Origin of the sequence: Simiduia aestuariiviva, assembly GCF_014192475.1 — a bacterium.
Classification (GTDB): domain Bacteria; phylum Pseudomonadota; class Gammaproteobacteria; order Pseudomonadales; family Cellvibrionaceae; genus Simiduia; species Simiduia aestuariiviva.
This window is the reverse complement of sequence record NZ_JACHXZ010000003.1, coordinates 461,372-687,209: the sequence shown is the minus strand read 5'-3', so window position 1 is coordinate 687,209 and position 225,838 is coordinate 461,372. Positions and strand designations below refer to the sequence as shown.

227 protein-coding genes (2 of these 227 cut by a window edge) are annotated in these 225,838 nt (G+C 54.8%); 140 read left to right on the top strand and 87 right to left on the bottom strand.

The features are described from left to right. The 3 genes in view from sthA to FHS30_RS12910 are tightly spaced (at most 51 nt apart) and all read right to left on the bottom strand, a layout consistent with a single transcriptional unit that may run on beyond the window. On the bottom strand, positions 1-164 hold the start of the coding sequence (gene sthA, locus FHS30_RS12920) for a Si-specific NAD(P)(+) transhydrogenase (RefSeq protein WP_183910890.1). It extends 1,225 nt beyond the left edge of the window; 164 of the gene's 1,389 nt are visible here — the first part of the coding sequence; its start codon is at positions 162-164; its stop codon lies beyond the left edge, outside the window. Next, positions 161-1,024 carry an HDOD domain-containing protein gene (locus tag FHS30_RS12915; RefSeq protein WP_183910889.1) on the bottom strand — a complete coding sequence of 288 codons (864 nt, stop codon included), beginning with the start codon at positions 1,022-1,024 and terminating at the stop codon, positions 161-163. Before FHS30_RS12915 ends, sthA begins: the two co-directional genes overlap by 4 nt. 51 nt (positions 1,025-1,075) lie before the next feature. Further along, entirely contained in the window at positions 1,076-2,488 is a 1,413-nt protein-coding gene (locus FHS30_RS12910; RefSeq protein WP_183910888.1) for a protein adenylyltransferase SelO, read from the bottom strand. 111 nt (positions 2,489-2,599) lie between these two features. Between FHS30_RS12910 and FHS30_RS12905 the strand changes: the two genes are divergently transcribed. Next, the gene (locus FHS30_RS12905; protein ID WP_183910887.1) at positions 2,600-3,151 is read left to right on the top strand and encodes a hypothetical protein; all 552 of its coding nucleotides are present in this window, start codon (positions 2,600-2,602) and stop codon (positions 3,149-3,151) included. Between the two features lie 49 nt (positions 3,152-3,200). Here the strand turns inward: FHS30_RS12905 and FHS30_RS12900 are convergent, their stop codons facing one another. Next, positions 3,201-4,430 carry a TonB family protein gene (locus FHS30_RS12900; RefSeq protein ID WP_183910886.1) on the bottom strand — a complete coding sequence of 410 codons (1,230 nt, stop codon included), beginning with the start codon at positions 4,428-4,430 and terminating at the stop codon, positions 3,201-3,203. A 201-nt stretch (positions 4,431-4,631) separates the two neighbouring features. Then, complete coding sequence (locus tag FHS30_RS12895) at positions 4,632-5,150, bottom strand: hypothetical protein (protein ID WP_183910885.1); 519 nt, start codon at positions 5,148-5,150, stop codon at positions 4,632-4,634. A gap of 182 nt (positions 5,151-5,332) precedes the next feature. On the opposite strand from FHS30_RS12895, the gene FHS30_RS12890 reads away from it, so the two are divergent. Further along, positions 5,333-6,031 carry a cyclic nucleotide-binding domain-containing protein gene (locus tag FHS30_RS12890; RefSeq protein WP_183910884.1) on the top strand — a complete coding sequence of 233 codons (699 nt, stop codon included), beginning with the start codon at positions 5,333-5,335 and terminating at the stop codon, positions 6,029-6,031. A 13-nt stretch (positions 6,032-6,044) separates the two neighbouring features. On the opposite strand, the gene FHS30_RS12885 is transcribed toward FHS30_RS12890, so the two are convergent. Then, a complete protein-coding gene (locus FHS30_RS12885; RefSeq protein ID WP_183910883.1) occupies positions 6,045-6,386 on the bottom strand; it encodes a ComEA family DNA-binding protein in 342 nt (113 codons plus the stop codon). A gap of 3 nt (positions 6,387-6,389) precedes the next feature. Then, on the bottom strand, positions 6,390-6,716 hold the full coding sequence (gene glpE / locus FHS30_RS12880; protein ID WP_183910882.1) for a thiosulfate sulfurtransferase GlpE: 327 nt from the start codon (positions 6,714-6,716) through the stop codon (positions 6,390-6,392). Positions 6,717-6,902: 186 nt separating this feature from the next. Here glpE and FHS30_RS12875 point away from each other — a divergent pair, with 186 nt between their 5' ends. Together FHS30_RS12875 and FHS30_RS12870 are read left to right on the top strand one after the other, a co-directional pair. Then, a complete protein-coding gene (locus FHS30_RS12875) occupies positions 6,903-7,559 on the top strand; it encodes a flagellar brake protein (RefSeq protein WP_183910881.1) in 657 nt (218 codons plus the stop codon). Positions 7,560-7,569: 10 nt separating this feature from the next. Next, a complete protein-coding gene (locus FHS30_RS12870) occupies positions 7,570-8,253 on the top strand; it encodes a hypothetical protein (RefSeq protein WP_183910880.1) in 684 nt (227 codons plus the stop codon). 22 nt (positions 8,254-8,275) lie between these two features. Here FHS30_RS12870 and FHS30_RS12865 read toward each other — a convergent pair whose 3' ends face one another. Both FHS30_RS12865 and FHS30_RS12860 read right to left on the bottom strand, forming a co-directional pair. Then, positions 8,276-9,502, bottom strand: a complete 1,227-nt coding sequence (locus tag FHS30_RS12865; protein ID WP_183910879.1) for a CaiB/BaiF CoA transferase family protein — start codon at positions 9,500-9,502, stop codon at positions 8,276-8,278. A gap of 85 nt (positions 9,503-9,587) precedes the next feature. Next, complete coding sequence (locus tag FHS30_RS12860; RefSeq protein WP_183910878.1) at positions 9,588-10,778, bottom strand: acyl-CoA dehydrogenase; 1,191 nt, start codon at positions 10,776-10,778, stop codon at positions 9,588-9,590. Between the two features lie 127 nt (positions 10,779-10,905). Here FHS30_RS12860 and FHS30_RS12855 point away from each other — a divergent pair, with 127 nt between their 5' ends. Further along, on the top strand, positions 10,906-11,790 hold the full coding sequence (locus tag FHS30_RS12855; protein WP_183910877.1) for a LysR family transcriptional regulator: 885 nt from the start codon (positions 10,906-10,908) through the stop codon (positions 11,788-11,790). A 45-nt stretch (positions 11,791-11,835) separates the two neighbouring features. On the opposite strand, the gene FHS30_RS12850 is transcribed toward FHS30_RS12855, so the two are convergent. Further along, entirely contained in the window at positions 11,836-12,645 is an 810-nt protein-coding gene (locus FHS30_RS12850; RefSeq protein ID WP_183910876.1) for a hypothetical protein, read from the bottom strand. A 521-nt stretch (positions 12,646-13,166) separates the two neighbouring features. Between FHS30_RS12850 and dinB the strand changes: the two genes are divergently transcribed. The 3 genes from dinB to FHS30_RS12835 all read left to right on the top strand — a co-directional run bounded on the left by dinB (position 13,167) and on the right by FHS30_RS12835 (position 15,975). Beyond that, a complete protein-coding gene (dinB, locus tag FHS30_RS12845; protein WP_183910875.1) occupies positions 13,167-14,234 on the top strand; it encodes a DNA polymerase IV in 1,068 nt (355 codons plus the stop codon). A gap of 227 nt (positions 14,235-14,461) precedes the next feature. Then, positions 14,462-15,253 (top strand): hypothetical protein, encoded by a 792-nt coding sequence (locus FHS30_RS12840; protein ID WP_183910874.1) that lies wholly within the window; start codon positions 14,462-14,464, stop codon positions 15,251-15,253. 299 nt (positions 15,254-15,552) lie between these two features. Next, the gene (locus FHS30_RS12835; protein WP_183910873.1) at positions 15,553-15,975 is read left to right on the top strand and encodes a biopolymer transporter ExbD; all 423 of its coding nucleotides are present in this window, start codon (positions 15,553-15,555) and stop codon (positions 15,973-15,975) included. 49 nt (positions 15,976-16,024) lie between these two features. Here FHS30_RS12835 and FHS30_RS12830 read toward each other — a convergent pair whose 3' ends face one another. Both FHS30_RS12830 and FHS30_RS12825 read right to left on the bottom strand, forming a co-directional pair. After that, on the bottom strand, positions 16,025-16,633 hold the full coding sequence (locus FHS30_RS12830) for a class I SAM-dependent methyltransferase (RefSeq protein WP_183910872.1): 609 nt from the start codon (positions 16,631-16,633) through the stop codon (positions 16,025-16,027). Positions 16,634-16,674: 41 nt separating this feature from the next. Continuing rightward, the gene (locus tag FHS30_RS12825) at positions 16,675-17,565 is read right to left on the bottom strand and encodes a TIGR01777 family oxidoreductase (protein ID WP_183910871.1); all 891 of its coding nucleotides are present in this window, start codon (positions 17,563-17,565) and stop codon (positions 16,675-16,677) included. Between the two features lie 161 nt (positions 17,566-17,726). Here FHS30_RS12825 and FHS30_RS12820 point away from each other — a divergent pair, with 161 nt between their 5' ends. After that, positions 17,727-18,218 carry a peroxiredoxin gene (locus FHS30_RS12820; protein ID WP_183910870.1) on the top strand — a complete coding sequence of 164 codons (492 nt, stop codon included), beginning with the start codon at positions 17,727-17,729 and terminating at the stop codon, positions 18,216-18,218. On the opposite strand, the gene FHS30_RS12815 is transcribed toward FHS30_RS12820, so the two are convergent. From FHS30_RS12815 to FHS30_RS17390, 4 genes are all read right to left on the bottom strand, one after another. Continuing rightward, entirely contained in the window at positions 18,215-18,541 is a 327-nt protein-coding gene (locus tag FHS30_RS12815) for a putative signal transducing protein (protein WP_183910869.1), read from the bottom strand. The genes FHS30_RS12820 and FHS30_RS12815 overlap by 4 nt on opposite strands. Positions 18,542-18,798: 257 nt before the next feature. Then, entirely contained in the window at positions 18,799-20,175 is a 1,377-nt protein-coding gene (locus FHS30_RS12810) for a MipA/OmpV family protein (RefSeq protein ID WP_183910868.1), read from the bottom strand. A 69-nt stretch (positions 20,176-20,244) separates the two neighbouring features. After that, complete coding sequence (locus FHS30_RS12805; RefSeq protein WP_183910867.1) at positions 20,245-22,374, bottom strand: ATP-binding protein; 2,130 nt, start codon at positions 22,372-22,374, stop codon at positions 20,245-20,247. Positions 22,375-22,452: 78 nt separating this feature from the next. Next, positions 22,453-23,139 carry a glutathione S-transferase N-terminal domain-containing protein gene (locus FHS30_RS17390; protein ID WP_183910866.1) on the bottom strand — a complete coding sequence of 229 codons (687 nt, stop codon included), beginning with the start codon at positions 23,137-23,139 and terminating at the stop codon, positions 22,453-22,455. Positions 23,140-23,298: 159 nt separating this feature from the next. Here FHS30_RS17390 and FHS30_RS12795 point away from each other — a divergent pair, with 159 nt between their 5' ends. From FHS30_RS12795 to FHS30_RS12785, 3 genes are read left to right on the top strand one after another with little or no spacing between them, the layout of a single operon-like run. Continuing rightward, complete coding sequence (locus tag FHS30_RS12795; RefSeq protein WP_183910865.1) at positions 23,299-23,892, top strand: uracil-DNA glycosylase family protein; 594 nt, start codon at positions 23,299-23,301, stop codon at positions 23,890-23,892. Then, a complete protein-coding gene (locus tag FHS30_RS12790; RefSeq protein ID WP_183910864.1) occupies positions 23,889-24,410 on the top strand; it encodes an RDD family protein in 522 nt (173 codons plus the stop codon). The genes FHS30_RS12795 and FHS30_RS12790 overlap by 4 nt, the downstream gene beginning before the upstream one ends. A 54-nt stretch (positions 24,411-24,464) precedes the next feature. Then, the gene (locus FHS30_RS12785) at positions 24,465-25,280 is read left to right on the top strand and encodes a M48 family metallopeptidase (protein ID WP_183910863.1); all 816 of its coding nucleotides are present in this window, start codon (positions 24,465-24,467) and stop codon (positions 25,278-25,280) included. Positions 25,281-25,360: 80 nt separating this feature from the next. On the opposite strand, the gene FHS30_RS12780 is transcribed toward FHS30_RS12785, so the two are convergent. The 4 genes from FHS30_RS12780 to FHS30_RS12765 form a co-directional block, all read right to left on the bottom strand. Continuing rightward, positions 25,361-28,501, bottom strand: a complete 3,141-nt coding sequence (locus FHS30_RS12780; protein WP_183910862.1) for an efflux RND transporter permease subunit — start codon at positions 28,499-28,501, stop codon at positions 25,361-25,363. Continuing rightward, positions 28,501-29,550: an efflux RND transporter periplasmic adaptor subunit gene (locus FHS30_RS12775; RefSeq protein WP_183910861.1), complete on the bottom strand. Its 1,050-nt coding sequence runs from the start codon at positions 29,548-29,550 to the stop codon at positions 28,501-28,503. Before FHS30_RS12775 ends, FHS30_RS12780 begins: the two co-directional genes overlap by 1 nt. Before the next feature lie 74 nt (positions 29,551-29,624). Further along, positions 29,625-30,617 carry an AraC family transcriptional regulator ligand-binding domain-containing protein gene (locus tag FHS30_RS12770; RefSeq protein WP_183910860.1) on the bottom strand — a complete coding sequence of 331 codons (993 nt, stop codon included), beginning with the start codon at positions 30,615-30,617 and terminating at the stop codon, positions 29,625-29,627. An 80-nt stretch (positions 30,618-30,697) separates the two neighbouring features. Beyond that, positions 30,698-31,132 carry a DUF1810 family protein gene (locus FHS30_RS12765; protein WP_183910859.1) on the bottom strand — a complete coding sequence of 145 codons (435 nt, stop codon included), beginning with the start codon at positions 31,130-31,132 and terminating at the stop codon, positions 30,698-30,700. A 297-nt stretch (positions 31,133-31,429) separates the two neighbouring features. Here FHS30_RS12765 and FHS30_RS12760 point away from each other — a divergent pair, with 297 nt between their 5' ends. Both FHS30_RS12760 and FHS30_RS12755 read left to right on the top strand, forming a co-directional pair. After that, positions 31,430-31,927 (top strand): SixA phosphatase family protein, encoded by a 498-nt coding sequence (locus tag FHS30_RS12760; protein WP_183910858.1) that lies wholly within the window; start codon positions 31,430-31,432, stop codon positions 31,925-31,927. A 174-nt stretch (positions 31,928-32,101) separates the two neighbouring features. Further along, a complete protein-coding gene (locus FHS30_RS12755) occupies positions 32,102-32,323 on the top strand; it encodes a hypothetical protein (RefSeq protein WP_183910857.1) in 222 nt (73 codons plus the stop codon). Positions 32,324-32,429: 106 nt separating this feature from the next. On the opposite strand, the gene FHS30_RS12750 is transcribed toward FHS30_RS12755, so the two are convergent. The 4 genes from FHS30_RS12750 to FHS30_RS12735 all read right to left on the bottom strand — a co-directional run bounded on the left by FHS30_RS12750 (position 32,430) and on the right by FHS30_RS12735 (position 37,429). Further along, on the bottom strand, positions 32,430-32,678 hold the full coding sequence (locus FHS30_RS12750) for a hypothetical protein (protein WP_183910856.1): 249 nt from the start codon (positions 32,676-32,678) through the stop codon (positions 32,430-32,432). Positions 32,679-32,926: 248 nt separating this feature from the next. Continuing rightward, positions 32,927-34,168 carry a GGDEF domain-containing protein gene (locus FHS30_RS12745; protein WP_183910855.1) on the bottom strand — a complete coding sequence of 414 codons (1,242 nt, stop codon included), beginning with the start codon at positions 34,166-34,168 and terminating at the stop codon, positions 32,927-32,929. Between the two features lie 469 nt (positions 34,169-34,637). Further along, positions 34,638-36,947, bottom strand: a complete 2,310-nt coding sequence (locus FHS30_RS12740) for a TonB-dependent receptor (RefSeq protein ID WP_183910854.1) — start codon at positions 36,945-36,947, stop codon at positions 34,638-34,640. A 170-nt stretch (positions 36,948-37,117) separates the two neighbouring features. After that, complete coding sequence (locus FHS30_RS12735; RefSeq protein WP_183910853.1) at positions 37,118-37,429, bottom strand: hypothetical protein; 312 nt, start codon at positions 37,427-37,429, stop codon at positions 37,118-37,120. 314 nt (positions 37,430-37,743) lie between these two features. Between FHS30_RS12735 and FHS30_RS12730 the strand changes: the two genes are divergently transcribed. Continuing rightward, complete coding sequence (locus FHS30_RS12730; RefSeq protein WP_183910852.1) at positions 37,744-39,738, top strand: alpha amylase C-terminal domain-containing protein; 1,995 nt, start codon at positions 37,744-37,746, stop codon at positions 39,736-39,738. Between the two features lie 287 nt (positions 39,739-40,025). Next, positions 40,026-42,053, top strand: coding sequence for a methyl-accepting chemotaxis protein (locus FHS30_RS12725; protein ID WP_183910851.1), 2,028 nt, complete (start codon positions 40,026-40,028; stop codon positions 42,051-42,053). Between the two features lie 56 nt (positions 42,054-42,109). On the opposite strand, the gene FHS30_RS12720 is transcribed toward FHS30_RS12725, so the two are convergent. From FHS30_RS12720 to FHS30_RS12695, 5 genes are all read right to left on the bottom strand, one after another. Beyond that, a complete protein-coding gene (locus FHS30_RS12720) occupies positions 42,110-42,601 on the bottom strand; it encodes a flavin reductase family protein (RefSeq protein ID WP_183910850.1) in 492 nt (163 codons plus the stop codon). Between the two features lie 104 nt (positions 42,602-42,705). Continuing rightward, entirely contained in the window at positions 42,706-44,283 is a 1,578-nt protein-coding gene (locus FHS30_RS12715) for an FAD-dependent oxidoreductase (protein WP_246341302.1), read from the bottom strand. 27 nt (positions 44,284-44,310) lie between these two features. Continuing rightward, complete coding sequence (locus FHS30_RS12705; RefSeq protein ID WP_183910849.1) at positions 44,311-44,892, bottom strand: UbiX family flavin prenyltransferase; 582 nt, start codon at positions 44,890-44,892, stop codon at positions 44,311-44,313. A 101-nt stretch (positions 44,893-44,993) separates the two neighbouring features. Further along, complete coding sequence (locus FHS30_RS12700; protein ID WP_183910848.1) at positions 44,994-46,922, bottom strand: putative bifunctional diguanylate cyclase/phosphodiesterase; 1,929 nt, start codon at positions 46,920-46,922, stop codon at positions 44,994-44,996. A 98-nt stretch (positions 46,923-47,020) separates the two neighbouring features. Beyond that, complete coding sequence (locus tag FHS30_RS12695; protein ID WP_183910847.1) at positions 47,021-48,823, bottom strand: DUF885 domain-containing protein; 1,803 nt, start codon at positions 48,821-48,823, stop codon at positions 47,021-47,023. 359 nt (positions 48,824-49,182) lie between these two features. On the opposite strand from FHS30_RS12695, the gene FHS30_RS12690 reads away from it, so the two are divergent. Together FHS30_RS12690 and FHS30_RS12685 are read left to right on the top strand one after the other, a co-directional pair. Beyond that, positions 49,183-49,764: a Fe-Mn family superoxide dismutase gene (locus FHS30_RS12690; RefSeq protein WP_183910846.1), complete on the top strand. Its 582-nt coding sequence runs from the start codon at positions 49,183-49,185 to the stop codon at positions 49,762-49,764. A 116-nt stretch (positions 49,765-49,880) separates the two neighbouring features. Beyond that, the gene (locus tag FHS30_RS12685; RefSeq protein ID WP_183910845.1) at positions 49,881-50,636 is read left to right on the top strand and encodes a hypothetical protein; all 756 of its coding nucleotides are present in this window, start codon (positions 49,881-49,883) and stop codon (positions 50,634-50,636) included. Positions 50,637-50,644: 8 nt separating this feature from the next. On the opposite strand, the gene FHS30_RS12680 is transcribed toward FHS30_RS12685, so the two are convergent. Then, complete coding sequence (locus tag FHS30_RS12680) at positions 50,645-50,851, bottom strand: Lar family restriction alleviation protein (RefSeq protein ID WP_183910844.1); 207 nt, start codon at positions 50,849-50,851, stop codon at positions 50,645-50,647. 362 nt (positions 50,852-51,213) lie between these two features. Here FHS30_RS12680 and FHS30_RS12675 point away from each other — a divergent pair, with 362 nt between their 5' ends. Both FHS30_RS12675 and FHS30_RS12670 read left to right on the top strand, forming a co-directional pair. Then, positions 51,214-52,731: a fumarate hydratase gene (locus FHS30_RS12675; protein WP_183910843.1), complete on the top strand. Its 1,518-nt coding sequence runs from the start codon at positions 51,214-51,216 to the stop codon at positions 52,729-52,731. A gap of 323 nt (positions 52,732-53,054) precedes the next feature. After that, positions 53,055-53,423, top strand: a complete 369-nt coding sequence (locus FHS30_RS12670; RefSeq protein WP_183910842.1) for a DUF3192 domain-containing protein — start codon at positions 53,055-53,057, stop codon at positions 53,421-53,423. Between the two features lie 79 nt (positions 53,424-53,502). Here FHS30_RS12670 and FHS30_RS12665 read toward each other — a convergent pair whose 3' ends face one another. Beyond that, positions 53,503-55,677 carry a prolyl oligopeptidase family serine peptidase gene (locus tag FHS30_RS12665; protein WP_246341301.1) on the bottom strand — a complete coding sequence of 725 codons (2,175 nt, stop codon included), beginning with the start codon at positions 55,675-55,677 and terminating at the stop codon, positions 53,503-53,505. A 208-nt stretch (positions 55,678-55,885) separates the two neighbouring features. Between FHS30_RS12665 and FHS30_RS12660 the strand changes: the two genes are divergently transcribed. The 3 genes from FHS30_RS12660 to FHS30_RS12650 all read left to right on the top strand — a co-directional run bounded on the left by FHS30_RS12660 (position 55,886) and on the right by FHS30_RS12650 (position 57,551). Beyond that, positions 55,886-56,584 (top strand): YebC/PmpR family DNA-binding transcriptional regulator, encoded by a 699-nt coding sequence (locus FHS30_RS12660; RefSeq protein WP_183910841.1) that lies wholly within the window; start codon positions 55,886-55,888, stop codon positions 56,582-56,584. 94 nt (positions 56,585-56,678) lie between these two features. Then, a complete protein-coding gene (locus FHS30_RS12655; RefSeq protein ID WP_183910840.1) occupies positions 56,679-57,038 on the top strand; it encodes a hypothetical protein in 360 nt (119 codons plus the stop codon). A gap of 69 nt (positions 57,039-57,107) precedes the next feature. After that, a complete protein-coding gene (locus tag FHS30_RS12650) occupies positions 57,108-57,551 on the top strand; it encodes a cupin domain-containing protein (RefSeq protein WP_246341300.1) in 444 nt (147 codons plus the stop codon). A 54-nt stretch (positions 57,552-57,605) separates the two neighbouring features. Here the strand turns inward: FHS30_RS12650 and can are convergent, their stop codons facing one another. After that, positions 57,606-58,262, bottom strand: coding sequence for a carbonate dehydratase (gene can / locus FHS30_RS12645; protein ID WP_183910839.1), 657 nt, complete (start codon positions 58,260-58,262; stop codon positions 57,606-57,608). A gap of 111 nt (positions 58,263-58,373) precedes the next feature. Between can and sbcB the strand changes: the two genes are divergently transcribed. Continuing rightward, on the top strand, positions 58,374-59,789 hold the full coding sequence (sbcB, locus tag FHS30_RS12640; RefSeq protein ID WP_183910838.1) for an exodeoxyribonuclease I: 1,416 nt from the start codon (positions 58,374-58,376) through the stop codon (positions 59,787-59,789). Between the two features lie 9 nt (positions 59,790-59,798). On the opposite strand, the gene FHS30_RS17385 is transcribed toward sbcB, so the two are convergent. Next, entirely contained in the window at positions 59,799-60,704 is a 906-nt protein-coding gene (locus FHS30_RS17385) for a DUF2971 domain-containing protein (protein WP_183910837.1), read from the bottom strand. A gap of 111 nt (positions 60,705-60,815) precedes the next feature. On the opposite strand from FHS30_RS17385, the gene FHS30_RS12630 reads away from it, so the two are divergent. After that, on the top strand, positions 60,816-61,823 hold the full coding sequence (locus FHS30_RS12630) for an aspartate carbamoyltransferase (RefSeq protein ID WP_183910836.1): 1,008 nt from the start codon (positions 60,816-60,818) through the stop codon (positions 61,821-61,823). 205 nt (positions 61,824-62,028) lie between these two features. Then, positions 62,029-62,481: an EF-hand domain-containing protein gene (locus tag FHS30_RS12625; protein WP_183910835.1), complete on the top strand. Its 453-nt coding sequence runs from the start codon at positions 62,029-62,031 to the stop codon at positions 62,479-62,481. A 65-nt stretch (positions 62,482-62,546) separates the two neighbouring features. On the opposite strand, the gene rnt is transcribed toward FHS30_RS12625, so the two are convergent. Next, a complete protein-coding gene (gene rnt / locus FHS30_RS12620) occupies positions 62,547-63,197 on the bottom strand; it encodes a ribonuclease T (protein ID WP_183910834.1) in 651 nt (216 codons plus the stop codon). 12 nt (positions 63,198-63,209) lie between these two features. After that, the gene (gene pyrC, locus FHS30_RS12615) at positions 63,210-64,250 is read right to left on the bottom strand and encodes a dihydroorotase (RefSeq protein WP_183910833.1); all 1,041 of its coding nucleotides are present in this window, start codon (positions 64,248-64,250) and stop codon (positions 63,210-63,212) included. A gap of 145 nt (positions 64,251-64,395) precedes the next feature. Here pyrC and FHS30_RS12610 point away from each other — a divergent pair, with 145 nt between their 5' ends. From FHS30_RS12610 to FHS30_RS12520, 19 genes are all read left to right on the top strand, one after another. Further along, positions 64,396-65,298, top strand: coding sequence for a flagellar protein MotY (locus tag FHS30_RS12610; protein WP_183910832.1), 903 nt, complete (start codon positions 64,396-64,398; stop codon positions 65,296-65,298). Between the two features lie 187 nt (positions 65,299-65,485). Next, the gene (locus FHS30_RS12605; protein WP_183910831.1) at positions 65,486-66,706 is read left to right on the top strand and encodes an argininosuccinate synthase; all 1,221 of its coding nucleotides are present in this window, start codon (positions 65,486-65,488) and stop codon (positions 66,704-66,706) included. 187 nt (positions 66,707-66,893) lie between these two features. After that, on the top strand, positions 66,894-68,339 hold the full coding sequence (gene ccoN, locus FHS30_RS12600) for a cytochrome-c oxidase, cbb3-type subunit I (RefSeq protein ID WP_183910830.1): 1,446 nt from the start codon (positions 66,894-66,896) through the stop codon (positions 68,337-68,339). 10 nt (positions 68,340-68,349) lie between these two features. Next, a complete protein-coding gene (gene ccoO, locus FHS30_RS12595) occupies positions 68,350-68,961 on the top strand; it encodes a cytochrome-c oxidase, cbb3-type subunit II (RefSeq protein ID WP_183910829.1) in 612 nt (203 codons plus the stop codon). Between the two features lie 2 nt (positions 68,962-68,963). After that, positions 68,964-69,158: a cbb3-type cytochrome oxidase subunit 3 gene (locus FHS30_RS12590; RefSeq protein WP_183910828.1), complete on the top strand. Its 195-nt coding sequence runs from the start codon at positions 68,964-68,966 to the stop codon at positions 69,156-69,158. Between the two features lie 2 nt (positions 69,159-69,160). Beyond that, positions 69,161-70,066 carry a cytochrome-c oxidase, cbb3-type subunit III gene (ccoP, locus tag FHS30_RS12585; protein WP_183910827.1) on the top strand — a complete coding sequence of 302 codons (906 nt, stop codon included), beginning with the start codon at positions 69,161-69,163 and terminating at the stop codon, positions 70,064-70,066. 70 nt (positions 70,067-70,136) lie between these two features. After that, entirely contained in the window at positions 70,137-71,570 is a 1,434-nt protein-coding gene (ccoG, locus tag FHS30_RS12580) for a cytochrome c oxidase accessory protein CcoG (protein ID WP_183910826.1), read from the top strand. Then, positions 71,567-72,100 carry a FixH family protein gene (locus FHS30_RS12575; RefSeq protein WP_183910825.1) on the top strand — a complete coding sequence of 178 codons (534 nt, stop codon included), beginning with the start codon at positions 71,567-71,569 and terminating at the stop codon, positions 72,098-72,100. The genes ccoG and FHS30_RS12575 overlap by 4 nt, the downstream gene beginning before the upstream one ends. Positions 72,101-72,103: 3 nt before the next feature. Further along, complete coding sequence (locus FHS30_RS12570; RefSeq protein ID WP_183910824.1) at positions 72,104-74,551, top strand: heavy metal translocating P-type ATPase; 2,448 nt, start codon at positions 72,104-72,106, stop codon at positions 74,549-74,551. 2 nt (positions 74,552-74,553) lie between these two features. Beyond that, positions 74,554-74,823 carry a cbb3-type cytochrome oxidase assembly protein CcoS gene (ccoS, locus tag FHS30_RS12565; protein WP_183910823.1) on the top strand — a complete coding sequence of 90 codons (270 nt, stop codon included), beginning with the start codon at positions 74,554-74,556 and terminating at the stop codon, positions 74,821-74,823. After that, on the top strand, positions 74,823-75,545 hold the full coding sequence (locus FHS30_RS12560; protein WP_246341299.1) for a sulfite exporter TauE/SafE family protein: 723 nt from the start codon (positions 74,823-74,825) through the stop codon (positions 75,543-75,545). The genes ccoS and FHS30_RS12560 overlap by 1 nt, the downstream gene beginning before the upstream one ends. 301 nt (positions 75,546-75,846) lie before the next feature. Next, positions 75,847-76,443 (top strand): Yip1 family protein, encoded by a 597-nt coding sequence (locus tag FHS30_RS12555; RefSeq protein WP_183910822.1) that lies wholly within the window; start codon positions 75,847-75,849, stop codon positions 76,441-76,443. 357 nt (positions 76,444-76,800) lie between these two features. After that, entirely contained in the window at positions 76,801-77,205 is a 405-nt protein-coding gene (locus tag FHS30_RS12550) for a hypothetical protein (RefSeq protein ID WP_183910821.1), read from the top strand. A 74-nt stretch (positions 77,206-77,279) separates the two neighbouring features. Then, a complete protein-coding gene (locus tag FHS30_RS12545; protein ID WP_183910820.1) occupies positions 77,280-77,777 on the top strand; it encodes a hypothetical protein in 498 nt (165 codons plus the stop codon). Between the two features lie 102 nt (positions 77,778-77,879). Further along, a complete protein-coding gene (locus FHS30_RS12540; RefSeq protein WP_183910819.1) occupies positions 77,880-78,194 on the top strand; it encodes a hypothetical protein in 315 nt (104 codons plus the stop codon). Between the two features lie 527 nt (positions 78,195-78,721). After that, positions 78,722-79,516 carry a hypothetical protein gene (locus tag FHS30_RS12535; protein ID WP_183910818.1) on the top strand — a complete coding sequence of 265 codons (795 nt, stop codon included), beginning with the start codon at positions 78,722-78,724 and terminating at the stop codon, positions 79,514-79,516. 61 nt (positions 79,517-79,577) lie between these two features. Next, positions 79,578-80,330: an SDR family oxidoreductase gene (locus FHS30_RS12530; RefSeq protein WP_183910817.1), complete on the top strand. Its 753-nt coding sequence runs from the start codon at positions 79,578-79,580 to the stop codon at positions 80,328-80,330. A gap of 231 nt (positions 80,331-80,561) precedes the next feature. Beyond that, the gene (locus FHS30_RS12525) at positions 80,562-80,966 is read left to right on the top strand and encodes a Rieske (2Fe-2S) protein (protein ID WP_183910816.1); all 405 of its coding nucleotides are present in this window, start codon (positions 80,562-80,564) and stop codon (positions 80,964-80,966) included. Positions 80,967-81,317: 351 nt separating this feature from the next. Further along, positions 81,318-81,842 (top strand): hypothetical protein, encoded by a 525-nt coding sequence (locus tag FHS30_RS12520; protein ID WP_183910815.1) that lies wholly within the window; start codon positions 81,318-81,320, stop codon positions 81,840-81,842. A 250-nt stretch (positions 81,843-82,092) separates the two neighbouring features. Here the strand turns inward: FHS30_RS12520 and FHS30_RS12515 are convergent, their stop codons facing one another. Next, positions 82,093-83,082, bottom strand: a complete 990-nt coding sequence (locus FHS30_RS12515) for a transposase (protein WP_183910814.1) — start codon at positions 83,080-83,082, stop codon at positions 82,093-82,095. Positions 83,083-83,308: 226 nt separating this feature from the next. Continuing rightward, positions 83,309-84,196 (bottom strand): CPBP family intramembrane glutamic endopeptidase, encoded by an 888-nt coding sequence (locus FHS30_RS12510; protein WP_183910813.1) that lies wholly within the window; start codon positions 84,194-84,196, stop codon positions 83,309-83,311. Positions 84,197-84,505: 309 nt separating this feature from the next. On the opposite strand from FHS30_RS12510, the gene FHS30_RS12505 reads away from it, so the two are divergent. Beyond that, positions 84,506-84,949: a hypothetical protein gene (locus FHS30_RS12505; protein WP_183910812.1), complete on the top strand. Its 444-nt coding sequence runs from the start codon at positions 84,506-84,508 to the stop codon at positions 84,947-84,949. A gap of 50 nt (positions 84,950-84,999) precedes the next feature. Further along, positions 85,000-85,296: a hypothetical protein gene (locus tag FHS30_RS12500; RefSeq protein ID WP_183910811.1), complete on the top strand. Its 297-nt coding sequence runs from the start codon at positions 85,000-85,002 to the stop codon at positions 85,294-85,296. Positions 85,297-85,364: 68 nt separating this feature from the next. On the opposite strand, the gene FHS30_RS12495 is transcribed toward FHS30_RS12500, so the two are convergent. After that, on the bottom strand, positions 85,365-85,994 hold the full coding sequence (locus FHS30_RS12495) for a hypothetical protein (RefSeq protein ID WP_183910810.1): 630 nt from the start codon (positions 85,992-85,994) through the stop codon (positions 85,365-85,367). A 52-nt stretch (positions 85,995-86,046) separates the two neighbouring features. Next, entirely contained in the window at positions 86,047-86,571 is a 525-nt protein-coding gene (locus FHS30_RS12490) for an RNA polymerase sigma factor (protein ID WP_183910809.1), read from the bottom strand. Positions 86,572-86,749: 178 nt separating this feature from the next. Here FHS30_RS12490 and FHS30_RS12485 point away from each other — a divergent pair, with 178 nt between their 5' ends. The 3 genes from FHS30_RS12485 to FHS30_RS12475 all read left to right on the top strand — a co-directional run bounded on the left by FHS30_RS12485 (position 86,750) and on the right by FHS30_RS12475 (position 89,119). Next, positions 86,750-88,207: an amidohydrolase family protein gene (locus FHS30_RS12485; protein WP_221197271.1), complete on the top strand. Its 1,458-nt coding sequence runs from the start codon at positions 86,750-86,752 to the stop codon at positions 88,205-88,207. Positions 88,208-88,209: 2 nt separating this feature from the next. Next, positions 88,210-88,485, top strand: a complete 276-nt coding sequence (locus tag FHS30_RS12480) for a superinfection immunity protein (protein WP_183910808.1) — start codon at positions 88,210-88,212, stop codon at positions 88,483-88,485. A 181-nt stretch (positions 88,486-88,666) separates the two neighbouring features. Then, positions 88,667-89,119: a PaaI family thioesterase gene (locus tag FHS30_RS12475; protein WP_183910807.1), complete on the top strand. Its 453-nt coding sequence runs from the start codon at positions 88,667-88,669 to the stop codon at positions 89,117-89,119. On the opposite strand, the gene FHS30_RS12470 is transcribed toward FHS30_RS12475, so the two are convergent. Both FHS30_RS12470 and FHS30_RS12465 read right to left on the bottom strand, forming a co-directional pair. Further along, complete coding sequence (locus FHS30_RS12470; protein ID WP_183910806.1) at positions 89,106-89,753, bottom strand: ChrR family anti-sigma-E factor; 648 nt, start codon at positions 89,751-89,753, stop codon at positions 89,106-89,108. The genes FHS30_RS12475 and FHS30_RS12470 overlap by 14 nt on opposite strands. A 28-nt stretch (positions 89,754-89,781) precedes the next feature. Then, a complete protein-coding gene (locus FHS30_RS12465) occupies positions 89,782-90,438 on the bottom strand; it encodes a sigma-70 family RNA polymerase sigma factor (protein WP_246341298.1) in 657 nt (218 codons plus the stop codon). A 360-nt stretch (positions 90,439-90,798) separates the two neighbouring features. Here FHS30_RS12465 and FHS30_RS12460 point away from each other — a divergent pair, with 360 nt between their 5' ends. The 8 genes from FHS30_RS12460 to FHS30_RS12425 all read left to right on the top strand — a co-directional run bounded on the left by FHS30_RS12460 (position 90,799) and on the right by FHS30_RS12425 (position 97,240). Then, positions 90,799-91,248 carry a nuclear transport factor 2 family protein gene (locus FHS30_RS12460; protein ID WP_183910805.1) on the top strand — a complete coding sequence of 150 codons (450 nt, stop codon included), beginning with the start codon at positions 90,799-90,801 and terminating at the stop codon, positions 91,246-91,248. Then, on the top strand, positions 91,245-92,012 hold the full coding sequence (locus FHS30_RS12455; protein WP_183910804.1) for an SDR family NAD(P)-dependent oxidoreductase: 768 nt from the start codon (positions 91,245-91,247) through the stop codon (positions 92,010-92,012). Before FHS30_RS12460 ends, FHS30_RS12455 begins: the two co-directional genes overlap by 4 nt. A gap of 18 nt (positions 92,013-92,030) precedes the next feature. Next, on the top strand, positions 92,031-93,293 hold the full coding sequence (locus tag FHS30_RS12450; RefSeq protein ID WP_183910803.1) for an FAD-dependent oxidoreductase: 1,263 nt from the start codon (positions 92,031-92,033) through the stop codon (positions 93,291-93,293). After that, positions 93,290-94,159 (top strand): DUF1365 family protein, encoded by an 870-nt coding sequence (locus tag FHS30_RS12445; RefSeq protein WP_183910802.1) that lies wholly within the window; start codon positions 93,290-93,292, stop codon positions 94,157-94,159. The genes FHS30_RS12450 and FHS30_RS12445 overlap by 4 nt, the downstream gene beginning before the upstream one ends. A 166-nt stretch (positions 94,160-94,325) precedes the next feature. Further along, complete coding sequence (locus tag FHS30_RS12440) at positions 94,326-95,531, top strand: class I SAM-dependent methyltransferase (RefSeq protein WP_246341338.1); 1,206 nt, start codon at positions 94,326-94,328, stop codon at positions 95,529-95,531. Positions 95,532-95,546: 15 nt separating this feature from the next. Further along, the gene (locus FHS30_RS12435; RefSeq protein ID WP_183910800.1) at positions 95,547-96,062 is read left to right on the top strand and encodes a DUF2878 domain-containing protein; all 516 of its coding nucleotides are present in this window, start codon (positions 95,547-95,549) and stop codon (positions 96,060-96,062) included. Positions 96,063-96,203: 141 nt separating this feature from the next. Next, positions 96,204-96,920, top strand: a complete 717-nt coding sequence (locus FHS30_RS12430; RefSeq protein ID WP_183910799.1) for an AzlC family ABC transporter permease — start codon at positions 96,204-96,206, stop codon at positions 96,918-96,920. Continuing rightward, the gene (locus FHS30_RS12425; protein ID WP_183910798.1) at positions 96,911-97,240 is read left to right on the top strand and encodes an AzlD domain-containing protein; all 330 of its coding nucleotides are present in this window, start codon (positions 96,911-96,913) and stop codon (positions 97,238-97,240) included. Before FHS30_RS12430 ends, FHS30_RS12425 begins: the two co-directional genes overlap by 10 nt. A gap of 143 nt (positions 97,241-97,383) precedes the next feature. On the opposite strand, the gene FHS30_RS12420 is transcribed toward FHS30_RS12425, so the two are convergent. The 11 genes from FHS30_RS12420 to dksA form a co-directional block, all read right to left on the bottom strand. Then, a complete protein-coding gene (locus FHS30_RS12420; protein ID WP_183910797.1) occupies positions 97,384-97,773 on the bottom strand; it encodes an MAPEG family protein in 390 nt (129 codons plus the stop codon). Positions 97,774-97,868: 95 nt separating this feature from the next. After that, on the bottom strand, positions 97,869-98,696 hold the full coding sequence (gene panB / locus FHS30_RS12415) for a 3-methyl-2-oxobutanoate hydroxymethyltransferase (protein WP_183910796.1): 828 nt from the start codon (positions 98,694-98,696) through the stop codon (positions 97,869-97,871). Positions 98,697-98,708: 12 nt separating this feature from the next. Beyond that, on the bottom strand, positions 98,709-99,389 hold the full coding sequence (locus FHS30_RS12410; protein WP_183910795.1) for a deoxynucleoside kinase: 681 nt from the start codon (positions 99,387-99,389) through the stop codon (positions 98,709-98,711). A gap of 29 nt (positions 99,390-99,418) precedes the next feature. Then, positions 99,419-99,907: a 2-amino-4-hydroxy-6-hydroxymethyldihydropteridine diphosphokinase gene (folK, locus tag FHS30_RS12405; RefSeq protein WP_183910794.1), complete on the bottom strand. Its 489-nt coding sequence runs from the start codon at positions 99,905-99,907 to the stop codon at positions 99,419-99,421. Beyond that, positions 99,904-101,256, bottom strand: a complete 1,353-nt coding sequence (gene pcnB / locus FHS30_RS12400) for a polynucleotide adenylyltransferase PcnB (RefSeq protein WP_183910793.1) — start codon at positions 101,254-101,256, stop codon at positions 99,904-99,906. Before pcnB ends, folK begins: the two co-directional genes overlap by 4 nt. A gap of 265 nt (positions 101,257-101,521) precedes the next feature. Further along, positions 101,522-103,468, bottom strand: a complete 1,947-nt coding sequence (locus FHS30_RS17380; RefSeq protein ID WP_221197269.1) for an alpha/beta fold hydrolase — start codon at positions 103,466-103,468, stop codon at positions 101,522-101,524. A gap of 755 nt (positions 103,469-104,223) precedes the next feature. Continuing rightward, complete coding sequence (locus FHS30_RS12390; RefSeq protein WP_183910792.1) at positions 104,224-105,621, bottom strand: sigma-54-dependent transcriptional regulator; 1,398 nt, start codon at positions 105,619-105,621, stop codon at positions 104,224-104,226. A gap of 52 nt (positions 105,622-105,673) precedes the next feature. After that, positions 105,674-108,625: an ATP-binding protein gene (locus tag FHS30_RS12385; RefSeq protein WP_183910791.1), complete on the bottom strand. Its 2,952-nt coding sequence runs from the start codon at positions 108,623-108,625 to the stop codon at positions 105,674-105,676. Further along, entirely contained in the window at positions 108,615-108,797 is a 183-nt protein-coding gene (locus FHS30_RS12380; RefSeq protein ID WP_183910790.1) for a hypothetical protein, read from the bottom strand. The genes FHS30_RS12385 and FHS30_RS12380 overlap by 11 nt, the downstream gene beginning before the upstream one ends. A gap of 81 nt (positions 108,798-108,878) precedes the next feature. Next, complete coding sequence (gluQRS, locus tag FHS30_RS12375; protein WP_183910789.1) at positions 108,879-109,775, bottom strand: tRNA glutamyl-Q(34) synthetase GluQRS; 897 nt, start codon at positions 109,773-109,775, stop codon at positions 108,879-108,881. 63 nt (positions 109,776-109,838) lie between these two features. After that, positions 109,839-110,285 (bottom strand): RNA polymerase-binding protein DksA, encoded by a 447-nt coding sequence (gene dksA / locus FHS30_RS12370; protein ID WP_183910788.1) that lies wholly within the window; start codon positions 110,283-110,285, stop codon positions 109,839-109,841. Between the two features lie 216 nt (positions 110,286-110,501). Between dksA and sfsA the strand changes: the two genes are divergently transcribed. Further along, a complete protein-coding gene (gene sfsA / locus FHS30_RS12365) occupies positions 110,502-111,218 on the top strand; it encodes a DNA/RNA nuclease SfsA (protein ID WP_183910787.1) in 717 nt (238 codons plus the stop codon). Here sfsA and FHS30_RS17170 read toward each other — a convergent pair. The 4 genes from FHS30_RS17170 to FHS30_RS12345 all read right to left on the bottom strand — a co-directional run bounded on the left by FHS30_RS17170 (position 111,215) and on the right by FHS30_RS12345 (position 113,639). Next, positions 111,215-111,571, bottom strand: coding sequence for a Rieske (2Fe-2S) protein (locus FHS30_RS17170; RefSeq protein ID WP_343049107.1), 357 nt, complete (start codon positions 111,569-111,571; stop codon positions 111,215-111,217). The two genes, sfsA and FHS30_RS17170, sit on opposite strands and share 4 nt — an antisense overlap. After that, positions 111,564-112,451: a protease HtpX gene (htpX, locus tag FHS30_RS12355; RefSeq protein WP_183910785.1), complete on the bottom strand. Its 888-nt coding sequence runs from the start codon at positions 112,449-112,451 to the stop codon at positions 111,564-111,566. Before htpX ends, FHS30_RS17170 begins: the two co-directional genes overlap by 8 nt. Before the next feature lie 95 nt (positions 112,452-112,546). Next, on the bottom strand, positions 112,547-113,323 hold the full coding sequence (locus FHS30_RS12350) for a cyclic nucleotide-binding domain-containing protein (RefSeq protein WP_183910784.1): 777 nt from the start codon (positions 113,321-113,323) through the stop codon (positions 112,547-112,549). 34 nt (positions 113,324-113,357) lie between these two features. Next, positions 113,358-113,639 (bottom strand): TfoX/Sxy family protein, encoded by a 282-nt coding sequence (locus FHS30_RS12345; RefSeq protein ID WP_183910783.1) that lies wholly within the window; start codon positions 113,637-113,639, stop codon positions 113,358-113,360. A gap of 113 nt (positions 113,640-113,752) precedes the next feature. On the opposite strand from FHS30_RS12345, the gene FHS30_RS12340 reads away from it, so the two are divergent. The 3 genes from FHS30_RS12340 to cysE are packed head-to-tail and all read left to right on the top strand — an operon-like array spanning position 113,753 to position 115,870. Then, positions 113,753-114,421: a M15 family metallopeptidase gene (locus FHS30_RS12340; protein WP_183910782.1), complete on the top strand. Its 669-nt coding sequence runs from the start codon at positions 113,753-113,755 to the stop codon at positions 114,419-114,421. After that, a complete protein-coding gene (locus FHS30_RS12335) occupies positions 114,411-115,088 on the top strand; it encodes an HAD family hydrolase (RefSeq protein ID WP_183910781.1) in 678 nt (225 codons plus the stop codon). The genes FHS30_RS12340 and FHS30_RS12335 overlap by 11 nt, the downstream gene beginning before the upstream one ends. Continuing rightward, positions 115,067-115,870, top strand: a complete 804-nt coding sequence (cysE, locus tag FHS30_RS12330; protein ID WP_246341296.1) for a serine O-acetyltransferase — start codon at positions 115,067-115,069, stop codon at positions 115,868-115,870. Before FHS30_RS12335 ends, cysE begins: the two co-directional genes overlap by 22 nt. 13 nt (positions 115,871-115,883) lie before the next feature. Here cysE and FHS30_RS12325 read toward each other — a convergent pair whose 3' ends face one another. The 4 genes from FHS30_RS12325 to FHS30_RS12310 form a co-directional block, all read right to left on the bottom strand. Continuing rightward, entirely contained in the window at positions 115,884-116,834 is a 951-nt protein-coding gene (locus FHS30_RS12325; protein WP_183910780.1) for an alpha-L-glutamate ligase-like protein, read from the bottom strand. 1 nt (position 116,835) lies between these two features. Further along, positions 116,836-118,383 (bottom strand): inactive transglutaminase family protein, encoded by a 1,548-nt coding sequence (locus FHS30_RS12320; RefSeq protein WP_183910779.1) that lies wholly within the window; start codon positions 118,381-118,383, stop codon positions 116,836-116,838. 28 nt (positions 118,384-118,411) lie between these two features. Continuing rightward, positions 118,412-119,077, bottom strand: coding sequence for a putative ATP-dependent zinc protease (locus FHS30_RS17375; protein ID WP_183910778.1), 666 nt, complete (start codon positions 119,075-119,077; stop codon positions 118,412-118,414). Positions 119,078-119,171: 94 nt separating this feature from the next. Then, positions 119,172-119,387: a hypothetical protein gene (locus FHS30_RS12310; protein WP_183910777.1), complete on the bottom strand. Its 216-nt coding sequence runs from the start codon at positions 119,385-119,387 to the stop codon at positions 119,172-119,174. A 168-nt stretch (positions 119,388-119,555) separates the two neighbouring features. On the opposite strand from FHS30_RS12310, the gene FHS30_RS12305 reads away from it, so the two are divergent. Next, positions 119,556-120,299: a hypothetical protein gene (locus FHS30_RS12305; protein WP_183910776.1), complete on the top strand. Its 744-nt coding sequence runs from the start codon at positions 119,556-119,558 to the stop codon at positions 120,297-120,299. A 62-nt stretch (positions 120,300-120,361) separates the two neighbouring features. Here the strand turns inward: FHS30_RS12305 and ppa are convergent, their stop codons facing one another. Continuing rightward, on the bottom strand, positions 120,362-120,910 hold the full coding sequence (gene ppa, locus FHS30_RS12300) for an inorganic diphosphatase (protein WP_183910775.1): 549 nt from the start codon (positions 120,908-120,910) through the stop codon (positions 120,362-120,364). 269 nt (positions 120,911-121,179) lie between these two features. Between ppa and FHS30_RS12295 the strand changes: the two genes are divergently transcribed. Further along, positions 121,180-123,201, top strand: a complete 2,022-nt coding sequence (locus tag FHS30_RS12295) for a sodium-translocating pyrophosphatase (RefSeq protein WP_183910774.1) — start codon at positions 121,180-121,182, stop codon at positions 123,199-123,201. A 59-nt stretch (positions 123,202-123,260) separates the two neighbouring features. On the opposite strand, the gene FHS30_RS12290 is transcribed toward FHS30_RS12295, so the two are convergent. After that, positions 123,261-127,586 (bottom strand): response regulator, encoded by a 4,326-nt coding sequence (locus FHS30_RS12290; protein ID WP_183910773.1) that lies wholly within the window; start codon positions 127,584-127,586, stop codon positions 123,261-123,263. Positions 127,587-127,776: 190 nt separating this feature from the next. Between FHS30_RS12290 and msrA the strand changes: the two genes are divergently transcribed. Next, on the top strand, positions 127,777-128,373 hold the full coding sequence (msrA, locus tag FHS30_RS12285; protein ID WP_183910772.1) for a peptide-methionine (S)-S-oxide reductase MsrA: 597 nt from the start codon (positions 127,777-127,779) through the stop codon (positions 128,371-128,373). 57 nt (positions 128,374-128,430) lie between these two features. On the opposite strand, the gene FHS30_RS12280 is transcribed toward msrA, so the two are convergent. Then, entirely contained in the window at positions 128,431-129,693 is a 1,263-nt protein-coding gene (locus FHS30_RS12280) for a 6-phosphofructokinase (protein WP_183910771.1), read from the bottom strand. A gap of 226 nt (positions 129,694-129,919) precedes the next feature. On the opposite strand from FHS30_RS12280, the gene mpl reads away from it, so the two are divergent. Both mpl and FHS30_RS12270 read left to right on the top strand, forming a co-directional pair. Then, positions 129,920-131,293: a UDP-N-acetylmuramate:L-alanyl-gamma-D-glutamyl-meso-diaminopimelate ligase gene (gene mpl, locus FHS30_RS12275; RefSeq protein ID WP_183910770.1), complete on the top strand. Its 1,374-nt coding sequence runs from the start codon at positions 129,920-129,922 to the stop codon at positions 131,291-131,293. Further along, positions 131,293-132,039 carry a PP2C family protein-serine/threonine phosphatase gene (locus FHS30_RS12270; protein ID WP_183910769.1) on the top strand — a complete coding sequence of 249 codons (747 nt, stop codon included), beginning with the start codon at positions 131,293-131,295 and terminating at the stop codon, positions 132,037-132,039. The genes mpl and FHS30_RS12270 overlap by 1 nt, the downstream gene beginning before the upstream one ends. A 10-nt stretch (positions 132,040-132,049) precedes the next feature. Here the strand turns inward: FHS30_RS12270 and FHS30_RS12265 are convergent, their stop codons facing one another. The 3 genes from FHS30_RS12265 to FHS30_RS12255 form a co-directional block, all read right to left on the bottom strand. Beyond that, the gene (locus FHS30_RS12265; RefSeq protein ID WP_183910768.1) at positions 132,050-133,021 is read right to left on the bottom strand and encodes a 2-hydroxyacid dehydrogenase; all 972 of its coding nucleotides are present in this window, start codon (positions 133,019-133,021) and stop codon (positions 132,050-132,052) included. Next, positions 133,012-133,851 carry an FHA domain-containing protein gene (locus FHS30_RS12260; RefSeq protein ID WP_183910767.1) on the bottom strand — a complete coding sequence of 280 codons (840 nt, stop codon included), beginning with the start codon at positions 133,849-133,851 and terminating at the stop codon, positions 133,012-133,014. The genes FHS30_RS12265 and FHS30_RS12260 overlap by 10 nt, the downstream gene beginning before the upstream one ends. Before the next feature lie 162 nt (positions 133,852-134,013). Beyond that, a complete protein-coding gene (locus FHS30_RS12255) occupies positions 134,014-134,190 on the bottom strand; it encodes a hypothetical protein (RefSeq protein ID WP_183910766.1) in 177 nt (58 codons plus the stop codon). On the opposite strand from FHS30_RS12255, the gene FHS30_RS12250 reads away from it, so the two are divergent. The 17 genes from FHS30_RS12250 to FHS30_RS12170 all read left to right on the top strand — a co-directional run bounded on the left by FHS30_RS12250 (position 134,189) and on the right by FHS30_RS12170 (position 151,829). Then, on the top strand, positions 134,189-136,762 hold the full coding sequence (locus FHS30_RS12250) for an efflux RND transporter permease subunit (RefSeq protein ID WP_183910765.1): 2,574 nt from the start codon (positions 134,189-134,191) through the stop codon (positions 136,760-136,762). The two genes, FHS30_RS12255 and FHS30_RS12250, sit on opposite strands and share 2 nt — an antisense overlap. Beyond that, on the top strand, positions 136,755-137,330 hold the full coding sequence (locus FHS30_RS12245) for an LON peptidase substrate-binding domain-containing protein (protein ID WP_183910764.1): 576 nt from the start codon (positions 136,755-136,757) through the stop codon (positions 137,328-137,330). The genes FHS30_RS12250 and FHS30_RS12245 overlap by 8 nt, the downstream gene beginning before the upstream one ends. A gap of 111 nt (positions 137,331-137,441) precedes the next feature. Next, positions 137,442-138,695, top strand: a complete 1,254-nt coding sequence (locus FHS30_RS12240; RefSeq protein WP_183910763.1) for a glutamate-5-semialdehyde dehydrogenase — start codon at positions 137,442-137,444, stop codon at positions 138,693-138,695. Continuing rightward, the gene (gene nadD, locus FHS30_RS12235; protein WP_183910762.1) at positions 138,696-139,355 is read left to right on the top strand and encodes a nicotinate-nucleotide adenylyltransferase; all 660 of its coding nucleotides are present in this window, start codon (positions 138,696-138,698) and stop codon (positions 139,353-139,355) included. Between the two features lie 50 nt (positions 139,356-139,405). Then, the gene (gene rsfS / locus FHS30_RS12230) at positions 139,406-139,744 is read left to right on the top strand and encodes a ribosome silencing factor (RefSeq protein WP_183910761.1); all 339 of its coding nucleotides are present in this window, start codon (positions 139,406-139,408) and stop codon (positions 139,742-139,744) included. After that, on the top strand, positions 139,744-140,211 hold the full coding sequence (gene rlmH / locus FHS30_RS12225) for a 23S rRNA (pseudouridine(1915)-N(3))-methyltransferase RlmH (protein ID WP_183910760.1): 468 nt from the start codon (positions 139,744-139,746) through the stop codon (positions 140,209-140,211). The genes rsfS and rlmH overlap by 1 nt, the downstream gene beginning before the upstream one ends. 117 nt (positions 140,212-140,328) lie before the next feature. Next, positions 140,329-142,215, top strand: coding sequence for a penicillin-binding protein 2 (gene mrdA / locus FHS30_RS12220; RefSeq protein WP_183910759.1), 1,887 nt, complete (start codon positions 140,329-140,331; stop codon positions 142,213-142,215). Further along, the gene (gene rodA / locus FHS30_RS12215; RefSeq protein ID WP_183910758.1) at positions 142,212-143,357 is read left to right on the top strand and encodes a rod shape-determining protein RodA; all 1,146 of its coding nucleotides are present in this window, start codon (positions 142,212-142,214) and stop codon (positions 143,355-143,357) included. Before mrdA ends, rodA begins: the two co-directional genes overlap by 4 nt. A gap of 131 nt (positions 143,358-143,488) precedes the next feature. After that, positions 143,489-144,466 (top strand): lytic murein transglycosylase B, encoded by a 978-nt coding sequence (gene mltB, locus FHS30_RS12210; protein ID WP_183910757.1) that lies wholly within the window; start codon positions 143,489-143,491, stop codon positions 144,464-144,466. Next, positions 144,463-145,401, top strand: coding sequence for a septal ring lytic transglycosylase RlpA family protein (locus FHS30_RS12205; RefSeq protein ID WP_183910756.1), 939 nt, complete (start codon positions 144,463-144,465; stop codon positions 145,399-145,401). The genes mltB and FHS30_RS12205 overlap by 4 nt, the downstream gene beginning before the upstream one ends. 43 nt (positions 145,402-145,444) lie before the next feature. Beyond that, positions 145,445-146,605, top strand: a complete 1,161-nt coding sequence (locus FHS30_RS12200) for a D-alanyl-D-alanine carboxypeptidase family protein (protein ID WP_221197268.1) — start codon at positions 145,445-145,447, stop codon at positions 146,603-146,605. A gap of 167 nt (positions 146,606-146,772) precedes the next feature. Continuing rightward, on the top strand, positions 146,773-147,045 hold the full coding sequence (locus FHS30_RS12195; protein WP_183910754.1) for an HP0495 family protein: 273 nt from the start codon (positions 146,773-146,775) through the stop codon (positions 147,043-147,045). Further along, on the top strand, positions 147,046-147,774 hold the full coding sequence (lipB, locus tag FHS30_RS12190; RefSeq protein WP_183910753.1) for a lipoyl(octanoyl) transferase LipB: 729 nt from the start codon (positions 147,046-147,048) through the stop codon (positions 147,772-147,774). It abuts the gene before it with no gap. 2 nt (positions 147,775-147,776) lie between these two features. Further along, complete coding sequence (gene lipA / locus FHS30_RS12185) at positions 147,777-148,787, top strand: lipoyl synthase (RefSeq protein WP_183910752.1); 1,011 nt, start codon at positions 147,777-147,779, stop codon at positions 148,785-148,787. An 81-nt stretch (positions 148,788-148,868) separates the two neighbouring features. Continuing rightward, positions 148,869-149,273 (top strand): GNAT family N-acetyltransferase, encoded by a 405-nt coding sequence (locus tag FHS30_RS12180; RefSeq protein ID WP_183910751.1) that lies wholly within the window; start codon positions 148,869-148,871, stop codon positions 149,271-149,273. Between the two features lie 167 nt (positions 149,274-149,440). Next, the gene (locus FHS30_RS12175) at positions 149,441-151,504 is read left to right on the top strand and encodes a thioredoxin domain-containing protein (protein ID WP_183910750.1); all 2,064 of its coding nucleotides are present in this window, start codon (positions 149,441-149,443) and stop codon (positions 151,502-151,504) included. 1 nt (position 151,505) lies between these two features. After that, a complete protein-coding gene (locus FHS30_RS12170; RefSeq protein ID WP_183910749.1) occupies positions 151,506-151,829 on the top strand; it encodes a hypothetical protein in 324 nt (107 codons plus the stop codon). Here the strand turns inward: FHS30_RS12170 and FHS30_RS12165 are convergent. After that, positions 151,816-152,523 (bottom strand): glycerophosphodiester phosphodiesterase, encoded by a 708-nt coding sequence (locus FHS30_RS12165; RefSeq protein ID WP_183910748.1) that lies wholly within the window; start codon positions 152,521-152,523, stop codon positions 151,816-151,818. The two genes, FHS30_RS12170 and FHS30_RS12165, sit on opposite strands and share 14 nt — an antisense overlap. A 153-nt stretch (positions 152,524-152,676) precedes the next feature. Here FHS30_RS12165 and rimO point away from each other — a divergent pair, with 153 nt between their 5' ends. Next, entirely contained in the window at positions 152,677-154,002 is a 1,326-nt protein-coding gene (rimO, locus tag FHS30_RS12160; RefSeq protein WP_183910747.1) for a 30S ribosomal protein S12 methylthiotransferase RimO, read from the top strand. Positions 154,003-154,069: 67 nt separating this feature from the next. Here the strand turns inward: rimO and FHS30_RS12155 are convergent, their stop codons facing one another. Then, positions 154,070-155,239, bottom strand: a complete 1,170-nt coding sequence (locus FHS30_RS12155; RefSeq protein ID WP_183910746.1) for a type III PLP-dependent enzyme — start codon at positions 155,237-155,239, stop codon at positions 154,070-154,072. Between the two features lie 323 nt (positions 155,240-155,562). Between FHS30_RS12155 and FHS30_RS12150 the strand changes: the two genes are divergently transcribed. Continuing rightward, on the top strand, positions 155,563-156,060 hold the full coding sequence (locus FHS30_RS12150) for an MgtC/SapB family protein (protein WP_183910745.1): 498 nt from the start codon (positions 155,563-155,565) through the stop codon (positions 156,058-156,060). On the opposite strand, the gene FHS30_RS12145 is transcribed toward FHS30_RS12150, so the two are convergent. Continuing rightward, positions 156,057-156,779: a 4'-phosphopantetheinyl transferase family protein gene (locus tag FHS30_RS12145; RefSeq protein WP_183910744.1), complete on the bottom strand. Its 723-nt coding sequence runs from the start codon at positions 156,777-156,779 to the stop codon at positions 156,057-156,059. The two genes, FHS30_RS12150 and FHS30_RS12145, sit on opposite strands and share 4 nt — an antisense overlap. A 170-nt stretch (positions 156,780-156,949) precedes the next feature. On the opposite strand from FHS30_RS12145, the gene FHS30_RS12140 reads away from it, so the two are divergent. From FHS30_RS12140 to FHS30_RS12045, 20 genes are all read left to right on the top strand, one after another. Further along, on the top strand, positions 156,950-157,528 hold the full coding sequence (locus tag FHS30_RS12140) for a YceI family protein (protein ID WP_183910743.1): 579 nt from the start codon (positions 156,950-156,952) through the stop codon (positions 157,526-157,528). Positions 157,529-157,796: 268 nt separating this feature from the next. Next, positions 157,797-158,525 carry a beta-ketoacyl synthase chain length factor gene (locus FHS30_RS12135; RefSeq protein ID WP_183910742.1) on the top strand — a complete coding sequence of 243 codons (729 nt, stop codon included), beginning with the start codon at positions 157,797-157,799 and terminating at the stop codon, positions 158,523-158,525. Continuing rightward, complete coding sequence (locus tag FHS30_RS12130) at positions 158,522-159,316, top strand: lysophospholipid acyltransferase family protein (RefSeq protein WP_183910741.1); 795 nt, start codon at positions 158,522-158,524, stop codon at positions 159,314-159,316. The genes FHS30_RS12135 and FHS30_RS12130 overlap by 4 nt, the downstream gene beginning before the upstream one ends. Then, positions 159,291-159,551, top strand: coding sequence for a phosphopantetheine-binding protein (locus tag FHS30_RS12125; RefSeq protein ID WP_183910740.1), 261 nt, complete (start codon positions 159,291-159,293; stop codon positions 159,549-159,551). The genes FHS30_RS12130 and FHS30_RS12125 overlap by 26 nt, the downstream gene beginning before the upstream one ends. Continuing rightward, positions 159,551-159,796: an acyl carrier protein gene (locus FHS30_RS12120; RefSeq protein WP_183910739.1), complete on the top strand. Its 246-nt coding sequence runs from the start codon at positions 159,551-159,553 to the stop codon at positions 159,794-159,796. Before FHS30_RS12125 ends, FHS30_RS12120 begins: the two co-directional genes overlap by 1 nt. A gap of 4 nt (positions 159,797-159,800) precedes the next feature. After that, positions 159,801-160,370, top strand: a complete 570-nt coding sequence (locus tag FHS30_RS12115; RefSeq protein ID WP_183910738.1) for a COG4648 family protein — start codon at positions 159,801-159,803, stop codon at positions 160,368-160,370. Positions 160,371-160,372: 2 nt separating this feature from the next. Beyond that, positions 160,373-161,773 (top strand): AMP-binding protein, encoded by a 1,401-nt coding sequence (locus FHS30_RS12110; RefSeq protein ID WP_246341330.1) that lies wholly within the window; start codon positions 160,373-160,375, stop codon positions 161,771-161,773. A gap of 30 nt (positions 161,774-161,803) precedes the next feature. Then, positions 161,804-162,178, top strand: coding sequence for a 3-hydroxyacyl-ACP dehydratase FabZ family protein (locus FHS30_RS12105; RefSeq protein ID WP_183910736.1), 375 nt, complete (start codon positions 161,804-161,806; stop codon positions 162,176-162,178). After that, complete coding sequence (locus tag FHS30_RS12100) at positions 162,175-162,921, top strand: glycosyltransferase (protein WP_183910735.1); 747 nt, start codon at positions 162,175-162,177, stop codon at positions 162,919-162,921. Before FHS30_RS12105 ends, FHS30_RS12100 begins: the two co-directional genes overlap by 4 nt. After that, entirely contained in the window at positions 162,918-163,859 is a 942-nt protein-coding gene (locus tag FHS30_RS12095) for a lysophospholipid acyltransferase family protein (RefSeq protein WP_183910734.1), read from the top strand. The genes FHS30_RS12100 and FHS30_RS12095 overlap by 4 nt, the downstream gene beginning before the upstream one ends. 64 nt (positions 163,860-163,923) lie before the next feature. Beyond that, complete coding sequence (locus FHS30_RS12090) at positions 163,924-165,450, top strand: HAL/PAL/TAL family ammonia-lyase (protein ID WP_183910733.1); 1,527 nt, start codon at positions 163,924-163,926, stop codon at positions 165,448-165,450. After that, positions 165,443-165,877: an acyl-CoA thioesterase gene (locus tag FHS30_RS12085; RefSeq protein ID WP_183910732.1), complete on the top strand. Its 435-nt coding sequence runs from the start codon at positions 165,443-165,445 to the stop codon at positions 165,875-165,877. The genes FHS30_RS12090 and FHS30_RS12085 overlap by 8 nt, the downstream gene beginning before the upstream one ends. A 2-nt stretch (positions 165,878-165,879) precedes the next feature. Next, positions 165,880-166,443, top strand: coding sequence for a LolA family protein (locus tag FHS30_RS12080; protein ID WP_183910731.1), 564 nt, complete (start codon positions 165,880-165,882; stop codon positions 166,441-166,443). Further along, positions 166,440-168,722, top strand: coding sequence for an MMPL family transporter (locus FHS30_RS12075; RefSeq protein WP_183910730.1), 2,283 nt, complete (start codon positions 166,440-166,442; stop codon positions 168,720-168,722). Before FHS30_RS12080 ends, FHS30_RS12075 begins: the two co-directional genes overlap by 4 nt. Further along, positions 168,719-169,948 (top strand): NAD(P)/FAD-dependent oxidoreductase, encoded by a 1,230-nt coding sequence (locus FHS30_RS12070; RefSeq protein WP_183910729.1) that lies wholly within the window; start codon positions 168,719-168,721, stop codon positions 169,946-169,948. The genes FHS30_RS12075 and FHS30_RS12070 overlap by 4 nt, the downstream gene beginning before the upstream one ends. Further along, positions 169,948-170,565, top strand: coding sequence for a DUF3261 domain-containing protein (locus FHS30_RS12065; RefSeq protein ID WP_183910728.1), 618 nt, complete (start codon positions 169,948-169,950; stop codon positions 170,563-170,565). The genes FHS30_RS12070 and FHS30_RS12065 overlap by 1 nt, the downstream gene beginning before the upstream one ends. Next, positions 170,558-171,736 carry a beta-ketoacyl-ACP synthase gene (locus FHS30_RS12060; RefSeq protein ID WP_183910727.1) on the top strand — a complete coding sequence of 393 codons (1,179 nt, stop codon included), beginning with the start codon at positions 170,558-170,560 and terminating at the stop codon, positions 171,734-171,736. The genes FHS30_RS12065 and FHS30_RS12060 overlap by 8 nt, the downstream gene beginning before the upstream one ends. 8 nt (positions 171,737-171,744) lie before the next feature. Then, complete coding sequence (locus FHS30_RS12055; RefSeq protein WP_183910726.1) at positions 171,745-172,236, top strand: hotdog family protein; 492 nt, start codon at positions 171,745-171,747, stop codon at positions 172,234-172,236. A 26-nt stretch (positions 172,237-172,262) separates the two neighbouring features. Further along, the gene (locus FHS30_RS12050; protein WP_183910725.1) at positions 172,263-172,988 is read left to right on the top strand and encodes a 3-ketoacyl-ACP reductase FabG2; all 726 of its coding nucleotides are present in this window, start codon (positions 172,263-172,265) and stop codon (positions 172,986-172,988) included. After that, positions 172,988-174,214, top strand: a complete 1,227-nt coding sequence (locus FHS30_RS12045) for a beta-ketoacyl-ACP synthase (RefSeq protein WP_183910724.1) — start codon at positions 172,988-172,990, stop codon at positions 174,212-174,214. The genes FHS30_RS12050 and FHS30_RS12045 overlap by 1 nt, the downstream gene beginning before the upstream one ends. A gap of 62 nt (positions 174,215-174,276) precedes the next feature. On the opposite strand, the gene FHS30_RS12040 is transcribed toward FHS30_RS12045, so the two are convergent. From FHS30_RS12040 to FHS30_RS12030, 3 genes are read right to left on the bottom strand one after another with little or no spacing between them, the layout of a single operon-like run. Then, a complete protein-coding gene (locus tag FHS30_RS12040) occupies positions 174,277-175,617 on the bottom strand; it encodes a class II 3-deoxy-7-phosphoheptulonate synthase (RefSeq protein WP_183910723.1) in 1,341 nt (446 codons plus the stop codon). Positions 175,618-175,625: 8 nt separating this feature from the next. Next, complete coding sequence (locus tag FHS30_RS12035) at positions 175,626-176,822, bottom strand: amino acid aminotransferase (protein WP_183910722.1); 1,197 nt, start codon at positions 176,820-176,822, stop codon at positions 175,626-175,628. Beyond that, positions 176,815-177,321 (bottom strand): MarR family winged helix-turn-helix transcriptional regulator, encoded by a 507-nt coding sequence (locus FHS30_RS12030; protein WP_183910721.1) that lies wholly within the window; start codon positions 177,319-177,321, stop codon positions 176,815-176,817. The genes FHS30_RS12035 and FHS30_RS12030 overlap by 8 nt, the downstream gene beginning before the upstream one ends. Positions 177,322-177,555: 234 nt before the next feature. Between FHS30_RS12030 and FHS30_RS12025 the strand changes: the two genes are divergently transcribed. Both FHS30_RS12025 and FHS30_RS12020 read left to right on the top strand, forming a co-directional pair. Continuing rightward, positions 177,556-178,239: a nitroreductase family protein gene (locus tag FHS30_RS12025; protein WP_183910720.1), complete on the top strand. Its 684-nt coding sequence runs from the start codon at positions 177,556-177,558 to the stop codon at positions 178,237-178,239. A gap of 114 nt (positions 178,240-178,353) precedes the next feature. Next, positions 178,354-179,547, top strand: coding sequence for an aminotransferase class V-fold PLP-dependent enzyme (locus FHS30_RS12020; RefSeq protein ID WP_183910719.1), 1,194 nt, complete (start codon positions 178,354-178,356; stop codon positions 179,545-179,547). A gap of 47 nt (positions 179,548-179,594) precedes the next feature. Here the strand turns inward: FHS30_RS12020 and FHS30_RS12015 are convergent, their stop codons facing one another. The 3 genes from FHS30_RS12015 to FHS30_RS12005 form a co-directional block, all read right to left on the bottom strand. Continuing rightward, a complete protein-coding gene (locus FHS30_RS12015; protein WP_183910718.1) occupies positions 179,595-179,783 on the bottom strand; it encodes a helix-turn-helix transcriptional regulator in 189 nt (62 codons plus the stop codon). After that, positions 179,780-180,157, bottom strand: coding sequence for a hypothetical protein (locus tag FHS30_RS12010; RefSeq protein WP_183910717.1), 378 nt, complete (start codon positions 180,155-180,157; stop codon positions 179,780-179,782). Before FHS30_RS12010 ends, FHS30_RS12015 begins: the two co-directional genes overlap by 4 nt. 121 nt (positions 180,158-180,278) lie before the next feature. Beyond that, positions 180,279-181,025, bottom strand: coding sequence for a tetratricopeptide repeat protein (locus FHS30_RS12005; protein WP_183910716.1), 747 nt, complete (start codon positions 181,023-181,025; stop codon positions 180,279-180,281). Between the two features lie 138 nt (positions 181,026-181,163). Between FHS30_RS12005 and hisC the strand changes: the two genes are divergently transcribed. The 16 genes from hisC to FHS30_RS11925 all read left to right on the top strand — a co-directional run bounded on the left by hisC (position 181,164) and on the right by FHS30_RS11925 (position 197,219). Continuing rightward, positions 181,164-182,234, top strand: coding sequence for a histidinol-phosphate transaminase (gene hisC / locus FHS30_RS12000; RefSeq protein ID WP_183910715.1), 1,071 nt, complete (start codon positions 181,164-181,166; stop codon positions 182,232-182,234). Between the two features lie 89 nt (positions 182,235-182,323). Beyond that, on the top strand, positions 182,324-183,697 hold the full coding sequence (locus FHS30_RS11995; RefSeq protein WP_183910714.1) for an SLC13 family permease: 1,374 nt from the start codon (positions 182,324-182,326) through the stop codon (positions 183,695-183,697). 28 nt (positions 183,698-183,725) lie between these two features. Then, positions 183,726-185,231, top strand: a complete 1,506-nt coding sequence (locus FHS30_RS11990) for an alpha/beta fold hydrolase (protein WP_183910713.1) — start codon at positions 183,726-183,728, stop codon at positions 185,229-185,231. Positions 185,232-185,291: 60 nt separating this feature from the next. After that, the gene (locus FHS30_RS11985) at positions 185,292-185,735 is read left to right on the top strand and encodes a DUF2141 domain-containing protein (RefSeq protein ID WP_183910712.1); all 444 of its coding nucleotides are present in this window, start codon (positions 185,292-185,294) and stop codon (positions 185,733-185,735) included. 149 nt (positions 185,736-185,884) lie between these two features. After that, positions 185,885-186,304 (top strand): hypothetical protein, encoded by a 420-nt coding sequence (locus FHS30_RS11980; RefSeq protein WP_183910711.1) that lies wholly within the window; start codon positions 185,885-185,887, stop codon positions 186,302-186,304. Positions 186,305-186,354: 50 nt separating this feature from the next. Further along, on the top strand, positions 186,355-186,738 hold the full coding sequence (locus tag FHS30_RS11975) for a DUF3224 domain-containing protein (RefSeq protein ID WP_183910710.1): 384 nt from the start codon (positions 186,355-186,357) through the stop codon (positions 186,736-186,738). Positions 186,739-186,846: 108 nt separating this feature from the next. Next, positions 186,847-187,320, top strand: a complete 474-nt coding sequence (locus tag FHS30_RS11970) for a DUF6265 family protein (RefSeq protein ID WP_183910709.1) — start codon at positions 186,847-186,849, stop codon at positions 187,318-187,320. Between the two features lie 302 nt (positions 187,321-187,622). Then, complete coding sequence (locus FHS30_RS11965; RefSeq protein WP_183910708.1) at positions 187,623-187,874, top strand: hypothetical protein; 252 nt, start codon at positions 187,623-187,625, stop codon at positions 187,872-187,874. Positions 187,875-188,229: 355 nt separating this feature from the next. Beyond that, positions 188,230-188,763, top strand: a complete 534-nt coding sequence (locus FHS30_RS11960) for a nuclear transport factor 2 family protein (RefSeq protein ID WP_183910707.1) — start codon at positions 188,230-188,232, stop codon at positions 188,761-188,763. After that, the gene (locus FHS30_RS11955) at positions 188,760-190,019 is read left to right on the top strand and encodes an efflux RND transporter periplasmic adaptor subunit (RefSeq protein ID WP_183910706.1); all 1,260 of its coding nucleotides are present in this window, start codon (positions 188,760-188,762) and stop codon (positions 190,017-190,019) included. Before FHS30_RS11960 ends, FHS30_RS11955 begins: the two co-directional genes overlap by 4 nt. A 45-nt stretch (positions 190,020-190,064) precedes the next feature. Further along, positions 190,065-190,781 (top strand): ABC transporter ATP-binding protein, encoded by a 717-nt coding sequence (locus FHS30_RS11950; RefSeq protein ID WP_183910705.1) that lies wholly within the window; start codon positions 190,065-190,067, stop codon positions 190,779-190,781. Between the two features lie 8 nt (positions 190,782-190,789). Then, positions 190,790-192,094 carry an ABC transporter permease gene (locus FHS30_RS11945; protein ID WP_183910704.1) on the top strand — a complete coding sequence of 435 codons (1,305 nt, stop codon included), beginning with the start codon at positions 190,790-190,792 and terminating at the stop codon, positions 192,092-192,094. 11 nt (positions 192,095-192,105) lie between these two features. Continuing rightward, positions 192,106-193,314 (top strand): ABC transporter permease, encoded by a 1,209-nt coding sequence (locus FHS30_RS11940; RefSeq protein WP_183910703.1) that lies wholly within the window; start codon positions 192,106-192,108, stop codon positions 193,312-193,314. Positions 193,315-193,438: 124 nt separating this feature from the next. After that, a complete protein-coding gene (locus FHS30_RS11935) occupies positions 193,439-194,782 on the top strand; it encodes a sigma-54-dependent transcriptional regulator (RefSeq protein ID WP_183910702.1) in 1,344 nt (447 codons plus the stop codon). A 25-nt stretch (positions 194,783-194,807) separates the two neighbouring features. Continuing rightward, positions 194,808-196,142: a sensor histidine kinase gene (locus FHS30_RS11930; protein WP_183910701.1), complete on the top strand. Its 1,335-nt coding sequence runs from the start codon at positions 194,808-194,810 to the stop codon at positions 196,140-196,142. A 147-nt stretch (positions 196,143-196,289) separates the two neighbouring features. Further along, on the top strand, positions 196,290-197,219 hold the full coding sequence (locus FHS30_RS11925; protein ID WP_221197267.1) for an alpha/beta fold hydrolase: 930 nt from the start codon (positions 196,290-196,292) through the stop codon (positions 197,217-197,219). Between the two features lie 93 nt (positions 197,220-197,312). Here FHS30_RS11925 and FHS30_RS11920 read toward each other — a convergent pair whose 3' ends face one another. From FHS30_RS11920 to leuS, 5 genes are read right to left on the bottom strand one after another with little or no spacing between them, the layout of a single operon-like run. Further along, positions 197,313-197,753, bottom strand: coding sequence for an SRPBCC family protein (locus FHS30_RS11920; protein WP_183910699.1), 441 nt, complete (start codon positions 197,751-197,753; stop codon positions 197,313-197,315). A 43-nt stretch (positions 197,754-197,796) separates the two neighbouring features. After that, positions 197,797-198,189, bottom strand: coding sequence for a GFA family protein (locus FHS30_RS11915; protein WP_183910698.1), 393 nt, complete (start codon positions 198,187-198,189; stop codon positions 197,797-197,799). A 41-nt stretch (positions 198,190-198,230) separates the two neighbouring features. Then, the gene (gene holA / locus FHS30_RS11910; protein ID WP_183910697.1) at positions 198,231-199,280 is read right to left on the bottom strand and encodes a DNA polymerase III subunit delta; all 1,050 of its coding nucleotides are present in this window, start codon (positions 199,278-199,280) and stop codon (positions 198,231-198,233) included. Continuing rightward, positions 199,261-199,776: an LPS-assembly lipoprotein LptE gene (locus FHS30_RS11905; RefSeq protein WP_183910696.1), complete on the bottom strand. Its 516-nt coding sequence runs from the start codon at positions 199,774-199,776 to the stop codon at positions 199,261-199,263. The genes holA and FHS30_RS11905 overlap by 20 nt, the downstream gene beginning before the upstream one ends. A 24-nt stretch (positions 199,777-199,800) precedes the next feature. Next, positions 199,801-202,266, bottom strand: a complete 2,466-nt coding sequence (gene leuS / locus FHS30_RS11900) for a leucine--tRNA ligase (protein ID WP_183910695.1) — start codon at positions 202,264-202,266, stop codon at positions 199,801-199,803. A 140-nt stretch (positions 202,267-202,406) separates the two neighbouring features. On the opposite strand from leuS, the gene FHS30_RS11895 reads away from it, so the two are divergent. From FHS30_RS11895 to FHS30_RS11875, 5 genes are all read left to right on the top strand, one after another. Beyond that, positions 202,407-202,859, top strand: coding sequence for a zinc ribbon-containing protein (locus FHS30_RS11895; protein WP_183910694.1), 453 nt, complete (start codon positions 202,407-202,409; stop codon positions 202,857-202,859). Positions 202,860-202,861: 2 nt separating this feature from the next. Next, positions 202,862-203,824 (top strand): GGDEF domain-containing protein, encoded by a 963-nt coding sequence (locus FHS30_RS11890; protein ID WP_183910693.1) that lies wholly within the window; start codon positions 202,862-202,864, stop codon positions 203,822-203,824. A 215-nt stretch (positions 203,825-204,039) separates the two neighbouring features. Next, the gene (locus FHS30_RS11885; RefSeq protein WP_183910692.1) at positions 204,040-204,417 is read left to right on the top strand and encodes a hypothetical protein; all 378 of its coding nucleotides are present in this window, start codon (positions 204,040-204,042) and stop codon (positions 204,415-204,417) included. A gap of 74 nt (positions 204,418-204,491) precedes the next feature. Then, entirely contained in the window at positions 204,492-204,911 is a 420-nt protein-coding gene (locus FHS30_RS11880; RefSeq protein ID WP_183910691.1) for a hypothetical protein, read from the top strand. A 44-nt stretch (positions 204,912-204,955) separates the two neighbouring features. Beyond that, positions 204,956-205,198, top strand: a complete 243-nt coding sequence (locus tag FHS30_RS11875) for a CDGSH iron-sulfur domain-containing protein (protein WP_183910690.1) — start codon at positions 204,956-204,958, stop codon at positions 205,196-205,198. Here the strand turns inward: FHS30_RS11875 and lnt are convergent. From lnt to miaB, 5 genes are all read right to left on the bottom strand, one after another. Further along, positions 205,195-206,709, bottom strand: coding sequence for an apolipoprotein N-acyltransferase (lnt, locus tag FHS30_RS11870; RefSeq protein WP_183910689.1), 1,515 nt, complete (start codon positions 206,707-206,709; stop codon positions 205,195-205,197). The two genes, FHS30_RS11875 and lnt, sit on opposite strands and share 4 nt — an antisense overlap. 4 nt (positions 206,710-206,713) lie before the next feature. Beyond that, a complete protein-coding gene (locus FHS30_RS11865) occupies positions 206,714-207,565 on the bottom strand; it encodes a CorC family transporter (protein ID WP_183910688.1) in 852 nt (283 codons plus the stop codon). A 70-nt stretch (positions 207,566-207,635) separates the two neighbouring features. Next, the gene (ybeY, locus tag FHS30_RS11860) at positions 207,636-208,094 is read right to left on the bottom strand and encodes an rRNA maturation RNase YbeY (RefSeq protein WP_183910687.1); all 459 of its coding nucleotides are present in this window, start codon (positions 208,092-208,094) and stop codon (positions 207,636-207,638) included. Further along, positions 208,091-209,116, bottom strand: coding sequence for a PhoH family protein (locus FHS30_RS11855; RefSeq protein ID WP_246341295.1), 1,026 nt, complete (start codon positions 209,114-209,116; stop codon positions 208,091-208,093). Before FHS30_RS11855 ends, ybeY begins: the two co-directional genes overlap by 4 nt. Before the next feature lie 165 nt (positions 209,117-209,281). Then, positions 209,282-210,646: a tRNA (N6-isopentenyl adenosine(37)-C2)-methylthiotransferase MiaB gene (gene miaB / locus FHS30_RS11850; protein WP_183910686.1), complete on the bottom strand. Its 1,365-nt coding sequence runs from the start codon at positions 210,644-210,646 to the stop codon at positions 209,282-209,284. A gap of 168 nt (positions 210,647-210,814) precedes the next feature. Between miaB and FHS30_RS11845 the strand changes: the two genes are divergently transcribed. From FHS30_RS11845 to nhaA, 5 genes are all read left to right on the top strand, one after another. After that, positions 210,815-211,153 (top strand): DUF1820 family protein, encoded by a 339-nt coding sequence (locus FHS30_RS11845; protein ID WP_183910685.1) that lies wholly within the window; start codon positions 210,815-210,817, stop codon positions 211,151-211,153. A gap of 196 nt (positions 211,154-211,349) precedes the next feature. Next, positions 211,350-211,961, top strand: coding sequence for a LysE family translocator (locus FHS30_RS11840; protein WP_183910684.1), 612 nt, complete (start codon positions 211,350-211,352; stop codon positions 211,959-211,961). Positions 211,962-212,023: 62 nt separating this feature from the next. Then, positions 212,024-212,749: a mechanosensitive ion channel domain-containing protein gene (locus FHS30_RS11835; protein WP_183910683.1), complete on the top strand. Its 726-nt coding sequence runs from the start codon at positions 212,024-212,026 to the stop codon at positions 212,747-212,749. 32 nt (positions 212,750-212,781) lie between these two features. Further along, positions 212,782-214,701, top strand: coding sequence for a cation:proton antiporter (locus tag FHS30_RS11830; RefSeq protein ID WP_183910682.1), 1,920 nt, complete (start codon positions 212,782-212,784; stop codon positions 214,699-214,701). 138 nt (positions 214,702-214,839) lie between these two features. Then, positions 214,840-216,168 (top strand): Na+/H+ antiporter NhaA, encoded by a 1,329-nt coding sequence (gene nhaA / locus FHS30_RS11825; RefSeq protein ID WP_183910681.1) that lies wholly within the window; start codon positions 214,840-214,842, stop codon positions 216,166-216,168. A 102-nt stretch (positions 216,169-216,270) separates the two neighbouring features. Here the strand turns inward: nhaA and FHS30_RS11820 are convergent, their stop codons facing one another. Together FHS30_RS11820 and FHS30_RS11815 are read right to left on the bottom strand one after the other, a co-directional pair. Next, a complete protein-coding gene (locus FHS30_RS11820) occupies positions 216,271-217,545 on the bottom strand; it encodes an aspartate aminotransferase type Ic (protein ID WP_183910680.1) in 1,275 nt (424 codons plus the stop codon). 280 nt (positions 217,546-217,825) lie between these two features. After that, on the bottom strand, positions 217,826-218,455 hold the full coding sequence (locus FHS30_RS11815) for a TetR/AcrR family transcriptional regulator (RefSeq protein ID WP_183910679.1): 630 nt from the start codon (positions 218,453-218,455) through the stop codon (positions 217,826-217,828). 160 nt (positions 218,456-218,615) lie between these two features. On the opposite strand from FHS30_RS11815, the gene FHS30_RS11810 reads away from it, so the two are divergent. The 6 genes from FHS30_RS11810 to FHS30_RS11785 form a co-directional block, all read left to right on the top strand. Continuing rightward, on the top strand, positions 218,616-219,764 hold the full coding sequence (locus tag FHS30_RS11810) for an efflux RND transporter periplasmic adaptor subunit (RefSeq protein ID WP_183910678.1): 1,149 nt from the start codon (positions 218,616-218,618) through the stop codon (positions 219,762-219,764). Continuing rightward, positions 219,764-222,862 (top strand): efflux RND transporter permease subunit, encoded by a 3,099-nt coding sequence (locus FHS30_RS11805; protein ID WP_246341294.1) that lies wholly within the window; start codon positions 219,764-219,766, stop codon positions 222,860-222,862. The genes FHS30_RS11810 and FHS30_RS11805 overlap by 1 nt, the downstream gene beginning before the upstream one ends. A gap of 42 nt (positions 222,863-222,904) precedes the next feature. Further along, positions 222,905-223,213 (top strand): Mpo1-like protein, encoded by a 309-nt coding sequence (locus FHS30_RS11800; protein WP_183910677.1) that lies wholly within the window; start codon positions 222,905-222,907, stop codon positions 223,211-223,213. A 169-nt stretch (positions 223,214-223,382) separates the two neighbouring features. Then, the gene (locus tag FHS30_RS11795; RefSeq protein WP_221197266.1) at positions 223,383-223,922 is read left to right on the top strand and encodes a GNAT family N-acetyltransferase; all 540 of its coding nucleotides are present in this window, start codon (positions 223,383-223,385) and stop codon (positions 223,920-223,922) included. 23 nt (positions 223,923-223,945) lie between these two features. Further along, positions 223,946-224,599: a glutathione S-transferase family protein gene (locus FHS30_RS11790; protein ID WP_183910676.1), complete on the top strand. Its 654-nt coding sequence runs from the start codon at positions 223,946-223,948 to the stop codon at positions 224,597-224,599. A 10-nt stretch (positions 224,600-224,609) separates the two neighbouring features. Beyond that, positions 224,610-225,838, top strand: partial view of a M2 family metallopeptidase gene (locus FHS30_RS11785; RefSeq protein WP_183910675.1) — the 5' portion only. It continues 607 nt past the right edge of the window; 1,229 of the gene's 1,836 nt are visible here — the first part of the coding sequence; it begins with the start codon at positions 224,610-224,612; its stop codon lies off the right edge, out of view.

Genomic DNA, 225,838 nt, shown 5'->3' with positions numbered 1-225,838 from the left:
CGCAGTGTTTTGGAGGGGATAGTGCCGCGGTGCACACAGGCGCCGCCGAGCACGCGGTCGCGCTCAATGAGCGCCACTTTTTTTCCGGCCTTGGCCCCTTGAACGGCGGCTTTCTGGCCTGCGGGGCCGCTGCCGATGACAATCAAATCATAATCGTAAGTCATCGCCCTAGCATGGCCTCCATGGTGCTCTTAACGTCCGCTTTTTTATCGAGCAAACCGGCGATATCGTCGTCGTATAAATTGAGGTCTGCCAGCACGGGCAGTGCCGTGAGTTCGGCTATGGATAGGGCGTCGGGCGTTAATAGGTGCGTGGCAAATGCCGCGGCGCCATTGACCATGGTGGTTTGCTCGCGCGCTTGGGTCGCCTGGTCGTAGCAATGAAAAAATCCAATGGAGTCACACACAATTTGCGGCATGTCCCAGCGCTGTGCTACGGCCACACCAATGGGGGTGTGCAGCGCCGCTTCGAGTGCCAATACGTCTGCTTCAGTAAGCGCTGTGTCCGATTTCTTCGCGCAATCGAGCGCGGCTTGTATGACCACCGGCCGACCAATGGAGTGTAGAAGGCCGCACAAAAATGTGGCTTCGACATTGCGTCGGCATTGGCGGGCAATTTCTTTGCCCCACAGTGCCGTCGCCAGCGCGTGGCGCCAAATTGCTTGAATGTGGTTTTCAAAGCCGGGTGCCTTGAACATCTTGGCCGAGATTGAGGCTGCCAAGGCGATGTCGGAAATTAAATTCATGCCTAGACGCGTGATGGCTTGTTGCAGCGAAACCAGCGATGCGTTGGGCGAATAGGCCGCCGAATTTGCGATGTGCATGACGTGGCCCGCTAATGCCTGATCACTTTGTATTAGCTTAGCCAACTGGGCGGCATCAGACTCGGGATCCTGTGACAGGGTGACAACTTTACTCGCCACCTCTGGCAGCAGCGGCACGTCGAGTTCTTGATTGGCCATCTTGGACTGCAATATGTCGGCAACGGCCTGTGCGGCGGGCGAGTCGAGCGTGAAATCGGTCATGGTGTGTCTCGGCAGCTAACGGCGTAGTGAAGCGATCACACCAAGTGTAGATCAACTTGAGCAACTTACCGGCAGATGCTTCTGGTCGTCGGGCGGCGCCGCCGCGAGGGCCTCGAGCTGGCTGTGTTCGTCGTAGGGTGCCGATAGCACGGTAAATAAATTGCGCACGCCACTTAGGTCGCCCGCTTGGGCCTGCTCAATGGCCCGTTGGGCCAGGTAGTTGCGAAGCACATATTTTGGATTGCGAGCGCGCATGTGCTGTTGTCGCTCGCCATTAGGTTCTTGTGCGCAGCACGCCTCATAGGTGGCTAACCAGGTGTCAGCGGCGGCGCGATCGACGATTAAATCCCGTGCGGCTTGTTTGCTGTGACTCAGGCTGCGAAAAAATTGGTGGTAGTCAGTGCGCTCACTGGCCAGCAATGCGAGCAAATTATTTAGCAGGGTTTGCTTGGCGTCGGTTAGGTTATCGTCGAGCCCCAGCTTGCCCATCATCAATTGAAAATAGGTTTGGCTTAACGTGGGCTGGTAGCGTGCCAGCGCGGCTTTTATGGCGTCGATGTCGATTAAAGTGGAAAGGCTGTGGGCTAGCGCATTTAAATTCCACAGTCCGATACTGGCCTGACGATCGAATGCATAGCGGCCTTGGTCGTCTGAGTGATTGCAGATAAAGCCGGGCTCAAAGTCGTCGAGGAAACCGTAGGGACCAAAATCAAAGGTTTCGCCGATGAGTGACATGTTATCGGTATTCATTACGCCGTGGGCAAAGCCCGCGGCCTGCCATTGGGCGATCAATTGGGCGGTGCGCTCGGTGGTAAACCTAAGCAAATTCAGCGCATTGTCGGCGGTGTTACTTTGCACCGCCAAATACCGTTGCGCACAGTAGTCCACCAGTTGCGCCAAAGGTTGGTGCAGACCTTGGTAGAAAAAATATTCGAAGTGGCCAAAGCGAATGTGGCACTGGGTTGTGCGCAGCAGGGTTGCGCCTGTCTCTGGCGTTTCGCGCAGGACCGTCTCGTCGCTGCCGGCCAGCGCTAGGGCTTGGGTTGTAGGAATACCCAAGCCGTGCATCGCGCAGGAGCCCAGATATTCTCGAATGCTGGAGCGCAAAACCGCGCGTCCGTCGCCAAAGCGCGAGTAGGGGGTGCGCCCGGCCCCCTTGAGGTGCAGATCCCAGTGATTGTTATCGACCTGCCACTCCCCCAATAATAGGCCGCGCCCGTCGCCCAGTTGCGGGCTGAAACCGCCGAATTGGTGGCCGGCATAGACCATGGCCATAGGGGCGCAACCCTCGGGCAGTTCTCGCCCCAACACCATGGATTCCACCATGGTTGCTGGCAGTGCTAGGGCGTCGGCCAGAGGTGCGTTCAGGTGCAGCAGGCGGGCTTCGGCCAAGGGCTGTGGCTGCATGCGCGTGCCAAAGTCGGGGCCGAGCGCGGCAAAGGAGTTGTCGAACTTGGCGCACATTGACTTATACTCAGTTGAAGCGTGTTTTGCATGATGCCACAGCTGGGGACTCAGCGGCGGTGTTTAGCTAAGCCAAACTGCACAGATTTCGCCACAGAGGGTCTCCACTGCATGGAGCAAAACAAAGATTTAGTCTGGGATTTGGATACGTTTTCAGAGCGTTCGCAGGCCCATGAATTTGTCGTCGGTTTTGAAAATAAGCTTTGTGTTTTTTCGCAATCAGTCAATCAGCTCTATACCAATTACAACATTTTCGTTCCGCGCGAGGAAAATCGAAAGTTGGTGATATTGCCCAACCCTTACGCGCACTTTGACACCTTTAACAATATTGACCCCGAGGCACTCATTGCCACGGGGTTGCATATCGTGCCGGGTAAAGGGCCGGCACTATTGCTGAGCATTCCGTTTAAAAGTGGCAAGGCCAAGCACCGCCTGGTGCCGTTGAAGATCGGCATTGGCTTGGTCAATCAAAATCGTCCTCCGGAGCGCCCGTTTTTGCCGGTATTAATGAAAGGCGATTTGCGGGAAATGAATGCCACGACGCCCTGCTTGCATTTGCACGCGCTGCGGTTGGACAAGTTGTCGGATATGTCAGCGCTGGATCGCGCGGCGATCGCGCGGGTGATCACGGAGCGCTTGTCGGCATTGGCCGAAGGACCATAAAAAAACGGCCCTAGGGCCGTTTTTTGTTGTCTAGCCTACAGTCCTAGGCTCACCCCTTGGGAATGCTAAAGGTAATTGGCAGGGTAAACTCAAAGCGCTCGCCTTGCAGGTCCTGCGGCATTGGCGGGAAGGGGTCAGAGCGCTCTACCGCTTTCACCGCCTCAGAGTTCAGCAAACTGTGGCGCGATTCCTCTAGCGGCTGCATGTCCAGCACTTTACCGTTGCGATCAATAATAATTGCAATGCGCACGGAGCCCTCTTGGCCGCGCTGGAGCGCGCGCTTGGGGTAGCGAATGTTTTTGTAGGTCCAGCGCAGCAGCTTGGAGTGATACAGCTGACGACTAACCAGCGAAGCTGCCGTCAAGAGGGGCTCTTCCTCTTCATCGAGCTCTTCATCATCCAAAAACGCATTGTTGACGGGCTTTGCGGCGGCCACTTGTGTGGGCGTGGGTTTAGGTGTGGGCTTTGCTACTGCAGGTTGCGTCACCTTGGGTTGCTCTACCACGGGTTTTTGCGCCGCAGTGCCTGAGGGCGATGCAACATCGGGCTTGCTGGCAGCAGCTAAAACCGGCGCCGTCACAGCGGGTGCTGAAACAGTTGGTGCGGAAACAGTCGGTGCAGAAACCGGTGCTGGCTTGCTGGCCGCCACTTGCGCGGGTGCAGGCTTGGGTGCCTTCCACGCTTCGACGGCGGCAATGCGCTCTTCGCTGGGCGAGGTGGCACGGTAACGGCCCAATAGGTTGGCGTCGATGTCGCCGCCCGCCATGACGGCATCGCGGAATTCGGATGACAGTGGCACTGAGCCAACCCACGTCGACAACAGCATGTTAAAGAGGTTGGGGGCACGGCGAATTTTGCCCATGTCCACGCCATTGACCGACACGCTGATGCCCTCACCGGGCAGGTCGTCAATCACCAAGGTGTCGCCAGTGCGGAGACGGCCTTTGGTTAGCTTGGTGAATTCCACCATCCCTTCGGCGTTGGCCTGCAATTGGTCGCCGGCAATGTTGATGGCGATACCTTCAATCCACATGCGGCTTAAACTGCGCGCCGACACACTGGATGCTGTAATGCGGAGCTCCAAGCGGCGCTCACCGCCGACATTGAGGGCGGTGCCCACGTCGGTAGTGGTACTGGGTAGGTAGAGCCCAGCTAGAAATTGTTCTTGACCCAGTTTGGTGTAGGAGGATATCCCGTTTAGCAGGGGTTCTGCCTGCAAGGTCATGGCTGTGAAACTAGCGCAAAGCGCAAAAAGCCAGCGGTGTAAGCGAGTAGTCATGGCGGAAAGTCACTCTTTTTGTCAGCTGAATCGCATATAGCGTAACGTTATGTGGCCTAGGTATTTTTTATAATCATGCCAATGCCTTACTCTACAGCGTTTAGTTTTTACTTCAATAGGCATTTTGAGGCGAATCGAGGGGGCATAAATCGCCCGCAGACGCCCAAAATGGGCGCCTGTGGCTATTTGCGGTGGGTGTGTTTAAAGGTGGGCTGGGTGTAGCGGGTTATTCCATGTAGTTCCGCGCCCTGCCAGTTGGGCTTGGGGCTGGTGCTGCATAAAACGCTCTATGGCGCTGCTGCTTTCGGCATCGGCGTCGATCATCACCAGTACATGTCCCTGCTGAATGGCCTCGTCAAATTGCTCGAGTTTATAGTGTCGCCGCGTAATGCCCACAAAGCCGCCAAGCCAAGTGCCGAATCCAGTGCAAAATATGAATAGACCCACATAGGCGAGTGAACTGGAGACCCAGCCAGTGAGGTACAGGGTGACGCAGGCGATTAGCCCCAAACTCGCACCTACCAGCAGGCCCCCTTCTCCGGCGGGCAACAGGTCCGTGGTGTCGAGCGGTGTGGCAGTGGGCATGTGATGGCGCTCAAGCTCCGCGTCGTTGGCCGCCACTAAATGAACATGATCACGGGTGACTCCATGATTTTGAAGGTCTTCTGTGAGGTGTTCGGCGGCTTGAATGCTATCTGCTAGGTAATATAGGCGTTGCATGGGAATCCTCCCGCAAACTCAAATGATGGGGTGTGAGGGCATGGCCAAGCTCGGTCAGTTAAAGCCCTTCAACCTTGTAATTGTAGTAGTGCTGAGGAACATAAAGGCTCCCACGTAAGACCGACTGGCACTATGCTTACGTCCAGTACTTATATCTTTCTATCTAACGAAACGGGCATTGCATGGAGATTAAATCTCTCGATCGGATTCCAAGGGCGGCACTTGAGTCGTTGCTGGCGCCCATTCCCTTTTATAAGGCGGTTAAGCAGGATGATCCCTACCAGTTTGAGGTGCTGTTGCGGCATTCGCGCTTAGTGGAATTTAAGCCCGGCGAGGTGGTGTTGCGGCGCGGTGAGCGAGATCCTTGGTTGTATTTTTTGTTGAAGGGTCAGTTGGCGGTATTTGCCAGCGACGCGCAAGGTCAGCAGGTTGTTAATTACATCACCCCCGGGGAAGTCTTTGGCGATATTGCTGCCCTAGTGCAACAGGAGCGCTCAGCCACGGTGGTGGCCGACCACAACTGCAAACAGGTGGTGGTGTTTGGCACTGATTTTAAGGCCTTTGGCGAGCTGGAAAATTTCGGGGTGATTAATTTGGCCACAAAGTTGGCCTATTTTCGCAATTGTGTTCACAGTCTGCGCTGGAAACTGGAGGTGTATCGCATGCGCTATCCAGACAGTCCTCTGGCGTCCAAACATCGCGCCATAAAACTTTACATAGGCCCCAAGGGCGGGCGTGAAGAATTGCGGGCAATCTATGCACAGGCACAATCTCTGGCGCGTCTGCTACTGGACTGGAATCAAGAGTTTGGCAGTTTGTCCCTTGGAACTGAGGGTCACAGTGCGCCCAATCCTGCCCTGGTTGAAAAAATGACGCAGTAGGGCAGGGTTTGGGTTATACCAGCAAGTGTTGTTTCAAGTGGTCGCGCTGGGTTTGTGTGAGACCCGACACCGCATCTAGCTCGTCCATTGAGGCGTAGGGACGGGCGTCGATGACGCGTTGCGCACAGGCGGCGCCCACGCCCGGAATTTTCAGCAAACCGTTTTTCGATATGCTGTTGATTGATTCTCGACCGGCAACCGGGCTGGTGGGCGTTGACGGATGGTCGCTGGACCGAAGGCTGGCGATTTGTTGGCGCAAGTCGGCTAAATCATCGCGTTGCGCGGTCAACAAAAATTGCAATCGGGTCAGTAGAAACGCAATGAGCGCCAACAGCAGTGTGATGAGAAACGTCATTGTTCAGTCCTCTGTGTCGCAGTCGTGAGGGAAGTCTAGTCGCCATTGCTCGAAGCCGCCGTCCAAGCTATACACTTCCGTAAAGCCTTGCTCCGACAAATAGTGGGCTGCCGACTGGCTGCTGTTGCCGTGATAACAGCAGACGATCAGCGGGTTGCCTTTGTCCGCAGATTCAATGTAGGCCGCTAAATTGTCGTTATTCAACGCATGGGCGCCCCGAATGTGCCCAGCGGTAAAGCTCTGTGGGTCGCGTATATCCACGACATTGGCCTTGGCTTGCTGGCGAATTTGCGCCGCCTGCTGCGGGGAGATGCGTTCAAAACCAGCCATAAAATTCATTCCGAGCCTAAATTGGTCCTTTAGTATAAAAGTGTTACGGCACCGAAAACACCTTTGCAGAATCGACTGAACTGGGTCTGTGACCGGTCAATGCTCTAGCGCCTTGGGTGGCCAGTGAGCAAAACCATTGCCAACCAGCTAGAATGAGGCCAACGACGCACAGAAATTAGACACTCCATGAAGTTTGAAGAATTTAAATTGCCCTTCGGATACCCGCTTGCCATTGAGGGCAGCAGTGCCGGTGGTGAACCGTTCAAATACGCCAGCAAGCTAGTTGGGTGTTGGCCCGGTGAGGTTGTGATCATTTCGCTGCCGCGGGCAGCCAGCGCGTCGCAACTGCGGTCTGGGCAAAAACTGTTAATTAAAATCATGGCGGGTAACGGGGTCATGGCCTTTGCCAGTGTGGTGGAACAAATCCTGCCCCAACCGCGGCCATTAATCTATTTGCGTTATCCGACCAAGTTGAGTTTTAAAGAGGTGCGCGGTGCCACCCGGGTTGAAAGTCGCACACCGATCACTGTCCATGCCACCCAAGGTATTGCTACTGAATCGGCTAACGGTTTTATCTCTGATATCAGTTTGTCGGGCGCGCGCATTGAATTGAGCCAATCTGTGGGCGAAGTGGGCACACCCGTGACCATCAATGGTGATGTCGCCATTGCCAAGCTCACCGGTCAATTGGAACTGCCCGCAGTTATTCGTTCGCGCATCGAGCGCAGCACGCGTGAAGAGGAGGCCGAGTATCCAGCGATTTACGGTATTGAATTCGCGGACATGAGTGATGAACAGCGCCTGTTGTTGTACGCCTATGTCTTTTCTTTGTTGGCCAAGTAGTGGGCTTACCGTGAAGGCTGTTTGGCAGGTAATGTTATTGTTCTGTACTGCTGTCGCGCTCAGTATTAACAGCGTGGCGCAAGAAGATGATTCAAATACTGTGGTAGAACAATCGCCTCCACCTGAAGATGTCCCCCTTAACCTCGACCGTTTGTGGCTACCCACTTCATACACTAAGTATTGGGCAAACCTTCGGCAGATCGCCGAGTTGGCGCTCGCCAGCGAGCGGTGTATTGAAGTCGTGCGCGGTGAACTTGCGCGCGCAGAAAGTGCAGAGGATGCACCGGTATTTGCCATTGTTTGCCGTGACGCAGCGCGCAAAACCTATGTGAATAAATTTGATGGTTTGTCGATCGATAGTTTCGATCAGGCGGTAGTGCGCGACCTGGTTGTAATTGATTACGCAGGTGAAGAGGTTGCCGTTGTCGATGTGACGCCCGCACTTTACGAAAAGTGCGTAAGCAAATGGCATTCGCAACTGGAATTGATGCGCGGGTTAACGTGGCTAGATGATCTGGACAGCGTTGAGCCGGTGATGATGACCGAAAGAGATTCTGGCGAAATACTCTATCGTTTTGCACGCAAATTTAACGCGCAAAATGTGGCCGGCGTGACGCTGCGCTACGTGGCTATATGCGAAGGCACATCATTAAGCGATGTGGAGACGCACATCGACATTCGTCCACCTAGCTAGTGTCAAAGCGTGTCGCAATTGGTCAATCAATGACGCCTTTAGTACGCAGTGCGGCCACTGCTTCACTCGATAAGCCCAATTGTTCGCGCAGTACCTGATCCGTGTCTGCCCCTAAGCTGGGCGGTGCCACGGATTGCTGTAATTCACTGCGCCCGTAATGAATGGGGTTGCCCGCCAGCTCGACCGTGCCCGCTTGGGGATGCGCCACCTGAATGCGCATATTGCGCGCGAGCAATTGCGGATCGTTAAAAACTTGCTCAATATTGTTGATGGGCCCGCAGGGGACTTGTTTTGCTTCGAGTTCAGCCAGCCAGTGTTCACTGGTGTGTTGTTTGAGTAAATCGGCGACGGTGGCGCACACCTGTTCGCGGTTGGCAACGCGCGCGGGATTGGTTGAAAACTTGGGGTCGTCCGCCAGGTTTGGCACCTGCGCGACGGCGCAAAATTTTCGAAATTGTAGATCGTTACCGATGGCCAGAATAATGTAGCCGTCGGCAGTGGCGAAAGCCTGATAGGGCACGATGTTTGGATGGGCGTTGCCCATGCGCGTAGGGGTGATCCCGCCCACTAAATAGTTGGTGGCTTGGTTCGCCAATACCGCCGCCTGCACGTCGAATAATGCCAAATCAATGTACTGACCTTGACCCGAGCGAACCCGTTCAAGCAGTGCGCCTTGAATCGCGATGGTGGCGTAAAGGCCGGTAAAAATATCTGTGACAGCAACGCCCACTTTTTGTGGGCCGGCACCGGCTTGGCCATCGCGTTCACCGGTAATACTCATAAGGCCGCCCATGCCTTGAATCATAAAATCGTAACCAGCGCGATCGCGGTAGGGACCGGTTTGGCCAAATCCGGTGATCGAGCAATACACCAATCTTGGATTGATGGCCGCTAAGGCCGGGTAATCTAAGCCATACTTTTTGAGCCCGCCGACCTTGTAGTTTTCAATGACCACATCCACATCTTTTGCCAGATCTTGCAACAATGATTGGCCTTCGGGCTTGGTGATATCAACGGTAATCGACTGTTTGCCACGGTTTGCTGCCAAATAGTAAGCGGCCTCTTGCGTGTCGTTTCCGTGCTCATCTTTTAAATAGGGTGGCCCCCACTGTCGGGTGTCATCGCCGGCGCCAGGGCGTTCCACTTTAATAACCTGTGCGCCTAAATCGGCAAGCAGTTGGCCCGCCCAAGGCCCGGCCAAAATGCGCGACAAGTCGAGCACGCGAATGCCAGCGAGTGGAGTGTTCATTGCGCAGCCACCTCTTTACCTATATGCGTGTGTACGTGATCAAAGGAATCAGCGGGGCCGACAGAGCGACGGCCCCGAAATGGGCTTAGTAGAACGCTTGCATGCCCGTTTGAGCGCGACCTAAGATCAACGCGTGTACGTCTTGAGTGCCTTCGTAGGTATTGACTACCTCGAGGTTCATCATGTGGCGCATAACGGAGTATTCATCTGAAATCCCGTTGCCGCCGTGCATGTCGCGTGCTTCGCGCGCGATTTCTAAGGCCTTAACGCAGGAATTGCGCTTGAGCAGTGAAATCAATTCGGGTGCCAGCTGGCCGGCATCTTTTAATTGCGTGGCGCGCAGACAGCCCTGCAGCGCCAAGCTGATATCGGTTTGCATGATGGCCAACTTTTTCTGAATCAGTTGGTTGGCGGCCAGCGGGCGATTGAACTGCTTGCGCTCCATGGTGTATTCGCGCGCCGAGTGCCAGCAGGCTTCTGCGGCCCCCAGTGCGCCCCAAGAAATACCGAGACGCGCACTGTTCAAGCAACCAAAGGGACCTTTTAAGCCCGTGACGTTGGGCAGCATGTTTTCTTCGGGTACGAAGACTTCGTCCATGACGATTTCGCCGGTGATGGATGCACGCAAGGCCAGCTTGCCTTCAATTTTTGGTGCGCTCAGGCCCTTCATGCCCTTGTCCAAAATGAAACCGCGAATCACGCCTTCATCATCTTTGGCCCAGACTATAAATACGTCGGCAATGGGCGAGTTGGTGATCCACATCTTGGCGCCGCTCAACTTGTAACCGCCATCGGTTTTGCGCGCGCGAGTGACCATGCCGCCTGGATCTGAACCGTGGTCGGGTTCAGTTAGGCCAAAACAACCAATCCACTCACCCGTTGCCAGTTTGGGTAGGTACTTTTCCTTTTGTGCTTCAGAACCGTAGGCATAGATGGGGTACATCACCAGGCTCGATTGCACGCTCATCATGGAGCGAAAACCTGAGTCAACGCGTTCAACTTCACGGGCGATGAGGCCGTAGCTTACGTAGCTCACACCGGGGCAACCGTAGCCCTCTAGGGGTGAGCCCAATAGGCCCAGTTCACCCATTTCGCGGAAAATAGCGGGGTCTGTGTACTCGTTGCGGTAGGCATCGCGGACCCGTGGCTGCAGCTTATCCTGGGCATACTGGCGGGCTGTGTCGCGCACCATACGCTCTTCTTCAGTCAGCTGTTGGTCCATCATAAAGGGGTCTGCCCAATCAAAATGCTTGGACCAATGTTGTTGTGCGCTCATGGGGTGCCTCTCAAGTTCGAATGGGGTCTACGGAATGGGGCCAGTATAGCAACGGGATCACCATATAAAAAATATATAAATTATATGATAATCATTCGATATCGAGATCATTAAGGCGTGATATTGCATGGATATTCGACAGCTCAAGGTGTTCACCGCGGTGGTAGATTGCGGCAGTTTTACTGCGGCAGCGGAAAAACTGCATGTTGCCCAATCCGCCGTGAGCATTGCTGTTAAAAAACTCGAAACCGACCTAGGGCTGACACTCTTTGATCGGGGCGAACGGCAAATTCGACTTACTGCCGAGGGCGAAGTGCTCAATCAGCAAGCTAGGCACTTACTGGGCGCTTTTGCGCAAACTCAACAGCAGCTGCGCGAACTGAAAGGGGGCGAACAGGGCACAGTGCGCCTGGGTACTTCTGCGATGCTGGGGTCCTATTATCTACCGGATCGTATCGCTGCCTTTCGCGCGCGCTATCCCGGCATTAATTTTCAGGTGAATGGTGAGGGCACGAGTCGCGCTCAGGAGCAGTTGTTAGCAGGCGAAATTGACATGGGCATGATTAACTTGCGCAAGGTGCCTGCGGCTTTGTCGGCATACCCGTTGATTGACGAACCCATTGTGGCTTGTGTCGCCCGCGATCATCCATTGGCGCGGCGCGATACCATCGACTTTGCCACCTTTGCTGCAGAACCCTTGGCGTTGTACGGCGAGGGATACTATTTGCGTGAATTAGTGGACGACCAGTGTCGGCGTCTAGGTGTGGCACCTGTGATCGCATTGGAAACCAATATTCTTCGACTTATGATGGCCATGGTGCTGGCGAAAGAGGCGGTTGGGTTTGCGTTGGCGCGCGTGGCGGCTCAAGAGCCGGGGTTGAAGGCGATACCGTTTGAGCAACCCTTGACGTTACAACTGGGCATTGCGTGGCGCAAAAACAGTTATTTGTCGATTGCGAATAGATTGTTTGCGGATTTTCTGTTGCTGGGAGAGGACGTTGTAGAGCGGTGAGAAAGGCATGGATCGGGTGCCTAGACACCCGATCCATAAAAGGACTTAGGCCTTTGGCTTGCGACCACGCTTGGCGCCAGAAGCTTTCTTAGCTTTTTTGGCTTTCTTAGCGGGCTTAGCTTTTACTACTTTGGCGGGCTTAGCTTTGGCTGCTTTCTTGGCAGGCTTGGCTTTTTTAGCCTTGGCTTTTTCTTTGGCAGCGGCTTTCTTGGCGGCCATTTTTGCTTTAGCGGCGGCTTTCTTAGCCTTGGCTTTTTCTTTAGCAGCGGCTTTCTTAGCGGCCAATTTTGCCTTGGCGGCGGCTTTCTTAGCCTTGGCTTTCTCTTTAGCTTTCAGTGCCTTGGCTTTGGCCTTGGCTTTCAGCGCGTCTTTTTTAGCTTTGGCTTTGGCCTTGGCAGCGTCTTTCTTAGCCTTGGCTTTAGCTTTGGCGGCTGCTTTCTTCTCAGCGGCCTTCTTCTTCTTAGCGATTACGCCTTGCTGCTTGGCATAGGCCTTGTCCAGCTGAGCGGCGATTTTGTTGTCGGCCTTGATTTCTTTCAGGGCAGCTTTGGCGCTAGCAACGGCGCTTTTCGCGTCGGCAGCGGCAGCTTTGGCGGCAGCGGCTTTAGCGGCGGCTTTCTCAACAGCTTTAACAGATGCGGCAGACTTCTTCTTTTTCTTGGCAGCGGCCAGAGCGGAAGCAGCTTTTTTGGCGTCGGCAGCGGCTTTAGTCGCGGCCTTGGTCAGAGTGGCGATTTCTTTGGCGGCGTCAGCTTCTTGCTTTACGCGTGCTTTGGCCAGTTCGGCCTGAACTTTGGCAAGTTCTTTTTGTAGTTCTGCAACTGGGTTAGCAGCTTTGGTTTTACGTGCAGCCATGGTGTGTTTCCTTGGTTGTTTTTGTGAAAAATTTGCCAGCTGTTAGCTAAAAATAATTAGGCGTGTATAAGTTAAGCAATTGTGGTGAAAATTCAAGCAAATTACAAAAAAAAACAGACCAAAAACGAGCTTTTTTGTAAAAAAAAGCAAAAAAATATCGAATTAAGTGCCGTTAACCCCTTGGCGGTGCCCATTCCACTTTTTTGATAAGAAATTTGGTTGGTTTTTTGTGCGAGCCAGACGGGGTGAAAATGAAATAATTATTGCTCGCTAACGGGGCACTACTAAATTGTGGCAGGGGTAGTTTTGGGGGCGGATCGCCACTTTATTGAGGCGTGCTCAGACCTGATTTTCGAATTATAGAATCAATTTCTAACCTGTCGAGATTCCATACACATCGGCGCATACCTCGCTGCGTCCTGTGCCATCCAATAAAAAATCAAAAAGCAATGTTATTGAATGTTTGATTGAGTGAAAAGCGCATAGCTGTATATAATCACAGTGATTGAGGGCTAGCCAAGATGCGCAAAATTATTCACGTTGATGCGGATTGTTTTTACGCTGCTATAGAAATGCGCGATAACCCAGCCCTGCGCGATAAAGCCATTGCGGTGGGCGGTGATCCAGGCCGCCGCGGTGTTATTTCTACTTGTAATTATGCTGCGCGCGCCTTTGGCGTGCGTTCTGCGATGCCCAGCAAGACGGCAGTGCGTTTATGCCCGCAATTGCAACTTTTACCTCACCGTTTTGAAGCGTATCGGGAAGCATCCCAAGCGATGCGGTCGATTTTTTTACGCTATTCGGAAGTGATTGAGCCGCTGTCATTGGATGAAGCCTTTATAGATGTTTCTGAATGTGACCAATTTAGCGGCAGCGCGACACGTATCGCCGAGGCGATACGCGCTGAGGTCAAACGCGTGGTGGGCATTACGGTATCGGCAGGCGTTGCACCCAATAAATTTTTAGCTAAGGTCGCCAGCGATTGGCGCAAGCCCGATGGCTTGTTTGTGGTAGCACCTGCTGAGGTGCCGGCGTTTGTCTCGACTTTGCCCGTTGGAAAAATCTTTGGAGTGGGCAAGGTGACTGCGGCGCGCATGCATTCACTGGGCATCTCAACCTGCGGCGATTTACAGCAGTGGACGGAATTGGCATTGGCAGAGCAGTTTGGCAGCTTTGGGCGCCGGCTTTATTCCCTGTGTCGCGGTGAAGATGATCGCTTGGTCAAACCCCACAGAATTCGAAAATCCTTGAGTGTAGAGCACACCTATTCAGATGATTTGCAGGGTGAGGGGAATTGCTTGGCAAAGTTGCCGGCCTTGGTGGCAGAGTTGACCGATCGACTCGGGAAGTTGAGTGCCAGCTATCGACCCAATAAGGCGTTCGTTAAAATTAAGTTTGCAGATTTTACGGCCACCACCTTGGAGCGCGCGGCGCAATCCTTTGACGAGACAACATTTCAACCTTTGTTATCCGAGGCATTGACGCGTGGCAAGCCAGCTGTGCGCCTGCTTGGCGTGGGCGTGCGTTTTGCTCAGGTAGATTCCAACTCGACAGAACAACTCGATCTGTTTGAGTTTCCGACGGCATGACGAAGTGAGTCTGTGTCAATGCCTTCATGGGACTGTTATTGCTTCTATATATAGAAGCAATAATAAGTGCTCACAGAGGGGCTGACTGGGAGGCAGCAGCCCACGATTGCCTCGTTGGTGGAGATGCTGCTAAACGGGGAATTTTTGCGCTTGTCAATCTAGTCATTTCCAGTGTGGTCTATATAATCCCGCGCCTTTGCTTGTTTGACCGAGACAGAGGTAATTGTGTGATTGTTTTTTCCGCCACCCACCAGCCATCGGGGCGCGTATTTGTTGGTAGTTGTCGAGTAGAGTTGGATTTCCATTGGGCCATGCTCGTGACTCAGGCCGATGAAAATGTACCAGGTACATTGTTTGATTGCTTGCGCGCTGACGGCGGGCAAGCATTTGATGTGACTGAGTATGCGCAAGCTGAATCGGCTCGAGAGCTGGCGCAGCTGTGCCGTGAAGCCGTGGAGGAATTCGGTGGCGAGCTGATTAAAGCGGCGCGCCACGAGAAGAAGGCTGCGGTGGATACCCGTGCTCTGGAGACTGAATTAACGCGCGATGCCAGTGTCGATCCCGATGCTGATGACGATGTTGACGGGTGGCTAGAAGATCGCCGCGAGGCAAAAACGCGGGCCGCGAGCAACCCCATTAAAGCGCCCAGTGTCACCGTGGCCGTTGCAAAGCCGGTGCTTAGAAACGCTAGCAGCACAGCAGAAGCTGCAGATATGAAGGCGTTGATGGCGTCTATCGAGGCTCGTCGACTATCACAGCGCAAGAGCAAGCCCACCAAAGCCCCCACTAAGTCGGCCTCACCGGCACTGGCGCGCACGGCAAAATCCGCGGCGGGCGGTAAGCCCGAGAGCGCGGCCGCCCGGGAGCGGCGCATCAAAGCCGCGCTGGCGGAACAAAAGGCCGCGCGCTTGGCCGCTAAAGAGGCGTCTGTGGCGGCTCAGGCCGACGAAATGTCCGCTATTCTTGCGCGCTTGGATGAGCGCGGAAAAGACGCAGAGCGCTACCGCCGTCGTCGCTAGGTGTTATTTGCTCAATAATTCGTCGATTTTGTCTAAAATAAAGGCAGTCGGCACTGTTTTAGGTGGTTTTTGTGCTCCTTGAAACCTATCCGAGCGCCTCTAGTGACTCGAAAGGGTAACTTGGGGCACAATAGGGGCTTGCCTGCGTAGGGGGTTAGTCGGTATCGTACTCGCCCATTGCGCCGCGAGGCCTGTAAAGGCTCGGCGAGACTAGTGGTTATCGGGTTGGCAGCACACGCTGGGCCGGAAGATCGTGGTAATTAGACGCGGCGTGCGCCGTGAGTTGAGGAGAATAAAAAGTGAGTCGTAGAAGAAAGCACGGCGAAGCAGAAGATAATTCAGAAATCGATTTGACGCCCATGCTCGACGTGGTCTTCATCATGCTGATCTTCTTTATCGTAACGGCCTCGTTCGTTAAAGAGAAGGTGATCGATACCACTATTCCACCAAAAAATGAACAGCAAACACCCCCCGATGAAGATAACCCTTCCATCGTGGTCACTATCCGATCCAACGATGAGATCTGGATGGAAGATCGTCGCATTGATGTGCGGGCCGTGCGCGCCAACATTGAGCGCATGCACGCAGAACACCCTAAGGCGGCTGTGGTAGTGCGGGCACATATTAAGTCTACCGCCAAGATGTACATCGCGATTGCCGATGCCGCGCGAGAGGCCGATGTCTTTAACATTGCGCTGGTGCCCTACGAAGAAAAAATCTAAGTAGGTCAGCCATAAAAAAACCCGCGCAAGCGGGTTTTTTTATGGGCGATTAAAGGTCGAGCACGAGGCCCCAAAGATTGTGCGGTTCGGGGACGTCCCAGTCTGTGTAAACGACATCTTCATAGCTATTGTCGATGGCTTCGGCGAGGGCACGAAACGTCGGGCGCCCTGGGTCTGTGAGCACAATGCGCCCCACATCTGCGGCCAGTGCGCGGTCGAGTGCCTGCTCCAGCGGCGCAACCATTTCATCCCAAAAACAAATGTCGGCCCCAATGATGACATCAAAGCCTGCAAGTTCTTTTTCAGTTAAATCTTCAAAGCGCCCGCAGTAGGTGTTCGTGGTCACTTGGTTGCGCTGGGCATGCAACTCCACAAAGGGAAAGACAGATTCGTCGGCATCGAGCGACACAACGTCGGCGTTGAAATGTTTTGCACAGAATATGCCGCCAAGGCCCCAGCCGCAGCCCAATTCCAATACCCGACTGCCCGTTTCGATGGGGAATTCGCGCAAGTAGTCCATGAGTACATAGCTCGATTTCCACAACTTATTGCCGTGCAATTGTGCGACACCCTGCGCCCGTCGCAATCGACGAATATCTTTGTGAGCGCTGGTTAACATCGAAAGGCCGAACGCCTCGCGGGTATTTTTTTCGATCATGTGCGTATCTAATCGCCGGTAGGTTAGCTGTTTTTGCGCGCTTATATTAGCACGGGTAGGGCGTCCTGCAGGTGTGGATAGCGAAAGCCAAACCCCGACGCCAGTAGCCGTGTTGGCCGCGCATTCTGCCCGCCTAAAAGCAAGGTGCTGAGTTCGCCAAACAAAAGTTTCACCAGGGGCGCCGGTAGGTGCATAAACGCCGGTCTGCGCAGGTGGTGAGCCAAGCTGCGGGTAAATTCTGCATTGGTCACGGGGTTAGGGGCACACAGGTTGTAGGCACCAATTGCCGCGGGAGATTCGGCCAAATGCAGCAGTGCGCGGACATAGTCATCGATGTGTATCCACGGCATGTATTGTGTTCCTCCGCCCAATCGGCCGCCCAACCCTAGGCGAAACGCCGGCCGCAATTGACTCAGCAAACCGCCGTTGCCGAGTACTAGGCCCGTGCGGAGCAAAAGGGTGCGGCAATTGTGTGCACCGAGTGCGGTTTTTTCCCACTGCATACACAGGTTGGCAGCGAAGTCGGGAGTTGTGGGTAGCGGGGTCTGTTCATCGATGATATTAGCGCCTTGGTCACCATAGATACCGAGCGCCGAGCCCGACAAAAAAACCAGCTCTGCATTGTCTTGAGTTTCGATCCAAGCCGCCAGCGAACGAGTGATACGCAAACGTGACGCAAGTAATTGGCGTTTGCGGCGCGAGCTCCAACGTTGCGTCGCCACGGGCTCGCCAGCGAGGTTGACGACCCAGTCGATGCTGGGCAGTTCGTACAACTGACTGGCCTCGGTAATGACCCCAACGCTGTTGCCAAACAGTTTGCGCACTTTGGCTTTATCGCGCGCCCACAGAGTCATGTCATGGCCGGCCCACAGGCCAGCATTGACTAGGGCATAGCCGATTAAACCGGTGCCACCTGTTACGAGTATCTGCATGGCACAATCCTCCAGCGCTTTAAAGGGATACGAGCGCCGGCCAGACTCAGATCAGCCTGCGGCTGCAATTCGCGCTATGCTGGGTGCCTGAACGATGATCTAGCTCGCAATCAAGCACTGCTTGGTGGCGGCCACTCCCAACAACGATGAAGGAGATACCGATGACTATTCAACAGGGTGATCAACTACCCGATGCCGAATTGCGCATGATGGGGACAGAGGGCATGCAGACGGTGTCTGCTCAGGCATTTTTAGGACAGGGGCGGGTGGCGCTATTTGCCGTGCCGGGTGCGTTTACCCCGACCTGTTCAAAAGCCCACTTGCCCGGGTTTGTGGTGTTGTCCGATAAACTCAAAGCGGCGGGCGTCGATAAAATTGCCTGCGTTAGCGTAAATGATGCATTTGTTATGGATGCTTGGGGGAAGTCTGCCAACGCCGACGGTGTCATCCACATGCTCGCAGACGGCAATGGGGATTTTACCCGCGCGCTCGGGCTGGAACTCGACGCCCGTGGCGGAGGCATGGGCATGCGTAGCCAACGCTACAGTATGTTGCTTGAGGATGGGCGCATTGCGCTGTTAAACGTAGAGGCGCCCAAGGCCTTTGAAGTCTCGACCGCCGAATATATGTTGAATCAATTGCAGCAGCGTTAATCCGCGGGCGGCGTATCGAGGGGGCTTTGGCACTGCCAGCAACGCTCAAAGTTTGAGGGGTTGCTGGCAGCGCACATCGTGCAGTTATGTTCGGGCCCGTCACTGTGCTTTTCGTCGTTGAGGTCGGCCAGGATCTTGCTGGCTTTTTGGTAACTGACCTGATCCGCAACCCAGAGCTCCGGCCAGCAATCGATAAAAGATAAGTCGCCCAGCGCGCCGCCGGCATATTCATTGCGAACAAACGTTTCGATGCCCGCAAAATCCAATTGATTGCGGGCATGCTGGAGCCAGAACATATCGGGTGCTGTGTAGACGCGAATCATGGCAGTGCCCTAGCCGATTGCGGTGGATAAATAACGCTAAGAGAACGTCACCTTTTTGCTCGTCGGACGTGTGCGACGCGCGCTTGCTTGATGCCTGTTGCTGGTCGCCTTGGTGTAAATGACAGCGTATTGGAAAGTTAAAAAGAAATGGCTTAGCGTGCAGTATAGAAGTATTTTTACGGGGTGTTGTATTTTGGGGCAGGTGTTAGCTGCCCCAAAATTTTTCGCTCAATCGAACTACGCAGTGTGCTAGATCGCTAACGCGTTTTGCATTGTAAGTAAAAGGTATTCCAATTAGATCCGCCATCAACCCGGTGGTAGGCATCGGACTGGCCAAAAATACCTGAGCGGTGGTGGATGCTATACCCCACGTAGCAGTGTTTGGCCGAGGGCGAATTAAACAGGTCGCCGACATTGACATCCCAGCTGTAGTCCAGATATTGGAGAATGCGCGAGTCATTTAAGTTTTTGCGCATTACGTTGTCTCGTTCTTGCCAGGGCACCTGTTCGCCGTATGAAAACCCGTAGCCAAAGCCTACCCGGGTTTCGACGATGTGCGACCACGGAAAGCGATTGTAGTAACCCTTCAGAGCAATCACGTACTCGTTGAAGTCATCTTTTTCGCCGCGCTCAAAGTGGCGTACCAATCCGCCGGTTATGTGAACGTCAACCGGCATATTCCACGCTTCGTCATTAATTTTTTTGCTGAGGAAGGCGCTTACCATCGCCGTGTTGCGCGTATCAACGGCCATGTTGTTGAGGTAGATCATTTCGATGAAATTACCATCTGTCCAGTAGCCACCTGCAACGCGCCACTCCCATTCACCTTTTAGCCAAGCGCTGTCGCTGGCGCTATTGATCGCTTGCGCGGCGGGATTGTTGATGAATTCATAGCGGTAGTTAAGGCTCAGTTCGGTGCGCTGATCAGAGTCCACAATGGGGCTGTCAGCAATGGTATCGCTCAGGCGTGTATGGCTGACACCGAGGCCCAGTAGGTGCGATCTGCCTAGGCGGGTCCAGGCTTCAATGCCAAAGCGCAGCTGAGTGCTGGCGTCGGCCTCGTACGCTGGGCGATCCGGTTGGGCTTCGGCGCTGCGCACGCCGTAGAAGTAATCGTTAACCTCGGCGTTGTCGTATTCAACGGCCACGCTGGGAATGAGGGTCCAATCCTGCCATTGCCAGTCGGTGCGCCACTCGACATGGGCGCTCCAGCCTTGGTGTCGATTGAGAGTATCGGCACTGGCGCCGATGCGCCACTCACCCACAGCGGTGGGTTGGCTGAGCTCAACGCCGGCTTCCAGTGTGCCGGTTCGGCGCATACCGTCGAGTTCGCTGGCTTGATCCTCGGTGTAGCCCCCGAATCGGTAGCGACTAAAGGCGTCCAGCATTAATCCATCGTTAATCTCGCGCTTCCAGCCGGCGCGCGTGCCCGCTAAGTACCACTGTTCACCCTGATAATAGAGCTCTGGCAGAAAGTCCGCGCGCGCCGATTCGCTAATATAGGGTGAGGTTTGCGCGCGGGCGGTCAAGCCCGCGGCCCAGACCCCTTGGGTGGCATTGGGAGCCGGGTTGGCGAGGGCGGGCAGGGCAGTAATGGCGCAGCTTAAGGCAAGCGCAACAGCGGAGGCTTTCATGGCCGAACAGGTCCTTGGAAATTAGAAAGCGCGCATGATAGCAGAATAGGCCGGCAATGCAGCGGCGGTTTACAGCGCGTGTTTGCGCAGAGCGGATTTGAGCCTGTTTAAACTGATGGGTTTGGTGAGCACGTCGTCCATACCGCCATCCAAGTAGCGTTCGCGATCGGTTTCATAGGCGTTGGCCGTGAGTGCCAGAACGGGCGTGGGGGCCATAGCTTTTTGCTGCTCTATTTCTCGAATGCACTTGAGTGCCCCCATGCCATCGAGCACGGGCATTTCACAATCCATTAAAACGAGATCAAATCGGCGGGGCGTGTTGAGAAATTGCGTGACTGCATCTTCACCGTCGCACGCGAGTGTACAGCGGTGCCCAAGTTTGGCTAGCATGGCGGATACTACGGTTCGATTTACCGAGTTGTCATCCACCGCCAAGATACTCAGTGGGCGTATGCCTAAATGGGGGTCGTCACACTGGGCCACCAGATGTTCCAGTTGCAGGCAATCCAGTAGCAGTGGTTTAAGCAGGGCGCCAAAGGGGGGGCGATCTTTAAAGCCCCGGGTGATGTCACCACGGCTATTAATCCACTCACTGCTTTGGCCGACATCGTACAGTTGCAGTGGTAGGTGGCCGAGGGCGCTATAGGCTCGGGCTAACTCGTCGCTGCGATGGTGGTCACTCACATCAATCACGCACACGCTCATGGCATCGGCTTCAGTCACATCGTCTTCTGCGCGAACTATTCGGCTCGGTAGCCCCCAGTGGTTGCAATAGCGCTGGTAGTCCTCGCGCTGTAGCTCATTTTCAACGCACAGTAAGATCGTGGGTTTGTCTGCGCCAAAGTCGCTTGCTAATTCTTCGCCGCGGGGCAATGGCAGCGAAAGCCGAAACGTTGAGCCGGCGTTGACTTTGCTTTCCGCCACGAGTTCACCATTCATTTGCCGAGCCAACTCACGGCTAATCACCAATCCCAAGCCGGTGCCACCATAGCGGCGATGAATTGAATTGTCGGCCTGCACGTAGGGCTCAAATAGATGTTGGCAAGTGTGTTCATCCATGCCGATGCCGGTATCGGTGCACTCGAAGGTAAGCAGGTCGTTTTGGTAAGTAACATGCAAAGTTACGCCGCCTTGCTCCGTAAACTTGAAGGCGTTACCCACCAAATTGACCAGAATTTGATTGATCCGTGCAGAGTCGCCAACAAAGCCGTCGGGTACTGAGGGCGGCATATCAATGTGCCATTCCAGCTCGCGCTCCGTGGCTTTTTGTACGAATAAATAATAGAGATTGCTCAGCACGCCAGACAGTGAAAACGGCGAAGACTCGATGGACATTTTGCCTGACTCGATGCGCGCATAATCGAGTAAATCGTTGATTAATATCAGTAGCGATTGGCCTGAGCTGTGAATAGCTTGGTTGTATCGCTTTTGCTGCTCGGTGAGCGGTGTGGAGGACAACAACTCGCTCATGCCGAGCACACCGTTCATGGGCGTGCGAATTTCGTGGCTCATTTTGGCGAGGAAATCCGAGCGCGTGCGCGCGCCCACCTCCGTTTCAATGGCATTGCGGACTATGGAGATCACGCCGAGGGCGACGGCCACGGAACTGATCAGCACCACTAGGAGTGTGCTGATAAAGTAGGTTTCAGCGCTGTCGCGTAAGGTGTTCGCTTGCTCGGCAATTTCTGCCTCTAGCGCGCGGGTAAAGTCATAGAGTTTATTACTTGGCTCGCGATCGATGCCGCGCAGCAGGTCGTCCACCAGTTGCCATTGCTGGCCATTGGCGAGGTACACTTCGTAGCCCTGCCGGTACTTGCCCGCCAATTGGCGATGGGCGCGCGCGAAGCGTTGCAGTGCTTGGCGGGTATCGTCCGACAGCTGGGTACTGTTCAATTGATTCATCAAGGCGCGCACCTGCGATTCTCGCTCTACAAATGCAGCCCAATATTTTTCACGTTCGACGGTGTTGTGCCCGCGTAGGAGGGTGTTTTTCCACTCCTGCACCTGATCTTTGAAGGCAATATTGATTTGGTATAAGTCGGATTGCGTGCCAACGCGCGTTTGGAGCACCGAATCGTACCGATCAATAATGCCGTTGAGCGCAAATTGTGCCCCCAGTGCGGTCGCCAGCAGCAGCAGGCCGCCCACCAAAATGGTGAGCGTGGCGCGGGAGCGGGAGTGATGGTGAGGCTCAATCATGCAAAGCTGCCTAACGAGGTTCCGAGTCAGTATAGATGCTTTGCTGTGGACGTGCGGCACGGGCGGTGCCGCATCGGATTAGTCTGATTTAGGGCCGTAGGCGTAGTCGGGCGCCTTGGCCAAAGCCGCGCGATAGGCGGGTCGCGCTTGGCATTGCTGGACAAAGCGATGGATCGCTGGGTAGGTGTTTGGGCTTAAGCCACTGCTTACCTGGGCCTCGAGTGGAAAGCTCATTTGCACATCGGCGCCGGTAATTTTCGGCCCACAAAACCAGGTGTGGTCGGTTAGGTGCGCCTCAATATAATTCAGGTGGGTTTCGATGTTGGGGGCGACAAATCCGGTCAATACCTTGTCGGCGATATTGCGGGCAATGGGCCGAATAAAAAACGGCATCTTGGCCGATTTGAGCCGGCTGAGCACCAGCCGCATAACCAAGGGCGGCATCACCGAGCCCTCGCTGAAGTGGAGCCAAAAACGGTAGTGCCAGTAGTGCTCACTGTCTTCCGCCAACTGCCAGTTGTAGTCGCCAAATCGACTGACTAGGTATTCGATAATGGCACCACTCTCGGCCAGCGTGAGATTGCGCTCACTGTCTTGCAGTACGGGGCTTTTGCCGAGCGGGTGCACGGCTTTGAGGCTATCGGGCGCTAACTGTGTTACGGGATCGCGCTGGTGGTATTGAACGGTGTAGGGTGCCCCAAGTTCTTCGAGTAGCCACAAAATGCGCTGTGAACGGGAGTTGTTGAGGTGGTGTACAGTAATCACGGGACCTTCCTTGTGGCAAACAGTGTGGTGCCAGTATACGTAAGGCTTGGGTGCGCGGATGCGTCAATTGAATGACTTTTTGTGACTTTTGGGTCATTAATGCGCGCTGCGGCGAGCGGGTAACAACATGCAGACTAGAACATGGGCAGGTAACTCGCTATGCGCGACGCCGATGACACAGCACACTTGAGCCAAGCCGTAGGCAGCTGTCAGCTGTGTGCGGGGCAGTTGCCCAATGCGCCAAGGCCCATCGTGCAGCTGGGTTGGCAGGCCCCCATTTTGATTGCGGGGCAGGCGCCGGGTCGTGTCACCCATCGCCAGGGTGTACCGTTTGACGACGCCAGTGGCGCGCGGTTGCGGCAGTGGCTGGGTGTCACCCGTGAGGATTTTTACGATCCGCACCAATTCAGTATTTTACCCATGGGATTTTGTTACCCCGGCACGGGCGCTTCAGGTGATCTGCCGCCTAGACCCGAGTGCGCCAGCCATTGGCGCAGCCGGTTACTGGCGGTTCATACCGGCGTTCAGTTGACGTTAGTTATTGGCCAGTACGCGCAGCGCTGGCATATGGGGCAGCGGCGATCAGTGACCGCGTGGGTGCGCGATTGGCGCCAACGCTGGCCAGCGTGTTTAGCCTTGCCGCATCCAAGTCCCCGCAACAATCGTTGGCTGGCCCGCAACCCGTGGTTTGAAAATGAGGTGCTGCCGGCGTTACAGTGCCGCGTACAATCGCTATTGGAAGCACGTAAATGAAGTTGGAATTAGATTTGCCTGACATGGATGGCCGTTCAGCGACACCAGTGCGCTATGCGGGCTTTTGGGTGCGTTTTGCCACCTTTGTTATCGACTCGCTGTGCGTCGCCTTATTTGTCTCAATCCCGTTGTTTTTTGTGTTTGGTTCGGGACACTGGCAAATGAACATACCGCTTGACGGGCAGTTGCCGAGTCCCGAGCAAGCGCGCGAACTGCTGGCGCAATTGCGTCTGATCATGGCGCAGGTCATCACTGAATATGCGATTTTATTAGTGCTGTATGCCTATTGCTGGGTGAGGTATCTCGGAACGCCGGGGAAGTTGGTGTTGGGCCTACAGGTGGTCGATGCGCGCACATTAGGGCCGCTGTCAGTTAAGCAGTCGATCATTCGTTACTTGGGTTATTTTGTGTCGAGCCTGGCCGGCTGCCTAGGTTTCATATGGGTGGGCATAGATGCGCGCAAGCAAGGTTTCCATGACATGATGGCGCACTCCTACGTGATTTACCGCCGCGACTAGCGCAATGCTTTATAATCCCCACACTTTCACAGGAACAAGGACATTCTGACTGCCATGAACAAATCAATTTTCTCGCTACTATTTTTATGCGCCGCACTCAGTGCCTGTGTCACTAGCCCCACGGGTCGCTCGCAATTGATGCTCATCTCGCCTGAAGCTGCAATCGTCGAGTCGAAAAAAGCGTATTTGGGTACCGTGGCAGACCTGGATAAAAAGAATAAGCTGGTGAGCGATGCCAATACCGTGTCACGGGTGCGGACAATCACCGGCCGGCTTGTGACTGAGGCCGTGGCGCGCTATCCAAACACTCGGGATTGGGAGTGGAGCGTGGCCATTATTGATGACATCGACACCATCAACGCCTGGTGTATGGCCGGTGGCCGCATGGCAATTTACACGGGCATCATCAGCAAGTTGGATTTAACCGATGACGAGTTGGCGCAAATCATGGGCCATGAAATCTCGCACGCATTGGCCAATCACACTGCCGAGCGGATGTCGCGCGCAATGGCCATTAACTTAGGGGTAGTGGCAGCCGGAGTGGCCAGCGATAACAACGCCCTGACGCTCACGGGTGCGGCGCTGGCCGCCAAGTTGGCGCTGGAGTTGCCCAATAGCCGCACCGCGGAATCCGAGGCCGACCGCCTTGGCACCGAGCTGGCAACCCGCGCGGGTTACGATCCCGCCGCCGCCGCCAGTCTGTGGCGCAAAATGGCCAAAGTGGGCGGTAGCGGTGGCCCAGAGTTTCTAAGTACTCACCCTGCACCCGGCAATCGCGAAAAAGAACTCACTAAAATGGTGCCAGAAATGAAGGCGCTCAACCCCAAGGGCAAAAAGTCTGCGATCTACCCGATCACTATTGTTAAATAATCGAAGATAGTGACTTGATAATCTATAAAAAAGCCCAGCGGTGCTGGGCTTTTTTATATCCAACGATTGTACTGCGGCGTTTAGTGGTTAAAGCGATATACCGTAGCATAGAGCACCGGTACCACTATCAGTGTTAGCAGCGTGGCGAAGCCCAGGCCAAACATTATGGTGACTGCCATAGCGACAAAAAACGCATCGGCCAGTAGCGGCGCCATGCCAAGAATTGTGGTGGCGGCGGCCATGGCCACGGGTATCAAGCGACTTACACCCGATTCAATCACTGCATCCACACCGGTTTTACCGTGCCGTAACTCTTCGTCGATTTGATCGACCAAGACAATGGCGTTTTTGATTAACATGCCCGCTAAACTCATGAAGCCGAGGAGGGCCATAAAACCAAAGGGCTGTTGAAATAGCAGCAGCCCCACAGTAACGCCAACAATCGCCAATGGCACTACAAGCCAAATCACAGCCGTTTTCCGCAGTGAATTGAATAGGCACAGCACAATAAATACCATCAACCCAAAAAACAGCGGAATACCTTTCACGATGGCGTTGGCACCTTTAACGGAGTCTTCATTTTCGCCACCCCAGGCCATGAAGTAGCCCGGCCTATCTTTGAGTGGCAGCCGGTCACGGAATTTAATCGGTAACGTATTGGGCGTGTGTTCGATAGTCGCATCGGTAGCGCGGCGCAAGTATTGGTGCACGTCTACCCCGATAGCACGCTCTAAATCGTCCTTGATGTCGGCCAATAATTCCGACGATAACCCCGTGCGCTGATCAAAGTGAATGCGCAACATGCTGACGCGATCCTGACGCCAAATATGGGGATCTTCAAACGCTAAATTGAATTGAGTGACAGCTTGACCGAGGGGCACCATGCGTCCAGCCACGGGGCTCCACAGGGGCACTTGATCTAAATTGTCAAGGCTGCGGCGCTCTGCTTCAGGCGCGCGCGCAATGATCGGCAGCAGCTCGTCGCGCTCTCGGTATACACCGGCGCGCACGCCTTCGACGGCATGGGCGGTTGCCCGCGCGATATCGGGTCGGGTTACGCCCAATTGTCCGGCCATGGTGTCGGAAATTACCGGTCGAAGAATTTGTACCGGTTCACCCCATTCATTGCGAATGCCTTTCACGTTTGGATGTTCGCGCAGGATTGACAGCGCACGATCTGCCAGTTCACGCAGCTGGTGGTGATCTGGCCCGGAGATGCGCAGTTGAATTTTACCGCCGGTGGCGGGGCCGAGCACAAACAAGCGGACATTGACGCGTGCCTCGGGTTGCAAGTTTTCAAGATCTCGCTGGAGCTGACTGCCTAGGCTTTTTAAAATTCTATAGTCTTTGACGTCCACCAGAAGTCGGCCAAAATTACTGTTTGGCAACTCCGGTTGGTAGGTCAATAAAAAGCGCGGGGAGCTTCCGCCAATCTGCGTGGTGATATTGGTAACGCCATCGTAAGCGCGCAGAGCCCGTTCAAAGGCTTTAATTTTTTTATCGACTTCAAGAATGTGAGTGCCATCGGGATACCAAACGTCCACCATAAATTGTGGGCGAGTTGAATCGGGGAAAAAACTCTGTTTAACGAAACCAAAGCCAACCAGTGCCAATAAAAATACGACCAGGGTCACACCTAGCGTCAGCCAGCGGCGGCGTATGGCCGATGTTAAAAATTGGCGATAGCGCAGATAGAAACTGCCTTGATAAGGTTCGTCCGGTGTACCGCCGCCGGACGCTTTTGGTAGAAAGGTTTTACACAGTAAGGGAGTAATGGTTACGGCGGTAAACCAGCTCATAGTTAATGAAATAAGAATGACGCTGAACAGTGAGCGGGTATATTCTCCGGTGGCATCCTTAGATGTGCCAATGGCGGCAAAGGCCGCGATAGCCACGGCCGTGGCGCCCAAGAGCGGCAGTGCCGTTTGAGCAACGACTTTGCGCGCGGCAACTAGCGCATCTTCGCCCTGTTGCATCCGAACGCGCATGCCGTCAGTGACGACGATGGCGTTGTCCACCAACATGCCCAGTGCAATAATTAATGCGCCCAAGGAAATGCGTTCGAGGGTGATGTCGAGCAGGTTCATAAAGATAAACGTACCCGTAATGGTGACAGCCAATACCGTACCAATAATCAAGCCGCTGCGTAGACCCATGAAAAATAGTAGCACCACGACTACGATAACTACCGCTTGGATGAGGCTGAGCAAAAAATTATCGATCGCGTGATTTACGCTATCCGATTGCATCGACACCACGTTCATCTGCATGCCAAGCGGTGTCTGTGGGCGCAACTCTGCAAGCTTAGTGTTCAAGCCTTCACCCATTGTGACGACGTTGCCGCCACTGGCTGTAGAAATTGCTAGGCCGATGGCGGGCTCACCATTGAAGCGCAATAAGTTTGTGGGTGGATCTTGCAGCCCGCGTTGAATGCTCGCTACATCGCCGAGCGCTACCGGCCTGTTGTTGTGCGCTCGCGTGTTTACCAACAGACTGGCAAATTGTTGCTCGGAGGTAAATTCGCCGGTGGGGTTGAGTGCTAGGCGCTGCTCGCCCACTGTCATAAAGCCGGCAGATTCTGCGGTATTTTTTGCGCCCAGTGCGCGATAGATATCGCTTGGTGCTATACCCAGTGCCGCCATCTTGTCACGCTGCATCTCGACATAGATCACTTCTTTTGGTGCACCGTAAAACGTTATCTTTTTAACGTCGGGCACTAGCAGCAGCTCGCGGCGCAAAAATTTTGCAAATTCGTATAGATCCTTTTCCGTGTAGCCGTCACCCGTGAGCGCAAGGTAAACGCCCATGACATCACCAAAGTCGTCGTTGACCATTGATGGTCCCGCGCCGGGCGGTAACTGATGTTGTACGTCGTTCACTTTCCGGCGCAGCTCATCCCACACTTGTGGCAAGCTGTGTTTGTCGTATTGATCTTTGATTTTTACCTTGACGATGGACTTGTCGCGATAGGAGTGCGATTCCACGTAAAACAACTGGCCCATTTGTTGTGCGGCGCGCTCGATGAGATCGCTGACTTCCATTGCTACCTCGGCGGCGCTCGCACCGGGGTAGGGCGTTATGATCATCGCCTCTTTGATGGTAAATTCAGGGTCTTCAAGTCGGCTTAAACCGTTGAACGCCATCATTCCGGCCACTAGCAGTACGAGGGTCGTTACCCAAGTAATCGTGCTGTTTTTAATGGACCATTCGGCGATATTCATCAGTAGCGCACCTCGCGAATGGGCTTGATCTCAAGCCCTTCACTTAGCGCGCTCAGCCCGGCCACTACAATGACGTCGCCCGCTTGCAATCCATTGAGCAGCGTAATGCTGTCGCTACCTGCGGGGTCACCCAAGATAACGGGCTGCCTGTGTACGCGATTATCGGCATCTACTCGCCACACCACATGACTTTGATTTGGCCCAGCGGTGACCGCTTGCAGAGGAATAGTGAGCGTGGTGTTGACTTCTGAGGCTGCTCTTTGTGCGCGCACGCTGGCGGTCATGCCGGGCAACAGGTTGGCGTCCCCTCGCTCTTTGATGCCGAGTACGTATTGAAAGGTTTGAGTTTGAGGGTCTGCCTCAGTGGTAAATTCCTTGATGTAAAGTGGAAATTCACGGCCCGGTAAGGCATCAAAGTGGGCGCTGATATCGACCGCTTTAGGTCGATTGGAGCGCGCCAACAATGATTCGGAAATATTGACGACTATCTCGAGGTTTTCTTTATCTTGTAAGCTGAGTATCGGCTGCTTGGCCTGGACCTCTGCGTAGTTGTCCACATATTTTCGCGCTACCACGCCGCCGAAGGGCGCTATCATTCGGGTGTCGTTGAGCGCTTTTTCTGCGCGATCTAAATTTGAACTGGCGATCTCAAATCCGGCTTTCAATTTGTCAAAATCCATTTTTGATATGAAATCTTTTTCAATGAGCTCCTGCGCGCGTTCATAGTTGGCCTGCGCTTGGTCGCGCTCAGCGCGAGCGGCATCTACATTACTTTGGTAATCGGCGGCTTCCAGTTTTGCCAACACCTGACCGGCGCGCACCATCTGCCCCTCTTTGAGTTCAAAGCTGATCAGTCTGCCGGGCACTTGAAATGCGAGATCGACTCGCTGCGAGGCGCGCACCACACCGGGTAGTTCCCGACTTTGCGTGCTCGGGCTCTGCACTGTGATGACTTTGGCAGGCTGGACGATAGGTGCTGGCGGAGCGGGTTTATCGGTGCACCCCGCTAAAAATGAACAAAAAAAGCAGGCGGCAAGGACGAGGCGCATGGTTGGGCTCCAGCGAGTCAAAGTTGAAAGGATGTTAGCACAGGAGCCTGTATGGCTCTGTGCTCAGCGCCGCGCTAGGCCAAATACTGAGTGGGCGTTTGGCCGAACCAGCGTTTAAAAGCGCGGGTAAAATTACTGTGATCAGAGAATCCTAGCAGGTGAGCCACCTCGGTGAGCGAGCGTCGGCCGTCGCGCAACAAATTGAGCGCGTGATCTCTGCGTACTTGATCCACCATATCGGTAAAGCGAAGTTGACGGGCTTTCAGTTTGCGTTGCAAGTGGCGGGCAGACATATTCAGTTGCCGCGCAATGGCGCCCTGATCAACAGTACCGGTGGCCATTTGGAGGCCAATGGCATTGAGAATTAACCGTTCGAGATCGGGTGAGTGTGGCTGGGTCAGCTGTTGCTGTAATTGTTGTTGCAGTAGTGATTCGTGATTGCGCACCAGCGCTTCGTTGGCGAAGGGTAGCGCGACCTGCGTATCGTGCAATGCGTAAACTTGACGGGCAATGGGGCTGCCGGTTTGCACATCATCGCAGCCGTAGAAGCGGCGATAGGGCCCCAGGTCTGTAGATTCATCGCGGGTTAGGGTGAGCGATCGCAAGGTGAGCTGGCCGGGATAAATTGCGCGCAATAATTGAAATCCCGTGGCCATGCCAAATTCCAAGGATTCGATGCCCGGCAATTCGGGCGTCGCGGGCGTCACGTCCAAAATGAAGGCATCACCCTCAACCCGTGTGGCGATGTGCACTGAATCACTGATAAAGGCAGGGTATTTAAGCAGCAGGGCAATGGCATGCCCCAAGCTTTCAGAGCACATAATGGCGAGCCCGAGTTCACCCCAGCTGGCCGGTTGTGCCGCTTCAGCCGCCAACAGGCCAATGGCGGGTTCGCCGATGGTCTCGGCGGCGCGGCGCCAGGCAAGTGCCGTTTTTTCCACGGGAATACGGCCGCTGGCTTGGCGCTCAATCCCCAGTTCAGCAAGCAGTGCATGGCCGTCGGCGCCAAAGCGATTGAGCAGGTGAGGAATGGGTTTGACCCAATTGCCATAGCTAGAAAATTGCACGTCTGTTCCTAATATATGACTTTAACTTGAGTTTGGGTCACATAGTAGCGACAGCTGGCGCGTGGTAAAAGTGGCAGAACTTATTGGTCAGTTTGCGCCGCCTGCAATAGCGTCAGGGTTTGGGTATCTGGATCGCCCCCGTAAAACTGTGTGAGTAATGCCTCGAATATCGGCACCTGCGGCGCAACATGGTTGAAGAGGGTAAGACACGAATGCAGTTTCAGGTGGTCTGGGCTAGCCAAAATTTCCTGTGCGCTCAGATGCTTATGGGCCTGCAAGGCGGAACAGCAGGTCAACAGCCGCTCGCCCAGTACCGGGTGCGACAAATAGGCTTGCGCGCTATCAGGGCCGTCCAGTGCATAGTAGTTGGCCGTTTCGCTGTGGCCCAAGCCCTTCAGTTGGGGGAAGATAAACCACATCCAATGACTGTGTTTGCGGCCAGCCTGGAGTTCAGCCAATGCCTGTTCATAGGTGGCGGCTTGTGCACTGAGGAAGCGAGCGGCAGATAATGGCACTGTGACACCTCGTCGGATTAATGGATTCGCGGGAAATATTCGCCGAAGAAATTGTAGTAGGCTTGGCAGCCGTTTGGGTGGTCGAGCTGGGCGGTGAGAGGTAAATCCCGGTTTGATTCACTCGCCGGTGACTCTATCTCCCAAGCGCAGCCAATAAAGGCTAGCCGAACACTGAAGGTCAATTGGTCAGCAGCGAGGGCGTGCGGGGCTGAACTGCGATTGCACTGGGACGTGAATTTTGGGGCGCGCGGTGGTACAAGATTTTTTATTGTTATCGTCAGCTTTAGGGGCTAAGTCATGTTGTCAAAAATAATCGCCGTGCTGATATTGAGCTGCTGCAGTTTAAGTCTTAGTGCGCAATCTCTGTACATCCTTCGCCACTTTGAAAAGCAGGCTGATAGCCCCAATCCGGCGCTGACAGAGACGGGCAGCGCCCGTGCCGAGATGTTGGCGGCAATGCTTCAGCGCGAGCCCATTACACATATCTTCACCAGCGACTACCGGCGCACACGGGCCTCGGTGGCACCGCTGGCGCGGGCATTGGGAATCTCAGTGAGCATTTATGATCCCCGTGATTTACCGGCGCTGGCGTCGCAATTGTCTGGGCTTGCTCAGGCCGTTGTGGTGGGCCACAGCAATACGACCCCGCAGCTCGTGCGGTTGTTGGGCGGCACGGCCGAAGACATGGATGAAAGCCGCTATGGTGATTTGTTTGTGATCAGTCAAAGCCAAGGTGTGGTCACTACGACGCGACTAAGCGTGCCGGTGGGCTACGCGCCGGCTGTGCGGCCCTAGTTTTTTTTTGCTTCGCGAACGCGATAAATCAATCGCAGTATTGTGACTTGTGTCATCAACAGCGTGTCATTGGGATTGATTTCCCCGTGCGGATGATTGGAGTACCATAGGCCGCACGAGATAGATGGCTTGCCGACATGGCAGGCCAATTGTTAGTGGGTATTGGAGGTTTATATGAAATTCACACTGATCCACATGGCACTGATCGCCGCGGGCATAAGCCTGTTGTCGGCGTGTGCAGAATTAAAGGACACCGGTAAAACCATCGGCCATGGCACCAAGGATGTCGCCACCGCCATTGGGCACGCGAGCCGCGACACCGTGAAAGCGGTCGGAAGGAATACCAAAAAAGTGGTTGAAGACCTCGCAGAAGAAAGCGAAGAGGCTGCCGAGTAAGTTTCAGATCGTTGATGTAATCCAACGCGGCGCCAGGGCCGCGTTTTTTGTATCTGATGCGCAGTAACACAGGGCGGTGTGCATTGAAGCGCATCTGGAGCAAGACTTACAATTGTATTCCCTGCCCCACTAAGCATCCAATACCTTCCGTTTTAATGGTGTCCAGCACTTCATCCAAGGCCGCTTGATCCGTATCAAACGCATCTTCCCAAGTGGTTGACGTGTTGTATTTATCGACGACCTCCAGCAGCCATTTACCTTCGCCATCCCCGTAGATCTCAACGGAGACAGATTCGCCTTCACTTTCAATTGTTTGGCAGAGCGGTGACATGATTAGTTCTGGTTGTTCATCCATAGTGCTTTCCTCGAAATATCATCTTGTTGTAATCCTACACGCAAGTGGGGTAACGGCAACATAAATTACATCGCTTACCAGCGATCAATACATTGGGGTTTAGCGTTTAGCCAACGCTCATGAAGGATGATTTCTGACTCTAACTGAAGCGATTGTAAATTCGGGTGAAAAAACATTTGATTGTAAACGTCTGTTATATCAAATTTTGCAAATTTTTCTTTTGCGGGTTGAATGGGTTACGGTGAATGCTAACTGCTAACCACTTGGTTCCTGCCGTTGTTTTTGGCCCAATACAGTCGGTTGTCTGCCACGTTGATAATGTCTTGACTGAGTTTTCCATCTTTCGGTGCGGCGGCCACACCTATGGATAATGTTACGTCTCGGTGATCCGGTAAAGGATAATTCTTAATGTTTAGATTGAGCGCTTCTTGTATTCGTTTGCTGACCACAACGGCATCTTCAATGTTGGTGTAGGGTAGGAATACAAGAAACTCTTCGCCTCCGTACCGATATGCGACATCGCTGCCGCGAAGGTGGGTGGTAATAGCCGAGGATATGAGCTTTAGAACGTTGTCCCCAACTGCGTGGCCAAGTTCGTCGTTGATGCTTTTAAATCTATCCGCATCAATCATTAAGATGGCGTAAGAATCTAATTCTGACCAGTCTTGAAATTCGCTGTTAAATGCGCGTCGGTTAAACAGACGTGTCAGTGGATCTACGATAGAGTCAATTTTAGCGAGCTCGTACTTTTCTCTATAAGTGAGTAGATTAAAGAAGTCGGTAATATTGCGTGATTCGTTATCGGCTGTTTTTGTCATTATTCTATGTAGCAGCGCAACCGCAAGTGCCGCCGCAGGCACCATCATAAGTTTGCCGGCCATGCTTGAAAATAGGATATTTAGATAGTCCTTGTTTTCGACAAAAGAGCCAGTGATAAACAAGAGGCAGTCGAAAATCATAACAACGGATAAAGCTAGGCTTATGCGTAAAAAAAGGCTTTTAAGCCGCGTTAAATACTCATAAGCAATGATGACTAATATGGTGTCTAGGAATAGGGTTATGGTGCCAACAATCATAAAACGTGGATGTTGAATAAAAATTTCCCGGGGAATATCAACGAACAGATGAACGCCGTTGCCGGTTAAATGCGTGCTGACGGATAAGGTGATAAGGCTAAGGAGAATATTGGCTAGAAATAGGCTGTAAATGAGTTTTCTTGCGCCGAGGGCATCATCAACGATGTATACGAGCAAAACAGCTAAGATAGTACCAGTAAAGAGGACGGCTGATCCCGGGCTAATGAGTAGGCCGGGTAGTACTTCAATATAAACACTGATGGCCAGTACAACCTGAACAAACTGAAGGGTGCCGACTGTGGCCACTAAGGGCGTGTTGCCTAGCCAAGGACGCAGCCTAATAAGTAGGTATAGACAAGCGCCGAGCAGAAATGATTCCGCAAGCATCCATAGGAGTTGATCTAAGTTAATCAAAGCAGTGCCGACATTTATTGTTGCTATATAAGGTTTATTGGATTGCTTTTAAGCTCAGCAGTCGCAAGTTTCATAGCGTAACGGAGTATATAAATACTATACACAGTTACTTTACCTTGCACGACGATATATCAAGGTGACATCTGGGGCTTATAGGGTGAACACGGATTTAGCCGCACAGTCTTGTGTATCTCACTTAAAAAGCTCGCGGCCCCAAGATTGTTTTCTAGCACATCAAGCCCGAATGGGGTTGATTTTTTATCCTAACTTCGTTGCCTGATGGAAAATTAATGTGGAAGGGTGTTGTATCGCCCATAAAAAAGCCCCCACAAGGTGGGGGCCTAAAGGTTTCTACGGCAGCTATGCGTAGAGTCTGCGGTTGGCATCCTGCCGGTGCAGGGTGCGCACTTCCTGTGCGCCATGCGGGTGAATCGAAGAGCCATTCACCCGATGTTTGGCACGCTACTGGCTAGTAGCGGTAGTCCGCCTGCAGGGCGATGGTGCGCGGGCGCTCCACGAAGCCGTAGTAGGCAGGGGTCATAAAGGTCGAAGCCGACAGCGGTGCCGTGTTGGTGTAGGTCAGGGTGTCGCGGTCAGTTAGGTTTTTGCCAACCAATGCCACAGTCCACTGCTCTGCTTCCAGCGCGATACGGCCGTTCAGCTTAGTGCCGGGGGTGTAGTTCCAGCGCGGATCAAGATTCGGGTGGATGTACTGCTTACCTTGGTAGGTGAGATCCAAGGTGGTGCGCAGTGCCAATTCGCCGAAATCATAGCTGTGCTCAAGTGACGTTGAGCCGCTCCACTTAGGCGTGTACTGGCTCTCTTTGCCGGTGTAGTCACAAATTCCGCCGGGCGCTTGGTTGGGCTGATCGTGATAGCAGTTGCCGCTGTCAAAATCTTTGTACTCAAAATCCAGGTAGCCGAGGGCCGCAGTGAGCATGAGGTTGTAGGGCAGTGCAACACGGCCGTCTAACTCAATACCTTTCACTTCCGCTTTTTTGGCGTTGCCAACCACAAACCCTAAAATGCCATCAAACTGTGACGTTTGCAGATCTTTGTAGGTGGTGTGGAACACCGCGGCATTCAGTTCTGCACGGTCATCCCACAGGCGGGTTTTGGTGCCCAGCTCGTAGGTGGTGGCCTCTTCTTTGTCGAACTCAAAGGATTCCACCTGATTCGCGCGCGCGTCGAAACCGCCCGACTTAAACCCAGTGGAGCCGCTGGCGTAGAACATTACATCGTCGTTCATGATGTATTGCAGTGACATGGATGGCGTGAACGAGGTTTCATCGCGATCACCAGCCAAGTTGTGACCTGGGGCAACCGGTACCATCACTTTCAATTCTTCGGTGTCTACGTTGAACGCTTGCTTCACCACGAAGGCGGCCAGGGGATCGGCGGTGCCGGTGGCAGAGTTGAGGGTGCGCATGGTGCGTGAGCCCTCTTTGGTTTCGCGCGTGTAGCGACCACCGGCCGTGAGCGCCCAGGCTTCATTGATGTTCCAAGTCGCCTGCGCAAATACCGATGCAGCCTCTGAATCTTGCTCGTAGTCACGGGGTACGCTGATGCCCTGAATTAATGCCAGTTGCGGGTTCAGTGCGCCCAAAATGCTGGTCTTTGAGAAGCTGGTGGCCTCGTTGAAATCCAACTCGTTAGACTGATAAAAGGCGCCAACAATCCAGTCAACGGTTTCGCCGCCGGGAGAAACCAAGCGGATTTCTTGGCTGAACTGGCGATACTCTTCATTCATTGCGATGCTGAAAACATCGGCGCCGGTGAAGTCGCAGTCACAGTTTTCCGAAAATTCATAACCTGCCCACCCAGTTACGGAGGTCAAGGTGCCGAGGTCGGTGTCATAGTTGGCCGTGAAGGTGACATTGTCGACGGTGTTTTCGGAAAACTCCGCGCTGTCAGATTGGCGCACATAGTTCAGCTCGTTATCCAGTAGGCGAGCGTCGCCCGTGAGCTGGGCCAAAATTTGGCCGTATTGCACGCCGTCACCGCGCGGCATTTCTTTTACGATTTCGATTTGGCGACCCTGCACATCAAAGGTGTCGCGCTCTGCTTTTAACACCAGCTCTAGGTTTTCTGTGGCGTCCCATACTAGTGTGCCGCGGATGGCGCGCTCTTCGCGGCCGGGTTCGTCGCGGCTCTGCAGTTGGTTTTCCATGTAGCCATCTTCGCTGTAATCGCGAATTGCCAAGCGCGCGCGCACTGTGTCGCTCAATGGGCCAGAGGCCACCAGGTTGACTTCGCGCTGATCGAAACGGGGTTCATACAGCATGCCGGCCTTCAACTCCATTTCATCGGAGGGCTTGGCGGTGGCCATGTTAATGGCGCCAGCGATGGAGTTTTTACCGAACAGGATGGCCTGTGGGCCACGCAATACTTCGATGCGCTCGAGATCCATGAAAGGGGCTCGGCTAAGCTGCGCGCGACCGTAATAAATACCGTCGATGTAGGTGCCGACAGATTGCTCAAAGCCTTGGTTGATGCCAGAGCCAATGCCGCGAATAAAAATTTGGGTGCCGATGCCTGTCTCACTCATGGAGAGGTTGGGCACGTAGGCCGTCACGTCTTCCATTTTGGTGAGGTGACCTTCAGCTAACTTGTCGCCGCCCACGGCGTTAATGGATACGGGTACGTCCTGCAGGCTCTGTGGTCGTTTCTGGGCAGTGACAACCACTTCTTCCAGAACTTGTGCGTAACCGTGACCTGCCGACAGCGCCAGTGCAGCCAGAGCTACAACTAGGGGTTTTCTTGCGAGCGCGTTGTTCATTCGTCTCTCCTGATGTTCGCGTGATGCGTTGTTATTGTCAGGCAGGCAGGGGTATCCCAGCGTGCCGGCGCCGACTATAGCGGAGCACCGGTAGGGCAACTATTCAGGGGGCGACAGGTCGCTATTCCCAAAGCGACATTGCGACGGGCGGTAAGGCGGGTGCGGTGAACTTACAGTGCGACGAGGGCAATCAGTGTGGCGATGGCGGCGAGCATAAGGATCAGGGCTGAGCGCCACAGCCAGCCGCGGCCTGCGGGCGCCGGGGGTTGTTCGGCAAGCTGTCGCAATTCAAAGGCGCGAATGGCCAGCGCTCGGGATTTGATCAGTTTGGTTCGAGTGGTTTTGAGGGCCTCGATTTCCCGCTCTAAAAAGGGTTGTCGCTCTTGGGCGCAGTCGGCCAGCTGTTGTTCGCAATTCTGTAGCGACTGCTCCAGCGCCTGCAATTGGGTGTCGATATTGTCGGTGATTTGTTGGAGTGACACGGCCTTGCCCTTTTTGATGATTGCGCAGTATACACCAGCGCGCCGATACCCTCGGTGAGCCAATGCTCAACGGACAGCTTTGTGACGGCCTTCACGCCTGCATACGTATTCAGACCTGCCACATCAGTGCATACGTATGTAATTGGTTGAGCGTGCAAGTGACACGGCACTTTAATGAAGGCGATTGACCGGCGCAGATTATAACAGGCGGTATCTATTGTTAGCGACTTCTCTGCCCAACTGTGCTTCGGCTGCCGGTTGTGAGCCAAGTACCCTGATGACAAGCCAATAAAAATTAATAAGGGTAAACAGCAATGAAACAATCATCCCGCCCGCTGCTGGCGACGCTACTCGGCGCCGTGCTTGGCAGTACCGCTATCTCTGCCAATGCCGGCACAGCATTTGTGCATTTATTCGAATGGAAATGGAACGACATTGCGGCAGAGTGTGAAAACTTCCTAGGCCCCAAAGGTTTCGATGCCGTACAAATTTCACCGCCCCATGAACACACTGCGGGGCCCTTTTGGTGGACTCGCTATCAGCCGGTGTCCTACTCAAACTTAACTAGCCGCAGCGGTACCGAAGCGGAATTGCAGAGTATGATCAATCGCTGTCATGACGCGGGTGTGAAAATATATGCCGACGTCGTGATGAACAATTGGGCCTCCTATCAAGATCACGGCAACCTGGGCTCGGGCGGCTCCAGCTGGAGTCCGCGCAATTATCCAGATCTCAGCAGCGGTGATTTTCACAGCGCCTGCACCATTTCCAATTATGGCGATGCCAACAATGTCTGGGATTGTGGTTTGTATGGCATGCCCGATCTGCACACTGGGCTGAGCTATCCGCAAGACTACGCGGCCAACTATTTGAAAAAATTAGTGGCCATGGGCGTCGATGGGTTTCGCATCGATGCCGCCAAGCACATTCGCCCGAGCGAGCTGGATACTGTATTGGCGAAGGCCAACCGTCCTTGGTCATTTTTGGAGGTGATCGGTGCCAGCGGCGAGGCGGTGCAGCCCTCGCAGTACACCTATATCGCACCGGTCACGGAATTTAAATACGGCGTGGACGTGGCCAATAATTTTCGTGGGCAGATTAAAAATTTAAAAACCTTGGGCACCAGCTGGGGCCTGTTGCCCTCCAGCCAAGCGGTTGTGTTTGTGGATAATCACGACCGCGAGCGGGGTCACGGCGGGGGCGGTAACTTAACCTACAAAGATGGCGCACTCTACAATCTCGCCAATATCTACATGCTCGCTTTTCCCTATGGCTACCCCAAGGTCATGTCGGGTTATGAATTCACCGACACCGATGCAGGGCCGCCCGCTGGTAGTAGCAGTTGCGCAAACAGTGGGTGGGTGTGCCAGCACCGATGGAACAATATTGCCAATATGGTGGGTTTCCGCAATGCAACCTTGGATGCCTGGAGCGTTGATAATTGGTGGGACAATGGCAGCAATCAAATTGCGTTTAGTCGCGGCAACAAAGGTTTTGTGGTGATCAACAACGAGGATTATGCGTTGAGCCAAACGCTGCAAACGGGGCTGCCGGCTGGGCGATATTGCAATATCTTGGCGGGCGCTGCCGAGTGCAGTGGCGCGCTGGTGGAGGTGGCTAGCAACGGTATGGCCACGGTCAATGTGCCGGCCAAATCGGCGGCGGCGTTACACCTTGGCGCGATGGATAGCGGCTGCACAAGCAATTGTCCGCCCGCGCAAAATGTTGTCAGTTTGAATGTGCGCGGAACATTTAATGGCTGGGGCAATAGCGCCATGGCACTGGTGGCCGATCACACCTGGCAGGCCACCATTAGTCTCGATGGTAGCGCTAATCAACGCCTTAAATTTGACGTCTATGGCGATTGGGGCACCAACTATGGCGACTCCAATAGCGATGGCGTGCTAGAACAAAACGGCGGCGATATTTACCACGCGGGCGCGGGCGAATATCTGGTTACGGTCAACGATCAATCCCTGACCTATACCCTTGAGCAGCAGGGACCGTGCAGCGGCTGTTTTGTCAGTAATTTTTCGCAATTGTATTTCCGTGGCACAGCCAATGGTTGGTCAACCAGCGCCATGCAGTTAGTGGCGAATAATACCTGGCAGCTGGTCGTCAATTTTGATGGACAAGCGAATCAACGATTTAAGTTTGATGTGCTGGGAGACTGGAGTCAGAACTATGGCGACAACAATGCCGACGGCGTGTTGGAGCAAACGGGGGCCGACATTTACACAGCGGTCACCGGCAGTTACACCGTGCAAGTGAACGATCAAACAATGCGCTATAGCGTCACTGCCAATTGACGATTCGTCCATAGCAACGGTGTTTCACACTAGGGGCCCTCGGCCCCTTTTTTGTGCCGGCCAAGGCCCTGATCTAGTGATCTAGCCACAGCACTCAATTAGCCATGCGGCACTCATTGCCGAACGTATAACCGAACATATAGCCGAACATGGCGCCGCAGTGCCTCGCGGGAGTGGGCAGAAATCCCCTGGCTGGGGCGGTTGCGCAGGAGAATCTCGACTATAACTATAGGTCATCACTTATAGCGCGCCCCGTGGGCGCCATTGCGCAATCGCAAGGTTTTTTCATGCATATCGGACTCAGACAGCAGTTGTTGATCAGTATGGCCGCTGCACTTGTTCTGCCGCTCATTGTCAGCACGGTGTTTTTTAATCACAGCATGCGCGGGCTAATCGACGAGCGCTTGGCCAATACCGAGTTGCCCACGGCGCTGCGCGAAGTGCGCAATGGCGTAGAGCTGGATTTGCAGGCCGCCATAGTGGCGTCCCGCGCGGTGGCGCTAAACGCCTATGTGCACGATTTTCTGGTGTCCGGCGATCCCGTCGTTGAGGCGAACGCCGGGCCAGCGGATGCACTTGAGGCCGCAGCGCCAGCTGGTTCGGAATCCCTGCTCAATGTGCAGCTTGATCCCGCCGAGGCCGCGGCGCTACAACAAGCCGAGCAAGCGCAATTGGTGCGCTATCTCAACGGTGTGAAAGACGCCAGCGGCGCCATCGCCGCCTATGTAGTATCGGGACAAACCGGCCACTATTTCAACACGGATGGATTATTCAAAACCCTATCGCCAAGCGCCGAGCGAGATCAATGGTTCTACGCTTTTTTATCCAGCGGCAAAACCTACGAGTTGAGTTTGGATGTGGACGAGGCCAGCGATCAGCCCACGGTATTTATCAACTACAAAATAGATGCCGACGGCGTGCGTGGGGTGGGCGGTATTGGTCAGTCGCTAGCGGCCATGTCTGATTTGATCCGCAATTATCGACTGGGACAAAGTGGCCAAGTGTATTTAGTGGACCGTGACGGGCACATTAAATTGCACCGCGATGCGGCTGAGTCGGGTCGCGCACTCGCGCAGCGATTGCAAGTCAATGCCGATGGCTTAACCCGCAGCGAAGACGTGGTCACCTTGCCGTTTACCCGCAGTGGCGAGGCCTACTTGGCGGCATCGATTCCGCTGATTTCTGCCGATTGGTATCTCGTTGCCGAAATCCCTCGCAGTGAACTCTACGCAGGTCTGGATGCCACCATCATTAACAATGTGTGGCTATCGCTGGCGCTGGCGGCGGTGTTCTTTGTGGTGGTGCTGTGGTTGTCCAATCGTATCGTCCGGCCCTTGGGCGAAATCACCTCTGCCTTGGAAGATATCACCCAGCGCGATGGCGATTTGACGGCGCGCTTACCGGAAACCCGCGGCGATGAGCTGGGTGAACTGGCTCGGCAGGTGAATGTTTTTATTGGCCAATTGCAGACGTTGTGTCGCGCCATAGTGCAGTCCAGTGACGCGGTGGCAGAGTCTTCGCGGGCGGTTAATCAATACATTAATCAGGCCGCGGGTCGCACTGAACAGCAGCAGTCAAACACCGATATGGTGGCCACCGCAGTGAATGAAATGGGCGCTACCGTCAACGAGATTGCCCGCAATGCCGCCGCTGCTGCCGAGGGTTCGCGCAGTGCGCACGTGGCGGCGGATGAGGGGCAGAGCAAAGTGGAGGGAACCATCACCGACATGGGGCAATTGACCGAGGTAATGCAGCAGTCGGTGTCGCGGGTGGAGCAGTTGGCGCAAGATATTAAATCCATTTCTGGCGTGCTGGATGTTATTAAGGGTATTTCAGAGCAAACGAATTTATTGGCGCTCAATGCGGCCATTGAGGCGGCCCGCGCGGGCGAGCAGGGACGGGGTTTCGCGGTGGTGGCTGATGAAGTGCGCACGCTCGCGCAGCGCACAGCGCAATCGACCGAAGAAATTAACGAAATGATTGCACGGCTTGATCGCAGCGCGCGCGCAACGGTGGAATCGATTATGGCGGGCAGCGATAAAACCAAATCCAGCGTGACCCACGTGCGCGACACGGGGGAGTTGCTGGCGAGCATTACTCGGCGCGTCAATCGCGTTTCCGATATGAACTACCAAATTGCAACAGCGACCGAAGAACAGAGCCAGGTGACGGAAGAAATTAATCGCAATGTGCAATCTATTGCAGATCATTCGCGCAGCACGGGCGATGACATAGTGCAATGCAAACGCCTTTGCCACGAGTTGCAAATTCAGAGTGAAACCTTGGCCGGATTGATGAAGCGCTTTACCTTGTAGTGGCGGCGGGCCCATAAAAAAAGCCGACTGTGTCGGCTTTTTTTACGTCCACAACCTTATTTCAGGCCACGGTATAGGCCGGCGTGAAACACCAAGGGGTTGCCAGCTGAAACCGCAAATTGCTGCACGCGCCCCACCAGAATAATGTGATCGCCGCCGGCGTAGCGATGTTCTAGTGTGCATTCAAATACGGCGCCGCAATCGGGCAGAATGGGGCTGTTCGCCACGCCATTGGCGAGTGGCAGTTGGTCAAATTTGTCGTCCGGGCTGGGGCGGCCGAACAGATCAGACAGTGCGTGTTGATCTTCTTTTAACACGTGAATCGCAAAGTGGTCGGTGCGTTCAAACACGTCGAAACAGTTGGCGGTTTTAGCGATGCTCCAAAGCACCAGTGGCGGCTCTAGCGAGACGGAATTGAAACTGCTCACGGTCATGCCAACGGGCTGCCCCTGCTCATCGCGCGTGGTGACAATGGTCACGCCGGTGGGGAAACTGCCGAGCGCGTTGCGAAATGCCAGGCTGTCGAAGGGGCGGGGTGCTGTGCTCATAGGGCCAGTATCTCTCTTACCGTTTGCGTTGTGTCTGTCTTGCTGGAAGCCGTTGCTCGCCGGCACCAAAGGCTGCGCAGTCTACCGCTTTGGCGCGCAAATACCTACTCTAGTAAGGCGCCGAGTTGCCGATTAAGGCGGTCTTTTTCCCGTAAAAAACGCCCGCACAGGGCGAAGCCACGCAACTGGTTCTGGCGGTCGTAAAACAGTGCCTGCACGTGCTCCTCACCGTCTTGCTCAATCTGCCATTGCCCTTCAAGTGACGGAGGCACTGGACACACCACCGTGGGACACAGGGTGGTTTTAACCATCACCGGCATGGACGGATAGTGCACGGCCGTGGGTTGGCCTGCCAAGGTGGGCGCCAACGCGCGCGCCGCGTGCATCAGCGGCATGACATAGAGCAAGTTGTAGCCCGCCACTTCGGCGCAGTCGCCCAAGGCATAGATATTGGGCGCCGAGGTGCGCAGCCAGCGGTCGGTCTTGATCCCACGCCCCACGGCAATGCCCGCCGCCTGCGCCAGCGCTGTGCGAGGGCGCACGCCAATGGCAGACATTACGATATCGGCATCAATGTTAGTGCCGTTGGCGAGCGTGGCCGTCACGCCATCGGCGGTGGCGGCGAGCGATTGCACAACGGTGCCCAGGTGGTAGCGCACGCCGCGCCGTTCGAGGCTGCGTTGCACCGCGTTGCCGACCGCCGCAGGCATGAGGCTGCCGAGCGCGCTGGGCAGTGGATCAACCACCTGAATGTCGCGCTCGGTGTGTGCTAAATCGTTGGCGTATTCAGAGCCGATCAGCCCTGCGCCGATGATGAGCAGGCGGCGATGGGGCGCAATGGCCCGATGAAAATGCCGAAAATCGGTGAGATCGTTGACGGTGTAGACGCGATCCAGGCCCGTGCCCGTTAGCGGCGGCGCCATGGCTTCACTGCCCAGGGCCAATACCAATTGCTGGTAGCGATAGTCCGTGCCATTGGCGGTGACTGTGCGCGCATGGGGGTCGATCTGTTCAACGGTGGTGTGGGTCAGTATCTCGGCGCGCAACTGCTCGGCCATGGTGTGGGCACTGCTGGTGACCATCTGTTCCGGTGTTTGCCCCTTGGCGAACCCCGTTGAGATGAGCGGCTTGCTGTAAAAGGCGCCATCGTCGTGGGTGATCATCAGCAGCGGCGAATCTGGATCGAGTTTGCGCCACTCGCGTGCCAAGTGATAACCGGCGAGCCCAGTGCCTACAATAATCAACGGCTGAGTGGCCGCGGGCTTGGCGCTAAACGCGGTCTGCGGCGCGCCACACTCGGGACAGCGCCATGGGTTTGGCAATGCGCTAAAGGGGGTGTCGGCGTCGATAGACTGGCTGGCATCGCCTCGGCTGGGCAGGTAGGTCCAATCGCACAGGCTGCACTGCCAGTGACCGTTGTGGGGTGGGGTTGGTGCCGCCGAGGGAGCCAGTGTCGGCGCCTCATTTGGCTGCTCTTCGGTCTGCGCTGGTGGTGGCGTGGTGCTGGGCCCCCGCGCGCACATCTCAAAGTCGTCTTTGCCCACGCCGCAGTCGGGGCACAGCCAATCGTCGGGTACATCGGCCCAGCGGGTGCCGGGCGCAATGCCATCATCGGGCCAGCCCAGCGCTTCGTCGTAGATGAAGCCGCAGATCAGGCATTCCCAAATTTGGTAGTCGCTCATGCAAAATCCTTGTGGGTGAGTACGGGGTTAAGCGTCCACGGGGCCGCCAGTCCAGCGCACCAGTCCCGGTACGGCAATGTCGTACAGATCCAGCAGGCGCGCCAGCGAGTGGTCCACCATATCTTGCAGGCTGTCGGGCTTGGCGTAAAAGGCCGGTACTGGAGGGGCGATCACGGCGCCCATTTCGGACAGCGCGGTCATGGTGCGCAGGTGGCCGGTGTGCAGAGGCGTTTCGCGCACCATTAGTACCAAGCGGCGGCGCTCCTTGAGCACCACATCGGCGGCGCGCGACAGCAGACTGGCGGTGATGCCCGTGGCAATCTCGCCCATGCTTTTGATCGAGCAGGGCGCGACGATCATGCCCGCCGTTTTAAAACTGCCGCTGGCAATGCTGGCGCCGATATTTTTGGGCGCGTGCACCACATCGGCCAGAGCCTTAACGTCCTCGGGTTTGTACTCCGTCTCGTAGGCGAGCGTCAGTTCCGCCGCCTTGCTCATTACCAAGTGGGTCTCCACCTCGGTAGCTTGCAGCAATTGCAGTAGGCGCACGCCATACACCACGCCCGAGGCGCCGGAGATGCCAATAATTAATCGCGTGGGTTCGGTCATACATTGGGCTCTGTTGAGTTCGTGGCTATCTTACTATCAATTTTACTTGCTTACCTGCCGCAGGCGGTGTGGAGGAATCATCGCAATGGAGGTGGGGCTAGCTAGTGGTTCCTCGCCTTGGGTGCGTGGTCAGCTAGGTGGGTGACGGAACCATTGATGCGTTGAATTAATTCTGAAAACGCCTCAGCGGCCAGGGGCTTGGACCAGTAATAACCTTGCCCCAAATCGCACCCTAGCTCGGTGAGCCGCTCAAGCTCGAGGGCATCTTCTATGCCCTCGGCCACGGTCGCTAGCCCAAGGCTGTTGGCGATGTTGATGATGGCGATGATGATGTTGAGGTCTTGTTTGGAGTCGAGCATTTTACGCACGAAAGATTGATCAATTTTGAGTGACTCCAAGTGAAATTTACTCAGATACCCCAAATTTGAATACCCTGTGCCGAAGTCGTCGATGGAGAAACTCACGCCGTGTCTGCGCAGGTCCGACAGCTGACAACGCACGTTTTCAGCATCGCCCAATAGCAGCGATTCGGTAAGTTCTAGTTCCAGGTGACAACCTTCTAGCCCGGCTTGCGTAAGGGCCTTTACGACTTCTTTTTCGAGGGTGCCGCGGGTGAATTGCACCGAAGACAAATTCACCGCAATTTCTAAATTTTCGTGACCGGCGAGGTGCCAAGCTTTGCATTGTTTGCAAGCTTCGCGCAGCACCCAGTTGCCAATATCGACAATTTGGCCGGTCTCTTCGGCGAGCTCGATAAAATCCACCGGCGTCAGTAAGCCGCGCTCGGGGTGCTGCCAGCGCACCAGCGCTTCTGCGCCAACGAGTTCTCCGGTGTGTAAATTAACTTTGGGCTGATAGTAGAGTCGCAATTCGTCTTTTTTTACGGCTTTGCGCAAATCTTTGAGTAGCACAAATCGTTGGTCGCTCAGGGTGTTCATCGCCGCATCGAAGAAGCGGTATAAATTTTTACCGTCTGCCTTGGCGCGGTACATGGCGATGTCGGCATTTTTGCAAAAACTGTCAAAATCGCTGCCGTCTTGCGGCGCCATGGCAATGCCGATGGATGCCGAGGTCTGAATGTGATGGTTCTCTAGCTGCGCAGGTTTGGTTAACAGTTTTAGAATTTTCGTGGCTATGCGCTCAACTTCACGCGGATTCTTAATATCGGAGAGCAGTACTATAAATTCATCACCGCCGAATCGGCAGGCCGTGTCCGTGCTACGCAGGCATCGCTTTAGCGTCTTGGCCACCAGTTTTAACACCTGATCGCCAATGGAGTGGCCCAGCGAGTCATTGATAGTTTTAAAGTTATCGAGATCGATAAACAATAATGCGCACTGTCCGCCGTGGCGTTTAATGCGGTTCAGTAAATTATTGAAGCGATCTTCGCACAAGGTGCGATTGGGGAGGCCGGTTAGATAGTCGTATTGTGCCAAGTAAGTGGCCTTGGCTTCAGAGGCGCGAAACTTTTCATTTTCGAGCGCCAGTTGCGCCAAGGTGTCGCGCAATTCATGGGCTAGAAAATGTACGCTCAGCCCGGTGATCAATAAAATAATAAGCGTGTTGGCTAGGGTGGAGGGGGTGACTGAAACGGTGATTATGGGTTTCCAGCCGGCCATTTGCGACAGGCCAATGAGGACTACAACCAGCAACACGAAGCCAAATAACCCCCAAAACTGCCGCCCGTGACTAAACAGCGAGGCGAAAATCAGCAGCACTGGCAAGCCCAGGACGCCCTTGTCGATCAGACCATGATTAGCGGTGATTAGCGCGCTGAGACAGACCGTGATAGACCATAAAAACAGCAGTGATGCCAGTTCTATACGGGCTTGCTTGTGCGCGCGCAACGCCAAAACCAGGGCGCCGAGGGTGAGTCCTATAATGACTTGTGTATACCAGTTGATGCCCGCTAGGGCATTAAATGCCATAGCAATGAGCAGTCCCGCCATACAGCAAACTATCACTTGGCCAAGTCGGCGGCTGCGCAGCTGATCTTCTGCGAGGTTGAGGTTTCTTGATGGTAACCGCATGGCCAAATCCGAGACAATCCAGCACAAAGCATAGCAGTTGGACAAAAAAATGCCGGGCGGTGCCCGGCAATAATTGGTTGCTAAATAGCGGGGTGTTTTTACGCCTTAGTGCGTTTAATCCATGCGTTTACGCGCTCTTCAAGCACGTTCAGCGGCAGCGGGCCGGCCGTCAACACCAGATCGTGGTACTGGCGAATGTCGAACTTGTCGCCCAGCTCGCGCTTAGCGCGCTCGCGCAACTCCAATATTTTCAGCATGCCAATTTTGTAGGCGGTGGCCTGCGAGGGCATCACAATGTAGCGCTCGATGGCTTTAACACTGTCAGATTTGGCGTTGGGGGTGTTGGTTACCAGGTAGTCGATGGCCTCTTCACGGGTCCATTTTTTGGCGTGCAGGCCGGTGTCTACCACCAAGCGACAGGCGCGCCACAACTCCATGGCCAAGCGACCAAAGTCGGAGTAGGGATCTTGATACAGTCCCATTTCCTTGGGCACTAATTCAGAGTACAGGCCCCAGCCCTCGGTGTAGGCTGTGTAGCCGCCGTACTTGCGAAACTTTGGTACGCCAGTCAATTCCTGCGAAATGGCCAACTGCATGTGGTGGCCGGGAATACCTTCGTGGTAGGCCAGTGCTTCCATTTGATAGATGGGCATGGCTTTCATGTCGTACAGGTTGGCGTAGTACATGCCGGGGCGGGTGCCGTTCGGGGCGGGGCGCTGGTAAAACGCTTTACCCGCTGATTTCTCGCGGAAGGGTTCAACGGCTTTCACCAATAAGTCGGCTTTGGGCTTGGTGATAAACAGCTCATCCAAACGGCCCTTCATGGTGTCGATCAGCGCGGTGGCTTCGTCGAGGTAGCGTTGCTTGCCAGCTTCGGTGTTGTCGTAATAAAACTGCGGGTCATCGCGCATGAACACGAAGAATTCCTGCAAGTTGCCCTCAAAGCCTACCTTTTTCATGATCGCGCGCATTTCGTCGTGAATGCGAGCTACTTCCTCTAGGCCCAGCGTGTGAATCTCATCGGCAGTTAAATCGGTGGTGGTGGTCTTCTTGAGTGCGGCATTGTAGAAGTCGGCGCCGTCGGGGAATTTCCATGCCCCGTCGCGGGTGTCCGCTTTCTTCTCAAGTTTTTTCAGGTAGCTGACCAGTTGCGTGTAGGCGGGCTTCAAGCTCTTCTTCAGTGCTTGTTCACCGCGCTTGATGAGCTTGGCCTTAGTTTTTTCGTCTGCCTCTAGCGCCGCAACTTTTTTGCGGAAATCGGCCATCAGCGGGCTGTCTTCGCCTTTTTCGAAGGGTGCGCCCTTGAGGATATTTTCGCTATCGCTGATCACATAGGGAAAGACAAACTTGGGGGCGATGATGCCTGCCTTGGCGCGCTCGTCTAAATTGGCGACCAATTGCTTCATCATTTTTGGCACGTTGTTCAAACGGCCAATGTACGCCTCGGCATCGCTCACGCTGTCGACCCGGTGCTGGTTGATCAAAAAAGAGGGCACCATGGAGTGCATGCCAAACATCTGATTGACCGGATAGTTGTGCAAACGCCAGCGCTCGAACGCCAAGTCCTGTTGCAAATCTTCTTCCATCAGGCGATAGCTCAGGGCGTTGTCGGCGCTTAGCTTACTTTTGTCGAGCGCACGCAAGCGCTTGAGTTGATCACGTGTTAAGGCCAAACCCTCTTGTTCATGGGCCGGAGATAGGTCATCCCACTGGTCGTAGTTGGTTTTCATGCCCAGATAGGTTTGATAAATAGGGCTGCGTTCGACGCCTTCATTAAAGATGGTTTCGAACAGGGCTTCGGCCTTGGCATCTTCGTTTTGGGTGTCCGTGCCGGCATTGACGGCCATGCTCAGCAGCAGGCACCCGGTGGCACCGGCGATCAATTTGACGATGGGATTCATTGCATCCTCTTCATTTCAATGGATTGAGTTTTTGGAAAATCCAAACAGCGCGAGTATACGGTGCATGGGCCGGATGACCCAGCAAACCGGTTAAGCCGACGCCTCTATGGGACGAATTGCGCGGTGTTTTTGACGGATTTTATGGACCCGATAGTCGCCATGCCCTTCTTATTTGCGCTCACAGTCCGTAAAATAGCGGCCCGTTCTGGCGCTATAATGGCCAGAGGCTTTTCGCCACTGCGCGCAATCCGATGAATTTGGCGCCGGCGCAAAGCACAGCAAGCTCACGACCAGTGTTTGGTCCTAGGTACCGAGCACTGAAAACCCGCAAGCTAAGCAAGATATTAAGGTGGATAAACATGGCTATTGAACTGCCCGCGCTTCCCTATGCAATGGACGCACTTGCGCCCCACATCTCTAAAGAAACTCTGGAATACCACTACGGCAAGCATCACAAGACTTACGTCGATAAGCTCAACGGTATGATTCCGGGCACCGAGTTTGAAGGCAAAAGCCTTGAAGACATCGTAAAGGCCAGCTCTGGCGGCGTGTTCAACAACGCGGCTCAAATTTGGAACCACACCTTTTACTGGAATTGTCTGAGCCCCAACGGCGGTGGTGCAGCTACCGGTGCCGTAGCCGAAGCGATCAACGCAGCCTTTGGTTCGTTCGATAAGTTCAAAGAAGAGTTCACCGCTTCTGCAGTGGCCAACTTTGGTTCTTCTTGGACCTGGTTGGTGAAAAACGCCGATGGCTCTGTGGCGATCGTCAACACCAGCAATGCCGCCACGCCCTTGACCGATGCCAGCGTCACCCCGATCCTGACTGTGGATCTGTGGGAGCACGCCTACTACATCGACTACCGCAATGCCCGTCCCAACTACATGAACGCCTTCTGGTCGCTCGTGAACTGGGACTTTGTGAACAAAAACTTCGCCTAATGTTAGGGCAAGTTTGAGTTCGCGAATGCCGGGTTTAGCCCGGCATTCTTTTGTCTGGCCGTTATTCCTGTTATAAACGACCGCCATACCGCAAACTTCAGGGTGAGAACCCACGCATGAACGAACGCAAAGAACCCACGTTGGGCGCCGCCCAGCCAGAAGAAGCCACGCGCCGCCCCGCACAGCGTCCGGCGCAGCCCACGGCCGGCAAGGCCGCACCTGCACGGCCCACGCGCCCGCAGCCGAGCCCGCGCCCGGCGCCTAAGCCGAGTCAAACGCTGGCCACCTTAGCGCTATTGATCGCATTCGCTGGCGTTGCTGGCAGTGGTTATTTGGCCTGGCAGCTACAGCAATCCAAGACTGAGAGCGCCGTGATGCGCGGTCAGCTAGAGGGTCGCATTGCCGAGCTTGAGGGCAAACTCAGCATGACCGAGGGCGAGGTGATGGAATCAGCGGAGGCCTTTAAGGCCAAGCTGGTGTGGGCCGATTCCGAAATTCGGAAGTTGTGGGGTGTGTCCTACGATACCAATCGCAAGGCCATCGCGGCAAACACCGAGGCGATTGAGGCTCTGGGTAAAAAGCTCGACAGTAGCAACAGCAAGCTGCTGGCCGATGTTAAAAAGCAACTGGGCAGCGTCGATGGCAAATTGCTGGCGGCGCAGGCCACAGTAGATGAGCAGATTGATCGCATGCACCGTCAAATCGACAAGCTGGCGGGCTTAGAAAAGCAGTTGACGCAGTTGAAGAGTGATATGACTGGCCGACTGAAATCTAACGAAGAGGCGATTAAGGCCATCGACATCTATCGCCTCACGGTGAACCGCGATCTGGTGACCCTTAAAGAGCAGGTCAACGCGCTACAGGCTAAATAGCCACCGGTCTAACCGGCCTGTTCCAAGGCCGGACTGCGCTGGCCCAGTTGACACTGGGCCACGATATTCCACAAGTTCACGGCATCGTCCATATCTCGCTGGCTGGGCCCGCAAGCACCGCAGTGCTCGCAGCACACGGCGTGCGTGAGCAAGTGGTGAACAAAATGCAATTGTTCGCTGTGGCAATAGGGGCAAGGTGACAAAGACGCTGCCATGGTGCACTCCAGAGTGTTGTTTTATTGGTTTGGGTAAAGCGATGGGGGGAGTTGTGCCCTGTCGTGCGCGGCCGACGTGGGCGGTTGGCTGAGCCAACGGAGTGTGCGAAGTGCCGAAGTTGCGTTATCGCAGCCGGCGCCGAGCTTGCCATAGGGGCTCCATCTCATGGGTCGCTACTGGGAGTCTAGCGCTATATTATGTGATTGCAACCGCTAGGTGACCCAAAATATGCCAATTCTAGTGCTTTGCAGCGAATTGAACGCCCTATTTTGTGGTGTCGCTTTTGCGCTGCCGTTTTTTCGAAACCACAGCTTGGTGTAGAATTCGCCCCCTTACCCCAGCCCACGACGAGAGCAGACTCATGACCGTGATTCGCCAGGATGACCTGATCGACAGCGTTGCCGACGCATTGCAATTTATCTCCTACTACCACCCCAAGGATTTCATCCAAGCCGTCCATCAGGCCTATGAGCGCGAGCAGAGCAAAGCCGCCAAAGACGCCATGGCGCAAATCCTGATCAATTCGCGCATGTGCGCCACGGGCCATCGCCCCATCTGCCAAGACACCGGCATCGTCTCCGTGTTCTTGAAGATCGGTATGAATGTGCAATGGCAGGGCGACCTGTCGCTGGAAGAGATGGTCAATGAGGGCGTGCGTCGCGCCTACAAGCACCCCGATAACGTGTTGCGTGCATCGGTCTTGGCCGACCCTGACGGCGCGCGCAAAAACACCGGCGACAACACGCCCGCCATGATCACCTACAAAGTCGTGCCGGGCGACAAAGTGGAGGTGCACGTGGTGGCGAAGGGCGGCGGCAGCGAGGCGAAAACGAAATTTGCCATGTTGAACCCGTCGGATTCCGTGGTCGATTGGGTCTTGTCTGTGGTGCCGCAAATGGGCGCGGGTTGGTGCCCGCCGGGCATTTTGGGTATCGGCATTGGCGGCACCGCCGACAAGGCCATGGCGCTGGCGAAAGAGTCGTTGTTAGACCCCATCGATATTCACGATTTGCAGGCCCGAGGCGCGAGCAATCGCAGTGAAGAGCTGCGCTTGGAATTGTTCGACAAGGTCAACAAATTGGGTATTGGCGCACAGGGCTTGGGCGGTTTGACCACGGTGTTGGATATCAAAGTAAAAGACATGCCCACCCACGCGGCCAATAAACCCGTCGCCATTATTCCCAACTGCGCGGCGACGCGCCTGGCCAAATTCGTGTTGGACGGCTCCGGCCCCGTGCACCAAACGCCGCCGTCGCTGGATGACTACCCAGAAATATCCTGGGAAGTGGGCGACAGCGTGCGCCGCGTCAATCTAGACACAGTCACTAAAGAGGATGTACAGGACTGGCAGCCCGGTGAAACGGTATTGCTGTCGGGCAAGATGCTCACCGGTCGCGATGCGGCGCACAAGAAAATGGTGGACCTCATTGCCAAGGGTGAACCATTGCCCGTGGATATGCAGGGTCGCTTTATCTACTACGTGGGGCCCGTGGATCCCGTCGGTGACGAAGTGGTTGGCCCTGCCGGCCCGACCACCGCTACCCGCATGGATAAATTCACTCGCACCATGCTCGAAAAAACCGGTCTGCTGGGCATGATTGGTAAAGCCGAGCGCGGTCCCGCGGCCATTGAAGCGATTCGCGACAATAAAGCGGTGTATTTAATGGCTGTGGGTGGCTCTGCCTACTTGGTGTCGAAAGCAATTAAGTCTTCCAAAGTACTGGGTTTCCCAGAACTGGGCATGGAGGCGATTTACGAGTTTGACGTTAAAGACATGCCAGTCACTGTAGCTGTCGACAGCAAAGGTGAGTCGGTACACCAAACGGGCCCGAAAATTTGGCAGGCAAAAATTGAAGAGGGTGTCATCGACGTTAAATAGTTAACGTGAATTCATCCGACGTTTTAAGGCCGCGCTGCGGCCTTTTTTATTGCCGGTGGCAAACAATTTTTCCTGCACAAGGTTGAGCCAGTGCCCGACTCCAATTGTGCAAGCCTGAGTGAGCGCTCCCGTTGCTAAGTTGATCCTTAAACAACACTGTCTCAGCCGGCGGTCGACGCTATGTTTCGCTTTATCTCAAGCCCGAGACGGAGGGAGATCCCTTTGAGTCGGACGGCATGGGATGCGATGTCCAATAGCGCTAGGCTTTCCACTCGCGGTACAAATGCCGCCAAAGATTACAGACGACGAAAAAGGAAAGCATTATGGGGAGTGTCACACGGTTAGTTGCGCTAAGTATGTTGGTTAGCTTGCTCAGTGCCTGTGTCATCAATGTCGGCAAAGACGGCGACTATTACGGTGATTGGGATAAGCGCGAGCAAAAAAATAGAAAAGTCATATCGTCACTGGTATTGGATCAATCAGAACAGCAGATTCGAGATCAGTTGGGCGACCCAGATTTCAGTGAAGGCTTTAAGCGTGATGGCGCCCAGTACCGCGTACTATTTTATCGGACCCAACGCCAAGCAGAGGACGGTAAAACCACAAAGGATGAGTGCACACCGCTAATTTTTCGCGCAGGTGAGCTGGTGGGCTGGGGTGAAAAAGCCTATAACGGGCAAGACTTCGATTAATTTCGTGAGCAAGCGTTATTTTGTGTAGGCCATAAAAAAAACCCGCAATGATTGCGGGTTTTTTTATTTTTGCGACAGGCTAAAGCTTTTGAATGCCCATATTGTATAAAGTGAACCCAAAAATATCGGCGTATAGATCGATGGTCTTAGACACAGGGGTGCCGGCCCCGTGGCCCGCATTGGTTTCAATTCTAATCAGCGTCGGCGCCGTTCCAGATTGTTTGGCCTGTAAATGCGCCGCAAATTTAAACGAGTGTGCGGGTACCACGCGGTCATCGTGATCGCCAGTAGTGACCATGGTGGCGGGGTAGCTGACGCCTTCGCGCACATTGTGAACGGGTGAGTAGCCTTTGAGGTAGGCGAACATCTCGGGGCTTTGTTCCGCGGTGCCATAGTCGTAGGCCCAGCCGGCGCCTGCGGTGAAGGTATGGTAGCGCAGCATATCCAAAACGCCCACGGCGGGCAGCGCAACCTGCACGAGATCGGGACGCTGGGTCATGACCGCGCCGACTAACAAGCCGCCATTGGAACCACCGCGAATAGCGAGAAACTGTTTGCTGGTGTATTTTTTCTCAATTAAATATTCAGCGGCGGCAATGAAATCATCAAATACATTTTGCTTTTGCAGTTGTGTGCCGGCCTTGTGCCACGCCTTGCCATACTCACCACCGCCGCGCAAATTAGGCACCGCTAGAATGCCGCCTTGTTCCATCCATACGGTGTTGGTAATGCTAAAGCTTGGCGTCAAGCTGACATTGAATCCGCCGTACCCGTAGAGCATGGTGGGATTGTTGCCATCCAGTGCCAGACCTTTTTTGTGGGTAATGATCATGGGCACTTGGGTGCCGTCTTTTGACGTATAAAAAACCTGTTCAGACACATAGTCGGCGCTGTTAATTTTTGCGCCCGACGTGCGATAGATGTCTGATGTGCCTTGGCTCGCATCTAAGCTAAAGATGGTGGGTGGAGTGATGTAATTCGTGAAGCTGTAATACAGCTGCGTCTCGTGTTTTTTGCCACTTAGCCCACTCACGCTGCCAAGTCCTGGCAGTTCAATTTCCCTAAGTCGCTCGCCGCTATAGGAGTATTGATACACCTTGGAGACGGCATCGACCATGTACTCGGTAAAAATTGAGCCGCCGCCGGTAGAGGCGGTGAGCACGTTTTCGGTTTCAGCAATCAGGGGCTGCCAATGCTCGACGCCCGGATTGCTGGCATCGACGGTCACAATTTTCTTGTTGGGCGCATCGTGGTTGGTTACCAAAATTAATTGGCTGCCGACATTATCGAGCACCTCGGTATCGGTGCTAGTGCTTTCAATAATAGTGACCAGCGGGCTGTTGGGCTTGCGCAGATCTTTAAGGTACAAGTCGTTGCCGGAGGTGGATACCGATGCAGATATCAACAGATAGCTGTCATCTTCGGTCACATAGCCGCCCACATAGCGGTGCTTTTCTTGCTCCGTGCCACCAAAGACCAGCGTGTCTTTCGACTGAGCTTGACCTAACTTGTGGTAGTACAGTTTATGTTGATCGGTTTTAGCAGAGAGTTCACTGCCCTTGGGCTTGTCGTAGCTGGAGTAGTAAAAACCTTCATTGCCGAACCAAGAAATGCCCGAAAATTTGACGTCGTTGAGCGGGGCTTCTAGCTGCTCTTTAGTTTCCGCGTCGATAATAATAATTTTACGCCAGTCGCTGCCACCTTCAGAAATGGCGTAGGCGGCAATTGAGCCGTCTTTAGAGAAGCTGAGGCTCGCCAGCGACGTAGTGCCGTCTTTGCTAAAAGTATTTGGGTCTAGAAATACTTCTGCCTCGCCACCGTCTTTTTGCCGATAGACCACATACTGGTTTTGCAGGCCGTCATTTTTGTAAAAGTAGGTGTAGTTGCCCTCGGTAAAGGGTGAGCCCACTTTTTCGTAGTTCCACAGTTCCGTGAGGCGTTGTTTGAGGTGATCGCGATAGGGAATTTGGTCTAGATAGCCAAAGGTCACGGCGTTTTGCGCGCCTACCCAGGCTTCGGTTTCTGCGCTGCGGTCGTCTTCGAGCCAGCGGTAAGGGTCGGCGACTTGTTGATCAAAGTAGGTGTCGACGACATTGCCCTTGGGCGTGTCGGGGTAGCTTATTTCTGCCATGGTGGGGGTTGTCTTGTTACTGGCTTGCGGGGCGGTTGAGTCGCCTGAATCGCTGGAGCAAGCGGTGAATGCGAAGGCCATGGCAATAACTGCCACCGGCGCAAATGATGACCGATAATTCATAGCGCGAAGTTCTCTCGATTATTTATTCTATGAGAGCGAGGCGCTCTCGAAGCCCCAGAGTCTAACAACATCGATGGCTGAGCGCTAACGCCAGCAAAGACTGATAGGCGCGCTTGCATCACCCCTAATATTGCTGAAGAATCCACAGGCAAAAGCCACAGCCACACGGCGTTGGCGTGATATTTAACCAATTATTGAGACGTAAATTATGGGCGCCCAGTGGAAAGCTAAGCACCGTGCCGCGGCGGCAGATGCCAAGGGTAAATTATTCACCCGATTGACCAAGGAAATCATGATTGCCGCGCGCAATGGTGCCGATCCCGATATGAACCCGCGCCTGCGGCTCGCCATTGATGCGGCTAAAAAACAGTCAATGCCGCGCGATACCCTAGAGCGGGCCGTCAAAAAGGGGTCTGGCCAGCTCGACGGTGCGGTGACCTATGAAAAAGTGGTGTACGAAGGCTTTGCGCCCCATCAGGTGCCCGTAATTGTCGAGTGCATGACCGACAACGTGAACCGCACCATCTCCAATATTCGCGTGTTATTCCGCAAGGGCCAGCTGGGCTCCTCCGGTTCCGTGAGTTGGGACTTTGACCACGTCGGGCTCATCGAGGCTGTTGCCTCGGGAGCCGACAGCGATATCGAATTGGCGGCCATCGAAGCCGGCGCGCAGGACTTTGAGCAGGGTGACGATGGTGAGGCGCTGTTCATTACCGATATGACCGATTTAGACGCGGTGTCTAAAGCGCTGCCCGAATTTGGCTTCGCAGTAGAATCTGCAAAAATTGGCTATCGTCCTAAAAACCCCATGCGCTTAGAGGGTGATGCGTTGGCTGAAGTGGAGGCATTTTTGGCGGCCATCGATGACGACGATGATGTGCATGAGTTGTATGTTGGGTTGGCGTGATCGGATGGGCGCCTAGCATGGCAAGGTGGCCTGCCATTTTGTGGTTTCACCTTGCCGAAAATATATTTCCCCACGTTTATAGAAGGCGAGCAGCATGATGTATTTTCGCGATAACGGTTATGCAGGGCGCAGATTCCTTGGGTTCACACTCGTGGCCATGCTGTGTGCAGTTGGGGCGGTGGCCGGTGAGGCGGGTTGGTCAACATCAGCGGCAGTACACAAGGTGGAATCTACAGCTCAAGCTCGCTATCTAGTGCGAATTAATGTCGACGAAGCTCACGCCTGTAAAAGTAAAAATACCTACTACCAAGATTACACGGCCAATGGGGCGCGATTTATGTATGAGGCACTGTTGATGGCTATGGCCAGTGACTTACCGGTGCAGGTGTACACCACGGGGCGCTGTGAATTGAACGGTTACGCGGAAATTGGCGCCGTGCGCGTGGTGCGTTAGTGTGTTCGAATAATAGGTGCAAGCTCAAAGGTGACCTTTGGACAGGCATCGGTATCGAGGATTTTTAGCATGACTAAATACGGTGTGTTAAGCGTTGCGCCGGGGTTGCAGGTGTTGGTGCAGGTGTTGTTGCTGGTGTTGTTGCTGGTGTTGTTGCTGGGGAGTGCGCAGTCATTGGCAGAAAATTTATTGGCGCGCGAGCCCGCAACGAATAAACCTGTGGAGGTGGTGACTCTGGCGTCAGACGCCAACGCCAGCCAGTTCTTAATTTTTATTCGCGAGCAAGTTAAACCGCACAAGCACATGACCCACAGTGAGACTATTTACGTGTTGTCGGGAACCGGGGTGATGCAATTGGGCGAACGCCAGTTTGACATCGGTGCGGGTGATTTTGTGCAGGTGCCCATGGCGGTCACGCACGCTGTGCGCGTCACATCACAACAGCCACTGAAAGTCCTGTCGGTACAGGCGCCCGAATTTAGTGGCGCTGATCGCGTGTGGGTCACTGATTAAGTAAAACGAAGCGGCGCTAACTGTTATTAGCGCCGCCTCTTGTTTGTGAGCCCATTAGCTAGAGGTGACGGGCTGCGTAATTTTTAACACGCGGTATTGTTCCGGAATTTGCTCCACGCCGGTAATAGGGTCGATCAAATCTTTTAACAAGCCGTCGGATACGCCGTAAATCCAGCCGTGCACAGATAACTTCTGGCCGCGCGCCCAGGCGTTCTGAACAACGTTGGTGCGGCTCACTTGTTGTACCTGTTGCATCACATTGAGTTCACACAGGCGATCCACGCGTGCCTTCTGGTCTGGCAGTGCATCAATTTGCTCGCGATTGGCGTAGTAGATATCGCGAATGTTGCGAATCCACAAATCGATAACGCCCAGCTGTTGATTTTGCAGGGCGGCGGCCACACCACCACAGCCGTAGTGTCCCACCACCATTATGTGATCCACTTTCAACACATCCACGGCGTATTGAATTACCGACAAGCAGTTGAGATCGGTGTGCAGTACCACGTTGGCCACGTTGCGGTGCACAAACAGCTCGCCAGGCATCAGGCCGACAATATCGTTGGCGGGCACGCGGCTATCGGAGCAACCGATCCACAAAAAATCGGGATCTTGTTGCTTGGAAAGTTTGGCAAAGAATTCTGGGTCTTCCGCTTTAATCGCTTCGGCCCAGCTTTGATTGTTTTCGAATAAATTAGCTAATTTGGTCATTTTATGGTCGGTTCGGCGAAATTTGGCGAAGTATATATCAACTCAATTACGCTATCATAGCCCTCGAGTGAGACGCGTTTTCACAATCCGTGTGCAATAAGGACTCTGCAAATGAATAGCTTGTACTGGCATGATTATGAGACGTGGGGTGCCAACCCCGCGCAGGACAGGCCGGCCCAATTTGCCGGTATTCGCACGGATGAAGCGCTGAATATTATTGGCGAGCCGCTGATGATTTATGCCAAGCCCACTGAAGACCTATTGCCACATCCAGAGGCCTGTCTCATTACGGGCATAACGCCGCAGCGCGCGCAGGCAGAAGGTGTGAGCGAGCCCGAATTTATCGCTCGAATTCACCAAGAGTTTATCCAGCCCGGCACCTGTGGTGTGGGCTACAACAGTTTGCGCTTCGATGATGAAGTGACGCGCTACACCTTGTTTCGCAATTTCTTCGACCCCTATGAGCGGGAGTGGAAAAACGGCAATTCCCGTTGGGACATTATTGATGTGGTGCGTATGACCTTCGCGCTGCGCCCCGAGGGCATACAATGGCCAACACACCCGGATGGCGCGCCCAGTTTTAAACTGGAGGATTTAGCCGCGGCGAATGGCTTGCAACACGAAAGTGCGCACGATGCCTTATCCGATGTTTACGCCACCATTGCCTTGGCTAAGCGCATTCGCGAGTGCCAGCCACGCCTATACGACTACGCCTACAGTTTGCGCTTAAAGCAGACGGTACAGGCGCAATTTGATTGGATTCATAAAAAACCACTGCTGCACACATCTTCGCGATTTCCCGCAGCCCAAGGGTGCACGGCGCTGATCATGCCGCTCGCCCCTCACCCCGTGAATAAAAATGCTGTCATCGTTTACAACTTGGCGGTAGATCCTGCACCACTGCTGGAATTGAGTGCCGAGGATATCGCCGCCCGCGTTTTCGTGAGCGAGGCCGATTTGCCCGACGGCGCTGCGCGCATCCCCCTTAAATTAGTGCATGCCAATAAAAGCCCCATGTTGGCGCCGCTGAGCATGTTGACTGAACCGGTGGCCGCGCGACTCAACATAGATCGCGCTCTGTGTGAAAAGCATTGGCAGCTGCTCAAAGATGCCGACTTGAATGCTAAATTGCGCGAGGTTTTTGCCCAGCGCGAGTTTCCGCCAACCAGTGACCCAGAGCAGCAGCTTTACAATGGCTTTATTCCCAATGAAGACCGCGCGCTCATGGCCCGCGTGCGGGAATCTGCGCCCGAGCAGTTGGTCAATATTCAATTTAAAGATGCGCGCTTAAATAGCATCTTGCAGCGCTACCGAGCGCGGCACTTTCCCAACACGCTCACCGAAGAGGAGGCGCTTTGGTGGCAGGAGTATTGCTATGAACGCATTACCAATCCCGAGGCGGGAGCATCAATTGTGTTGGACGATTTTATTGAGGCGCTTGCGTTGCTGCGCGAACGCCCAGAGGCCTGCGAGCGAGATCAGCATATTTTAGATGCGCTCGAGGCCTACGGGGCTGAGTTGGTCTAGTCGGCGGGGCTAGCTGGTGATGCGACTGAATTCGATGTCGTATTTCCCGTGTGCCGTCTTGGCTTGAAATAATTTTGCCTGATTGTACTTTTCTCGTACTAGTTCATAAATTTCACGCATGGCTTTGGGGTCGGTGAGGGCGCCAAAGTAGACCGCCGTGATGTCGCTGCGCTCAAATTTAATGTCGTCGAACCACGCGGAGTCGGGCTTGGCATCGGGGCCCAGTTCGTCTTTCACCTGCCGGAAGCAGCGCCATTCATTTTCGTGAGAAAAGTGCAGGGCTTTGTTGGTAAATTTGTCGAAAAAATAATCTTGCGCTTTGAAGTCTTGGTTGGTGAGCACCACATCTAATTGCTCTTTCATGGTGGTGATTTCCGGGCGATGGGGTCGATAGGAAACCGCCTGGGGTTTGGTGAGCGAGGTGAATTCGCCGCACTGCATGCGGATGGCCACACCGCGGTGATGATCGGCAAAGTGGGTCCATGCGGCGAGGTTGTCGGGTTTGGCGGTGAAACAGCACATGCGCAGGGTGCGGCAGAATCTGCGCCAATCGGCCATCAAGGTATCGAGCGCTTGCAACCGGTTATCCACCATTTGGGACAAAAGCTCTCGCAGCACGTCGAGTGCTTCATCGGGCGATTGAAAGCGCTCTTCGTCGCGCCAGCGGCGTATCACAACGGTCAGTGGCGCCGAGCCGCGGGGCTCGTCCTTGGCAAAAATCATGGCGGTGGCCGCTTGAATCGCCGCGTTCAAAATGGACTGGGGGTCAAAACTGAGGCCGGTGAGGTGGTTCAGTTCGAAGGGATCGTCAAACATATTGGGGGCGCTCCAGCGCAAACTTTGGCTCTGGAGGATTTTGAAGGCGGTTTCAACACTGCAATATTTGACTAATGTTTCGGGACTGTGGGTAACCACGCAGGCTCCTTGTCTTATGTGTTCATGTTTTTGTGGTTTAACTATAAGCGTAGCGCTTGCAAGGCGCGACCGCTAAAATATCGGCGTCTGTCTCCCTGCCTTGAGGTTCGTGTGGATTTTACCGGTTCCCATATTCTTTCCATTGATCAATTCGAACGGCCCGATATCGAGCACATTTTCCGCGTGGCCGATGCCATGGAACCCTACGCCAGTCGCCGCCGGGTGACGCGCGTGCTGGAGGGCGCCATTTTGGGCAATATGTTTTTCGAGCCCAGCACCCGCACGCGCGTCAGCTTTGGCTGCGCCTTTAATTTGCTGGGTGGCGAGGTGCGCGAAACCACGGGCTTTGAAAGCTCCGCCATCGCCAAGGGTGAATCCCTGTACGACACCGCCCGCGTGCTGTCGGGCTACAGCGATGTCATCTGCATGCGCCACCCGCAAAATGGCTCGGTGGCAGAGTTTGCCGAAGCCAGCCGCGTGCCAGTGATCAACGGAGGTGATGGTTCCAATGAGCACCCCAGCCAAGCGCTGCTAGACCTCTATACCATCCGCAAGGAGATGGCCGCCAAGGGCAAGGGTTTAAACGGGCTGCGCATCGCGATGATCGGCGACCTCAAACACGGCCGCACCGTGCATTCGCTGTGCCGTCTATTGGCGCTATTTGAGGGACTGCAAGTCACCTTGGTGTCACCCGCCGAATTGGCGATGCCCGAGTATTTGGTGGAGTTGATGCGTCGCGCAGGCCACCAGGTGGTTGTCACCGACGAGTTGACTGCCAGTATCAGCAAAGTGGATATCGCCTATTCCACGCGCATTCAGGAGGAGCGCTTTGCCTCCAAACAAGAGGCCGATTTGTATCGCGGCCGGTTCCGGCTCAACCAGCAGATTTATACCCAGTTTTGTGAGCCGAACACCGTGATCATGCACCCGCTGCCCCGGGATTCACGGGCAGAGGCCAATGAGTTGGATAACGACCTCAACAGCAACCCCAATTTGGCCATATTTCGGCAGACCGACAATGGCGTATTGGTGCGCATGGCATTGTTTGCCATGGTGCTCGATGTGGTCGAGCAGGTGGATAAGCACGCCCAAGCCGTGCGTTGGTACAGTAACCGCTAAGGTTATTGGGAGTCGAAATCGCCCCATTATGGGGCATTTTGTTATTGGTACTTTCGTTTATATTTCAAATCCATCTATAGTCAGTACTGTTTTGTGACCGGTTATTCGGTATGGTGACCGGCTCATTGGTTTAATTGAGTCTCGGATTGGCTCAACGCCAACAGCGACGGATCGCCCGACAATAAACACTAGAATGGCGGTTGTTATGAAACAGATATTGATTTCCCTACTGTGTGTAGGCTGTGTGGCTATGGCCCAAGCCCAAACCAGCGATGCCGATAGCCAAAGCTGGCTACTGGCGAAATACGACCTCAACGGTGACACCCGCATTTCTCAGGAAGAGATCAGCGCCAAGAAGCTGGATATCTTTCGGTTGATGGATCTCAACGTCTCCGGCGGTGTCAGCTTTGACGAATACGAGCAGATCGACGCCGCGCGTCGCACCCTATTGCTCAAGGCCCGCTTTAACAAACTCGATCAAGATAAAGACGGCGAAGTGACCGAGGCGGAATACAGCACCTTTCTAGGCCAATTCTCCAGTATCGATGCCAATGGCGACGGTATGTTGGATTCTCGCGAGATCACCCCGAGCACCGATGAGGGTTTTGAAACCCACTGTTTCTATTGGGTGTGTTTGCGTCTAGCCGCAGACGATTAAGCGGCTGCGCCCAGCCATAAAAAAAGCGCGGTTTACCGCGCTTTTTTTATGGCTGTTGGCAATGCCTAAACTTCTACGGGCAAGCCTTGCCAGCCCCCCAGTTCCTTCCAGCGATTGACGATCATACAAAATAAATCGGCGGTCTTCTCCGCATCATAGGCGGCTGAGTGCGCGGCGCTATTGGAAAATTCGATACCGGCAATTTGGCAGGTCTTGGCCAGCACCGTGTGGCCGTAGGCGAGACCGGACAGGGTGGCGGTATCGAAGCAGGAAAACGGGTGGAAGGGGTTGCGCTTGGCGTCACAGCGATTGGCGGCGGCGTTGACAAAGCCCAGATCAAAATGGGCGTTGTGGCCCACCACCACCGCGCGGGTGCAGCCGTGGTCTTTGACGGCGCGCCGAATGGATTTAAACAAATCCGGTATGGCGATTTCCTCGGGTAGGGCGTCTCGGTTGTCGATGTCGATGCCGGTAAAATCCAGTGCCGACTGCTCCACATTGGCGCCTTCGAAAGGATCTACGTGAAAATCGAAGGTTTGATCGCGGTGCAAAATGCCGTCGTCGTCCATGCGCAGCGTCACCGCTGCGATTTCCAGCAGGGCGTCGGTGGCGGCGTTAAAGCCGCCCGTTTCCACGTCGACCACAACGGGCAAAAAGCCGCGAAAACGCTGAGCTAACAAAGACTTAGGGGCGTTGATGGGTTCAGCCGGGTTCACAAATTGGTCGCCTTATTCAGAGGGTGCTACGCGCCATTGCAGGGTTTCGCCCGCGCGCAGAGGAATCAACTCACTGCCGTTCATGGCTAGGCTATCGGGTGCCTGCCAGGGTGACTTGATGAGCGTAATGGTATCAGCATTGCGCGCCAAGCCGTAAAAGTCTGGCCCAAAGTGGCTGGCAAAGCCTTCGAGCTTGTCCAGCGCGCCGGCAGCTTCGAAGGCCTCGGCATAGAGTTCGATGGCGGCATAGGCCGTGTAGGCGCCAGCGCAGCCACAGGCGGCCTCTTTTTTCTCACGCGCGTGCGGTGCGGAATCTGTGCCTAAAAAGAAGCGGGGATTGCCGCTGGTGGCCGCGGCGATGAGGGCGTCTTGGTGCACATTGCGCTTGAGTATGGGGAGGCAGTAATAGTGCGGCCGTATACCGCCCGCCAACATGTGGTTGCGGTTGTACAGCAGGTGGTGCGCGGTGATGGTGGCGGCGGTTAAATCGGAGCTTTCGGACACAAATTGGGCGGCATCGGCGGTGGTGATGTGCTCCATCACAATCTTCAAGCCCGGCAGTTTCGCGCGCAGGGGCGTCAGTGTGCGGTCGATAAAGACTTTTTCACGATCAAAGATATCGATGTGGTTATCGGTCACCTCGCCGTGCACCAACAGCAACATGCCGGCCTTTTCCATGGCTTCGAGCACCGGGTAAATTTTGTCGATACTAGTTACGCCAGAGTCCGAATTGGTGGTGGCGCCAGCGGGGTAGAGCTTGGCGGCGACCACGCCGGCGGCGCGTGCGGCTTCGATATCAGCGGTGCTGGTGCTGTCGGTGAGGTAGAGCACCATCAGCGGCTCAAACTGGCTGCCGGCAGGGCGGTGACTCAGGATGCGATCTCGATACGCAAGGGCCTGGGTGGCATTCATCACCGGAGGCACCAGGTTGGGCATGACGATGGCCCGGCCAAAATAGCGCGCTGCGTCGGGCACGGTGGCCTGTAGCTGATCGCCGTCGCGTAGGTGAATGTGCCAGTCATCGGGGCGCGTGAGGGTGAGTCGTTGAGTCATGGGGCTTCCTGTCAGGTGTGCGGTGTGCGGGCGGCAGATGGCGCGCATCCTACCTAAAATTGCCGTTAAATTCGACTCAAGCGCGGCGCGCAAGGGCCGATAACCCCAATGGTAGACAGGTATTCAACGCGGTGAGGTGATATTTATGGCAGTGCAGAGCACTTGGCGACAGAGGCTACTCAGTCTGTGCGCGGCGCTGTCGATGGCGGGAACCGCCGCGGCCACGGAGTACACGCCGCCCATGGATCAAAGCATCTGGACTGTCAGTAGTTCAATTTTTGCCTGTGAACTGCGCCAAACCGTGCCCTTTTACGGCGAGGCGGGATTTTACCACCGCGCCGGCGAACAATTGGCCATGCAGTTGCGCTCGGACACGCCGCGGTTAAAGAGCGGCAAGGCGCGTCTGACCGCCCGCGCACCCGTCTGGCGTCCGAAAATGAGCAATATCGACTTGGGTTTGGTGCCGGTGACGCAGGGCCTTCAGCCGGTGCGGCTCGACAGCCGGTTGTCCAACCGCGCCCTCACCGAGCTGCACGCCGGCCGGGAGCTGGTGGTGACCCGCTACCCCTGGTATGGCGCCCAAGAGTCGTCGCGCATTGCCCTGTCGCCCATCAATTTTCAGGCCGCTTATCAGCAGTACCTAAAATGCTTGGCTGGCTTATTGCCGGTCAACTACGACCAAATTGCCCGCACCTCGGTGTATTTTCCCTCCTCGGGCGACGATTTCCCCGGCGCTGAAAAGCGCAAGTTGCGACACATTGCTATTTACACCTTGGCGGACCCCAAAGTAAGTCATTTGTTTATTGATGGCCACACCGACAGTAAGGGCTTGCGCGAAGATAACTTAGCATTGTCCAAGCGGCGGGCAGAGTCCGTGCAACAGTTTTTAATCAGTCAGGGCATTCCTGAAGACAAGCTGACGGTGCGCTGGCACGGCGAGCGCTATCCAGTGACCAGCAATGAATCGCGCAAAGGGCGCGCGCAAAATCGGCGGGTGACAGTGCGCGTAGATCGCATTGAGGTTCCCGATCTGGCGGCCAACCCGTAAACAATGTGCGGGCCGATATTAGGGCCTACCCCAAAAGTTTCGGCCCTTACCCCTAAAAAGCCGGTATCTGACCCGCGCAAGCTCTGTGAATCTTGCGGTAAACCCATTACAATTCGCGCCCGACTTTTCACGTTGCGCGCGCTTTTATTGCGCGCGACGCCCGCCCTGCAGGTGAATGGAGAAAACTATGGCGTCGTTAAAAAAGGTAGTGCTCGCATACTCGGGCGGCCTTGATACCTCTGTAATTGCCAAGTGGTTACAAGAAACCTACAACTGCGAAGTGGTGACCTTCACCGCCGACCTTGGTCAAGGTGAAGAAGTCGAGCCCGCGCGCGCCAAAGCCAAAGCGATGGGCATTAAAGAAATCTATATTGAAGATTTGCGCGAAGAATTTGTGCGCGATTACGTCTTCCCCATGTTTCGCGCCAACACCATTTACGAGGGCGAATACCTGCTGGGCACCTCCATTGCCCGCCCACTGATCGCCAAGCGATTGGTCGAGATCGCCAACGAAACTGGCGCCGATGCCATCTCCCATGGCGCCACCGGTAAAGGCAATGATCAGGTGCGCTTCGAATTGGGCGCCTACGCATTGAAGCCCGGCATCAAAGTGATCGCGCCCTGGCGCGAGTGGGATTTGAACTCCCGCGAAAAGCTCATGACCTATTGTGAACAACACAATATTCCCGTGGACTACGCCAAGCAAAAAACCAAATCGCCCTATTCGATGGACGCTAACTTGCTGCACATTTCTTACGAGGGCGGCATCTTGGAAGATCCGTGGCAGGAGGCGGAAGAGGGCATGTGGCGCTGGTCGGTATCACCTGAGGCGGCCCCCGATACCCCCACTTACGTCACACTGACCTACAAACAAGGCGACGTGGTGGCCATCGACGGCGTCGACATGAGCCCCGCTACGGTATTAGAACACCTCAATAAAGTGGGTGGCGCCAATGGCATCGGTCGCTTGGATATCGTGGAAAACCGCTACGTGGGCATGAAGTCGCGCGGCTGTTACGAAACCCCCGGCGGTACCATCTTGTTGAAGGCGCACCGCGCCATTGAGTCGCTCACGCTGGACCGCGAAGTGGCCCATTTGAAAGATGCGATGATGCCACGCTACGCAGAAATGATTTACAACGGCTACTGGTGGAGCCCGGAGCGTCAAATGCTGCAAACCGCCATCGACGAATCTCAGCAAGTGGTTAACGGTGAGGTTCGGGTAAAACTCTACAAAGGCAACGTCAGCATCGCCGGTCGTCGTTCAGACGACAGCTTGTTTGACGATAAGATCGCCACCTTCGAAGACGACGCTGGAGCCTATAACCAACAAGATGCAGAAGGCTTTATTAAGCTGAATGCACTTCGCATGCGAATTGCTGCGGGTAAAGGCCGGAAGTTGCGCTAAAAGCAACCAAAATCCTCAGTCTGTCCTAGACTTGGAGGATTTTACGGTTTTTCAGATTGTTGTGGGGCTGCCCGAGCGGGGCGGCTCCAACATTGCGAGCGTTGCATACGGTCACCCCATGGGCGCGTGACCGCTGCAGAGGCTAACAGATTTTTATTTTAGCTCTGAGAACTTTGGGAACTTCACTATGAGTAGTCACTCAGCTGCTGGAGAACATCCAGCCTATAACTATAAGGTCGTGCGTCAATTCGCCGTTATGACCATCGTCTGGGGTATCGTCGGTATGGCTATAGGCGTGCTGCTTGCAGCGCAGCTAAGGTGGCCAGAACTGAACGATTTGATTCAACCGTTTACGCATTTCGGGCGTCTGCGTCCTCTGCACACCAACACGGTTATTTTCGCGTTTGGTGGTTGTGCACTGTTTGCCACCTCTTACTACGTCGTGCAGCGCACCTGTCAGGCCAAACTCTGGGGCGGCTGGCTGATACCTTTTTCGTTTTGGGGTTGGCAGGCAGTGATCGTATCGGCCGCCATTACCTTGCCGTTGGGACTGACTACAACCAAAGAATACGCTGAGCTGGAATGGCCCATCGATATCTTGATTACCTTGGTGTGGATCGCCTACGCCATGGTTTTCTTCGGCACTATCGTGAAACGCAAAGTTGAGCACATCTATGTGGCCAACTGGTTCTACGGTGGATTTATTTTAGTAGTGGCGGTGTTGCACGTAGTCAACTCAGCCGCCGTGCCCGTGTCCATGTTCAAATCCTATTCGGCATACGCCGGCGCCATGGATGCCATGGTGCAGTGGTGGTACGGCCACAACGCCGTGGGCTTCTTTTTGACCGCAGGCTTTTTGGGCATGATGTATTACTTCGTGCCCAAGCAAGCGGGCCGCCCGGTCTACTCCTACCAATTATCGATCGTGCATTTCTGGGCCTTGATCTCGCTGTACATTTGGGCCGGCGCGCACCACCTGCACTATTCCGCACTTCCCGATTGGGCTCAAAGCTTGGGCATGGTGATGTCGCTGGTGCTGCTGGCACCAAGCTGGGGTGGCATGATTAACGGAATCATGACGCTGTCTGGCGCTTGGCATAAATTGCGCACCGACCCGACCCTGCGCTTTTTAGTGGTATCGCTGTCGTTCTACGGCATGTCTACGTTCGAAGGGCCGATGATGGCCATTAAGACAGTGAACGCGCTGTCTCACAACACAGACTGGACCATTGGCCATGTGCACTCGGGTGCCTTAGGTTGGGTGGCAATGATTTCTATTGGTGCGATCTATCACCTGTTGCCGGTGTTGTTTAACAAAAAAGAAATGTACAGCGTGAAGCTGATCAACACCCACTTTTGGTTGGCGACCATCGGCACAGTGTTGTACATCGCCGCCATGTGGGTAAACGGCATCATGCAGGGCTTGATGTGGCGTGCCTTTAACGCCGACGGCACCTTAACCTACAGCTTTGTGGAATCCGTTACGGCCAGCTACCCCGGTTACTTCGTGCGCTTTATGGGCGGTGCCTTCTTCCTATTAGGCATGCTGTTGATGGCTTACAACGCCTACCGCACCGCGACCGACGACGCCGAAGAAGAGCAGGCTGAAGTCACCACGATTCAGGCAGCTTGAGGAGTAGATAATGAAAAATCATGACATCGTCGAAAAGAACATTGGCCTGATGGCCGTGCTGACCATCGTGGCCATTAGCTTCGGTACCTTGGTTGAACTCGTGCCGCAATTTTTCTTAAAAGAAACCACCGAGCCGGTGGCGGGTTTGAAACCGCTGCCCGCGCTGGAGTTGGAAGGCCGCGACATTTATATCCGCGAGGGCTGCCACGTATGCCACACCCAAATGGTGCGGCCACTGCGGGCGGAAGTAGAGCGCTACGGCCACTATTCACTCGCCGGTGAATCCGTGTATGAGCACCCCTTCCTGTGGGGTTCCAAGCGCACGGGTCCCGACTTGGCGCGCGTGGGCCAACGCTATTCCGATGCCTGGCAGAAAGCGCATTTATACAACCCGCGCAATGTGGTGCCACAATCGAATATGCCCGCCTTCCCGTGGTTGTTTGACAATACACTCACCGGTGAAGACACCGCCGCAAAAATGCGCGCACTGCGCAGCGTCGGCGTCCCCTATACCGATGAAGATATCGCAGGCGCAGAAGCGGCAGTAAAGGGCACGCCTGAAATCGATGCACTGGTGGCGTATTTGCAGCAGCTCGGCACACTTGTGCAGCAGAAGCGCTAAGTATGGATATTAACGATCTACGTTCGCTCGGAACGGTGTTTGTGGCCCTGGCATTTATCGGGGTCTGCTGGTGGGCGTTTTCGCCCAAGCGCAAACAGCGTTTCGAAGAGGCGGCCAATCTGCCCTTTGCCGATGAGCCGCAGAACAAGCCAACACAACAACTTCATCCAGATAATGATGAAGAGAGGCAGGACTGACTATGAGTACTTTTTGGAGCCTTTGGATTACTTTGCTGACACTGGCGTGTTTGGTGTTGGTCACTTGGGTGCTGTTTGCCAACCGCAAAGTGGCGGTGAGCGATGAAGACGATCCAGAAAACCGCACCACCGGCCACGTCTACGATGGCATTGAGGAATACGACAACCCGCTGCCCAAATGGTGGTTCCAACTGTTTGTGGCGACGTTATTTTTTACCGCGGCCTATTTAATTGCCTACCCCGGTCTCGGCGCCTGGGAAGGCGTCTTGGGCTGGACGTCACACAAGCAACTGGCCGGCGAGCAACAGAAAGCCCAAGCCAAATACGTGGACACCTTCGGCAAGTATGAAGATATGTCGATTGAAGAATTGGTGAACGAGCCGCGCGCCATGAAAATGGGCGGTCGTCTATTTTCGAACAACTGCGCAATCTGTCACGGTGCAGACGGCGGCGGCAGCTATGGTTTCCCGAGTCTCATTGATAAAGATTGGCTCTACGGTGGCACGCCAGAGAAAATTAAAGAAACCTTGGTGCATGGACGCAAAGGTGCCATGCCCGCATGGGGTGCAATGCTGGGTGAAACCGCGGTGCAAAATTCGGCAGAGTATGTGCTGAGCTTGTCGGGCCAAGAGCACGACGCCGCAATGGCCAAGGCCGGTGCGCAGGTTTTTGCCGCTAACTGTGCGAGCTGTCACCAAGCCGATGGCACCGGTAATTATGCCTTCGGTGCACCCAATTTGACGGATAACATTTGGCTCTACGACGGCTCACGCAAAGGTATTCGCCACTCAATTCGCGAAGGGCGCGCCAATGAAATGCCGGCACAAAAAGATAAGCTGCGCGCCGATAAGATCCATCTGTTGGCGGCTTACGTGTACAGCTTGTCGCTGGATTCCGAGGCCAAATAACCCCTGCAGGGCAGCCTAGGCTGCCCTTTTCTGTGGCCGCCACACCCGCAGTTTTAACGAGTTTGTTCGCATGACTGATCAAGAACAGAAAGATCAATCACAGTGCGCGGAACAACAAGAAGAAAAAATTCGCTACGTTGATGTCTACGAAGCTTCCGGTCGAATCTATACCCGGAAGATCACCGGCTTTTTTCAAAAGCTAAGGCGCTACACCGGCCTGCCCCTCATGGCGGGGTTTTTGTTGATGCCTTGGTTTGTAATCGATGGTCGCCCGGCCATGTTATTCGATTTGGCGACGCGACAATTCCACATACTGTGGCTTACCTTTGGCCCGCAGGATGCCATGTTGTTGTCGTGGCTATTAATTATTGCGGCGTTTTCATTGTTTACGGTAACCGTCTTGGTGGGCCGCGTGTGGTGTGGCTTTACCTGCCCGCAAACGGTGTGGACCATGATGTTCATTTGGGCCGAGCACTTTTTTGAGGGCGATCGCAACAAGCGAATCAAATTAGATCAAGCGCCCATGAGCCCGCAAAAATTTGCCCGCAAATTCGGCAAGCACGCCATGTGGGTCACCATTGCGTTCATCACGGGTTTGACCTTCATCGGTTACTTCACGCCCATTCGCGAATTAATTCAGGGGTTGGCAACCTTCACTGCCGAGCCGGTGGCGACTTTTTGGGTGGCATTTTTTGCAGCCGCCACTTACATGAATGCCGGCTATATGCGCGAGCAGGTGTGTAAATACATGTGCCCCTACGCGCGCTTTCAGTCGGTGATGTACGACGAAGACACGCTCACGGTTTTTTACGATTACAAGCGCGGTGAAAATCGCGGCGCGCGCAAACCGGATGAGGACTATAAGTCTCAGGGTTTGGGCGACTGCATCGATTGTTCGTGGTGTGTGCAGGTGTGCCCTGTGGATATCGATATTCGCGATGGCCTGCAGCTAGAGTGCATCGATTGCGGTTTGTGCGTAGATGCCTGCAACAGTGTCATGGATAAAATGGGCTACGATCGCGGTTTGATTCGGTTCACCACCGAAGACGCCATTAGCACGGGCAAGACCAACGTATTTCGTCCGCGCCTGCTTGGCTATGCCGCGGCCATGATTATTATGATTGGCGCCTTTGCCTATGCCATTGGCAATCGCGTACCCGTGAAAGTTGACGTGCAGCGCGACCGCGGAGCCAATATGTACCGCGTGGTGGGTGACGAGATTCAAAACGTCTACACCCTTAAGGTATTGAATTTAGATCCACAGGCGCAGGTGTATCACATTACGCTCGAAGGTGAATTGCCGTTTACGTTGGCGGGTTATCGGCCCATGTTAATTGAGCAGGGTGAAATCGTCAGCTTTCCCGTTCGAGTGACTATTCCAAAGGTGGATTTGAACACCACTAAGGCCCTTTTCACTTTCCGCATAGCGAGCGACACTAATCCAGAATTGCAGACGACCGTCGAGGCCACGTTCATCGGTCCAACTCCTAAGGTAACCCCATGACCCGCAATGATTTAGATAACACGCCCTGGTATCGGCAGGGCTGGGCGTGGTTTTTGTTAACCCCGTTGATTGTAATCGTGTTGGTAATGGCGGTGTTAATTACCATCGCCGTGCGCTGGTCTGACGATGTAGTAATCGATAACTACTATCGCGAGGGCCGCATGTACAACGAGCGGCTCGAACAAGATACGTTAGCCCGCACGCTCAGTGTGCAGGCCGATATACAATTTGATCTCGAAACCGGCGAGGCATTTTTATCGCTGCAGGGCGATACCACGGCTGCGTCACTGGTGTTGTTGGTACAACATCCCACGGAAGCGGATCTCGATCAGGTATTGGTGTTTCAATCAACGGGGCAGGGCAACTACCGTGCAGATTTAGAGCGCCGCGTTGAGTATATGCGCTACCTGCAACTATTTCCCGGTGGGTCGGCGGCGGACCGCGCCCTGGCGCCTTGGCGATTAAAAGGCCAGGTAAATTTTTCCGACGCGCAGCAAGTTCTATTGCGGCCGCAGCCGCCGTTGCAGTAAGTCATGTCGCACTGCTTCCACTGTCAGCTACCGATTGTGGGTGCGCCCATTACGGTGACTATTGACGGGCAGGCGCAGCCCATGTGCTGCCCAGGCTGCGCCGCCGTGGCGCAAGCCATCGTGGCCGGTGGCTTACAGCAGTTTTATCGCTACCGCGAAACCCCCAACGTCACACCCGATAGCAATCCCATCGACTTCAGCGTGTTTGATGTGCCTGAATTACAAGCCGATTTTGTGACTGGCCCCGCCGCTGAGCGCCACGCGCACGTGCTGTTAGACGGCATTAGTTGTGCGGCATGTGTGTGGCTCATTGAGCGACACTTACAGCGTTTTGAGGGCGTCAAGAAAATCGCCGTCAATGCGAGCACTCACCGCGCGCAATTGGTGTTCGACAGCGAGCGCATTGCACTGTCTCGTTTGATGGAAGAGCTTGGCCGCATTGGCTATGCGCCGGTGCCCGCCAGTGATGACAATCAGCGCGCGCACTGGCAGCAAGCGCGCAATCGCCTGCTCATGCGCTTGGGGGTTGCGGGCTTTGGCATGATGCAAGTGATGATGGTGGCCTTCGCCTTGTATGCCGGTGCGCTGCAAGACTTCGACGGCGTGTGGCAACATTTTTTTCGCTGGGTCAGTTTGGTGGTGGCAACGCCCGTGGTGTTGTTTGCAGCGCAGCCGTTTTTCCATGCGGCCTATCGCAGCATCAAAATGAAGCATCTGGTCATGGATGTGCCCGTGGCCATCGCCATTGGCGGCGCTTACCTCGCCAGTGTGTGGGCCACGGTAAGCAACACCGGCGACGTGTATTTTGAATCGGTGTCCATGTTCACTTTTTTTCTGTTGTTGGGGCGCTTTCTCGAACAACAGCTGCGCCACAAAAATGCCAACAGTCTGGCCCAGGTGGCATTGCGCATGCCGCTCACGGCGCGCCGACGAGTGGATGATGAGCGCGAAGAAGTGGTGCCCCTTAAGCAACTCAGGTGCGGCGATCACGTTAAAGTTTTGGCTGGAGAAATTTTGCCCTGTGACGGCGTGCTGCTGGCGGGTGCCACCCGTGTGGATGAAGCCTTGCTCACCGGGGAATCAGAGGCCGTTGCGAAAACCGTGGGCGATCGCGTCATCGCCGGCAGTGTGAATGTGGATAGCCAAGTCTGGCTACTGGCCGAGGCAGTGGGCGCTGATACGCAGTTGTCGGCCATTGAGCAATTGGTGGCGCGCGCCGATGCAGAAAAACCCCAGCAGGTCAGTGCCGCCGATAAATTGGCGCGCTTTTTTGTGGGGCGTTTATTAATTGTGGCGGCCTTGGTGGGCGGTTTTTGGTGGTGGTACGAACCCGCCCAAGCATTTTGGATTACGCTCTCGGTGTTGGTGGTGACCTGCCCCTGCGCCTTGTCACTGGCCACACCGGTGGCGCTAACCCGCGCGCACATGGTGTTGCGCGAAGCGGGGCTGTTGGTCACGCGCGGGCATTTTTTAGAAACGCTGGCCAATGTCGATACCGTGGTGTTCGATAAAACCGGCACCCTCACACAGGGCCGCAGCCAATTAATCGACGTGCGGCCGCTCACGTCCACGCTCAACGAAGCCCAGTGCGCCACCCTTGCGGGCCACCTTGAGCAAGGCAGTCATCACCCCGTGGCGCGCGCCTTTGAGCGGTTACCTGAAAAATGGTGTGCGATGAATAGCGAGCAAAGCCTCGCCGTGGTGAATCACGTGCAACATCAAAGTTTGGGTGTATCGGGTGATTGGCAGGGGCGGGCGCTGCGCTTTGGGCGTGCAGAATTATTTACCGATTGGTATGCGCTTGCGCCTCCGGACGATACGCAGCGCTGGCTGCTGCTGGGCGATGAACGACAACCCCTGGCGTGGTTAGCCTTGGCCGATCCATTGCGCGACGATGCCCGCGAGTGCGTGGCTGCACTTCGTCAGCGGGGCGTGCGCGTGTTGTTATTGTCGGGCGACGTGGTTGCGCGCGCGCACAACATCGCGACTGCCGTGGGCATTGATGAGGCCGCAGGTGGGCTGTTGCCGCAGGACAAGTTGGCGCGCGTGCAAGCCTTGCAAGCGCAAGGGCATTGCGTATTAATGGTGGGCGATGGCATTAACGACGTGCCGGTATTGGCCGCAGCAAATGTCTCCGTGGCCATGGCGGGCGCCACCGATCTCGCGCAAGCGCGTGCCGATGGGTTGCTCACCAATGGTCGACTGCAGACATTGCTCACCAGTTTTTCAGTGGCGCAGGCGTGTCGGCAAACCATTCGGCAAAATTTGCGTTGGGCCTTGCTCTACAATCTCGTAGCACTTCCCTTCGCCGCACTGGGCTGGGTGCCACCTTATCTGGCGGCTGCGGGTATGAGCCTCAGTTCGTTGGCAGTAGTGGTCAACGCCCTGCGTCTAAAGGCGCCTGTGTTGAGCTCGCCTGGCCGCGCAATGCACACGTCGGAGCAGCGTTAAGCATGGAAATTTTATTTTTACTGGTGCCGGTGGCGCTGATCTTGATTGGCTTGGCGATTAAATTATTATTTTGGGCGGTTAAAAACGGTCAGTACGATGATTTAAATACGGAGGGCAGTCGCATTTTGTTTGATGACGACGCCGAGTCGCTGCGCCCTACAACCGATTCACGTCCTGAGGCGATGTCAGAAAAGCAGGCCGAAACCCGTTCCGAAGCTGGGTCAGAAACAGTGCCAGCCGCCGCAGAATTGACCGACAGGGAAAAACGATAATGTTGGAATTTTCGCTCGCATTGTTTTCCGTTTTTGTGGCCGGCCTTTTGGGCGCCGGTCATTGCCTAGGCATGTGCGGCGGTATAGTCGGCGCCCTGTCGTTGGCCGGTGGCGATCAGCGCTGGCTGCGGTTGGCACTTTACAATGTGGGCCGAATTGCCAGCTACAGCCTATTGGGCGCCGTGGCCGGTGGTTTGGGGTTTGCTTTTGAGCAGATTGTCGGCCCTTGGTTGCGCGTAGTGGCGGGCGTGCTGTTGGTGCTTATGGGCTTGTATTTGGCCGACTGGTGGCGAGCCTTGGTATGGCTGGAGCGGGCGGGCGCAACTTGGTGGCGCTACCTTGCACCGCTCGGCAATCGACTGTTGCCACTCAATCACCACTGGCAAGCGCTGCCATTGGGCATGGTGTGGGGCTTTCTGCCCTGCGGTTTGGTGTACACCGCGCTGGCCTTTGCGGCCAGCCAAGGTAGCGCGCCGGCGGGTGCGGCAATCATGGCAGCCTTTGGCATGGGCACCTTACCCGCGCTGTTGGTGTCGGGAGCGCTGGCCACCCAAATGAAGCAATGGCTAGCACGCCGCGCGCTGCGCCAATTCATGGGCGTGCTGCTCATAGGGTTTGGGGTGTGGACAATGTGGTTTGCCCTACAGCATGCCGGGCACGGCGCGCACCCTGAGAGAGGTGCCAATCCGCCAGCCGACGCGGCGCATCACCACCACCATTAACGCTGGTTACTTTTTAATCAGCGTATTCAGCGCTGTGTGCCCTGTGCGGGTAACTGGGTAGCATAGAAACACCCAGCTACCGCACAGCTGCAAAAAAGAAACAAAAAATAGCCAGCTTGCTGGTTTTTATAACAGATTCTTGACCTTCTCCCGCGCTTGTAAGAACCTTCTTGCTGCCCAAAATTGAGGCGGCCCATATTTTGCGGCTGCCCCGTTGAAAGGGCCTTAAGCGCAGCGCCGTTGTGCGAACGAAAGGCGCGCGAACAATAACAATAAACCGTAAAACCGCTAGGACGTCACCATGTTCAACCACGCCGTTGGATTGCTGATCCACCCCCGTCAGCAATGGCAAGCATTACGCGATATGTCTGAAACCACCTTCAAGCGCAACGCCCCCTACGCCATCGTGCTGGCACTGCTACCCGCGATCGCTTGGTATGTGGGCACCACCGAATTTGGTTGGCAAGCCGCCGCCGGTGGCGTCACCTACTTGGCCGAGCACAGCGCACTGTCACTCGTGGGCGCATTTTACTTTTCGCTGCTGATTGCCGTTGCCACCATTGGCTACTTCATTCATTGGATGTCGAAAACCTACGACGTCAAGGTTGATCCTTTAAAAGGCTTTGTGATGGCAAGCTTTATTGCCACACCGATTTTTATCGCAGGCGTGGCGGGCATGTATCCACAATTGTGGGTCAATGTGTTGTTCGTCGTGGCCGCTGTGGCCTATGCGGTCCACCTGCTTTACACAGGCCTGCCCATCATGTTCGATTTGCCCGAAGAGCGCGGCCACGTCTTCGCCGCCTCGGTGGTGGGTATGTCCATGATTGTCATCGCTAGCATGGCAACCGGTTTGATGCTGTATTGGAATATGGTGTCGCCACCGGTGTTTGTGTAGGGATTGATGTGGATGTATTTAAGGCGCCGATGGCGCCTTTTTTATTGGGGTGGGTTTTAGCCGTTGCATCTTTTATGTAGGGCATTTTTCAGTTGCTTGGTCTTATTTTTGATGTGTAGTAAATTGGCTGAGAAACGCGTAATTACTATGTAAATTAATAGCTTATGGGGTATATTTCGAAAAATACTCGCGGAAATATATTGCCAGCCAAGTACTAGTTTTCTGAAAAAGAAAATCTATGTGCCAAGGAGGAAAGTGTAAAAGTTAAATTAAATCAATAGTTTAACTTTTTTGACGTCTTTTGACGCTGAAAAAATATACGCTCCGTGTCTTATGAATAAACTGTTAGGAGTGAAAGTGAAAATAGTCCATATAATCTTAATTTATTTTGTTTTCTCTTCGTTTTCATTGGCCGAAGAGGATATGTCGCCAGAGGAGTACTTTATTAATGGTACAAATCTTCTGAAGCCACATTTAAACGAATTCAATCCTCAAATGGGATTGCGGTACATGCTAATCGCAGCAGATAAAAAATACGAATACGCTCCATTCGGATTGTGTGTTGCACTCTCTATCGAGAAGGAAATTCTGGATTTAGAGCATGCATATGCATGGTGCTATGTTGCGGATAAGATCGGCAATAAATACTCTGATCAGGCAAAAGCCCGCTTAAATAAAGTGGGTAAGGGAATAGAAAACAGTGGTGGCGCAAAAGCTTTGGAGAAAGCAAAGCAACGCGCTATAGAAACGTATGGATCGTAATCCACTCCTAACAAATAAAAGCAAGCCGACGCGCAAAATGCGCGCGCGGCTGTTTTAGGCGTTATGGAGCTTAGATGATAAGAAATCCCGTAATACTGACTCTTCTAATGTTCGCTATTTCCGTATCCAACTGTTTTGCGGAACAAGGCGATGAGTTGGTATATAGCTCTCTTGGCCGGCTACTCGCATATCAAAATCAAGCAACTCGCTATAAAGTTGAGAGTCCTACATTCGCGCACTCTTACCTCCCCGGTATGATTCAAAAGGAATACGATGAAAATATATACAAGCTATCGAAGGAGCAGCAGATCGAGTTTATATGGGGTGTCATTTCTTTTGCTAAACTCGGATCTGATGGTACAGAGGATTTAGCTCATCTGATTTACGATTGTTGTCCAAAAGAATTTATTCAATCTGTTGATGTTTATTTATCACAAGCGGAAAAATACGAGGCTATGTCGCCAAACTACGTAGATCAAGACTTGGTGCATAAGGCAAAATATTTTAAGAGGTCTGCTCACTTATTGCTCAATGTGCTGTCTAGGGGAAATGGTTTTGAAGTCACTCCATAACAAAGCAAGGCAGCCGACCCAAATCGCTCACTTCGTTCACGTTTCGGCCGGTTGCTTGCGGCGTTAAATGTCATCATGAATAAATAGCCATCCGAAGAAGAAATGCAGTCTCTTATCGATAAAGAAATTGAGGCAATGGAGCCAGGGTTGAAGGCATATGCAGTTTCTATATTAACCCCATTAAAGACAAAGGTTCTTAAATGGGAGTATGGAAACGACGAAGAGTTTCCGGCTTGGGAATTCGCTAACTTTGGTGAGCGTAATGTTGGGGCTGCCTTTTGTATCGACGGCCATGGCGCAGGCGGTTACCCTTGGGGTCTTATATTTACCAATGATGATTACTTTGGTATGGATGCTGGCTGGTACAGTAGCTTTAAGGCAATGTTAACTGATGGCTGGTATGAGAAAAACATTTAACAAAGCTATCAAAAATCGTTCCGGCCAAAAAACGGCCTCCACTGGACGCGCTAACGCGCGCCTTTTATAGCGGCGTTAATGTGCTCTGCTTTTTAGTGCATCGCTAGAAATATTGTGCGTACTTTGCTACGAAGTTCCGTTCTTGGGGCCCCTTGCGCAGCGGTGAGCGGAAGTCGGATTTTAGGGCGCAATTGGGCAGGACGCCCAATTGAGCGACGATCAGGCAGGAGCCTGTTTTCGCGACCCCTAAAATTCGACTGGAGCGAACGAACCCGATAGGGCGCGTAGCCGGGGTACGTTTCTTTTGGTTCGTTTTCTTTTCGTATAAAAAGAAAATGAAAAAACTCCCAGCAGCCATCAAGTATGGAATTGTTGCGGGTAAAATTAATCAAGTGTGGCATCTCTGTCGCTCCGCAAAGCACTTCGTAGCAAGAGCCAGTGTCGCACTTTAACAAACGCAACCAGCTGTCTAGCTAGCGCTCTCGGCTGTCACGGGCGTTAGGCTATAAGGCAAAAATTAGATATTTATGAAATATTTTAAATTTTGGGTTAAAGATAGATTTATTATAAAAATTGCGGATCATGAAGAGGAAATATCTGTTCTAGCCGGATCGAATGTCTCAGTAGAGGATGCGCGTAGAGAAGCTACAAATAGAGCAAAAAAGATTGAAGAAAGAATTGCGGCTGGTGAATCTAGAGATTCTTATCAAGTCGCGATAAAAGAGCATGTGAGCGAAGTGCTCGACGACGCAAATGTTGTAACTGTATGTAGGTATGGCGCGAAGGTGCTAAATACATCGGCGTACACGATTTTGGATTTAGATGACTATCCTGTTAGTTTTTTCGATTTCTTTAGGCCCATTAGAAAACTTTCCAAGAAGGATCGTATCGTTGCTAAATTTGAGCAGAATATAAAAAAGACCTCGGTGTTGGGTACGGACTTCAGAATCTATGAAACACAAAAAGGAATTAGAGTTATTGGGAAGAAGTATATAGATCCTTCTTCACAAGGTTATACTAAGTTGATGAGGGGTTTGGGCGTAGATTGGTTGTATATAGACCTTTCCAAGAAACAAAATTGTTATAGGGCAAGGCTAACTCCAAAGCCTTATCGTATGAAGCACCAAACTATAAAAATTAAAAGTCCACTAGATTGCACTACACAAGATTATGAGGTGTGGGATAAATCATATTCACGTGAATCTCAGAACTTCAGCGTGGTTAAACTAGTTAAGACACTGGGTTCCGATTTTTCTCAAGAGCAAGCAATAAAAAAACATGATGACGCATGTAACTTACATGGGGCTAAAAAATTAGCCTAACAAATGGCTAAGTTAGACGCTTGGCGGCGCAAATTAATCAGGCGTTAGGCAAGGAAATTAAATGTCAATTAATAAGGTTGCAATAGTTACTGGCGCGAGTAGAGGCATAGGTGCAGAGACCGCAAAGCTATTAGCTGAGAAAGGATATTCGGTTTGCATCAATTATCTTTCAAATGATGCGGCAGTTGAAAAGCTTAAAAACGAAATATTGGAAAGCGGTGGCACCTGTATAAGCGTCAAAGCTGATGTTTCTGTTTCCAGTGAGGTGATTAGGCTGTTTGAAACAGTTGACCATGAATTAGGATGCGTATCTGTTTTGGTTAACAATGTCGGCATCTTGAAGAATCAATGTCGTCTAGATGAAATGTCTGAACAGCGATTTAGTGAGGTTCTCAGAGTAAATGTTATGAGCTGCTTTCTATGTAGTAAAGAAGCAGTTAAGCGCATGTCCATAAAATACGGTGGTTCAGGCGGTGTTATTGTAAATGTATCCTCTGGCGCATCTAAAACTGGTTCACCAAATGAATACACCGATTATGCAGCTTCTAAGGGTGCAATAGATACACTAACTCGCGGCTTGGCTTTAGAGGTGGCGGCAGAAGGAATCAGAGTAAACGCAGTGCGTCCTGGGTTCATATATACAGAAATGCATGCCTCGGGCGGTGAGCCAGATCGTGTAGAAAGGTTAAAATCTAAAATACCTATGCAAAGAGGTGGAAAGCCTAAAGAAGTTGCTGAGGCAATTCTTTGGTTGGCGACTGAAAAATCTTCATTTGTAACAGGTAGCTTCATAGATCCAGCAGGTGGATTATAAAACACATAAGCTGACCAAAACGAGTAAAACGGACAGCCAAGGTTATAAGTCCTAGTTGGAGAGCGATCAATTATGTTCGTAAAAATCACATCGCTAATTTTTTGCATCAGTGCACTTTTGGTCGGCGTTTTGGGTTGACGGTATTCAGGGTTTTTTGTCAACGTTTCGCCAAATATGGTGGTCATTGAGAAATTGGTACACCCGTTAACTGTTAAGCTTGAAGACATCCCCGTGGATGGTTTTCTATTAATGAAATATCGCGCGAAGCCTATTTTATTGAGTAAGGCCAGTACAGATCGAATGAAACAGTTGGCGGCGATGAATCACCTCGCGATTAATGGACAGCACATTAACGCTGACGGCAGCAATGTTTTTATTCTGTCGCAGGTAAGTCCGCATTTGGGTTGTACGGTAGAGGAGTTACCGCCAATCCCTGGAGGCTGGTCGGGCGGATTTTTAGATGCTTGTTTTGGTTTGCTATTTGATTACGCGGGACGAGCACTGGATTCGGCATTGCATCCTGAGATTACCAGCCGCGTAGCCAGTCACCCAGATATGGTGTTGCTGGAGTATCAATATGATCAAAGCACAGGTGAGATCATTATTGGGCGTGTCGATAGTTCAGTGCCTGATTAATTTACTGTAACTATTTGGTCCGCCTTCGATCGTAATAGAGTACTTACGATGGATGTCCCTATTGAGAAGAGTGAGAAGTGCTTACGATGGATGTCCCTTTTGAGGTTGAGGATTGCTCTGAGAAAAAGACATCGGTTGAGACGGTAAGTCGCTAAAAAATGAAACACCGCTATATTTTGACTTTATTGATTGATTTAATAGCAGGTGTCTATATTGCAATAATGCCTAGCTATTACTTTCAAGCCTAGTTGAAGTTCTTTCTTGATTATACCGATTGGCTTGACAGTAAGATACGTAACATTTAACTTAGGTATAAAAATTACAAAATTACAATAATGAACGCTCATTAGAATGAAATACCTCTTAATCACACTCTCTCTATTTCTTTGTTCTTGTTCAACACACTACATTTTACCTAAAACAGAACGCGACTCTCTTGAAACTATGTCAATTGAACGGGCGCTAAGTATCATTCAAGAAAATTTAAGAAAAAATGATAAATCTCTCGGACTATGTGGAGGGATAGGCAACCTTTCCGTTTGGGAAGGTGAAAGCTTTATTGATCTGACCGATGAAGTTATTTTTTACAAAAAAGTCGTAAATTACGGCTGTGGAGGTGGTAATGTTTCTTGTACTTTAGCTTCAAAGGTTAGTGAATTTCGCTTTGATGAAATTTCTACAGTCGTCATTAGTAAATCCTGGATGCCCTTATGCAAGGGGGCTACGGAGCCAGAAGGTACCCTCCATGTATCCTTATTATTGCCAACATACTGGTACTCGCATGTCCACCTCAATATAAGAGAAGATAAGATTGATGAATTGATGGCTGCTTTCTTGAAAGTAAACAGTGAATTGGAAATTAAAACAAACTTATAAGGATATCGCTCACATTTGAACCGTGTTTTACGACCACTGACGAATTAAGTCGAGGTCAAAATAGAAAGTACAGCCACGTTTAAAAATCAATCTACAGATGACTTAAGAAATAGGCGAGTGGCTTGCATCCACATCAGTAAACAGCTGTTTTGGCCATGCAAAGGAATTTGAAATTCTAAAAGGGTAATTTCAGGACGTCACGAAGCCCCGTGAACGGTTGGTACAAAATCGAATTGAGATTGTGTTCGCTTCAGCTAAGCAATCGGCAATTACTGAGCCCCGGGATTCGCTGATACCCCAATTTATGACATGCTTGCTTCAGCTTATAGACCCCGCCAACTAATCCCTTAAACCGACTTTCAAACTGTGTAGCACTATAGATCCAATGCTTAGGATCTATGTTGAGCCGCTCCAAAGTTGGAGGTAGTTCTGCGTCGATAGCACCACGTTTGTTTGCGCGTATTTGCTTACCAGTCCAATCCAGAAGTTCCAGATAATCAGTTAATCGAAAAGGTAATCCGGCGGGCATATCCTGCCTGGGGTTTCCCACAAAGGGTCTGAGTGATTTTGGCTGTTGCTGGTGATGATTGGGGCTGTGGGCGCGTTTGGCTTTTGTAGTGCGTTGCTTAGCGCTTGTGTAGTCTGACTGCTCCGGCGTCTTTGCCATTTTCGCTCTGATGGGGTTTAAGTCTACATAGGCCATGCACGCGGCTAACGCTTTTTCATCTAGCAGTGCTTGGGATTTGAAACGGCCTTCCCAGAAACGGCCGGTGCATTGATCCTCATGATTTGCCTCACGCGCTATAGCTTCATTTATCTGGCGCATAAACCAGCTGATATCCGCAAGTCGGTTGCGCCACAGGTCCACACAGGTATCCAGTGCCTCGCGTTCGGCCTGTGTTAGTGATTCTCCTTTGATGTGGCGTTGACTAAATAGGTTTCCTTTGAAAAGCATATGCCAGCGTTGAATCACTTCTTCTGTTGTCCACGCATCAGATTGCGCGGCATCAATCTCCAGAACTAGGTGGTAGTGATTGGACATGACTGCATAGGCGCACACATGAATTGCAAAGATCTGCGGCAGGGCGAGAATTTTGTCTTCTATCCATTGTCGCCTGTGTTCAAAGTTATTGCCTTGAGAGTCTATGCCGCATAGAAAGCTTCTGCGCACACAACGCGAGACGATATGGTAATAGGGTGTTGTGGTTGCATCTATTAGTTGCTTGCGCGGCTTAGTCATCCGTGATCTCCGGCTTGTTGAAGTGCATTTATAGCGAACAAGCTGCGTGTCGCCCACGGTCTATTAGTATGGATTTTATTTTTTTGAATTAATAATAATTAATTACGATGGATGTCCCTATTGAGAAGATAATTAATTACGATGGATGTCCCTATTGAGAAGGAAGAGGGTTCCGCTTTATAAAAATTCTAATAGCGGGAACCCTCGTTGCTGATACTTTTGCTGTTTATGCTGACTGCAAAAGATTGTCGCTGTGATCTGAAATTTTTTGTTGCTGTGAAGTGCCCTGCCAGCGCCAGAGTAACGCCAGCACGATGACACTAGAGGTTAGCGAGAGGATGCCGCCCTCTAATCCAAACGCACCGCCGCTAATCCAAGTGGGTAAATCGCCTAGGTGTGCCTGTAATAGGCTTGGTTGATCGTGGCCGCTCACATTGAAGCCCATGACCGTGCCCTGCACCCAATTCCAGCCCAGGTGCAGCCCAAGGGGTAGTGCGAGGCTTTTGGTGCGGTAATAAGCAAAGCCCAAAATGAGTGAGGCCAGTGCTAAGTCGAGACTTGCAATTACCATGGTCAGCCCATCCATTTCGGGGTTGTCTAAATGGCCAAAGGCAAAGACTAGCGCCATTAACACCTGGGCAAGGGTAAATCCTAGGCCATCGATCAGACGTTGGAAAATAAAGCCCCGGTGTAGCAATTCTTCTAGTAGCGCACCTAATAGAAAACTGTAAAGTCCGACGAATAGGATGCTGGCGCTCGCTTGGTCGTTTATAGAAAAGCTAACGCCGCCTATTAACCACAGCGGCAGCGCCACGGCCAGTAGCCAAAGCCCGCCAATTGCCGTGCCAGCTCCAAGTTGTAGCCACCAGCGACCAGTACCCGATAGCCCCGCGTCGGAGAGATTCTGCTTGTAAAGTCGAACGCAGGTGAAGGTCACCAAGAGCAGCAATAATGGGGAAACGATATCCACCATGAGTTCTGGCGTATGCAGGGCGCGCAGGTTGGTGGTTATCCAGCGGTAGAGTGGTTGAGTGGCAACAATTAAGCCGATGAATAGAGCGATCCACCAGCCATTGCGAATTTTTTCGTGTTGATTTATGAATAATTTCTTCATGCAGTTGATTCCCCAATAATTTCATCGGCTGTGTACCCCGGCCGTTGGGATATTTTAATCACAGTACTTACAGCCTTGGCAGCGCATCGCGATTACCTGAGTCTAAGAAACGTTAGGTTGAACATTGCCGTGCGCGTAGCCGAAGGCGCGTTAATTGTGTAGATTGGGCTCGATGTGCAGCTATTTTGAGTTGATCTGCATGTTAGGTTTGAGCTTCTGATGCTGTGTTTTGTATGAGCGGCTGCGCTAGCCGAGCACTAATTCGCCTTGTTCCGCAGATTGGTTTACCAACTACTACAGGGTTGATTTATGAGCGATGAGTCTGAAATTGTGATTAAGCTCGCGCAAAGGTTAGTGAGGGAAATGGGCGAGCACGCCTATAGGTGGGATAGAGCGTTTATACGGTTTCATCACGGCGGTAATAACTACGGTACGTCTGGCTCTTTCATTGCTGATGGTGAGGTGAGGCTTTTCGATGTGTTTAAGCACGAACATTTGATGGACGACATGAGGTCGGATTTCTTAACGCTGCACAGTTTGCTTGAAGTAGAAGGTAAAGCGTTTTGCGTCGCGTTGTTGATTGTTGACTCGCACTTAAATTTCAAGATTCTTTTCGAGCACGATAATCTCGATGCATGGAAGATCGATAAACTCGACAGTGATGGTATTCCCCGTGGGTTTGATAACAGTTTGCCTCTGGGCAAGGTTCTCCCGCAGACGTCGCCAAAGCCCTGGTGGAAATTTTGGCAGTAGTGCTGTCGCTATTTTTTTATCTTTTTATTTTTCTGTTTTTTTGGGGCGCCATGAATATAACTACGTTGCTCGACCCTCGCGGCTTTTTGCTTTTCGGCTTGGCTGGTGCTGCCATCGGTTCAGCATTGGTATTGGTAGATGAAGGATTAGCCGCTTTTACATTGTTGGTGTTTGGCAGTTGGGTATTGGTTGTGTTACCGGTAAATTTATTGCTGCTCTATCCTTTGTTAGGCTTAGTCTATTGGATTTTCCCCTCACCGCAGCCGCGTATATGGGCAAGTGGCTTCGGTTCACTTATGAGTTTCACCGCGGGGCTAGTCAGTTTAACGCTTATTATGAGCGTTTAATTGGAGGTGGCACGGGTGCGAGCATTCCATCGATTCCCTTGGCGAAAGCCGCTGTGTGTATTACTAGTTTACGCTTGGTCAAATTCACGTTTGAGTGACTCCGCTTGCCGTAGCATTACCTGATAGCGTTTGATCTTGTACTGGAAATAGGCGAATAACAGGATCACACATGGCGATGCGATGAGAAACCCTTCTATCAGCTGCGTTTCAATCGACAGTGTTGTTGTCGTTTTGATTGCCAAGAGCGTTAGCGTGAACCCCAGCGCAATAACACAACCCACCTGATTTAAGCGCAAGTGTTTTATGCTGGCGCGATAGCTGAGACAACGAAAGTTAAGCACTCCTTCGGGGCTCCAATCAGCATAATTCATCATGCGTGTGTGAATGTTATAGACACCGTAAGCTATGACGATTGCGCCCAAAAACATCACGGGAGCAGCAATGAGTGTACTGATGGATGCTGGCTGCATGAGAAAGAAGACGCCGGCCACAACTAACATTAGCGCTTGTACACTGTCGATATAAAACCAGAGTTTGCGCTTTTTTTGCTGACGGATAGCGGCCTCGAAGTCGACGTGGGTATTGGTGGGTTGGCTCTGCCAGTCCGCGCGCAACGCATCTAGCCCAAGATCGCTCAAATCAGTTTTATCAAAGTCGGTATCATCTAAGTCTTTTTTGCTATCGTGGGCATCGTTCATAAGATGGCCGCTCCGCGTTGTTTGAATGTTCTGTTGATGGTGGACTGGGCGTTCACGGTGCGCTCCTCAGCAATCGTTCCTTGAGCGCAGCTTTGGCGCGATTGATACGTACGCGCACGGCGCCGGCACTGATCTGCAGTACGTCGGCAATTTCCGTGGAATTTAAATCTTCTAGCAGCAGTACGATGACCTGCCGGTAGGGCGCATCCAGTTCCCGTATGGCCGCTAACAATTTCTGTTGTCGCTGATCCCGCTGCAGTTGTTCAGCAGGGCAATGGTCTATTGCGTGGCTCGCGGTATCTTGCAATTGGGCGAGTTGCTCGGGTTCGTGCAGCTCGGCCTGATCTTTCACTTGGCGGGCAATATGGTCCACCGCCACGTTATGTGCGATGCGATATACATAGGCGCGTGAGTTCTGTGCTGCCATGATGCGCGTAGCCGATTGGGCAATGGCGCAAAAAATTTCCTGAGCCAGATCTTCCCGCAGCTGTGGGTCCGCTTCGTAGCCTGACAGGGTCCGCACAATCCCTGCGGAGTAGGTGTGCCAAAGGGCTTCGGCGTGTTCCTGTGTAGTCAAGTTAAGGCGTCCTAATAGCTGCAGCGACAGTGACTTGTCTAATTATTGTGAGTGCTTGAAGTGTGAGTCTGTGTGGGTGGCAAAAGTGTTACATAAAAAAAGTTGTAACACTTGCAGAGCTGCGCCCGACTTAGATTAACGAATTCACTAGCAAGGCTGCAAGCCAGCCGGAGACACGATGATTTTCAATAGACTCATGCGGGTATTTTTTACATTGGGGCTCAGCGTAGTTGTGCATTCTGCCGCTTTGGCCACTGATGATGACTATGTTTTGTTCAATGCGCAGTTAATTGACCCCGCCACACGAACGCTGACACAGGGCGGTTGGGTGCAGGTGGTTGCGGGTAAGATTGCCGATCTCGGCGAGGGCGAGGGGCCACGGGCCACGCGCCGCATCGATTTGGGCGGTGCTTACGTAATGCCGGGGCTTATCGATGCGCACATGCATCTGACCGCGGGGCCGCTGTCTGTGGCTATGGAGGCGGGCGCACCAAAAATCAGTATGAAAAGCCAAGCGGCAGTAACGCGTTTTCATGCGCAGGCGGCTCTGGCAAGCGGGGTGACTTCGGCCTTTAGTCCCGCGGGCGACCCCGAGGCGAATCACGCCTACAGGGAGCAGCAGCGTGCTGGCACGTTGGTGGGGCCTGCGCTGACTTATGCGGGCTTGAGTTTTGAGCCGATGGCGATTGAAGGCGGCACTGTGTACCCCACCAGTGTGGAGGGGTGGCGTGCGGAGCTTGCGCGGCAAAAGGCGCTGGGTGTCAGCCATATTAAGTTGTATCACGGGTTGTCCGGCGACGAACTGCGCCAAGGCATTGCCATGGCTAACGAGGCGGGCCTAAAGAGTATTGCCCACTTAGATCAGGTGAGCTGGCAGTTTGCTGTGGATGCCGGTGTCGATGTGCTAACCCATGCCTTAATGCCCACGGCAGATTTGCTGCCGGAGGCCGCAAGGGCTGATTACAGTGCCAGTCTTAAGCCTGGTATGACCCAGTATTTGTATCGGTGGTTTGAGCTGGTGGATTATGACGCGGCGCCTATGCAGCAATTGTTTGCGAGCTTGGCCAAGCAAAAGGTGCGCGTGGATTTGACTCTGGTGGTCAATGAATTGATGTACTTCTACCCGCGCCTCGGCGAGCTGTATCCCGAAACTGCATGGCAGCAGCACCCCACCATTGCCCAAAGTTGGCAGCGCAATCTGGGGATGTCGTTGTACCACTGGACGGAGGAAGATTTTGTCCGCGCGCAAGCGGTGTTTCCGAAAGTATTGGAATTATTAACTCGCCTCGATCGGGCCGGTGTGCCCCTTTTGTTGGGCTCCGATAGCTATTCAGCGGGCAGTTGGTTTTGGCGCGAACTGGTACTGCACCAGCGGGCTGGCATAGATCCGTGGACCATTTTGCAAATGGTGACGAGCCGGGCTGCGCACGAGTTGGCGCTGGGATCGGTGGGGCGTTTGGAGAAAAATTATGTGGCCGACCTTGTAGTTATGCCTGCCAACCCATTGGTTGATGTGCACGCAGTGCAGGGTGTCACCCAGGTGATCCAGGGCGGTCAGCTGTTTGATGTGCACCAGCTGCGCACGGACTTAGAGCAAATGGCAACAGACATTCAATTATCACAACAGGAGCAATAGACATGAACGAATTTATCGCGCAATACGCTGAGATTTTCAACAGCAGTAGTACAACTCAATTGGTCGGCTTTGGTATATTTTTCCTAGTGTTTTACTTTCTGCCAACGCTTTTGGCAGCCTGCTTCAATCGGTCGCAGTTGACTAAAATAGCGGTGCTAAATATCCCCGCTGGATTTTCGATGCTGGTGTGGGGCGGTCTGCTGGTATGGGCCTGCACCGGCAAGATGGGTGAGCACCTGACGCGCAAATTGCGTCGCGGGGCGGCAATGCAGGAATAGTGGGTTGCAGTCTGCGTTAACAGATTGTCCCGCAGGTATCTCTGGGCAATGGGATCCACAGCGGCGTCAACCCTTGGCCATCGGGCGTGATCGTGTGCACTGCTCGATGGGTCAACTCTGGTCACTGCACAGGCGTGCGACTCGCGTTACACTGGCGTTTTTGAATCTGGAGTGATGGGTGATGGAAACAGCCGCAGATGCGATTACCAAGCAGTTAACGCAGCGCTTCCCAGACGTGCCACTCACGTTTCCACCGGCGTGCTTTGTCACCATGGGCGGTGAGTTTCTGTGGTTCGATGCGGCGCGTCGGCGGTTGCGGGTGCGCTTCCCGGTGAAACCTGAATTTGCCAACCCCATGGGCTTCATGCAGGGCGGACTAATCGTAGGCGCAATCGACAACACCGTGGGCCCGCTGACGTTTTTAGTGGCGCCGCCGTCGGTGACCACGCAAATGAATACCAGCTATATTCGCCCAATCACCCCTGATCTGACCCATTTTGAGGTGGAGGCCGTTGTGACCGAGCAGACCCGGCGTTTGCTGTTTGTTGACGCGGTAGTGTACGCCGGTGACAAACAGCTGGCGCAGGCGCGCGCCAGCTGTACAGTGATGGAACCGCCGGCTACAGGGGCTTAAAGCTCAGGAAAGGATTGAGCAGTCGCATAAAGGGGCCCGTCATGCGCACGGGCGCGGCTACCACCGAGAGGCATATGCAGGGCGCATCGCGGCTGGCCAGTGGGCGGTGTACCTGACCTGCATCGCGCACCAAGAAATCGCCTTCGTTATAAATACCATTTTCATCGGAAAAACTGCCGTCCAAAACCAAGGTGATTTCCGTGCCGCGGTGGTCGTGTTGGGCCACGCTACCGCCGGCTTTGATGCGGTGTAATGCCACTTCAAATTGCTGTTGACCGGTGTGCAGACGCGCCATATCGAGGGAGGGGGTTAAAAATTCCCATTTCGCCTTGCCCTGCTTGGACAAAATTTTGTCGATAACGCGCGGCATTTTTTGATTGCTGGGCGCGGCGGGTTTGCGCTTGGGTGTAGGGGCATCGAGTTGCGCCATAACACTGTCGAGCAAATCGTCGCTCACGGGTACCGATTCCACATCAGTCAGGAGGCTGGCGCCCACATGGTTGAGGCGCTCGACCCGCTGCTGGCAGTGGTGACAAAAATGGAGGTGCGACGACACGGCAATGCTCTGGCCAAAAGCCAAAGTGCCGGCGCTGAACTCAATCAGCAAGTTGTCATCAGGGTGGTGTTTGATCATAGCGTTACCTTGCATCAGCATGCCTGCACTACGCACAGGCCTCGCGGCCCACAACGTCTTGTAATTTCTTGAGCGCCAATCGCACGCGCGATTTGACGGTTCCCAGTGGCAGCCCTAATTCTGTAGACACTTCGGAGTGGGATTTCGATTCCATGTAGACTTTTTTCAGCACCAGTGCTTGCTCGTCGGGCAAGCTGGCCAGCGCGTCGACGACGGTTTGCTCATTGCGCGCGTGTTGTAATTGAGTAAATGGGGTTTCGGCGGACTCATCTTCGTAGAGGTCATCGGCCACTAACTCTTCGGTTTGCGCATTGGACTGGCGGCGCAACCAATCTATGCGGCTGTTGCGCGCAATGGTGTATAGCCATGTGGTGGCGGAAGACTTGGTGCTGTCGAATTGTTCGGCGCGGCCCCAGACTTTTATCATGACCTCTTGCACCAGCTCTTCGGCTTGGGCGGCATTGAGGCGTGAGCCCTTCATTAAAAAACCTTTGAGCAATGGCGAAAAATGCTGAAAAAAAGCGGCAAAGCTTTTACGGCATCTATCCTGCGCTATGCGATTGAGCGCTAGGCTCCAAGTGTCGTCCCGTTGCAGGGCTTCGGTCACGGTCGATCTCCGGCGCGTGTGGCGGGTATCTGGGCTCGCCCCTAGGGGGTGGGCCTGAGAAATTTTAATGGCCATCATAGTCCGGCTGATCCTTGGATGCTACAGGAGCCCCAATGGCGGGGCGGTTTAGTGGGCGCATCAATGCCCTGTGCTAGCTATTACGGCGCCTGGCACCCATTGGATCAACGAACGTATAAATTGCGTTACTATGATCGAACGACTATGACCAAACCCAAAGTAAGCGGTGTCGTCCCTGGGTGTATCAGTTGGTGTGGCTACTGGGGCGCTAGTAGGTGCCGCAGCGGGGGCAATGGTCTATAAATAGTGGTAGCACAGCACAAGATCACACACAGGCTTGGTGATCTGGGTGGGGGCATGTCGCGTATTACCGACATCCGGATGAAACCGCCGGTGCATACAACAATAAGGAGGTGCGCATTGCAGTCGCTGATTGCACGATTTAAAGCCTGTTACGGCCAATTCAATGAGGCAAGTATGGACCTGCTGCCTCAGCTCTATGCGCCCAATGCGCTGTTTATCGATCCCGTACATCGCATCCAAGGTCTCGATGCCATCGACGGCTACTTTCGCGCCATGTCCGCGGATTTAAAACACTGTGAATTTCACTTCGATAGCCTACTTGCAGATGAGCAACAGGTGTGTGTGAAGTGGCGCATGGTGTTTGCGCATGCGCGTCTGCGCGGTGGTCAGTCGATCACGGTGCCCGGTATGAGCTGGCTGTTAATAGAGGATGATCGCATCGTTCGCCACGAAGACAGCTATGACATGGGGGCCATGCTGTACGAGCAGTTGCCCGTGTTCGGTCGTCTTGTGAAGTGGTTGCGCAGCCGTTTAGCAGACACGGGCAGCGCGGCGGTGAACCCATGATTACCGGTAAAACTGTATGGGTAACTGGCGCCTCTGCGGGTATTGGTAAAGCCATAGCAGAACAGCTCTTGCAGTCCGGCAACCACGTCATTGCCAGTGCGCGCAGTGCAGATTCCTTGCGCGCGCTCGCCGGTGCTCGGCCGGGGCAATTGTCGGTGCTGCCGTTCGATGTGAGCGATACGGCGGCACTGCCAGCGGTGACTGCGCAAATGCGTGCGCTGACAGATTTTATCGACATCGCCATTTTTAATGCCGGCACCTGTGAATATGTGGATTTGCCCGCATTTGAGCCCGCCATGTTTGAGCGGGTGTTCAACACTAATGTGCAGGGCGTAGTGAACAGCTTGTCGGTGGCGTTGCCGCTGCTGCAACGTTCCACCAGCGGCCAGATTGTGGCTGTGTCGAGCCTGTCGAGCTTGGTGCCTTTTCCCCGCGCCGAAGCCTACGGCGCCAGCAAAGCGGCGCTGGACTATCTGATGGATACACTGCGCATCGATCTCGCGCCACTGGGGGTCGACGTAACCTTGGTGCAGCCCGGTTTTGTGGCGACACCGCTGACGGACAAAAATGATTTTCCTATGCCGGGTTTAATGCGCCCCGCCGATGCCGCCCATCAGATTATCTGGGCCGCACACAAGCGCAAGCGGTTGCACCGATTCCCGCGTCGATTGGCCTGGCCCCTGGCCTTTTTTAGCCAATTTCGGTCGCTTTGGGATCGCTTCATCGCGCCAGCCATGTCGCGCAAATCAAATTCCCCCTATTAAATTCGCCAAGGAGACTGTGTGAAAATTGCCATTGTTGGTAGCGGTATTTCGGGTTTAACCGCTGCCCATCTGCTCGCCAAACACCACGAGGTGACGGTGTTTGAATCCGCTGATCGCATCGGCGGTCACACCGCCACCAAAACGGTCACTGTGGCGGGCGAGTCGCACGACGTCGACACCGGCTTCATTGTGTTTAACGATTGGACTTACCCAAATTTTATCAAGCTAATGGACCAGTTGGGCGTGGCGTCGCGGCCCACAGAAATGAGCTACAGCGTCACCGATGTGACCAGTGGTATGGAGTATAGCGGCACCAATTTGAACACCTTATTCGCACAGCGCCGGAATTTGGTGAGCCCAGGGTTTTGGAAAATGTTGCGCGACATCATGCGCTTTAATCGCGAAGCCGTGGCACACTGGCAAGCGGGCAGCATTAGCCCAACGACAAGCTTGCGTGAATATCTGCAGGCAAATGACTATGGCGAAAAATTTATATACCACTATTTAGTGCCCATGGGCGCTGCCATTTGGTCATCCGGCGACGAAGTGATGCTGGATTTCGCGGCCGTGTTCTTTATTCGTTTTTTTCACAATCACGGTTTGCTAAGCGTCAACAATCGCCCTCAATGGCGCACACTCGTTGGCGGCTCCAAGGCCTATTTGCCGCCATTGACAGAAAATTTTAAAGATCAGATTCGCACGGGCGTGACGATTACCAACATCTTGCGCGGACCAGACGGTGTGCAGCTCACCTTTGCCGATGGCCAGCAGGCGAAGTTTGATCAGCTGGTATTGGCCACCCACAGTGACCAGGCCTTGGCGTTACTCAGCGATGCTTCGGAAGTGGAGCGCGATGTCTTGGGCGCGATCCCCTATCAGTCCAATGAAGTTGTGCTGCATACCGACGTCGCTCAACTGCCCACGCGCAAATTGGCGTGGGCGAGTTGGAATACGCGATTGTTAGCGCAACGCATGGGAGAACCTCATGCTAAGCCTGCGCTGACATACAACATGAATATTCTGCAAGGCTTGCAGTCCGATACGACTTTCTGCGTCACCCTAAATCACACTCAGGCCATCGATCCCAACAAAATTCTTGGTATCTATCACTACGATCACCCGGTGTTTACTGTGGATGGCATGGCCGCACAGCAACGCTGGGCTGATATTAATGGCGTCAATCGCACTTGGTTTTGCGGTGCCTACTGGGCCAACGGTTTTCATGAAGATGGTGTGGTCAGTGGCGTGCGTGTCGCCGAGGCGTTGGGAGTCAATTGGTGAAACCAGAGCGCCCCGATTCGCGGGCCGATGATTTAGCGAGCGGCATTTACACCGGCGAGCTGTGGCACGCGCGCTGGGCGCCCAAGGTGCATCAATTCCATTACCGCGTGTTCATGGCGTACCTCGATTTAGACGAGTTGGAGGCGCTGTGTAAACGCTCGCCATTTTGGTCGTGTCGCGGTCCCGCACCCTTTTGGATTCGACGCGCAGATTACTTCGGTGATGTGCAGCTTTCACTCAAAGAAGCGGTGTTGCAGAAAGTTCAACAGACCTTGGGGTATTGCCCGGCGGGCCCTGTACGCATGTTAACCAACCCCCGCTGTTTTGGGCTGCGCATGAATCCCATCACAGTGTTTTATGTGTTTTCAGGCGACGGTCAGCAGCTGGACGCTGTACTGGCAGAAGTCACCAACACACCCTGGGATAAGCGCCATGTGTATGTATTGGATTATCGTCAGCAACGCCCAGATGAGTCGGTGACCTTCAGCAAAGATTTGCACGTATCGCCATTTATGCCAATGCAGCAACAATATCGCTGGCGCACTCATCTGCCGGGTGCATCGGTGCGTATAGTCTTACAGAATTTCGCTGCGGGTGCGCCGCAATTTGAAGAGCGCGGCGGCAACCGCAAGGTATTTGAAGCGCTGCTGCGTCTCGATCGCGAACCCGCCGAGTCATCGGTGTTAAACGGCTTGGTGTGGCGTTTTCCATGGATGACGGCCAAAGTACTGGTGGGCATTTACTGGCAGGCCATGAAATTATGGCTAAAAGGTGCACGCTTTTACAGCAGCCCACCGCCGAGTGAAGAAAATTTTATGGGCGTTGATGTTGAGCCCTTTGATACGGCCAAACACGACGGCAATTAGTGCATTTAAATGCATGGCGATAAACACAATTACATGACGATAGACTCTTAGGGAGGCGTTAATGGCTTCAATCAACAAAGCCACCAATGCAAGTTCTGCATTGATCAATGCAGGTTCTGCGAATCGGATCGCGGATAAGCAAGCCCGCACTTCATTGTTGCAGCGCATGGCCAGAAAAGTGGTTATGGGTGCCTTGCGCGATCTGAAAACGGGGCACTTGGTTATTGAAGAGCTCGGGCGTCGCAACAGTTTTGGTGACGCGGCTGCGCAATTGCATGGTGTTATCCATGTGCATCATCCCGATTTTTATGTGGCGCTGTTAATGACCGGCACCGTGGGTGCCGGCGAGGCCTATATGCAGGGGCATTGGAGCAGCCCGGATTTGGTGGCGGTGGTGCGGGTGATGAGCGCCAACTTAGATACCACCAATGGTCTCGACAGTGGATGGACCAATATAAAGCATATTGCCCTCAAGGGATTCCATTGGTTGCGTGAAAATTCCCGCGCGGGCTCTCGGAAAAATATTGCCGCACATTATGATTTGGGCAATGATTTTTTTAAACTGTTCCTCGATCCATCGATGATGTATTCGGCAGCCATTTTTGAAACGCCCGATGCGTCCTTGGCGCAGGCCTCGTTCGCCAAGTTGGATCGCATTTGCCGGCGCCTGCAATTATCAGAGCAAGATCATTTGTTGGAAATTGGGACCGGTTGGGGTGGCATGGCGATTCACGCGGCGAAGCACTTTGGTTGCCGCGTTACGACCACCACCATTTCAAAAGAGCAATACGCCTATGCTAAAGCCTGGGTGCAGCGTGAAGGCCTAGAGGATCGCGTGACTTTGTTGTTGGAAGACTACCGCGATCTCACCGGCCAGTACGATAAGTTGGTGTCCATTGAGATGATCGAAGCGGTGGGCCACAAATACTATCCCACCTATTTCTCTGCCTGCTCAAAATTGCTCAAGCCACAGGGTTTGATGTTAATTCAAGCCATTACAATTCCGGATCAGCGCTTTGATTTTGCCAATCGCAATGTGGATTTTATTCAGCGCTACATTTTTCCCGGCGGTGCGTTGCCCAGTATCAGTGTGATTGGCGATTGCCTGCGCAATCACACGGATATGCAAATGGTGGGATTAGAGGAAATCGGCCAGCACTATGCCGAAACGCTGGCCCAGTGGCGCACGCGCTTTTGGGACGAAATTGATCGTGTGCGCGCCTGTGGCTTTGATGAAGTGTTTGTGCGCATGTGGGATTTTTATTTGTGCTACTGCGAGGGTGGCTTTCGCGAGCGCGCCATAGGTACGGCGCAGATTCTAATGGCAAAGCCAAACGCCAAGGCGGTGCCGCCTTTATTACCACTGCGCTAATTCCGGAGCCGTCGTTTGCAAGCCGAAAACCTGCGAAAAATTGTCAATGCGTTAATGTTTCAGATCGCTTGGTTTGGCGTTGTGCTTGCTCACAACCCTTGGGCCTTTGCCATCGCTGGATTGTTTTTGCTTGTGCACTTTGCATTCATTGCCCAGCACCCTGTGCAGGAGGCCCTGTTCATTGGTGTGGCTTCAATGCTGGGCATTGCCTTTGACGTCGTGTGGTTTTCATTGGGCTGGCTGCATTCAGGCTCCCATGGCATTTACCCACTTTGGCTGGCAGCGATGTGGCCATTGTTTCTCGCCACATTGCATCACAGTTTGTCGTGGCTGCAGGGTCGCCTGTTGCTTGCGTCCGTGTTGGGGGCCATTTTTGCGCCGCTATCCTATTTCGGCGGTGCCAAACTTAGCCCCGTTACCTTGACTGAACCTGTGTGGGCGCTCGCGGCAATCAGTCTCTTTTGGGCGGTATTTTTACCGATCTGCTATTGGCAGCTGGGGCGCGTTGCCCGCAATTATAGCCCTGCCTAAGCTGGCGATTCAGCCCGCCACTCTGCCTGTTTTCCAACATCACCGGCGCGCTCACTGCGCGAACGCTGCACCCATCTGGGGTTGCGTGCTTCGCCCTGTAATTCGTTGATAGGGGAGATGCAGTGATTGGTAGGGGTGATTATGAGCCGTGCGGCCAAAAAATCCGCGTTTTTGCGCGGTATGTGGGATTGCAGTCCGTTTGTGTTAGTGATCGCGCCGTTTGGATTGCTGTTTGGCGTGGTGGCCGGCGAGGCGGGCTTGAACCTGCTGGAAACCATGGGCATGACGGTATTGGTCATCGCCGGTGCATCACAATTTACGGCGCTGGCGCTGTTGAGTGAACAGGCACCGACCTTGGTGGTGATTGCCGCTGCGCTGGCCGTCAATCTCCGTATGGCGATGTATTCGGCGGCCCTGGTGCCGCATTTGGGCAAGGCCTCTTTCGGCACGCGCGCATTGGCGGCCTATTTTATGGTGGACCAATCCTTTGCGGTGGCCATAAAAAAATATGAGGCTGAGCCCTCGCTCACCCTCGCGCAAAAGCTGGCCTACTATTTCGGCTGTGCCGCCATCATTTGCCCGTTCTGGTATGGCTGCTCTGCCATCGGCGCCGTAGTTGGCCAGGCGATACCCAAAGATTATTCGCTGGATTTCGCCATTCCTATTTGTTTTATCGCGCTGGTGGCGCCCATGTTGCGCAGCTTGCCCCACCTGGTGGCGGCCTTGGTGTCCATTGTGTGTGCGCTGTTACTTTCGTGGATGCCTTACAACCTGTGGTTGTTGATCGCCGCGCTCTTTGCCATGGCGGCCGGGGCCCAGGCCGAGTTGTGGGTGGAGGCGCGCAAATTATGCAAATAGATACCACAACCCTCTGGATAGTTATTGTCAGCTTGGGCTTAGGCACCTATCTCATTCGTTTTTCGTTTCTGGGCATTGTCGGCGACCGTGAGATTCCCGAATGGGTACAGCGGCATTTGCGGTATGTGGCAGTGGCGGTGTTGCCAGCGCTGATTACGCCATTGGTTATTTGGCCGCCGGCGACGGGCGGCGAACCCGATCCCGCACGATTGGTTGCTGCGCTGGTTGCCTTTGCAGTGGGCGTGCGCTTTAGCAGTGTCATTGGCGCCGTTGTTGCCGGCATGTCAACGCTGTATCTAATGCAGTATCTTTTACCGTGAGTTGCATTACCCTGAGTTGCATTGCCTTGAATTGCATCGAGTTGCGTTGACATGAGTTGCATCGCCGCGAGCTGCATTGCTCTGAGCGGCGTGCAACCCGGGCTATTTATGTTTGTGATATTGCGCTGTGAGCTGCGACCCCGCTACAGCAAGATTGCGCCTGCAAGCGTCATAATGCACACCCACGACACCGCAAATAAAACCGTCCGCAACACCGGAATTCCCAGTGCATAGACGACGGTGTAGGCCAGCCGTGCACAAAAATAACCGGCACAGGCGTAGACCGTCCATTGACTGGTAATGCCTGCGAGGTGGGCCACCAACACGAAGGCAGCGAAAACCGGTAAATTTTCGATGGCGTTGTAGTGCGCCTTTTTTAGTCGCGTGGCCCAGGCATCGAGCGGTTTGGGATCGTCGGGATAGCCCAGTGCATTGGATAAGCCGCGCACCTGAATGGTATTGAGAATGTAGGGGATCCACATCAGCGCTGTGAGCAGTGCGGTGAGAGCAAGCCAGTTAAGTTCGGGTGTCATTGCGTAGTCCTCGTCGCTTTGAGTGTGCGCGCCCGAAGGTTCAGGCGCATTCTTGTGCCGCTCTCAGTGTAACTACCGCTGACCTCGTGAGAGCGTCAATCGAAACTGTGTTCACCGGCGGGAAATATGCCATTTTTGACATCGTCGGCGTATTTTAATAGTGAGCCGGGAATGTCGCCCGCTTCCAATAAAAAGTTCTTGGAAAACTTGGGTGGGTGCTCGGTGAGCCCCAAAATATCATTGATAACCAACACTTGGGCATCGGTATCTTTACCGGCCCCGATGCCGATAGTGGGCATGGACACTGCGGCGGTAATTTCTTGGGCGAGTGCGGAGGGAACGCACTCCAGCACCAAGAGATCTGCGCCGGCCTCATCGAGCAGTTTTGCGTCGCGCAGCATGACTTTCGCGGCGCCCGCATCGCGGCCCTGCACGCGATAGCCGCCGAGTTTATTAACGGATTGGGGCGTCAAGCCCAAGTGGCCGCACACGGGAATACCGCGCTCGGTGAGTTTGTGGACGGTATCTGCCACCCATTCTCCGCCTTCCAGTTTTACCATGTGCGCGCCGGCCTGCATGATGCGCGTGGCGTTGGTAAAGGCGCGCTCGGTGGTGGCGTAACTCATGAACGGCATGTCGCCCATGATCAGCGATTTGCTGTTACCGCGACGCACCGCCTCAACGTGGTAAATCATTTGTTCCATGGTCACGGGAATGGTGGAGTCGTAACCCAGCACGGTCATACCCAGCGAGTCGCCCACCAACAACACTTGTACGCCGCACCTCTGGGCCATGGCGGCCATGGGGGCATCGTACAGGGCGACGGTGACAAATTTGTCGCCGCTGGCTTTCATTTTGCGCAGGGTATTTACCGTTATGGGCTTCGCCAATGCGGATTCTTCTGTGGGTTTTCCGTAGGGCATGACTGCCTCCCGTTACAGCTTGGGGGTGGGGTTGTAGTAGTGGCGACCGGATTTAATATTGAGCAGGTAGTCCACCAGTTGCGCATAGTGATCGGCGTTGGTGCTCAAGTCTAGATCCGTGGCGTTCACGATCAACAGCGGTGCCGCATCGTAGAAGTGGAAAAAACGCATGTAGGCATCGTTGAGCCGATTGAGGTAGTCGTGGCTAATCAGTTGTTCAACGGCGTTGCCACGTTGCCGAATGCGCTGCATGAGCACTTCGGTGGGAGCTTGCAGGTAAATCACCAGCTCGGGTTTAGGGCTGTCGAAGGTGAGCTTTTCATAGACCTGCTGGTAGAGCGAAAATTCGTCGTCGTCGAGCGTGACCTGGGCGAACAGTTGATCGCGTTCCATTAAAAAGTCTGACACGCGCACGGGTTCAAAGAGGTCGTCCTGCTTGAGGTCGTGCAACTGTTGGGCGCGCTGAAACAAAAAGTACAATTGGGTGGGCAGTGCGCTGTGTTTGGGGTCGCGATAGAAGCGCTCTAGAAACGGATTCTCGCGCGTTTGCTCCAGCAGTGTGTCGTAGTTAAAGGTGCGTGCCAGGTGCTTTGCGAGGGTGGTTTTACCTGCGCCAATAGGGCCCTCCACGGAAATAAACCGCGGCAAAGTGCATTGTGATAAATCCAGTTGCAGGTCAAAAAATTCAGTCACTGCGCGCTCCTTGTTGCAGGTCTAGCCAGTTAGCGTACGTCCAGCCGCGACAGGCCTTTCATCGTACAGTGTGTTATTAGGGATGCAAGTGTTCGTCCGTCGGGCAATGTGGCGTCGGGCCATATGTCGTGCAGCGGATAGAGCACAAAGTTGCGTTCACACAAATAGGGATGAGGGACGCTCAAGCGCGGCAGGTCTATGGTTTGATCGCCGTATAGGAGCAGGTCTAAATCGAGGGTGCGCGGCCCCCAGTGCTGTGTGCGCTCGCGCTTATGGGCTAGCTCAATGGCTTGCAGCTGGTCCAGCAATGCCAGCGGTGCGAGCGCCGTGCGCAGCAGCGCACAGGCGTTGAGGTAGTCGGGTTGTTCGGGGCCCACCGCGACACTTTGGTACAGCGGTGAGCAAGCCACGAGTTCGGTGTCTGGCAATTGCGCGAGCGCATCAACGGCGCTGGCTAAATGCGCTTTTGGGTCGCCCAAATTACTGCCTAGGCCGACGGCGCAAGTGACGCTCTTCACGCTTGTGGATTGGGCGATTTTTTGCGTGGCCGGCGGCGCGTGGCGCGCTGGCGATTGCCGCCGAGTTTTTTCACCATGGCTTCGCGACCCTGCTCATCGGTGGCCTGAAAGTCGGTCCACCATTGACCGAGGCCCTCGAAATCCTCGCCCGCACTTTCGCGCAGTAGCAAGAAATCGTAGGCCGCGCGAAAGCGGGGGTGGCTGGCCACGGCAAAGGCGCGCTTGCCGTTGCGGTTGGGCAGGCGCAATTGCAGGTCCCAAATTTCGCGCATGGGAATTAAAAAGCGCTTGGGAATGGCGATGGCGGCTAACTGTTGGCTAACCACGGCGCTAGCGGCTTGATTCAATGCCATGGGCGCTGTCAGTTGCTGTTCACGCATCAAGCTATCTTGCAGCTTGGCCACCGCGGGCCACAGCAGTGCGGCATAGATAAAGGCGGGGGTAACGCGCTGTTCGTTGCGAATGCGCTTGTCGGTGTTCACCAGCGCGTGCTCGATGAGCTTTTCGGCCACGGGGTCGCCCGACTGTAAAATGGCGTCGGTTTGGGCAAACAGGTGGGGCAGCAAGTTGTAATCGCGCAGCAAGGCAAAGGTGGCCGTGGCCGAACCCGCCATAAACAGCTTCAGGCTTTCATCAAAGAGGCGCGAGGATGACACCTGACTCAGCAGCTCGGCATTTTTCGCGATGGGGGCGGCGGTGTCTTTTTCGATGTTAAAGCCGAGCTTGGCGGCAAAGCGCACGGCGCGCAGCATGCGCACTGGGTCTTCTTTGTAGCGTGTCTCGGGGTCGCCAATCATGCGAATCTGGCGCTTTTCCAAGTCCTCTAGGCCGCCTTCGTAATCGTGGATGGTGAAGTCGTTGGAGGTGTAGTAGAGCGCGTTGATGGTGAAATCGCGTCTGGCGGAGTCGGTTTCTAGGGTGCCGAACACATTGTCGCGCAGCAGCATGCCCGAATCCGCTTGGTGGGAGTCGCGCTCGCTTTCGGATTCGGTGTGGCTGTCGCGGAAGGTAGTTACTTCCAGCAATTCCCGGCCCATGCGTACGTGCACAATTTTAAAGCGCCGACCGATAATGCGCGCACCGCGAAATAGGTGGCGAACTTGCTCGGGGGTGGCGCTGGTGGCAATGTCAAAATCCTTGGGGTCGCCACCGAGTAGCAGGTCGCGCACGCCACCACCGACCAGATAAGCCTCATAGCCCTCGGCGTGCAGCCGCTTCATGGCCGACAGCGCACCGCGGCTAATATTGGCGCGCGAGATGCTGTGCTGGTCGCGTGGGACGACCCGCTTTTTCTGGGGGCGGGCAGTGCCCGAGCGGGAAGGGAACAGGGAAAAAAGTCGCTTCAGCATAGATGAATGATCAGTGGGGCTAGTTCAAAGTAGGAGCGAGTTTATCACGCCTGCACCAATTCGCTTACTTTCCGTGGTGTTTGGCTGAGCAGATTGTGGCTATTGTGCGTTTTTTGAACATGCCAGATAAACGCTGGATTTGCGCGCTGTTGGCGAAGGTGACTTGCGCTGTGATCCGGAGAGTGGGTACCCGCGATCGTTGCCGCAGATTCACAGCCGCCTGTGGCGGCTGTGAATCTGAGAACGTAAGGATAGATAATTTACTTTAATTGCTCTTGCGAACGTGGGTGTTCAGGAAGTTCAGATACGCTTCTGAGGCGGTGATTCGATTGGCCTTTTTCGTGAATCCGTGGCCCTCATCTGGAAACAGCACATACTCTACGGGAACGTTGTTTTTCTCGATCGCGGCAACCATCTCGTCGCTTTCTACTTGCAGTACGCGTGGGTCATTGGCGCCTTGCACGACCAATACCGGAACTTGAACATTGTCGGCATGAAATAACGGTGAAATACGTTTCAGCCGCTCGGCATCGGTGGCTGGATCGCCCAGTTCGGCGTACAGCGATTCACGGAAGCTGGCCCACCAGGGTGGAATGGACTCTAGTGTGCGCAGCCAATTCGTTACCCCGAAAATATTGATGCCCGCTTGAAATTCATCGGTGTAGGCCAGTGCCGCCATCGTAAGGTAGCCACCGTAGCTGCCTCCCATGACGATAATGTTATCGGGGTCTATCCATGGCAATGACTGTAGGTAGTGCTTAGCTGCCACAATGTCTTCTAAATCTTTTTCACCGTGTCGTTTGTCATCCAGATGAAAAAATGTCTTTCCGTAGCCCGATGAGCCTCGGTTGTTGACGCCAAGCATGGCATAGCCGTGATTCACAAGGTGTTGAATGATGGGGCGGTAGCCTTTGCGCGTTTGGCCGCCGGGGCCCCCGTGGATAAAAATGATGCCAGGTACTTTGTTGTCTGCACTCGCTTGCTTGGGTTTGTATTGCAGGGCGGGAATTTTTAAATCGTCTGTGCTGGGGTAGCGAATGACTTCGCTGGCCACCAAATGGGCTTCGTCAATGGAGGAGCTGAGCGCATTGGTGAGGCGGCGAGCCTTTGGCTGATCAAATTCGAAAGCGTAGAGATTGGAGGGCGAGGTGTCGCCGTTGACATAAAATGCCATGCGCTTGCCATCATTCGAAAAGCTCACGCCACGTAAATCGCCATCAGGTAATGTTGGCAGTGCCAGTTCACGCTTCGATTGCAAATCGTAAATGCCGATTTTTGTCGATGCGTCTGCGTTGACGCCGTGCACCCTAAAGCGACCATCATCTGAAAAATAAACAAAGCTGATATCCCAATCAGCCGCGAGATAGGGGCTGTGGGTAGCGGTTTTTAGGTCGTACTGAAATGCTTGAAAAAACTCACCGCTACCATCTGTGGTGTAAATTAGCGCATCGTTGCCTGGTGTGAAGGTTTCTGGGGAGTATTGGATGTTGCCTTCGTGTTCGGTGATTAGCGTAGGCGACGGCATGTCCGCGTGCAGATCAACAATATAAATATTGCTGTTGGCATTGTTGACGGGTTTGCTGAGTGCAAGCCATCGGCCATCGGCAGACAGTGTTGTAGGTTGAGCACCTAATTCGTTCTTATACACCATTGTGCGTTTATAGTCGGCGGTTTGGTATCGGTAAACATCGAAATATTTGGGGTCTCGCTCGTTGGTCAGGGCATAAAAATGTTTGCCATCTGCAGAAAACCGGGAAAACATGGCCTTTAAATTTTCACCGGGTGTCAGATCTTTTACGCTGCCATCCAGTTCGCGGACATAGAGATGATTCAGTTCGCTACCGCCTTTATCGGCGCTGTAGAGTGCTCTATCGTCAGCGGGGAAAAAGCTGACGGAGAAAATACTGTCGACCGTGGAATCGGTCAGTTGTGTTCGGGTTCCGTCAATGAGCGAGACTTTGAACAGGTTAAATACGCCGGTTTCATCGGAATGCTGTAAGACCGCGTCGCCTGTGTGATTTATGGAGCTGCCACCATAGGTCACCGACTCGAAAAATGTTTTCGCATCATATTGTTTGAAGGCAATGGTATTTGCTGCAGGCTCGTTTGCCGGTTGAGTGGTTTTCGATGACGCTGGATGTTCTGCGCTACATCCCCATAAGAGTGCGGCTATGGCAATAATGATGTATCCATTCCAAGTGCGAGTGTTCACGATCAGTCTCCCTTTTACGATTAAAAGCACGTGGGGGACTGTAGCATAGGAGCTCACAATGAAAAGGGGCAGGCAGGCGGTGTTGGTGATGGAGTTAGGTATCTAGGATCGGGGAGTGCACTGGTTTTAAAATGGCAGATAGCAAAACGGGAAAGCCTTGGCTTTCCCGTCAAATCTCTGTTACATCCACATTGTTATGCTTATTAGGTGGTGCTTCCTTGCCCGGGTCGGCAATTTGCTTACTGGCAAACCCTCTCCTAGTTTCGTAGTCAGTTAAATCGCTATCTTATTATTATTTCTTGTTTTTATTATTTTGTTATTTCTTAGTTATTATTATTTCTTGTTGTTATTAGAGTCTTTCGTTTCTTCTTATTATTTGTTGTTTTTATTATAGGTTTTTCGTTTTTCTTATTATCTATTGTTCTTATTCTGGAGCTGTCTAATACATTTAGTGTGCCAACTTTGTAAAGTTCAATAAAAACAAAGGGTTACAGGTTTTGGAATAAGGGGTGGGGTGGACGATAACCGTTAATTCGTTACCGTTACGCTCGTAATTCGTTACATTTTCAGGACAAGGTAACACTTGTTACGACCAATGGATTTGCACACTTTTTAATCATGGTCTACGGGTGGTGTTTTGCGCCAAGGGGCGCGGCAGTAGGCTGACAGGGCTGAGACCTTAGACTTACAGGTGGTCTGTGTGCGATAGGGGATGTGCAGGTACAAAAAAGGCCACTGAGTGGCCTTGGCAGAGATTATCGGGCAGTGGCTTTTTTGCGTGGGATACCCAAGCGCTGGCGGCGCTCCCACAGGCACTTCCGGCTGACCCCAAGCTTCTTGGCCAGCTCGGTCTCGCTCATGGTGTCTTGATGCTCCAAGACGAAGCGCTGAAAGTAGTCTTCCAAGGAGAGATCTTCGGCGGGGTCTTCTTTCTTAGCCTTGCTAAGCAATTTGCGGGGCTGCAGGTCATCGGGCTCATCGTCGTCATCGTCCAGCTCTACCTCCACCAGATCCAAGTCGATTTCCAGCAGGGTGTGGCCGATTTCCTTCTCATCGTTACACAGGATGATGGCGCGCTGAATGGCGTTTTCCATTTCGCGCACGTTGCCGGGCCAAATGTAGGTGGTGATGGCTTGAATGGCCTCTGGCGACAGCGACAGCGGCTGCTTGCCAAATTGGGCGCAGAAGCGGGTTAGCATGTGCTCAGCCAGCAGCAAGATATCCCGGCCGCGCTCGCGCAGCGGCGGCAGGGTGAGCTGTACGACGTTGATGCGGTAGTACAAATCCTCACGGAACTTGCCCTCTTGGGCCAGTTTGCGCAAATCGCGGTGGGTGGCCGCCACTAAGCGCACGTCCACTTTGCGGGATTCCACTGAGCCTATGGGGCGCACTTCGCCCTCTTGCAGCACGCGCAGCAGGCGCGCCTGTGCCTCCAGAGGTAGTTCGCCAATTTCGTCGAGAAACAGGGTGCCACCGTCGGCAGCCGCCACCAAGCCTTCGCGTTGACTCGCGGCACCGGTAAAGGCGCCCTTTTCGTGGCCAAACAATTCAGACTCGATGAGGGTTTCGGGAATGGCGGCGCAGTTGACGGAAATGAGCGGCTTGTCGGCGCGCGGACTTTCAGCGTGGATGGCCTTGGCCACCAGCTCTTTACCGGTACCCGTTTCACCGTGCACCAACACGGTGGCCCCGGTGGGCGATACCTTGTGAATCTTGGCGTACAGCGACTTCATGACATTGGAATTGCCAATCATGCTGGCTACGCCCGCTTGGTTTTCCTCCGGGGCCTGACGGGCGGCGCGGTTGGCTTTGCCAATCACCCGTTTGACCGCAGCCAGCATCTCGTCGTGATCGAAGGGTTTGGCGATATAGTCGACGGCGCCCATGCGCATGGAGTCCACTGCCGAGCGCAAGCTGGCGTAGCTGGTCATGATCAGCACCGGCACCTCGCCCGACAGGGTGATGAGATCGGTACCGGGCGCGCCTGGCAAACGCAGGTCGCTGATGATTAAGTCAAAGCTGGTGAGGTTGTGCTTGGTGGTAGCTTCCTTTACCGAGCCCGCTTCGCTCACGACGTATTTGTTGCGCTCGAGCAACTTACGCAGGGCCATGCGGATGATGGGTTCGTCTTCAACGATCAGGATATGGCTCATGGTGTTTCTTTTCGCTACACGTTAACGGGCTAGTGTTACCAACCCTGAGTTGTTATGCAAGGGGTAGACGGATATCGAAGCGCGTTCCCCGTCCAGACTCGGTGTCTACTGGGCTGGTGACCGTTAGGTTGCCCTTGTGGTCTTCCACGATGGAATAGACCATGGCCAGCCCCAAGCCGGTGCCTTGGCCCGGTTCCTTGGTGGTGAAGAAAGGCTCCATGATGCGATCCATCAGCTCTGGCGGAATGCCTGAGCCCTCGTCCTCCACGCTCACCACCACGTGGTCTTCGCCCTCGTCGCTCCACAGGCACACCTCTGCGCCCTCGGGACTGGCGTCGCGGGCATTGGACAAGAGGTTTACAAACACCTGAATCATGCGCTGGCTATCACCGAGCAGACTGATGTCGGGCTCGATGTGGTTGGTGAATACCACCTGCTGTTTGTCCTTTTGCAGGGAGATCAACGCGATGGCCTCCTGGGCGCAGGTGTGGATGTTCATGGGTTCCACCAGCCGCTCTTCGCCCCCGCCGGAGTGGGAGAAGCTCACCAGTGAGTGCACGATGCGCGAAACGCGTTCCGTTTGGCTCAAGATTTGGTCGGCGGTGGCGTGCACTTCGGGCTCAGGCGAGTCGTAGTGAAGGTTTTGCGCTAAACAGGCGATGCCGGTGATGGGATTGCCGATCTCGTGGGCGACGCCCGCCGCCAGTCGGCCCACGGACGCCAATCGCTCGCTGTGCACCAATTCTTGTTCGAGCAATTGGGTTTCGGTGACGTCTTCCAGCAGGATCACCTGACCATCGAAGAGTCCGTCCTCCACTTCCGTTTGCTCCAGCAGGGCCTTGTGCAGGCTGATCCAGTGGGTGCGGTGATTGATTTCGACACTTTGCTTGTAGCGGTGGTTATCTTCGCTATGGGCAAAGCTGCGAATGAGGCTACCCCATGGGTCGGCCAAATCTTCGAGGCTAGAGCCTGTGACTGCCTGCGCGTCGATGCCCGTGAGGCGGCTCATGGCGTCGTTCCACATCATGATTTCGCCGTCTTGGCCCAGAGAGAGGGCGGACATAGGCAGCAATTGCAGCGTTTGGCGGTGATACAGGCGCAGCTTATTAAGTTCGGCCGCCATGCCCGTTAAGTGCGATTGCAGCTGGCCCAAACGGTTTTCCATGAGATTGATGTCGGCGGTGTGGCGCTGCTCGGACACCGCGTAGGGAATACAGCGGTCCAAGATGTCGTTGGCGATACCGATACCCATGAGGCCCGACAAGTTGGCCTCAATCTGGTCGCGCAGGCGGCGCAGGGCATAGGGGCGGCGTTCGTCGATGGTGAGCTCTAGCTGTGTCAGCGCGCGGGTCACTTCATCCCGTGCCGATTGGGGCCCAAGCACTTCCGCCAGCCGTGCCCGGAATTCGCGGGCCGAGCGCAATTCCAGTGACAGGCGCAGGGGCTGTGACAATTCGTCATCGGCGCAAATGTCGGCACTGAAGCGCTCGTCTTCGCCCTGCCCCGTAAATATTGAGAGCACGGCAAACACCAGGGTATTCGAGCCGAGAGAGATGAGGGTAATTTCGCTCCAGTAGTTAATTCCCACGGGCAGCGTCACGCCGAGACTCGGCAGTGGGTAGGCAGAGATGTCGAGTAACGACGGGATAAACAATCCGAACATCCAGATGCTGGCGCCAAGGGTCAGCCCGCAGATCGCACCCAAGCGATTGCCTTTGGGCCAATAGGCCACGGCGGAAATACACGGCAAGAACTGCAGGGTGGCAATGAACGCCATGAGCGCGAGTTGCGCCAAAGAGAAGTTGCTATCAAACCATAAAAAGAGCCCAAAGCCCGACAAAAACATGATGCAGATGAGCACGCGGCGCAGCCACATCAGGCGCGCATAAATGTCCGTTTGATAGCTCATTTGCAGCAGCGGCAGTAGCCAGTGATTGAGCAGCATGGTGGCCATGGCAAGGGCGATGACAACCATGGCGCCGGTGGCCGCCGACAGTCCGCCGATAAAGGCGATGAGCGTTAGGGCGGGGGCCTCGCCAAAGATGGGCACGCCGAGCGTGAAATATTGGGCGGGTAGCGGGACGCCCAGCTCAAATCCGGCCCACAAAATCGGAAATACCGGCAGCGCCATCAGCAACAAAAATAGCGGGAAAGCCCAGCTCACCGTTTGTGTGGAGTGCTTCATGGGGTTTTCCACCACACTCATATGAAAGATGTGCGGCATGGCGACCGCCGTCGCAAAAAACACCAGCATTAAGGTGGAGCTGGCCGAGTCCTTCATGGGATTGTGCAACAGGGCGATGTTTTCGGGGTGGTCCACCAGCCATTGATCAAGCCCTGCGATGCCGTCGAATACGTTAAATACCGCAAACAAGCCCACGGCACTGATAGCGCAGACTTTTAATAGCGATTCGAAGGCCATGGCGGTGATCATGCCGCGGTGCTGCTCGCGATTGGAGCCGAACATGCTGGTAAAGGTGGCCAGCAGTGCGCAGTACATGAAGGCCAGTACTTGCTTTAGTGTCACGCCGGTTTCGCTGAGCCCCCAGCTTGGCAGGCTGTCTACGGTGATAATGCGCAGGGTGTCCGACACCGCCTGTATTTGCAGGGCCAGCAGGGGCAGTACGCCCAGCAACATGCACAGGGTTGCGAGCGCACCCAACAAGTTGCTGTGATAGCGAAACACCAATAGGTCGGCCAGAGAGTGTATTTGGTAGCGGCGCGCCAAGTCGGCGAGGGGGCGAATGGCTACTGGCGCAAACAGAAAGAGTGCGCCGGTGCCGAGGTAATACGCCAGCGCGCCGTAGCCGTATTGGTAGGCGAGATCCACCACCCCGTAGAAGGACCAAGCGCTGGCGAAAATCCCGAGCGATAAAATATAAGTGAGCGGGTGGCGGATAACCCGGTCGGGAATCCAGCCATTTTCGGTGATCCAGGCAATGCCGAAAATGAGCAGCAGGTAGCCCACACACAGCAGTGATATCTCGGCAATACTAAAGGTCATTGCGTTTTGACCTGCCTGCAACCTGAATGAAGTAAGCAATCACTATCACGATGACCCACAGAATAAATGGGCGATACCAAGACCCCTCGGGATTGATTACCCAGCCGAACAGGGTTGGGGAAAAAATATAGGCCACTAGCAGCAGCAGGATGATTAAGCGTGAGTTGGGCATGGGCTCGGGTCGTTGCGCGCAAGCGGCCCATGGTAAGTGCCGACTCACCGCTTGGCAATGTGGTGTCAGTGAAATTGTCGGCTAGTGGCTGAACAGGGGGTCCGTGCAGTGGGGCCTGCGCGGCACTTGCTGTATGTGCCAGTGGGTGACGCCCCAGCTGAGCAGCGTTGCAATATCTGCAGCAAGCAGCGTCTCGGGCGGCTGCTGACCCAATAGCCGCAGCGCATGGAAGAGATTGTACGTTGGACGCGACAGATCCAGCGCTGGCGCGTGATTTTGTTTGCTGAGTTTCTGCCCGCTCAAGTTGTTGATCACCGGTATGTGCGCCCAGTGGGGTGGTGTGGCCTGCAGTATCTCGAACAGCACATGCTGGCGAGCACTGACTTCCAGTAAATCTGCGCCCCGCACCACATGGGTGATGCCCTGATAAATATCGTCCACCACCACCGCCAACTGGTAGGCATGCAGGCCGTCTTTACGCTTCAGGATGGTGTCGCCAAAATCCTGGGCCGGAATTTGTTGCTGTGGTCCTTGGATGGCATCCACAAAGCGAATGGGGGTGTCCGGTGACGGCAAGCGCAGTCGCAGTGCGGTCGATGCTGTGGCGCTGGGCGGCTGCGCGAGACAATGGCGGTCGTACACTCTGCCCAGTTGATGCAAGCGCTGGCGGTTGCAGCTGCAGGGGTAGAGCAGGTCGCGCGCGCGCAATTGCTCGAGCTGAAGGTCATAGGCTGGCAATCGCTGGCTTTGGTAGAGCACGGGTTCATCGGACTCTAGGCCGTGGACCGCTAGGGCGCTGATGATTTGCTGGGCTGCGCCTGGGACTTCCCGGGGCGGGTCGAGGTCTTCCATGCGCACTAGCCACACACCCTGATGGGCGCGGGCATCCAGCCAGCTGGCGAGCGCGGCGAGTAGGCTGCCAAAGTGCAATGGGCCTGTAGGCGAGGGCGCAAATCGACCGCGATAGAGGCGAGTCATAAAGGAGCGTTAGTCAGAAATGACAAAGGGCGATAAATCGCCCTTTGTTGAACGTGACGGAATTTAGCCGCCAATCTGTTTTTCTTTGATTTCTGCCAAGGTTTTGCAATCTACGCACAAGGTGGCAGTGGGGCGTGCTTCAAGGCGTCGAATGCCAATCTCCACACCGCAGGTCTCGCAATACCCATAGTCATCCTGTTCAATCAGTTCGATGGTTTTATCGATCTTCTTGATCAGTTTGCGCTCGCGGTCGCGGGTGCGCAGCTCTAGGCTAAATTCCTCTTCCTGACTGGCGCGGTCTGCCGGGTCTGGGAAGTTTGCGGCCTCGTCTTTCATATGGCTCATGGTGCGATCGACTTCTTCCATGAGTTCGCGCTTCCAGTTCATGAGAATGGACTTAAAGTGGTCGCGCTGCTGTTCGTTCATGTACTCCTCACCCTTTTTCTCCTTGTAGGGTGTGAAGCTGGTTGAGCCGTCCATTACTGACTCTTTGGCTGCATTCTTGGGCATGTTGACGCCTCTTCTAAAACTTCCGGGTTGTGCAGAATGGGGGCGACCTCACGGAATTCAAGCCCCCCCTGTTGCGAACGGAGCAAACTACCAGATTCCGTTGCCGCCCGCCAGTTTTTTACCTCGCCGTTTCGGGCCCATCGGAGTGGTACACTGGCCAGCGTTTTTACATTGCATCGGTTAAAAAATAACCGCAAAAAAGTTAGGGGAAATAAAATGCAATTTGATCCGCCATTGATCGAGGGGCGATTGGTTAAGCGCTACAAGCGATTTTTGGCCGATGTTGTCACTGACACCAATGAGGCGATTACTATTCACTGCCCAAACACCGGCTCAATGCGTGCCTGTTTGAGTGAAGGTGCGCCTTGCTGGTATTCGAAATCAGACAGCAAAACGCGCAAATACCCGCACACCTGGGAGATTGCCACCACCCCCGATGGCTTTCTCGCAGGTATCAACACGCACCGCGCCAATGGGTTGGTGGAAGAGTTGCTGGTCACCGGCGGCGAGCCGACGCTGGCGGAATACGGGCAGCTTCAACGCGAAGTAAAATACGGCGAAGAAAAGTCGCGCATCGATTTTTTGTTGCGGGGGGAGGGCTTGCCAGACTGCTATGTGGAGGTGAAAAACGTCACCCTGCACGAGGGCGGCGGCTTGGGGTTATTTCCCGATGCGGTGAGTGAGCGAGGCGCCAAGCACTTGCGTGAATTGGCATCAATGGTGGCCCTGGGGCATCGCGCGGTGTTGTTGTTTTGCGTGCAACACACGGGCGTGACGCGAGTGGCGCCGGCCGATGCCATCGATCCGCGTTACGGCGCGCTGTTGCGAGAGGTGGCGGCCAAGGGCGTGGAAGTGCTGGCGTGGGGCGCGCGCCTGTCGGCGCGCGAAATCAGTTTAGTAACGCCATTGCCGGTGGATTTGTCGCCGATCTAGGCCAGTGTTTTGGGGCTCGGCAATTGCGCGAGTAATTGGCCGTCGCGCACGCGGGTGGGCAGTGATCGCAATGCCTGCCCGCGGCAGGGGCCAGACACGCACTCGCCGTCTTCAATTAAAAAGAGCGCGCCGTGCGTACTGCATTGAATGAACTCGCCATCGGCATCGAGAAATCGATCGGGCTGCCATTGCAGTTCGATGCCCAGATGGGGGCAATGATTTTCATAGGCATAAAATGTATCGCCCTGCCTAATCACGAACAGGGCGATGCCATTCATTGAGAATTGTTTGCTCTGCCCCGGAGCGATGGCGTCGATCGGGCAGAGCGGCGTATAGGTGGCGGGCTTAGACACCCTGTTGCAGCGCCCGGATGCGATCTTCGAGGCGTGGGTGACTGGATAACAGCTCGCCCAATTTATTGCGCAAACCGCCGTTGATACCAAATGCATAGAGGCTGTCGGGCATGCTCGATTGCACTGCGCGTTGCTGTTCTAATTGCAGCCCCTGCAGTGCGCGAATCATGCCCTGACGGCTGGCCAGGGTGGCGCCGGCGTGATCGGCGCGAAATTCCCGCCAGCGCGAAAATTTCATGACGATAATCGAGGCCAGAATACCCAGTACCATTTCCGCAATGATGGTGGTGATGTAAAAGCCTATGCCATGGCCATTTTCATTTTTAAATACCGCCCGGTCGACGGTGCTGCCAATGATGCGGGCAAAAAACATCACAAACGTATTTACCACACCTTGAATGAGCGACAGGGTCACCATGTCGCCGTTCGCCACATGGCCGATTTCGTGCGCCAGTACCGCCTCCACCTGTTCGTTGTCCATGCGCTCCAGTAGGCCCTGTGACACGGCCACTAGCGCGTCGTTTTTGTTCCAGCCGGTGGCAAAGGCGTTGCATTCGCGGGCCGGAAAAATACCCACTTCGGGCATCTTAATACCGGCTTTGTCGCTCAGGCGTTTGACCGTGGCGAGCAACCATTGCTCTTGGTTGGTGCGGGGTTGGGTGATAATGCGCGTGCCGGTGCCGCGCTTGGCCATCCATTTGGAAATGAATAAGGAAATAAGGCTACCCGCCATACCAAACACGGCGCAGAAGATCAGCAGTGACCCTAAATCCAGACCACCGTTGGCGGCGTAGGAATTGACGCCGAGCAGGCTGAGCACAATGCCCGCCACGATCACGACGGCCAAGTTGGTCAACAGAAACAAGCCAATACGCATCACAATAGACTACCTCATAGACACAAGGCCCAGACGGCCTCTACGGGCAATTAAATGGTGATTGTTGCGACGATTTCAATGGTGGCTGGGACGAAATATTAATTCCCTGCGGCCACCTGCTGATTGAGTTGATTGATCTTTTCGGCCATCTCTTCGATTAGGCTGATGCAGATCTGAGGCTGATGCTCCACGAGGTCGATGAAGTCTTCTTTGCGCACCGCCATCACAGAGCAATCGGTTTTGGCGATCACCGTGGCATTGCGGGGCTGGCGGGTGAATACGGCGAGGGCGCCAAATATTTCGTCGGCGTGAATGTCGCCCACTTTTACGCCATCGCGTATGGCTTCGGCCTGCCCTTCCAGCAAGGTGTAGACGCAGTTCGCTGTTTCGCCCTGCGCGATGATGGTTTCGCCGGCGCTAAACGACATAAAGCCTGTGCTCGGTTGAAACGCCGCGCGCTTCTCTAATGCAAAGGCCTCGCGGAAAAACGTGGCGACGCAAATGAGGTAGTGCGCCCAGTGTTTTTGCAGCTCGCTACTGGCGTTGACTCGGACAATGAGATCATCGCGACTGAGCGGCAGAAAGCGCGCTTGGGTGGCCACCAGCTTGCCCTCGGGCAATTGCAGTGCGCGAGACAGGCCCAATAAGTCGCCGGCCTCATACTCCATTAATAATTTGCCTTGGCGCTCTAGGTGTACGTCACCTTCGGTGAGCAGCAATAATTGATTGTTCGGTAGTTCGGCGAAAACATCGGCGGACTGCTCGAAAAAAATTGGCTCGCCGGTGGGCACGGTGTGTAGGAGAAGTTCGGTGAGCCCGCGCAACTTCAGGGTGAGCTCGCTCAGGTGTTCGGGCTGTGTTTCAGTTAAATGCATAGGAGCGCTCGCTGTGCGTGACTTGACGAGAGCGCTAGCTGGGCTCGACTTCGCTCTCGTGTTCTGCTTGTTCTACCAATTTGGCCTTGAGGTCTGGCGCTAAATCGTTCCAGTGAGTATCGGTCAAGGCACCTTGTAAAGCATATAACATTACCTTGGAGACATTAATACCACGCGCCTTAATGCGTTTGTAAGCTGTGACCGGCCCCACAGCCTTTAAATCATCGTAGCTGTTTATGCCAATGGCGCGCAGAATATTTACCGACGCGGCGCCGAGATTCTTCAACTCTTGTAAATCGCCCTGTCCTGACGTCATAGTGTCGTGCTCCTGCAGTGGCTTTTATTATGGTGTGTCCCGCGTGCGGGGCCTGCATGTGGCTTTTATGTCAAAACGCTATAATACCGACTGATCTGATAAGCGCAATCTCAATGATTCCAAAAAACCTCACCACCGACCCGCTCATATACGGCTTAGTGCCGCCACCATTGGAGACTTGCCTAGGTGCACCGGTGCAACCGGCATTGATTTCCGCGCTCACCGACATGGCGTCGGCGGCGCGCGCGGCGGGTTTTGATTTGGCCATTGCCAGTGGCTATCGAGATTTTGCGCGCCAACTGCTGATTTTCAATGCCAAGGCGCGGGGCGAGCGGCCATTGCTCAATGACCGAGGTCAACCAGTGAAGGCGAGTAACCTATCAACCGATGAATTACTTTCAGCGATTTTGCGCTGGTCGGCGCTGCCGGGGGCTTCACGGCACCACTGGGGCACAGATATTGACGTCTACGATGCCGGCGTGTGCGTCGATGGCTACTCATTGGCGCTCACAACGGCGGAGTGCGAGGGCGTGATGGCGCCATTTCATCTGTGGTTGAGCGAATACCTTGCCACACAATCACTCTTTATTCGCCCCTACTGCCAAGATCGCGGAGGCGTTGCCCCTGAGCCTTGGCACCTAAGTTTTGCGCCCTTGGCACAGGCTTACCGCCAAGCATTCAATGTACGCGATCTGGAGCAGGTGTTGAAGGCAGCCGATGTGGCGTTAAAGGATGCTGTGTTGGCTAGGCTGATGGCTTTGGTGACGCGCTATGTCGTCTAGTCGCGCACTGATTATCTTCGACTGTGATGGCGTTTTAGTGGACAGTGAAACCATCGCCAATCGCGTCTTAGCTGAGCACTTGCGCGGCGCGGGTGTCAATGTGACCGATGCCGAAGTGCAGGCGCGTTTTAAAGGCAATAGCGCCGCCCAGTGTCAGGCGTTAATCGCCCAGTGGTTGGGGAGCAATGCCGCCGCAGCCTTGTGGAGTGAGCTGCAGCAGCGCACATTGGAGGCGCTGGCGCAGGTGGCGCCAATTGAGGGTATCGAGGCGGTGTTGTCGCAGTTGCGTGCACAGGGGCTGAAGTTTTGCGTGGCGTCGGCGGGTGACTACGAAAAAATGGCGGTCACCTTGGGGGCCACTGGATTGCGCGATGCGTATGACTTGCGTTGCTTTAGTGCTGTCGATGTGGCGCACAGTAAACCGGCACCGGATTTGTTTTTATGGGCGGCGCGCACAATGGAGGCCACACCGGAGCAATGCATGGTGATTGAGGACAGCGAGCAGGGTGTGATGGCGGCGCTGGCTGCGAAAATGGCAGTGTGTTGGTTTCAGGTTGGCGAGCGCCGGGAGGCACCGGAGGGGGTACAGGTGTTTTCCCGCATGGCCGAGCTGCCCCCATTAATCGCGCAATGGCGAGAGAACCAATGGCGAGAGGACAACCCATGATGGCGGCGACGAATTTGTGGCAGACCATGCGCACAGAGGCGCACACCTTTAGCGCGGCTGAGCCCGCGCTCGCGAGTTTTTATCACGGGGCCATACTCAACCATCCCAGCTTGTGTTCGGCCTTGAGTTATACGCTGGCGCTCAAGCTCGACAGTGCCAACCTGCCCGCCATTTTATTGCGCCAAGTCATTGATGAAGCGCTCGCCGAAGAGCCCAGTATCGTAAAGGCGGTTACAGAGGATGTGCAGGCGTGTTTAGAGCGCGACCCGGCCTGTCACTACGCGGTGATGCCGCTGCTGTATTTCAAGGGCTTTCAGGCGTTGCAGGGCTATCGCATAGCGCACTGGCTCTGGCGTCACAACCGGCGCGCGTTGGCCATGTATTTTCAAAATCAAATTGCCGAATCTTTTTGTGTGGATATTCACCCGGCGGCCACCTTGGGGGCGGGCATAATGATGGACCATGCCACCGGTATTGTCATAGGTGAAACCGCGGTGGTGGGTGACAACGTTTCCATGTTGCACGGCGTCACATTGGGCGGCAGCGGTTATAGCAAAGGTGATCGACATCCAAAAGTGGGCAAGGGCGTGTTAATCAGTGCCGGTGCAAAATTGCTGGGTAACATCACTATCGGCAGCGGCGCGAAAATCGCGGCGGGCAGTGTAGTGTTGGCCTCTGTGCCGGCGGGAAATACCGTTGCAGGTGTGCCCGCAGTGATCGTTGGGCGACCCAAAACGCCCAATCCCGCGCGCCAGATGAATCACGATTTACCCGACGAGTAAGTCTGTCCGCGCGCTAGTAGCCAAAGCGTTGTTGAGCGATATCGACGCGCTCTTCGATGGTGCGCGCCTCCGCGTTACAGATCTCATCAATCACTTTTAACCGATTCAATAGGCCCGTTTGGTTGGCCACTTGAATGGACAGGCCCGGCCGTGCGTTGAGTTCCAAAATTAACGGGCCGTGGAGTTTGTCGAGCACGATATCGGCACCCAAATAACCGAGTCCGGTCATTTCATGTGCGCCACAGGCTAGCATTAAAATGGCGTGCCAGTGCGGCACGACCAAGTCGTCAAAGGCGTGGCCGGTGTCTGGGTGTTGAGTGATTAAGTTGCCGTTTTGTACGGCGCAAATAGCCTGACCATTGGCGAGGTTTAAGCCGACACCCACCGCACCTTGGTGCAAGTTCGCCTTGCCGTCAGAACTGTGGGTGGCGCAGCGAATCATGGCCATGACCGGATAGCCGCGATACACCACGACGCGCACATCGGGCACCCCTTCGTAGCTGTATTGGGCGAGTGCTTCATCAAAATTGATCAGCGCTTCAATCATGGCTTGGTCGGTGCGTCCGCCCAGGCTGAACAGGCCCGATAAAATATTAGACGCGTGCCGCTGTATTTCGTCGGCGGACACGCGTTGGCCTGAGGGTTTGATGAAATAGTCGCCGTCGCGCCCGACGATCACCAAAATACCTTTGCCGCCACTGCCCTGAACGGGCTTGATGACAAATTGCGTGCGCTCGTCAATCAGCGCGAGAATGGTTTTAATTTGAAATTGATGCTCAATAACGCCGATCAATTCGGGTACGGCGACGCCGGCTTGCTGGGCCGCCAACTTAGTTTTTAGTTTGTTGTCTACCAGTGGATAGAGGCTGCGTTTGTTGTAGCGCAGAATGCATTGCACGTTGCGCCGATTCATGCCCAGCACGCCGGCTGCGCGCAGTTTCGACGGACTCGCAAACCAGCCCACGCTATTGTCCCCGCTGCTTGTGCTGTACGGCCACCATGTGTCGGAAGCGGTACAGTTCACTCAATCGATAACCACTGTACTGACCGATAATCAAAATCAGAGCGAGTAAGGCCAGCGTTAACTCGGGGAAGTTAAAAGTGAGATGTTTGGCAATGCTGTTGGTCATTAAACCGTAGGCAATTACGGCCACCACCAAACTGCCGCCGCCTTGCTTGATCACATCGCGCGCGCCTTCTTCTTCCCACAGTGTCGACATGCGCTCAATGGTCCACGCCAAAATAATGGTGGGGAAAAAGGTGACGCTCATGGCTGAATCGATGCCCAGCTTGTAACTGGCAATACTGAAGAATGCCATCAATCCAAGCACCACAATAATGACCGCGGACACGCGCGCCACTAGCAGTAAATTGAGATGGCTCAAGTAATATCGAATCCACAGACCCACACCCACCACCAGCACGAACATGGGCAGGCCCGCAAATAAGCCGGTTTCAATGAATGCCAGCGCTATCAGGATCGGCATAAACGTGCCGGAGGTCGGCAGCCCAACAATCACCCGCAAGAAGACTACCACCAAGGCGCCGATGGGGATGAGCAGCAGCGTTTTAAATACGCCCTGTTGTTCCACTGGCAATGAGTAAATACTCATGTCGATTAATGTGGCTTGACTGGATAGGTCCTGCATCATCGCTACAGTGCGCGCCGGTACTGTATTCACCACCATTGAAAACTCAACATTTGAATTGGCGCCGCCAATTACGTCGAGCATTGAAATGCCGCCGCGCTGCCAAATCAAAAAATTGTCGGGCAGGCCGCGCTCGCCGGTTTCCGGATTAAATTGAATCCACTGTCCAAGGCTATAGATTTCGAGCAGTTGTGCGTAGTTCGCGCGCCGCCTGCCGTCCTGCAGATAGACGCCTTTTACAATTTGAAAATGAATGCCGCGGTAAGCCAGAAGTTTGGCGGTGACGGCCAATGTATCGTCATTGTTGAGCGACAATAAGAAGGATACGTCCTGGGATTTTTCCCGTGCATTTAGTGTACTTAACACCAGTTGTGTGAAACTGGCATCAGTGCCTGACATTTCCGATAGATGATCATAAACGGCGCGCAGTGATTCGCGCTCGCTGGGGTAGGTGCGGGGTTTGGCCGGGCTACCCTCGGGGGCGGGCGGTTCGCTGAGAATTTTGTTGTCGTGCACCACCTGCATTTTGTAGTGCAGGGTGATCTCTGCTTTGTTGTTGGGGTCGCGCCGGCTCCAGCGCGCGTAGCGACGGCCCTGCTCTTCATTGATCACGAAGCCAAAACCAGACGACGAAAAATTTTCGTCGATAATGATGCCGTTGCCGTGCTGCTCCGGTAGCGCCAGTGTCACTTCGATGGGGTCGCCCGTGGGCATGAAATTAATTTTGGATTGCAGTGTCCAGACGTTTCTAGACTCCCCTGGCCAGAGCGGAAAACCCAGCGAAATATTTTTATAAAGTGCGCCAGAAATGCCGATTACGGCCAGCAGGGTGGCGACCACGTAGAGTTGAATGCGTGCTTTCATAGGTGACCTAATTGGGGGTCGAAAAACATCAGTCGCGAATGGTAAATGTTTTGGAGACGTCGACGACGGCGTTGTCAGTTAGGAAGTTGCGCCCCACGAGCAGTGGAAACTCTGACTCTTGGTTGTGCAGCAGGACGTCGATTTCTTCTTCTATATCGGCCAGCTGAAGCAGCATGGTAACTACCAGGCCTTGATCGTTGCCGTTTTGTTTGGCTTTTGTTCTGGTGCGCACTGGGCGTTCTAACACGATCGGTTCCGCGCGCTCACTAGGGGACAAGCTAAAGCGCACCCAGCGTTTGCCTTCGCGCTCAAACGGAATGATGTCGGTGGCTGCGAGACTGGAGACTTCAACGCCCGTATTGATGCGAGCGCGCAGGCGCACATTAGGGGGGGCGATGGTGATCCACTCGGCGCTGCCAATAATGAGCAATTGCTTAGCGCCTGCGCGCGAGAGGTTTGCGGGCGGGGTCTCTTGTACCGCGGGCACAGTGGTTGCAACAGGCTCAGCTGCCAATGGCACAGGGCATTCCTTTTCCACTTCGATAACTGTGGGTTCGGGACAGGCTTGTGGCTCGGGCGGGGCGGGGCAAACGAACTCAGCGGCCACTTCGGGCTGCACCGGTTCTGGAGTTTGGAATAATTGGCACCCACCCAAAATCAACGGGAGTAGTACAACCAACTGCCTACGTGACACAGCCACCTCGCTCGGCAAACAAGAGCTAATGCTCTATTAAAGACGCCGAATTATAAGGGTTGCTGAGGTGACTGCAAGCGACCTGTGATGGGGTTCACAAAGTATTTAGTCGGTGCCCGCGGCTCCAGTGCAGCACCATTAAACGCTCGCGCAATTGGTTGGCCAATGCAGCGATGCCGGCAGTGTCGGGGGGGCTGGCTTGTTGCAGGGTGTGAATGCGTTGTTCTAGTCGGCGAATTTCCACGCAAATCCGCGATTCAGACAGCTGGTCGTCAAGTGATTGCGGTGCAATAAAGCGTGAATGTGCCATGTGCATGATCCCGATGCAGAGGGTCCTTAAGGTGACAATCAGTCTACGCTTTTAGCCATGAGCGGCCAGTGGGTAATGGTTGCAATGCCTGTCAGCTTAGGCTGACAGGCATTGCAACAAGGCTGACATTGGGCAAAACTGTTTGCTTACGAAAAGGAGCGGTAGCGAATGAGCGACGACAAGTTCGACATAGTTTTTCGTGGCGATATTGCCGTGGGGCAGTCGTTGCCGCAGGTTAAGCAGCGCTTGGCGGCATTGTTTAAACGTGATGCTGCACAAATTGACGCCCTCTTTACCGGCATGCCCGTGCCACTTAAGAAAAATGTCGATCACGCAAGCGCGGAAAAATACCAAAAAGTATTAATGCAGGCGGGTGCCATAGTGGAAATCCGGCCTGCGGGAACCTTAAAGCCCGCCGCTGCGCGCGCACGGCCTGCCGCCGCGGCGCCCAAATCCGAGCCCAAACCCGAGCCCAAACCCGAGCCCAAATCCGAGCCCATATCCGAACCGAAAGCTACCGAGTCGATAGGCGCACCTGCCATGGCTGCCAGTTCGGGCTTGAGTTTAGTGCCTGTAGGGGGCGATATTCTCACCGACGCAGAGCGCGCGGCTACCGCTACACCTGCCGCTGAGGTATCGGCGCTGGATGCCGAATTGCGACCACTGGAGGGGCGTTTGGTGGATGAGCAGGAAATAGAGCGAATGCCACCGGTGGACGTGCCCAATGCGGAATTCGACATTGCCGACCCCGGCGTCGCGCTCATCGAACCGGAATATCGCACGGAGGTGGCGCCCGTGGCAGTGCCGGATTTGGCCGCCGATTTGGCGCCCCCTGGCAGCGATCTTGGGCAGATTCCCAAGGCCCCTGCGCCCCCACCGCCGGACACGAGCGGTATCCAGCTCGCCGATTAACTTGGCGACTGCCCACAAAAAAGGCCTCAATAAAGAGGCCTTTTTTAATGTCACACGGTGGCTTAGAAGCGCGGTTTTTCTGGCGCGTCTTCGTAGCGTTTGACCGAGTCCATGATCTCTTGGCGCGCGGCTTCTGGGCCTTCCCAACCTTCGATTTTCACCCACTTGCCGGGTTCCAAATCTTTGTAGTGCTCGAAGAAGTGAGCGATTTGGTTGAGGGTGATGTCGGGCAAATCGCGTACCGATTCCACGTTTTTGTACAGCGGAGTGATTTTATCGTGCGGTACGGCCACCAGTTTGGCGTCCTCACCGGATTCGTCGGTCATTTTCAACACGCCGATCGGGCGGCAGCGCACTACTGAGCCGGGAATCAGGGCCAGTGGCATGATAACCAGCACATCTACCGGATCGCCGTCGCCACACAAGGTGTGGGGAACGTAGCCGTAGTTGCAGGGGTAGTGCATGGCAGTACCCAGCATGCGATCTACAAATATGGCACCGGAGTCTTTATCGACTTCATATTTGATGGGGTCGCCGTTGAGCGGGATTTCAATGATGACGTTGATATCGTCAGGCAGGTTTTTGCCCGAGGGCACCAGATGCAGGCTCATAACACTATCCACTAGAGAGCTAAAAATTGGGGCGCAGAGTCTACCACATGGTGCGGCCTGTACAAACGTTGTACAGCGCTTTTCTAAGGTATTTGCCGCGGCGGTAGTTAAACCCTACTATTGCCTGCAGTGGCCGAGTTACCTGAGAGCAATCCGGTGTACCCCGTCAATCGGCCACTTACATTGGGAAGTACAGCGAGTCGCTGATTGACGGGTTTGAAGTAGAAGTACCAGGTTGGCCCAAACGATAACAATTACGAGGGTTTTCTATGGACGTCCTGCTGTTGCCACCCCTATTCGGGTTGGCTGGATTACTTGTCGCATTCATTATTTACCGCATCATCATTTCTTATCCCGCAGGCGACGGTGCCGTCGCTGAAATTGCCGCCTTAATTCACAAGGGGGCAATGGTCTTTATGCGGCGGGAGTACACCATTCTGGGGGTGTTTCTTTTAATCGTTACCGTGTTGCTGGCCTATGGCTTTGGCAGTTGGCGCACGCCCACGGCATTTGTGGTGGGTGCGCTTTGCTCGGCGATAGCCGGTTACATCGGCATGTTTACCGCCACCCGTGCAAACGTGCGCACCACGGTGGCAGCTGCTAATGAAGGCGCTGCGACAGCATTAAGCGTGGCCTTTTACGGTGGTTCTGTGATGGGGCTGGCCGTGGCTTCCATGGGGTTGCTGGGCTTGGGCGCCTTGTATTTATTATTTGGCGGTAACCCAGAGCACGCCGAAGCCATTCACGGCTTTGGTATGGGGGCCTCTACTGTCGCGCTGTTTTCTCGCGTTGGCGGCGGCATCTTTACCAAGAGCGCCGATGTCGGGGCCGATTTAGTGGGCAAGGTGGAAGCGGGTATTCCAGAGGACGATCCACGCAACCCCGGTGTTATCGCCGACAATGTTGGCGACAACGTGGGTGATGTGGCAGGCATGGGTTCGGATATTTTTGAGTCCTACTGTGGCTCGATGATCGCCACCATCGCCATCGCCGCAGCCATGACCTTGGCGCAAGTGGACCAATTGGCGGTCTCGCGGGAAGCGCTGATGTTCGCGCCCTTGGCGTTGGCGTCGCTGGGTTTGTTGTGTTCAGTGGCGGGCATTGTGATGGTGCGCCTGTGCTCGGCCAGTGCGCCGGCGATGGCGCTGCGCTCAGGCACAATTGGCGCCACCGTAATTCTCATCGCGACAGCCTATTTTCTATTGAGCTCGCAGGGCATCAATAGTGCAGTGTGGTGGTGTGTGGTCTTTGGTGCCGTGGGCGGTATCTTTATTGGACTGGTTACCGAGTACTACACCGGTGGTAAGCCTGTGCGCGTGATTGCTGAGGGCGGCGAAACGGGACCCGCCACAGTTATGATTGCAGGTTTGGCCACAGGCATGGAGTCGGTGGTGGTGCCGGTATTAGTCATTGCCGGCATCATTGGCGCCACGGCGAGTATCCTGCCAGAGGGGACGGGTGTTTACGGTGTGGGTATGGCCGCAGTGGGCATGCTGGCGACTGTGGGGATCACCATGGCCATTGACGCCTATGGCCCCGTGGCCGACAACGCTGGTGGTATCGCGGAAATGGCTAATATGGGCGAAGAGACCCGCAAAATTACCGACGGCCTGGATGAGGTGGGCAATACCACCGCGGCCATCGGCAAAGGCTTTGCCATCGGCGCGGCGGGGCTAGCAGCCTTGGCCATCATCGCGGCGTTCATTGCCACAGTGGAAAAGCATGTGCCCGGCTTTATGTTACGCATTGACGATCCCAGAGTGTTGATGGGTATGTTCATAGGCGGCATTTTCCCCTTCATTGTGTCTGCCATCACCATGCGTGCGGTAGGCGAAGCGGCCTTCGACATGATCAAGGAAATTCGTCGACAGTTTAAGGAAATCCCTGGCTTGATGGAGGGCACCGCCAAACCCGACAGCGATCGCTGCGTGGATATCGCGACGCAAGCAGCGCTTAAGCGCATGATTCTGCCTGGCGTGTTGGCAGTGGCGTCACCTGTCGTCGTAGGCTTTGTATTTGGGCCGCAGGTTCTTGGCGGCATGCTGGGCGGTGCATTGGTGTCCTGTGTGCTGTTGGCGCTGACCATGGCCAATGCAGGCGGCGCTTGGGACAACGCCAAGAAATACGTGGAAAAAGGCAACTTGGGTGGCAAGGGCTCTGAAGTACACAAGGCGGTGGTTGTGGGCGACACCGTAGGCGATCCGTTTAAAGATACCTCTGGCCCCGCCATGAATATCTTGATCAACGTGATGGCAATTGTGAGCTTAGTGATCGCCCCGCTCTTGGGATGATCGTTATAGCCCATCTGCGGCAATGATAGCGTTAACCAACCCCGCCACAGTGCGGGGTTTTATTTTTCCGTCGCGTTGGTTTTCACTCCAAGGACTTCCAAATTGTTTTGAAATTGTTCCCAGGCTTTGGTGAGGGAGAAAAACTGAGCCGGAATTTGACTAGCGTCGGGTGTCGGTTTTCGTAAGTTGTTATCGAGTTGCGTGCAGGATTCATACAATCTCTGTGCCCCGAGATTGCCGGATACGCCTTTCAAAGAATGGGTTTTAAAATGGGCTTTTGTATATTGCTGCGTTTGTAACAGTTCGTCTAGCGATGCAATAAAGCCATCGTAGCCGGCCGAGAAATCCTCGAGCAATTTTAAATAGAGTTCGTAGCTGCCGCCGCAGTTCAGCATGGCGCGTTGAGTGTTCATGCCGGGTAGGTCTGTTGGCCACGTAGTGTTTTTATCGGTGGCGATTGACGGTATGTGGTGGGCAGCTCTCGGGCTGGCTTCAAAGCCAGACACGGACAACCAGTGGCACACACAGATTAACGCTTTTTCGATATTGATAGGTTTGGTTAAGTAGGCATTCATGCCTTTGGCTAGACAGCGTTGTTCATCATCACGAAATGCATTTGCCGTCATGGCGATGATGGGGAGTCGATGTCCCGCGGCACGTATTTGTTGCGTTGCGGTCTCGCCATCCATAATGGGCATTTGAATGTCCATGAGCACCAAATCAAGCTTGTCGTTGGCGACTCGATCGAGCGCCTCCTTGCCGTTGTCGGCCAGCGAGATATGGAATCCCGCCGTTTCAAAAATCTCCCGAGCGATTTCTTGGTTAATCTCATTGTCTTCCACTATGAGAATGCGCGCGCCACGGAATTGATCAGGGATGTCAAAAATATTAGTTGCATTGGGTAGGGTCAGGCGTCGCTCTGTAGCAGGCTGTGTAAGTTGGGTAATGGTGTTGAGAAGTTGAGAGCTGGAGATTGGTTTAAATAGCAGGCCGTCGGCGCCTGAGCCACGTACGACATCTGAAGACTCAGACTCCTCTTTCGAGGTGAGCATGACAACCAATGGCGGTCGCTCGCTGCCGGCGGCAGCATCTATCTGGGCAATCAAATTTTCTCCCGAGACCCCAGGCTGTTGCCAATTGAGTAAGATAAGATCGAATTGGCTTGAGTCGTCAATTCGTACTAGGGCTTGCTCGCCGCTATGGCACACTGTTGCTGCGTGTTCAAAATTTTCCAGCGTTTTATTTAACAATTTTGCAGTGTCTGCATCCGGTTCTACCACCAGAACGGACAGGTTGCGGTTGTAGCTACGTCCCTCTTCAACTTGCATGGTGGCCGGGTCGCAGTCGAATGTCAGTTGAAAACTGAACCGGCTGCCGACACCTTGTTTGCTGTCAACGGCAATGTTGCCGCCCATGAGGTTGATCAGCTCACGGCAAATACTCAGGCCAAGGCCAGTGCCTCCGTATTTTCGGGTGACGCTCGCGTCCGCCTGCGAAAAAGCTTGAAATAGTTGTGCTCGCTGGGGGTCGCTCAGGCCAATACCCGTATCAGCGACAAAAAACTCAAGCGTTACCGTCTTTTCGTCACCGCTGACAAATTTAGCCCCGAGTGTAATGTGCCCTTGTTCCGTAAATTTTGTGGCATTTGAACAGAGGTTCGTTAAAATTTGACTGATTCTGAGTGGATCACCGTAGAGTTTTGCGGGCACTTGTGGGTCGATGTCCAGCAAGAAATCTACACCTTTTTCTTGCGCTCGAGCGGCAGTCATCTGGCTAATGGCTTCTAGCGAGCTTTCTAGATTAAACGGGATGTGTTCGATTTCCAATTTGCCGGCTTCGATTTTTGAAAAATCCAATACGTCGTTAATAATTCCCAGTAACGTGTGAGATGAGTACTCAATGGTTTTTAAATAGCGCGATTGTTTGTTGTTCAGAGGTGTGCGCAAAGCCAATTGATTCATGCCAATAATGGCGTTTAAGGGGGTTCGAATTTCATGGCTAATGTTGGCTAAAAAGTTGGACTTGGCTTGACTTGCTTCCTCGGCCACGTGTTTGGCATTCTCAAGCGCGAGTTGCTGTTCTAGGCGCACAGATACGTCGCGCAAAATAAAAGTGTAATTGATCATTCCATGGGTGGTGTTGCGACTAATGGAAATTTCAGCGCGAACGGTTTCGCCAGATTTGTGCAGCAAATCGATTTCGCGGGCCGCCTGAGGCGCTTGCAGTTGATCAAGTGCCTCAATGTCGTCGCGTAAAATTTCTGCGTTGGCCGGACTGAAGCAATCAAAAACGCTTTGGCCAATAGCCTCCTCTTGGCTGTAGCCCAGTAACTTTTGGGCAGCGGGGCTGTAAAGGGTGATTGTGTGGTTGCTATTGCACGAGACTATACCGTCAGCCGCGCCGCGAATGATATCGTTGAGGCGTTCGCGCTCTCGATCCAGTTCGCGGGTTCGCTCTGTTACCAGTGAAGAAAGTTGGCGCCGGTGCGCGGCCAGTTCTTCTTCAACACTTTTACGTTCTGTAATGTCAGATAAAAAGCCCTCGGTAATCATTTGGCCGTTCACTTCAAAAATTCGACCGCGCGCCCATAGCCATTTGCTGGGCGATTGATTCGATTGTCGAAATTCAAGCTGGTAGGGCATGCCGCTCGTCAACGCGCTGCGAATTTGATCGGCGATGCGATTGCGGTCGTCGATATGCATGAGGTCTTCGAGGTAGGTCGTTTTGTCACCGGTCAGCGTGCTGCTACTTTGTCCTAGCAAGCCAATACTGCCGTGACTGATATAAGTGAGCGCCCAGCCTTGTTGCTCCTGCCGACAGCGGTACACAGCGCCAGGCAAGTTGGCCATAAGGTTGGCTTGAAAGCGATCGCGTTCAGATAGCTTTTGCTCTGTTTCCAAGCGCTGGGTAATGTCTATGCCGCTGGTGCCAATCGCATAAATGACACCCCGTTCATTGCGAATGGGAAACTTGGTGATGATGAATGTAGACTTAATTGCTCTGCCTTCCAGCATGGCTTCATAGGTGAATGCTGTTTTATCCCGTAGCAGCAAGTCGTCTTCCTGATCGATAAACACTTGATGCCGCTGAGAAAGCAGTTCGCGATGATAGGGGAGTGATTTCCGGTTGGTTTGTTCTGCTGCCCACAGCGGTAAAACGTGTGGTGGAATATTGAATACTTCTGCTGCTTGCCGATTGGCGAACAAGACGCGACCGTGTAGATCGCGGATGTAAATAAAGGCTGGAGTGTTGTCTAAAATTGACGATTTTTCTCGATAGTATTGCCCCAGTTTTTGTTGGCTGGACTTGCCTGTAATGACTAAGTAAAGGGTAATGCCCATGCCAATTGCAGTGATTAACACCAGCGTCGCTAGGAAGATGTAGTAGCTAGCCAGCGCTTCCCGACTGTCTATTTCTACGGCAAAGCCCAGGTTTAATTGATCGTCCCACAGCCAAGCGCCGACAACGTCGATGCCGCGGTAATCTCGATAGCCCGACAGATTGTGGCCGCGGCCATTGGCGATAGCGGACTGCACCGAATGTGTTAGGGGGAGGTCGGCCTGTTCAACCACGCCTTTAGGACGCAGCCGTAAATCGCGCAGGGGATCTTCCAGTGAAATTTCGAGCATGGCGGTGGGGCGCTCAGAGAGGCCCAGTGTCGGCAACATGGCTAGAAACCGACTTTCACTGAGTAATTTGCCCGCGCGGTTAAACATCAGTACTTCACCGCTGTTGCCAAAATCAAGTTGTGATAGCAGCGGAGTAAAGTCGGCCAAAAGGTCAATACGCAGCGCCAATAGCGCAACAATATGCCCCGTCTCATCGTGAATCGGTGCAATACTAAATTGCGTGGGTAGCCCGTTGGTTGATTTTCCAAAGCGGTTCACCATTGGCATTTCTGCACGCAATGGGTTGGACAGCAGTGCCTCACCAGCGAGCGCCCGTTGGCTAATATGGGGTTGGCTGAGGAGCGGAGAAGGTGATCCGATCAATTCACTGCGGTCGGCGGATAGAATTATTTTGCTGGGTGAAAGGATGATGAACCCGCGATTTCTATTGACGTTCAAGTACGGCTGGAGCAAGCCGGTAATGGCCGCGTGAATGTCTGATGGTGGTGTTGCCGCCGTCTCCTCTGGTGCTCGCGCTGGTTTGGTCAGCGTAACTATGAGTTGTTGCAGGTCGGGGTGATTGGCCCAATTGCTTACCCGACGCAATTCGGCTTGTCGCCATCGGTGGACGCTATTGTTGGCAATGCTAAGGCGATGTTCGAGTTGCGCCTGTAGCCGCTGATGTACGTCGGCGCGCAGGAAATAGCTGCCGGTTGCCGCAACAGCCAGCAGCAGACACAGAATAATCAATAGGGACGTGCGCTGGCGGCCTTGCATTTACAGCCTATTCATTCGTTATTGTGGTGTCAGTTTAGCAGCCAAGCAGCGGCTTTTTATAGTCTGCGGTTGCGAAGCCTGCGGTCGCACCGTAACAGATGCCCACAGGGCGACTCTTAATAGCGCTCATGGCGATGTTCGCAGCGCCGAAATCCAGACTAAATTGAGTCTCACGTGACGAGGTAGATGAATGTATAAATCGACGAGCATTGGGCGCGCATTGGCATTGATTGCCTTGGTGTGTGCGGGGCCGATTAAGGCCGAGGTGGCGAGTGCGGTGTTCGCGGGCGGTTGTTTTTGGTGTATGGAAAAGCCGTTCGATGAGTTGCCGGGCGTTGTCGCCACCACGTCGGGCTATATGGGTGGGCAGCTGGACAACCCCACGTACAAGCAGGTGTCTGCTGGCGGCACGGGGCATGCGGAAGTGGTGCGCGTCGAATTCGATCCCAGCAAAATAGGCTATGAACAATTGTTGGCAGTCTACTGGCGCAATGTTGACCCCTTTGACGCGGCTGGCCAGTTTTGCGACAAGGGCAGTCACTACCGTGCGGCAATATTTTACGCTGATGAAGCACAGCGCTCGGCGGCTGCCGCGAGCTTAAATGCGATTCAGGCGCAGTTTGATGAGCCGGTGGTCACTACTTTGGAGCCGGCGGCGACCTTTTACCCCGCAGAGCAATACCATCAGGATTATTACCTGCGCAATCCGCTCCGCTATCGCTACTATCGACACGGTTGTGGCCGCGATCGACGTCTAGAGACCATTTGGGGCGCGGCGCAGAACTAGTTGGTGTGCCAAGCGTTGTGGCGGAAGCTTGCCCCGAGGAGGCTCGGGGCAGTCGCGTTACACCTTAAATTCGGTGTTGAGCTTTTTCGGCGCGATGATTTTTTTCAGGCGCGCGTACACGGGCATGCCGTGTTTGTAGGGCGGGTAGTCTTCGCCCTGAATCAGCGGGGCGAGGTATTCGCGCGCTTTTTCGGTGATGCCAAAGCCATCTTTGGTGATGAAATTGCGCGGCATCTTCTGCTCTACGTTTGCCACTTTTTCCAGCGGTGCTTCACCGATACTCCAGCTGTAGCGTTTGCCTTTGCCCCGCACGATGGCAGCCATCACGCCCGTCTTGCCAGCCACTGCCATTTCGACAGCGGCCTTGCCCACGGCGTAGGCCTGCTCGACGTCGGTGGCGGAGGCGATGTGGCGGGCGGCGCGCTGCAGATAATCGGCCAGTGCCCAGTGGTATTTAAGGCCCAGCTCTTGGCGCACCATGGCGGCCAAGGTGGGCGCAACACCGCCCAATTGCTTGTGGCCAAAGGCGTCCACGGTGCCCGAGTCGGCCAAGAAGCTGCCGTCGGCATACTGTGCGCCCTCGGAGGCGACGATGGCGCAGTAACCGTACTTTTTCACGCACTCGTCAACGCGCTTTAAAAACTTGGCTTTGTCGAACGCGATTTCTGGAAACAGGATGATGTGCGGCGCATCGCCTTCTTCCTGCGCAGCCAAGCCGCCGGCGGCGGCAATCCAGCCAGCGTGGCGGCCCATGACTTCCAGTATGAACACCTTGGTGGACGAGTCGCACATAGAGGCGACATCGAGGCCCGCCTCTTTGATGGACACCGCCACGTATTTTGCCACCGAGCCAAAGCCCGGGCAGTTGTCGGTCAGAGGCAGGTCGTTGTCGACGGTTTTGGGAATGTGGATGGCCTGAATGGGGTAGCCCATGGTTTCAGACAGTTGGCTGACTTTCAGGCAGGTGTCGGCCGAGTCGCCGCCACCGTTGTAAAAAAAGTAACCGATGTTGTGGGCCTTGAAGACTTCAATCAAGCGCTCGTACTCGGCGCGATTTTGTTCCAGACTTTTTAATTTATAGCGGCATGAGCCAAAGGCGCCCGACGGTGTGTGGCGCAGCGCGGCGATGGTGCTGGGGGTTTCTTTGCTGGTGTCGATCAGCTCTTCGCGCAGTGCACCGATGATGCCATTGTGCCCGGCGTAGACCTTGCCAATGCTGTCTTTGTGTTGGCGTGCCGTCTCGATGACACCGCAGGCGCTGGCGTTAATGACCGCCGTCACCCCACCAGATTGTGCGTAAAAGGCGTTTTTCTTAGCCATGAAATGCGTTCTCGTCTCGTCTCGTGTTGAAGGTGGATCGTCTGTGCGATCTGGTGCGATCTGTGCCGCTCGATGGGGCCGCATGATACTGGAGTTGGCCCGTGAATGCAGTGGAAAATCGCGCTCAACGCCGTGGATTCTGCGTTGTCGCACCGCCCACCGCATAGGTTAGTCCAAGGCTGCGTGGTAAGCTGCGGCAATTTTAAAAACAAAGTGACACTCGACAATGCACGTTCATATTCTGGGTATCTGCGGCACGTTTATGGGTTCGCTGGCGCAACTGGCAAAGGCGCTGGGTCATCAGGTCAGCGGTTGTGATGCCAATGTCTATCCGCCCATGAGCGATCAGTTGGCGCAGGCGGGCATCGATTTAATTCAGGGTTTTGATCCAGGCCAGCTATCGCCCGCGCCCGATTTAGTGGTGGTGGGCAACGCCATGACGCGCGGCAATCCGGTGGTGGAGGCGCTGCTGGAATCCACTATTCCCTATACATCGGGCCCTCAATTTTTGCGCGATCACCTGCTCGATGAGCGCTGGGTGTTAGCGGTGGCCGGCACCCACGGCAAGACCAGCACCAGCGCCATGTTGGCCTGGGTACTGGAATTTGCCGGTATGGCGCCGGGCTTTTTAATTGGCGGCGTGCCGGCCAATTTCGGTCAGTCGGCGCGCTTGGGCGGCAGCCCGTTTTTCGTGGTGGAAGCCGATGAATACGACAGTGCCTTCTTCGATAAGCGCTCGAAGTTTGTGCACTACCGCGCGCGCACCTGCATCCTCAATAATTTGGAATTTGACCACGCGGATATCTTTCCCGATCTGGCGGCCATCGAGCGCCAGTTTCACCATCTGGTGCGCACGTTGCCGGGCCATGGCTGCGTCATTTATCCCGCCGCCGACGCCAATCTCGGGCGGGTGATTGCACAGGGTTGCTGGAGCGAGCAGCGCCGACTCGGCGCTGAATCTACCGACGCCGATTGGCACTATGAGCTATTGGACCCCGCCGGCAGCGCGTTTCGCGTGGCGTATCAAGGTCAGTGGGTGGGCGAGGTGCGCTGGCCCCACACGGGTCTACACAATGTGCTCAATGGCTTGGCCGCGGTGGCGGCCGCGCACCATGTGGGCGTGACACCCGAGGTATCGCTGGCCGCGCTGTGTGAATTTGCGGGCGTGAAGCGGCGCATGGAATTGCTGGGCGAGGTGCAGGGTTGTCGGGTCTACGATGACTTCGCGCACCACCCGACCGCCATTCAAACGACGCTCGCCGGCCTGCGCGCCAAGGTGGGCGATGCGCCCATAGTGGCGGTGATAGAGCCGCGCTCAAATACCATGCGCGCGGGCGTGCACAAGGCGGTGCTGGCCGAGGCCTGTGCCGATGCCAGTCGCGTGGTGTGGTTCCAGCCGCCGGGTGTGGATTGGGCGCTGGACGCACTGCTGGAGGTCTCGCCCGTGCCCGCTGAGGTGGTGAGTGATCACGCGGATTTGGTACAGCGCTTGGTGGCGCTGAGCGAGTCGGGTAGCCATATCGTGATCATGAGCAATGGCGGATTTGGCGGCGTGCATCAACAATTGATGCAGGCATTGCGAGCACGGGAGACGGGTTGATGCAGCTGGCAGTAGGCGGTCACACAGACCGCGGTGGGCGCGACCACAACGAAGACGCCGTAGATTGGTTGGTGGACGCACAGGGGCGCTGGGCCTTGGGTTTGGTGGCCGATGGCATGGGCGGCTACGCCGGTGGTGAGGTGGCCAGTACGCTGGCTCTGGAAGTGTTTTTGTATCGTCTGCAAGACTGGTTGCCAGAGGCCTCGGGCGCCGATGGCGATGCGGTGCTAGAGCGCTTGTTACAGTCGGCGCGCGCTGCCCATCGCCGGATACTGTCTGAGCAGCAAGCGCAGCCGCAATTGGCCCGAATGGGCACCACCCTGATCTGCGGTTTTGGTTGGGGCGATCAAATGGCCTTGCTGCATGCGGGCGACTCGCGCTGTTATCGGTGGCGCGCGGGTGAGTTGGCGCGGCTTACGCGCGATCACACCTATGTCGAGGTGTTGAGGGGCAGCGGTGAGCTGTCGGAAGCGGACATTGCCAACCACCCCAATAAGCACATTTTAACGCGCGCCTTGGGCGCCCCCGATGATTTCGACTTTTCGGCGGCGGTGCATCGCAGCGCGCCGGGAGATTGCTACGTACTGTGCAGCGATGGCGTTTCAAATGCGTTAGTCGCCGCCGATTGGCGCCGCTGCCTGTCGCAGCCAGTGGCGCCCGCCGTCATGGCGCGCAGTTTGATCGAGGCGGCCAAGCAGCGCGGCGCCGATGACAATGTGTCGGCCGTGGTGTTGACGGCGCGCTGAGCGGGGGCGTTTAGCCCACTTGATTAATGGCTTGGCCCGCTAAATAGGCCCGCACATTGTCGGCCAGAATGTCGATGAGGTTTTGGCGCGCCTCGCGGCTGGCCCAGGCTGTGTGGGGCGTAATTATCAGGTTTGGAATGTCGCTCGCCAGCAGCGGATGGTCTGCCGGCGGTGGCTCCTGGCTGAGCACGTCGAGCCCTGCGCCGGCCAAACGCCCTTGTCGCAACGCCTCGGCGAGCGCTAACTCATCGATCAATCCGCCGCGCGCGCAGTTTATGAGAAACGCGCTCGGTTTCATGCGCGCCAAGCGCCGGGCATTGATGAGTTGATGGTTAGTCTCGGTAAGCGGGCAGTGCAGTGAAAGCACATCGGCCTGGGCCAATACGTCATCAAAGGGGTGGCGACCTGCGGGCACAGTGTCACTGCCGGGGCGCGCGCTGATCATTGTATTCATGCCGAGTGCCGACCCGAGTTGCGCCACCTGCTGGCCCAGTACGCCATAGCCCACGATGCCCAAGGTTTTGCCTGCCAGCTCGACGATGGGGTGATCCAGCAAGCAAAAAAACGGACTTTGGCTCCAGCGGCCATTGGTAGCGCTGCGGCTGTAGTCGGGTGCGCGGGTGGCGAGATTGAGCATCAGCATCAGGGCGTGCTGAGCCACAGAACGGGGCCCGTAATTAACCACATTGCAGACAGTGATGCCCTGCGCGCGCGCCGCGGCGAGGTCGACGTTGTTAGTGCCGGTGGCGGCCACGCAAATGAGCTTGAGCTGTGGATGGCGCCGCAATGTGTCGGCGTTGAGCACCACCTTATTTGTGACCACGACCTCGGCGTCGGCGATGTGCGCGGACAATTGCGCTGGGGTTGTACTGTCGAAGCAGTGCCAGTGGGGCAGACTGTTGAGCAGGCCAGATAAATCGAGATCGGCCGGCCCTAAACTGTCGGCGTCGAGTATCACGCCCTGTCGCAGCGCTACCACCATTTCAGAATCGCACTCAAATAGCCCCCAGCGGCGACCAGCAGGCCGGCGATAATTGCCAGCGCTATCCGGTGCCCGTGGCTCACGGGGCGCGGCTCTTCACGGTTGCCGGGGGAGGTGGGTTTGGTTTTCCAGTGTTTGGGATCGGTGTTAATGGCTTTGCGCTCTTTGATGGCGCTGTCAGACAGGCTTTGTCGAAGGCGGGTGCTGCCGGTGGTCATGCCGGGGCCGATGACGCGAAAGCTGTAGACGTCAAAGCGCAATCGGTCGCCGGGCACCAGTCGCACCTGCTGGTGTGCGGCGATGCGATGGTCGTTGACAAAGCTGCCGTTGGCAGAGCCCAAGTCGCGAATTTTGAGTTGGTTGTCGAGCAGTTCAAACTCGGCGTGCTGGCGCGACAGGTGGGTGCCGGGAATGACGATCCCGCACTGGGCGCCGCGGCCAATGGCCGACATGCCGGGCGCGATGACAAATTCTTGGCCGGCGAGCCAGCTGCTGTCACTCACGAGGCACCAGCGCTTGGCGAGGTGGCTGTTGTCGGACTCGGATAGGGCGTCGTCTGGGCCGAGCACGATCAATTCGGCGGTGCCTAAACGGATGGTGTCGCTGGGGAAGAGTTCGCGCTCAGTCACTCGCTGGCCATTTACATAGCTGCCTGTCTGGCTGCGATTGTCGCGCAGAATCAAATGGCCATTTTGGGTGATCAAGCGCGCATGGTGCGCTTCAGCGCCCTCGGCCACCAAGGTGCAATCGGCAGCGCTGCCGAGCATCACGTTTTTCTCGGCCACCCAATGGGATTCGCCGGATTGACCTTTGAGCTGAATTTTATACATGCCAACCAAGTGCCAGTGCGCGTGAAATCGTCCGTGCGGGATAATTAAGCCGCGAGTATAACTGAAAACAATGTCTTAGCCGCTCGCGCTCCCTGCTCCTTGGGGAGTCAACTGTAACGATTAAGTCGGCTCTCCACTCAAGGCTTCTGTTCCCGGGCGGGATTAATCCACGGTGATTTCGCCCGCGTATAAGTGCAGGAAGGCCTCCGGGCCACCCAAGGGCGCGTGCTTGCGCCCAATGACTGGTTTTAACAATAAATTTAAACGGCAGTTTAAATTTGCCGGTGTAACCACCATAATGTCGCTCCTAGGGACGGCTACCATCTGCAGATTATCCATGACTCACTTTTTATACCGCCTGTACCACGGGCTCGTTATTTCTCGCCCGCGGCTGGCGCTCGCGCTGGTTGCGCTATTGCTGGCGGGTCTCGCCGCGGGCCTACCCAACTTCAAGCTCGACGCCTCTGCCGATTCGCTCACTCTGGAGCAGGACGCCTCGGTGGACTACTTCCGGGAAATCAGCAAGCGCTACCAGTCTGGCGATTTCTTGGTGGTGACCTATACCCCCAAGGCGCCCTTGATGTCGGACGCCAGCTTGGCGAACCTCGCAGCGCTACAGGCAGAACTGGCTGAAGTGCCCGGCGTTGTCGGCGTCAACAGTATTTTAAATGTGCCTTTGCTCTATAGCCCGCTAGTGAGCATGGGCGGGCTATCTAATCCCACCACACTGAGTGACCCCAGCGTCGATCGGGCGCTCGCTGAAAAAGAATTTTTACTGAGCCCGGTGTACAAGGAAATGTTGCTCGGCCCCGACGGCCAAACCACCGCAATATTGTTAAATCTCGCCGTTGACGAAACCTACATCGGCATGGTGCGCGAGCGCGACACCCTGCGCACGCTGGCCCGCAAGGGCGAATTGAGCGCAGCCCAGCGCGCGCGGCTCGAGGCCGTGAGCGCAGAATTTTTGGCGTATCGAACCGCTGAATCTGAGCGCGCAGCGGCACGCGTGGCGCAGGTGCGCGAGATCGTTTCGCACTACAAGGACGAGGCGCAAATTTTTCTGGGTGGTGTGACCATGATCACCGCCGATATGATCGCGTTCATTAAAAGCGACTTGGTGGTGTTTGGCTCAGCGATATTGCTGTTTATTTTGGTGTTGATGGCCATCATTTTCCGCAACTGGGTGTTTGTGGTTTTGCCCTTGATGACGGCGGTCGGCGCCGTGCTGGCGATGCTGGGTTGGTTGAGCTGGATCGATTGGCGCCTGACGGTGATTTCATCCAACTTCGTGGCGCTGCTCATGATCATTGGCTTGGCGATCACTATCCACTTAGTGGTTCGGTACCGAGAGTTGGCGGCGCACCAACCTGCGCAACCTCAACAGATGTTGGTTGAGCAGACAGTGCAGCTGATGTTTAAGCCCATTGTGTACACCGTAATGACCACCATGGTGGCTTTCGCCTCGCTGGTGGTTAGCAATATTCGGCCCGTTATGGATTTTGGCTGGATGATGGTGATTGGCTTGGCGGTGGCCACCACCCTGGCGTTTGTGATTATACCGGCTGGCCTCATGTGGGCTGGGCGGGATCGATTGGCGGCAGCTGCTCGGGCCGACGATAATCCAGCCTTCACGTTATTTTTTGCGCGCTTTACGGAACGCTTTGGCGGTTCTGTGTTGTTGCTGGCGTTGGGATTGGCGGCATTGAGTGGGCTGGGCATCAGCCAGCTCAAAGTGGAAAACCGCTTTATCGACTACTTCCGCCCCTCTACTGAAATCTATCAGGGTATGACGGTTATCGACCAAAATCTGGGTGGCACGGCAACTCTGGATATTTTATTGGAGGGGCCGATTGTGGGGCCCTCTCAGGACAATGCTGCCAACGATCCATTTAACGAAGTGGACGCCTTCGATACGCCCGACCCGTTTGATGCGCCAGAGCCCGTGTTAGAGGTGGACCCCTTTGCCGAAGTGGATCCTTTCTCTGAGCAGAACCCCAATACACCCACCCGCGAAAGCTACTGGTTTACCGGGGCCGGATTGGCGCAAATAGAGCAGCTACACGATTACCTTGAAACGCTGCCCGAAGTGGGCAAGGTGCAATCGCTGGCTACGGCATACAAGGTGGCACGCGATATTAATGGCGCGCCGCTCAATGACTTTGAATTGGCCGTGCTGCGCCAGTCGCTGCCCGACAACGTCAACAAGCTCTTAGTGTCGCCGTATTTGTCGGCCGAACACAATCAGGCGCGCATCACTCTGCGCGTGAAAGAGACGGACCCGAATCTGCGGCGAGCGGAATTGATTGAAAAAATTCGCGCCTACGCCACTGGCGATGCGCTCGATTTGGCGCCGGCGCAGGTGAAGTTTTCCGGCGTGCTGGTGCTGTACAACAACATGCTGCAGAGTTTATTCCACTCGCAAATCGTTACCTTGGGCGCGGTGTTTTTAGGCATTGCGTTGATGATGAGTGTGCTGTTTCGCAGCCTATTGCTGGCCTTAATCGGCATACTGCCCAACCTATTGGCGGCAGCGGTGGTGCTGGGCGTGATGGGATTGGCGGGTATCGCGTTGGATATGATGACGATTACCATTGCCGCCATTGTGGTGGGCATTGGGGTGGATAATACGATCCACTACATGCACCGATTCCGTCGCGAATTTGAACAATCTGGTCAGTACATGGCGTCAATGCATCGGGCCCACGGTTCTATTGGTCGCGCATTGTTCTATACGTCAGTGATTATTATTCAAGGCTTTTCTATTTTGGCGCTGTCTAATTTTATCCCCTCAGTGTATTTCGGCCTGTTAACCGCGCTGGCCATGTTGGCCGCGATTCTGGCGGCGCTGACCCTGCTGCCGAAGTTGATTTTGGTGCTCAAGCCCTTTGGTGCTGAACGTCGCGATGGCTGAACCGCTGCCCATCTTTCCGCTCAAGCAAATGCCGATGCCCGGCGTGCGGTTGCCTCTGCGGATTTTTGAGCAGCGTTATCTGTCGATGCTCACGCAGCAAATGCGCACAGATTCGGGCTTTGTGGTGGCGCAAATTTACGAGGGTGCCGAGGTTGGTCAGGCCAGCTTTTTTCCAGTGGCCGTTGAAGTGGCCATTGTCGACTGGGATCCGCTGCCCGATGGGTTGCTCGGCGTCACGATTGAAGGGCGCGCGGTAACCCGCATACTCGCCCATCACTCGCAGCCCGATGGGCTAGTGGTCGGGCAGTGTGAAGTGTTGGCGCAGCAGCCATGCCATGAATCGCTGGCGGATTGGGACGGGTTGCTCGATGTGCTCAATCAGTTGAAGTCCCATCCGAGCGTCGCCAGTTTGGCATTGCCGCCGGTGACCGATGTGGCCACCTTAAGTTGGCAGCTGCTGCAACTGCTACCCTTGGCTACGAATCAGCGCCAAAAGGCGCTCGTACTCCCCACGCGGGATAGGTTGCTGTGGCTGGCGACCACCATCGACGGTTTGACTTCTACCTGATTTTCTGGATTTTCCTGTTTTTTAGTGAGTTTTAGCCGCCAAAAGGCGGCAATTTTCGTCTAATCCCGAAAGTCGGTATAATGCGCGTCCCGCAATTAAAGGTTGTTATTAATGGATATACAAAGCTACATGCACACCCTGGGACAGCAGGCTCGCGCCGCCAGTCGTATTTTAGCCGGTGCTGACACCGCCCTGAAAAACGCCGCGCTGTTAGCCATCGCCGATGAATTGGCGTCTGCCCGCGAGCAGTTAGCTCTGGAAAATACCAAAGATGTGGAGGCTGGCCGCGCGAACGGCTTGGATGCCGCCATGTTGGATCGCCTCGCGCTTTCCCCCCAAGTGATCGATGGCATGATGGAAGGGCTGCGCCAAGTGGCCGCACTGCCCGACCCCTGCGGTGAAATCAGTGACATGAGCTTTCGCCCCTCGGGCATTCAGCTCGGTAAAATGCGTGTGCCGCTAGGGGTCATCGGGATCATCTACGAAAGTCGACCCAACGTCACCATCGATGCCGCCAGCCTGTGTTTGAAGTCGGGCAACGCCACCATTTTGCGCGGCGGCAGCGAGGCCATTCACTCCAATCGCGCCATCGCAACCTGCATCGCGCGCGGCCTTGAGAAAGTGGGCTTGCCTAGCCATTGTGTGCAGGTGGTAGAGACCACTGATCGCGCGGCGGTGGGTGAGCTGATTACCCAGAAAGAATATGTGGATGTGATAGTGCCGCGCGGCGGCAAAGGCCTGATCGAGCGCATCAGTCGCGATGCCCGCGTGCCGGTGATTAAGCACTTGGATGGCATTTGCCACACCTATATTGACGATCGCGCGGATTTGGATATGGCCTTTAACATCGCGCTCAATGCTAAAACCCACCGCTATGGCGTGTGCAACGCCATGGAGACGCTGCTAGTGCACGAGGGCGTCGCCTTTGAAATTCTGCCGCGCTTGGCTGAGGCCTACGGCGCCAAGGGAGTGGAATTGAGAGGTTGCGATAAAACCCGCGCCGTCATTGACGCGGTGCCGGCCACCGATGAAGACTGGGCAACCGAGTATCTGGCTCCAGTATTGTCCATTAAAGTGGTGGCAGATATGGCCGACGCCATGGCGCACATCGATCAGTACTCCTCGGGCCACACCGAGGTTATTGTCACCGACGACTACGCCCGCGCGCACACCTTTGTGCGACAGGTGGATTCCAGCTCGGTGATGATAAACGCGTCTAGCCGCTTCGCAGATGGTTTTGAGTATGGCTTGGGGGCTGAAATCGGCATTTCCACGGATAAGTTGCACGCGCGTGGGCCGGTGGGCTTAGAGGGGCTAACCTCGCAGAAATGGATTGTATTTGGCTCCGGACAGGTGCGCCAATAAGTGAAGCGCATTGGGGTGCTGGGCGGCACGTTTGATCCCATTCATCTGGGTCATTTGACCCATGCAGAGCAGGTGCGCGAGCAGCTGGCGCTGGATGAAATGCGGCTCATGCCCGCGCACATTCCGCCACACCGTGCCAGTCCACAGGTGGATGCCGTGGAGCGCGCGCAACTGGTGCGTTTAGCATTGACTGACTACCCTCAATTGACTCTCGATGAACGCGAGCTGGGCCGCCAAAAGCCGTCCTATACCGTGGATAGTTTGGCGGCGTTGCGGGCGGAGTCGGGACCTACAGTGGGGCTGTACTTTGTCATGGGCATGGATTCGCTCTGCGCAATTAATCAGTGGCACCAGTGGCAGCAACTGATTGAGCTGGCCAACCTCGTCATTCTGGCGCGGCCAGAGGTGGCGCCACCCGCGCCAGGGTCCGAAGTCGGGCGCTTTGTGCAAGATTTTGGTTGCACTCGTGCGGCGCTTTTGGCGCGCCCCCATGGCGGCATTTGGATGATGGATGCGTTGCACTTGCCCGTATCTGCCACTGACATTCGCGCGGCCCTGGCTGCCGGGCGCTCCGCGCGGCAGTGGCTGACGCCCGCGGTGGCGGATTATGTTGAAGCGCACAAATTGTATGTCGCGCTCGCCGACGAGCGGCACAGTTAATTATTTACTCTCACAATTCATATTTAATCGATACCGGAAACCTTAAGCCCATGGCTGAAAACTTGAACGACATCATCATCAGCGCTCTGGAAGATACCAAAGCAAAAGATTTAGTTACCTTGGATGTGCGCGAACTATCCGACGTAATGGACACGTTAATCATAGCCAGCGGTACCTCGACGCGGCACGTGCGTTCGCTGGCAGAAAATGCCATCGAAGAAGCCAAAAAGCGCGACATTCGCCCAATGGGTGTAGAGGGCATGGATGCGCCCGAGTGGGTGTTGGTGGATTTTGGCGATACCGTATTGCACGTCATGATGCCGGCCACGCGCGAGCTGTATGATCTGGAAAAATTGTGGTCAATGAAACCCAGTGATCGCGAGGCGTAATGCGCATTCGCCTCATTGCTGTAGGTACGCGCATGCCCGATTGGGTGCAGGCGGCCTACGGCGAATACGCCAAGCGTTTGCCCCGGGAATTGACCTTGGAGTTGGTAGAAATTCCTTTGGGGCAGCGCTCTAAATCCAGTTCGACGGCAGCCGCCATCGCCAAAGAGTCGGCCGCGATTCTGGCGGCAGTGGGCGAGGGCGATCGCGTGATTGCGCTGGAGGTGAAAGGCAAGGATTGGTCCACCGAACAGCTGTCACAGCAATTGGCCAAGTGGCAGATGGACGGCGGCAATGTGTCGCTGCTTGTGGGTGGCCCAGACGGTTTATCCGACGAGTGCCGCGCGCGCGCCGACGTGCATTGGTCGCTGTCGCGCCTGACCTTACCTCACCCCTTGGTGCGCGTATTGTTGTCGGAACAAATCTATCGGGCGTGGACCATCCTCGCCAATCATCCCTACCATAAATAGCCTTCAAACTCGGTGGAATTTTTAGCGGCGCTAGTGGTCACACTCATAGCGGGCCTCACAGCGGGCCTGACTTTTGTGATAATGTTGCGCACGCGAACTCCAAAAAATAGCCACTGAATGTCAGATCATCTGCAAATTAAAGATCACCACCGCGAGGCAAGAATTTTTGCTCGGCGGGTAGGAGTCGCTGGCGTTCTAGTGGTGGGTTTGTTGGCGGTGGTTTTTCTGCGCTACTACCGGTTGCAAATAGTAGAGCACGAAGATTATGTCACCCGCTCCGATCGCAATCGTGTGCAGGTGCAGGCAATTCCGCCCACCCGCGGACTCATCTACGACCGTCGCGGTCGCCTGCTGGCCGATAATCGACCCAGCTACACCCTTTCCATTGTGCGTGAGCAGACGCAGGACCTCGAGCAAACGTTGGAGCAAGTTCAGACTTTGGTCGACGTAGATGCCGAAGATCTGGCGACGTTTCGCGAGCGCTTAAAACAACGGCGTCGGCCCTATGAGGCCATCCCCCTGCGCTACCGTTTGAGCGAAGATGAAATTGCCCGGCTAGCCGTCAATGAATACCAATTGGACGGTGTCGAAGTCAGCGCTGAATTGGTGCGTCACTACCCGCTGGGTGCCTTGTTTGCCCACAGCATCGGCTATGTGGGGCGCATCAATGAGCGCGAATTGGCAGCCTTTGATGAGGAGGCCTATGCCCGCTACAGCGGCACTCATACCATCGGCAAGTTGGGACTCGAAAAATATTATGAATCTGATTTGCTGGGGCAAGTGGGTAGCCAGCACGTAGAGATCAATGCCCGGGGGCGCATTTTACGGGTGCTGGACTACCAGCCGCCGGAGGCGGGCAAGAATCTGACGCTATTTTTGGACGCCCAGTTGCAGCAGGTGGCCCATGAGGCGCTGGCCGACAAGCGCGGTTCGGTGGTGGCCATTGAAGTTGCCACCGGAGGTGTCGTGGCCATGGTCTCAACGCCTGCGTTTGACCCCAATTTATTTGTGACGGGTATCAGTTTTGCCGATTACAAAGCGCTAAATGAATCCCGTGATTTACCGCTGTTTAATCGCACGTTGCAGGGGCAGTACCCACCCGGCTCCACGCTCAAGCCGATGTTGGGTTTGGCGGGCTTGTTCTACAAGGTTGTGGATGCCAACTACAGCGTGCGCGACCCCGGCTTCTACCAGTTGGAAAATGACGAACGCTTTTACCGCGATTGGAAAAAAGGTGGCCACGGCGCGCGGGTGGCGCTGCACACGGCCATTGAGCAATCTTGCGATGTGTATTTTTACGATTTGTCCTTTCGCATGGGCATCGATCGCATGCACGAATTTGGGGGGCATTTTGGATTGGGGCAAACCACCGGTATCGATGTGCCCCATGAGCGGTCTGGCAATTGGCCGTCAAAGGCGTGGAAGCGCAAAGCTCGGGGCCTGCCTTGGTTTCCCGGCGATAGTTTAAATGTGGGCCTAGGGCAGGGCGCCGTGTTGGCAACGCCGTTGCAATTGGCCGTGATGACATCGACCCTGGCTGATAAAGGCGTTCGTCGCAAACCGCGTTTGGTTAGGCGACTTGGTGATGTGGAATATGAGCCCGAAATATTAGATACGCAGGCAATCGATGCAGCGGATTGGCTCATCATCGATCAGGCAATGCAGTCAGTGGTGCACGGACTGCGCGGCACTGCGCAGGGAATTCGTCGCGGTGGTTTGTCGTACCGCATTGCGGGCAAGACCGGTACTGCGCAGGTGGTGGGCATGGCGCAAGATGAAGAGTATGACGCCTCGAAAGTTGAGGAGCGGTTGCGCGACCACGCCCTGTTTGTGGCCTTTGCGCCCGCGGAGGCGCCCAAGCTTGCGGTAGCTGTCATTGTGGAAAATGGCGAGCACGGCTCGTCGGCGGCAGCGCCCATCGCGCGCAAAGTGTTTGACGCCTATTTGCTGGATACGCCAACAGCGGCCGATTCAGCATGGTTGGGGAACGGAGGCCAGCCATGAGTGGCGGTGACTTTAGACGCAGTATGCCTGAGGCTCATGCCGATTTGCGCCGCAAGGCTGGGTTGATGCAGTCACTGCATATCGACCTGCCGCTGCTGGTACTGTTGATGGCGCTGAGTGCGTTTGGGCTCATTGTATTGTACAGCGCGGCCGGATCCGAGTTGCACTATGTAAAGCGGCAGGCAGTATTTTTCGTGCTGGGCTTTATTGGCATGTTCATTGTCGCGCAAATTCCGTTGAGCATGATGCAGCGTTGGGCACCCTGGGTGTATGCCGGCGGATTAATTTTATTGGTGTTGGTGTTATTGGTGGGCACGGGCGCCAAAGGCGCTCAGCGCTGGTTGGGCGTGGGCGGGTTTCGCTTTCAGCCCTCTGAAATTTTAAAGCTCGCCGTGCCGGTGTTGCTGGCGGGTTATCTCTCGCGGCGCTTGTTGCCGCCCACGTTTAAGCACATCGCTTGGGCCTTGGTGTTGATTGGTGTACCCACGGTATTAATCCTGAAGCAACCGGACCTCGGCACTTCGCTACTTATTGCGCAGTCGGGCGTGATCGTGTTGTTCTTTGCGGGCTTGGGGTGGCGTTATATTTTAGGCGCCTTGATCTTGGCGGCCTCCGCCCTCTACCCCATGTGGCACTACGTCATGCACGATTATCAAAAACAGCGGGTGCTAACCCTATTAAATCCCGAGGCGGATAAGTTGGGTGCGGGCTGGAATATCATCCAGTCAAAGACCGCCATTGGTTCAGGCGGGCTTGAGGGGAAGGGGTGGCTATCGGGCACGCAATCGCATTTAAACTTTCTCCCTGAGAGCCACACAGATTTTATTATTGCGGTGCTGGCCGAAGAGTTTGGCTTGCTGGGGGTCATTTTATTGATGGCGCTCTATGTCTTTATTATCGCCCGAGGCTTTATGATAGCGATCAAAGCACAGGACTCCTTCGGGCGCTTGCTGGCGGGTGCCTTGACCTTCACGCTGTTCGTCTATGTGTTTGTTAACATGGGTATGGTGTCTGGTTTGCTACCCATTGTGGGAGTGCCACTGCCGTTGGTCAGCCACGGAGGCACCTCGCTGCTGACGCTCATGGCCGGATTTGGTGTGTTAATGGCGATCAGCACAGAGCGCCGCCGCGTCACCTTGTAACTGTATTTGTCGTGGTGTTCGTGCCTGCGCGGTTAACGATTGACAATGTAATTTAGCGGTTCTGTTCACGACAGAATCACCCCTCGCGGAAGCAACTGCGAGTTCATTGAGAAGTAGTGGAAGAGGGATAAATGGTTAAACAGATGTTGAGTGCGGCCCTATTGGCTGCTTGCGCCAGCCACAGCCTAGCCGACTATCGCGAACACAGCGAAGCGCAGGCATTTATGCATGAAATGCAGGCGCAAAACGTGGCCACAGAGGCGCAATTAGATCAGTGGTTTGCCAGCGCGAAAAAGCAGCAGTCTATCTTGGAGGCCATTGCCAGGCCCGCCGAAAAAACCCTTACCTGGGCCCAGTACGCCAAGATATTTTTGACCGGCGACCGCATTCAAAAGGGCGTCGATTTTTGGCGCGAGCACAAGGACACCTTGGCGCGCGCCGAGCAGACCTACGGTGTGCCTGCGGCTATGATCGTTGCCATTATTGGCGTGGAAACGCGCTATGGTCGGACCATGGGCAATTACCGGGTGCTCGATGCCCTGTCGACGCTGGCATTTGACTACCCGCCGCGCGCGAGTTTTTTTCGCAAAGAGTTACAACATTTTCTGCAGTTAACCCAAGAGCAAAAACAGGATCCATTACTGCTAAAAGGTTCCTATGCCGGCGCTATGGGCTATGGGCAATTTATGCCCTCGAGCTTTCGCCATTACGCGGTGGATTTTGATGGCGACGAGATCGCCGATATTTGGGCCAACCCCGTGGATGCCATTGGCAGCGTCGCCAATTATTTTGCCGAGCACGGTTGGCAAACGGGTCAGCCTGTGACCACTCGAGTGCGGGTATCCGATAATTTTGATGCAAGCCTACTCAACACCACGCTCAAACCAGACACTACAACGGCCGCTGCGCGCAAGGCGGGTTTTAGCCCGGTGCTGGAATTACCCGATGCCGAGCCGCTCACTCTCTATAAGTTGGATGGCGAGCACGGTGCAGAATTTTGGGCCGGTACGCAAAATTACTATGTGATAACTCGGTATAATCGCAGCCGTATGTATGCCTTGGCTGCCTATCAACTATCACAAGCGATCGAGCGTAAATATTCGCAATGAAATTTGATTCACTTCAATTGACGCGCATTGGCGCGCGCTGCCTGACGGGACTGCTGTGTGTGGGGTTGTGGGCGTGTAGCAGTCAGCCGCAACCCAGTGATGCCGACCGCCGGCAAGCCTCGCGCTATCAGGTCGACCAAGACTATGGCCCAGACGCGCCCTTGGATGTCTCCCATGTGCCAGATGCCATCCCCAAAGTAGAGCCCCGCACCAGTGCCGGTAATAAATCGCCTTACACCGTACTTGGGCAAACCTACACCCTGCTGCCCGAAGACGCGCCCTATGTCGAAGAGGGTATGGCTTCATGGTACGGCAATAAATTTCATGGCCACCAGACCTCCAATGGCGAAATTTATAATATGTACGGGATGACCGCGGCTCATAAAACGTTGCGCATTCCCTCCTATGTAAAGGTCACCAATCTGGACAATCAGCGCAGTGTCATCGTGCGGGTTAATGATCGCGGCCCGTTTCACGGTGATCGCATTATCGATCTGTCCTATGCCGCGGCGCGCAAACTCGATTATGCCGAGCGGGGTACAGCGCGTGTGCGCGTCGAAGCCATTGATCCCATCGCCTGGGCCAATGCGCGTGATGGGTCGACGGAGGTGATGGCGCAGGCGGCCACCGTGCCCCCTAAACTAGATGGCCAGACGCTAGAGCACAAAGCGCCGCTGCCAAAAAATGTGGAGGGCTATGAGTTGCCCGCCAACACATTTCTTCAGGCCGGCGCATTTTCGTCAAAAGATTCTGCCAACAGTTTGCGCGATCAGCTGGGGGGCTTGACCCACTATCCCGTGTTCGTGGCTCAGGCCAGTAAAAACAGTTTGTTTCGGGTTCGCATTGGCCCGATTACGGACAATCAAGATTTAATGCGCATTCGCGAATTGGTATTCCGCAAGGGTGGCGTTCGGCCGCACGTGGTGTATCAGTAATCCTCGTTAACAATACGGAACATAAAAATTCATGAAGGTTTGGATGTCTAGCACACTTACGCGCACGTTTACGGTAGCGGCCTTATCGGCACTGGCTTGGCTGCCCGCCACCGCCGCACCGGTCATTATCCCCGCGCCACCCCAGATTTCTTCCACGGGTTACATACTCATGGATGCCGATACCGGCAAGGTGTTGGTGGAGCACAATGCCGACGAACAGCTGCCACCCGCCAGCCTCACCAAGATGATGACTAGCTACATTGTCTCGGGCGATATCGAGAGTGGAAAAATTGGCGAGCAGGATTTGGTAGAGGTTAGCGTCAAAGCATGGCGTATGGGCGGCTCTAAGATGTTCATCCGCGAGGGCACCCAAGTACCCGTGATCGACTTGCTGCGCGGCGTCATCATTCAGTCGGGCAACGATGCCAGTGTGGCCTTGGCCGAACACGTGGCAGGCAGCGAAGATGCGTTTGTGGATATTATGAATCAGCAGGCAGCGCTGTTGGGGATGACCAGCACTCACTATAAGAATGCTACCGGCTGGCCCGCTGAGGGCCACCTGACAACGGCCCGCGACCTGTCGCTATTGGCACAGGCGTTGATCAATCACCACCCCGAGCACTACGCGCTCTATTCGGAAAAATACTTTTCCTACAACGGTATTAACCAGCCCAATCGCAATAAGCTGTTATTCACCGACGACAGTATCGATGGCATAAAAACCGGCCACACCGATGAGGCGGGCTATTGCCTGGTAGCGTCGGGCCAGCGCGACGGTATGCGGTTAATTTCTGTCGTTATGGGCACCCGCAGTGAAGGCGCGCGCGCCAACGAATCACAAAAGCTGCTTGCCTACGGCTTCCGCTACTTCCAGACGCACACGGTGTATGCCGCTGGCGAAGTACTGTCCACCAATCGCGTGTGGGGCGGGCAGCGCGATGAAGTACAGCTGGGCGTGGCCAAGCGCGTCGCCTTGACCATTCCGCGCGGTGCCGAAAAGGCGTTAAAGGCTGAGCTGCAGCTACCTGAAGTAATCAAAGCCCCCCTTAGCGCCGGCCAACAGATGGGGCGTCTGACCATTAGTCTAGAGGGCGAAACGCTCTATGATCAGTCCTTGGTGGTCACCGAAGATGTGGCCGAAGCGGGCTTTTTCGCGCGCCTCTGGGACGGTATCAAGCTGTTTTTCTTCCAGCTCTTTAACTAAGTCTCGCCCTAATCCCCGCCCATTGCCCCAGCTTCACTCGATTGCTGGGGCATTGTGGCAGCCCTTGGCTGGCGCCGGAGCGGGGCAGTTTGGCCACAGTGGTAGAGGCCGCATTGCCAAAGCGCTATAATCTGGGCCCATTTTTATGCGCTTAGGTACCGGTGCTGATGTCCCAGCAAGAACCCCCAAAAATTGAATTCCCCTGTGAAAACTACCCCGTCAAAGTCATGGGCGATGCCGGCGATGCTCTGCATGTGCTGGTAAACGAGGTAATGGCGCGACACGTAGCCGAATTTCACCCGGGGCTCGTGACCGTACGCGATTCCAGTAAGGGGCGTTTTCAGTCCTTGACGGTGATGATTACCGCTACCGGTGAAGATCAGCTACAGGCGATCTTCCAGGATTTAAAAAAGAACCCGATTGTGCGCATGGTGCTGTAATTGAGCGCTGCGCCCGAACTCATTGTTCGCTGGCTGGGCTCTGTGCCCTACGAGCCGGTGTGGCGCACCATGTCCGCCATCACCAGCGAGCGCGATGCCCACAGCCCCGATGAGCTCTGGTTGCTCGAGCACCCACCGGTGTTCACCCAGGGCCAAGCGGGCAAGGCGGAACACCTATTGATGCCGGGCGATATTCCCGTGGTCAAAGTGGATCGCGGCGGCCAAGTGACCTACCACGGCCCCGGGCAGTTGGTGGGTTATCCACTCATAGACATCAAGCGCCTCGGCATGGGCGTGCGCGAGTTGGTGACCGCGATTGAGCAGTTGGTGGTCGATACGGTTGCCAGCTATGGCGTAACCGCCTACCCCAAGGCCGATGCCCCGGGCGTCTATGTAGACTTGCCATCCTACGCTGGCGCCAAGATTGCTTCGTTGGGGTTGCGCGTGCGCAAACATCGCAGCTATCACGGCTTGGCGTTAAATATCGACATGGATCTGTCGCCGTTTGGCCGCATCAATCCCTGTGGCTATCAGGGCTTACAGATGACGCAACTGGCGGATTTGTGCGCCGAGCGCCCCAGTGTGATGCAGGTGGCCGAGCGCATGACACAATTGTTTACCGAACAGCTGGGCTATACGCGGGTCACGCAAACGCGCGATCTACACCCGAATTTACAGGCGGCATTGCTCGCCGATCCCGCTCACGCCGCCACGCGGCCAGAGGAATGATCATGACAGACCATCAAAACCCCTCGGATCTCGCCGTTGAGTTGCCCGTTAAGCGCAGCCAGCGATTGAAGCAGGGCGAAAAGCTGCGCGATGCCGATAAACTGGAAAAAATTCCCGTAAAAGTGATTGCCACCGACGGCCCACAGCGCAAGCCCGATTGGATTCGCGTGCGCCTTGAGGTGAATCCGGAAGTGGATCGCATCAAAAAAATCCTGCGCAAGAACAAGCTGGCGTCCGTGTGTGAAGAAGCCAATTGCCCGAATTTGGGTGAGTGCTTCAGCGGCGGCACGGCCACCTTCATGATCATGGGTGAAATCTGCACCCGGCGCTGTCCCTTCTGCGATGTGGGCCACGGCAAGCCAAATCCGTTAGACCCGGAAGAACCCCTGAAACTGGCTGAAGCCATTGCCGAAATGAAGCTGAAATACGTGGTGATAACCTCGGTGGATCGCGACGATTTGCGCGATGGCGGCGCACAGCATTTCGCTGACTGTATTCGCGAGGCGCGCGCATTAAGCCAAAACCTTCAGGTGGAAGTGTTGGTGCCCGATTTCCGCGGCCGCATGGATATCGCGCTGGACATTTTAGAAGGCGAGGCGCCCGATGTGTTCAACCACAATTTGGAAACCGTGCCACGTTTGTACCGCCAAGCGCGGCCCGGCGCCAACTATGCGTGGTCTTTGAAATTATTGCAGCAATACAAAGCCCGTCGCCCCGATGTGTTGACCAAATCGGGCCTGATGGTGGGTTTGGGAGAAACCAAAGAAGAAATCATCGAAGTGATGCAGAATCTGCGTGAGCACGATGTGGACATGCTCACCATCGGCCAATACCTGCAGCCGTCGAAAGACCACTTGCCGGTGGCCCGCTATGTGCACCCAGATGAGTTTGATGAATACGCGCGTCTGGCCCATGAAATGGGTTTCAAACATGCGGCCTGTGGCCCCTTGGTGCGCTCCTCCTACCACGCCGACAAGCAGGCCCACGGCGAGCAACTGCCCAGCGTTAAATAACGGATGGCACTGCCAGCGGGGCTTCGCTGCGTTCCACTAGCCAGCGCGCCGGACTACGCCGCTGAGCTGGCAGATTTGCTCATGGCTCAACGTCAGCGCGAGGGGGCTAGGGGCGATTTAGCCCAGGTGCGCGCGCGCCTAGCGGCCGAGATCGCTGGGCAAGCAGCCCTGCCGTATACCGTGTTGGGTCTGTGCGATGAGGCGCTCGTGGGGGTGGCCACCCTCACTCACTACCCGGGTCGACTGGCACCCGCTGACGCGCTTTGGCTCACCAATCTCTGGGTGCGGCCAGCGCAACGCAGGCGCGGCATAGGAACCGCCCTGGTGCAAGCGCAGACCCTGGCGGCCCGCCGCCTAAACGCCGCACAACTTCACCTCTATACCCGCGATCATCAAGACTATTACCGGCGCCTTGGCTGGTCCCTCGCGCGCACTGCCGAAATCGCGGGTGCCACTGTCTCGATCATGACGCTGGCGCTGGGCTAGCGCCGGCTTTTGTCGCCTCAATTACCATTCGTCGGCTCAATAGCTATTTGGGCTAAGGTATTGATTGCGATACGCTTTCAACCTGTGGCGAAGTGCTATGCTTTTGATTTCCGGCGCACAATAAATCGCCTCACAACAAGCTGGACATAGAGGAAGCAACGCGTTCAATGAGCTTGCGCAACGAATTACAGGGTCAGGAGAACCGCTACCTGCAGCAGCATGCTCAGGATCCCGTGGCCTGGCAGCTCTGGTCACCAGAGACCCTCGAGGCCGCTCGCCGTCTCGATAAACCCATTTTGCTGTCAATTGGCTACTCCGCCTGCCACTGGTGCCAGGTCATGCAAAAGGAATCTTTTTCTGATCCCGAAATTGCGCAGCAGCTCAACGAGCACTTCGTCAGTATTAAAGTCGATAAAGAAGAGCGGCCAGATCTGGACGATATCTTTCAGACGGCCCACCAGTTGCTCAACGGTCAGCCAGGCGGTTGGCCGCTAACCGTGTTCCTGTGCCCAAAAAGCCATGTGCCTTTTGTGGTGGGTACCTATTTCCCGCGCGAGCCCTCGCACGGTCGAATTCCACTTGAAGATCTATTGTACAGGGTTACCCATTTTTATCGGGAGCAGCACAAAGAGTTTCAAAATTTACGCGATCAAATGGGCAAAAGTTTCAAAGCCTTGAACGATTTGCCGGAAACCGATCCGCCTGAGCTGGCCGACCTCTACCTATTGCACGAGGCCACGCGGCGATTGTTGGAGCAGGCCGATACCGAGCACGGCGGCTTTGGCGGCGCGCCAAAATTTGTCTTGCCGTTCAATTTATTTCGGTTGCTCGAAACGGTATCCGAGGCCTCAGAGCTGGCTGGGCCAGCAGAAATTCATTTGCGTTTAACGCTGGATCGCATTGCTGCTTCGGCCGTACACGACGCCATCGATGGCGGCTTTTTCCGCTATGCCGCCGACGCGGCGTGGGAGCAACCCCATTTCGAAAAGATGCTATTCGACAATGCCATTGTGATTGGCTTGTATGCCGCAGCCGGCGGGCGCTTAAAGGATCCACTCTACACCTATGTGGCACGCCAAACCCTGAGATGGCTGCGCCGCGCGCTGGCGGTTCCCAATGGCTTCGGTGCCAGTCTCGATAGCAGTACCGGTGACGGTGACGGCAGTGCTTATCGCTACACGCGCATGGAAATCAAAGCGGCGGTCACCGAGGAAGAGTACACGTTCCTGAATGAACTCTATGGCCTAGAGCGCAAACTCAACGATGATTTCTTGCTGCATTGCGCGCGCTCGCCTGAAGAGGCCGCCCACAGGGTCGGCATTGCCATAGAGGACGCCACGCGCCTGTTCGACAGTGCCCGCGAAAAGTTGCGGGTACTGCGCTATCAAAAGCCGCTCGCTGATCGCGATGAAAAAGTAATCTGCAGCTGGAATGCCCTGTTGTGTAAATCCATGGCGCAGGTTTCCCGGTTCTTAGGCGATGCCCCAGCCATTCAGCAGGCACAACAGCTCATGGACCAGATAGTGGCGCGCCACTGGTTTAATAAACGTCTGTTCAGTGTGGTGAAAAAATCGGGTGAACGCACTCCGGCCTTTCTGGACGACTATGCCTTCATGCTCTTGGCGTTGCTGGACATGCTGCGTATTCAATGGCGCGATAGCGACTACCACATGGCGCGCAATATGGCTGAGGGCTTGCTCAATCATTTTTATGATCCACTGCTGGGTGGCTTTTTCTTTGTGGCCAATGACCATGAGCCGTTGCCGTTTAAGCCCAAACCCTTTGCCGACACCATGACGCCCTCCGGTAATGGTGCGGCGGCGTTGGCGTTGATTCGCTTTGGGCACCTCACGGCAGAGCCTCGCTATGTGGATGCTGCGTCGGCCACCGTAAGCCACGCCATGCCGTTGTTGCGCCGTCAGCCCGAGGCGCATTTTACGTTGCTGCAGGCCATGCGCGAGGTGTTGCTGCCCAAGCCGGTGGTGCTAATGCTCGGAGATGCGCCGATGGTCCAATGGGCGCAAACACTACAGGCAAAGTATCAAGATCAAATCTATGTCTATCGCGTGCCTTTAGCGTCAGAGTTTCATCCACCTGAAGTGATGGTAATGGATGAAAATACCGCTGTGATCTGTGAAGCAGACCTGTGCCAAGACGGCCACGAAAGTCTGGAAAGCTTGATGCAGGCGCTCGATCGGGCACTGTTGCCCACACCCGTAGAGGAGGCGTGATATGGCGATCCCCACCAATCGTCTTTTGATGGAGTTCGAACGCTTGCTGCGCGAAGCCAATCGCGCGGCCATCAATCCGATTTTGGATGAGCTGACCCTGGCAAAATTAAAGCCAATGGCCGAATTGGTCGCGCGTGCGCGGGCTGCCTATTTAAAGCGCTTGCACGACTTGGCCGTTCAGTATGAGGGCACTGAAGATTTGCCCACGGACGCCGAAATGACCGCTTTGGCAGAGTTGCGGGGTCGCTTTTTGGATTTAGTGGAGGGTTCTAAATCCATTGAAACCGCCATCCAGCGCGGCTATCTCGACGTCAACGGCGGCTAGCCTGCCACTGTTGTAATCGCTCGGGGCAGTCCGTGAAAACCCCATCCACGCCCATGTCGGCGAGCCACTGCCAGTCCTCGGGCTCATTGACCGTATAGACCAGCGTTTTTAAGCCGGCGCGCCGTACCGACCGGACCAACTCCCGATTGATAAAATTGATGGAAGGATTAAAGCTGTATGCTTCCAGGCGGGCGCACTGCTCTGCGGCCTGTAGCGGAATGCCTTCAACTAACACGCCACGTCGAATCGCCGGTAGCCGCTGTAGGCAATACAACAGTTGTACATGGTCAAAGCTGGAAATCAAAAAGTCGTCTGCGCGTGCACCGCTAGCCAGCTGGGTCGCCAACCATTCGCACAGCAGGGGTGCTGTGTCTGGACCTTTGATTTCGATATTGAGCAGGCACTCACCGCGCGTGAGGTCGTAGGCTTGCTGTAAGCGGGGCAGGGGTTCGCCATTGCTGAGTTGTAGCGCCGTCAGTTGTTGATGATTCAGTGTGCCAAAAGCGCCCGTGCCGGGCAGGGTGCGGCCCAGGCGACGATCGTGCGCTACCCACAATTCGCCTGCCAAGGCCCAAATATCCACTTCAATGGCGTCGACACCCAGCGCTACGGATTGGGCAATTGCGGCCAAGCTGTTCTCTGGGCCAAAGGACGTGCCGCCTCGGTGGGCAATATTCAGCAATGATTGGCTCATGGGGCCTCCTGAATGATGGCGAACAGTATCGCACCGCGCTTGGCGATTGCCCAGATACGGATTTGTTTAAAATATGTTCAATCTGGGGCTGCATTCGGGGGGGCAAGTCAGTAGAATGTGCGCCCTTTCCGTTGCCCACCCTGAGGTTTCTCCATGAACGCCAAGCAACCCACTGTTGGATTTGTTTCACTCGGCTGCCCCAAGGCGCTGGTGGATTCTGAGCGGATCATCACCAAGCTCCAACTCGACGGTTACGCGGTGGCGCCGGAGTACAACAATGCCGATGTGGTGGTGGTCAACACCTGTGGCTTTATCGATTCGGCCAAGCAAGAGTCTATGGATGCCATTCGCGAAGCCATGGCGGAAAACGGCAAGGTGATTGTCACGGGTTGCATGGGCAAGGGCGTTGACGCTGAAGCCATTAAAGCCGCCAACCCGGGCGTGTTGAGCGTGAGTGGGCCGGCCGATTACGACACCGTCATGAATGCCGTGCACGAATTTGTGCCCAATGAGGCTATGAACCCCCACCGCCACGACTTGGTGCCACCGGCGGGCATTAAGTTGACGCCGAGTCACTACGCCTATTTGAAAATATCGGAAGGCTGTAACCACCGTTGCAGTTTTTGCATTATTCCCGCCATGCGCGGTGATTTGGTGAGCCGCCCCATTCCCGAGGTGGTGCAAGAGGCGCACGATTTGGTGAGCCAAGGTGTGCAAGAGTTATTGGTGATTTCGCAGGACACCAGCGCCTACGGCGTCGATGTAAAATTCAAATTGGATTTGGCCAGCGGCGCGGAAACCCGCATGCAAGATTTGGCGGTGGCGCTGGGCGAGATGGGCGTGTGGGTTCGGCTGCACTATGTGTATCCCTATCCGCACGTGGATAAGATCATTCCTCTCATGGCCGCCGGCAAAATTCTGCCCTACTTAGACATACCGTTTCAGCACGCCAGCCCACGCATACTGAAATTGATGAAGCGCCCGGCGCACAGCGAAAAGGTGTTGAATCGCATTAAGCAGTGGCGCGAAATTTGTCCAGATTTAACCATTCGTTCGACATTTATTGTGGGTTTCCCTGGCGAAACAGAAGCGGAATTTCAAGAGTTGTTGGACTTTCTTGAAGAGGCGCAGCTCGATCGCGTGGGTTGCTTTAAGTATTCGCCTGTGGACGGCGCCACCGCCAATGACCTGCCCAATCACGTGCCAGAAGATGTACAGCAGGCGCGTTGGGAGCGCTTCATGGAGACCCAGCAGAAAATTAGCAGCGCGCGCCTCGCGCAGAAAATTGGTCGCACACTGCCGGTGATCATTGACGAAGTGGACGACGAGGGCGCCATTGGTCGCACGCAAGGTGACGCCCCTGAAATTGACGGCGTGGTGTATTTAAATGAAGAGTTCGATGTGGCACCCGGCGACATCGTCATGGTTGCCATTGAACATTCAGATGAGTACGACCTGTGGGGCAGTGTGGTGCGGTAGGGATGCTGTTGGCAAACGCACAAAAAAGCCGGTCATTTGACCGGCTTTTTTGTGCGCGTAGCATTTGTTACACGTAGTAGTCTTTGAGCGGCGGAAAGCCGTTAAATTCTACCGCTGAATAGCTGGTGGTGTAGGCGCCCGTGGAAATCCAGTACATGCGATCGCCAATGGCCAAGTTCAGCGGCAAGCCATACAGGTAATTTTCGTACATGATGTCGGCACTGTCGCAGGTGGGGCCGGCGATCACCGCCTCTTCCAGCTCGCCAGTTTTTTCCACGTAAATGGGGTATTTAATGCATTCGTCCATGGTTTCAATCAGGCCGGAGAATTTGCCCACATCGGTAAAAATCCAGCGGTTCATGGCGGTGTGCGATTTCTTTGAAATCAGCACCACTTCACTCACTAAAATACCGGCATTGGCCACCAGCGAGCGACCGGGCTCTAGAATGATCTCGGGCATTTCGTCGCCGAAGTCTTCCTCTAGAAAGCGCGTGATCTCTTCCGCGTAGGTGGTGAGGCTGTTGGCCTTGGTGACATAGTTAGCGGGGAAGCCGCCGCCCATGTTAATCATTTTTAGGGTAATGCCGTCTTCTTCTTTTAGTCGTTCGAAAATCACTTTGGCCTTGCCGATTGCGGCATCCCACACGCCGATGTCGCGCTGCTGCGAACCCACGTGGAAAGAAATGCCGTAGGGGGTCAGGCCGAGATCGCGCGCCATCACCAACAAATCCATGGCCATGTCGGTTTGACAGCCAAATTTGCGCGACAGTGGCCAGTCGGCCGTTTGCGAGCCCTCGGTCAAGATGCGCACGTACACGTTGGAGCCCGGTGCGGCCTTGGCAATATTGCGCAAGTCGGCTTCAGAGTCGGTGGCAAACAGCCGAATACCCTTGTCGTAAAAATAGCGAATGTCTTTGCTCTTTTTAATGGTGTTGCCAAAACTGATGCGCTCTGGGCCAACGCCGTGCTTCATGACTTTGTCGAGTTCGTAAATAGAGGCGATGTCAAAGTTGGAGCCCTTGTCATTGAGCAGGGCGATTAACTCATCGGCAGGGTTGGCTTTGACCGCGTAATAAATTTTGGCGATGGGGAAGCCGCGCACCAAATCATCAAAGTGTTCAGACACAGTGGCCTTGTCGATCACCACAAACGGCGTCTCTTTGGTGTCGGCTAAGTCTTTGATGCGCTTAAAGGTGTCGGGTGAAAAGTAATCGTTGATGTCGATTCGTTGTTGCATGCTGCAATTCGCTCCAATCAGGTAAACGTTTAAACTCAGAGGTCATTGAAACGCCTGGGGTTGCTCTGCGTTAATCGCCGAGCCATACCCTATCCGTATCCTCACTTGGGCTAGCTGAAGAATCAGCCTAACAGCTGTGGGTGGAGCGTGCCAGCATGGACGTTCGAGGTGGCGAAAGTTAAGACCAAAGTTTTCACCGGTCAAGATAAATTCGCTGCCGGGATTCAAATAAAATGATCCTTCGGTTTCTAGCGCGTGACGTCTACACTGAGCGGGGGGCGGCATGGTTGCCCAGCGGCGAATTAACGAGATAGAGGGTAGAGATGGATTGGCAAGTGTTATTGAGTGTTGCACCGTTTGATTGGGCCTCCATCGGCACGGCGCTGGCGAGCGGCGGGGTCATAGGGTTAGAGCGACAACTGCGCGGTAAGCCCGTGGGGATACGCACCTCGATCCTCATTGTATTGGGCACCTATATTTTTATTACCGCATCCATGAGCGTGTCGTCACACATGACGGATCCTTCGCGCATCATTGGTCAGGTGATCACGGGCGTGGGCTTTTTGGGTGCGGGGGTGATGTTGGCGCGCAAGGGCGTGGTGCTGGGGGTGACGTCGGCGGCGGCCATTTGGGTGTTGTCGGCAATCGGCGTTTGCGTGGCCATTGGCAAGCTACTTGTGGCGTTTAAGTTCAGCCTGTTGGTGGTGTTTATTTTGGCCGGTGTGGATCTACTGGAAGCGTATTCTCAGGCATTTTCACGGGGTGTGTATCAGCACGTGCGGAGTTTAATTGGCAAGTCGCAAAAGTACGATGACGACTAGGCCGCTGCCCTAAGGGGGGCGCGCGTCAACGCAAAGTCTGCGGCCAATGATTCAAATCGTTGGCCGGTCCACTGAAAGCCTTCAGGGTTGACCTTGTAGGGGGCTGCTAGACTCAAATGCAGCGCCGCGGAGGGCGGCGTCAAACGCGTGTGATAGAGCCACAAGCCGTTGGTCTCGGCGTGTGGCGCAAGGAATCGCTGCTCCCGCAGCAGGCGTGTGCCCAGTGGCAAGTGGCTGGCTTTCACCACGGCTTCGCACTGGGTCCACCGTTGAAAAAATGCTGGCTGCAATGTTGCCTCGTGTTGTGCTAACCATTGATCGCCAAAACTGTGTTGAGCCAGTCGCACAAGATTGGGTCGATCCCGTTCGGTCTCTATATCGACACCAATTTTTAATGTGGGTGTGTGTTCATTTTGCAGAACCAATAGCGCCAGCCAACCTTTGCAGTGCGATAGGCTGATAATCAGTCCAGGTACGTCGGTGAAAATGGGCGGGGAGTTTTCGGGTTGTGCAATGGCAAAACTATCGGGTGCGCGACCGGTGAGATAACCTACCGCCAACCGCATCAGCCAGTGGCCGCGTAAAAATTCTGCGCGTCGCGCCTCGGAGCCCATGCCCACATAGCGAGCCACTTCATCGTCGCAGAGCCATAAATTGGGAGAGGGCCACGTTTCAATTGCCGAGTGCTGGGCAATAAAGTACTGGATGTCCGCTGGCAAAGGGCGCTCCCTGTGGTATAACCGGTAGTCGGTTTAGCGCTGCTTACCCCGTTGTCAATTTGGGCTGCAGCCGCAGTTCGTGATAGAAATTATAGCGTCTTTTATCGAATCAATTTCAGCTGGCGTGGGATTGCTCGCGCAAATGCTCGATATATCCAAAGGAGAGAAACATGAAGCGATGTGCAGTGGTGCTATGGGCGTGTTTGAGCGCGCAGTTTTGTTGGGCTGATTGGGCGTTGGACTCGGCAGCCTCCTCTGTTCAGTTTATATCGGTCAAGAATGCCACGGTGACTGAAGTGCATCATTTTACGCAATTGCAAGGTTCCCTGGATGCTGCGGGGCAGGCACAACTGCAGATTGATTTGGCCTCAGTGGAAACGGGCATTCCCATTCGCAACGAGCGCATGCAGAAAATGCTCTTCAATACCGCCAAATTTGCCACGGCCGAGGTGACTGCTCAGGTCGACGTGGCCGGACTGAAGCTACGGCCTGGCGAGTACCGCGATCTGCCATTGACCCTGTCGGTCTCGCTGCACGGTATCTCCAAATCGCTACCAGTGACCTGTCGAGTCACCGGGCTCAGCGATGGCGGGCTGAGCGTTATCAATCGGTCTCCGGTGCTGATAAGCGCGGCTGATTTTGGGTTGCAGGCGGGTGTTCAGGCTCTGCAAGCCGTGGCCAAGTTAAACTCCATTGCCGCTCAGGTACCGGTTAATGTCATGCTGGTATTCCGCCCGATGACGCAATAGCCACTTTGCCCCACCAATGGGCTGTCTCTGCATGGTCAGGGATGGCCCTAGTCCTGTTCGCAGACCGGCTGTATTGATGGCGGGTCGTGCGCTTCAGCTGCGATTCCTCTCCTATCTATCCTAGATTTCGGCGAAATTAAGGAAAAAACTTTAAGTGACTGGGCAGCCAGCAACATATTTGCTTTCCGCACGCGCGTTCAACTAGTAAAATGGGCGGTTTGTCCATCGCGGTATTCGCCGTGATATCTGCAATAACGGTACCTAAACGGTGATAGACACAGCGCAGTGCGAGGGAATCTCGCTCAATATCCAGCAATGGAATGCTTGGCTCCCTGGTGTGGTGGGCCCGGCGGCCTGTGCACAATGGGCTGAAGGTGCGCTGGCTCTGGATCTTGAGGCCAAGCCCGACGTCTCGGCAGTGCCCTCGATGCTGCGCCGCCGTCTCAATGGTGTCGGTCGATTGGTAGCGACGGTATTGTGGGATATGGTGCCGCAGGCAAGTCGTGTACCCATGGTGTTTTGTTCGCGCCATGGCGACCAGGCTAGAACGCTTCAATTGATGGCGGAATTGGCTGCCGATGAACCGCTGTCACCCGCGGCCTTCAGCATGTCGGTGCACAATGCCGTCGCGGGTGTGCTGTCTATCGCCAAAAAAGCCGACGGCCCCATGACGGCACTGGCGGCGCAGGATCATCTGGTGTCCACGGGGCTGCTGGAGGCGTGGGGCCAGCTGCAGCAAGGCGCCGACGAGGTATTGGTGGTGGCCTATGATATGCCGCTACCGGATACCTACGAGCACGGTGTGTGTGTAGAACCCCCATTTGCGCTGGCGTTGCGGGTAACATTGGCAGCGGGTCAGAAGATAGCCGGCAACTGGCACTCAACGCAGGAGCCCTGCCCACAACACGAGGGCGTTGAGTGGTTGCGCTGGTTGGCGAGCGATCGCCGTGAATTAACGTTAGGCGGTGAGTCACAGGGATGGCACTGGCTAAAATGAAACGGAAGCTAAACTGGTGCTGGCGCCTGCTGGCAACGGGCTTTTCATTTTCGGTTTTTGGGATCGGGGGCCTGATTGTGCCCCTTTACGCCGTGCCGTGGTTATTGTTGACGGCGGGTGGCCCCACCCGGGAGCGGCGCGCCCGCTGGTTGGTGCACACCCATTTCCGCTTCTTTATAAATATGATGCGGGCACTGGGGATCATGACCTATGAGCTGAAAGGTCTTGAGCGCTTGCGGGCCCCGGGTCAGTTAATTTTGGCCAATCATCCATCGCTAGTGGATGTGGTATTGCTGATTGGCCTATTGCCGCAGGCAGATTGCGTGGTGAAAGGCGGGCTGCTGCGCAACCCCTTTATGCGCACAGTCATTAAGCTGGCGGGTTACATCGCCAATGACAACCCCGAGCAGGTGCTCAACGATGCGCGCGCGTCTCTGTCACGCGGCAATAGCCTAATTATTTTTCCCGAGGGAACGCGATCGGTGCCGGGTCAATCATTGCGATTACAGCGCGGGGCGGCCAATGTGGCGGTGCGATTACAATTGCCTATTCGGCCGGTGGTCATTACCGTTACCCCTCCCACGCTGACTAAGCACGTACCCTGGTATCACATTCCACCACAGGGGCCGTTTCATATGTCACTGCGAGTGATGCCAGAACTCGCGCCTGGCGATTTTGAATTACAGCAAGATGTGCCGGCCAGTTTGGCCGCACGGTATTTAACTAAAAAATTAGAACATTATTTTACTGAGGAATTGACGCACTATGCGGGCGCTAGAGCAAGAACTTAAACAACTGATTATTGACACCCTCGATTTAGAAGACATTGGCGTCGACGACATTGAATCGGATGCTCCGCTGTTTCTCGATGGCTTAGGATTAGACTCCATCGATGCGCTAGAGTTGGGTTTGGCATTGCAAAAAACCTACGGTGTGAAGCTGGATGCGGATTCAGAAGAGACCCGCCAGCACTTTGCTTCAGTTACCGCATTGGCCAACTTCGTTGAGTCAACTAGGGGGCAGTGATGCAAACCAGAGAAGAGATATTTACAACCATCCAGAACATTATGGTGGATATGTTTGAGTTGGATGCTGCCGAAGTCACCTTAGAGGCGCACCTGTACGACGATCTCGATATTGATTCCATTGATGCCGTGGACATGGTTGTCGAACTGAAGAACCTCACCGGCAAAAAAATAAAGCCCGATGATTTTAAAGCCGTGCGCACCGTATCGGATGTGGTCGATGTTGTTGAAGCGCTCGTAAAATAACGCCATGACTAGGTTGGGAAAAGGGCTGTTTGCAGGCCTGAGCTTGCTCTATCCCTTTGCCGTTTACTTCGGTGCACAGGCATTTTCCGCTCGCTATTTGGTGTTGGTGCTCGCGTGTCTTGCACTGCTGCGGTGGTTTGGTGGTGGGCCGTTTCCACGTTGGCTACAGCTGGCGTGGCTAATGATGATCGGTGCGCTTGCGTGCCTGTCACTGTGGACTGACACAGTGCTTGGCCTGCTGATTTACCCCGTGGCGATCAATATCAGTTTGCTGCTCTTATTTGGCGCCAGTCTCTGGCAAGAGCAAACTGTGGTTGAGCGCTTGGCGCGACTGCAAGAGCCGGCCCTGCCCGACAGTGCCATTGCTTACACGCGTCGGGTCACTCAAGTGTGGTGCGTTTTTTTTATCGTCAATGGCAGTCTTGCCGCCGCAACCGTTTGGTGGGGTGATCAAGAACTTTGGCTGCTGTACAACGGATTTATTGCCTACCTGCTTATGGGTACCTTGGCGTTGGTGGAATATTGTGTGCGGCGCCAGCATAGGCGGCGTCACGCCCTGGAGGTCGACGCGTGAAAATGTATGGCCTCGTCGCAGCTCTGGCGCAATATCCAGAGCGCTTGGTGTCGGTGGACCGCCGAGGGCGCGCGCACTGGAGTGGCGAGCAGTGGCTCGCGCAGGTGGGACGCTGGCGGACCACACTCTTGCAGCAGCCCGACTGCCTCAAGGTTGCTGTTTATCTAGAGGACAGTGCCGAATTTTCTGCGCTGCTGTTTGCGCTTTGGTCCTGCGAGCGCGAAGTGTGGCTCGCGCCCAACGGATTGGAGGGCACGGTAGAACAATTACGTGCACATGTGGATGCATTCGCAGGTCGCTTTGAAGGGCAATCGTCACTGGCGCCGGCGCAAGAACCGCAACCCTTAGCCGGAGCTTGGTGCGTGAGCCCCGATGCCGCAATCACCCTGTTTACATCGGGGAGCAGTGGCGAACCGAAGCTTGTGCACAAATGTGCTCGACAACTGGCCGCGGAAGTGGATCAGTTGGAGCGGCAATTCGGCGGCGATTTTACCGGCGTATCGGTGTTGGCAACAGTCACGCACCAGCACATTTATGGCCTCTTGTTTCGCGTGCTGTGGCCGCTGACAGAAGGGCGTGCCTTCGCTCGAAATACAGTGGAGTTTTTAGAGGATCTTGAGCACTGTGCGCTGGCCGACTATGTGTTGATCTCCAGTCCAACACATTTGGTGCGGCTGCCGGTTCATTTGCCGTTAATGGCCAATTCGGTACGGTGCGTGTTCAGCTCCGGCGCGCCGCTGCCAGCGGGGGCCAGCGAGCAAGTCCACGAGCGCTTTGGGTGCGATGTCATCGAAGTACTCGGCAGCACGGAAACCGGCGGAATGGCCTGGCGTGTGCAGCATGGCCAGGGCGCAAGCTGGCGACCCTTTGAGGTGGTACAGGTGCGCGCCAATGCGGCTGGTGTGCTGTGCATTCGCTCGCCCTTTTTAGCGGATGATCAGTGGTATACCTGTGCTGATATGGTGCGCGTTGAAGGCCCGAGTTTTGAACTCTTGGGTCGCGCCGATCGCATCGTAAAGATTGAGGGAAAACGGGTTTCACTGGAGCAGATTGAGCGCGCTTTATTGGCCCACGTTTGGGTCTCTGACGTGCGCGTACAGCCGGTTTCACGCAGCTCTTCAGTGGCTGAGCGCGATGAGCTGGTGGTGTTATTGGTTGCGAGCGATGCGGGCTCAGATCAGCTGGCAAAGGTTGGGCGTCGTCCGGTTATTGCCGAGCTCACCGACCTGCTTGCGCGCCAGTTGGAGCGCCCATTGGTGCCTAGGCGCTGGCGCTTGTTGGCCAAATTGCCACGCAATAGTCAGGGTAAAATGCGACTGGCTGATTTGGACGCATTGCTGGCCGCCGGCGACGTCGCGCCATTGGATAGCACAGAGTTGGCCGCCGGCTCAACCAAACCCTAAATTACGCGCGCAGCGCACACGGACAGATACATGGCTAGACATCAGCCCCAGATCGTTAAAGAAATTCGCTGCGCTGACAATTGCTGGCAGCTGGAGCTGTGCATTACCCCGGATTTGTATTGGTTTCAGGGGCATTTTGCCGAGGCGCCGATTTTGCCGGGCGTTGTTCAGTTGAACTGGGCCCGCCAGCAAGCCATGCGCCTGTGGCCCGAGGCTCACGCTTGGCTCGCGCAGGCCGGTGCCATGGAGTCGATCAAGTTTCAACAAGTGATTCGCCCCGGTGAGCAAGTGCTGCTGGAACTCACGCTAGATGATGCGCGCCAGCGTCTAACCTTCAGTTATGTGTCGGCCGACAGTGCGGCGGGTAAAAAGTTTGCCTCTGGGCGTTTGGTGGCTGTGTCGTGAAGCCCTGCATTGTAATTCCCGTTTATAACCACGAAACCTTGTTGCCAACGACCTTGGCACAGGTGTTAGATTTCGAACTGCCCGTTATTTTGGTCAATGATGGCAGTGGCCCGGCGTGCACCGAGGTGATAGAGCAGCTGGTAGCGGCGCACGACGCAGTATCGCTAGTGTCACTGCCGCACAACACCGGTAAGGGCGGTGCGGTGAAGGCCGGATTGCGCGCAGCGCATCGGTTGGGTTTTACCCACGCACTGCAGGTGGATGCCGATGGGCAGCACAACTTGCAGGACATCGCGCATTTTTTGGCGCGCGCAAACACCGCGCCCGATGCGGTGATTTGCGGCGTTCCTGAGTACGATCATTCGGTCCCCCGTCTGCGACACTATGGTCGCTATTTGACCCACGTATGGGTGTGGATCAATACCTTGTCGCTGGCCATTAAAGATTCGATGTGTGGCTTTCGTGTCTACCCGGTTGCCGCGACCTGCAAACTATTGGATAGCGATCACGTTGGCGATCGCATGGATTTCGATACCGAAATACTCGTGCGTTGGTTTTGGCGGGGCGGTGACTTAATCAACTTGCCGACGTCCGTTCACTACCCCGACCATGGCGTATCACATTTTTTGCCGGGTCTGGATAATTGGTTGATCAGTTGTATGCACACGCGGTTGTTCTTTGGCATGTTGTGGCGAGCACCCCTTTGGTTGTTGGGCCTGCAGCGGCGAGGGCGGCGGCGATGAGCAATAGCAAACACTGGTCAGACATGGCTGAGGCGGGTGCTCTGTGGGGTATCCGCGCGATGCTGTTTAGTTTTCGACTGTTTGGTCGGCGCGTGTTTCGGGTGCTGTTGTGGCCGGTAATTGTGTATTTTTATTTGCGCCGGCGAACGGCGCGCGCTGCATCTCTGGATTTTCTCGCGCGCGTAGATGCAAAGGATGGTCGGTTGCCTGTGCGCGGTTGGCGCGGAATTGCGCGCAGTTTTAAACACTTTCTTTGGTTTGGAGAAATTGCGCTCGATAAACTTGCCGTGTGGCAGCAATCCTTTGACGGCGAAGTGATTATGCATGGTCGCCAGGCGTTGCTCGACAATATCGCGGCGCGTCGCGGGGCGGTATTGCTGGTGTCGCATTTGGGCAATACCGAGGTGTGCCAATCGTTGGCGGAACAACTTGGGGCGGCCACTGTCAACGTCTTGGTACACACTGAGCATGCGCAAAAATTTAACTCGTTGCTGTCTGCGAAAGAGCAGGCAGCCAGAGTGAATCTTGTACCAGTGACAGCGGTGAGTCCCGCCACTGCCATGATGCTAGAAGATAAGTTGGCAGCCGGAGAGTTTGTGGCTATCGCGGCCGATCGCACGCCAGTGCCGCCCGAGGGCGCGGAGCGCGGTCGCCAATTGCCCGCGCAATTTTTGGGTGAAACAGCGGATTTTCCACAGGGGCCTTTTGTATTGGCTGCACTTTTGCGTCGCCCGGTGTTTTTTCTATGTGCAGTCAAAACCGGGCGTCGCTATGACATTTATGTGGAGCCCATGGCGGAGCGCATAAAAATGAAACGCAGCGATCGCGAGGCTTCACTGCTGCCCTATGTTCAAGACTACGCGAATCGACTGGCTCGCTATGCACGAGACTACCCATTGCAATGGGGTAATTTTTACGATTTTTGGCGGCGCGATTAGCGTCGCATTACAACGGTGCGCTTGGCCCTAGGTCAGCTCAGCGTCTCAGATACTGGAAATTTTCATGATTAAATTTGATCACAACGCCAAATCCATTGAAGACATCGTCGCCGTATCACAGGGTGAGCAGGTGGCGCTTTCCGACAGCACCGATTTTATTGATCGGATTAAAGCGGGCAGTGATTTTCTCGATCGCCTGCTGGCGGAAGAGGGAAATATCTACGGCGTTACAACCGGTTACGGTGATTCCTGTACGGTAACTATTCCCGCAAATTTAGTAAAAGATTTGCCACAACATTTGTACACCTTTCACGGCTGTGGCCTAGGTGAGTTGCTGCCCATCCCCGCGACGCGGGCTGTACTGGCGGTGCGCTTGCAATCTTTGTGTCAGGGCGTTTCGGGTGTGAGTGTGGATCTTTTAGAGCAACTCACGCGCTTGATTCAACACGACATTGTGCCATTGATCCCACAGGAGGGCTCGGTGGGCGCCAGCGGTGATCTCACGCCGCTTTCCTATGTGGCGGCGGTCTTGTGTGGCGAGCGGGAAGTGTTTTATAAGGGCGATCGCCGCAAAACGGCTGAGGTTTTTGCCGAGCTCAATATCCAACCGCTAACGCTGCGCCCGAAAGAGGGCTTGGCGATTATGAATGGCACCGCGGTGATGACGGCAATCGCTGCGCTCGCCTATAAGCGCGCCGAATATTTGGCGCAGCTTGCCACGCGCATCACAGCGTTAGCAACGCTGGCGAGCAAGGGCAATGCACACCACTTTGACGAAATTCTTTTCAGCGTAAAACCCCATCCGGGACAGCAGCAGATTGCCAGCTGGTTGCGCGATGATTTGCACGCCGGTGAGCCGCCGCGCAACCCCCAGCGTTTGCAGGATCGCTACTCATTGCGATGTGCGCCGCATGTGATTGGCGTCTTGCAAGATGCGCTACCCTTTATGCGTCAGCTTATCGAAAACGAAATTAATTCCGCCAACGATAACCCGATTATCGACGGTCCTGGCGAGCACGTGTTACACGGCGGCCACTTTTACGGCGGCCACATCGCCTTTGCCATGGATAGTCTGAAGAACGCGGTTGCCAATGTGGCAGATTTGTTGGATCGCCAAATGGCCATGGTAGTTGATCCCAAATTCAACCACGGCCTGCCCGCCAATCTCTCTGGTGCAAAGGGTGAGCGGCGCGCCATTAACCACGGTTTAAAAGCCGTGCAAATTGGCGCCAGCGCGTGGACCGCGGAAGCCCTGAAGTTGACCATGCCGGCCAGTGTTTTTTCGCGTTCTACCGAGTGTCACAACCAAGATAAAGTCAGCATGGGCACCATCGCCGCGCGCGATTGTCTGCGCGTGATTACGCTCACGGAGCAGGTGGCAGCCGGGTCATTGTTGGCTATGTGCCAAGGTCTTGAGCTGCGCTTTGCACAGGGCGACATTGCCCCAGACGACGTGTCGGCGTCGCTGCATCAATTGGTTAACGAGGTGCGTGAATACAGCGCATTTATCGAAGAAGATCGCGCGCTTGAATATGAACTGCGCGGCTTGTGTCAGGCTATCGAACAGCGGAAATTTTATTGCTATGGCTAAGCGAAAGGTTCCAGTCATTGTCGCTGGTAGCGCTCAGGTGCGCGTGCCTTTTCACGACGTGGACATCATGGATGTGGCGTGGCATGGCCACTATGTGAAGTACTTTGAAATTGCTCGCTGCGCCCTGTTGGATAAAATTGCCTACAACTACCGTGAAATGCGCGACAGTGGTTATGCGTGGCCGGTTATTGATTTGTCTGTGCGCTATCCCGCGCCCGCCAAGTTTGCAGAAAATCTCACGGTCACTGCCTCATTGGTAGAGTGGGAAAACCGCTTGCGTATCGAATATGAGGTTCGCAATGAACAGGGGCAGCGCACCACCTATGGCTATACCGTGCAGGTCGCTGTTGCTATTGATTCAGGTGAAATGCAATTTGTTTCACCTCCGATCGTGGCAGAAAAACTTGCGCCTTGGCTGGAGCGTTAGTCATGGGTGTTCGGGCATTTGTTGTCGGTTTTGTGTTTGGTCTGTTGTCGTTAGCAACTGCCGCTGATGACTGGGCCTCGCTCACGAAACGGCTACACGCGCCTCTGGCGTCGGGCGAATTCTCTCAGGTAAAACACATTGGCGGCTTGCCGCTGCCGTTGCAGTCTAGTGGAATTTTTGTGGTAGAAAATGGCCAGCTGCGTTGGCTTACGCTGCTGCCATTTGAGAGTGAGTTGCGCATCTCTGTCACCGAGGTTGCCCAGTGGGAACAGGATAGCAAAGTATGGGCCGCTGATGCACAGGCCCAACCCATGGTGGCCACCTTGGCAAAATTGATGTTGGCATTGGTGGCGGGCGATGCGGGTGCGCTGGCTCAACTTTTTCAACTCACGCAGTTTGAAGTGATCGATGAAAAATGCTGGGCGCTAACGCTGCGGCCATTGGATAGTGTGCTTGCAGCGCATCTCACGGAGGTGCAGGCCCGCGGGTGCGAGTATTTGGCGCAGCTGTCCTTTGGCGAAGCTGGCGGTGACACCACGCTCATTCAATTGAGCCCGCAGTCATGATTCGAATGGGGCAGCGGCACTTGGCGGTGGCTTGGGGACTTTGCCTGTGCCTCATAGCGTTGTGTTTATGGGTGCGATTGGAAAACTATCGCTTTGATGCATCGCTATTGAGTTTGTTGCCAACGGCTCAGCAACACGACCTTGGCACACAGCGTGCCGCGCTCGCGAACAAGCATCTGACCGATCTTTTGGATCGTGAACTGTTGCTGTTGGTGGGCGCGCCAGATGCCGATACCAGCGCTGAGTGGGCGGCGCGCATACAATCGGCAATCGCTTCACCCACGCGTCAGCCCCAAACGGTTGACGCCACCGATGTCACCCAGTTTTCAGAGGCCTATTTCCCGCATCGTTATTTTTTACTCGCCGAGCAAGATCGCGCGCTGCTGCGAGACTCCCCAGACCAATTGTTGCGCCGCGCTCAGCAGCAGCTCTATTCGCCCATGGGCGCGGGCTATCAACCCATTGCCGACTCGTTTTGGTTATTCCAAAACTTTTTACAATCCTTAGCGGAACAATCGCCCCTGTCAGTGCAGGATGGTTGGCCCACGCTGACGCACGAAGGTCGCGTCTACCGATTGGTGCGATTTCGTTTGCAGGGCGAAGCATTTGATGCAAACGCCCAAGCTGGATTGGCTGATCTCATTGATCAACTGCAGGCCCAATTGCCAACCGATGTGACATTTTTTAGTTCAGGCTTAGTGGTGCACGCCGCCTATGGCGCACGGATGGCGCGCCAAGAAATTTCCACCGTGGGCTTGGGGTCGCTAATCGGCGTGTTGGCGCTTCTGTGGATGAGCCTCGGTCGAGGTTCAGTCATTGCGTTGCTGAGTTGCGTAGGTGCGGGCCTATTGTTGGCGATGACAGTGAGTGTCTGGTGGTTTGAATCCCTACATTTGATTACCTTGGCGTTTGGGGCCACGTTGATTGGCGTGGGCATTGACTACGGCATTCATGCGCGTGTGGCCTTGGCGTCGGGTGAGCGGCTGCGCGTATTGCTACCTGCATTGCTACTGGGTTTGGTGACCAGCTTATTGGCCTATGGTATTCAGGGCACCATGCCCTTTCCAGGGCTTCAACAGATGGCATTATTTTCTTGCGTGGGTTTGTTGGGGGCGTGGCTTAGTGCTTGCCTCTGGCTGCCATTGTTGACCGACAAAGGCGTGCACCCCCGCAAAATTTTTCAATGGGTGCATCACTATTGGTCCCGTGTGCCCGCGCTACCTCTAAAGCCTCAGTGGGTAGCGCTGCTGTTGATCGCGGCACTGGCACTCTTTTGGCAGCTGCCGGGCGATGATCGACTATCGAATTTGCAGACGTCGCCGGCATCACTGGTTGCGCAAGAGCAAACATTTCAACAGCTGTTGCAGCGAGGCAGCAAGGGCCAATATTTTTTGGTGGCTGCCGACTCTGAAGCGGAACTCGATGCGCGACTGATGGCGCTCAATGAACAATTGGCGGTGCTGCAAGGGCGCGGCCTGATTTCGGATTTCCAATCGCTACACGACTGGCGGCCGGCATTGGAACGGCAGTGGCACAACCGCGCGTTGCAGGAGTCTCTGTATCAAACGCAGGGGCAGTCATGGTTTGAATCTTTAGGGGCGCCCGCACTCGCCAATGACGCCCGACAAGCCTTAGTGGAATCTGCGCAACCGCTGACGTTAGCGCGTTGGTCTGCGCAAATGCCTCAGCCCCAATTCTTTTTTAAATCGACCGAAGAATTGTTTGCCATCGTACCCGTGCAAGGCGTCATTGATGCAAGCTCGGTGCAAGCGCTAAGCGCCGATAATATTCACTATGTGGATCGCCCCGCAACCGTGGCCGGATTATTGAGTCACTACCGCTTGCAGTTGCAGCACTGGACCGCGGTGGCCATTGTGCTGGCGCTGTCATTGCTAGTGTGGCGATTGGGGTGGTCGGCGCTACCCCTATTGGCGGTACCGGTCTTAGCCGCGATCACGGTTGCTACAGTATTGTCGCTGTGGTTTTCGCTCACCTTGTTTCATTGCCTTGCGCTGTTGTTGGTGTTGGGGATCGGTTTTGATAGTTGTATTTTTTTATTGGCGGGTGCTCAGCCGAAACCGGTGTGGTACGCAACCAGTTTGTCGGTACTCACCAGTGGTATTTCATTTGGCTTGCTGGCGTTGAGCGAAACGCCGGTATTGCATTTTTTTGGACTAACAGTATTGATGGGATTGTTGCTTGTTTGGAGCGCAATTCCCTCAGTGTACAAGGGCTTGGCGACCGACCGGGTGCTGGTAAATAGGGCTGACTATAAATGAATTTTGATGTGGCAATTATTGGGGCGGGACCTTCGGGCAGTGTGGCCGCCGCGCTCTTGTTGGCGCGTGGCTATCGCGTGGCGGTCGTTGAGCGGGCGCAGTTTCCTCGTTTTTCCATCGGCGAAAGTTTGTTGCCGCAATGCATGGCTTTTCTGAGAGAAGCAAATCTTGCCGAAGTTGTTGAACAGGCGGGTTTTCAGTACAAGAACGGAGCGGCCTTTCATCGCAAAGGTTGCGACACCGCGTTCGACTTTCGCGATAAGTTTAGCGAAGGGCCTGGCACCACCTTTCAAGTGGAGCGTGCGTCATTCGATCACTTGCTGATTGATACCGTGGCGGCGCGTGGCGCCGAAGTGCTTTATCAACAGGAAGTTTTGGGCTTTGCCAGGAAAGGTGACCTAAGCGAATTGTCGCTGCGGGCGCAGAATGGCACTGAGTCAATAATTAGTGCCCGGTTTGTGCTGGACGCCAGTGGGTTTGCGCGCGTTCTGCCGCGCTTGCTTCAGCTCGATAAGCCCAGCAGCTTTCCCGTGCGCGCCTCGCTTTTTTGCCATGTTGAGGACGGTATCGATTGCGCTGAATTTGATCGCGATAAAATACTTATTACCGTGCACCCAGAGCAACATGACATTTGGTATTGGTTAATTCCTTTTGCTGGCGGTCGTTGTTCCATTGGGGTGGTGGCAGAGGAGTCGGTGTTGGCACAGATGCCAGGCTCAACCACTGAGAAGCTGCAGGCCTTGATCAATGCGGCACCGAATCTGCGAGACTTGTTGTGCAATGCGCGCTACACCATGGAGGCGCGCCAAATCGTGGGTTACGCTGCCGATGTTACGCAGTTGCAAGGTGACGGTTATGCGTTGCTGGGCAACGCCGGTGAGTTTTTAGATCCGGTTTTTTCCAGTGGCGTCACTATTGCAATGAAATCGGCTCAGTTGGCCGTGGCAGTTTTGCATCGGCAGTTAAGTGGTGAAGCCGTCGATTGGCCAGTGGAGTATGAACAGCGGTTGCGCGCCGGCGTCGATTGTTTCAGGTCCTATGTGAATGCTTGGTATGACGGTCGCTTTCAAGACATTATTTTCGCCCGGGATCAAAACGAAAAAATTCGGCAGATGATTTGTTCCATTCTCGCCGGTTATGCGTGGGATGTCGAAAATCCCTTTGTTGCGGAAAGTGAGCGCCGACTCGATACCCTAGCGCAAATGGTGCGCATGCAGGAGCAGTGATGCAAGCGGTCTGGCGAAAACATGTTTGCCTACTATTTTTGCAGGCGTGGGTGGCGGCAATAGTGGCTGGGTGCGCCGCGCTGCCGTCACCGGTCGAACAACCTCCGCTATTGGCACCTGCGCTGCTCGGGCAGAATCTGCAAGTGATTCAACGCGTGGCGTTGGATTATGAAGGGCAGCGTCGCAATCTCATGGTGGTGTGGACGCAACAGGCTGGGCAGTTGAGTGTGTTGGGGCTAACTGCCCAAGGGCGCAAAATTTTTTCGCTAAGTTATGACGGCGATACCTTGCACACGGAGCGATTCTTACCGGTGCCGGCGAGTTTGTCGGACGCGCGCTTTATGCGCGAATTGCAGTGGGCCTATTGGCCTGCAGAGGCGGTTTTGGCATCGTTAGTTCCGGTGGGGTGGTCGCTGACTGTCGTGGATGGGCGCCGATTGTTTACCGATCCATCCGGCCGGGAGATGGAATACCGTTTTACCACTAACAACTTTCCCGCCAGTTTGGAGTTAACGCATTTTCAGGGTTACCGTATGAACATTGAAACTCTGTCGGTGCAGCCCTTAAATGCTGCCATCGCAGATGAAAATCATGCAGAAGAGAAACGCAATGACTGACCCGGTATACATTCACGGCATGGGGCTCACCTCAGCTATGGGCGAGGGGCTGGATGCACACCGCGCCTGTTTGTGGCAAATCGGTGCGCCCAACTTGAGCGTTACCGATGATTACAGTCCGGGGCGCGCCTTGCCCGTGGGTCGGGTGGATGATGGCTGGCTGCCGGATTTAGCGCATCTGCCCGCCCATGAGCAGAGTCGCAATAACCGATTGCTTTGGTCGGCGTGGCAGCAGTTGGCGCCACGCTGGGAACAAGCGGCGCCGGATTTGTCGCGCGTGGCGGTGATTATTGGCACCTCGACGTCCGGCATCGGTGACAATGAAGCGGACTTTGCTGCGGATTCACCGCAAAAGCCGCTCTATGCGCGCCAACAGATTGCTGCACCGGCTCGATTTTTAGCGCGCCAGTTGGGGGTTAGTGGTCCAGCCTACACCCTCTCCACGGCGTGCACCTCGGGTGCCAAGGCCATTGCCGCAGGGCGTCGCTTGCTGCAGGCGGGCGTGGTCGACTGGGTGATCGCCGGTGGTGCCGATGCCCTGTGTGGCTTGACCGTGCGCGGCTTTGGCGCACTGGATGCCATGTCCGATGCCCCGTGTAATCCCATGAGCGTCAATCGCAATGGGATCAATATCGGTGAGGCCGCAGCCCTGTTTTTGTTATCGCGCACACCGTCAGAGTTGGCGGTAACCGGCGCCGGTGAAAGCTCTGATGCGCACCATATCTCAGCGCCAGATCCCGAGGGTGTAGGTGCCGAGCGGGCACTGCGCGCGGCCCTCGCGGATGCCGCGCTACCCGCCGAGGCGGTGGGCTATATCAATTTGCATGGGACGGCTACACAGCTGAATGATAAAATGGAGGCCCACGCCATAGCGCGAGTTTTTCCAGCGAGCGTGCCCTGTAGTTCCACCAAACCGTTTACCGGCCATACCCTCGGTGCTGCAGGAGCATTGGAAGCCGGTATTTGTGCGCTTGCCTTGCAGGGCGAACAATTGCCGCCGCATTATTGGGATGGTCAGGCGGATGCGGCCTTGCCACCGCTCAATTTGGTCAGTGCTCGGGCCGCGAGCAGCGGGTGGGCGGCCGGTGATAGGCATGTGCTCAGTACATCCTTTGCCTTTGGTGGCAACAATATCGCCCTGCTGTTGTCGGCAGTGGCGAAGGCAGAGTAGGTCGTCTTATGGAAAATTTAACGGCGTTTATTGCGAATGCCCAGGGTGAGCCCTCTGCTTGGCCGCTGCTCGAACTGGTACCGCACGATAAGCCCATGAGTTTGCTCGATGAAGTGGTGCGCGTGGCGCCCGGTGAATTGTTGGCACAGGTTACGCTGCACCGCGACAGCGTGTTTGCCGAAGCCGAGGGAGTGCCGGCCGTTATTGGTATTGAGTACATGGCGCAAGCTGTGGCCGCGTGCGCGGGCCACGCGGCGCTGTCAGTGGGCGGCAAGGTGCAGCTCGGTTTTTTAGTGGGCACGCGTCGCTACCGCAGCAACTGCGCGTTTTTTCCATTGAATGAAACCTTGTGGGTGCACGTTAAAGAATTGGTACAGGGCGACAACGGCCTGAGTGTTTTCGAATGCCGTATCCGCTCAGAGCGCGTGGATATCAGTGCAAATTTAAATGTTTTTCAGCCTGAAGATCCGGCGCAATTTTTAGCGCAAGCGGATGCCTAGGGCCAGTTAAGTTGGTAGAAAAAGTTATGTCGAACACGGTGTTAGTAACGGGTTCCAGCCGCGGTATAGGTGCGGCCATTGCGCTGCGCCTCGCGCGCTCAGGATTTGATTTGGTGTTGCATTGCCGCTCGGGCCGTGCCGATGCCGAACAGGTAAAGACGCAGGTTGAAGCGTTGGGGCAAAAGGCCCGCATTGTTCAATTTGATATTGCCGAGCGCGCACAGGTGCGCGAAGTATTGCTGGCCGATATCGAGGCCAATGGCACCTACTATGGCGTGGTGTGCAACGCGGGCGTCAATCGCGATACCGCGTTTCCCGCCATGACTGACGACGATTGGGACCAAGTGGTGCACACCAATCTCGATGGTTTTTACAACGTTTTGCAACCGTTGACCATGCCCATGGTTCGCCGCCGAAAGCCTGGCCGCATCGTGGTAATGTCGTCGGTGTCTGGCGTTATGGGCAATCGAGGCCAAGTCAATTACTCTGCCGCCAAGGCGGGATTAATTGGTGCTGCCAAGGCCCTAGCACTGGAGTTGGCCAAGCGAAAAATCACCGTCAATTGTGTTGCGCCGGGCTTGATTGAAACTGAAATGGTCACCGATGAAGTGGCCGAGCAGGCGTTAAAAATGATTCCCGCACAGCGGCTCGGCCAAGTGAATGAGGTGGCGGCGGCGGTAGACTTTTTAATGTCCGAAGATGCGGGCTATATTACCCGACAAGTTATTTCCGTTAACGGTGGGTTGTGCTGATGAAACGCGTGGTAGTCACTGGCCTGCAAGCCATCTCACCCATCGGCAGTACCTGGAGCGAAGCCAGCGCGCGTTTGGCAAGTGGTGAAACCGGGGTGCGCTACGTCACCGACTGGGATAAATACCACGGGCTTAATACGCGCTTAGGCGGCCCGGCAAATTTCGAAACGCCCAGTCACTATGGACGCAAAGCCCTGCGCAGTATGGGGCAAGTCGCCGTGATGGCCACTCGCGCAACTGAGTTGGCGTTAGAGCAGGCGGGGCTACTGGGTGAAGCCGATATTCAAAATGGCAGCATGGGTGTGTCCTACGGTTCATCGAGTGGTAGCACCAGCGCCTTTGTGGACTTCGGTCGCATGCTAATCGAAGAGGACACTGGCGGCTTAAACGCCAACTCCTACATCAAGATGATGGCCCATACCGCACCGGTGAACTTGGGTGTGTTTTTTGGATTGAAGGGCCGTGTCTATACGACGTCTAGCGCCTGTACTTCCGGCAGCCAAGGTATTGGCTATGCCTATGAGGCCGTGCGCGCTGGCCAACAGCGCTACATGGTGGCCGGTGGCGCGGAAGAGTTGTGCGCTACGCAAGCGGCAGTGTTCGACACGCTATTTGCCACCAGTGTAAAAAACGACACGCCACACTTGTCGCCGCGGCCTTTTGATCGGGATCGCGACGGCTTGGTGATTGGCGAGGGTGCCGGCACGTTGATCTTGGAAGACTTAGATTCTGCCCGTGCGCGTGGCGCCAAAATTTATGCGGAAGTGGTGGGTTATGGCACCAATGCAGATGGCTCCCACGTCACTCAGCCAAATTCAGACACCATGGAAATCGCCATGCGCTTGGCGTTGGCTGATGCCAAACTGCAGCCCCAAGACATCGGTTACATTTCCGCCCATGGCACTGCCACCGACCGCGGCGACGTGGCGGAGTCGGCGGCGACACACCGTGTGTTTGGCAATCGCACGCCCATCAGCTCACTCAAAAGTTTTACGGGCCATACGCTCGGCGCCTGCGGAGCCATCGAGGCGTGGGCGGCGATTCATCAAATGAATCAGGGCAGTTTTCACCCCACCGCCAATCTCGAAAACCCAGACCCAGAATGCGCCGATTTGGATTACCTTCAACATCAGATGCGTGCGATTGATACCGAGTACGTGATGTCGAATAATTTTGCCTTCGGCGGTATCAATACCAGTTTGATTTTTAAACGCTGGGTGCAGTAGCCGTCTAGACCCATAAAAAAAGCCGCACATGTGCGGCTTTTTTTATGGGAGGGTAACACCCGTTAAACGCGCAACCGCTCGGCAATACAAAAGGCCATTTCCAACACTTGATCGCCGTTCAAACGCGGGTCGCATTGGGTGCGGTAGCAGTTCGCCAAATCGCTATCGCTGATTTGGTAGGCGCCGCCAGTGCACTCGGTGACATGCTGGCCGGTCATTTCTAGATGAATTCCACCGGGCTCTTGGCCCTCGGCGCGCAGTACCGCGAAGAAGCTATTGATCTCGGTGAGGATGTCGTCAAAGGAGCGGGTTTTGTAACCGCTGGTGGCTTTGACGGTGTTGCCGTGCATGGGATCCGAAGACCAGACTACGCGCCGCCCCTCGGTGTTGATGCGCCTTGCCAAGGCGGGCAATTTTTCCGCGAGGTTGTTGGCGCCCATGCGCGTAATCAGTGTTAAGCGGCCGGGAATATTGTCGGGGTTGAGCGCGTCGATCAACGCGATCAATTCGTCGCCCTGCATGCCGGGCCCCACTTTAACGCCGATGGGGTTGTGGATACCGCGGAAAAATTCCACGTGCGCAGCGTCTAACTGCCGGGTGCGCTCGCCGATCCACAGCATGTGCGCCGAACAGTTGTACCAGTTGCCGGTCAGGCTGTCTTTGCGGGTCAGCGCCTGCTCGTAGTTGAGCAGCAACGCTTCGTGTGACGTGTACAAATGGGTGGCGTGCAGCGGCGGAGTGTTGTCGGAATTAACGCCACATACGGCCATAAATGCCAGCGCATCTTGAATGCGTTCGGCCACTTGTAAATAGCGCTCGCGCAGTGGATTGGCCTCGGCGAAATCGAGATTCCACTGATTCACCTTGTGCAAATCGGCGAGACCGCCGGTGGCGAAAGCACGCACTAAATTGAGCGTGGCGGTGGATTGGTGATAGGCCTGCAGCATGCGCGTTGGATCGGGCACGCGCGCCAGCTCGGTAAAATCCAACTGATTGACGATGTCGCCGCGGTAAGCGGGCAGGGTGACGCCGTCGATGGTTTCTGTATCAGCGGAGCGCGGCTTGGCGAATTGGCCCGCCATGCGCGCCACTTTAATGACCGGTTTGCGACCGGAGTAAGTGAGCACCACCGCCATTTGCAATAGCACCTTAAAGGTGTCGCGAATGCTAACGGCGGAAAAATCCGCAAAGCTCTCGGCACAGTCACCGCCCTGCAACAAAAACGCTTCGCCTTCGCAGGCGCGTGCGAGTTGATCTTGCAGGTCGCGCGCTTCCTGGGCAAATACCAAGGGCGGCATTTTGGCCAGTTGGGCTTCCACGGCCGCGAGGGCGGCCGCGTCTGGGTAGGTGGGCTGCTGGTGGATCGGCATTGATCGCCAGCTGTCCGGGCTCCAGGGTTTCATTGGTGTCCTTATTTCTTCAGTACCGCGACGATGGATTCCGCCAGGTAGTCCACATTGGCCAAGCTGATGCCGGCAATGTTGATGCGGCTGGAGTCTACCAAATAAATGCTGTAGTCGTGCACCAAGCTGTGAACTTGTTCTTTATTGATGCCCAAGAACGAAAACATCCCCGATTGGCGCTCGATAAAACTGAAGTCGCCCTCGGCACCTTTTTCCTGCAGTTTTTGGTTTAGCAGTGCGCGCAAGGATTTGATGCGCTCGCGCATTTCTGCCAGCTCCTTGTGCCAGGTGGCGGTTAGGTTGGGGCTGCCTAAAATGGTTTCTACAATGGCGCTGCCGTGGTTGGGTGGCATGGAATACATGCCGCGCACCAAGCTGAATAAATTGCTCTGGCCTTTATCGGCGTCGGCAGAACTTGCGTACATGATTGATAGCGCACCGGCGCGTTCGCGGTAGAGGCCGAAATTTTTGGAGCAGGAGCTAGAGACAATCATCTCCGGCACTGTGTCGGCCAGCAGGCGAATGCCGTAGGCGTCTTGGTCCAGCCCCTCGCCAAAGCCTTGATATGCCATGTCGATGAAGGGGGTGAAGCCATTTTGTAAGGCCAATTCGGCAATGGCCTGCCACTGGTCTTGACTCAGATCTGCGCCGCAGGGGTTGTGGCAGCAGCCGTGTAGCAAAACCAAATCGCCCTTGGTAACGTCCTTTAGGGTGTCCATCATGGCGCTGAAGTTCACGCGTTTGGTGGCGTGGTCGTAATAGGGGTAGGTCTTGATGGCCAGCCCTGCATTGCCCAGTAAGGGAATGTGATTGGCCCAGGTGGGGTCAGACACCCACACAGTGGCGCTTGGGTTTGCCTTTTTGATGAGCTCGGCGGCATTGCGCAGGGAGCCGCAGCCACCGGGTGTTTGAATAGTGCGCACGCGCCCGGCGCTGACGGCGGCGTGATCGGCGCCAAAGATAAGCGCTTGTAGCAATTCGTTAGCGGCGGCGGAACCCGGTGGGCCAATGTAGACCTTGGAGGTCTCGCGATTGTGGTATTCCACCTCGGCCTGCTTAACGGCCTTTAACACGGGCGTATTGCCCTGTTCGTCTTTGTAAACGCCGACGCCCAGATCAATCTTTTTGGGGTTGGTGTCTGCCTGGTAGGCGGCAGACAGGCCTAGAATTGGGTCGGCGGGGAGCGCGGTCAAACCTTCAAACATCTTGGGTCTCCTGAAGACTGGCGGGATTTACGTTGTGTTTTTCCCACTGTTGTACGCGTTTCATCAATTTATTGGTGATCTGTTTCAGGGCGCGCTGGTCGTCTTCGCTCAGTTGGTTGAGCAAATCCTGTTCGTAGCATCGCGCCAGCGGAATAATGCGCTGGTAGATGTCGCGCCCTTTGGGTGTAAGGGTCAAAAGCGACCGTCGCCGGTCGTCGGGGTCTAGCTCGCGATGAATACATTCCATCTCGAGCAGGCTGGCTACCGCGCGGCTGATGGCCACTTTATCCATGGCCGTGCGGCTGACCAAATCCGCTGCGGTGAGATTATCCTCAAGGCCCAACACAGCCATGACTCGCCACGCCGGTATGGTCAGATGAAACCGGCTGGAATAGGCCTCGGCAATGGCATAGGAAATGCGATTGGCGAGAATGGAAAGTTTGTAGGGCAGAAAATCTGCCAACTGCAACTGAGTTGCGTCGTTCTTCTCTGTGGTCATATTACCGTGCAGCCGTGTTGTGGTTGCCAATCGGGGGGCACAATGGTTTCATATGTAACCTTGTCATGCAATCATCGTCATGACGAGATTGGGGCACGGGTAGACCGCGCTGCGGCAACGCGATTGAGCCCGTGACCGTATTCAATCTGTACCGGTTAACGCGGTGTGGAACTATAACAATATTAATGACACCACCAATCAGCCACCGTGCCGATTGATGCACAGGAGTTCAGCATGAATGCAGATGCGTTTGTTCCACTGCAGTTTGAGCGGTTGCCCGAAGACCAGATGTGCCAAGAGGCCCGCGCATTCTACCAGAGGATGCGTCTGCGGCGCAGCGTGCGCGACTTCGCACCAGATCCGGTGCCAAGAGAAGTGATAGAGCAGGCGCTACTTGCGGCCGGCACGGCCCCGAGCGGCGCCAACAAACAACCTTGGCACTTCGCCGTGGTGACCGACCCCGCCATTAAGCGCGACATTCGTATAGCCGCCGAGGCCGAAGAGCGCGAGTTCTACCAGCGCCGCGCACCGCAAGAATGGCTGCAAGATTTGGCGCCCCTAGGCACTGACGATCAAAAGCCGTTTTTAGAAACCGCGCCAGTGTTGATTGGCATTTTTTTACAAAAATTTAATGCCGGTGACGATGGCGGCAAACACAAAAATTATTACACCAGTGAATCGGTGGGTATTGCCACGGGCCTGTTGATTAGCGCATTGCACCTCGCCGGTTTGGCCACCTTAACTCACACGCCCAGCCCCATGAGGTTTTTGAACACCATTTTAAAGCGCCCCTCTGATGAGCGGCCGTACATCTTATTGGTGGTGGGCTATCCCGCGGCGGGAGTGACTGTGCCCAATATCACGAAGCAGCCGCTGGCTAATATCAGCAGTTTTTTTGACCCTGAACCAGCGCAGTAATTTATGCTGTTGGCCATCAATAGGCTATCGGCATGCAACGAGATCTGCGGGCGATCCTGTGACGACGTTGTGTGATTCTTCGAACTTTTTATTTTCGCCTGTGAGCTTAACGCTATGACCTTGACCCTTGCCGATCTAAAAGGCGCAGTAAATCCCTTGGCGCAACACTATGCGCACTTTCGCGTGGCCGAGCGATTGTTGCTCACCGGCCACTCCCATCAAGCCTGGCCAGATTGCAGCTTGGCGGCGCAACAGCAGGCCTGGTTAGATGCCGCCGAACAGGTCGATCAGAAATGGGAAAAAGCCGCGCTCATGGCCGAGCGAGTGCGCGCGGGATTTCGTCGGCTGCTCAACGAGCCCGACGCGGAAATCGCATTGGCACAAAATACCCACGAATTGGTGCTGCGTTTTTTATCCGCATTGGATCTGCAGGCGCGTCCACGCATTGTTACCAGTGATGGCGAATTTCATACGCTGCGCCGTCAGTTGACGCGCTTGCGCGAGGAGGGCGTAGAGATTTTGGTGGTGGCGCAGTACCCGGCCAATACCTTTAGCGAGCGCTTGGCCAAGGTGGTCAACAAAAATACCGCTGCGGTAATGGTGTCGCAGGTTTTCTTTAATTCCAGTCGAATAGTCGACGACTTTCACGCGGTGGCGCAGCAGTGCGAGTACATGGGTGCACTGCTGTTGGTGGACATGTATCACTCGCTCAATGTGCTGCCTGTCAACGTGCATAATTTGGGCTTAGACAGCGCCTTTATCGTTGGCGGCGGTTACAAATACTGCCAGCTGGGTGAGGGCAATTGCTTTATGCGCGTGCCGCCCCAATGCGAATTGCGGCCCGTTAACACCGGTTGGTACGCCGAATTCGAGCTGTTGTCTGAGCAGCCGGATGATCAGGTGCACTATGGGGCGGGGGCCGCGCGTTTTGCCGGCTCAACCTATGACCCCACAAGTCATTATCGCGCCGCGCGCGTGTTTGATTTTTTTGAGGCGCAGGGATTAACGCCTGAATTGTTGCGCAGTATCAGCCAGCACCAGCTGGCGGTATTGGCCACCGCGTTTGAGGCGTTAAATTTGCCCGATGCCGAAATCAGTTTGGACCATGCGTTGGCGCTGTCTGAACGCGCTGGCTTTTTGGTAGTGCAAACGCCACACGCCATGCGTTTGTGTGAGCTGTTACGGCAGCGTAAGGTCTACACGGACGCGCGCGGCGATGCACTGCGTTTTGGACCTGCGCCCTATCTTGCGGATCATCAATTGCGCACAGCGATGCAGGCGTTGGGCGAGGCCTATCAACAATTGTGAGTAAGTTGTGGCCCTAACAAAAATCCCGGCCTTGGCCGGGATTTTTGTTAGGGCTTAAAAATGTCTTCAATGGGTTTGCCAAAAAAGCTTCCGATTTTAAAGGCCAGCGGTAGACTGGGATCGTACTTACCGGTCTCGATGGCATTGACGGTCTGCCGTGAAACCGCTAATGCCTCCGCCAACTGCGCCTGTGAAATGCCGCCTTGGGCGCGCAATTCTTTGAGCAAGTTGTTCATCGGTAGCTCCGTGCAACGAATGGCGTGGCTAGCCCCCATAGGCCCACCATAAAGGGCAGAATCCAAATGAGTGGCAGGTGTGGATAGCCAATGTTTTCTAGGAAGCCGTAGCTAAATGTGCCAATGGCCGTCACCAAAAAGCTAATGCCTAAGCTGTTGAGCTGGATGCGCAATTGCAGTTCATCTAGGCGGTTAAATTCCCGCAAAATGGTGACTGCGGCGAAAATGGCTGGAATTACGGGCAGTATCGCCACCAACGCAGCGACTGGGGATTCTGGATTAATTTTTAAATAATAGGTGCTCGCAAATATCGTCACTACGTAGGCCATCATGGCCATGCCAAATTCGCGCTTGTATTGAGGGCTGCACAACATAACTTGTCTCCTTGTTTTAGATGTGTAAAGCGTGCTTTACATGGCTAACTGTAGGTGACCTAGTTATTTGTGTCAAGGACGCTTTACATATTTTTTGTTGGAGTGGGGCGCAGCATTTTAATCAGTGGGTTTGACAGGCTTTAATGCGCGCGGCGGCTTTATCAAGCCAAGGTTGGTCACTGTCACCTGTGGGGTCCCAAGCGTTCTCCTGCTCTAGCACGCTGCGCCATTGATTGAGCGCATCGGTGGGGCGGTTGGATTGGCTCAATAGCTCTCCTAGGTGGTATTTCACCAGTGCTGTGGCGTGGTAGTCACTGAGGGCGGTAAATTCTTTGAGCGCCGCCTCGCGTTCCCCCAATTCGAACAGACTGCGCGCATAGAGCACGTGGCCGATTTTGGACTGATAGTCTGGGTTAGCTGCAATCAAATCCTCCAGCGTCTGACGGCAGGCTGGGTAATCCTGCCCACCAAATTGCGCGCGCGCCAAGCCTTCGAGTAGCAGTGGGTCGCTTGCGTATTGGCCCTTGAGTGCGCGCGTATAAAACCCAATCGCCTCCTCAAACAAGCCCTTGTTCATACACTCCTCCGCCATGGTGATGAGGTTTTTGGTGGTCTCATTGCGGCGCAATTGGCCTTGTGCCTGTTTTAGGTTGCGGTGCGGGTCGGTGATGTCCACCATCTTTTTGCGCAGCGTTTGGGCCTGTGCGCTGCGGCGCCACTCGGGCATTAGCTCGAGCAACAGGTAGGCCAGTCCGCCAATGAGCGGAGCCATGAGCAATACCCATATCCACAATCGATCGCGTCCGGTTTTGATAACGTGAATGACCAGCGCTACCTGAACAGCGATGGCGAGAACAAAAAATGGCATGGCGGGCCCCTTGCGGCATGGCGATGTGAAGCGGCCAGTATAGCGAGTGGGCACGAGCACTGCGCGCACCATCAACTTTGGTAGCGGCATGGGATATACTCGGTGCCTTTCTCACACCTCTAAGATAGATGACACGCCATGACCGACACCCGCAGATTGTGGAGCGAGGCCGTCAACCGGCTTGAGCCCTATGTGCCCGGCGAACAGCCCAAGGCCCAGAAGCTGATCAAACTCAATACCAATGAAAATGCGTTTCCGCCGTCGCCAGCGGTACATCGCGCCTTAACCGCCGCCGAAGTGGATCGTTTGCGCCTGTATCCCGACCCCAATTCGCAAAAGCTCGTTAATACCTTGGCCGATTATTATTGCCTGACGCCCGATCAAGTATTTGTGGGCAACGGTTCGGATGAAGTGTTGGCGCACGCGTTTTATGCATTTTTTCAACAGGCCCAGCCGCTACTGTTCCCCGATGTTAGCTACAGTTTTTACCCCGTATACTGCAACCTCTACGATATCCGTTTTCAAAAAGTGCCGCTGCGTGAAGATTTTAGTTTGGTGGTGGATGATTATTTGCAGCCCAATGGCGGCATCATCTTCCCGAATCCCAATGCGCCCACCGGTATGGCAATTCCCTTGGCCGATATTCGTCGCTTGTTAATCGCCAACCGCGACAGCGTGGTGCTCATCGACGAGGCCTATGTGGATTTTGGTGCTGAATCCGCCGTGAGTTTAATCAATGAATTCGACAATTTATTGGTGGTGCAAACCACATCGAAATCTCGCTCGTTGGCCGGGCTGCGCTTGGGGTATGCGTTGGGCTCGGCGGGATTGATCGAGGCACTGGGGCGCGTTAAAAACAGTTTTAACTCCTACCCAGTGGATCATTTAGCTGAAGTTGCCGCGGTCGCTGCGTTTAACGACGACGACTACTTTCAGAACGCCTGCACGCAGGTAATCGCCACGCGCGCTTACACAGTGGCTGAGTTAAAGGCATTGGGTTTTGACTTGTTGCCCTCGCAGGCCAATTTTGTGTTCGCAAAACCACAGGGCCAGTCGGCCAAGGCGGTCTTTGATGCCTTGCGCGAGCGTTCGATTATCGTGCGCTATTTCGATAAGCCCCGCATTGGGGACTACTTGCGAATAAGCATTGGTGCTCAGTCGGATATGGAGGCGTTAATAGCTGCCCTTAAGGACATTGCGCCCCACTGAGTGAAAAACTGCTCAATCGCACGACCGTAGTTTCAGCTATGGTTTGTGGCCATTGAGGCAATAGGTGGATACCAAAGAGCATAACAATAATGAATCATTTCAAAATGCACCTGCTCTGGTTGGCGCCGGTGTTGGGTGCGCTACTTGCGTATGTCATGGGGGCCTATGGTTGGCAAACGCCGGCCTGTTTAACCGCGGGTTTGACCCTGGTGTGTGGCCTGTGGTGGATTTTTGAGCCCATCCCCATTCCGATTACGTCACTCATTCCGCTCGGCATTTTTCCACTGCTCGGTATTTTAAATGGCGAGCAGGTCGCGCAGGCCTATGGTTCGCCGTTGATTCTATTACTGGCCGGTGGCGCAATGCTGTCGAAGGCGATGGAAAAAAGCGGTGCGCACCAACGCCTGGCCATGGCCATGGTCCGCTTGTGCGGTGGTAGCAGCTATCGGCGCTTGGTGTTTGGGTTTATGTTGGCCAGCGCATTTCTGTCCATGTGGATTTCCAATACGGCGACAGTGCTTATGTTGTTGCCCGTTGCGCTGGCGGTGATCGAGCGGGCACACGACAAGCAGTTTTCAATTCCATTGCTATTGGGCATCGCCTATGCCGGCAGTATTGGCGGTTTGGGCACGCCTATCGGAACGCCGCCCAATGTCATTTTTCTGCAGGTTTACGCAGATTCGACGGGCGAAACCATTTCATTTTTGGGTTGGATGATGAAAGCCTTGCCTGTGGTCGTGGTGCTGTTGCCGTTGGCCGCGTGGTGGTTAACGCGCAATTTATCCGCTGGTGCAGAATTAACACTGCCGCAACCCACCCAGTGGCGCACCTCAGAGAAGCGCGTGCTGTGGGTGTTTGGACTAACGGCCTTGGCATGGATGACGCTGACTGAACCTAGCGGCGGCTGGAAGGCGTGGCTGGATTTGCCCACTGCCAACTACGCTGCGGTGGCCTTTACCGCGGTGATCGCGCTGGCTATGTTGCCCGACGGTGAAGGCGGCCGACTGCTCGACTGGGAGCACGCCAGCAAAATTCATTGGGGAGTATTGATTCTATTTGCCGGGGGTATCGCGCTGGCTTCTGCGTTTACCGCCACGGGATTGTCTGCGGCCATTGGCGCAAAACTCGGTGCACTTGCGCATATTCCCGTGTGGTTGTTGGTGCTGTGCGTGGCGTTAACCGTCACATTTTTAACGGAAATCACGAGCAATACCGCCACCGCCACCCTGTTAATGCCCATACTGGCCGCTGCCGCCATCGGCGCCAACATTGATCCTTTGTTGTTGATGTTGCCCGCGGCACTCTCAGCCAGTTGTGCATTCATGTTGCCGGTTGCCACGGCACCTAATGCCATCGTTTTTGGTACCGGTGAATTTACCGTCGCACGCATGGCGCGGGAAGGTTTTGTCATTAACTTGATGGGCGCGGCTGCTATCACCGCAGTGCTCGTTGCAATGCAGTAATGGCCTGTGGCCCATTTAAGAGAGTGAGATGAAGCAAACCGCCATCGGACGCTGGGTCGCGAGTGCCCTATTGTTATTGTTTGTTGCAGAGCCACTGTCCGCGCAATCGTGGTGGGATGAGGTGAGCTCACAGGTGGGGGCCGCGGCGCAACAGGTATCGAAGCAATTAGATGCCTGGCATTCAGATGCGCCGCAACAGCCTGTGGCGAGAGGCAAGGGGCTGCCGGTTGATGGAATAAACGGTGTTCAATACACAGTGTTTGTGGAGCCCATCTTTAATGCCGAGATACTTATTGTGCAGGCCGGGATGGCCAATACCCAAACCGTGGTATTGATCCACGGTCTGGGGCAAAGCGGACACTTGGATTGGCGCCATCAAATCGCGTTACTCGCGCAAAATTATCACGTGTTGGCGTTGGACTTACCGGGCTTTGGTTATTCGGGCGTCCCTGAAGGTCGCTATAGTCCAACCAACTATGCTGCCGTTGTGAAAGCCGCAGTGGACAAATTCAGCAAAAACACCCCGATAATCGTCGGGCACTCCATGGGCGGCGCCGTGAGTTTGCGCTACGCAGCGCAATATCCCAGTCAGTTGCGGCGGTTGGTGTTGGTTGATGCCGCGGGAATTCTCGAGCGCACTGCGTTTGTAAAACACATGGGCTATGCCGGCGTGGGTGATGAGGCGTGGCCAACAGAACTCCGCGCTGCCATGGCGAAGCTAAAAGATTTTGGTGGATCGCTGGTTGAGTGGGGTACATTTAACGATCCAACCACCGAATTACAGCGCAGCAATATGGCGTGGCGCATGCTGATGACGAATGCGCCGAATACCAATGCCGGCTTAAGTTTGGTGAATGAAAACTTTGCTAACGCTGTGTTCGAAGTGCAAGTGCCTACAAATCTTATATGGGGTGCGAGGGACAATGTGGCACCCTTGAGAACGGGCAAGCTGTTAGCTGCGCAGATGCCGCGCGTAAATTTACACATATTGCCTGACGCTGGGCACGTGCCTATGGTCAGTCATTCTGCGCAATTTAATGACATCCTCATGCAGGTGTTGCTAACTGAACCGCCAGCGGCCACCCACAAGTCCTCGTTGATGCCTGGCACTCGAGATCTGCATTGCAAGGGTGAAGCCTCTCGGCGTTATAGCGGTCAATATCGACACATCGTCATTGAAAACTGTACCAATATTGAATTGCACAATGTCAGCGCAGAATCTCTGACAATCAAACATTCGTTGGTCGTCGCAGAAGACATGCACATCGCATCGACCGGCACGGCACTGTCTTTGACCGAGTCGGTGCTCACAATGACCAACGCTGAGATTAACGCAGTCATCGGTATATCGTTGGAAGCTAGCCGTTTAGATGCGGCGGGTCTGCAATTGCGCGCTAGAAATATCGCCGTCAGGGCGGGCACGAAATCCCGGTTGGTGGCCTCGGTCAGCCAGGTGACATCGCCGGCCTATTCGGGGGTACTTCATGGCAGTTTTGATTTGTCCGCGCAATTGTTGTTTTCTACGGACAAATAGTTCTCTAAATTGTTATAACCGTAATCAAATAGACAGCGTGTTAATACACAAGGAAGCGCCATGCGGCAACATGTTTCGAAATTTTTAGTTGCTGGTTTCCTAGCGCTTCAGACAATTGCGGTGCAGGCCCAAGTCACATTGGTGTTTGCTGGGGTGGCATCTGGCCAGGGTCAAGTGGCAATCAGTGTGTGGGATTCAGCAGGCAGCTACTTAAAGCGGCCCTATTTAGCCAAGCGCTTTTCTGTGGGCACTGTGATTGATGGTGAATTGCAGGTTCTACTGCAGGAACCTTTACCCAAATTTTGCGTAGTCAGTGCCTATTACGATAAAAACAACAACGGCGAACTCGACACTAATTGGCTCGGCGTACCGCTGGAGGCGGTGGGCACAACCAATGATGCGCAGGGCAAGTTCGGTCCACCCAGCTATGCTGCAGGTTTGGTAGAAATCACGGGTGGCGCACAGGTATTACATATTCCATTGCGATATGTTTTAGGCGATTAGTGCACCCCACTTCCTGCACAGTCGATGACCTTGATTAATTTTCTGATTTGCAGTGTGGTAAAGGTTAGCGTTAAATCAATGGGGGTGTCTGAGCTGGCTATCGGTATTACGTAGTCGTTGCTTTAAATAACACACAATTTGAGTGTTTAATGAAAACAATAATTCGAAATGTTTTTGCGTTGGTGGGTGGGCTAGTTTTTGGCAGTGCAGTGAATATGGGGCTGATCATGGCGGGTAGTGCTTTGGTGCCACCGCCTGCGGGTGTGGATACGTCCAATATGGACGCGCTGGCGGCTGCTCTACCCCTATTTCAGCCCGAGCACTTTGTTTTTCCATTTTTAGCCCATGCGATCGGCACCTTGGCGGGCGCCGCATTGGCGGTAAACATTGCAGCCTCGCACAAATTTGTCTTTGCCATGGTGGTGAGCGTCGCTTTTCTTGCAGGCGGTGTAACCAATGTGATCATGCTGCCGTCACCCCTTTGGTTTAGCATCTTGGACTTAGTGGTGGCCTATCTACCTATGGGCTTGCTAGCCTATAAATTGTTCGCGCCCAAGGCGCCGGACTAATGCCTTAGGGTGTCCCTATCATTTACGGTAATTGAAAAAAGGATTTAATGATGAAAGAAATCAAGGGCGATTTTTCTGTACAGCTGACGCCTCAAATGGAAGACCCCGTGCCGGTGGGGCGACTCCTTATCGACAAAACCTACACTGGCCCCTTGTCTGGTTCGGGAAAAGGTCAAATGCTCAGCAAGCGCACCGCGCAGGAGGGCTCAGCGGGCTACGTAGCACTGGAAGAGTTTGTGGGTGAGGTTGAGGGAAAGGCAGGCAGCTTTACCTTAATGCACGTCGGCGTCATGTCCGGTGGCCATTCGGAATTAAAGGTGCAGATTGTGCCCGACTCAGGCGCGGAAGCATTGGCGGGAATTTCGGGCGCTATGGAAATTGACATTGCCGACGGCAAGCACAGCTATCGATTCAGCTATTCGCTGCCGGAGTGAGGCGTTGGCGAGGGCGGCAACCGTAATTAACGGGTTAACGAATTAACGGGTTCGCTGCTTTAGCTTTGGGTCTAGTATCACCATCTAGAGAACTAACGGGGGTCAATTGTGAACATAGTTAATGTGAAACCTGCCTTATTGCTTTGCGGTTTTTTGTCGGCCACCTGTTTTGGTGCAACTCCGTGTAGCTCACTGACGGCGCTGGAGGGCTTGGTAGGTGTTTGGGAGTCGCGCAGCGGCGATCAATTGTTTCGCGAGCGCTGGACACAGGTCAGTGAGGATACGTTTGAAGGGCAGGGCGAGGCCTACACTGAGAATGCACCGCAGAGCTCGGAGTCGCTGCGACTGCTGAGTATGTCCAATCAAGTCTTTTACCTCGCCAAAGTAAACCACAATCCGCTGCCGGTTGCCTTTGTCTTGTCATCCTGTGCGGCCAACACCTTTGTATTTGAAAATAGCGGTCACGACTTCCCTAAACAAATCACCTATAGATTGACCGGGGACGCTCAATTGAGCGTGCATGTGAGTGACGGTAAGGACAAAGGTTTCACGCTCGATTTTATTCGAGCAGGCAATCACTGAGTCATACCGCTGATCTGAACGGCGGGGCGCTGGTTGCGTTGGTTCGGCTCGATCCTATTAATGTGCGGTCACCCATATCGTCCGACCGGACACTTAGCGTCCGTCAATATTGAATAATCAGGTTTTATCTCACCGCTTTTGCGCGCTTTTGTGCTGAAGTCCCCGTAATCCCACCTTATTAACGATTGGCATGAATGCTGCAATACGCTCAATGGCGCGGTGAAGTAGATTTACCGTGCAGCGCTGCGAACTCTGGATGCAGCGCGCATTATTTTGCTGCCGATAGTTATAGGGATGTCCGTATGGGAATTCGCGAAGCGCGCCTCACCAGTTTGCTACCGAAAAGATTCGGCTTGCTCATGCTGTGTGTATTTGCGGCTTGTTTAGGGTTGGTTCATTTTGACGAGCAGCTCTCGCAATGGCATCAGGATCAGCGGCAGGACGCCGTGGTATACCGTATCGAAACCGGCATTTTCAGTCGCATGCAGCGTCGAGTGTCTAGCCGCGAGCAAGGCGTGAGTCGTTCACCTGCTCGCTGTTCCCGCCCTGGGTGAGTGCGCGCTTTATGCACACATAGTTTCGCAATGCGTTTTCCTGCATCGCAGCCGCTGGCTGCATTGATGTGCTGTTAGAACCTTCCTGCGTTTCGTATTTTTCGCTGGCCAATCTGTCTTTTGTTCGTCGCACTTTTGAAAGCGGAGTCGCTTTTCACTGCTGCGAAAAGTGTCCGCAGCGGACACTTATCCGGTGCGCGGACACAATGTGGGCCCTAGCGGACACTGCAGGTGATATGGCTACGGTCAGAAATGTTTCTATCTCATTGTTTTTATTAGTTAATTTTATTCTGGCACAGCGCGTGCATTGACACTGCAAAGAGCCAGTTTTGGCAAAGTGGATAAGGCAATAACTATGAAATGGAATCTTGCAACGGCATGCGTATCAATTGTCGCCTTGGGTATGGCCTTCAATAGCTGGGCCGATGCACTAACCGAGCAAATGCGCGCGCTCGATGCGCAACTCTTCGACAGTTTCAATCGATGTGCGGAGCCAGCCCAGTTAGCCAAGCACGGCAGCTTTTTTGCCGTTGATGTTGAGTTCTACCACGACCAAGGCGGGGTGACCTGGGATAGAGCGTCCATGCTCGCCAATACCCGCGACAACGCTTGCGGTAACTACACCCGACACATTCAGGCTGAAACTTTTCAGGCATTTCCGATCGCAAACTTTGGCGCAATCACGCGCGGTGTGCACGGTTTTTGTAAGCGGGGCGCCGATGGCTGTGAGGGGCAGGCCGACTTCGTAATCGTGTGGCGGCAGCAGCCCGAGGGCTGGCGCGTCACTCGCGTATTGAGTTTCGCCCATCGCGCCACATCGCAAGGTGCAGCACCGCAGCGCACGGAATCTGTGATAAACGCATCTCAGGCAACAGGAGCTAGCCAATGATTCGCGATACCAGCGGTCAGGATCGGGTATTGGCCCCCAGTCGACGTCAACAGCTGCGCCCGTTGTTGTTGCTCGGCGTGGGTGTGTTGTGCGTCAGTGGTTTAGTGTGGGCAGGGCTCGGCGGTGGTGGTGCAAGCAAATCAATGGCAGCCGACGAATTACGCTTTTCCCGATTGACGCAAGGCACCTTGGTGCGCGACGTGGCCACCAGCGGAAAAATTGTTGCCGCTAATGCCCCCATTTTATACAGCACGGAGGCGGGCGTGGTGACGCTGTTGCGCAACCCCGGCGACACTGTCGCGCAAGGAGATGTGCTGGCCATCGTCGACAGCCCTGAATTGGCCAACGCGTTGCAACAGCAACAATCGGTATTGACGGGTATGGAAGGCGAGCTGGCGCGCGCAAAACTCAATGCCCGCCGCGATCAGCTAAAGGCCAACCAAGCCTTGGATATGGCGGCGGTGGATCGCGATGCGGCGCAGCGGGAAAATCGACGCGCCGAGCAGCTTATGGTGAACAACCTCATCAGTAAAATGGATTTAGAGAAAAGCAAAGACGATTTGTACAAAGCCCAACTGTTATTTGAGCACGCAAAGCAAGAAGCGCAGCTCACCAAAGATACCTTGAGTTTTGAGCTTGAAAATAAAGCGCTAGAAGTCGAGCGTCAGCAGTTGGTTATTGCCGAGTTGCAGCGCAAAGTTGCGGCCCTAAATATAACTGCCCCGATGGACGGCATTATCGGCAACTGGCTAACCGAGCAAAAAGCCCGCTTGGCAGCCAGCCAGCCGGTGCTAACGGTGGTGAGCTTGACAGACTTTGAAGCGGAACTTGCGGTGCCAGAAACCTACGCAGATGAACTGGGTTTAGGCATGGACGTGGAGCTCAATATAGGTGGCACCACAATTCTGGGGCAGTTGGCATCCCTGTCGCCTGAAGTGCGCAACCGCGAAGTGACTGCGCGGGTGCGCTTTGAACATGACGCTGGGCTGAAGTTGCGCCAAAACCAACGATTGTCGGCGCGCATCTTGTTAGAGCACCGCGCCAATGTGCTGATGGTGTCACGCGGGGCGTTTTTGTCGAGTGGTGGCTCTGTGGCCTATGTCAGACAGGGCAATCGGCTGTTGCGCATTCCAGTAGAGCTGGGCGCGCGCAGTATGAGCCATGTGGAAGTTATTGCCGGCGGCAGCGCGGGCGACGAATGGGTGGTGTCTGATCTGCAGGTGTTCGATGGCGCCAGTGAAGTTCAAGTCAATTAAATTACCAAACGACCGCAACGCGGCCGAATCAATAGGGAAAGCACTATGTTGTCTATGAAGAATATTAGCAAGGTTTACCAGAGCGAGCTGGTGGAGACCCATGCACTAAGGGAATTCAATTTGCAGGTGTCTGAGGGTGAGTTTGTGGTGGTGACGGGGCCATCGGGTTCCGGTAAAACAACCTTTCTCAATGTTGCGGGTTTGTTAGAGGGCTTTAGTCAGGGTGAATACTTGCTTGATGGCGTCGACGTATCAAGCGTGAGCGACAACGAAAGCGCTCGCATTCGCAATGAAAAAATCGGCTTCATTTTTCAGGGCTTTAATTTAATTCCCGACTTGAATCTCGCTGAAAATATCGAGGTGCCACTGCGCTATCGCGGGTTTGACAGCAAAGAGCGCAAGCGCCGCGTCGAGCAGGCACTAGAGCAGGTGGGGCTCGCCTCCAGGCTAAAGCATTTGCCTCCACAACTCTCCGGTGGTCAACAGCAGCGCGTTGCCATTGCCCGGGCCTTGGCTGGCGAGCCCCGATTTCTATTGGCGGATGAGCCCACCGGTAACCTAGATAGCTTGATGGCGCGTCAGGTGATGGAGCTTTTGGAAAATATAAATCAAGCGGGAACCACCATCATCATGGTAACGCACGACCCTGAGCTAGCGCGCCGCGCACAGCGCAACGTGCAAATTGTCGATGGGCAGGTGTGCGACTTTACCTCCTACCAGAAGAGTCGCTCGACGACTTCCACCACTGCTGAACCAGCGTAGGAGGCACTATGTTTTTTTACTATCTCGACATGGGCTGGCGCAGTATTCGTAAGACACCGGTGCTGTCGGCCCTGATGGTGCTGGCGATTTCCATTGGTATCGGTATTACTATTACCTCCCTGAATATTTACCAGGTAATGGCCTTTAACCCCGCTGCCGAGCGCAGCGATCAGTTGCACGCGGTGCAACTGTGGAGTCAGGGGCCGGATACCTGGGATGACTACAGCACCATAATCACTTATCAAGATGCCATGCATCTGCGCACCGGTGCTATTCCGCGCGCGCAGGCGGCGATGTTTCGCACCGGGCAGGCGATTCAAAGCGATAACCCCGATGTGCTACCGGAGTTGCGCAGCGTGCGTGTAACCGACAGCGGGTTCTTTAGTTTATTCAGTGTGCCGTTTTTACACGGTGGCGCCTGGACTGAAGTCGTTGATCAACAGCCGGCCTATGAAATCGTGATCGGCAAGGCCGTTAGTCAAAAGTATTTTGGCAAGGTTAACAGCGTCGGTGAGGTACTTTACCTAAATCGCAAGCCCTATCAAGTTGTGGGCGTTATCGATGACTGGAATCCGTCCCCCAAGTACTACGACCCAACCAATGGATCGTTTAACGATGCTGAGAGTTTGTTCGTACCCTTTTCACTCGCACCGGTTGAGGAGTTTGCGGTGTGGGGCAATACCAATGGATGGCAGTTCGAACCCATGGTGACCTATGGCGATCGCCTTGTCTCTGAAAAATCCTGGGTGCTGTTTTGGGCCGATCTGGCCGACGAACAGGCACGCGAAGATTATCGGGCATGGATTCAAAGTTATATCGAACAACAGCAGGAAATGGGTCGGTTTACCGACACGGCCAAAGCCGACGTGCAGCTCGCGGATGTGGCCAAGTGGCTCGAGGTCAACAAAGTACTGCGCAAGGACAATAAGATTTTGGTGGCTTTGAGTGCATTGTTTTTATGTGTGTGCCTGGTCAATATTCTTGGCTTGCTGCTGACGAAATTTCTCAAGCGCGCGCCCGAAGTGGGGGTGCGTCGGGCCATCGGTGCCAGCCGCAGACAGATTTTTGCCCAGCACATGGTGGAAGTCACGTTGATCGGCTTGCTGGGGGGAGCCTTGGGGCTGTTGTGGGCCTGGGGCTTGCTGCATGTACTAACAGAGCGTTTTCATATGGACGATGCGCTGACCCGGCTCGATGCCACCCTGTGGTTTATCACCCCGAGTATTGCCATGGGTGCGGCCCTGTTGGCCGGACTGTATCCGGCGTGGGTAATTTGTCGGACGCAACCCAGCGTCTATTTGAAGAGCCAATAGGAGGGCTGAGCATGCGCAATATTAAACCGATCATCAGCAGTTTGCTGCGTTCAAAAAGTGGCCCGGTGTTGCTGTTAACCCAGATTGTGTTATCCGTGGCCATTGTTGCCAATGCCAGCTTTATCATCAGTGAGCGCCTGGCATTGATTGATCGCCCCTCCGGTATCGCCGAGGCACAGGTGCTGAGTTTTCGCGTGTACAATTTCGATCCAGCGATGGATTTACGCAAACAGAACCAACAGGATCAGCTGATTCTGCGCGACTTGCCAGGCGTTATCGCCGCCACATCCACCAACATGGTGCCGCTGAGCGGCAGCGGTTGGGGCGATCGCTATGTCGATGGTCCCGATCCAGAGACCGCTAAATCACTGCCTGGCTTTTCGTTTTATATGGGTAATGAACACATGCTCAACACCTTTGGTGTCAAGCTTGTTGAAGGTCGCAACTTTTATCCTGAAGAGATAAAAATGGGCCCGGCGGCGAAATCTCAGACGGCGTTAATTACCAAGTCTATTGCCGAGGCGCACTGGGGCGACGAGTCGCCGCTGGGGAAAGTTGTCTACCAGCAGGATATCGCCATTACCATTGTGGGTGTGATCGAGCGTCTGCAGGGAGCTTGGGTTGACAGCTCAAATTTTGAATACAGTGTGATTCAAGCGGTGGATTTCGGCGGTGCAATGAGCAGTACCACCTATCTGGTGCGCGCTAAGCCGCAGGATATCGCGCAATTGAAATTGGACATTCCAAAGGCCCTGCACTTGGAAAATCCCAATCGCGTCATCGATGAATTTTACACAGTGGCGGAGCACCGCGGGCATTCCTACAGCAATCATGAGCTGATGGCCGCATTGTTGAGCGTAATGATTGTATTGCTGCTGCTCATCACGTCGTTGGGATTGACGGGCATGGTGATGTTCAACATTCAGCGCCGCACCAAGCAAATTGGCACTCGCCGAGCGCTGGGCGCGCGCAAGGCCGACATCGTGTGGTATTTCTTAACTGAAAACTACGTGATTTGTGCCGCTGGCGCAGTGATCGGTGTGGTGGCTGCGAGCCAACTGGGGCAACAGCTCATGAATCACTACAGCCTGCCGCAACTGGCGTGGCAATACCCTGCGGTAACGGTGTTGGGGTTGTTTGTGGTCACTACGTTGGCGGTGATCCTGCCGGCGCGGCGGGCCGCAGATATTCCGCCGTCGCTGGCAACCCGCAGCGTTTAGCGGCGTGGTAAACTCCCACGCAACACAGTAAGACCCACCGGCAGTTCAGTTGCCGGTGGGGTTTTTCAATACAATAATGGACGCTTGCTCTGGCTGGGTTGCTAGAGGGAGATAGAAGGAACCCATGGACCCCATTCTCATTGTCGATGACAACCACGCCATTTGCCGAGCACTCGAGTTGATGCTGGAGTTGCACGGTTATCGCGCCTGTTCAGTGCACACTCCGCATGACGCGCAGGCGTTTTTGTCTAAACAAGATGTTGCGCTTGTTATTCAGGACATGAATTTTAGTCGCGATACCACGTCAGGTGTGGAAGGCCGCGATTTATTCTTTGCGCTGCGCGCCCAACAACCGAACGTACCCATTATTTTGCTCACCGCATGGACCGAATTAGCAATGGCCGTGGCGCTGATCAAAGAGGGAGCCGCAGACTATCTAGGCAAGCCCTGGGATGACGACAAATTACTCAATACCGTCGCGAACTTGATTCGCCTGCGTGAATTAGAGGCCACCAACAGCCAGCTGGCGCGCATCGAACGCGATCGTCAATCGGCCTTTGCTGAGCGAGATTTGTGTGGCGTTGTGTTTGCCAGTGGCGCCATGCAGCGCACGCTGGATTTAGCCATTCAAGTGGCGCCAGCAGACGTATCGGTATTGATCACCGGCCCGAATGGCGTGGGTAAGGACAAAATTGCCAATGTGATTCATGCCAATTCGCCCTTGCGCGATAAACCGTTTATCAAAGTAGATGTTGGTGCCTTGCCATTGGACTTGATGGAGGCCGAGTTGTTTGGTGCCGAGGCCGGCGCATTTACCGGCGCCCAAAAAACCCGCATTGGCCGTTTTGAAGCCGCCGACGGTGGCACCTTATTTTTGGACGAGATCGGCAACCTACCAATGTCGGGCCAAATGAAATTATTGCGCGTATTGCAAACGGGTGAATTTGAACGCTTGGGCAGCCATAAAACCCGCACCGTAAATGTGCGCGTGTTGAGTGCGACCAACAGCAATCTGACGCAAGCAATCGCCGAGGGCAAATTTCGCGAGGATTTGTACTACCGGTTAAACGTCATCAATTTGCCCATTGCGCCCCTGTCAGAGCGGCGCGATGATATTTTGCCACTGGCGCGCCGTTTTTTGGGCGAGCGCTGGCAGCTCACAAAGCCCGTGCAACAGGCATTGCTTGCGCATCACTGGCCGGGCAATGTGCGCGAGCTGGAAAATGCCTGTAAGCGCGCCTCGCTCTTGGCGCAGGGTGAAGAATTGCAGGCAGAAGATTTTGGCTTGAAAGCCGCCGCCGGCGTGACCGAGGCCAGCATCAATTCATCATCGAGTGAGCCCAGTGCTGCCGAGATAGAAGCCGCGCTGCTACAGCACAAGGGCGTAGTGGCGCGCGCGGCAAAGGTATTGGGCCTGAGCCGGCAGGCGCTGTATCGGCGTATGGAAAAATTTGGTATTCAGTCTTGATCATTGCCGTTGGGGGCAGACACTAATGGGGGCATGGCGATTATCGCTAGCGGTGCGGCTGACTGCGGTTTGCGTATTGTGCTCGGCGCTCGGTACATTGTTGGCCATAGCGCTCGCGGGGAATTGGGTTGACGTCACGGGCTGGCACAGCGGCGCTTTGATAATCGTACTTTTGTTGGCGGGTTCAGTCACGGCATTCTGCTGTTACCGACTGCTGCGGCCGCTGTCGCGAACACTCGATGCGCTCACGCTCGGGCTGTTAAATTTCCGAGATAACGATTTCAGCGTGTATGTGCCCCAACAGTCGGAACCCCAGTTGGCCGACTTGGTTAAGGGCTTTAATTGCGCGGCAGAAAAAATGCGCGTGGAGCGACAATATATTTATCAACGTGAATTGTTGTTGGATAAGGTTATCCAAAGTTCACCCAATGTCATGCTGCTGCTAGATGACCATCAGCGGGTGATCTACGCCAACGACGCCGCCCGCCATTTTTTCAATGAAGGCCATCGAATTGACGGTGCGCAATTAGACAGCTTGTTAACATCTACGCCCTCTGAACTGGCCAATGCGCTGCGCAATGGCGGCGAAGGGCTGTTCAGTTTGGGTGAGGAGGAGGTAGAAACCTGGCACCTAGGGCGCGGGCAGTTTTTATTGAATGGCCAATACCATCATTTGGTATTGCTGAAACACATGACGCGCGAACTAAGTAGGCAGGAAGTGGCGGTGTGGAAAAAAGTCATTCGTGTAATAAGCCATGAGCTGAACAATTCATTGGCCCCTATAGCGTCGATGGTGAACTCGGGCAAGCAATTGATTAGCGATACCGATGAACCAAAGTTGCGACTCATTTTTGATACCATCGAAGATCGCGCCAAGCACCTCAATCAGTTTATTCACGGCTATGCGCGCTTCGCAAAATTGCCCCTGCCGCGCCGCAGTGTCATCGATTGGCCCACACTGTTGGCCCAGCTAGCAGAGCAGTGTACCTTTACACTCATATCGGACCTACCCCATAAGCCTGTGTCTCTGGATCGTGCGCAAATCGAGCAGGTGTTATTAAATCTATTTAAAAATGCCAGCGAATCGGGCTCGTCGCCCGACGAAATTACCTTGGCGCTACAGGAAGAAGTACGAGATGGTCGCGCTGGCATTGGCCTAATATTGGCCGATCGCGGGGCTGGTATGTCGAGCGACGTTTTGAGCCAAGCGCTACTGCCATTCTATTCCACCAAGCAATCGGGCACGGGGTTGGGGCTGCCCCTGTGTCGAGAAATTGTTGAAGCCCACGACGGCCACTTGAGTTTGCAGAATCGAGAGCAGGGCGGGTTGAGTGTGCATATTTGGCTGCCAGTGAGTTAATGGCGCGAGCTGTAGGTTGGGTGATGTAACCCGTTTCTGGAATAGGAAAAATTACACAGCACTTAGTGCAGGATCAACGTCAAACGGTCTGATTTTTTTGAAATTTTGGTTTTGTCACACATGTTTTTCCCAGGGGGATGCATTGCAATGGGTTGGAAGTTGATGTTGGGACTACTGCTGGCTTTTATTGCATTGATCGGCATCACCAGTTGGGCACCTGACGTTTCTCTTAGTGAGCTCTCTAAACAATACGCCAAGCCACCCTCTCAGTTTGCTGAAATCAATGGGCAGCGATTACACCTGCGTGACGAAGGGCCAAAAGAAGATGATTTGCCCATCGTGTTACTGCACGGCACCTCAGCTTCGCTGCATACCTGGGACGGTTGGGCTACCGAGCTGCAATCCAGTCGGCGTGTGGTGCGTTTCGATCTGCCTGGGTTTGGCTTGACGGGTCCGTCAGTAGATGCCGATTACAGCATCGAGTATTACGCGGCTACAGTGGTGGGCGTGCTGGATGCATTGGGCATTGAGCGCTGTATTTTGGTGGGCAATTCACTGGGCGGTTATGTGGCGTGGGTAGCTGGCTTGCAGTATCCAGAGCGCGTGGAAAAATTGGTACTCGTGGACTCTGCAGGCATCCCATTTGAATCGGCATCCGTACCGCTCGGATTTAAATTGGCGCAAATAGAATCGCTGCGGTGGGTGACAGAACGCTTCTTGCCGCGAGCGCTCATCGCCGCGAGCGTACGCAACGTCTATGCCGACAGTACGCGGGTGACAGATCAGATCATCGATCGCTACTACGATCTAACCCGTCGCGCCGGCAATCGACGCGCACTGATCGCCCGCTTCCAGCAAACGCAGCCCAGCGCTTTGGCTGAGCGCCTAGGTGAGCTGACGCAACCCACATTGATTCTCTGGGGCGACCACGATCGCCTTATCCCGCTTTCGGTGGCCGAGGTGTTTAGTAAAACAATACCTGACAGCCAATTGATCGTGCTACCCAACGTGGGGCATGTTCCACAAGAAGAGGTGCCAGCGCAATCACTGCGGGCGGTCAGGGCATTTTTAGATTAGTTATTTCGCTATACTATCGCCAGCGAAAACGCCTGCAGTGAGTTTTTCTGGTCTTTGTGCCGAGAGTGAATAATTTTCCCTCAACACTATCAACTAGTGTTCCTGTTCTGCAAAATTCTTGAAGCTTTCCATAAACCTCAGTGACTCTTTTCTAAAAGCCCTGGGCATGATCAGCATGATTAATTTCATCATGAATTTATCGCTTTTGAATTCGGTGTGCGCAATCCATCGCGTCTTAGTGTTGTCGATATCAACAAACACGTTTTGCACTTCGTTCCACATGCCGTCGGTTTCGTAAGTACCATCAAATTGCTCCGGTAGATTCCTCGCGGTAATGGTTTCAATCAGTTCGCAAGTCTTGCTGCCTTGCTGGAGGACAAACTTTGATTGCGCACCTACCTGCCCCGGCTCGCCGCTCAGATGGGTAAAGCTCACAAGGTTAGGCATCCACTTTTGCAGATTGTCGGGATTATCAAATAACGCAATCACTTTGGTTCTAGGGAGATTTATTTCAATTTCGACGGTGTATTTCATGTTGGCTTCTCCTTTTTGTATTGCGAATTACGTTTTTAAACGTTCATTCCGACAGGTGCTTCAGCGCCCCCGCATTGGCTTCCCAGTTTTGCCCGTCGAAATCTTCGATGGTGACCTGAGCGGGTTGGATGGTGAGGCAGTGCAGGTTGACGGAGAAACCGTCTGGATTTGAGCGCGGGGTGTAGAAGGGTTTGACGCCACAGTGTTTGCAGAAGGTGTGTTTGGCAACGCCGGTGTTGAAGGTGTAGGTGGTGAGGTCTTGCTCGCCCTGAATCAGTTCGAAGCGATGGGCGGGCACGATAACGTGTACAAAACCCACACTATTGCACATGGAGCAATTGCAGCGCTGGGCGCTGATGGCATTTGGAAGCAATACTCTGGCTTGCACGGCACCGCAATGACAGCGGGTGAGGTGGGGCGTGAGTGATTCTGTCATGGCGATTTCCTTTTGTTTTTACGCGCGCATGCAGAAATCTACTACAAACTTAAACTCATGCGGGTGTTTGCCGGTGACAAGCTGCGCACGCCGGCGAGATGTAATACTAAATCTAGCAGTTCATCCCAGGGTTCGGCGTTGCGCATGCCTTTTACCGCGCGATCTATGCCGTTGGCTTTGCGCAGTAGTGCGTCGAGTTCTGCAGGGCGCAGGCGGCCCAAGGCGTTTTTCACCAGACCTTTGCGGCTGTCCCATACGCCCGCTTGTTTGCAGGCCCAATCAAAATTGCTGCCGTTAGCGGCGCCGTAGGCGACGTTGATTAAGCCGCGAATTTCGCGCGCGAGCGCCCATAAAATGGCCAGCGGTTCGGTGCCTTCACCGCGCAACCCCTGCAGGTTGCGAACCGCGCCTTGGGCGTCGCCCATGAGTGCGCGGTCCACCAAGCCAAAGACGTCATAGCGCGCCGAGTTGGCCACAACATTGGCTAACATCTGCGCAGTGACTTGGCCGTCTTCGGCGAGTAATTTTAATTTTTCAATTTCCTGTGCCGCGGCTAATAGATTGCCCTCTACGCGCGTGGCCAGCATCTCGATAGCGGCACGGTCGGCATTGAGCCCCGCTTGATTGAGCCGCCCGTTGAGCCACTGGGGCAATTGTGCCGCATTGATCGGCCAAATTTGCACAAAGGCACCGGCCGTTTCTAGCGCACCAAACCACTTGGCTTTTTGACTGTTGCGATCGAGTTTGGGCAAGACTACGAGTAGCAAATTATCATCGGGGGGATTTTGCGCGTACTGCTGTAGCGCTTTGCCGCCCTCTGCGCCCGGCTTGCCATTGGGAATGTGCAGCTCGATGATTTTCTTATCGGCAAACAGCGACATGCTGGCCGCGGCGTTAGTGAGCTGGTGCCATTCAAACTGGTTGTCGGCTTGATAGCGTTCGCGCTCGCTAAACCCCTGCGCGCGCGCAGCGGTGCGCAGCGCGTCACAGGCTTCTTGCACCAACAAGGCTTCGTCGCCACTGACGACGTAGATAGGTAGCAGATTTTTCTTGAGGGCCGCGCCCAGTTGTTCAGGGCGCAGGCGTGCCATTGGCATCCTTTGCTGCAGTACGCGCCAAGAAACTCAGGCGGCGAATCAGTTGGCTGGCGAGGTCTTGGGTCATTTCTCCGCGCACTAAATTGCCTTCACTGGCGGAGCCCAGAACTTCACCGGAATCGAAGTTGACGGTGCGCATTACTTGTACCTGACCGGGCGTGCCGATGAGTTGACCACCTTGGTTTCGGAATTCAAATTGGGCACTGCTGGTGTATTCGTACTGGGCGGCTAAGGCGTCGCTTCCGAGCGCCGCGGTGCGGCTTTCTTGACGTTCATCGCTGACCGCCAGTGTATAGGGGCTGTTGCTACTGACGCTGACGCCATTGGCCTCCAGCTGACGCACCAGCGCGTCTTTGAGCGCCGGGCTGGCCCCTTGAATGTCGATGGAGGTCAAGTCGGCCGGCAAGTTGAGTGAGCCGCGCAGATGCCAGCCACAGGCTGTGACCAGTGATAAACAAAAAACTGCGAGCGCTAAACTGATTTTTTTCATTGTTGTTCCCGTTGCTGCTGCGCGTTATTTCACCGCAAAGGTCACCAGTTTGCCTGGAATGACTTTACACATTTTAATTTCGACGCCGTCCAAAAACTTTTGCACGTTTTCGTTGGCTTTTGCCAAGGCAATGATAGTGTCGTTGTCGGCATCGGCGGCCACTGTAATTTTGGCGCGCACTTTACCGTTAATCTGCACCACTAATTCCAGTTCGCTTTTAACCAGCGCGCTTTCATCTAGCGTCGGCCAGCCGGCGTCGAGCAGGTTGTCTGCGTGGCCCAGGGCTTGCCATAGCTGGTGGCACAGGTGCGGCACGATGGGCGCTAACAATTGCACGGCGGCGATCAAGGCCTCGCGCTCAACCGCCAAATCCTGGTCGGCTTTGCGATCGAAGCGCGACACGTCGTTGAGCAATTCCATGACTGCGGCAATGGCCGTGTTAAAGGTTTGGCGACGACCATAGTCGTCGCTGACTTTGGCGATGGTCTCATGGGTTTTGCGGCGCAAATCTTTTTGTGGCCCAGTCAATGCGGCCACATCCAGCGCCGGTGCCGCGCCCGCTTGCTGGTGGGCGTACACCGCCTTGTAGAGCTTGCGCAAGAAGCGGTGCGCACCTTCCACACCGGCGTCGTTCCACTCCAGCGATTGCTCCGGTGGTGCGGCGAACATGGTGAACAGGCGCACGGTGTCGGCGCCGTATTGGTCGATCAATTCTTGCGGGTCGACGGTGTTGCCCTTGGACTTGGACATTTTGGTGCCGTCTTTCAACACCATGCCTTGGCACAATAAGCGTTTGAAGGGTTCATCGCCGCTTACCAAGCCCTCGTCGCGCATCAATTTGTGAAAGAAGCGCGCGTACAGCAGGTGCAGGATGGCGTGTTCGATACCCCCCACGTACTGGTCCACCGGCAGCCAATAATCGGCCGCAGCTTTGTCGATCATGCCACCGTCGAAATTGGCGCAGGTGTAGCGCGCGTAATACCAAGACGACTCCATGAATGTGTCGAAGGTATCGGTTTCGTGTTCGGCGGGCTGGCCGTCAATTTCTGTTTTGCGCCAGTTTTCGTCTTGCTTAATGGGCGAGTGAACGCCATCCATGGTGACTTCTTCAGGCAACAACACGGGTAGGCGCGAAGCCGGCACAGGAATTTCTTGGCCGCCGTTTAAATACATCACTGGAATGGGCGAGCCCCAATAGCGCTGGCGCGAAACGCCCCAATCGCGCAGGCGGAAATTGGTGGTGATTTTGCCTTTGCCGGCACTTTCTAATTTGGCGGCGATGGCGTCGAAGGCGGCTTGAAAATCCAGCCCGTCGAACTCCCCGGAATTGATCAGCACGCCTTTTTCGACGATGGCCGCTTGGGATAAATCGCCTTCGCCCTCAATCACTTGGGCAATGGGCAGGCCGTATTTTTGGGCGAATTCAAAATCCCGCTGATCGTGCGCGGGCACGGCCATCACTGCACCTGAGCCGTAATCCATCAACACATAGTTGGCGACCCATACGGGCACTGGCTCACCGGTGAGCGGGTGCAGGGCGGTAGCGCCGGTGTCGAAGCCTTTTTTCTCCATGGTGGCCATGTCGGCTTCGGATACTGACTGCACTTTGCACTCGGCAATAAACGCGGCCAAGGCCGGGTTATTTTCCGCCAGTTTTTTACTGATGGGGTGTTCGGCGGCCAAGCTTACGTAGGTGACGCCCATGAGGGTGTCTGGGCGGGTGGTGTAGACGTCGAAGGCGGTGTGATCACCCACGGCTTCGGCCAGGGTAAAGGTCATGTCGACGCCTTGACTCTTGCCAATCCAGTTGCGCTGCATGGTGCGCACTTGCTCGGGCCACTCGTCGAGCTGGTCTAAATCATTGAGCAGTTGTTCGGCGTAGTCGGTGATTTTGATAAACCACTGGGGTATTTCTTTGCGCTCCACCTTGGTGTCGCAGCGCCAGCAGCAGCCATCGATAACCTGTTCGTTGGCCAGCACGGTCATATCGTTCGGGCACCAGTTCACCGCCGACACTTTTTTGTAGGCCAGCTTCTTTTCGATCAAGCGCGTGAAGAACCACTGCTCCCACTTGTAGTAATCGGGCTTGCAGGTGGTGACTTCGCGACTCCAGTCAAAGCCAAAGCCCAAGCGCTTGAGCTGGCCGCGCATGTAATCGGTGTTGGAATAGGTCCAGGCTGCCGGTGCCGTTTTGTGTTTGATTGCGGCGTTTTCTGCGGGCAGGCCGAAGGCGTCCCAGCCCATGGGGTGCAGCACGTTTTTGCCCTGCATGCGCTGGTAGCGGGCGATCACATCACTGATGGTGTAGTTGCGCACATGGCCCATGTGCAGCTTGCCACTGGGGTAGGGGAACATGGACAGGCAGTAGAACTTTTCACGGCTGCTGTCTTCGGTGACATTGAAGCTCTTGCGAGATTCCCAGAAGGCTTGGGTGTCGGCTTCAATCTGGCTGGGATGATAGTGTTCGTCGAGTGGCAGGTTAGTTGTCACGATGGGCCTATACTTACTGATGATGAGTGCGGCGCGAACTGCGCAAAGCGGCCAATTATAGGGCCTCGCCCGTCAGAATGGTACGGCGAAGGCGCAGGTGAGTGAAATTGCGCCGGGCCGGTAAAACAGGAGGAGTCAGCATGCAAGATCATCACAAGCCCGGGCCAGAGGAATCGGACCTGGGGCAGCAGTTGGGCGAGGCGGTGAGCGAGGAGATTGGCAGCTTGGTGCGCTTGGAATTAGCCGCAGAGCAAATGTTAGAAGACGAGGCCGCACTGGCTGGCGCCTATCTCAAGGATGATGTTCAGCAGGCCAAAACCTACTTGGCGGAACTCCGTGCCGAATTGTTGATGCTGGAGTCCCGCGCCGTGCACTGGCTGCTCGAGGCCGCCGACCCCACCCAGCGCGACTGGTTGCGACTTCATTGCCACATTAGCCACGGCGAACAAGTGGCCATGGCCGGTGAGGTGGTGCACGACAGTCGCCTGCAGTGCTTGGCGTGTCAGGCGGTGACCTTGGCCAAGGGCACGGTAACTCTGGGGCCCTGTCAGGCCTGCGGTTGTGACCTATTTCAGACCCTGACGGCGCACTAACTATGTTGCAAGATATCCCCATTGCTCAGCTCATGTCGCGCAGGCTCACTTGCGTGGCACCTGTAGAAACGGTGCAAAATGCAGTAAATATCATGCGCAATCGCGGAGTGTCCTGTCTGTTGGTCAAAGACGATGGCCGCATGGTGGGCATTGTCACCGAGCGCGACCTGGTCACCCATTTTGATGCGTTGTTGGCCCGGGGCCTGTTGGACTCGGCGTCGCTGGGCGTGGTGTCTGCCATCATGGCCGAGCAGCCCGTCACCGTGCATTACAACGACAGTTTGGTGGCCGCCCTGCAAACCTGCCTGGCCAAATCCATCCGCCATCTACCGGTTTTGAATGATGCAGGCGATTTAGTTGGCGTGGTTACTCAAACGGATATTGTGCGGGCCTACGCGCACATTTTAGAGCGCCAGCTAGCGCTTGAGACCGACAATGAGCGATTGAAAACCTTGAGCTTGGTGGACCCACTCATGGGCATTGGCAATCGACGGGCCATGGAGCGGGATTTGGGCCACACACAGGCGGCGGCCAAGCGCACGGGCTCAGCCTACGGGTTGGCGCTGTTAGATATCGATTGGTTTAAACGCTACAACGACCACTACGGACACCAGATGGGCGATGAAGCGCTGCGGGCGGTGGCCAAAGCCATTGCCGCAACGCTACGACAGGGAGATCGCCTCTACCGGTATGGCGGCGAAGAATTGATGTTGCTACTGCCCGATACCGATGAACAGGGAGCCCTGCAGGCGGCGGAGCGCGCGCGGGCCGCGGTGCAGGCGTTGCAATTGCCGCATGTGGAAAGCCCTCTGGGTGTGCTGACCCTCAGTGGCGGCGCCGCTGCGGGATGCAAAGAGGCTGGCGACAGCCTGATCAGCCACGCTGATACGTGCCTGTACGACGCCAAAGAAGCTGGGCGAAACCGCGTTCTGCTGTATGAGTCCACGGCGCCGTCCACCACCTAAATTCCCGATCTAAACACCGATTTGTTTACTCGGTAACATCTATTTGTCACATATCGAAACGAAAATACGGCCTTTTTTGGAATAAGGGGAAAAGGCCTTGGCTCCGATTTGCTCTATGTTAGACTCCTCCGCCTTAGGGTGTACCTACCGGTGTGTGCGGCGCTTGGCCCGCAATGCCCGGAAAAATAACGATAAAAAGTGTATTGCGATTCGAGATGTACATAAGTAACAGCAATTTCACCCAAGTGGGATTAAACAACCGCATGGGTCAGTCGGTGGCCATCGAAATCATGTGCCATCGCGATGCCAGTACAGATTTGGTTGTTGTGCGAGTAGTGGACGATGTGGGCGCCCGTCAATTGGCGAAGAACATCGAGTACTTTGCCCAGCAATTGCTGAGTCTGTGCGAGAGTGATCCCGCCCGCCTCCAGATCGTGGAGTGGCGCGAGCAAGAATCCGGTGCAAATTTGTGGCGTTGGCGTTTCAACTGGGTGGCGGATTGCCCCTTGGATGCCAAGTTGACGCCTGTAAAGGCAGGACACCACAAGCACGTCAACGGACTACTTAGCAGCCTTGCAATGGCTGCCGCCTGAACGGAATTTGGCAAAGCGCGCCCCAGGGCGCTGATTTAATACTGAGTCAATGTGAGTTTTAGCGGAGTCGTTGTATGAAGCCCAATCTGTTGCCCACCTTATCTACTGTTGAACTGCACGACAAAGCGGGTCTGCCCGTGCAGTTGCAGATTCGACTGTACGAATATCAAGGTAAATATGCGCTGTTCATGTCGGATGCGCCGGCGGCGGCGGTACTGGCGCGCAACGCGGCGACGTTAATCAATCAATTGGCCAATCGCTTGGAGCTGCCGGTGGCCGACACCCAGTTTTTCCGCCACATCTATTTGCCCCATCAGGGCAGTGTGTTCGGCAGTTTCCAGCTCGATTGGCGGCCCAATAACATCATTGGCCACTACACCTTCGCCATGATGACACCGCAGCTAGAGGACTTGGGTATTCGTCGATTCCTCAGCGAGGGGCGCCACGTTCCGGTGTCTTACGCCAAGTTGCGCAATCTCGCCTCGGCCGTATAGGGGACCGGCTATACTGAGCGGGCACCCACACAATGGAGCCCGCCATGAGCCAGCCAACTCGCGCCGCAGATCAACCCTTCGTCATCGACGTGGAAGCCGGCAACACCTATTTTTGGTGTGCTTGCGGTTTGAGCCAGCGCCAACCCTTTTGCGATGGCAGCCACAAAGCGACAGAATTTGTCCCCGTGGCATTCAAAGCCGATAAAAACGAAAAAAAGTTCTTTTGTGGCTGCAAGCAGAGTGCGAGTGCCCCCTTTTGCGATGGCAGTCACAACCGCAAAGGCTAACTGCGCTCGCGGCGTTGCCAGACCAAACCACCTAGCAGTAATGCACACAGCATCATCAGCGGCAGGCTACCCGTGATCATAAAGGGGGTTTGGCCCGCGCGTGGCTGAACGCTACCCGACAGGGTGGTGAGCTCAAATTGGGGCGCTTGGGCGGTGATGTGTCCGCGTTCGTCAATTAGTGCGGAGATACCGTTGTTGGTGGCGCGCAGCACGGGTCGCTGCGTTTCTAAGGCCCGCATCTGGGCCATTTGCAGGTGCTGGATGGGCGCGATAGAACCGCCGAACCAGGCGTCGTTACTGACCGTCAATATGGCGTGGGCATTGCGACTGCCCGCCGCAATCAAATCGGGGTAGACAATTTCGTAACACACTGCTGGCCACACGGGCGATTGGCCGAGCACCAGTGGTTGTTGTTCAGAGGGCCCGCGGTGGAGCACGGACATGGGCAGATTAAAAAACTCAATTAACCCGCGCAGCTGATCCTCAAAGGGCACGTATTCGCCAAAGGGCACCAAACGCTGTTTGTGGTACAGGCCGTGACCTTGGCCGACCACCACCAAGCTGTTGTAGTAGCGCTGAGCCAAAAAGCGGCGACCGGCCTGTTCCACCACCCGGGGTTCATCGACAATCACGCCAGTGACTAAGGCGGTGTGCGTGGCTTGGGCCTGTTCGGCTTGATGCGCTAAAAACGGCTGCGCCTCGCTCAGCAGTGTGGGCAGCGCAGCTTCTGGCCAGATGAGCCAATCGACGGACCAGAGATCGGCGCTGTGATAGACCAACCGATCGTAGGTGGGCTGGAGCCAGTCGGGGTCCCATTTGTGTTCTTGAGGAATGTTGGGTTGCACCATGGCCACGGTGCGCTCGGGGCCGATGGGCTGGGTCCACTCAAGGCTTTGCAGTGGTGTACCCAGTGTCCACACGAGTGCTAGGGCGATAGTTGCCGGCCAGCGGCTTCGGTGGCCAGTGCGAATTAACAGCGGCACTATGGCCGTGGCCGTAAGCAGTAACCCCAAACCATAGATGCCCACTATGGGGGCCCAGCCCGCCAGCGGTGACGCCAAGTGGCCATAACCGATGAAGAGCCAGGGAAAGCCAGTGAACAGCCATGTGCGCAAGCCTTCGTTAAGCACCCACAGCAATGGCAGCGCCCAGAGTGACGGTGCGCCCGGCACATACTTGTGCCACAGCCAGAACGGCAGCGCGAACACTGCCGCAAGAAAGGTGATAAAGATCCCTGTGAGTAGCAGTGCTAAGGGCACGCCCGCTTGGCCAAAGCCATGGATGCTCACGAACACCCAGCTGACGCCAAGACCGTACATGCCCAAGCCGAAGGCGAACGATAGCCCTGCCGTCTGCTTTGGCGCGGCGTGAATGACCGCGAAAAAGGTCATGAGGCCCAATAGCGCTACGGGCCACAGATCGAAAGGTGCCAGCCCCAAGGGCTGACATAAGCCCGCCGCCAGGGCCGCCACCAGGGCGAGGGGCGCGCGCAGGCGCGGGGGCAGCTGCACGACGCTATTGTTCCTCTGGCGGGGTAACGCGCAACAAGTGCAGTTTACGGCTGTCAGAATAGAGCACGGTAAAGCTGTAGCCGTCGATAGTGACCGACTCATTGCGCTTGGCCAGATGGCCAAAGGCATTGAGTACGACGCCGCCAATGGTATCGAATTCGTCCTCGGGGAAGCCGCTGTTGAAATAGGCGTTGAAGTCATCCACGGGGGTCAGTGCACGCACCACAAAGGCGTTGTGTTCTAGTTTACGGATATCGGTGTCGTGATCTTCCTCGTCGGTCTCGTCTTCAATTTCGCCGACGATTTCTTCCAGAATATCTTCGATGGTCACCAAGCCAGAGATACCGCCGTATTCGTCTAGTACCATGGCCATGTGGTAGCGATTTTCACGGAACTCGCGCAGCAATATATTCAGGCGCTTGCTCTCGGGGATCACATTGGCGGGGCGGATGATGGTTTCCAGGCTGAACTCGTCTTTGCCGCCCAACACCAGTGGTAGTAGGTCTTTGGCGAGCAGGATGCCGCGCACATTGTCGGTGGATTCCTCGATCACCGGAAAGCGGGAGTGGCCCGACTCAATAATGCGCGGCAGGAATTGCTCAGGGGTCTCTTCGATGCGCACCACCACCATTTTGGAGCGGGGCACCAGAATGTCGTGTACGCGCTGGTCGGAAACTTCCAGTGCGCCCTCGATGATGTGCAGGGCTTCCTGATCAAACAGATTGCGCTCGGCGGCCTCTTTGATGATGGTCAGCAGCTCGGCGCGGGATGTGGGTTCATTGGTAAATGTATTTAGCAGTTTGCGCAGCCAGGATTTCTCTGACTGCTTCTGACTACTGGGTGGCTCGTCGCTCATGGCGCGGGGTATATCCTTGTGGTTTAAAAAATGGTTGCCGCAATGCGGGCGGCGAAAGGGGCCATTTTACTTAAGAATCCCGATCTGCATAGGGGGCAGGGTAACCGAGACAGTGAAGTATCTCAGTTTCGAGGGCTTCCATGGCGTCGGCATCGGCGTCTTCTATGTGATCGAAGCCCAGTAAATGCAAGGTTCCGTGTACCAACATGTGCGCCCAGTGGGCCTCTAGCGCTTTGCCTTGCTCCGCCGCTTCACGCGCTACAACAGGCGCGCACACCACTAAATCGCCGAGCAGGGGCAATGCCAATTCGGGCGGGAGGTCGGCGGGAAACGAGAGCACGTTGGTGGGGTAGTCTTTGCCGCGGTAGTCGCGGTTCAGCGTTTGGCCTTGGTCTTCGTCGACGATAACAAGGCTCACTTCGGCCTCGGACCGACGCTCGCCCACGGCCGCAGTCACCCAGCGTTCAAGCTGGGATTGGCTGGGTAGGTCGGGTGCTGTGCTGGCGATTTCCGTATCGACGGTGATCATCGTCGCGGGTCGTCCGGCTGCTGGGCTTCGTGCTCTTCATAGGCCTCTACAATGCGCTGCACCAGCGGGTGGCGCACCACGTCTTTAGACAGGAAGTAGGTGAAGCTGATACCCGCTACATTCGCCAATACATCCATGACGTGCTTGAGGCCTGAGTGTTGGCCGCGCGGCAGGTCGATTTGGGATGGGTCGCCGGTAATGACGGCGGTGGAGCCAAAGCCGATGCGGGTCAAAAACATTTTCATCTGCTCGCGGGTGGTATTTTGGCTTTCATCCAATATCACAAAGGAGTTGTTGAGTGTGCGACCGCGCATGTAGGCCAGCGGTGCCACTTCAATAACGTTGCGTTCGATGAGTTTGCCAACCGTGTCAAAGCCGAGCATTTCAAATAGCGCGTCGTACAGTGGGCGCAGATAGGGATCGACCTTTTGCGAGAGGTCGCCCGGCAAAAAGCCCAGCTTTTCACCGGCTTCCACCGCGGGCCGCACCAGCAGAATGCGCTCGACTTCGTCTTTTAACAGGGCCTCTACCGCGCAGGCCACGGCGAGGTAGGTTTTGCCGGTGCCGGCTGGACCCACGCCGAAATTGATGTCGTTGGACTGCACGGCCTTTACATAGCGCTGTTGGTTGGCGCCGCGCGGGCGCACCGTGCATTTGGCCGTGCGAATCAGCGTCAGGGTATTGGGCGCTGCGGGCGTCGCCGTTGAAATGGATTCGACGTCTGACTGCTGCAGCGCTAGGTGCACTTCGTCGGCGGTTAGAATTTGGCCACCGTCGAGTTCAGCGTAGAGCCGTTGCAAAATGTGTTGCGCCACAAGCGCTGCCTGTTCACTGCCCACCAACGCAAAATCGGCGCCGCGGTTGTGAATACTGATATTCAACCGCTTTTCGATTTGCTTGAGGTGTTCGTTCATGGGGCCACACAAGTTGGCCAGCCGATTGGCGTCGTTGGGTTCTAGGGTGAAGGTGTTGCGGGTTTCGGCCTCGGGGGCCTGACGGGTATGGGTGTCGGCGGTATTCAAATGAAAGAGTCTTCCTTTAAAGTCGGCGGTAGTTCCAGATTACCCTAAGGTCGAAGGGGGGGGAACGCCGGGGAACGGCCAATTTTTTATAAAAAAGGTGCTTCTTATAGCCCTTTAAAGAGTGCCTCTGGCCCTCGGCAATGCCGCGGGCCAGAGGCGGCCGAATTACAAACCATCCAATTCCGAGCTGATCAGGGTGCCGCGCAATGAGTTGGGTAGCGCTTCCTCAATCAGAACATCGGCAAACTTACCGATGAGTTCGGCCTGATCACAGCGGAAATTCACCACGCGATTGTTTTCAGTGCGGCCAGACAATTGCCCGGGGTCCTTTTTGGAGACGCCGGTGACCAGTACGCGCTCGGTATTGCCGACCATTTGGCGGGCGATCATTTGGGCCTGCTGGTTGATTTGGTGTTGCAGTCGCTGCAGTCGTTGCTTTTTCAACTCTTCCGGTGTGTCGTCGGGTAGGTCTGACGCCGGCGTACCCGGGCGGCGGCTATAGATGAAGCTGAACGACAGATCGAAATTCATGTCTTCGATGAGCTTCATGGTGGCTTCAAAATCAGCCTCGGTTTCGCCGGGGAAGCCCACGATAAAATCCGATGAGAAGCAGATGTCGGGGCGAATTTTCTTAATCCGGCGCAGTTTGGATTTGTACTCCAGCGCCGTGTGGCCGCGCTTCATGGCCGCCAATATGCGATCGGAACCCGACTGCACCGGCAGGTGCAAATGGCTGACTAGCTCGGGCACCTTGCCGTACACCTCGATCAAGGAGTCCGAAAACTCTACGGGGTGGCTGGTGGTGAAGCGGATGCGGTCGATGCCATCGATGGCGGCCACGTAGGTGATCAACTCGGCCAGATCGGCCACTTGGCCATCGGCGGTGTCGCCGCGATAGGCGTTCACGTTTTGACCGAGCAGATTGATTTCGCGCACGCCCTGCGCGGCCAGATGGGCCACTTCCGTGAGTACCGCGTCGAGCGGGCGCGAGACCTCTTCACCGCGGGTGTAGGGCACCACGCAGAAGGTGCAGTACTTGGAGCAACCCTCCATGATGGACACGAACGCGGTGGCGCCATCGGCTTCGGGCTGCGGCAGGCGGTCGAACTTTTCGATCTCGGGAAAACTGATGTCCACGACCACGGCGCCCGAATCGCGCTTGGTTTCGATCATCTCGGGCAGGCGGTGCAGGGTTTGCGGGCCAAAGATCAAATCCACAAAGGGCGCTCGCTCGCTGATGGCCTCGCCCTCTTGGCTGGCCACGCAACCGCCCACGCCAATCACCACGTCAGGGCGGCTATCTTTGTAATGCTTCCAGCGGCCGAGCTGGTGAAACAGCTTTTCTTGGGCCTTTTCGCGAATAGAGCAGGTGTTGATGAGCAGCACATCGGCTTCATCGGGATTGTCAGTGGTCACCATTTGATGGGAGTCGCCCAGTAGATCGCGCATGCGCGCTGAGTCGTACTCGTTCATCTGGCAGCCGTGCGTCTTGATGTAGAGCTTTTTAACGGCCTTTTCAGATGTAGACATAAGGTGATACCTGTATAAAACTTGAACAATCGAAAAATGGCCGCGCATTATAGCGGGCGGGCGGTGGCTTGCCCAGTTGGCAGTTCGGCCTTTTATGGTATCCTTGCGCGCCTTTTGGGTGGCCCACCGTTTCAGCGCCGCCCCCTTTACTCTCGGTATGTTAGTGCTATGTCAGTCAATCCCACCTATAAAGTGATCTTTTACAACCAAAATCAGGTGTATGAGGTTTACGCGCGGGCCATCTATCAAAGTGAAATGTACGGTTTCATTGAGGTGGAAGAGTTCGTCTTTGGTGAGAAGTCCGCCATGATTGTCGACCCTGGTGAAGAGAAGCTGAAAAGTGAATTTGCCAAGGTGAAACGCTCCTATATCCCATTGCACAGCATCATTCGCATCGATGAAGTGGAGCACGAAGGTGCCCCCAAAGTGGTGGATATCAAGGGTGGCGACAAGGTTGCGCACTTTCCCTTCGGCGGCGGAATACCCAAGCCGCAAAGCGATTCATAGTTGGCCTGTAGTGAGTGCTTGCTATCGCTATAACCCCTAATTTTCAACGTGCATGTCTTAGTGTTCCACATGGCTTTAGGACGTTGCCGCGCACCATTAGTGAGCGCTCACAAAGCCCGCAAAAAGCTTTTTCAGGCCTTTACAGTGGCGGAAGCCTTGCCCACAATGGCTCTCCCAAATTGACGACGATAGGCCAATGGACATAGGTTTACTGGCGTTATTCATACCGACCTTTTTTCTCGTATCCATCTCCCCTGGCATGTGCATGACCCTTGCGCTGACTTTAGGTATGGCTGTGGGTGTGCGCCGCAGCCTGTGGATGATGGCCGGAGAATTGTTGGGCGTGGCGCTAGTGGCGGTGGCAGCGGTGCTGGGGGTGGCGGCGCTAATGCTCAATTACCCCACATTGTTTACGGTGTTTCGCTATGTGGGCGGGGCCTATTTATTGTGGCTCGGCTGGAAGCTTTGGCGCGCACCGCCGCCGGATTTGAGCGCCCACGGCAACACGCCGCAAACCCGCTGGGATTTGGCGCTGCAGGGCTTTACCACGGCGGTAAGCAACCCCAAAGGGTGGGCCTTCATGGTGGCTTTGCTGCCCCCCTTCTTGCGCGATGATCTACCGCTCTGGACCCAAATGGCGGGTTTGCTGACGGTTATAGTGGTCATCGAATTTACCTCACTGCTGCTCTACGCCAGTGGTGGTAAGCATTTAAGCCGATTTTTGGCGCGCGCCGGCGGCGCCAACTGGCTCAATCGCATTGCGGGCAGTTTGATGGCAATCGTGGGTGTTTGGTTAGCCGTAGGCTAGCCGTTGCAATCGTTCCAACATACAGGACTGGCACGGTGTTACTAGAAGGTATTGAGACTAAGATGTTGACCACTATTGCGCTCATTGGCAGTGCAACCTTGGGTTTATTGCTGTGCCGTCATCTACTGGGGGCCGGTTTACGTAAACTGGCAGTGAAGCAGGCGGTGAGCGAGTTGGGGTTGGCGTTTGCGTTGCGCTCGGTCAACACGGTGCTGTTTATCGTCTACGGTTTAGTGGCACTGGGTCTCCTGGGGCTGGATTTCGGCGATGTCGAGGTGCTACTGAGCTCTGTTTTCGCCGTGGTGGGCGTCGCGTTTTTTGCGCAATGGTCAATTTTGAGCAATATCACGGCGAGTTCCATCATCTTTTTCAGCTTCCCTTATCGCGTGGGCGATTGGGTGTCGGTGGTGGAGAAGGACGTCGATATTAGCGGGCAGGTGGAGGACATTACCCTGTTCCACGTGTTGATCCGGAACCTTCGGGGCGAGCTAATTACCTACCCCAACAATTTAATTTTGCAAAAGCCCGTCGTGCGCCTTAAACAAAAGCCGCTCGTGGGGCCCACCGAGGAGCTCAGTGATGAAATAGTGCCCTTTGGTGTGGGTAGCGATATTCAGCTGGGATTTGGTGAACAGACGGTGAATGGCAGAATCATTCATAAAAATGCCCAGCGCGTGTTGTTAGCATTAGATGACGGGGACACACTGGCGGTGCCGACGGTTAAGTTACAGGGTGCCCTGATCCGAGCGAGCCAGGCTTCGGCCCCGGCTTTGGCAAAGGATCAATGAGTCTTGTGAAGTATTTTGGACGAGGACGTTAAATGATGGACCCTATGGCCCTTTTGGTCGCCGTTGGCTTACTTTCGATTGCTTGTCAGTACCTTGCCTACAAGGTAAAGCTGCCCGCGATTTTGCCGCTCTTGGTATCCGGCATTTTACTAGGCCCCACCTTGGGCCTGTTAAATCCGGATGCATTGTTTGGCGATCTACTGTTTCCGTTGGTGTCGCTGTCGGTAGCCATCATTTTATTTGAGGGTGCACTGACCCTAAAGTTTGAAGATTTGGCGGGTCACGGCACCATGGTGCGCAATTTGTGCACCGTTGGCGCCTTGGTGACGTGGGCCGTTGCCACGCCTGTCGCCCATTGGGCTTTGGGCATGTCTTGGCAAATGGCGTTTTTATTCGGTGCCATTGTCACGGTTACTGGGCCGACGGTCATTGTGCCAATGCTTCGCTCTGTGCGGCCCTCTGCCAAAGTGGCCAATATATTGCGCTGGGAGGGCATCGTTATTGACCCAGTGGGCGCGTTGCTGGCGGTGCTTGTCTATGAGTATGTCATCGCCGCACAAGATGCGTGGACGCATACGCTGCAGACCTTTGGCTTGGTGTTATTGGTGGGGCTGGGCTTGGGCGCCATCATGGGCTACTTTTTGGGCATGGTGGTGCGCAAAAATTGGGTGCCGCACTATTTGCAGAATACGGCGGTGCTGACCTTGATGCTCGGTGCCTTTGCCATCTCCAATGCCATTGCCCACGAATCGGGCCTGCTCACGGTCACGGTTATGGGCATGTGGCTGGCCAACATGAAAGACGTGGATGTTGACGACATCCTCGAATTTAAAGAAACCTTGAGTGTGCTGCTCATCTCCGCCCTGTTTATTTTGTTGGCGGCGCGGCTCGATTTTGGCTCCATCATGCAGGTGGGTTGGGGCGCAATTTTGGTGTTGTTTGCCATTATTTTTATTGCGCGACCTATTTCAGTATTGGTTTCCTCAGTGGGCTCGGGTCTCAATTGGCGAGAGCTGGGCTTGCTCGCTTGGATTGCGCCACGGGGTATTGTGGCAGCGGCGGTATCGGCTCTGTTTGCATTGAAGTTGGAAACCCTGGGTTACGCTGAAGCCGATCTGCTCGTGCCCATGGTGTTTTTGGTCATCATCGCCACCGTAGTGCTGCAAAGTTTAACCGCCGTGCACGTGGCGAATTTTCTGGGCCAGCGCGCGCCTACACCCAACGGCATTCTCATTTTTGGGGGCAGTAAATTTGCGCGGATGTTTGCCCTAGAAATGAAGGATAAAAACATTCCAGTGCGCATTGCTGACACTAACTGGGATTCCATACGCCAAGCCCGTATGGATAACATTCCGACCTATTATGGCAATCCTATATCGGAGCACGCGCGCCGCACCATGGACTTGTCGGCCACTGGCCGCGTGTTGGTAATGTCGCCCTATCGGCAGTTGAATCCGCTGGTGACCTATCACTTTGAGCATGCCATGGGCAAAGGGTCTGTGCTCGGTCTAAGCGCCAATGAACAGGAAAATCGCGCCTCCCATCAGGTGTCTGAAGCCTACGCGAAAAAGTTGGGTCTGTTTGCTGAAACTGCAACTTATGGGCGGCTTGCGGCGCTGGTTGCCAAAGGGGCAACCATAAAAACGACGCGTATATCCGATTCGTTTACGCTTGAACATTATGGTGAAACCTACGGTGCCCGTGCGCTACCGCTGTGTGCACTCGACCCCAATGGCAAGGTATTTTTCTACACCATTAGCCACGACTTTAAGCCCAAGGCTGATTGGCAGATCGTCAGTTTAATTACACCCGAAACGGCTGAAGAAAAAGCTGCACGTGAGGCGCGTGAAGAGGCGGCCCGACTGCAAAAAGAAGCCGATGAAAGAGCCTTGCAGGAAGCCAAAGAGCGAGAGGCCAAACCCATCAATCCCGATGCCCCAAGTGAAGCCTAGCGACACATTTTGTTGTTGTGATTGTGTATTTCATGGTGTGGTTTCGTGCCTCATTGTCAAACGCTGTATTAGCGCGCCTGTGTTTTAGGCGCGCAATTATTTTGCTAGGCTGGTGCGGTATCCATCAGAGGAGGATCTATGTCAGAAGCCTTTAACCAGTGGTTTTATCAGTTTATTAAACGAGATACTTCCGCGGGCATTGTATTGATCACAACCACTTTATTGGCCCTGGCGCTGAAAAATTCATTCGCTAGCGGTTGGTATGACGCGTTTTTGCATACGCCGGTGGCGGTGCAGTTGGGGGCGTTAGAAATTGCCAAGCCCCTATTGTTGTGGATTAACGATGGTTTGATGGCCGTATTTTTCCTTCTGATTGGTCTTGAAGTAAAGCGTGAATTAGTTGAAGGAAACTTAAGCTCAGTATCACAAATGACGCTGCCGGGCATAGCAGCCATTGGAGGCATGTTGGTGCCGGCGCTGTGTTATGTCTACGTCAATGCCGGCGACGATCTTGCGATGCGCGGCTGGGCTATTCCCACCGCCACTGATATCGCGTTTGCGCTCGGTATTCTCACGCTGCTGGGCAATCGCGTGCCACTGTCATTAAAAGTTTTTCTCATGGCGCTCGCCATCATTGATGACCTGGGTGCGATTATTATTATTGCCCTGTTCTATACCACTGATCTTTCCACTGCGTCTATTTGGGTCGCTAGCATGGCGCTGACCGTTTTATTTGTCATGAATCGGTTGGGTGTATTTCGACGCGCCGCCTATGTCATTGTGGGCGTGGTGTTGTGGGTCAGTGTGTTGAAGTCGGGGGTGCACGCGACGCTCGCCGGAGTGGCGCTGGCGTTTATGATTCCGCTCAAGGCTAAAAACGATCGCGGTGAACAGTTTTCACCGTCTAAAAATATGGAGCATGACCTGCATTATTGGGTAAGTTTCTTCATCTTGCCGCTGTTTGCTTTTTGTAATGCGGGCATTGATTTGCGCAGTATTTCCGTGGCTCAGCTATCGGAGGGTGCGCCGCTCGGCATTATTTTTGGTCTGTTTATCGGTAAGCAGTTAGGGGTATTTGGGTTTAGTTGGTTGGCGATAAAATGCAAAATTGCCACGCTGCCCAAGGGGGCCAATTGGGTATCGCTGTACGGCGTCGCACTGCTCACCGGTGTCGGATTTACCATGAGCCTGTTTGTTAACTCGCTGGCTTTTGAAGACGACGGCTTGTTCCAAGGCGCGGATCGCTTGGCGGTGTTAGTGGGCTCGCTCTTGTCAGGCGTGATGGGATATTTGGTATTGCGCTTTGGGGTTAAAGCGGTGGAGTCTGCCGACGAGGTTATTTATATTCCATCGTCTGTGGGCTCGCCCATGGAGTCGTTAACCGATGCGGCGGCGTGGTTTAAAGACCAGACATTGGGGCTGCCACCCGACGATCCCGCAAACAAATTGCCCGATAAAACGGATTGACGTTGGCGCACCGAAAGGGCGTGCGCAAAGTCCATTTGTAAAAATAAAAACAGCAGCCGATGGCTGCTGTTTTTTTGTGGAGTCAGTATTTGTGGGGTAGCGTTAAGCGGCGAGTTTCCTGCGCACGCTGGCCAATTTTACGCAGGTGACAAACACCTCCATGGCAGCTATCACTTCGGCGACGGAGGGAACTGAGGGCGCGATGCGAATGTTTCGATCCTGAGGGTCCTTGCCATAGGGAAAGGTGGCGCCGGCCGGAGTCAATTTTACGCCGGCTTCGGCCGCCATTTGCACCACAAGCTGGGCGCAACCTGGCTGCGTATCGAATGAGACGAAATAGCCGCCCTTGGGTGTTTCCCACTGGCCTAAATCGGTGCCGGTAAAGGCCGCGTCGAGGGCCGACGAGACGGCGTCGAAACGCGGTTGCAAAATGCGGGCATGGGCCTGCATGTGGTTCCGAAGGTGCGCCATGTCCGGTAACAGGCGCATGTGGCGCAATTGATTCACCTTGTCGGGACCAATGCTCTGGCTATTTAAAAATGTTTTGAAGCTGGTCAAGTTGCGCGCGCTCATGGCGACAAAGGCAACGCCAGCGCCGGCGTGGGTAATTTTGGATGTGGAGGCGAATTGAATGACGGAATCTTGGGTGCCGGCGATGTTGCACGCCGCCATAATGCTCGCGAGGGTTTGTGGTTCGGCGAGGTCATGCACCGCGTAGGCGTTGTCCCAAAAAATCCGAAAACCAGGTTGCGCGCGCTTGGCCAGTTTGGCCATGCGATCCACTACCGCGTCGCTATAGGTGACGCCGGTGGGGTTGGCATATTTCGGAACGCACCACATGCCGCAAATGCTGGGGTCTTGGTCAATAAGCTGTTCAACCTGGTCCATATTGGGGCCTTCTGGCCCCATATCCACCGCAATCATCTGGATGCCCAGTTGTTCGCACAAGGTGAAGTGCCGATCGTAGCCGGGAGTCGGGCAGATAAATGTCATTTTGCCGCGTTTGTGCCACGCGCTATCGGGGCCATCAAAGCCAAATTGAACGGCATTGAGCAGACATTGAAACATGAGGGTAAGGCTGGAGTTGCCCAGCGCTAGAGTTTCGCTAGGGCTGGCATCCAGAATAGCCGCGCCCAGTGCGCGGGCCTCGGGTAATCCTTCGCCGCCGCCATAATTGCGCGTATCGGTTCCGTCGAGACTTTTGTAATTTCCTTTCAAGATGCCATCGAGATCATCAGAGAGGCTCAGCTGCTCGGCTGAAGGCTTGCCGCGCGTGAGGTCTAGATTAAGTTTGCGGGCGACAATGGCCGCGTAATCGGCCGCTAATTGGTGTTCCCAAAGTCGGAGTTGCTCTTGGCTAGCGTGTTCTATGTTCAATTTGGACCTCTGTTTGTAATGCGACTACAAAAACGGGCGGGATTATAAACACCTTCTGTGCAACATTTAATCGTTAAGGTGGGTTTTTATGAGATTTTTTTGCAAAAAAGTCTGTGCGATGAGCTGATGGTGTCACGCTGAGGGTGATTTCTTGCGCAGTTGCAGCCTACGGCTGTTTGGTTATTGCTCCGCGTCGCGGTGTCGCTGGGTTGTATGGCTCAGCAGCACAATTATGGGCAATAGCTGATTACATTCGTTGGCGGGGCGTGTGGTGGAGCGGTTAGGCGCGCGCACCATAGAGCGCCAGGAACATGTCCACCGAGCGCTCAATGTAGCGCTGCAGCTCGCTCTCAGTGCTTTGCGCGGGCAGGCCTATCAGGGCGCGAAAGTGGTCGTTGGTTTTCATCAGGCTTAGCAGCTGGTCTGCGGCCATGGCAACGTCGTCGCAACACAGCTCACCTTGCGTGACTTTACGGGCCAAAAAGCGCTGTAGGGTCAATTCAACTTGAGCGGGGCCCGCTGCAAAGAACATTTGTGAGATTTCGGGGTGGATTTCGGCATTGGCTGCACACAAACGGCACAGCTGTACGGCCTCACGACTTTGAATGAGCTCTTGAAAATGTTGGGCAAAGCGAACGAGAACGTCGCGCAGGGGGGCTTTGTCGTTGAGCACCTCATCGTTCATCGCGTTGGCGATGCACCGATCCTCGACGCAGAAGCGGAACAGGTCGTCTTTGGCACCAAAGTGGCTGTACACCGTTTGCTTGGATACGCCCGCGGCCTCTGCCACCTGGTCCATACTGGTGCTTAAGTAGCCCTGCTCAGTGAACAAATGGCTGGCGGCGCGAATGATTTGCTGACGCTTTTCTTCGCTTCGACCGCGAGTGGCTTTTTTGGCGGGTGTATTCATGGCAGCAGTTTAACTGAAACATTCTTACAAAAACAAACTGGACGGATCAGTCTAATTTAATTATTCTAGACTGCATCGTCCAGTTTTGTTTTTAGCGCTCCCGCAGCCGTTGCCGTCTTGGCGCAATCTGCAGGGGGCGCACCAAGAGAGGTTTGTGGTTGTGTTCAAGCGTGTGATTCGGCGTTATTGGGTCTTTGCCCCTGTGTTTATGGTGGCCGCTGCGCTGCTGTTGGCGGCGGCATGGCGGTCCACCGGTGCGCAAGAGGCAGAAGGCTATTTGCTGACCGCCGCGAGTATGCGTGTGGTGCAGCAGGCTCACTACGGTGTCGAGCGGCGCTTTGCTGGGCGCGTGGCCGCCCGTCAGGACGCCGACGTGGGCTTCGAGTTGGGCGGTCGGGTTGCCGAAATGCGGGTTAACGACGGCGATCGCGTGGCACAAGGCGATGTTTTGGCACTGCTCGATACCGAACTATTGGTGACCGAGCGCGCCCAACTGCGGGCGCAACTCGATGATACCCAGGCGCGACAGCAATTAAATCGAGCCAACATTGAGCGCCATCAATCGCTGCAGGCCAGTGGCTTTGCTTCCCAGCAGCGGCTCGACGAACTCCTCACGGAACAAAAGACCCTCACCGCCAGCGCCGATGCCCTGCGCGCCTCACTCGACAACGTGGCCAGCCGGTTGCGCAAGGCGAGCTTGAAGGCCCCCTACGATGGTGTGGTGGCGCGGCGATTTGCCGATCAAGGCACCGTGGTGGCCGCTGGCAGCCCAGTCATTCGGCTGCAGGAAGTGGCGGCCATGGAAGCCGTGGTGGGCGTGCCAGTGGCATTTGCCTTGCAATTAAGCGTTGGCCAAAGCGCCGGACTGCAATTGCGCGACCAGCACTTTATGGGGCGGGTGTTAACGGTGGGTGCGGATGTCAATCCCGTCACTAATACGGTGACAGTGCGGCTGCTCATGCCCGCCGATGCGCGCGCCTTCAATGGCGATATCATTCAGCTGATTATGAGTGAGCAGGTGGCAACGGAGGGCTTTTGGATACCTGCCGATGCGATTACCGACGGTGTGCGGGGGCGGTGGACTGTCTATGCCCTCGTCCAGCAGGACAGTGCTTTTCGCATTCAGACCCGCGATGTACAGATTCACCACAGTCGCGACGATCAAGTCTTTGTCTCCGGTGCGCTAAATGATGGCGAACAAATTGTCGCCGCGGGTGTGCATCGTTTTGCGCCGGGGCAGCAGGTGGTCACTAGCGATGCAGAACCCGTTGCCGTGCCGCAAATTGGGCTGACATCGGAGGCGCGTTGATGCTGGTAAAAAGTTTTGTGGAAAACCCGCGTCTGATAGTGATGGTTATCGCGGTGTTGATTGTCGGCGGCTTGGCTGCAGTGAATACCTTACCGCTATCTGAAGACCCCTATATTGCCGGTCGCCACGCCACGATTTTGACCCCTTACCCCGGTGCAAGTGCTGAGCGGGTAGAGGTACTCGTGACGGAAAAAATCGAAAATAAAGTGCGCGAGCTGGCGGCTATCGAATCCGTGACCTCCACCTCCAAGGCCGGCTTGTCGGTGATTGTTATCGAGCTAAAAGGCAGCGTGGGTGGCGATCAAGTGGCAGGGCTTTGGTCGCGCACCCGGGCGTTAATTGACGAAGTGCAAAGCGAGTTGCCGCAGGGTGTACTGCCCTCGCGGCTGATCGACAATCGCAGTCACGCGTTTACCCGCATCCTGGCGTTGCGTTGGCAGGGGGCTGGCACACCGGATATGGCGGTGTTGGGGCGCTATGCACAAGAGCTGGAAAGTCGATTGCGGGCGCTGCCCGGCAGTTGGCGAGTGGAGCGCTTTGGTGAAGTGCAGGAAGAAATTCACGTTGATGTCGATAACGCAATTTTAAGTCGACTGGGGCTGACCTCGGCTGCCATTGCCGAGGCGATAAGTCGCGCCGACAGTAAAGTCGCCGCCGGTGAATTGGGTGCCGGCGCGCAAACCATTGCCGTCGAAGTGCGCGGCGCCATCGATAACGTCGAGCGCGTGCGCCGCGTGCCTTTGCAATCGCCCCAAGAGGGCAGTTTGCTGGTGGGCGATGTGGCCAGCGTGTACCGCGGTGAAAAAACGCCACAGAAATCATTGGCTCTGGTGCACGGCGAGCGCGCAGTGGTGGTGGCGATCAGTATGTTGGCCGATGAGCGCATAGACCGCTGGAGCGAAAAAGTCGATCGCAAGCTGATGGACTTCAGTGAAGTTTTGCCTGCCAACGTGGCACTGGAAAGTTTATTCGATCAGCGTGGCTACACGGAGCAGCGACTCAGTGATTTGATCGGCAATGTGGTGCTTGGATTTGGGTTAATTTTTTTGGTGTTGTTTTTCACCTTGGGGTGGCGCTCGGCCGTTATTGTCGCCCTGGCCTTGCCCCTGACCGCGCTGTTTACGTTATCGGTAATGAAATTTTATGGTTTGCCGATCCACCAAATGTCGGTAACCGGTTTAATTGTTGCGCTGGGAATCATGGTGGATAACGCCATCGTTATGGTGGACTCCATTGCCCGCGAGCGGCAGGCGGGTCAAGCGCGCACCCAAGCCGTACTGCGTTCCGTACGCCATTTATGGCTGCCACTGTTGGGCTCCACTCTGACCACTGTGCTGGCGTTTATGCCCATTGTGCTCATGCCGGGACCGGCGGGAGAGTTTGTGGGTGGCATTGCGTTATCGGTTATTTTTTCGTTGGTGGGTTCTTGGCTGATTTCACACACGTTAATTGCCGGGCTCGCCGGTCGTTGGTTGCCCCAAGAGGCACAGGGCGGGCACTGGTTGCAGCGCGGCTGTTCGAACGCGGCCTTAAGTGCGCGCGCTGAGCAGTTAATTTTGTCGGCCATGCGACGCCCAATAGCCACCTTGGTGGCAGTGTCGAGCTTGCCATTGTTGGGGTTTGTGGCGGCCAGTCAACTCACCGAGCAATTCTTTCCCGCCTCTGATCGCGACATGTTTCACATCGAAGTATATTTGCCCGAACATGCCAGCATTCAACAAACGCGCACCTTGGTTGAGCAGATTGATGCCTATTTGAAATCAGATGAGCCGGAGATATCTTCTGCCCATTGGTTTGTGGGGAGCGCGGCGCCGTCGTTTTATTACAACCTCATGTTTGGTCGCGACGGTTCGGCCAACTATGCGCAGGCAATGGTCAAAACGCCGCACTTTAAGATTGCCAACGCATTGATTCCGGATTTACAGCAGCGCTTGGACGCGCGTTTTCCGCAGGCACAAATATTAGTGCGTAAATTGGAGCAGGGGCCGCCCTTTGAGGCGCCGGTGGAGCTGCGTGTGTTTGGCCCAAGTTTGGCTGTGTTAAAGGCCAAGGGCGACGAAGTGCGCGGCGCCATGGCGGCGGTTGCGAGCGTTTCGCACACGCGAGCGTCCTTGTCTGCGGCGGTGCCGAAGTTGTGGCTGGATGTGGATGAGGACGTCGCCCGACGCGCCCAATTTCAGTTGGTCGATTTATCGCAGCAACTGCAGGCGGGTTTAGATGGTGTGGTGCGCGGTTCGCTTATTGAAGGCACCACGGAAATTCCGGTGCGCGTGCGCATGCACGCGGAGGCCCGACGGGATCTGGATCGCCTCCAGCAATTTCAATTTGTATCGCCCGCCACCAGTGGCAATCAAGGCGTCCCACTGAGCGGCATTGCCCGCTTGGCATTGCAGCCAACTCAGGGTGCTATCGCGCGTCGCAACGGGGAGCGCGTGAACACGGTGCAAGCTTTTCTGCGCGATGGCGTACTGCCCGCCGACGCGGTGGCGGCCGTGCAGCGAGAGCTCGAGCGCCGAGGCTTTACCCTGCCGGCGGGTTACCGGTTGGAGCTGGGAGGCGAGGGCGCTGAGCGCGATGAGGCGGTGCACGATCTCATGGGATCAGTGGGGCTTATTCTGACGCTGTTGGTGCTAGTGGTTGTATTAAGTTTTAACTCGTTCCGCATCAGTGTGATTATTTTCGCTGCGGCCTTTCAATCCATTGGCTTGGGATTGTTGTGTGTCTATCTATTTGGGTACGCGTTTGGGTTCACGGTAATTATTGGTTTGCTGGGGTTGATGGGCTTGGCCATTAACGCGGCCATCGTCATCTTGGCGGAATTAAAATCGGACGCCAACGCAGTGCGTGGCGATGAGGTAGATATAGTGGCTGGCGTGATGCGCTGTGGTCGGCATATCACCTCCACAACCATCACCACGGTGGGTGGCTTTCTGCCCCTGATCTTGGCGGGCGGCGGCTTTTGGCCCCCCTTCGCCATTGCTATTGCCGGTGGCACTGTGTTGACCACGCTGCTGTCATTTTTGTTCGTGCCGGCGGCCTTTGTACTGTTTGCTCGCAAGCGCCATTTTGCACTGGCAGGTGCGCAGGCATTGGCGTAAGTTGGTTGCGATCGGCCCGTAAAATTTGTGGAGGAGTGAGCAATGTCAACCGAACATTTCAACAGTTTTAGGGAGTTCTACCCCTATTACTTAGCGGAGCATGCCAACAGAGTGTGTCGTCGAATGCACTTTATGGGCTCGACGGTGGCACTGATGTTATTGGTATTTGCTATCTACACACTCAACCCCTGGTGGCTGTTAGTGGGCGTGTTACAGGGGTATGGATTTGCCTGGGTAGGCCATTTTTACTTCGAGCAGAATAAACCCGCCACCTTTAAGTATCCCGGTTATAGCTTTATTGGCGATTGGGTGATGTACAAAGATATGCTCACGGGCAAGTTAACTTTTTAATGCGTCGGTTTTATCGTGCTCTTGCCCGGTTCGCCGGGCTTTTTTATGGCTGACAGTGGGGCCTGTGGCGTGGCGCTTCTACTTGTGGGCTTATTGTGAGCTTAGGACCCGCTCAGTGTCTGGCTATGAGGGATGCGCGCCTGCCATCGTCCTATAATCAGAATGGAAATTGCGAGAGTTCGCCTTGCCCGGTCAAACCTATTACCTTGAAATGACGGAGCCTAAACCTGCTGACGCGGCACCCTTTATGAATGAGGATGCGCAATTAGTGGAGCTGGTGCCGTCTGATCCCGCCGTCAATCGGCGCTTTTATCTGTCTGTAGGCGGCCCTTGGCAGTGGACAGACAAGGCGGACTGGTCGGACGACCGCTGGCGTGCCTATGTGAACGGCTTGGGCGAGGCGCCAGAACCGGCGGTTGAGCCGCAGGAACGCATTATTACCTCGGTGCTTCATGTGGCGGGCCGGGAGGCCGGTTATTTTGAGCTGAGTGTGGTGGGTGATCAGGTGGAAATCCGTTATTTTGGTTTGCTGCCCTGGGCGTTTGGCCAGGGCTTGGGTCGCCCGCTGTTGAGCGCGGCTATCGCGCGGGGCTGGCGTGCTGGCGCACGCCGCCTGTGGGTACACACCTGTGACAAAGATCATCCCGCCGCCTTACCCAATTACCAAAAATGTGGCTTCAGTCTGTATAAGACCGTCGATGAACAATAAATTTACTGAGTGCAAACACCAAAATGGCTGAACTAACGCTGGTTATTGGCAATAAAAACTATTCGAGCTGGTCGCTGCGCGCCTGGCTGTACCTGAAATTAAACGACATCGCCTTCGACGAAATCCGACTGCCGCTGGATACCCACCAGTTTCAGCAAGAGATCTACAGTTACTCGCCGTCTGGACGAGTGCCTGCCTTGCTGCACGGCAAGGTGCGCGTGTGGGATTCAATGGCCATTATCGAATACGTGTACCGCAATTTTCCCGACAGCGCCAATTGGCCAAAAGATCCCGTGGTTCAGGGCTTGGCCATGTCTGCCGTCATGGAAATGCACGCGGGTTTTCCCGAGTTGCGAAAACACTACCCCATGAATTGCCGCAAAGTGCCGTTTAAAGCGCCACTGCGCGGCAGGGCCGAGCAGGATTTAGCCCGACTTGAGGCGTTATGGCACAGCCTGCTGGATGCCAGTGGCGGCCCTTGGTTGGGCGGTCAGATCGGCATTGTGGATGCCTATTTCGCCCCCGTGGCAATGCGCATTCACACCTATCAATTACCGGTCAGCGATCGCTGCATGGCCTATGTTGAACAGGTGTTAAGCCTGCCTGCAATGCAGGCGTGGATTGCCGACGCCGAACAAGAAGTAGAAACCGTAACCGCCGATGAGTGGCAAGACTAAGGAAATTCCAATGAAAAAAATAACGAGTAAGACCTTGCTGGCGGCCGCGGTGGCCGTGAGTGTTTTGTCGGCGTGTCAGCCGGATGGCGCTGAAAAAGCGACTATCGCAAGCGCGCCGGTATACGATCAAGCGAGCGCTGAGGCATTTGTTGCAGAGGCGGAAAAATCGCTGCAATCCACCGCTGAGTTCGCCTCGCGCGCCAGTTGGTTGGCGTCTACCTACATCAACATGGACAGCCAATTTGTCGAGGCCAAAGCCAGTAAAGAGTACACCTTGCAAGCGGTGAAATTTGCTAAGCAGGTGAAGAACTGGGATGGCGTTGCGCTCGATCCCGTGGTTCGCCGCAAATTGGATGCCTTGCGTTTAGGCTTGAGTTTCCCCTCGCCCGATGATGAAACCCTGGCGGGCGAACTGGCCGACATCGGCTCCAAGATGCAGGGTATGTATGGCAAGGGTAAGTACTGCCGCGAGTCCGGCGAGTGCTATGACCTACAGCAAATGAGCAACATTTTGGCTGAAGGTAAAGACCCAGCGCTGATGCGTGAAATGTGGGCAGGCTGGCGCTCAGTGTCGCCCCCGATGCGCCCCCTGTATGAGCGCCAAGTAGAGATCGCCAATGCGGGTGCCAAAGATTTGGGGTTTGAAAATCTCTCTGTATTGTGGCGGTCTAACTATGACCAACAGCCCGATGCCTTCGCCGCCGATGTGGACGCCCAATGGAATAAGGTTAAGCCATTGTATGACGCACTGCATTGCCATGTGCGCGCCAAACTCAGCGATGCCTACGGTGAGGACGTGGTCCCCAAAACCGGTAAAATTCCCGCGCACATGCTCGGCAATATGTGGGCGCAGACCTGGGGCAATGTGTACGACAAGGTTAAACCTGAGAACAGTCAGCAAAGCTACGATTTAACGTCGCTGATTGTGAACAGCGGCATGAATGAAATGGGCATGGTGCGTACCGCTGAAGATTTTTTCTCGTCGCTGGGCTTTACGCCCCTGCCCGAAAGCTTCTGGGAGCGCTCACAATTTACCAAGCCCCGCGACCGTGAAGTGGTGTGTCACGCCAGTGCCTGGAACCTCGATAGCAAAGATGATCTGCGCATTAAAATGTGCATTCAAAAAAATGGCGAAGACTTCCAAACGGTGCACCATGAGCTGGGCCACAACTACTACCAGCGCGCCTATAATCATCAGCCCTATCTATTTCAAAACAGTGCCAATGATGGCTTCCATGA

Coding starts and splice junctions, on each gene's coding strand:
- FHS30_RS12915 (WP_183910889.1), bottom strand. CDS start 1,024: ATGACCGATTTCACGCTCGACTCGCCCGCCGCACAGGCCGTTGCCGAC.
- FHS30_RS12910 (WP_183910888.1), bottom strand. CDS start 2,488: ATGTGCGCCAAGTTCGACAACTCCTTTGCCGCGCTCGGCCCCGACTTT.
- FHS30_RS12905 (WP_183910887.1), top strand. CDS start 2,600: ATGGAGCAAAACAAAGATTTAGTCTGGGATTTGGATACGTTTTCAGAG.
- FHS30_RS12900 (WP_183910886.1), bottom strand. CDS start 4,430: ATGACTACTCGCTTACACCGCTGGCTTTTTGCGCTTTGCGCTAGTTTC.
- FHS30_RS12895 (WP_183910885.1), bottom strand. CDS start 5,150: ATGCAACGCCTATATTACCTAGCAGATAGCATTCAAGCCGCCGAACAC.
- FHS30_RS12890 (WP_183910884.1), top strand. CDS start 5,333: ATGGAGATTAAATCTCTCGATCGGATTCCAAGGGCGGCACTTGAGTCG.
- FHS30_RS12885 (WP_183910883.1), bottom strand. CDS start 6,386: ATGACGTTTCTCATCACACTGCTGTTGGCGCTCATTGCGTTTCTACTG.
- glpE (WP_183910882.1), bottom strand. CDS start 6,716: ATGGCTGGTTTTGAACGCATCTCCCCGCAGCAGGCGGCGCAAATTCGC.
- FHS30_RS12875 (WP_183910881.1), top strand. CDS start 6,903: ATGAAGTTTGAAGAATTTAAATTGCCCTTCGGATACCCGCTTGCCATT.
- FHS30_RS12865 (WP_183910879.1), bottom strand. CDS start 9,502: ATGAACACTCCACTCGCTGGCATTCGCGTGCTCGACTTGTCGCGCATT.
- FHS30_RS12860 (WP_183910878.1), bottom strand. CDS start 10,778: ATGAGCGCACAACAACATTGGTCCAAGCATTTTGATTGGGCAGACCCC.
- FHS30_RS12855 (WP_183910877.1), top strand. CDS start 10,906: ATGGATATTCGACAGCTCAAGGTGTTCACCGCGGTGGTAGATTGCGGC.
- FHS30_RS12850 (WP_183910876.1), bottom strand. CDS start 12,645: ATGGCTGCACGTAAAACCAAAGCTGCTAACCCAGTTGCAGAACTACAA.
- dinB (WP_183910875.1), top strand. CDS start 13,167: ATGCGCAAAATTATTCACGTTGATGCGGATTGTTTTTACGCTGCTATA.
- FHS30_RS12830 (WP_183910872.1), bottom strand. CDS start 16,633: ATGATCGAAAAAAATACCCGCGAGGCGTTCGGCCTTTCGATGTTAACC.
- FHS30_RS12825 (WP_183910871.1), bottom strand. CDS start 17,565: ATGCAGATACTCGTAACAGGTGGCACCGGTTTAATCGGCTATGCCCTA.
- FHS30_RS12820 (WP_183910870.1), top strand. CDS start 17,727: ATGACTATTCAACAGGGTGATCAACTACCCGATGCCGAATTGCGCATG.
- FHS30_RS12815 (WP_183910869.1), bottom strand. CDS start 18,541: ATGATTCGCGTCTACACAGCACCCGATATGTTCTGGCTCCAGCATGCC.
- FHS30_RS12810 (WP_183910868.1), bottom strand. CDS start 20,175: ATGAAAGCCTCCGCTGTTGCGCTTGCCTTAAGCTGCGCCATTACTGCC.
- FHS30_RS12805 (WP_183910867.1), bottom strand. CDS start 22,374: ATGATTGAGCCTCACCATCACTCCCGCTCCCGCGCCACGCTCACCATT.
- FHS30_RS12795 (WP_183910865.1), top strand. CDS start 23,299: ATGCGCGACGCCGATGACACAGCACACTTGAGCCAAGCCGTAGGCAGC.
- FHS30_RS12790 (WP_183910864.1), top strand. CDS start 23,889: ATGAAGTTGGAATTAGATTTGCCTGACATGGATGGCCGTTCAGCGACA.
- FHS30_RS12785 (WP_183910863.1), top strand. CDS start 24,465: ATGAACAAATCAATTTTCTCGCTACTATTTTTATGCGCCGCACTCAGT.
- FHS30_RS12780 (WP_183910862.1), bottom strand. CDS start 28,501: ATGAATATCGCCGAATGGTCCATTAAAAACAGCACGATTACTTGGGTA.
- FHS30_RS12775 (WP_183910861.1), bottom strand. CDS start 29,550: ATGCGCCTCGTCCTTGCCGCCTGCTTTTTTTGTTCATTTTTAGCGGGG.
- FHS30_RS12760 (WP_183910858.1), top strand. CDS start 31,430: ATGTTGTCAAAAATAATCGCCGTGCTGATATTGAGCTGCTGCAGTTTA.
- FHS30_RS12755 (WP_183910857.1), top strand. CDS start 32,102: ATGAAATTCACACTGATCCACATGGCACTGATCGCCGCGGGCATAAGC.
- FHS30_RS12750 (WP_183910856.1), bottom strand. CDS start 32,678: ATGGATGAACAACCAGAACTAATCATGTCACCGCTCTGCCAAACAATT.
- FHS30_RS12740 (WP_183910854.1), bottom strand. CDS start 36,947: ATGAACAACGCGCTCGCAAGAAAACCCCTAGTTGTAGCTCTGGCTGCA.
- FHS30_RS12730 (WP_183910852.1), top strand. CDS start 37,744: ATGAAACAATCATCCCGCCCGCTGCTGGCGACGCTACTCGGCGCCGTG.
- FHS30_RS12725 (WP_183910851.1), top strand. CDS start 40,026: ATGCATATCGGACTCAGACAGCAGTTGTTGATCAGTATGGCCGCTGCA.
- FHS30_RS12720 (WP_183910850.1), bottom strand. CDS start 42,601: ATGAGCACAGCACCCCGCCCCTTCGACAGCCTGGCATTTCGCAACGCG.
- FHS30_RS12715 (WP_246341302.1), bottom strand. CDS start 44,283: ATGAGCGACTACCAAATTTGGGAATGCCTGATCTGCGGCTTCATCTAC.
- FHS30_RS12705 (WP_183910849.1), bottom strand. CDS start 44,892: ATGACCGAACCCACGCGATTAATTATTGGCATCTCCGGCGCCTCGGGC.
- FHS30_RS12700 (WP_183910848.1), bottom strand. CDS start 46,922: ATGCGGTTACCATCAAGAAACCTCAACCTCGCAGAAGATCAGCTGCGC.
- FHS30_RS12695 (WP_183910847.1), bottom strand. CDS start 48,823: ATGAATCCCATCGTCAAATTGATCGCCGGTGCCACCGGGTGCCTGCTG.
- FHS30_RS12690 (WP_183910846.1), top strand. CDS start 49,183: ATGGCTATTGAACTGCCCGCGCTTCCCTATGCAATGGACGCACTTGCG.
- FHS30_RS12685 (WP_183910845.1), top strand. CDS start 49,881: ATGAACGAACGCAAAGAACCCACGTTGGGCGCCGCCCAGCCAGAAGAA.
- FHS30_RS12680 (WP_183910844.1), bottom strand. CDS start 50,851: ATGGCAGCGTCTTTGTCACCTTGCCCCTATTGCCACAGCGAACAATTG.
- FHS30_RS12675 (WP_183910843.1), top strand. CDS start 51,214: ATGACCGTGATTCGCCAGGATGACCTGATCGACAGCGTTGCCGACGCA.
- FHS30_RS12670 (WP_183910842.1), top strand. CDS start 53,055: ATGGGGAGTGTCACACGGTTAGTTGCGCTAAGTATGTTGGTTAGCTTG.
- FHS30_RS12665 (WP_246341301.1), bottom strand. CDS start 55,677: ATGAATTATCGGTCATCATTTGCGCCGGTGGCAGTTATTGCCATGGCC.
- FHS30_RS12660 (WP_183910841.1), top strand. CDS start 55,886: ATGGGCGCCCAGTGGAAAGCTAAGCACCGTGCCGCGGCGGCAGATGCC.
- FHS30_RS12655 (WP_183910840.1), top strand. CDS start 56,679: ATGATGTATTTTCGCGATAACGGTTATGCAGGGCGCAGATTCCTTGGG.
- FHS30_RS12650 (WP_246341300.1), top strand. CDS start 57,108: ATGACTAAATACGGTGTGTTAAGCGTTGCGCCGGGGTTGCAGGTGTTG.
- can (WP_183910839.1), bottom strand. CDS start 58,262: ATGACCAAATTAGCTAATTTATTCGAAAACAATCAAAGCTGGGCCGAA.
- sbcB (WP_183910838.1), top strand. CDS start 58,374: ATGAATAGCTTGTACTGGCATGATTATGAGACGTGGGGTGCCAACCCC.
- FHS30_RS12625 (WP_183910835.1), top strand. CDS start 62,029: ATGAAACAGATATTGATTTCCCTACTGTGTGTAGGCTGTGTGGCTATG.
- pyrC (WP_183910833.1), bottom strand. CDS start 64,250: ATGACTCAACGACTCACCCTCACGCGCCCCGATGACTGGCACATTCAC.
- FHS30_RS12610 (WP_183910832.1), top strand. CDS start 64,396: ATGGCAGTGCAGAGCACTTGGCGACAGAGGCTACTCAGTCTGTGCGCG.
- FHS30_RS12605 (WP_183910831.1), top strand. CDS start 65,486: ATGGCGTCGTTAAAAAAGGTAGTGCTCGCATACTCGGGCGGCCTTGAT.
- ccoN (WP_183910830.1), top strand. CDS start 66,894: ATGAGTAGTCACTCAGCTGCTGGAGAACATCCAGCCTATAACTATAAG.
- ccoO (WP_183910829.1), top strand. CDS start 68,350: ATGAAAAATCATGACATCGTCGAAAAGAACATTGGCCTGATGGCCGTG.
- FHS30_RS12590 (WP_183910828.1), top strand. CDS start 68,964: ATGGATATTAACGATCTACGTTCGCTCGGAACGGTGTTTGTGGCCCTG.
- ccoP (WP_183910827.1), top strand. CDS start 69,161: ATGAGTACTTTTTGGAGCCTTTGGATTACTTTGCTGACACTGGCGTGT.
- ccoG (WP_183910826.1), top strand. CDS start 70,137: ATGACTGATCAAGAACAGAAAGATCAATCACAGTGCGCGGAACAACAA.
- FHS30_RS12575 (WP_183910825.1), top strand. CDS start 71,567: ATGACCCGCAATGATTTAGATAACACGCCCTGGTATCGGCAGGGCTGG.
- FHS30_RS12570 (WP_183910824.1), top strand. CDS start 72,104: ATGTCGCACTGCTTCCACTGTCAGCTACCGATTGTGGGTGCGCCCATT.
- ccoS (WP_183910823.1), top strand. CDS start 74,554: ATGGAAATTTTATTTTTACTGGTGCCGGTGGCGCTGATCTTGATTGGC.
- FHS30_RS12560 (WP_246341299.1), top strand. CDS start 74,823: ATGTTGGAATTTTCGCTCGCATTGTTTTCCGTTTTTGTGGCCGGCCTT.
- FHS30_RS12555 (WP_183910822.1), top strand. CDS start 75,847: ATGTTCAACCACGCCGTTGGATTGCTGATCCACCCCCGTCAGCAATGG.
- FHS30_RS12545 (WP_183910820.1), top strand. CDS start 77,280: ATGATAAGAAATCCCGTAATACTGACTCTTCTAATGTTCGCTATTTCC.
- FHS30_RS12540 (WP_183910819.1), top strand. CDS start 77,880: ATGCAGTCTCTTATCGATAAAGAAATTGAGGCAATGGAGCCAGGGTTG.
- FHS30_RS12535 (WP_183910818.1), top strand. CDS start 78,722: ATGAAATATTTTAAATTTTGGGTTAAAGATAGATTTATTATAAAAATT.
- FHS30_RS12530 (WP_183910817.1), top strand. CDS start 79,578: ATGTCAATTAATAAGGTTGCAATAGTTACTGGCGCGAGTAGAGGCATA.
- FHS30_RS12520 (WP_183910815.1), top strand. CDS start 81,318: ATGAAATACCTCTTAATCACACTCTCTCTATTTCTTTGTTCTTGTTCA.
- FHS30_RS12515 (WP_183910814.1), bottom strand. CDS start 83,082: ATGACTAAGCCGCGCAAGCAACTAATAGATGCAACCACAACACCCTAT.
- FHS30_RS12510 (WP_183910813.1), bottom strand. CDS start 84,196: ATGAAGAAATTATTCATAAATCAACACGAAAAAATTCGCAATGGCTGG.
- FHS30_RS12505 (WP_183910812.1), top strand. CDS start 84,506: ATGAGCGATGAGTCTGAAATTGTGATTAAGCTCGCGCAAAGGTTAGTG.
- FHS30_RS12500 (WP_183910811.1), top strand. CDS start 85,000: ATGAATATAACTACGTTGCTCGACCCTCGCGGCTTTTTGCTTTTCGGC.
- FHS30_RS12495 (WP_183910810.1), bottom strand. CDS start 85,994: ATGAACGATGCCCACGATAGCAAAAAAGACTTAGATGATACCGACTTT.
- FHS30_RS12485 (WP_221197271.1), top strand. CDS start 86,750: ATGATTTTCAATAGACTCATGCGGGTATTTTTTACATTGGGGCTCAGC.
- FHS30_RS12480 (WP_183910808.1), top strand. CDS start 88,210: ATGAACGAATTTATCGCGCAATACGCTGAGATTTTCAACAGCAGTAGT.
- FHS30_RS12475 (WP_183910807.1), top strand. CDS start 88,667: ATGGAAACAGCCGCAGATGCGATTACCAAGCAGTTAACGCAGCGCTTC.
- FHS30_RS12470 (WP_183910806.1), bottom strand. CDS start 89,753: ATGATCAAACACCACCCTGATGACAACTTGCTGATTGAGTTCAGCGCC.
- FHS30_RS12465 (WP_246341298.1), bottom strand. CDS start 90,438: ATGATGGCCATTAAAATTTCTCAGGCCCACCCCCTAGGGGCGAGCCCA.
- FHS30_RS12455 (WP_183910804.1), top strand. CDS start 91,245: ATGATTACCGGTAAAACTGTATGGGTAACTGGCGCCTCTGCGGGTATT.
- FHS30_RS12440 (WP_246341338.1), top strand. CDS start 94,326: ATGGCCAGAAAAGTGGTTATGGGTGCCTTGCGCGATCTGAAAACGGGG.
- FHS30_RS12430 (WP_183910799.1), top strand. CDS start 96,204: ATGAGCCGTGCGGCCAAAAAATCCGCGTTTTTGCGCGGTATGTGGGAT.
- FHS30_RS12425 (WP_183910798.1), top strand. CDS start 96,911: ATGCAAATAGATACCACAACCCTCTGGATAGTTATTGTCAGCTTGGGC.
- FHS30_RS12420 (WP_183910797.1), bottom strand. CDS start 97,773: ATGACACCCGAACTTAACTGGCTTGCTCTCACCGCACTGCTCACAGCG.
- panB (WP_183910796.1), bottom strand. CDS start 98,696: ATGCCCTACGGAAAACCCACAGAAGAATCCGCATTGGCGAAGCCCATA.
- pcnB (WP_183910793.1), bottom strand. CDS start 101,256: ATGCTGAAGCGACTTTTTTCCCTGTTCCCTTCCCGCTCGGGCACTGCC.
- FHS30_RS12390 (WP_183910792.1), bottom strand. CDS start 105,621: ATGAGCCATATCCTGATCGTTGAAGACGAACCCATCATCCGCATGGCC.
- FHS30_RS12385 (WP_183910791.1), bottom strand. CDS start 108,625: ATGACCTTTAGTATTGCCGAGATATCACTGCTGTGTGTGGGCTACCTG.
- FHS30_RS12380 (WP_183910790.1), bottom strand. CDS start 108,797: ATGCCCAACTCACGCTTAATCATCCTGCTGCTGCTAGTGGCCTATATT.
- gluQRS (WP_183910789.1), bottom strand. CDS start 109,775: ATGACTCGCCTCTATCGCGGTCGATTTGCGCCCTCGCCTACAGGCCCA.
- dksA (WP_183910788.1), bottom strand. CDS start 110,285: ATGCCCAAGAATGCAGCCAAAGAGTCAGTAATGGACGGCTCAACCAGC.
- sfsA (WP_183910787.1), top strand. CDS start 110,502: ATGCAATTTGATCCGCCATTGATCGAGGGGCGATTGGTTAAGCGCTAC.
- FHS30_RS12350 (WP_183910784.1), bottom strand. CDS start 113,323: ATGCATTTAACTGAAACACAGCCCGAACACCTGAGCGAGCTCACCCTG.
- FHS30_RS12345 (WP_183910783.1), bottom strand. CDS start 113,639: ATGACGTCAGGACAGGGCGATTTACAAGAGTTGAAGAATCTCGGCGCC.
- FHS30_RS12340 (WP_183910782.1), top strand. CDS start 113,753: ATGATTCCAAAAAACCTCACCACCGACCCGCTCATATACGGCTTAGTG.
- FHS30_RS12335 (WP_183910781.1), top strand. CDS start 114,411: ATGTCGTCTAGTCGCGCACTGATTATCTTCGACTGTGATGGCGTTTTA.
- cysE (WP_246341296.1), top strand. CDS start 115,067: ATGGCGAGAGGACAACCCATGATGGCGGCGACGAATTTGTGGCAGACC.
- FHS30_RS12320 (WP_183910779.1), bottom strand. CDS start 118,383: ATGAAAGCACGCATTCAACTCTACGTGGTCGCCACCCTGCTGGCCGTA.
- FHS30_RS12310 (WP_183910777.1), bottom strand. CDS start 119,387: ATGGCACATTCACGCTTTATTGCACCGCAATCACTTGACGACCAGCTG.
- FHS30_RS12305 (WP_183910776.1), top strand. CDS start 119,556: ATGAGCGACGACAAGTTCGACATAGTTTTTCGTGGCGATATTGCCGTG.
- ppa (WP_183910775.1), bottom strand. CDS start 120,910: ATGAGCCTGCATCTGGTGCCCTCGGGCAAAAACCTGCCTGACGATATC.
- FHS30_RS12295 (WP_183910774.1), top strand. CDS start 121,180: ATGGACGTCCTGCTGTTGCCACCCCTATTCGGGTTGGCTGGATTACTT.
- FHS30_RS12290 (WP_183910773.1), bottom strand. CDS start 127,586: ATGCAAGGCCGCCAGCGCACGTCCCTATTGATTATTCTGTGTCTGCTG.
- msrA (WP_183910772.1), top strand. CDS start 127,777: ATGTATAAATCGACGAGCATTGGGCGCGCATTGGCATTGATTGCCTTG.
- FHS30_RS12280 (WP_183910771.1), bottom strand. CDS start 129,693: ATGGCTAAGAAAAACGCCTTTTACGCACAATCTGGTGGGGTGACGGCG.
- mpl (WP_183910770.1), top strand. CDS start 129,920: ATGCACGTTCATATTCTGGGTATCTGCGGCACGTTTATGGGTTCGCTG.
- FHS30_RS12270 (WP_183910769.1), top strand. CDS start 131,293: ATGCAGCTGGCAGTAGGCGGTCACACAGACCGCGGTGGGCGCGACCAC.
- FHS30_RS12265 (WP_183910768.1), bottom strand. CDS start 133,021: ATGGTGGTAGCGCTGCGACAGGGCGTGATACTCGACGCCGACAGTTTA.
- FHS30_RS12260 (WP_183910767.1), bottom strand. CDS start 133,851: ATGTATAAAATTCAGCTCAAAGGTCAATCCGGCGAATCCCATTGGGTG.
- FHS30_RS12250 (WP_183910765.1), top strand. CDS start 134,189: ATGACTCACTTTTTATACCGCCTGTACCACGGGCTCGTTATTTCTCGC.
- FHS30_RS12255 (WP_183910766.1), bottom strand. CDS start 134,190: ATGGATAATCTGCAGATGGTAGCCGTCCCTAGGAGCGACATTATGGTG.
- FHS30_RS12245 (WP_183910764.1), top strand. CDS start 136,755: ATGGCTGAACCGCTGCCCATCTTTCCGCTCAAGCAAATGCCGATGCCC.
- FHS30_RS12240 (WP_183910763.1), top strand. CDS start 137,442: ATGGATATACAAAGCTACATGCACACCCTGGGACAGCAGGCTCGCGCC.
- rsfS (WP_183910761.1), top strand. CDS start 139,406: ATGGCTGAAAACTTGAACGACATCATCATCAGCGCTCTGGAAGATACC.
- rlmH (WP_183910760.1), top strand. CDS start 139,744: ATGCGCATTCGCCTCATTGCTGTAGGTACGCGCATGCCCGATTGGGTG.
- mrdA (WP_183910759.1), top strand. CDS start 140,329: ATGTCAGATCATCTGCAAATTAAAGATCACCACCGCGAGGCAAGAATT.
- rodA (WP_183910758.1), top strand. CDS start 142,212: ATGAGTGGCGGTGACTTTAGACGCAGTATGCCTGAGGCTCATGCCGAT.
- mltB (WP_183910757.1), top strand. CDS start 143,489: ATGGTTAAACAGATGTTGAGTGCGGCCCTATTGGCTGCTTGCGCCAGC.
- FHS30_RS12205 (WP_183910756.1), top strand. CDS start 144,463: ATGAAATTTGATTCACTTCAATTGACGCGCATTGGCGCGCGCTGCCTG.
- FHS30_RS12200 (WP_221197268.1), top strand. CDS start 145,445: ATGTCTAGCACACTTACGCGCACGTTTACGGTAGCGGCCTTATCGGCA.
- FHS30_RS12195 (WP_183910754.1), top strand. CDS start 146,773: ATGTCCCAGCAAGAACCCCCAAAAATTGAATTCCCCTGTGAAAACTAC.
- lipA (WP_183910752.1), top strand. CDS start 147,777: ATGACAGACCATCAAAACCCCTCGGATCTCGCCGTTGAGTTGCCCGTT.
- FHS30_RS12180 (WP_183910751.1), top strand. CDS start 148,869: ATGGCTCAACGTCAGCGCGAGGGGGCTAGGGGCGATTTAGCCCAGGTG.
- FHS30_RS12175 (WP_183910750.1), top strand. CDS start 149,441: ATGAGCTTGCGCAACGAATTACAGGGTCAGGAGAACCGCTACCTGCAG.
- FHS30_RS12170 (WP_183910749.1), top strand. CDS start 151,506: ATGGCGATCCCCACCAATCGTCTTTTGATGGAGTTCGAACGCTTGCTG.
- FHS30_RS12165 (WP_183910748.1), bottom strand. CDS start 152,523: ATGAGCCAATCATTGCTGAATATTGCCCACCGAGGCGGCACGTCCTTT.
- rimO (WP_183910747.1), top strand. CDS start 152,677: ATGAACGCCAAGCAACCCACTGTTGGATTTGTTTCACTCGGCTGCCCC.
- FHS30_RS12155 (WP_183910746.1), bottom strand. CDS start 155,239: ATGCAACAACGAATCGACATCAACGATTACTTTTCACCCGACACCTTT.
- FHS30_RS12150 (WP_183910745.1), top strand. CDS start 155,563: ATGGATTGGCAAGTGTTATTGAGTGTTGCACCGTTTGATTGGGCCTCC.
- FHS30_RS12140 (WP_183910743.1), top strand. CDS start 156,950: ATGAAGCGATGTGCAGTGGTGCTATGGGCGTGTTTGAGCGCGCAGTTT.
- FHS30_RS12130 (WP_183910741.1), top strand. CDS start 158,522: ATGAAACGGAAGCTAAACTGGTGCTGGCGCCTGCTGGCAACGGGCTTT.
- FHS30_RS12125 (WP_183910740.1), top strand. CDS start 159,291: ATGCGGGCGCTAGAGCAAGAACTTAAACAACTGATTATTGACACCCTC.
- FHS30_RS12120 (WP_183910739.1), top strand. CDS start 159,551: ATGCAAACCAGAGAAGAGATATTTACAACCATCCAGAACATTATGGTG.
- FHS30_RS12115 (WP_183910738.1), top strand. CDS start 159,801: ATGACTAGGTTGGGAAAAGGGCTGTTTGCAGGCCTGAGCTTGCTCTAT.
- FHS30_RS12110 (WP_246341330.1), top strand. CDS start 160,373: ATGTATGGCCTCGTCGCAGCTCTGGCGCAATATCCAGAGCGCTTGGTG.
- FHS30_RS12105 (WP_183910736.1), top strand. CDS start 161,804: ATGGCTAGACATCAGCCCCAGATCGTTAAAGAAATTCGCTGCGCTGAC.
- FHS30_RS12095 (WP_183910734.1), top strand. CDS start 162,918: ATGAGCAATAGCAAACACTGGTCAGACATGGCTGAGGCGGGTGCTCTG.
- FHS30_RS12090 (WP_183910733.1), top strand. CDS start 163,924: ATGATTAAATTTGATCACAACGCCAAATCCATTGAAGACATCGTCGCC.
- FHS30_RS12085 (WP_183910732.1), top strand. CDS start 165,443: ATGGCTAAGCGAAAGGTTCCAGTCATTGTCGCTGGTAGCGCTCAGGTG.
- FHS30_RS12080 (WP_183910731.1), top strand. CDS start 165,880: ATGGGTGTTCGGGCATTTGTTGTCGGTTTTGTGTTTGGTCTGTTGTCG.
- FHS30_RS12075 (WP_183910730.1), top strand. CDS start 166,440: ATGATTCGAATGGGGCAGCGGCACTTGGCGGTGGCTTGGGGACTTTGC.
- FHS30_RS12070 (WP_183910729.1), top strand. CDS start 168,719: ATGAATTTTGATGTGGCAATTATTGGGGCGGGACCTTCGGGCAGTGTG.
- FHS30_RS12065 (WP_183910728.1), top strand. CDS start 169,948: ATGCAAGCGGTCTGGCGAAAACATGTTTGCCTACTATTTTTGCAGGCG.
- FHS30_RS12060 (WP_183910727.1), top strand. CDS start 170,558: ATGACTGACCCGGTATACATTCACGGCATGGGGCTCACCTCAGCTATG.
- FHS30_RS12055 (WP_183910726.1), top strand. CDS start 171,745: ATGGAAAATTTAACGGCGTTTATTGCGAATGCCCAGGGTGAGCCCTCT.
- FHS30_RS12050 (WP_183910725.1), top strand. CDS start 172,263: ATGTCGAACACGGTGTTAGTAACGGGTTCCAGCCGCGGTATAGGTGCG.
- FHS30_RS12045 (WP_183910724.1), top strand. CDS start 172,988: ATGAAACGCGTGGTAGTCACTGGCCTGCAAGCCATCTCACCCATCGGC.
- FHS30_RS12040 (WP_183910723.1), bottom strand. CDS start 175,617: ATGAAACCCTGGAGCCCGGACAGCTGGCGATCAATGCCGATCCACCAG.
- FHS30_RS12035 (WP_183910722.1), bottom strand. CDS start 176,822: ATGTTTGAAGGTTTGACCGCGCTCCCCGCCGACCCAATTCTAGGCCTG.
- FHS30_RS12030 (WP_183910721.1), bottom strand. CDS start 177,321: ATGACCACAGAGAAGAACGACGCAACTCAGTTGCAGTTGGCAGATTTT.
- FHS30_RS12025 (WP_183910720.1), top strand. CDS start 177,556: ATGAATGCAGATGCGTTTGTTCCACTGCAGTTTGAGCGGTTGCCCGAA.
- FHS30_RS12020 (WP_183910719.1), top strand. CDS start 178,354: ATGACCTTGACCCTTGCCGATCTAAAAGGCGCAGTAAATCCCTTGGCG.
- FHS30_RS12015 (WP_183910718.1), bottom strand. CDS start 179,783: ATGAACAACTTGCTCAAAGAATTGCGCGCCCAAGGCGGCATTTCACAG.
- FHS30_RS12010 (WP_183910717.1), bottom strand. CDS start 180,157: ATGTTGTGCAGCCCTCAATACAAGCGCGAATTTGGCATGGCCATGATG.
- FHS30_RS12005 (WP_183910716.1), bottom strand. CDS start 181,025: ATGCCATTTTTTGTTCTCGCCATCGCTGTTCAGGTAGCGCTGGTCATT.
- hisC (WP_183910715.1), top strand. CDS start 181,164: ATGACCGACACCCGCAGATTGTGGAGCGAGGCCGTCAACCGGCTTGAG.
- FHS30_RS11995 (WP_183910714.1), top strand. CDS start 182,324: ATGAATCATTTCAAAATGCACCTGCTCTGGTTGGCGCCGGTGTTGGGT.
- FHS30_RS11990 (WP_183910713.1), top strand. CDS start 183,726: ATGAAGCAAACCGCCATCGGACGCTGGGTCGCGAGTGCCCTATTGTTA.
- FHS30_RS11985 (WP_183910712.1), top strand. CDS start 185,292: ATGCGGCAACATGTTTCGAAATTTTTAGTTGCTGGTTTCCTAGCGCTT.
- FHS30_RS11980 (WP_183910711.1), top strand. CDS start 185,885: ATGAAAACAATAATTCGAAATGTTTTTGCGTTGGTGGGTGGGCTAGTT.
- FHS30_RS11975 (WP_183910710.1), top strand. CDS start 186,355: ATGAAAGAAATCAAGGGCGATTTTTCTGTACAGCTGACGCCTCAAATG.
- FHS30_RS11965 (WP_183910708.1), top strand. CDS start 187,623: ATGGGAATTCGCGAAGCGCGCCTCACCAGTTTGCTACCGAAAAGATTC.
- FHS30_RS11960 (WP_183910707.1), top strand. CDS start 188,230: ATGAAATGGAATCTTGCAACGGCATGCGTATCAATTGTCGCCTTGGGT.
- FHS30_RS11955 (WP_183910706.1), top strand. CDS start 188,760: ATGATTCGCGATACCAGCGGTCAGGATCGGGTATTGGCCCCCAGTCGA.
- FHS30_RS11950 (WP_183910705.1), top strand. CDS start 190,065: ATGTTGTCTATGAAGAATATTAGCAAGGTTTACCAGAGCGAGCTGGTG.
- FHS30_RS11945 (WP_183910704.1), top strand. CDS start 190,790: ATGTTTTTTTACTATCTCGACATGGGCTGGCGCAGTATTCGTAAGACA.
- FHS30_RS11940 (WP_183910703.1), top strand. CDS start 192,106: ATGCGCAATATTAAACCGATCATCAGCAGTTTGCTGCGTTCAAAAAGT.
- FHS30_RS11935 (WP_183910702.1), top strand. CDS start 193,439: ATGGACCCCATTCTCATTGTCGATGACAACCACGCCATTTGCCGAGCA.
- FHS30_RS11930 (WP_183910701.1), top strand. CDS start 194,808: ATGGGGGCATGGCGATTATCGCTAGCGGTGCGGCTGACTGCGGTTTGC.
- FHS30_RS11925 (WP_221197267.1), top strand. CDS start 196,290: ATGGGTTGGAAGTTGATGTTGGGACTACTGCTGGCTTTTATTGCATTG.
- FHS30_RS11920 (WP_183910699.1), bottom strand. CDS start 197,753: ATGAAATACACCGTCGAAATTGAAATAAATCTCCCTAGAACCAAAGTG.
- FHS30_RS11915 (WP_183910698.1), bottom strand. CDS start 198,189: ATGACAGAATCACTCACGCCCCACCTCACCCGCTGTCATTGCGGTGCC.
- holA (WP_183910697.1), bottom strand. CDS start 199,280: ATGGCACGCCTGCGCCCTGAACAACTGGGCGCGGCCCTCAAGAAAAAT.
- FHS30_RS11905 (WP_183910696.1), bottom strand. CDS start 199,776: ATGAAAAAAATCAGTTTAGCGCTCGCAGTTTTTTGTTTATCACTGGTC.
- FHS30_RS11895 (WP_183910694.1), top strand. CDS start 202,407: ATGCAAGATCATCACAAGCCCGGGCCAGAGGAATCGGACCTGGGGCAG.
- FHS30_RS11890 (WP_183910693.1), top strand. CDS start 202,862: ATGTTGCAAGATATCCCCATTGCTCAGCTCATGTCGCGCAGGCTCACT.
- FHS30_RS11885 (WP_183910692.1), top strand. CDS start 204,040: ATGTACATAAGTAACAGCAATTTCACCCAAGTGGGATTAAACAACCGC.
- FHS30_RS11880 (WP_183910691.1), top strand. CDS start 204,492: ATGAAGCCCAATCTGTTGCCCACCTTATCTACTGTTGAACTGCACGAC.
- FHS30_RS11875 (WP_183910690.1), top strand. CDS start 204,956: ATGAGCCAGCCAACTCGCGCCGCAGATCAACCCTTCGTCATCGACGTG.
- FHS30_RS11865 (WP_183910688.1), bottom strand. CDS start 207,565: ATGAGCGACGAGCCACCCAGTAGTCAGAAGCAGTCAGAGAAATCCTGG.
- ybeY (WP_183910687.1), bottom strand. CDS start 208,094: ATGATCACCGTCGATACGGAAATCGCCAGCACAGCACCCGACCTACCC.
- miaB (WP_183910686.1), bottom strand. CDS start 210,646: ATGTCTACATCTGAAAAGGCCGTTAAAAAGCTCTACATCAAGACGCAC.
- FHS30_RS11845 (WP_183910685.1), top strand. CDS start 210,815: ATGTCAGTCAATCCCACCTATAAAGTGATCTTTTACAACCAAAATCAG.
- FHS30_RS11840 (WP_183910684.1), top strand. CDS start 211,350: ATGGACATAGGTTTACTGGCGTTATTCATACCGACCTTTTTTCTCGTA.
- FHS30_RS11835 (WP_183910683.1), top strand. CDS start 212,024: ATGTTGACCACTATTGCGCTCATTGGCAGTGCAACCTTGGGTTTATTG.
- FHS30_RS11830 (WP_183910682.1), top strand. CDS start 212,782: ATGATGGACCCTATGGCCCTTTTGGTCGCCGTTGGCTTACTTTCGATT.
- nhaA (WP_183910681.1), top strand. CDS start 214,840: ATGTCAGAAGCCTTTAACCAGTGGTTTTATCAGTTTATTAAACGAGAT.
- FHS30_RS11815 (WP_183910679.1), bottom strand. CDS start 218,455: ATGAATACACCCGCCAAAAAAGCCACTCGCGGTCGAAGCGAAGAAAAG.
- FHS30_RS11805 (WP_246341294.1), top strand. CDS start 219,764: ATGCTGGTAAAAAGTTTTGTGGAAAACCCGCGTCTGATAGTGATGGTT.
- FHS30_RS11800 (WP_183910677.1), top strand. CDS start 222,905: ATGTCAACCGAACATTTCAACAGTTTTAGGGAGTTCTACCCCTATTAC.
- FHS30_RS11790 (WP_183910676.1), top strand. CDS start 223,946: ATGGCTGAACTAACGCTGGTTATTGGCAATAAAAACTATTCGAGCTGG.